The organism is Micromonospora sp. NPDC048871 (genome assembly GCF_043198155.1).
Classification (GTDB): Bacteria; Actinomycetota; Actinomycetes; order Mycobacteriales; family Micromonosporaceae; genus Micromonospora.
In genome coordinates this window covers 677,970-906,962 of the sequence record NZ_JBICUM010000001.1, presented here as the reverse complement: position 1 = coordinate 906,962, position 228,993 = coordinate 677,970, and the positions used below count along the sequence as shown (strand labels likewise).

Sequence of the window (228,993 nt, the reverse complement as noted above, 5' to 3'; positions counted from 1 at the left end):
CACCGAGGCGAGTTCGGCCCGGGCCTGTTCGTAGCTGAGCCGTTCGTCGGGCCCGCTCGTCTGCTCGTCAGTCATCGCATCCATCTCAACACAACCCTCCGACACCTCCCGCCACCGCACCGCGGGTTGCGGTGGTCAGGTGGTCACGGTGGCGGCCAGTTCGCCCTCGGCCAGGCGTACCCGCAGGGGGTCACCGGGGCCGACCTGGTCGGCCGCGCGGACGACATGGCCGTCGGACCGCTGCACGATGGCGTACCCCCGGTCGAGGGTGGCGGCGGGGGAGAGGGCCCGCAGCCGGGCCAGGGTGTGCCGCAGGTCGTCGTCGGCGGCGGCCAGGCGGTGGCCCAGGTTGCGTTCGGCCCGCTGGCGCAGGGCGGCCAGGTCGGCGGCCCGTTGGTCGACCATCACCTGAGGGCGGGCCAGCACCGGCCGGGAGCGCAGGGCCTCGATCCGGTGGCTCTCCCGATCCAGGAGGTGGTGCACCGCCCGGTGCAGCCGGTGCCGTGCCTGGTTGATCAGGCGGATCTCCTCGGCCAGGTCCGGCACCACCCGCTTGGCGGCGTCGGTGGGGGTCGAGGCGCGTACGTCGGCGACGTAGTCGACGAGCGGGGCGTCCGTCTCGTGGCCGATCGCGCTGACCACCGGGGTACGGCAGGCGAACACGGCCCGGCACAACGCCTCGTCGGAGAAGGGCAGCAGATCCTCGATGCCGCCGCCACCCCGGGCCAGGATGATCACGTCGACGCTCGGGTCGCTGTCCAGCACCTTCAGGGCGTCGATGATCTGGGTGACGGCTCCCGGGCCCTGTACGGCGACGTTCACGGTGCGGAACTCCACGGCCGGCCAGCGGCGGCGGGCGTTGGTGAGCACGTCCCGTTCGGCGGCGCTGGCCCGACCGGTGATCAGCCCGATGCGTTGCGGCAGGAAGGGGAGCCGTCGCTTGCGGGCCCGGTCGAACAGCCCTTCGGCGGCCAGCAGCTTCTTGAGTTTCTCCAGCCGGGCCAGCAGCTCACCCAGGCCGACCTGGCGGATCTCGTCGGCCCGCAGGCTGAGGGTGCCCCGGGCGGCGTAGAACTCCGGCTTGGCGTGCACCACGATCCGGGCACCCTCACGCAGCTCGGGAGCGCCGGAGTCGAGCACGTCCCGGTTGGTGGTGACGGTGAGGCTCAGCTCCGCCGAGGGATCACGCAGGGTCAGAAAAACCGTGCTGGCTCCCGGCCGCCGGCTGATCTGCGCCACCTGCCCGTCGACCCACACCCAGCCCAGCCGCGCCACCCAGGCGCCGATCTTCTGACTGACCACCCGCACCGGCCACGGCTCCTCCGAGCTGCTGGCTCCCGAGCTGCCGGCCCCCGTCCCCCCACCCACCCCATCACCCACCCCCCCACCCTAACCCCCACCCACCCCACCCACCCCACCCCCATCGAGCCCCGTTGATCATGAGGTTGGCGGCAGGGTGGAGATCGAACACTGCCGCCAACCTCATGATCAACAGCTGCAGGCGGTGGGGGAGTGGGGGCGGGCGTAGGATGGGGGGGTGACTGAGGCTGGCATCGGGAAGCGCGTGCTCTTGGCCAAGCCCCGCGGTTACTGCGCGGGCGTCGACCGGGCGGTGCAGACCGTCGAGGAGGCCCTCAAGCTCTACGGTGCGCCGATCTACGTGCGTAAGCAGATCGTGCACAACAAGCATGTGGTGCGGACGCTGGAAGCCAAGGGCGCGATCTTCGTGGAGGAGAACGAGGAGGTTCCCGAGGGCGCCACGGTGATCTTCTCCGCCCACGGGGTGGCACCCGAGGTCTACGAGCAGGCCAAGCAGCGCTCCCTCAAGGCGATCGACGCGACCTGCCCGCTGGTGACCAAGGTGCACCAGGAGGCGAAGCGGTTCGCCGCCGAGGACTACGACATCCTGCTCATCGGTCACGAGGGCCACGAAGAGGTCATCGGCACGGCCGGCGAGGCCCCGGAGCACATCCAGCTGGTGGACGGCCCGGAGGACGCCGACCGGATCACCGTGCGTGACCCGAACAAGGTCGTCTGGTTGTCGCAGACCACCCTGTCGGTGGACGAGACCATGGAGACGGTGGCCCGGCTGAAGAAGCGGCTGCCGATGCTCCAGTCGCCGCCCAGCGACGACATCTGCTACGCCACCAGTAACCGTCAGCATGTGGTCAAGGAGATCGCGGCCGAGTGCGACGTGGTGATCGTGGTCGGCTCGCGTAACTCCTCGAACTCCGTACGCCTGGTGGAGGTGGCCCTGGACGCGGGCGCCCGGGCCGGGCACCTGGTCGACTTCGCCCACGAGATCGACGACGCCTGGCTGGTCGGCGCCCAGACGGTGGGCCTGACCTCGGGAGCCAGCGTCCCGGACGAGTTGGTCCAGGAGGTGCTGACCCATCTCGCCGCGCGCGGCTACACCGACGTGGAGGAGGTGGTGACCGCCAACGAGCGACTCACCTTCTCCCTGCCGCAGGAACTCAAGCGCGACATGAAGGCCGCTGCGGCGGCCCGCGGCTGAGCGGCCCACCCGAGAAGATGGAACGGATCACCCGGCTACCACGTCAAAGACTGGCATGAGGACCCTTCGGATCGCCGCCGCGGCGTTGATCGTCTGCACCGCGCTCGTCGCCTGCGCCGGCCAGGGCGCCGGGGACGGCACCGCCACCCCGACGGGAGCGCCAACCGTGACCGAGCTGCCCACCCCGGACCCGACCGAGCCTCCGGCGGCCGACCCGACGGACACGACCGGCCCGCTGGGCCGACCCGGCAAACGCCCGGGCGGCCCGCCGCAGCCGACCTCCACCGGTGAGATGACCCTGACCGGTCAGATCGAGTCCGGGGTCGAGCCCGGCTGCCTGCTGCTCGACGGCTACCTGCTGCTCGGCGGCCCGCGCGAGGTGCTGACCGCAGGCGCCGCCGTGACGGTCACCGGGCGACCCGAACCGGGCCTGATGACCACCTGCCAGCAGGGCACCCCCTTCAAGGTCGCCTCCGCCAAGCGCGCCTGAGGTAGCCCCGCCGGGGGCGCGAGAATCCTGTCCGGACGGCAGGATGCATCGATGCGTCTACGATCGTTGCTCCTGCCGTCGGCAGGGCTCCTGTTCGCCGTACACCTGGCGGGTGTGCTCACCTCCGCGCCGATCCTGCGTCACGCCGAGGTCCTCGCGGTGGCCCTGATCCTGGCGTACGCGCTGGTAGTCGGTCTGCCGTCGCCGCGCTGGGTGGTGCCGGCCGGGCTCGTCGTGGTGGCCGTCGACGCCTGGTCGACGATGCCGGTCGATCCTGCCGCCGCCGGCTACCGGTGGCACGTCCTCGAGCCCGGTCCGCCTCCGGAGTTCACCGAGGGGCTGTGGACCGGGCTTGAACTGACCTGGGCGGCACTGGTCTTCGTGCTGCTGCTGGCCCTCGTGAACCGGCGGGCAACCGCCGGGGGACGGCCGCGAACCGACTCCCCTGCGAGTGGACGGCTGGTGATCGGGCTGTTGCTGGCCGGCGGGCCGGTGCTGGGGTACGCGGTGTTCCGGGTGGTCGAGGTGCGCCGCAACACGATGGAGGTCGAGCTGGCGGACCAGCACGACGGGCAGCCCGGCACTGAGGTGCTCGCCGCCGCGGTGCTCGCGCCCCTGGCGCTCGCCCTGGCCGCCCTCCTGCTGGCTGCGCTACTGCTGGGTCAGGGTCGGCGGCGGGCCACCGGTGGTGCGGTCCTGCTGGTGGTGGCAGCGCTGTTCCACATCGATGCGGCGCTGGCCCCGTACACACTGCTGCCCTTGTCCCCGACCCGGGGGACTGTGTTCACCGGCGCCATGGTCAGCCCGATCCTGGTCATGGCACCGGCCCTGGCCGTCGCCGCCGAACTGACCGGATACCTGCTGCTGGTGGCGGGGCTGCGCCCCGACCGGCCGGATCGGCATCGGGCGAAGGGTGATCAGCCGAGGCCGGCGATCGGCTAGGCCAGGAGCGAAAGTCCGCAGCCAGAGACATGCCTGAACGGGCGGGAGCCCGCCTCCGGTGGATCCGGAGGCGGGCTCCCTGGGTGGTGCGGTGGTGCTGGGTCAGTTCACCGAGCCGATGTTGACCGAGCCGCGGCCGACGACCGCGCCTTCGCTGGTCACCACGGACAGCTCACCGGAGAGGGTCCGGCCCGCGGGCGGGGCGGACTGGGCGGTCACCGTACCGGTCAGGGTGCCGGTGGCGCCGTGCGCCAGGGTGAGGCTGTTGCTGGACGCCGTCAGGGTGCCCAGCGCCGGGGAGGAGTACGAGTCCCGGTAGTCGTACGCGGTGCTGCCGCCCGCGCCGTCGACCGAGTACGCCTCGACGACGACCGTGTAGGTGCCGGCCGCCGGGTTGTTGAGGGTGACGAACTCCTCCGAGTCGCCGTCGGCGTTGTACGCCACCAGGGTGGCGCCCCGGTAGACGAACAGGTCGAGGTCGGCGCTGGCGTTGGAGACGTTGCCGATGCGGGCGGTGAAGCTGGTGGCCCCCGCCGGAACCTCGACGGTGAACTCCTGCACGGCGAGCTCCACGATGGTCGGGCGCTCGGTGTGGGTGCTGGACAGCGCACCACCCTGACCGGTGACCGTGACCGGGCCGAAGGTGTTCTTCAGCGACCAGGTCACCGGGGTCGGGGTACCGGTGGTGACCGAGGGCAGCTCGACCACGGCCGGCTCGACCGCTACGCCCTGCACCCGGGCCTGGATCTGGTACGGGTTGTTCAGCGACGGCGAGGTACGCCGGGACTCCACCTCGATCTCCCAGATGCCCGGCATCGGGTTGGCGTAGTCACGCTCGAACGGGTTGCAGACCACCGTGCTGACGTGGTTGGTGAAGCAGGCCAGGCTGGAGGTGCTCTCCACCGGGACGCCGTACGGGTTGAACGCGATGAAGCGGGTCTGCGACGCGGTGGCGATGCCGGAGAGGTTCACCTGCAACGCACCGGCACCCGGGGGCACCGTCACGAAGTACGACGTGGTGTGGTTGCGGTCCACCGAGCCCTGCGCCGAGTAGGCGAAGTTGGGCTTCACGACGTCGTTCGAGGCCACCACGACGGCGGAGAACTCGAAGTCGATCGTGTTGGTGGCCTTGTCGTCCACGGTGACGATGGTGCTGTGCGCACCGGCCGTCTTCGGCCTGGCGGTGACCGTGATGGTGACGGTCTGGTTCAGCGGCAGGGTGACGTTCTTCGGCGCCGAGAAGGTGCCGTTGTTGCCACGCAGGCCGATGGAGTGCTTGATGTTGCCGGCCGGGCCGCTGGTCCGGGTCAGCTTCACCTGGTACGACTTCGACTGGTTGATCTTTTGTCCACCGTTGGCCGAGTCGCAGCGGTTGTAGATGCCGGTGCCCTGGTTCGGGGTGGCCAGCTGGCTGGACAGCGGGGTGCAGACCGGGGCGTCAGCGGTGTACGAGCGGGTCTGGACGCCCTTGCGGAGCAGCTTCCAGGCACCCGGCACGTCGAACATGCCGTAGCCCTGAGCGTAGGTGGGGGTGTCGGCGATCGGCTTGGCCGAGGTGTAGATCGCCCGACGCAGCGCCTCCGGGGTGACCCCCAGGTGGTTGGCCTTGGCGGCCGAGAGCAGCAGGGCGGCGGCACCGGCGGCCTGCGGGGAGGCCATCGACGTACCGTTGAACATGGCGTAGCCCGGCGGCAGCGCGTAGCCGGCCTCGGCGACCGGGCTGCCGGCCTGCCAGACCGGGGTGGTGGAGATGGCCGAACCCGGCGCGGCGATGTTCGGCTTGGCGCCGCCGTCCTCACGCGGACCCCGCGAGGAGAAGTTGAACAGGGCGTTCTTCTTCTTGACCACGGAGCCGTAGTTGGCCAGCCAGGTGTCCTTGCTGACGCTGGCGGCCACACTGACCACGTTGCTGGAGGCCGAGGGGTCGCCGATGGTGTTCACACCCGGACCGGAGTTACCGGCCGAGATGAACATCTGCACCCCGTACGTGGTGATCAGGTTGTTGTAGAGGGTGGCGCGGGCGTTGTTGCCGTCGTTGAGCGCCGGCAGACCACCGATCGACATGTTGATGACGTCGACCCCACGGTTGATCACCAGGTCGGCCATGCCGGTGGTGAGGGCGGCGTAGGTGCAGCCACCACCCCAGGAGCAGGCGCGGGAGGAAACGATCTTGGCGCCGGGGGCGGCACCGTTGAACGCGCTGTTGCCCATCATGCTGTTGGCGGCGGTGATGCCGGCGACGTGGGTGCCGTGCGCGCTCTCGATGATGCCGATGTTGACGTAGTCGACCAGACCCGGGCCGCCGACCGGAGTGGTGTCGACGTTCTTGCGGTACTCGACCACGAACGACATCCGCTCCTTGACCGGAGTCGCCGGGTCGTCCGTGCCGAAGTAGCCGACGTCGAACTTCTCCTTGTACGGCCGCATCAGGGCCTCGTCGGTGAAGTCGCCGTCCTGGTCGGTGTCGACCCAGACGTTGTTGGTGGCCGGGTCGTACAGGACACCCCACTGGTCGGTGCGGTCGCCGTCGCGGTTGACGTCACCGGCCGGCTCACTGTTGTTCGTGATCGACTCACTGAACAGGTTGAACCGGTAGGTGCCCGCCGGTGCGGTCCAGGTGCGGCCGGCGAGGGTGAAGGACGGGCCGGTCACCTGGTTGAGCATCGGGCGCCAGCTGGCGTCCTCCAGGGGATCGGTGGCGGTGACCCAGTCGACGATCTTCCGCTCGCCGGTGGTGGTCTGCTGGAGCGCCGGGTGCTCCAGGTCCACACCGGAGTCCATGACGCCGATGGTGACGCCCCGGCCGTCCCACTTCTTGTTGGACTTGACGAACTTGACCGCACCGGTCTCGCCCGTCGGCATGTAGGGGTTGTCGGCGGGGGTGTTGGCGCCCGGGCCGCTGAGGGTGTCGCCCTGCTTGTCGCCCTTCTTGCCGCCCTGGACGACCTCCGGCTTGGGGTCGGGCAGCTGGATCTTCTCGTCCAGGTCGACGGCCGAGACGCCGGGCAGGGTGGCGGCCTTGACCGCCTTGCTGGTCGGCACCTTGGCCAGCACGTAGCCGATGGTGTCGAAACGCTGGGTGACCGCAGCACCCAGGTCCTTGAGGTCGTCGGCGACCTCCTTGGCCTTGCCCTTGTCGGTGGCCACGATCATCGTGATGTTGGGGGCCTTCTTGGCCTCTGCTTCGGCGAGCAGCTTGGCGTCGTGCTCGCCCAGGGCCTCGGCGGGGGTGACCTGGGCCGGGTCGGTTCCGGCAGGAGCGGCGCTCGCGGTGGCGGTACCGCCCACCACGGACACGGCACCCGCCGCCATGACCGAGGCGAAGAGCGCGGCGGAAGTACGCCGGCTCAGGTTTCGGGGTCTGCTCACGTTCTCTTTCCTCCAGAGAACTCAGGCGCCCTCAGATGCAGGGCACGCGTGAGCGAAATCCTTCGTGGTGCCGACCGTCAATGTCACTACCGACAGGTACGTTGTGACCATCTCGTGATACGTGGGACGCCCAATGTCACATCGAAGGTGATAAGACCTCGATTAGGTTGACCGAGTTCGACCCTCCCAGTTGGATTCCTCCAACAGCAGCTCAGGGGCCTGCGGCTGCCGGGGAGCCAACTCCACCTGAGCCGGTGTGGACAGCTCCTGGTCAGAAACTCCCAGCTCAGCCAGCTTGCGGGCGCTGACCAGCACCCGGGCCTCCAGCGACCCCACCGCCCGGTTGTAGGCGGTCACCGCGCCGCCGAGTGAGCTGCCGAGTTTGGCTACATGATCGCCTAGGGTGGAAAGTCGACCATAGAGTTCCCGGGCCAGGGAATGCACCGCTACCGCGTTGCGGGCCAACTGCTCCTGCCGCCAGGACCAGGCCACCGTACGCAGCATTGCTACCAGAGTGGCCGGGGTGGCCAGCACCACGTTGCGGGTGAAGGCGTGCTCCAGAAGGGTCGGATCGCGTTGCAGGGCGACATCGAGGAACGTGTCGGCTGGCACGAACAGCACCACGAACTCCGGGGTCGACTCGAAGGCCGTCCAATACGACTTCGCCGCCAGCGCGTCCACATGGGCCCGCAGATGCCGGGCGTGGGCATCGAGCTGGGTGTCACGACTGCGCTCGTCGCGAGCCTCCATCGCGGTCAGGTACGCGTCGAAGGGGGCCTTGGCGTCCACCACCACTGTCCGGCCGCCGTGCAGCCGGACCACCAGATCGGGGCGTACGGTCTGCTGGTCGGTGGCGGCCGTGACCTGCTCGGAGAAGTCGCAGTGCTCCAACATGCCGGCCGCCTCGACGATCCGACGCAGTTGGTGCTCGCCCCACCGGCCGCGTACCTGCGGGGCCCGCAGCGCCGCGACCAGCTGTTTGGTCTCGGTGCGCAGCTCGCCGGAGACGCTGCTCATCGCCCTGACCTGCTCACGCAGTTCGGCGTACGCGTCCACCCGGTCACGTTCCAGTTCGGCCACCCGCTGCTCGTAGCGGCGCAGGGTGTCGTGCAGGGGTGCCACCGCGCGGGCGACCGCCTCCTGGGACTGGGCCGTCGCCTCGTAGCTCAGCGCCCGCATCGACTGCTCCAGCCGCCCCTCGCCCTCCCGGGTGGCCCGCAGGGTGGCGTCCAACCGGGCGATCTCGGTGGCCGCCCGGGACCGGGCCGCGAACCAGCCCACCGCGCCGCCCGCGCCGAGACAGACGACGACCACCGCCAGGGTCGCTAGCTCCATCCTCACGAGCTTGCCAAAGGTGTGCCGACGGTGCCGCGCTGGGGCCGGAAATGCCGATGGGCCGGGCACAAGGCCCGGCCCATCGCCGGTCACCGCGTCAGAGCGACGCGGTGACCGGGTCGGCTCACCTCAGGTGGTGAGCCAGGCCGAGGGTGGCGCCGCCGCGCTCGTACGAGACGAGCAGCGAGGAGCCGGCCGGCAGAGCACCGTTGAGGGGCAGGACCAGGGTGCGGTCCCTGTTCAGCGAGACCTCGGTCTGCGCCACGACCCGCTCACCGTCCCAGATGAAGACCCGGGCGATGCCGGACTTCTTGACCTTCAACTGCACCGAGACCTTCGAGGAGGACTTGGTGACCTTCTTGATCTTGACGATCTTGTCGTCAAGAGCCGCGTAGCCACCCGGCGCCACCCCGTCCGAGGCGGACTGGAGGATGGTCTGCGGCGACTTGACGCTCTGCGCCGCGGTGTCGGGCATGATCGGCGCCTTCGGCGCCGCCGGCCGCGCCGGCAGGCCCGGCAGGGTGGCGACACCCCAGCGCCACGCGTCGGCCCGCACGCCGCTCCAGGTCGACCAGCCGATCCGGGTCTGCGTGGACAGGTCCTGCGTGTCCGAGTCGTTGACCAGGATGTTCATGCCCATGTTGTTCGGGTCGATGGTGTCCGGCAGCACGCTGAACGGAACCTTGACCTCGATCTGGTACCCGGTGCCGGTGAGAACCGAGGCGACCTCGAGACCCGGTGCGGTCTCCGGGCCACCCTGGTGGTTGTCCCGCTCCCGGGCGAAGCACGGCGGGTTGCCGTTGGCCGGGTCGTTGGTGGCCGGGAAGAGCGCCACGTTGAACACCGTGGAGGTGTTCGCCGAGTTGCCCCGCGGGTCGATACCGAACTCGACGGCGTCGGCACGACGCGGGCGCTTGCAGTCCTCCGGCAGCAGGAACCGGCCGAGCACGTCATCGGTGATGTTGAAGATGGCGTACAGGGCGTCGTCGGTGTGGGTGATCTGGGCGGTGCCGGAGATGTCCGCCGCCGTGGTGGCGGTACCCTCCCAGCGCGTCGAGATGTCGATGACCTCGCCGGTGTACTCGTGGGAGTGGCCGTGGCCGTCGACGGCCGGCGCGGTGGTGGCCTTCGGGATCACCGTGGTCGGCACCAGGTTGAAGGCACCCGGCTCGGTGGCGCTGCCACCGTTGTAGGTGGTCTCGATCTGGAGCCGGTACGCACCGTTGTCCGGCGCCCGGTTGGCGGTCGGCAGCGTGGCGTCGGTGTTGGTCACCGTGAAGGTCACCGAGCTACGGGCACCGGGCTGGAGCCCGCTGTACGGCAGCTGCTGCGGGTTCGCCGAGAAACCGGCCGGCAGGTTCAGCCGGACGGTGCCGGACTGGACGGTGTCGCTGTGGTTGGCCAGGTCCACCCGGACGCTGCGGCTCTTGCCGCTCGGGATGTTGAGCAGCGACTCGATGAGGGCGTCGAGCTGCTTGACCTTCTTCTGCTCGGTCCACGCCCGGAAGTCCGCGATCTCCTCCAGCGGCTCGAGGGTGCCCCGAACCGGAGCGGTCGCCTGCACCCGTCCACTGCTGGTGCCGCTACCATCCTTGCTGCTGGTCATCGTCGCTTCGATCTTGAAGCGGGTACCCACCGGAAGCTGCGCGGGCGGGGTGACCGTGAAGCTCTTCACGACCTCCTTGCCCTTCTTGAGCGTGCCGACGTTGCCGTTGCCGCTGACCCGCCAGCCGGCCGGAACCTGCAGCGCGACCTTGGCGCCCTTGATGTCCTGGGTGGCGTAGAGGACGGTGTCGACCTTGATGGACTTGCCGGCGAGCACCTCCCACTTCTCCGGACGCACGTGGATCTCGGTGCCGAGCGGCAGGCCACCCGGCGCACGGAGGGTGGCGCCCTGGAGCGCACCGGTGCCGGCGCCCACGTTCGGGTCCGGGTACGGGGTGCGGGAGTCGATCAGGGTCAGCCGGTTGCAGCCGATGTTGTCCGGGTTGGTCGTCGGGAAGGAGCTGTTGCCCCAGCCCTGCGACACGTACTCCCGGCGGGCCCAGGTCGTGACCGTGTTCCACCGGTTGCCGTCGTGGCGCGCCGACTCGTAACCCTGCCAGGTGCCGAAGATGACGTTGCTGGCCTCAGTCGGCGTGAAGCTGGTCTCGCAGGACGGACCCAGGTTGCCGGAGCCGCTGCCGCCGGTCTGGAAGATCCGGGAGACCCGCCAGGGCTCCAGGCCCTCCTTGGTGATCTGCTCCGGGAACTTCTTCGGGTCGGCCGCCGCGTAGAAGGCGTCCACGGCCAGCATCGCGGCTTCCTGGTGGTTACCGTGGTTGCCCTGGGTGGCCGAGGGGTTCATCGTCAGGATGACCTCGGGCCTGGTGGTCCGCAGCACCCGCACGATGCGGGACAGCGTCTCGTCGTAACCCCAGACCTCGGCGGTCAGCGGAGCGCTGGCGGTGTACCAGAAGTCGAGGGCGTCGAGGTTGTAGATGTGCTCGATGCCGGCGTAGGCGACCGCCTTGCGCTCCTCGGCCTCCCGGAGGATACCGAGATCCGGGCCCTCCTCGAAGCCGGTGGCGTTACCGCCACCCTCGCCACGGGTGGTGGTGATGACGCCGGCCTTCATGCCGTGATACTCGTTCCAGTATCCCAGCATGCCGAGTTGACCGGCCTCGTCGTCGGGGTGCGCGCCGATGAACATGATGTCCAGGTCGACGGGCTTGTCGGACTTGGACGGGCCCTTCGGCTGGCTCTTCGAAGGTGAGGGGTGCTTGGGCGACGAGCCCTTGGGGTGAGCCTGAACCGGAGCGGCCAGGCCCAGCGTGAGCAGACTGCACATGGCGATCGTCGCCGTGGTGCGCCATCTCATGGGCATACCTCTTCGCGTAAGGGAGCGCGTGCTGCGTCTGGGACGGATGCAGGGCCGGCCGAGGCCCCCTGACACGTGACTCATGCCGGGCCCTGATGGCGGACAGCTGTCCACTGGAGACCGGTGCGGTCTCCGTAGGTGATGGTGCTGTTGTCGGGGGTGGGGGTTGTGCGCACACACCGTCACGGCGTGAGCGGTGCGACGGTGGCGGGGGTAGCTCCACCGGAAGGCCTTCGGGCCGTAACGCTAGGAATCTTGCGCTCCGATAGTCAAGGGTCCGTCAGTACTTTCTTCCTTTTCCGAAGAAACGATGTGCCTGTTCAGGGGGCACCGACCATCGGTGTGGCTAGAGCAATAGTTACCTTCGCCCCAGTTTGGGTGATCAACTTCTCCCCGGGGGTCCGATGTGCGCCTTCGGGGGTGGCCGGACCGGTGGAGATAGCTTGTCGATCTATCGTTTTGCCTGGTCGGAGCTGAGATCATCTCGTTACTTGACGGTCCACTTTTTTCTCAGTAGGAATTAATCGTGTCCGACAGAGCAGCAGCGACCAGCCCGGTCAGCCGTGAGCGGTCCCGAGAGATCAAGCGCCTCTCGGTGATCCTGGCCGCCCGGCAGGCGCGGCTGTTGTCCCGAGTGGACCTGGCGGAGATGACCGGCCTGCCGGCGGCCACGGTGACCGCGCTCGTGCGGGAGCTCATCGCCGAGGGCTACCTCATCGAGCGGGGACCCGGCACCCCCACCACCGGGCGACCTCGGGAGATGCTGGAGTTCAACCCGCGTGCCGAGCTCGTCGCCGCGGTCTCGCTGGAACCACCCCGGATCAGTTGCGAGATCGCCGACAGCGAAGGGGCGCTCATCGCGCACCGCACCGCACGGTTCGGTGGCGACGTGGTCGAGACCGTCTGCGACTTCGTCCTGGACCTGGTCGGCGACAACCTGCCCTCACTGCGCGGGGTGGCGATCGCGGTGCCGGGGGTCTCCACCAACGGTGCCGTACGCCTGGCCCCCTCCGTCGGGCTGGTCGAGGCGTGGCCGATCGGAGAGTCCGTCCAGCAGCGACTCAAAGTGCCCGTAGTCGTCGACAACGACGTCAACCTCATGGCCGCCGGTGAATGCGTGGCCGGTGCTGGAGCCGATGTCGCCAACCTGCTGCTGATCCATGTCGCCGACGGCATCGGCGCCGGGCTGGTGCTCGACGGCAAGGTTCGCCGGGGTGCCAGCGGAGCCGCCGGCGAGGTGGGTTTCCTGCCGGTGGACGCCGCGCCGGTGCGCAGCTACAGCGGCGTCGGTGAGTTCGAGGCCCGCTGGTCGGTCAACGCCATCGCCGAGCGGTTGGTCGCGCTGAACCCGGGGCGACGACCGGAGTCGCCGGTACGGGAACTGATCGAACTCGCCGCCACCTCGAAGCCCGCCCGCGAGTACCTGGACGAGGTGCTCGACGCCTGGGCGCGGCTCATCCTCTCCTGCGTCTGCGTGATCGACCCCGGGCTGGTGCTGCTCAGCGGCGCCGCCGCGGAGCTCGACGACGCCGCGCTGGAGCAGATCCAGAGTCTTCTCGCCGCCAAGACCCCCGCACCCACCGAGGTGCGTCGAGCCACCCTCGGTGACCAGGCCGTACTGCACGGAGCGATCAGCTACGCGCTGTCGGCCGCGGTCCCCCTGCCCTCTCTGCCCTGACCAGAACACCACCCTTCGAGAAACCACCACCCCGACCCTGCTAGAGCCACCACCGCCGTACCCACCACCCCGACCCCCGTTACACCACCACCCCTGAGCACCGACACTCGTCCGCCCTTGCCGCCCCCGCCCCGGGGTGACAGCCGGCAGCGGCGGTGCGTCACGACGTGTCCCGCTCCGGTCCCGTCCGCATCCCTCATCCGCCCGAACCACCCCGTTTTCGGCGGAGTCCGATTTACAGCTGTCTATCGGAAACTTCCCATAGATTCCCCCGTCAAGTGGAGGTACCAATGAGACGTCCTCTGGCCATGGCCATCGCGATCGGCGCGATGCTGGCTGTCACCGCCGGTTGCGGTAGCAGCGACAACAACGAGGGCGAGGCCGGCGCGTCCGGTGCCCCGTCGGCCGAGAAGCTCGTCATCTACAGCGCCCGCGACAAGTCGGTCACCGACTTCGTCGTCGAGCAGTTCACGACCAAGAACCCTGAGTACAAGGGCAAGGTCGAGGTGCTCAACATGGGCGCCCAGGAGGTGCTGGAGCGGGTCCGGGCCGAGAAGGCCAACCCGCAGGCCTCCGTCTGGTGGGGTGGCACCCAGCAGGGTCTGTCCGCCGGTGCCGCGGAGGATCTGCTGGCGCCGTGGCAGCCCACCTTCGCCGCCAAGATGGACGAGCGGTACAAGGACGCGCAGGGCCGCTGGTTCGGCGAGATCCTGCTGCCCGAGGTCATCATGTACAACAACAAGGCGCTGACCCCGCAGACCGCGCCGCAGGACTGGGACGACCTGATCGACCCGAAGTGGAAAGACAAGATCATCATCCGGGACGTGGCCGCCTCCGGCACCATGCGCTCGATCTACGCCTCGATGATCCAGCGGCTCTCGCCGGACGGCTCCAACCCGCAGCCGGGCTACGACTGGCTGCTCAAGCTCGACACCAACACCGTCGAGTACGCCGCCAACCCGGCCGACCTCTACCTGAAGATGTCGCGTGAGCAGGGCGTGGTGAGCGCCTGGAACCTCCAGGACATCCTGCTCCAGGCCAACGAGGGCATGCCGTTCGGCTACATCATGCCGACCGCCGGCGCTCCGGTGCTGGTCGACGGCGTGGCCGCGATCAAGGGCGGCAACACCGCCGGTGCGCAGAAGTTCCTGGAGTTCCTCTTCGACGACTCGCTGCGGGCCACCCTCGCCAAGGACTACTTCCAGATCCCCGCGGTGGAGATCGCCGAGAAGCCGGAGTGGCTGGCTCAGCTCGACCTCCGGCCGATGAACGTCGACTGGGACGTGATCGGTCAGAAGGAGACCGAGTGGATCACGCACTGGAACGCGGAGATCAAGGACAAGGGCTGAGTTGATCGGGGTCCGGGTCGTGCCCCCCCGGCACGACCCGGCTCCGTCCTGGAAGGACCCAGAAATGATCGATGTCCGGCTGACTGCCGTCAGCAAGCGCTTCGACAAGTCGAGCGATAGCGCGGCGGTCGACGATGTCACCGTCACCATCGGCGCCGGCGAGTTCTTCACTCTGCTCGGACCCAGTGGCTGCGGCAAGACGACGACCCTGCGCATGGTGGCGGGCTTCTATTTTCCGACCTCCGGGCAGATCCACTTCGGTGACGACGACGTCACGCACTTGTCGCCGAACAAGCGGGACGCCGGCATGGTGTTCCAGAACTACGCGCTCTTTCCGCACATGACGGTGGCGCAGAATGTCGCGTACGGGCTCAGGGTGCGCCGGGTCTCCCGGACCGAGCGGGACCGCAGGGTCTCCGAGGCCCTGGCCCAGGTGCACCTCTCCGGGTACGGTGCCCGGCGCATCGACGCCCTCTCCGGCGGCCAGCAGCAGCGGGTCGCCCTGGCCCGGGCCCTGGTCATCCGGCCCCGCACCCTGCTGCTCGACGAGCCGCTGTCCAACCTGGACGCCAAGCTGCGCGAGGAGACCCGCACCGAGATCCGGCGCATCCAGCGGGAGAGCGGCAACACCGCCATCTACGTCACCCACGACCAGGCCGAGGCGATGGCCATGTCGGACCGGATCGCCGTCATGCAGTCCGGCAAGGTCCAGCAGGTCGGCTCCCCGCAGGAGATCTACTACCGGCCCGCCAACGCCTTCGTGGCCCGCTTCATCGGGCGCAGCAACGTGCTGAGCCTGCCGGTGGTCGGTGCCGCTGAGAACCGGGTCGAGGTACGCCTGCCCAACGGCACGACCATCGAGGTCGGCGCCGCCACGGGACACGGTCTCACCGAGGGTGACACCGCCCTGGTGTCGGTCCGTCCCGAGCACATCACCCTCGCGAGTGGGGAGGACGAGTCCGCCCTGCGGGGTCGGGTCACCCATGTCGAGTTCACCGGAATGGCCACCAACCTGACCGTGGACGCCGAGGGTACCGAGGTGATGGCGGCCGTCGTCGACGCGCCGTCGAGCATCAACGTCGGTGACCTGGTGGGCCTGCGGCTGGTCCGGGAACGGCTCTGGGTGGTCAAGCCGTGACCGCTCTGCCCGAAACCGCCCCGCCCCGGCTGGCCTGGCTGCGCCAGCGTCTGGCCGGCGGCACCAACTCGCAGTGGTTCCCGTACCTGCTCGTGCTGCCGCTGGTCCTGGTGCTCTACGGCTATGTCGTGCACCCGATGTTCGCCACCTTCTCGGAGAGCGTCAGCGAGAACGGCACCCGCAACTACCTCCAGTTCTTCACCTCCTCCGGGGTGGCCCGGGAGTCGCTGTTCACCTCCCTGTTCATCTCGGCGGCCAGCGTGCTGCTCTGCGGCATCGTCGGCGTGACGATGGCCTTCCTGCTCAAGCGGTTCAGCTTCCGGGGTCGCCGCCTCATCGAGGCGATCATCCTGGTGCCGGCCGCCCTGCCGCCGCTGATCGGCGCGGTCTCCTTCCAGCTGCTCTACAGCAACATCGGCATCCTGCCCCGAGGGCTGCAGGCCCTCTTCGGCACCGAACGGCCGATCCTGGCCTTCGACGGGATCGCCGGGGTGCTGGTGGTGCACACCTTCACCATGTACCCCTTCTTCTACCTGGCCGCCGCCGCCGCGCTGGCCGGGATGGACCCCTCCGTCGAGGAGGCGGCCTACAACCTCGGTGCCGGGCGGGTACGGGTCTGGCGTACCGTCCTGCTGCCGATGCTCACCCCCGCGATGGTCTCGGCCTCCCTGCTGGTCTTCATGACCTCGCTGGCCTCGTACACCGCGCCTCTGCTGTTCAACGTCAGTCAGACCATGACGATGCAGATCTACATCAACCGCACCAACGGCGACCTGCCGATGGCCTCGGCGTACGCCTCCGTGCTGGGCATCGTCTCGATCATCTTCCTGCTGGCGATGCGGTGGTACGAGGGTCGGCGCAGCTACCAGTCGCAGTCGAAGGGCATCTCGGCGAACCGCCGGGAGCTGAACAACCCGATCGGCCGGTGGCTGGCCCCGATCGCCTCGGTGCTGGCCACGATGGTGCTGCTCGCCCCGGTGGCCACGATCGCCCTGGTGGCCTTCTCGGAGAACCGGACCTGGACCACCCAGGTGTTGCCGGAGACGTACACCCTGGACAACTTCGTCACCATCTTCTCCGACCCCAAGGCGTTCGAGCCGATCCTCAACTCGCTGCAGATGAGCCTGCTCGCCGCCGTCGGTTGTGTGGTGATCGGTGTGCTCGTCGCGTACGCCGTGCGGCGCCTGAAGTTCTTCGGCCGTGGGCTGCTCGACGTGGCGGTCATGATCGCCTGGGCCCTGCCCGGAACGGTCGTGGCGATCAACCTGATCTCGGCCTTCAGCACCGGCAACGCCTTCAGCTTCGGGCAGGTGCTGATCGGCACCTTCTGGATCCTGCCGCTGGCCTACTTCGTGCGGTTCCTGCCGATCGTGTTCCGGTCCAGCTCCGCCGCCCTGGCGCTGATCGACCCCTCGCTGGAGGAGGCCGCCCGTAACCTCGGCGCCTCCTGGCTGCGGGCCTTCTACACCATCACCGTACGGCTGATGCTGCCCGGCGTGCTCGCCGGTGCCCTGCTGGCCTTCGTGCACGGTGTCGGCGAGTTCGTCGCCTCGGTGCTGATCTACACCTCCTCGACCGTGCCGATCTCGGTGGCGATCAACAACCGGATGTACTCGTTCGAACTCGGCACCGCCGCGGCCTACGGCATGCTCCAGGTGGCGCTGATCTTCGTGGTGATGTGGTTCTCCGGCCGGCTGGAGAGCAGCCGCACCGCCACCCGGAGGGCCGAGCAGTGGACGAACTGATCGAACGGTGGAAGGCCGAGGGCGGACTGCTGCCGATCACCCGGGTACCCGGCCACGCGTTGGCCGCGGTGGCCGAGGCGGCTGACCTGGCGGTGCTGCCGGTGGGGGCCGTCGAGTGGCACGGTCCGCACCTGCCCCTCGGCACCGACCTGCTGCTCGCCGAGGGGTTCGCCGGGGAACTGGCCACCGGCACCGCCCGGGCGGTGCTCTTTCCGGCCGCACCGTACGCCGCCTGTCCCGGCCAGACCCGTCCCTGGCCGGGCACGGTGGCCCTGCGGCCGGAGATCGCCGTGGGCTATCTCAGCGACGTGCTGGCCGGCATCGTGGAGTCGGGTTTCCCCCGGCTGCTCGTGGTCAACGGTCACGACGCCAACCTCTCCACCGTCCGCGCCGCGATGGAGTGGGTCTCCGGCCGACACCTGGCCAGCCTGCTGCTGGTCAACTGGTTCCAGTTGGTCGGCCCGGAGGAGACCGGCGAGATCTTCGGGGACCTGCCGGCCCGGGGACACGGCGGAGCGTACGAGAGTTCGGCCGTGCTCGCCTTCGATCCGGAGGCGGTGCACCTGGCCGCCACCGGGGACCTACCGCCGAAGCCGAAGCTGCCCACCCCCTACCCGTACGTCCTCATCGAGTCGCGGCCCGACCCCTGGCAGGGCTGGTCGGGGCATGTCTCGCTGGCCACCGAGGCGGCCGGGCAACGCATCCGGCACCTGGCCGGGGCGCGGCTGCGTGAGGTGATCGAGGCGTGGCTGGCGGCACCGTTACCCAGCCCGCCCGGGACGGACCAGCCCGACTGGTCCGACCGACCGGCCTGGTCCGACCGACCCGACGGGACCGGACGGTCGGACCAGGCCCTCGGATGACCAACATGCCGGCTGCGCAGGACGACGGACCACTTGGGAGGCCACGATGACCCCGTCACTGACCACGTATCAACAGCACCACCTTCGCGTCGTGTTCGAGCATCACGTCGCCAACCTGTACCCGGCCATGGTCAAGGCCAGCCAGGCGCACGTCGTCATGCTCGCCGAGCAGGGGCTGATCCCCGCCGACTCCGCCGCGATGATGCTGCGTGGCCTGCTGGTGCTCGCCAAGGACCGGCCCGGCGACCTCGACTACGACGGCAGCGTGGAGGACGTCTACTACACGCTGGAGAAGCGCCTTGCCGCCGCCTGCGGGGTGGAACCCGCCCAGCTCAGCGTGCAACTGGCCCGTAGCCGCAACGACCTCGACGCCGGGGTGTTCCGGATGGTGCTGCGCGACCAGCTGCTCCAGGTGCTCGACGCGGTGCTGACCACCGGCCGGACCGTGCTGGACCGGGCCGACCGGCACGCCGATGTGGTGATCACCGGCTACACCCACCGTCGCCCGGCCCAGCCGACCAGCATCGGGCACGTCTTCGCCGGCTACGCCGAGGCGCTGGCCGGTGAGGGGGTCGCCTACGCCGACCTGCTGGACGAGATGAACCGCTCGCCCCTGGGTTCCTGTGCCTTCGCCGGCACCGACCTGGACATCTCGCCCCGCCGGCTGGCGGACCTGCTCGGCTTCGAGCAGCTCATCGTCAACTCCTACGAGGCGGTGGCCGGGGCGGACCACCTGGTCCGGGTGGCCACCCTCAACGCGCAGTCACTGGCCACCGGGGCCCGGCTGGCCCGTACCCTGATGGACTGGCTGACCTGGGGCTGGGTGGTCACCCCCGGCTCATTCACCCAGGGCAGCAGCATCATGCCGCAGAAGCGCAACCCGGTCGTACTGGAACACCTGGTCTCGATGGCCGGTGCCGCCGCGGCCGACGCCGCCAGCGTGCTCAACAACGTCGGTGCGGCCTGGTGGGAGGACTCCAACAACGCCACCACGGACGTGCAGGCCCGGCTCTGGGACAGCGACGACCGGGCGTACCGCTTCTTCTCCCTGCTCGGCGGGCTGATCGCGGAGCTCGATCCGCTGCGTCCGCCGACCAGCGAGGAGATCGTCGCCGCGGGTGCCACCACGACGGCCGCCGCCGACGCGCTGGCCCGCCACGGCGTACCGTTCCGGGGCGCCCACTCCCTGCTGGGTCGACTGGTACGCGCCGGTGCGCCAGCCACCTGGACCGTCGAGGAGGTCCGGGCGGCGGCGGTCGATCTGGGGCTGGCCGACCAGCTCGGCGAGGCCGCGATCGAGGATCTGCTGGCCGCCGCCGTACGCCCGGAATTCGTGCTGCGACGGGCCCAGGCGGACGGCCCCGGGGAAACCGCGGTACGTCAACAGGTGGCGCAGCTGCGCTCCATCATGGACGATGTGGCGGCCCGGGTGGACACCCTGCGGGACCGGCTGCACCGGGCCGATGCCGCGCTCGCCGAGGCGGTCGCCGCGAGGGTGAGCCCGTGACCGGGCAGCACCGGCAGCACGGTGCGACAGCGGCGGTGCTGCCGCCGCGAGCGCAGAAGTACCTGGACCGACGGCCCGAAGGGCGATCTGACAACACCATGGAACAACCGGCAAACCCGCGACTGCTCGGTATCGATTTCGGCGGCACGAAGATGGCGATCGGCGTGGGCGACGTCAACGGTCGGCTGCTCGTCTCCGAGCGACTGCCGACCAACGCCGAGCAGGGTGCGCGGCAGGCCCTCACCCGGGCCCTCGACCGGGCCCGGGAACTCGCCGACGGGACCGGTGGCACCCTGGTGGCAGCCGGCATCGCCTCCCCCGGGGTGGTCCACGACCACTCCATCGAACTGGCCCCGAACGTCCCCGGGTGGGAGCAGCTGCGGCTGGCCGACGAGGTCCGGGCCCATCTGGGGGTGGCCTCCGTACGGGTGGCCAACGACCTCAACGCCGCCGCCTACGCCGAGCTGCGCCTGGGCGCCCTGCGGGGGGTCGATCCGGGTCTGGTGATAGGGCTGGGGACCGGGGTGGCCGCAGCGGTGACGGTCGGCGGCCAGGTGGTCGCCGGGCACCACGGCGCGGCCGGTGAGATCGCCTACGGCCTGACGGATCACAGCTGGCCCCCGAACCTGGAGCCGATGCTGGAGAGCACCTTCTCCGGTCGGGCCCTGGACGAGTTGGCGCAGCGCCTGGGACTGACCGGCCAGGCCGCCGCCCTCTGCGCCGCCGCGGTGCAACCCGGCCGCTTCCGGGACGAGCTGCGCCAGCGGGTCGACGAACTGGCCCGGCACCTGGTCACCTGCTGTCTGCTGCTGGACCCGCACCGGATCGTGCTGGTCGGCAGCGTCGCCGGCAACGAGGTGGTCCGGGAGCTGCTCATCGCGCGCCTCAGCCACGCCCTGCCGTACCAGCCGGAGATCGTCCTGTCGGCCTTCGCCCAGGACGCCGCCCTACTCGGCTCCCTGGCCATGGCCGTAGAAGCCCTCCCCGCCACCGTCTAACCCCACCCCCCACCCCCCCCACCCCCCCACCCCCACCCCCACAGAGCCCCGTTGATCATGAGGTTGACGGCACGTTGGAGATCAACGAGTGCCGCCAACCTCATGATCAACGCTGAAGGGGCGGGGGTGGGGGTGGGTGGGTGGGTGGGGGTCAGCCGGTGTTGCGCATGCCGGCGGCTATGCCGTTTACGGTGGTCAGGAGGGCGCGTTCCAGGGCGGTGCCGTCGTTGGGGGCTCGGCGGCCACCGGGGGCGGTGATCACCGCGCGGCCGGCGGCACCGGAGTCGCGGTACTGCCGGAGCAGGGCCACCTGGAGGTGGTGCAGGGGCTCCAGGTAGGTGTCCCGCACCGCCAGGGTGCGTTGCAGCACGGGGGAGTTCTCCAGCAGGTCCGGTGAGTCGGTGACGGCCAGCACCTCGCGCCGGGTCAGCTCGTACTCCTGCTCGATCTTGTCGAAGATCGGGTGCAGCTTCTTCGGGACCAGGGTCTCCACGTACCGCCGGGCGATGCCCAGGTCGGTCTTGGTCAGCATCATCTCCACGTTCGACAGGAAGGTGCGGAAGAAGTGCCAGTTGCGGTGCATCTCGGCGAGCACCTCGGAGAGCCCGGCCTCCCGGGCGGCGGCCAGGCCGGAGCCCACCCCGAACCAGCCGGGCACGATCTGCCGGGTCTGGGTCCAGCCGAACACCCACGGGATGGCCCGTAGCCCGGCGAGCCCGGCCCCGGTGTTCGGCCGCTTGGCCGGCCGGGAGCCGATGTTCAACGCACCGAGCAACTCTGTGGGGGTGGAGGCCCAGAAGTACGCCGGCAGATCCGGATCCTCCACCAGGGACCGGTAGGACCGGTAGGCGGACTCGGAGACCACATCCATCGTGGCGTCCCAGCGCTCCAGCATCTCGGCCGGCTGCCGGGGCGCGGTGTGCAGCAGGGTGGCCTGGAGCACGGCGGCCACGGTCAGTTCCAGGTTCTCCCGGGCCAGGGCCGGCAGGGTGTACTTGTCGGAGATGACCTCGCCCTGCTCGGTCACCTTGATCGCGCCGTCCAGGGTGCCGTACGGCTGGGCCAGGATCGCGTCGTGGGTGGGCCCCCCGCCGCGTCCCACCGTGCCGCCCCGGCCGTGGAACAGCCGCAGGTGCACCCCGTGCCGGGCGGCCACGTCCCGCAGGGCCCGCTGGGCCCGGTGGATGGACCACTGGCTGGTGGTGATGCCGGCCTCCTTGTTGGAGTCGGAGTAGCCCAGCATCACCTCCTGCACATCTCCCCGGGCCGCCACCAGGGCCCGGTACGCCGGCAGGGACAACAACTCGTCCAGCAGTTCACCACCGGCGTTCAGCTCGGTGGGGGTCTCCAGCAGCGGCACGATGCCGATCCGGGCCCGGCCGCTGTGCACGTCGATCAGCCCGGCCTCCCGGGCCAGCACCACCGCGGCCAGTACGTCGTCCACCCCCAGGGTCATCGAGATGATGTACGACTCGATGACCTCGCTGCCGAACCGGTCCTGGGCCTCCCGGATGGTGCCGAACACGTCGAAGGTCTTGCGGGCCGACTCGGACAGGGGGGTGTCCGCGGCGGACAGGGGTCGACGGCCGGTCAGCTCGTCGGCGAGCAGCTTGGTGCGCTCCAACCGGGTCAACGAGGGGTAGTCGTCCACCTCGCCGACGGCGGCGTACAACTGGGCCAGCACCTCGTGGTGCTTCTCGGCGTGCTCCCGTACGTCCATGGTCGCCAGGTGCAGGCCGAAGGCGGAGACCGTACGGATGGTCGAGGCCAGCCGTCCGACGGCGGTTAGCTGGCCGGAGTTGCGGGCCAGGGAGGCGCGCAGCAGCTCCAGGTCGGCGATCAGCTCGGCCGAGCCCCGGTAGTCCCGCCCCGGTACGTGGGGGGTGCCCAGGCGCAGCCGGGCCCGGGTGTTGGCCAGCTTGGCGCGTACGCAGCGGGCCTTGAGGCGGTACGGCTCCTCGGCGTTGACCCGGCGGAACCGGGGGGCCACCTCGGGCAGGGCGTCCAGGTCGGCGGCGAGGCTGGCGGACAGGTCCAGCGACACCCCGCGCAGTCGGCGGGACACCGACACTTCGCTGATCAGTTCTTCCATCGCCGCCTCGGTGGCGGTCAGCCCGTGCTCGTGCTGGATGGCCAGCACCTCCCGGGTGACCGTCGGGGTGACGAAGGGGTTGCCGTCGCGGTCGCCGCCGATCCAGGTGCCGAAGGTCAGCGGGCGGGCCGTCGGTGAGGTCTCCACCCCCAGGGTGCGCAGGGTCTCGGCGAGGTCGTCGAGCACCTGCGGGGCGGCCTCGGCGTACAGGTCCCGCAGGTAGTAGATGGCGTTGCGGGCCTCGTCGGTCGGGTCGGGCCGGTCCAGCCGCAGCTCGTCGGTCTGCCACATCAGGTCGAGCAGTTCGGCCAGACGGCGGTTGGCCGGGCCCTCGTCGCTGGCGCCGTAGAGGATCGCGTTGGCGGTCTCGGTGTCCAACTCGTCGGCGATGGCGCGCAGCTTCGACAGGATCGAACGGCGGGCCGCCTCGGTCGGGTGGGCGGTGAAGACCGGGCGGATCGCCAACCGGCGGGCCACTGCGGCGATCTCCTCCGCCGGTACCCCCCGCTCGGAGATCATCTTGGCTGCCTGGTCCAGCCAACCACCGTGCATCGCCCGGCGTCGCCGCAGGTCACGGGCCCGATGCACCTGCTCGGTGATGTTGGCCAGGTGGAAGTAGGTGGAGAAGGCACGGGCCAGCTTGGTGCCCGTGGTGACGTCGAGCCCACCGAGGCGGCGGGCGGCGGCCGGGGCGTCCGTACGGACCTGGGCGCGGATCTCCTCCACCAGGTCGAGCAGGGGCCGACCCTCCTGGCGGGCCAGGGTCTGTCCGAGCAGGGTGCCCAGCCTGCGGATGTCGGCGCGAAGGGCGGCGTCGGGGCCGTCGTGATCGTGCTGGTCGGTCACCATGCGCTCCTCACGTTGGTGCGAAGGACAGCGCTGTCCGACTTCCCCCGATCGTATCCGCGAACGACCGGATGAAAGGAGGGGACCCTTGTTATCGCTTTCTGTATAGGAAGGGCCCCTCCTTAACGTCACGGACTGTCGATCGGCGGATACCAGTGCTGGTCGGGACGGTGATATCGCCCCGAGCAGCGCCGGGGTGCGGGCCGCCGAAACCGGGCTGCGGTGATCAATACCACGCCGTACCGTCGGGGAGTGTTGATCTACCCACCCAAGCCCCGGCCCGGCGACCGCGTCGCGGTGGTCTCGCCCTCGGCCGGTCTGCCGGCCCTCTTCCCCCACGTACACGAGTTGGGGCTGCGTCGGCTGCGCGAGGACTTCGGCCTGGAGCCGGTCGAGTACCCGACCACCCGGGTCATGGGCGCCGACCCGCGTGCCCGGGCCCGCGACCTGACCGCCGCCTTCGCCGACCCGAGCATCACCGCCGTCCTGGCCACCGTCGGCGGCGACGACCTGATCACCGTCACCCCGCACCTGGACGACGAGGTGCTGCGGGCCAACCCCAAGCCCTACTTCGGATACTCGGACAACACCAACCTGCTGAACCACCTGCACCGGCTGGGGGTGGTTAGCTACCACGGCGGGTCGGTGCTGGTGCACCTCGGGCGGCCCGGCGCCCTGCACCCGCTCACCGCCGACTCGCTGCGGGCGGCCCTGTTCCGCTCCGACTGGTACGACCTGTCCCCGGCCCCGCAGTGGGGCGACGAGCCGAGCGACTGGAGCGATCCCGACTGCCTGGCAAAGGAGCCGGTGATGTTCCCCGGCACCGGTTGGCACTGGCAGGGCCCGGCGAAGGTGGTCGAGGGGCCCACCTGGGGCGGCAACCTGGAGATACTGCACTGGCTGCTCGCCGCCGACCGGGTCGCCCCGACGGAGTCGCTGCACGGCTCGGTCTTCCTGATGGAGACCTCCGAGGAGTTGCCGTCGGCCGTCGAGGTCTACCGGATGCTGCGCAACCTGGGCGAGCGAGGCCTGCTGGCCGGCTTCCCCGCCGCCCTGGTCGGTCGCGCCAAGGCGTGGGAGTTCGGCCGCCGGCTCACCCCACCCGAGAAGACGACGTACGCCCAGCAGCAGCGCGCCGCGGTCAGCCGGGCCTTCGCCGAGTACGCCCCGGAGGCGGTGCTGGTCTTCGACGTGGACTTCGGCCACACCGACCCCCAGTTGATCATCCCCTACGGTGGCCAGGTACGCGTCGACCCCCTGGCCCGCCGCATCTCCGTCCGCTACTAACCCACCCCACCCCCCACACCCCCGTTGATCATGAGGTTGGCGGCGATCTCGATCTATAAAACTGCCGCCAACCTCATGATCAACGCGGCGGGAGGGGGAGGGGGTGGGGGTGGGGGTGGGGGTGAGGTGGGTGCCGTTAGGTGAGGCGGCAGCGGTTGGCGCTGAAGTGGGCGACGGCGGCGAGGATCTCCGCCTCGGACTTGTCGGCGAAGTTGAGGGTGGCAACCAGGCCGGAACCGTGCAGGGCGCTCATTGCCGCACTGTCCAGCGCCGTGTAGAAGCCTGCCTTCGGCAGTATCCGGGGATCGTAGGGCTTGACCACGAGCATCTTCTCGAAGGTCCAGCGGCGGCGGGAGATCTGCGCGATGGCCTCCCAGGGCAACCAGACAGCCTGGCCACGGGTGGGTCGGGTGCGGATCCACAGCCCGGCCGGGCCCAGCGCCAGCACCGGGGCACGCCCGAGCAACCACAACTGGATCCCGATCGGGACGGCGCTCAGCGCGAGCAGGCAGCCCACCAGGCCCAGGATGCTCAAAGCGGCGTTCTCGCGCAGGTCGGGGTCGGCGGAATCCAGGATGCCGAGGCTGGCGCAGGTGGCGAGCGGGGCGACGAGCAGCGGCGTGATGCCGCCGAAGAGCAGCCCTCGCTTGACGAGGTTGGGGCGTACGACGAAGGGCTGGTCCTGCGGAATGCGGGCGACCATGGGCGCTTGTGGTGGGGGAGGACCCGAGGGCTGGCCGTGGTACGGCGCATGGTGTGGGGGCACGGCGGGGGGTTGGCCGCCGTACGGCGGGGGTGGGGGTGGGTAGCCGGGTGGCGGATCGGTCACGGTTCTCCGGTCTCCGGTGGATACGGGCGTCGGGAGGGAAGGTGTCGTCCGCGGGGGACCTGCACTGCGACCGGGGTGTGGGTCGCGGTCGGCGAAAACGCCCGTAACGTCGAACTGCGTACCACATCCCCGTCCAGCGGGGGCAGCCGATCACAGAGCGGTGGCAGCGTCAAGGCCGGTCGGCGGGTGCGGGGTGAACCTGAGCACGGCAACAGCCGTGGACGGCGGTGGATCGTCGGCCCGGAGCGATAGTGTCGACCGGTATGACCCCCCGTCCGGCCGGACGCGGGGTGCTCGTCGTGTCCCCGCCTCGGAAGTGATCATGACTGCGCTCACCGGACTGTTCGCCGCAGCCCTCGCCGACCCCGGTCTGGCCCGGGTTCGTGACCTGGCGCGCTCCGGTGCGGCCCAGGTCGACGGTCTCGACCTGACCGCCCCGCCGGCCCTGCGCCCGTTCGCGGTGGCCGCCGTCGCGGCCGACCCCACCACCGCAGCCGACAAACCGGGCGGCGGCGCGGGGCGGCCGGTGCTGGCGGTGACGGCGACCAGTCGGGAGGCCGAGGACCTGGTCGCCGCGCTGGGCAGCCTGCTGCCGGCCGAGCAGGTGGCGATCTTCCCTAGCTGGGAGACCCTGCCGCACGAGCGGCTCTCCCCCCGCTCGGACACGGTGGGTCGGCGGCTGGCGGTGCTGCGCCGGCTGGCCCATCCGGACTCCACGGACGCGCACGGGCGTACCGGGCCGTTGCGGGTGGTCGTGGCCCCGGTGCGGTCCCTGCTGCAACCGCAGCTCAAGGGGCTCGGTGACCTGGAGCCGGTGCGGCTGTCCGCCGGGGACGAGGCCGACCTGGAGCAGGTCGCCCGCCGGTTGACCGACATGGCGTACGCCCGGGTCGACCTGGTCACCAAGCGGGGTGAGTTCGCCGTACGCGGCGGCATTCTGGACGTCTTCCCGCCCACGGACGAGCACCCCTGTCGGGTCGAGTTCTGGGGCGACGAGGTGGAGGAGATCCGCACCTTCGCGGTCGCCGACCAGCGCACCATCGAGCAGGTTCCCCAGCTCTGGGCACCGCCCTGTCGGGAACTGCTGCTCACCCCGGCGGTACGGGAGCGGGCCGCCGCCCTGGCCGGGCAGCATCCGGAACTGGCCGAGATCCTGGACAAGCTGGCCGGCGGGGTACCGGTGGAGGGGATGGAGTCCCTGGCCCCGGCGCTGATCGGCGCGAACTCCATGGAGCTGCTGCTGGACTGCATGCCCGCCGGCACCCACGTACTGCTCTGCGACCCGGAGCGGATCCGCACCCGCGCCCACGACCTGGTGCGTACCTCGGATGAGTTCCTGGCGGCCAGTTGGGCCGCCGCCGCCGTCGGGGGCCAGGCCCCGATCGACCTGGGCGCCGCCGCCTTCCGGACCCTGGCCGAGGTACGCGCACACGCCGCCACCCTGCGCCAGCCCTGGTGGACCCTGTCCCCCTTCGGGCTGGCCGAGCCGGGTGCGGCGCAACGGCAGCCCTGGGAGGACGAACCGGCCACCGTAGAGGTCACCCCGGACGACGCGATCGCGGTGACCCTGGCCGCCCAGCCGGCGCCCCTCTACCACGGGGAGACCGCCCGGGTGGTCGACGACCTCAAGCGGTGGGCCGGCGAGGGCTGGTCGATCGCGCTGGTCTTCGAGGGGCACGGTCCCGCCCAGCGGGCGGTGCAGGTGCTGCGCGACGGTGGCCTGGGGGCCAGGATGACCGAGCAGGTGCCGGCGGCCCCCACCGCCGGTGAACTGCTGGTCACCTGCGGCAGCCTGACCGGTGGTTTCGTCGACGAGGCGGCCCGGTTCGTGCTGCTGACCGGCAACGACGTCACCGGTGGACGGGGTGCCTCCACCCGGGACATGCGCAAGATGCCGAGCCGTCGGCGCAACACCATCGACCCGTTGGAGCTGCGCGCCGGTGACCATGTGGTGCACGAGCAGCACGGCATCGGCCGGTACGTGGAGTTGGTGCAGCGTACGGTCAACGGGGCCTCCCGGGAGTACCTCGTCATCGAGTACGCCCCGAGCAAGCGCGGCCAGCCGGGCGACCGTCTCTTCGTCCCCACCGACCAGCTCGACCAGCTCAGCCGGTACGTCGGCGGTGAGCAGCCCACCCTGCACAAGATGGGCGGCTCGGACTGGCAGAAGTCCAAGGCCCGGGCCCGCAAGGCGGTCAAGGAGATCGCCGCCCAGCTGATTCAGCTCTACGCCGCCCGCAAGGCCTCCAAGGGCCACAACTTCGGGCCGGACACCCCCTGGCAGCGGGAGTTGGAGGACGCCTTCCCCTGGCAGGAGACCCCCGACCAGCTGGCCGCGATCGAAGAGGTCAAGCGGGACATGGAGCAGAGCGTCCCGATGGACCGGCTGATCTGCGGCGACGTCGGCTACGGCAAGACCGAGATCGCGGTACGCGCGGCCTTCAAGGCGGTGCAGGACGGCAAGCAGGTCGCCGTGCTGGTGCCGACCACCCTGCTGGTGCAGCAGCACTACAACACCTTCGCGGAGCGGATGAGCCAGTTCCCGGTGACCATCCGGCAGCTGTCCCGGTTCCAGACCCCGAAGGAGGCCGAGCAGACCCTGGAGATGGTGGCCAACGGCACGGCCGACATCGTCATCGGCACCCACCGGCTGCTGGCGGCCGCCACCCGGTTCAAGTCGCTGGGGCTGGTGATCGTCGACGAGGAACAGCGTTTCGGGGTGGAGCACAAGGAACACCTGAAGTCGATGCGGGCCGCGGTGGACGTGCTGAGCATGTCGGCCACCCCGATCCCGCGAACCCTGGAGATGGCGATCACCGGCATCCGGGAGATGTCCACCATCGCCACCCCGCCGGAGGAGCGGCACCCGGTGCTCACCGCCGTCGGGGCGTACGACGACCGGCAGGTGGCCGCCGCGATCCACCGTGAGCTGCTCCGCGACGGCCAGGTCTTCTACCTGCACAACCGGGTGGAGTCGATCGAGCGGACCGCCCGCAAGCTGCGGGAACTGGTGCCCGAGGCCCGGGTGGCGGTGGCGCATGGCCAGATGGGCGAGGAGGCCCTGGAGAAGGTCATGGTCGGCTTCTGGGAGAAGGAGTTCGACGTGCTGGTCTGCACCACGATCGTGGAGTCCGGCATCGACATCCCGAACGCCAACACACTCATCGTGGAGCGGGCCGACCTGCTGGGCCTGGCCCAGCTGCACCAGATCCGGGGCCGGGTTGGCCGGGGCCGGGAGCGGGCGTACGCGTACTTCCTCTACCCGCCGGACAAGCCGCTGACCGAACACGCCCACGAGCGGCTGGCCACCATCGCCCAGCACACCGAGTTGGGTGCCGGCATGTACGTGGCGATGAAGGACCTGGAGATCCGGGGGGCCGGCAACCTGCTCGGCGGCGAGCAGTCCGGCCACATCGAGGGCGTCGGGTTCGACCTGTACGTGCGGATGGTCGGTGAGGCGGTGTCCGCCTTCAAGGGCGAGCAGCCCGAGGAGGAGACCGACGTCAAGATCGACCTGCCGGTGGACGCCCACCTGCCGCACGACTACGTCGGTGTGGAGCGGCTGCGTCTGGAGATGTACCGCAAGCTCGCCGAGGCCCGGGACGAGGAGCGGCTGCGCGAGGTGGCCGCCGAGATGACCGACCGGTACGGCGAGCCGCCCGCCCCGGTGCAGAACCTGATCGCGGTGGCGCGGTTCCGGCTGCTGGCCCGCCGCTACGGCCTGACCGACGTCAGTGTGCAGGGCAAGCACCTGCGGTTCAGTCCGCTGCCGCTGCCGGATTCCAAGCAGTTGCGGCTCAAGCGCTACCACCCCGACTCGGTCTACAAGTCCGCGTTGGACCAGGTCAGCGTCCCGCGTCCGACCACCCGCCGGATCGGCGGGGAGCCCCTGCGCGACCAAGCCCTGCTGGACTGGTGCGCCCAGTTGCTCTCCGACGTCCTCGGGGCCCCCACCCCCACCCCCGCCCAACCGGCCACCGCCGCCGCCCGCTGATGCACCTGGCGAGGCTGCGGCGGAACCCTCCCAGCCAGGGCGGGGACCGCTCATGAGAGAGTGACGGAATGCGTGCTCGCCGTCTTGTCGCCGTCGCCAGCATGGCGGTCGGCCTGGTTGCCCTCGCCGGCTGTCGTTCCGAACCCGGTGTCGCCGCCTATGTCGGTGACCATGCGGTCACCGAGGATGCGGTCACCGCGATCATCGACGACGCCCGGGTGAACAACCCGGCGCCGACCGAGGAGGACGCGGCCATGCCGGGGCAGCAGCCCCGGCTGCCCGGGCGCAGCGAGGTGGTCAGCGTCCTGGTGCTCAACGAGGTGTGCGAGCGGGTCTCCGCCGCCGAGAACTACCGGCCGCAGAACGTCGTCGATCCCGCGCAGATCGCCCAGGGTGTCGGGATGAACCCCGAGACCGAGTACGTGCGGCGCACCGCCGAGCTGTACAGCTGCCTGTCCGGTATCCCGGTCGGCGAGCCGGTGGCCCCGACCCAGCAGGAGCTGGCCGACCTGGTCGCGGCCGGCAAACGGGCCGGCGCCGTACCGGCCGAGGTGACTGTGGAGCAGGCGGCCAGCCAGCTCGACGGGGAGCAGCTGCGCTACGCCCTGGCCAACCGCAACTCGCTGGCCGAGGCGGTCAAGGCGTACGACGTGACCGTCAACCCCCGTTACCGTCCGCTGGTGTTCCCGGTGTTGAGCTTCTCGGGTGCGACTCCGATCGTCGCGGTGGGCGTGCCGCTGGGTGAGCCCGCCTCCACGGCGGTCACGGACATCTCCACCCCGAAGCCGATGCCGACGGGTCCCGGGGACGAAGGGGACCCCGCGGGTCACGGGCACGGCTGAGCATGCCCCGGATCGTCCTACTGGTGACCTCACCCCGGTTGCCGGCCGGTCTGCTGACGGCAGCCGCCTGGGATGTCGTACGCACCGCTGTGGTGCTGGCCGGGGCGGAGAGTGAGCTGGCCACGGCGATCCGGTCGGCGGGCGGTCAGGTGCGGGTGCCGGACGGCCCGGTGGTGCCGGCGCTGCTGGACGCCGCGGCGGCCCACGACACCGTGGTCTGGTTGGCCGGCCCGGCCGGTGACGAGACCCTGGCCCGGGAACTCGGCCTGCGCCTGGCCCGGCAGCCGGGGCTGGCCGAGCTGGAGCTGATGTACGGCTCCTGGGATCCCCCGGGGGCTCGGCTGCTCGACGCGGTGGCCGTGCTGGACCGGTTGCTCTCGCCCGGTGGTGATCCCTGGAAGCGGGCCCAGACCCACCAGAGCCTGGCCGGTTTCCTGTTGGAGGAGTGCTACGAGGCGTACGACGCGATCGTCGCCTCGGACACCGACGGGCTCCGCGAGGAGTTGGGCGACGTGCTGCTTCAGGTGGTGCTGCACGCCCGGCTGGCCGAGGAGTTGCCCGAGGACGAGCGGTGGACCATCGACGATGTTGCCGGTGGGCTGGTCGACAAGATGATCCGCCGTAATCCGCATGTCTTCGCCGGGGAAGAGGCGGGCAGCCTGGAGGAGATCACCGCCAACTGGGAGCGGATCAAGCAGTCCGAGAAGGCCCGCAAGTCGGTGCTGGAGGGCATCGCGCTGAGCCAGCCCGCCCTGGCCCTGGCCACGCAGATCCTGGACCGCGCCGCCCGCGCCAACCTGACCGCCCCCCTCCCCACCCCCGAGACCCAACCGACTCCCGAACAGGCCCTGGGCGCCACCCTCCTGTCCACAGTGGCTCAAGCGCAGGCCGCCGGCCTGAACCCCGAATCCGCCCTCCGCCACACCACCCTCGCCTACGCGAAAACCCTCCCCGAACCCCCCACTCCGTCGAGTTGATCAAGAAGTTTGCGTCTGGAATCGCGCCCCGGTAGACGCAAACCTCTTGATCAACCGGATGGCGGCGGGGGGTCGGTTCGGTGGGTAGGGTCGGGGGGTGGAACCGTTTGGGGTGGTGGGGGAGCGGATCGTCGAGGCTCTGCTGGTCAGTCGGCCGGGGATGGCCACTGCGGCGGGGGATCATCGGTTCGACGACCGGTTGCCGGATCTCAGTGCCGAGGCCGTGGCCGGGGACCGGGCCATGCTGGTGGACGCCGCGAGTGTCCTGTGCGAGATCGACCCGGAGGCCCTGGAGGTCGACGAGCAGGTGGACCACGCCCTGCTGTCCACCCTGGTCGACCGGCAGATGTTCGAGCTGACCGAGATCCGTGAGCACGAGTGGAACCCCCTCGTGCACAACCCCGGGCCCCTGCTGTACCAGCTCCTGGCCCGGCCGTACGCCCCGGCCGAGCAGCGGCTTACCGCCCTGGTGGGTCGGCTGACGGCCGTGCCGGATGCCCTGGCCACCGCCCGCGCCACCCTGGGCGACATGCCCCGCATCCATGCCGAGACCGCGGTCGGGCAGTTCACCGGCGCGGCGGCGCTGATCCGCGACCAGGTCCCGGCCCTGGTCGACCAGGCCCCCGCCCTGCTGGACCAGGTAGAGCTGGCGGCCACCGGCGCGATCGCCGCCCTGGAGGAGTTCGTCGCCTGGCTGCGCGCCGGTCTTGCGGTAGACGCGGGACCCGGCCGCGATCCGCGACTGGGCCGCCGTCGGTGGGAGGCGAAACTGTGGTACGCCCTGGACACCGAGCTGAGTGCCGCCGAGATCCAGCGTCGGGCCTGGGAGGCCCTGGACCGGATCGGTGAGGAGATCCGCGCGGCCGCGGTCGACCTGGTCGGCGGCCCGGCTGACGACCAGGCGGTACGCCGAGCCCTGGACCTGCTCGCCGCCGAACATCCCGACGACCAGACCATCGTCGACCTGGCCTCGATCACCATGGACGAGGCCAGCGACTTCGTCCGCGCCCACGACCTGGTCACCGTGCCGGAGGACCCGTGCGTGATCCAGGTGATGCCGGAGTTCGCCCGGGGGGTGGCGGTGGCCTACTGCGACGCCCCCGGTGCCCTGGAGACGGCCGACCTGCCGACCTTCTACTGCATCGCACCCGCCCCGGCGGACTGGCCGGCGCACCAGGTCGACTCCTTCTACCGCGAGTACAACGACCACATGATCCGCAATCTGACCGTGCACGAGGCGATGCCGGGGCACTTCCTGCAACTGGCCCACGCCCGCCGCCACCTGGGCTCCACCCGGGTACGGGCCCTGACCCGATCCGGCCCCTTCGTGGAGGGCTGGGCGGTCTACGCCGAGCAGTTGATGGTCGAGCACGGCTTCGGTGGCCTGCCGGTACGCCTTCAGCAGCTCAAGATGCAGCTCCGGATGACCATCAACGCCCTGCTGGACCAGTTGGTGCACGCCGAGGACCTGCCCGAGGCGGAGGCGATGGCGCTGCTGACCGGGCGCGGTTTCCAGGAGGAGGGTGAGGCGGCGGGCAAGTGGCGGCGGGCCCTGCTCACCTCCACCCAGCTGTCGACCTACTTCGTCGGCTACCACGAGGTGGCGCAGATCGCCGCCGCCCGACCCGCCGGGGTGTCGCTACGCGAGTGGCATGACGAGATGCTGGCCCACAACTGCCCGCCGCCGCGGCATCTGCGGACTCTGCTGGGGGTGTGAGGGTCAGGAGCCGCTCTGCCGACGATCCACGATCCCGGCCCCCTTCGGCAGCTCGAAGGCCGCCCCGTCGACCTGCTCCCGGAAGCGGCTCATCGCCACCTCCACGGGCTCGCCGTCGATCCGGCCGGTGAAGCTGCCCAACGCTCCCTCACCGGTCACGCAGGCGGAGAAGTCCTCGCTGCCCTGCCGCACCTCGACGCAGGTGGCCAGGAGCCCGGCGATGGTGGTGCTGCTCTGGGTGATGACCGTCCCCGGGTCCAGGGCGGCGGCGGTCAGCAGCCCCATCACCATCGGCGGGGTGACCAGACCCTCCCGCTCGGCGGCGGCGTAGACCACCACGGAGGGCTTGCTGTTGACGGCCGGGGGTGCTTCCAGGGTGCAGACCGGGCGTTCGCCCTCGGTCTCGCAGTGGGTGGTCGCCTCGGCGGTGACCGTCAGCTTCCCGTCGGGCCACTCATACGCGGACCGGGCCGGGTCCTGGGCCTGGGTGATCAGGGCGGTCCGCCCTCCGCCGAGCTGGTACTCCGCCGAGTAGGTCATCTCCAGGGCCCGGTCGATCCGGGCGGCCAGATCATTGACGATGTCGGACCGTCCCATGGCCCGCCCGGCGTCGTCCAGAGCCTGGCATCCGGTGACGGTGAGCAACACGGCGACCGACGCGGCGAGGGTGCGAAGGGTGGTCGAGGCGGCGGACATGGCGACAAGCCTGATCGATCAGGTCCCGCTCACGCAAACTCGTTGCCGGTTGAGGCACGAGAATCCGGGAATGTCCGACCTGCCCCGGCCGTCCAGGGCCCGCCCGGTCGCCATGCGGGCAGGCCGGGACCGATACGCTGCGTTCAACACCTGCCTCAGCCGCACCGTCGCGGCCGATACCGGACGAGACCACACAAAGGGAGCGACTCAGTGGCAACCATCGAGGTAATCGAGGCTCGGGAGATCCTGGACTCGCGGGGTAACCCGACCGTCGAGGTCGAGGTCGGGCTCGACGACGGGACGATCTCCCGGGCGGCCGTGCCCTCCGGCGCCTCGACCGGCGCCTTCGAGGCGATCGAGCTGCGCGACGGTGACAAGAGCCGCTACCTGGGCAAGGGAGTGGAGAAGGCGGTCGCCAACATCGAGGACCGGATCGTCGACCAGCTGATCGGCTACGAGGCCAGCGAGCAGCGGGTCATCGACCAGAAGATGCTCGACATCGACGGCACCGACAACAAGGCCGAGCTGGGCGCGAACGCCATCCTGGGGGTCTCGCTGGCGGTGGCCAAGGCCGCGGCCGGCAGCGCCGAGCTGAGCCTCTTCCGCTACCTGGGCGGCCCGAACGCGCACCTGCTGCCGGTGCCGATGATGAACATCCTCAACGGTGGGGCACACGCCGACAGCAATGTCGACATCCAGGAGTTCATGATCGCGCCGATCGGGGCCCCCAGCTTCCGGGAGGCGCTGCGCTCCGGTGCGGAGGTCTACCACGCGCTGAAGTCGGTGCTGAAGAAGAAGGACCTGTCCACCGGGCTCGGCGACGAGGGGGGCTTCGCCCCGAACCTGCCCACCAACGCCGCCGCCCTGGACCTGATCGCCGAGGCGGTGGAGAAGGCCGGCTACCGGCTCGGTACGGACATCGTCTTCGCCCTCGACGTGGCGGCCACGGAGTTCTTCGCCGACGGCCGCTACACCTTCGAGGGGGTCGCTAAGACCGCCGAGGAGATGAGCGCGTACTACACCAAGCTCGCCGACGCGTACCCGATCGTGTCGATCGAGGACCCCCTGGCCGAGGACGACTGGACCGGCTGGCAGACCCTGACCGCCGCGATCGGGGACCGGATCCAGATCGTCGGGGACGACCTGTTCGTCACCAACCCGCAGCGCATCGCCCGGGGCATCGCCGAGAAGGCCGCCAACGCCGTACTGGTGAAGGTCAACCAGATCGGTTCGCTGACCGAGACCCTGGACGCGGTCGACCTGGCCCACCGGGCCGGCTTCAAGTGCATGATGAGCCACCGGTCCGGGGAAACCGAGGACACCACCATCGCCGACCTGGCGGTGGCCACCGGCTGCGGCCAGATCAAGACTGGTGCCCCGGCCCGCTCGGACCGGGTGGCGAAGTACAACCAGCTCCTGCGGATCGAGGAGGAGCTGGCCGACGCGGCGCGGTATGCCGGCGCGGGCGCTTTCCCGCGCTACCGTTCCGCCTGAGCCGAAGCGAGACCTCGGGGGAGGGGTGTGATGCAGCAGCGCCGCACGCCGGGTGGTCAGCGTCCGGCCCGCCGGCCGGTCCGCCCCGGCACCGGGCGAGGCACGGTCCGTGACAGCGGGGTGCGCGCCCAGTCGCGTACCGCCGGTCGCGCGCCGTCGGCCGCCCGCGGTGCCGAGGGCGTACGCTCCGCCAAGCGGCCTGCCGCCAGGCGGGCGGCGGCCGGCGGGGTGACCCGGATGGCTGCCCCCCGACCCCGAGGTCTCACCGGCCGCGCCACCGTGCTGATCGCGGTGTTGATCGCCCTGGCGCTGGCCTACACCTATCCGGTCCGGGTCTACCTGGATCAGCAGGCCGACATCGAACGGATGGAGGCCGCCCAGGCGGCCCAGCGCAGACTGATCGCCGAGCTGACCAGCGAGGCCGAGAAGTGGCAGGACGAGGCGTACATCGAGACGAAGGCCCGGGAACGGTTCTTCATGCACCGGCCCGGCGAGAAGATGGTGATCCTGCTGGAGGATCCGGCCGGGGCGGCCCGGGACGCGGGCCGGAGCGGGGAACCGGAGGTGCCGGTCGAGCCGGACCCCTGGTACGACACCCTGTGGTCCAGCGTGCGGGCCGCTGACGCCGCGCAGCTCGACCCGACGACCGACTCGCAGTTGGACGAGTGAGCACCGAACGAGAGATGGCACCGTGACTGTCGTACCACCGCCGGAGCCGGCGGCGGCTTCCGTACCCCCACCGAAGCGTGAGCCGGCCACCGAGGCCGACCTGGCGGCGGTGGCCGCCCAGCTCGGCCGCCCGCCCCGAGGGACCCGTGCGGTGGCCCACCGCTGCCCCTGCGGCCTGCCCGACGTGGTGGAGACGACCCCCCGGCTGGCCGACGGCACCCCCTTCCCCACCCTGTACTACCTGACCTGCCCCCGGGCGACGGCCGCGTGCAGCCGACTGGAGTCGGCCGGGCTGATGCGGGAGATGGCCGACCGGCTGGCCGCCGACCCGGAGCTGGCCGCCCGCTACCGGGCCGCGCACGAGGACTACCTGACCCGCCGGGAGGCCATCGCGGAGGTACCGGAGATCGCCGGCATCTCCGCCGGTGGGATGCCCGGCCGGGTCAAGTGCCTGCACGTGCACCTGGGTCACGCCCTGGGCGCCGGGCCCGGAGTCAACCCCTTCGGGGACGAGACCCTCGACCTGGTCGAGCCCTGGTGGGCGGCCGGGCGCTGCGTCGACCTGCCGGAGACTGAGTGACCGCCGAGGCGACGGTGCCGGACGACATCGTGATCCGGCGGGCCCGCACCGCCGACGTACGGGCCATCCGACGGCTGGTCGACACCTACACCGACGACCGGCGGCTGCTCAGCAAGGCCACGGTCACCCTCTACGAGGACGTGCAGGAGTTCCGGGTGGCCAGCCGGGTCAGCGACGGCCAGGTGGTGGGCTGCGGCGCCCTGCACGTGATGTGGGAGGACCTGGCCGAGATCCGTACGGTCGCCGTCGACCCCCGCTTCCGGGGGCATCGGATCGGGCACCGGATCGTCGCCGAGCTGATCAGCGCGGCCCGGGAGCTGGGGGTGGCCCGGATCTTCGTCCTGACCTTCGAGACCAGCTTCTTCGCCTCGTTCGGCTTCACCGAGATCGACGGGGCCCCGGTGCCGCACCCCGTCTACGAGCAGCTGCTGCGCTCCTACGACGAGGGTGTCGCCGAGTTCCTCGACCTGGAACGGGTCAAGCCCAACACCCTGGGCAACACCCGGATGCTGCTGCGCCTCTGACCTCGGCGTAACGGGCTGCCCGCCCGGCGTGGCGGGATGCCTGCGAGCCGGGTGAGGTTGCCGCTTCAGGCCCTGTCGAGCTGAGCCGTCTGCGCTCTCGCGGTTCTTCGGGACACGGGTTCGCCAAGTGGGGGTCGGCCGCTGGGCCGACACACGCCGAAGCCCCGCCCAGTCGGGCTTCGGCTGGTCGGGGCTTCGGCGTCAGCGGGCGGTCAGGGGGTCGGGGCGGTCGTCTTCGCCAGCGCGATGAAGCTCGCCCAGGAGGTCGGGGTGAAGGCGAGGGTGCCGCCGTCCCGGTCCTTGGTGTCGCGGACGAGCACGACCCCGGTCAGGTTGTCGGCCACCTCCACGCACGACCCGCCGTTGGTGCCGGAGTAGGTCGACTTGCGCCACCTGGCATCTGTCATGTCCATGTCTGGGCCGCTTCCTTGATCAGGTCGAGGGACTGCCTGCGGGGGAGCGCCTCGCCCCGGACCGCCTCCCAGGTCCGTTGCAGGGCGGCCAGGTCGTCGGTGTGGTTGACGATCTGCGCCCGGACCTGGTGGTCGAGGTGGGCCACCTCTGAGCCGTCGCCCAGAGTGGCGAGGATGAACCCTCCCTGCAACCCAGGGTAGATCCCGGTCTCCTCCGGCACCACGAGGATCTGTACGTGCGGCAGCTCGGTGATCTTGACCAACTGTTCGAGCTGCTCCCGCATGATGTCGGTACGCCCGTTGATGCCCCGCCGGAGCACCATCGCGTCGAGCACCGCCACCACCGGCACCGGCACGTCCCGGGTGAGGATCGCCTGCCGGTCCAGTCGGGATGCCACCCGCTGGTCGATCTGGTCGGGTAGGAGCAGGCCGTTGTCCATCATTCCCCGGGCATACGCCTCGGTCTGGAAGATGCCGGGCACGAATGCAGGCTCGTACCACCGCAGCAGCACCGCCTCGCGCTCCAGCTCGATCCATTCCCGCAGCCACGACGGCGTCTGCTCCAGCTTCGACAACTCCCGCAGCATCCGGCCGAACCGCCCCTCCGCCGCCTCCACGTCGAAGGCCGGATCGTGGGCGCGGTCGACGGCGAGCATGTAGTCCTTCGTGGGTGGTCGGCCGCCGGTCTCGACCGAGCTGACGTGTGAGCCGGAATAGCCGATGACCCGGCCGAAATCGTCCTGACTCAACCCGAGGTGAGCCCGGAGCAGTCGCAGTTCCTCACGTACGTAGTCGATCGCGTTGCCCATCGATTCCTCACCTCTGCCCAATTCCGCCCGACGTCTTGTCAAACCGGCTCTATCGCCGCTGCCACCTGCGCAGATGTCACGAGCACGTATCGACACCCGTGTGGTCCTAGGCAGACTCCCACACATACGGATCTGCTCCTATCCAAGAAGGGACGGGGTGGATTTCGTGTCGGGGCCGCCCTGGACTTCCCCCGTGCCGGGGCGGCCCCTCCCAATCACCGATCCGATGAAGGTCGATGTGCACACCCGGTGTCTCAGCAGTGGCGAACGAATGGTGAATGACGATGATTACTACTCAACTCCTGGGGCCGGGCCGGGGTCCGCACCCTGTGCGCCCGTACGCCAGCGGGACGAACGCCCCACACACCCCGCTGCGGCCGATGTGGTGCTGTCGGGTCGACGGGCAGCCCTGGCCCTGCGCCGAGGCGCGGCTCCTGCTTCGCGTCGAGTTCGACCGGAACGCCGTCGGCCTGGCGATCTACCTAGCCGGCCTGATGTACGAGGCCATGCGCGATCTCTACCACCTCAACCCACACGACGGGCCCGAGCCGATGGCGCTGTTCCACCGGTTCGTCGGGTGGGCGGGACGGGGACGGAGAGCCCGGCGCGACGGGGACGGCGAGTAGGAGTTCGCGGCGCGGTGGCGCTATAGGGTGACCGACGTGACGACGCGTGTGGCCGCCATCGACTGCGGAACCAACTCCATCCGGTTGCTGGTCGCCGACCTGCCCGACCCCTCGGCGGGTACGACCGCACCCCTGGTCGACCTGACCCGGCGGATGGAGATCGTGCGGCTGGGTCAGGGGGTGGACGCCACCGGCCGGTTGGCCCCGGAGGCGATCGAGCGGACCCGGATCGCCTTGACCGACTTCGCCGCCGACATCGCGAAGCTGGGGGCCGAACGGGTGCGGATGTGCGCCACCTCGGCCAGCCGGGACGCCGAGAACGCCGCCGACTTCCGGGCCATGGTGGAGCAGACCCTGGGGGTGCCGCCCGAGGTGGTCAGCGGCGACGAGGAGGCCCGGCTCTCCTTCACCGGGGCGGTGCGCGGGCTGCCCGCCGAGGCCCGGTCGCCGTACCTGGTGGTGGACATCGGGGGTGGCTCTACGGAGTTCGTCGTCGGCAGCCGGGAGGCGGGGGTGCACGCGGCGATCTCGATGGACATCGGCTGTGTCCGGATGACCGAGCGGCACCTGCACGGCGACCCGCCCGGCCTGGACCAGATCGCCGCCGCCCAGGCGGACATCGCTGTCGCGGTGGACCGGGCGTTGACGGCCGTACCGGGCCGCGAGGCGGCCACCCTGGTCGGGCTGGCCGGTTCGGTCACCACCGTGGTCGCGATAGCCCAGGGCCTCACCGAGTACGACCCGAGCCGCATCCACCACGCCCGGGTGTCGTACGACCGGGTGGCCGAGGTGACCGCACAGTTGCTGGCGATGACCCGCGAGCAGCGGCTGGCCATCCCGGTGATGCACCCCGGCCGGGCCGACGTGATCGGGGCCGGTGCCCTCGTCCTCCGCGTGATCATGGAGCGGGCCGGCCTGGACTCGGTGGTCGCCTCCGAGCACGACATCCTCGACGGCATCGCCTGGAGTCTCGCCGGGACTCCAGGATAGGTGGTTCTTCCTGCTCACAGGCGGCATGATTTCCGCATGGTCACCACGGTCAATCTGCCGGACGGGCTGCACGAGCGGCTTGAACAGTTCGCTGCGCAGGAGCATCGTTCAATGAACGCCATCATCGTCGTGGCGGTCGAGGAGTACGTCTCGGCGCGCAGTCGCCGTGCCCGCGTACGGGACCTTGCGCGGGAGGTGGCCGAGCGCGACGCCGAACTGCTGCGGCGGTTGTCGGAGTGACCAGCTACCTCGAAGGCGACGGCCTCATGGAGATCGTCCTGATCAGGCTGAGACTCGTGATGTCGGTGGTCGGTGGCACTCTGACGGAGGGTCTCCGACATCGCCCGCGAACTCCGCAAGCTGCGCGTCTGACCGCCGCACGACCTTCCTCGCAGCCCATCGACGGCATCGCCTGGAGTCTCGCCGGTTGAGACATCTTCCGCAGCAGCCAGCGCGGATGCGAACAGGAGGTGTATGCCACTGTTCCGGCATCTTCCGGCGGGAGGTGACCGCGTGGCAGGCTACCGGCACGTAGGACCACTGGGCGACCAGCCAACGATGACTGACCGCTAGGAGGACGGGCCGATGGGCGAAATGGTTACCTACCGTGGTGGTGGCGGTACGCATGAGGGTTACCTCGCGATACCGGCCACCGGCACGGCCAGCCCTGCCGTCATCGTCATCCAGGACTGGTGGGGGCTGGCGCCGCACATCCGGTCGGTGGTGGACCGGTTCGCCGAGGCGGGCTTCGTGGCCCTGGCCCCGGACTTCCGGCGCGGGGAACCGGCCGGCAAGCCGAGCGAGCCGCAGCAGATGCTGAACGGGCCGCAGATGGACGAGGCGGCGCGGGAGATCGCCGCGGCCGCCGAGTACCTGGCCGGCCGACACGAGGTGACCGGCAAGATCGGCTGCGCCGGGTTCTGCGCCGGGGCCAGCCTGGCCCTGTGGGCCGGGAACTTCTCCGAGCGGATCGTCGCCACGACGGCCTTCTACCCCCGCCTGCCCTGGGAGGGGATGCGGTCGGAGTGGCCGGACTACGCCGGTAAGGACGCCCTGGTGCACTGCTCCGAGGCGGACGGCACCTCGGCCGACCCGGGGGTGCAGACCGTACGCCGGGCCATCGAAAACGCCGGTGGCACCTGCAACCTGCACGACTACCCGGGCACCGCGCACGCCTTCTTCAACGAGGACCGGCCGGAGCACTTCGACCAGCGGGCCGCCACCAGTGCCTGGGCCCGCAGCCTGAAACTCTTCCGGGCGAAGCTTGGCTGACTCGCGTACCCCCGCCGAGGTGGTCGCCCGCGCCGCGCGGGCGACCGACCTGGCCGACCTCGACGCGGCGGTCAGCGACTGTTACGCCTGCCCCCGGCTGGTCTCCTGGCGGGAGGAGGTGGCGCGCACCAAGCGGGCCGCCTTCCGGGACCAGGAGTACTGGGGCAGGCCGGTGCCCGGGTTCGGTGACCCGATGGCCCGGATCGGCATCCTCGGGCTGGCCCCGGCGGCGCACGGCGGCAACCGCACCGGGCGGATCTTCACCGGTGACCGCTCCGGTGACGTCCTCTTCGCGGCCCTGCACCGCGCCGGCCTGGCCAACCAGCCCACCAGTGTGGCCGCCGACGACGGGCTGGCCCTGCAGCACACCCGGATCTTCGCGGCCGTCCGCTGCGCCCCACCGGACAACAAGCCCACCCCCGCCGAGCGGGACACCTGCGCCCCCTGGCTGCATCGGGAGGTGGCGATGATCCGACCGACCCTGCGGGTGGTGGTCGCCCTGGGTGCCTTCGCCTGGGCCGCGTGGTGGCCGGTGTCCCGGGAGGTCTACGGTGTCGCCGCGCCCAGCCCGCGACCCTCGTTCGGCCATGGGGCACACTGGTCCGGCACGGCCGTACCGGAACTGCTCGGCTGTTACCACGTCAGCCAGCAGAACACCTTCACGGGACGACTGACACCAGGAATGCTGGACGATGTGTTCACCGAGGCGAAACGACTGGCCGAGGTGGACTGAGGCTGCGGGGTGGTGGCGATGACGGACAGGACCCCTGACCTGCCCGGCGTACGCCCCGGTGGCCCGGAGGTGGACCGAATGGACCTCGTACGCAGGTGGTGGCCGGTCGCGGTGGTGGCCGCGTTGCTGGCTGCCGTGGCGCTGGCCGCCACCAATTCCTCCATCGGAGCCAGCCGGATCCCGCCCGCCGTGCAGGACGCTCCCTTCGTGCTGGAGTACCCGACCGGCGATCCCAGACCCTCCATTCCGGCCGAGCCGCGGCAAGCCGCCGAGCAGGCCAGCACGGCCCTGCCCACCTGGCTCGGCACGGTGGCCGTGGTGCTGCTGGGGATGGCGCTGCTGGCCGCCCTCAGCTATCTGGGGTGGAGTGTGATGCGGTCGGTGGCCCGGCGGGTCACCCGACGGCTGCCGGTCGGGGTCGCCCGACGCGACGCCGAGGGCACCGCCCGGGAGGTCGTCGCCGCGGTCGACGCCGGTCTGGTCGAACTGGACGATCGCTCCACCGACCCCCGGACCGCGGTGATCGCCTGCTGGGTACGCCTCGAAGAGGCAGCCGCCGCGGCCGGGGTGCCCCGGCTGGCCGGCGACACCCCGACCGACCTGGTCACCCGACTGCTGCGCGGCGACCCCTCCGCCGGTGTGCCGGCCATCGTCAGCGCCGATGTGCTGGCCGAGTTCGCGAACGTCTACCGGGAGGCCCGGTACGCCACCCGGCCGGTCGACGAACACACCCGCGACCAGGCGCGGGCCGCCCTGCGCCGGTTGCGCGGTGAACTCGCCGCCACGGTCGAACAGGTGACGACATGAGCAGCACCAGCATCGACGACCTGCTCAGCTTCGACGAGGACCGGTCGGTCCAGCCCGAGCAGCGCCCGGCCGGGTGGCTACGGACGGTCGCCACCTTCCTCGGTGTCGCCGCCGCCGGCACGGTGGTGCTCGTCGCCGGGCTCCGCGCGGTCGGCCTGCGGGTGTCGTTGCTGGTGCTGGTGGCTGCGGTGGTCACCCTGCTGCTGGTGCGTCGCATCGTCGTCCTGCTGGCCCCGCCGCCGAGATCCGCGCGGTCCACCTCAGGCTCCGGTGGCGAGGAGGACGGCATGTACAACTGGGACGCCCGGGACGCGTTGCGTAGCGCGATCAACCGTTGGGAAGTGCCGCTGGAGTGGACGAAGTCCCGCCCGGAGCGGTTCACCGGGCTGGTCCTGCCCCGGCTGGCCGAACTGGCCGACGAGCGGCTCCGCCTCAAGCACGGCGTGACCCGTGAGTCGGACCCGACCCGGGCCCGTGCTCTGCTGGGTGATCGCCTGTGGATGTTCCTGGAAACCCCGCCTCGCCGTACCCCCTCACCGCGCGACCTCGCGGTGATCGTCGCCGAACTGGAGAAGATCTGATGAACGACACCGCCCGGACCATGCCCCCCACCGAGGTCGGTCACCTCGCCCGGGCGGTACTGGACGCGGTGGGCCAGGTCGTGGTCGGCAAGCGGGACGCCCTGGAACTGGTGCTCGCCGGCATCCTCGCCGGTGGCCACGTGCTGCTGGAGGACCTGCCCGGCCTGGGCAAGACCCTCACCGCCCGGTGCTTCGCCCAGGCGCTCGGGTTGGACTTCCGGCGCCTGCAGTTCACCCCGGATCTGTTGCCGGCCGATGTCACCGGCTCCTTCCTGTACGACCAGCGCAGCGGGGACTTCGCCTTCCGGGCCGGGCCGGTCTTCACCAACCTGCTGCTCGCCGACGAGATCAACCGGACTCCGCCGAAGACCCAGTCCGCCCTGCTGGAGGCGATGCAGGAGAAGCAGGTCTCGGTGGAGGGGGTGACCTACCGGCTCGACGAGCCCTTCCACGTGCTGGCCACCGCCAACCCCATCGAGTACGAGGGCACCTATCCGCTGCCGGAGGCGCAGCTGGACCGGTTCCTGTTGCGGGTGTCCTTCGGATATCCGCCCCAGGAGGAGGAGTGGGAGGTGCTGCGCCGTCGGATGGCCCGCCGCCGCGAGGAGGCCGAGATCAAGCCGGTGGTCGACGCGGCGACCCTGCGGGCCATGCAGGGGGCGTTGGAGGACGTCACCGTGGAGGATTCGGTGGGCCGCTACATGGTGGCTCTGACCGCGGCCACCCGCGAACATCCCTCGGTGCTGGTCGGCGCCTCGCCGCGCGGCTCGTTGGCGTTGCTGCTGCTGGCCCGGGTACGGGCGGTGCTCTCCGGCCGGGACTTCGTGGTGCCGGAGGACGTCAAGGAGGTGGCGGTGCCGGCCCTGGCCCACCGGATCACCCTGCGGCCGGAGATGTGGCTGCGTCGGGTCGACCCGTCCTTCGTGGTCGGTGAGGTCCTCGACCAGACCCCGGCACCGGCCAGCGGGGCACTGCCCAGCTACGCCGCCGGGCGGCCGGGGGTCTGACCCGACGTGAGGCTCGCGGATCGATCGGCACCGGCCAACTGGGCGCCCACCTCGGCGCTCGGTCGGGCGGTGCTGCTCACCGGCCTGCTGCTGGTCGCGGCGGTGCTGCTGGGCCGGGTGGACCTGATCGTGCTGGCCGCCCCCTTCGCCCTGGGCACGGCGTACGCGCTGCGCCATCGCCCCACCGAGCTGCCCCGGGTGTGGGTCAGTGTCGTCGAGGGACACCTGGTGGAGGGGGGCGAGCTGGTCGGGCGGGTCAGCGTCGGCAACCCGGACGCGACACCGTACGACGTGGCCGTGCTGCGTACCCGGGTCTCGCCCTGGCTGCGCATCGACCAGGCCGCCCTGGCCGGTGGGGCGGTCAGCGGGCGCAGCGGCGACCGCCGTTCGGTGACCGACCGGCCGTTCGTCACCTCGGTGGAGCCGGACACCGCGGTGGACCTGGAACTGACCGGCACCGCCCTGCGCTGGGGGCGGCACCCGTTCGGCCCGGCCGGGGCCCGGGTAGCCGCCGCGCAGGGCCTGCTGGTCTCCCGCGCGGTGATCGCCGAACCGGTCGTCAACCGGGTGTACCCGAAAACCGAGCCCTTCGAGGCGGTCAATGCGATGCCCCGGGCGGCCGGCCTGGTCGGCGCGCACCACTCCCGGCGGGCCGGGGAAGGCGGCGAGTTGGCCGGGGTACGCGTCTTCGCCCCCGGCGACCGGCTCCGCCGCATCGACTGGCGGGTGTCGCTGCGGGCCCGGCAACTGCACGTGGCGGCCACCCTCTCCGACCGGGACGCCGAGGTGATCGTCCTGCTGGACGTGCTGGCCGAGGCGGGCCGCTCCGGCGGCGTCGCCGGCGCGGCCACGGTGCTGGACACCACCGTCCGGGCCGCCGCCGCCATCGCCGAGCACTACCTGCATCGGGGCGACCGGGTGGCCCTGCTGGAGTACGGCCCGAGCGCCCGGCGACTGCGTCCGGCCACCGGGCGGCGGCAGTACCTGACCGTCCTGGAATGGCTGTTGGACGTCAAGGCCCAGCATTCCCCGCACGAGCCGTACGACCAGGTCTTCGGCTCGCAGTTGCTCTCCGCGGACGCCCTGGTGGTGGTGCTCACCCCGCTGCTGGAGGAGCGGTCCGCGCAGATGCTGGCCCGGCTGGCCCGTTCGGGGCGGTTCGTGGTCGCCGTGGACACCCTGCCGGCGGACCTGTCGCCCCCCAAGGACCGGGGCTGGGCCGAGGTGGCGTACCGGCTGTGGCGGCTGGACCGGGACACGATGATCGCGCAACTACGCGAGCACGGGGTGCCGGTCGTACCGTGGGCCGGCGCCGGCAGCCTCGACCAGGTGCTGCGTGATGTGGCCCGCCTGGCCGCCGCCCCCCGGGTAGGTGGCCGGTGAGCGCGAGGAATGCAGCGCAGCGGAGTCCCGCAGTCGCGAACGGAGAGCCAGCTCAGTGATCGGAAGCCTCACTGGTCGGATCCGCACGTTGCAGACGGTGGCGAGCCGGATCGCGCTGGCCCCGGTGCTGATCCGCCTCGGGATCTTCGTCAGCTCGCTGGCGGGGCTGCTGCTGGCGTACCCGGCCGAGGTCGTCGCGGGGCAGGCCCTGCTGCCGTTGCTCGCGGTCGCGGCCCTGCCCGCGCTGGCGCCGCGCCGGTTCTGGCCCACCTTCGCCGCGCTGGTCACCGTCGGAGGCTGGTTGATGGCCACCGACGGGTACGACCGACCGGTCGCCCTGTGGCGGCTGATGGCCGTGGCGGTGCTCCTCTATCTCACCCACACCCTGTGCGCCCTGGTGGCGGTCCTGCCGTACGACGCGGTGGTGGACCCGGACCTGATCGTGCGTTGGCTCACGCGTACCGGCTGGGTGTTGCTCGCCACTGCCGTGCTCGGGGTGCTGCTGCTGGAGGTGGGCCGGATCGGTGCGGGCACGGCCGGCTGGCAGTCCGTCACGATCGCCGGTCTCGTGGTGGCTCTCGGGGTGACCGCGTGGCTGGCCTGGCTGCTGAAACGCCGGTGACCTGAGGGGCTTGAGGGGCCTGTGGGACCGTCCGGCACCCGTGCCCGAAGTGCGGTCGATTGACTGAGTAGCCCAGATCACAGGGAGGTTGTGCTCGGTCACAGAAGGCGGCTGTGAGCGGGATTAGCGCCGTCGCTGGGGGAAAGATGGTAGGCGTGAATCCGAAGCGGATCCTTGTGGTGGGTGCCGGGCATGTCGGTCTCTACGCGGCGCTGCGCCTGTCGAAGAAGCTGAGTTCCCGTGAGGCTGAGGTCGTCGTCGTCGACCCCCAGCCGCACATGACGTACCAACCCTTCCTGCCGGAGGCGTCCGGGGGCAACATCTCTCCGCGACACGCCGTGGTGCCGCTGCGTCGGGAGTTGCGCAAGTGCACGGTAGTGGCCGGTGCGGTCACCCGCATCGAGCACGACCGCAAGATCGCCACCGTCCAGCCGATCGTGGGCCCGCCCCGGGAGATCGCGTACGACCATGTGGTCGTCGCCCCCGGCTCGGTCTCCCGCACCCTGCCGATTCCCGGGCTGCACGAGCACGGCATCGGCTTCAAGACCATCGGTGAGGCCATCTACCTGCGCAACCACGTGCTGGAGCAGTTGGATGTGGCCGCCGCCACCACCGACCCCGAGGTGCGCCGCCGGGCACTGACCTTCGTCTTCGTCGGTGGCGGGTACGCCGGCATCGAGGCCCTGGCCGAGATGGAGGACATGGCCCGCGACGCGCTGCGGTACTACCCGGAGCTGAAGACCTCGGACATGCGGTGGGTGCTGGTCGAAGCCACCCAGCGGGTGCTGCCCGAGGTCGACCGGGACATGGGCGCCTACACGGTGCAGCAGCTGCTGAAGCGGGACATGGACATCCGGCTGGACACCCGCCTGGAGTCCTGCGTCGACGGGGTGGTCAAGCTCTCCGACGGGGACAGCTTCGCATCCGACACCATCGTCTGGACCGCCGGGGTGAAGCCCGCACCGATGCTGGACGCCACCGACTTTCCCCGCGACGAGCGGCGTCGGGTCACCTGCCTGCCGACCCTTCAGGTGGTCGACGGCGACCGGATCGTCGAGGGCGCGTGGAGTGCCGGGGACTGCGCCGCTGTACCGGACCTGACCAAGGCACCGGGCAACTACTGCTCGCCGAGCGCCCAGCACGCCGTACGGCAGGCCCAGCGGATGGCCGACAACATCGTGGCCGTGATCCGGGGGCGGGAGCCGGTCGCCTACAAGCACAAACACGCCGGCAGTGTGGCCAGCCTCGGCCTGCACAAGGGGGTGGCCCAGGTCTACGGCATCAAGATGACCGGTTGGCCGGCCTGGTTCATGCACCGCACGTACCACATGAGCCGGATTCCGTCGTTCAACCGCAAGATCCGAGTCGTGGTCGACTGGACCCTGGCCTTCGTTCTCAAGCGCGAGGTGGTCGCCCTGGGTCAGCTGCACGACCCCCGCGAGGATTTCGCCGAAGCCTCCCGCAAGTAAGGAAGGGCCCCTTCTTAACGTCTCACGTAGAGGAGGGGTCCCCTCTTAACGCCTGCCCCCTGTGCTGCCTCGTTGCGGCCGGGGGCAGCGCGTTGACGTGCGTCGTTCCGAGTTCGGGCCGGAGCGGCCAGCACACGGGACGTCGTACCGGCCGGGAAACCGCTACCGTGGCACTGCACCGCGCGTACTACGCGTCGGGGTCACCCGCCCGGGTGGTGGAACGGCAGACACGGCCGCCTTAAAAGCGGCTGCCGAAAGGCGTGCGGGTTCGACCCCCGCCCCGGGCACCTCGGCACCTGTCGGAGGACGGGTCACCGCGCCGGACGATGCCGGCTGACGGGCACGCGGGAGCACGAGTCGCTTCAACCCCCGCTTCAACCGCGCGGTCCGCTGCTGCGACAGCAGGGCCAGTGCGGTGCCGGCGAGCATGGTGGCGGCGGCGGCGAGCCAACTCGCGCTGTTGCTCGGCAAGATCGGCAAGGCCCACCACTTGGGCTGGTTGGTCACCGCGTCGAAGCCGAACCAGTCGAACGGGAACAGCGCCGCCAGTGGAAACACCCAGGCGAGGCGCCGCCCCAGCAGGCGTCCCGAGACCAGGGCGAGCCCGGTCCAGAACACCAGATTGCGGATGGCCGGCGCCGCTGCCGACTCCGCGGCACCCAGGAAGAGGCCCGTCGCCTGCAATCCGGCTGCCATGAGCAGCGCGCAGGCCAGATAGCACGTCAAGATCATGCGGGACGTACGTGGTGCCGCAATCTCGAAGTCGGACATGTCGGAGGCGAGCCCCGTCGCGATGGCCGCGCCGGCGGGTATGGGAATCAGGACCCAGAGCGGCATCGAGATGGAACCGTCGCCGGAGACCGATGGCAGCGCCACATCCAGGGTGCCCCATACGCCGGCCACCACTGCGCTGGCGACCAGGATGGCGACGACGCCGAAGGGCCGGCGACACTTCAGGAACAGCGCCAGTTCAAGAAGGCTAGGCACAACGTGTCTCCCGGATCTGCTGGACCCGGTCGCTCGCCCAGGCCATCTGCTCGGCCTCAGGAAGTGCGAGCACTCGTTCCAGTTCCGCCTCGTCGAACTCGAAGCCGCCGTGCACGTCGTCAGGCTTCGGGCCGACCGCCCGCGCGACCAGCCACTCCTTCAACTCGATTGTGAGGGTGAGGTTGTGTTCGAGCTGCGGATCGGGCGGAAGTTCGCAGGAGCGCGTCCCGAACGTCTCGTTCAAGATGACGGACGTCATCCCGCGAGCCGCCGCCCATTCGCCCAGCACCAGTGCGAAGTCGCTGTTGGAGCGCATCGGCGCCCGGAGTCCTTCCTCGTAGAAGGTGTCCGGCACCGTCACGGCGCCGCTGAGCGCGCCGAGCCGATCCGCGATTCGCTGCATGGCAGCCAGGTGGATCTGATGTTCGGGCCAGATGCACACCCGGGGCGCGCCCTCCGAGCAGAGCGGTGACGGGGCCGGCCGCTCGGAGCGCAGCGGGCCCGCAGTCAGGACGCTGGCGACCGCGACAACCGCAGCCAGCCCCAGGGTCACAGCCGACCAGCTCTTCTTGATCGTGCCGGAGTTCGTCCCAGCCGTCGTGGTCACCGCGGGCAGAAGCACGGCGGCCAACGCCAGCGCCACCGCCAACGCGGCGCGTGTCACCAGCGGCAGAGGCTCGATCTGGAGCTGCGGGGGACCTGACAGCAGCGACAGTTCGAGCCAGGGGAGGAAGCCGACGAAGATGAAGACGACCACCGGGGCGAGCAGCGCAGCGACGGCCCGATTGCGGACCGTCCGGCCGAGAAGGTGTCCCGTGGCCGTGCTGACGAGAAGGAGAACCAAGCCCAGAAGAAGGTAGCTCGGCCAGAGGAATCCAGGCACGTCGCGTCTGGCCGTGATCACGGCGGCGATCCCGATTCCCAGGGCGAACGGCGCCAGGCCGTATGTGGTCGACGCCGCGAGTTGAGCGGCCTCCCTTTGCCAGGCCGGTCGCGCCGAGGCCGAAAGCTGCTCGGCGGCGCCGCTGCGCCAGATGCGCCCGGCGGCCCAAGCCGCGCCCGCGGCCAGGAACAGGGCAATATAGAAGATCGGCAGTTGCGCGGCGGCGCTGGTCTGGGACCAGACTCCGATCCACTCCGTCGAGCGACCGAACAGCATGGCGGCGTCGACGAAGAGGAGAAACGGCAGCCACCAGCGCAGCGGTGACCTGCGTAGCTCGTACCAGAGGACGGACATCATGCGGCCACCGCCGAACCTTCGAGGACCGCGGTGTAACCACGTTCCAGCGCGGTGTCTCCGGCTGCACCGGGTGTGGCGGCCTCGGCCAAGGCGGTAGGAGTGCCACGGAAGAGGAATCGTCCCTCAGCCATGACGATCGCCTCGTCGCAGACGGCAGCTACATCTTCGACCAAATGTGTGCTCAGGATTACGGTGGCGTCCCTGAGGGAGCGAATGAGTTCCCGGAACTCAAGACGTTGAGCCGGGTCGAGCCCCACGGTCGGCTCGTCGAGCAGCAGAATCGCCGGATTACCTACGATCGCCTGCGCCAGGCCACATCGACGCAGCATCCCACCCGACAATTTCTTGAGCTTGGTTTTCTGGCGGTCCGCCAGATGCACTTGGGTTATCGCACGTACAGTCGCCTCATGCGCCTCCGACGTCGGTAGCTCCCGAAGCCAGGCGCAGTACCGTACGAACTCGTACACCGTGAACTCGCCGAAGTATCCGAAATGCTGTGGCAGATAGCCGATGCTGCGGCGGGTCCGCCGCACGTCGGACGTGCTTCGTACGGGGTTTCCGCAAATCCGAATCTCGCCCTGAAACGGCGGCATCACGGTGGCGAGCGTACGCAGCAGCGTGCTCTTGCCCGCACCGTTGGGACCGAGCAGTCCGTAGATGCCCGAGTCGAGCGAGAAGTCGATGTTGGAAACCACGACCTGACGCCCGTAACCCTGGGTCAGTCCGACGGCCTCGATAGCAGGTGTCATCGTATGATCTCCGAATCCTTAGCGGGGCCAGGCGTCCCTTCGAAGGGAGCCCCCTGGCCCCGCCTGGTGCGAGTTGCTACTTGTATCCGTTCCATGCGCTGTTGGCGCGCTGTTCGCACTCGAACCGATCAATGGGATTGGCCGATCCCTTGACCGTGCGCCACGGCCCGGTGTAATCGAGCTGCCAGCTGCAGTCCACCTGCAAGCGCAGCGTCGCCCCCGGAGAATCGACGCATTCGTTCCATGCCGCGGTGGTACGCCAATGCGCCGCACAACCGAGGGTTCGGCCGCTCGACCCGCTGGCCTGTGCGGATTGGGCGGTGACAGCCATCCCGGTCAGGGCCATCATGGTGACTGCCGTGACCCCGACGGCCCTTTTCACTCCCGTCAACCTTCCGGCAGAGGAAGGCACCTCACCGGTGACGGCGGTCGCGGTATCGGCGACACTAGAGTTGTTGCGGGTGCTCACCGGTAGCCGTTCCATGCGGAGTTGGCCTTCTTGAAGCAGCTGTACGAGTCCAGTGGATCGACGGCTCCCTCCACCCTCTTCCACTTCCCGGTCCAGTCGAGTTGCAGGTCGCAGTCCACCGCTAGGCGGACCTCGACGGGCTGCTGGCTGTCCCGTACGCACTCGTTCCAAGTGGCGGTGGTCCGCCAGTGGGCGGCGCAACCCCGGACCCGGTTGGTGTCCCCCGCCTCGGCCGGCAGGGACCCGATCGTGACGGTTGCCAGGCCGGCGACCAGAGCGACGGCGGCGGGCAACGATTGCTTGAGCTTCAATTTTCCCTCTTATTCTGGATTGCCTGATCTAATTCGGACTAGAAGCGGAACGCGTTGTAGGCCTCGTATGCCTGGTAGCGGCATTCATACCGGCTGACCGGATCCTTAGACGAGTTCACGTAGTTCCAGGGGCCGAAGTACTGATTCTGCCACTTGCATTCGACCTGGAGTTGGAGCGTGACGCCCCGCGGATTGATGCACTCGTTCCACGCGGCGGTCACTCGCCAGTGGGCCGCGCAGCCATGCTCACGCGACGTGTCACCGGATGCCTGTGCAGCACCACCGCTGGCCATCGGGAGGGCAAATGCGGCGGCTAGTCCTGCGACGAGGGCGAGTTTCTTACCCCTTTTCACTGCGTACCTCCAGCAATCAGAATCGGAACGCGACCTCTGCCTTGTTCACGTGGTGCCGGCATTCGTGTCGGTCGGACGGATCGATCGACCCCTTGACCCAACGCCACGGTCCTACGTAGGTGCTGGTCCCGATCGGGAGTTTGCACTCCGCTTGAAGTTGCACGTAGAGACCGGGCGCGTTGATGCACTCGTTCCATGACGCGGTGTTCCGCCAGTGCGCGGCACATCCGTGTTGGCGGGGAGTGTCGCCAGCCGCCTGAGCCGTGGCAGCTGAGGCGACTCCCAGTCCCACCCCTAGCAGCACGGTTGCACCCATCACGAGGGCGGCGCGTTTACGATGCACGAGAAACCTCCACATTTGCGGTTCGACTAGTTGTGCCAGGCACAACGCGAGCGGATAGCGCCTGTTATCTGTAACCGTTCCAGGCAGTCAGTGCCTTGACCTTGCACCGGTACTCGTCCACCGGGTTGATCGTGCCGCGGACGGTTTTCCAGCTTCCGGTGTGGTCGAGCTGCCAGTCGCACTCGACATTCAGCCGGATCTGTGCCCCCGGCGAGTCAACGCACTCGTTCCATGCCGCAGTGACCTTCCAGTGCGCCGCGCATCCGAGTGTGCGCCCGGTTGATCCGGCCTGTGCCGGAGCGCCGGCGATCAGGATCCCGGCCAGTCCGGCGACGGTCATCCCGAGCGCTATGCGGAATGTTGATTTCAAGCGACTACCTCCAACAGAAGCATGAGGGTGCGGCGCGATTAGCCACGACGTAATGCAACAGGGTCAATGCATATTCCCGGCACATCGATGGGGCTTGACACCTTCGTAAAGATCGACTAATATGCCGCCTCATGACGGGGGTTAGTGGATTAACCCCGCTCAAGATAGGCATTCTCGGGCGGGTAGTGGTTTCAATTGATGAACAAGAGCTCGAGTTCAATCAGGCGATGATTCGAGGGTTGGTCGCGGTCCTCGCACGAAACATTGGTCGTACGACATCTATTCGTGGGCTCGTCGGCGCACTGTGGGACGAGCCGCCGCCGTCGGCAGAAGCGAACCTGAGATCCTATGTGGCAAGGTTGAGAGGTAGCTTCCCGGCGGAAAGCCGCAACCTGCTCGTCACACGGCGGGCCTCCGGATATGAATTGCAGGTGCGTGCGGAACAGTCTGATCTGCACCTTTTCCGTGCTCGATTGTCGGCCGGTCGCGAACGCAACGCCTACGGCGACCTGCGCGGGGCCGCGCAGGCCCTACAATCTGCGATCTCGCTGTGGCGTGGACCGGCCGGTGACGATCTGCCCGTCACCTTGAGTCTTCAGACGGCCGCATCTGGCCTCAACGCCGAGCGCCTCGCCGCCATCGAGGAACTTGCCGAAGTCTGTCTGCGGCTGGGAGTCGCCAGTCCGGTTGCGACCTACCTGTCGGACGCGGTGCTGATAGAGCCTGCGCGGGAGCGCTCCTGGGCGCTGCTGGCCAGGGTCCATGCCCTCTTGGGAGGCGTGACCGCAGCCTCTCAGACGCTCGGGCAGGCGCGCCGGGTCCTCGCCGCAGAAATCGGCATCCAGCAGTACCGGCTCCTTGATGAGGTCTCGGTGGAGTTGACTGGCGTCGGCCGGTAGGCGCTTGCATTGCGTCAGGGCGTGTCGTTGATCCCGATGCTGCGGATGAAGCTGCGTACGCGGATCAACGGCACGCCTAATCGGCCGCGACGATTTGCTGCAGGTCCGTCGCTGCCTGTATGGCAGCCCGCCCGCTGCGATGACGTTGTTCGATGTACATAGAATATGCGCTTCGGGACGACGATAGGGGAGACCGGCTCGGCGCTGCCTGTCTCCCGACGGCAGTAGCCACCTGATGCAATGAACTTCGGAGGTTGGCTTTGAAAATGACGAAGAATCGTGCGGCGTCCCTGGCGTTGGCGGCAGGGATCGCTGGTGTGCTAGCGGCGGGCGGAGTAGCCGGCACCGCGCAGGCTGCTGGTGATACCTCGCGTTACAAAGGCTGCGCGGCCCACTGGCGGAACACCGCCACGTGGGGGGAATGCGTCGACTCGCCGGGAGTGACCCTGCAGTTGCAGTCGGAATGCAGTTGGTCCGCGAGCTACCAGGGACTCTGGCGTACGGTAAAGGGTTCGATGAACCCCACCGATTCTTGGGAATGCAGCTGGAAGGCAGTAAAGGCGTTCAACGTCTACCGCTCATAGCAAATCCCTCGCGGCGGGCCGGTGAATTCGTGTGACGGCGGGCTCCGAGGTCGTAGCGTGATGAAGGCCTCCGGCTGCGGGTTGATCCTCGTTGATCCCTCCGCAGGCCAGGGGCCTTCGTGCAGCCCGGGGAGGTACGGTCGGCCAGGTGGTCCCCGGCGACGACCACCGGCGCCCGCAGGTCCACTCTCAGGTTTCCCTCAGCATTCCGATGGCCGTCGGGCTGGTGCGGGCGATTAGTCTTAGTGGCGCGCGTTGACGTGCCACGACCCCCTTAGGGAGGCCAGACAGTGAAGACTTCGAACCCGGTACTCGCGCGGCTCGGCCAGGCGGCCGAGCGCGAGCGTGCCGCCGGGTACGCCCCCACCGGGCCGTACGGGCAGCCCGGTTACCCGCAGCAGCCCGGTTACCCGCAGCAGGCTGGTTACCCGCAGCAGCCCGGTTACCCCCCGCAGGCCGATTATCCCGGCGCGTCGGGCTTCCCGGCCGCGCCCTCAGCGGTCACCCCCATGTCGATCGACGACGTGGTGGTCAAGACGGTCATGCTCCTGGCCATCGTCGGCGTCTCCGCCGCGGCGGCCTGGGCGCTGGTGCCCAACGCCCTGCTCGGTGTCGCCTGGATCGGCGCGGCCATCGTCGGCCTGGTGCTCGGCCTGATCATCTCGTTCTCGAAGATGGCGAACCCGGCGCTGATCGTCGCGTACGCCGTCGTCGAGGGTGTGCTGGTCGGCGCGATCAGCAAGTTCTTCGAAATGCGTTACCCGGGCATCGTCCTGCAGGCGGTAATCGCCACGTTCGGTGTCTTCTTCGTGATGACGATGCTCTACAAGGCACGTGTCATCCGGGCCACGCCGAAGTTCACCAAGGGCTTGGTCGCAGTCATGGCCGGCCTGTTCGCCGTCATGCTGATCAACCTGGTGTTGTCGTTGGTCGGCGTCAACACCGGTTTGCGTGGCGACGGTGAAGGTGGTGCCAACGCACTGGCCATCGGCTTCAGCCTGGTCTGCATCGTGGTGGCCTCGCTGAGCTTCGTGCTCAGCTTCAAGGAGGTCGAGGACGGCGTCCGGATGGGCCTGCCGCAGCGCTACTCCTGGGTGGCCGCGTTCGGCATCCTGGTCAGCCTGATCTGGCTCTACATCGAGATCCTGCGACTGCTGAGCTACTTCCAGGGCGACGACTGACCTCACCGCCTAACGACCGACCGGCGCCCGCTCCCCACCCAGGGGACGGGCGCCGTCGTCACCCCACCCCCTCCCACCTCCCACCCCGCCCCGTTGATTATGAGGTTGGCGGCACCGTGGAGATCAACGGTGCCGCCAACCTCATGATCAACGCGCGTTCTGGGTGGGGTGGGAGGTGGAGGGGGGTGGGTAGGGTTTTGGGGGTGGGGGATGTGGAGTTGGGGCGGGGTGTGGAGTTGCTGGTGCGGCAGGTGGGGCACTGGCAGCAGGGGCGGTGGTCGGTTACCGCCTCGACCGGCAACGTGTCCCGGGCCGAGCTGGTGCATCGACTGATTCAGGACATCGCCGACCTGTGTGCGGACGCGGAGGGGCAGCCACGGCGGGTCGTGCCCCGGCTCGACAACGACCTGGCTTTGGCCGACCAACTGCGGGTGGTCGCGGCCGATCTGCTCGCCGCCGCCCCGTCCGAGGAGGTGCTGGCCCGGGCAACGGCCGAGGTGGCCGCGACCCGAGCCGCACTTTGAGGAACCTGCTGCCGGGCAGCGCAGCTGCCCGTCGCCGTGCGCTTAGCTGAGGCGTTCCAGGACCATGGCCATGCCTTGTCCGCCGCCTACGCACATGGTCTCCAGGCCGATGGTCTTGTCGTGCCACTGGAGGGCGTTGAGCAGGGTGCCGGTGATCCGGGCGCCGGTCATCCCGAAGGGGTGGCCGACGGCGATCGCCCCGCCCATCACGTTCAGCTTCTCCTCGGGGATCCCGAGCTGCCGGTACGAGGGGATGACCTGGGCGGCGAAGGCCTCGTTGATCTCGACCAGGTCCACGTCGTCGATGGTCATGCCGGCCCGCTTGAGTGCCTGCCGGCTCGCCTCGACCGGGCCGAGCCCCATGATCTCCGGGGAGAGGGCGGTGACGCCGGTGGAGATGATCCGGGCCAGCGGGGTGACGCCCAACTCCTGCGCCCGCTGCGCGCTCATGATCACCACGGCGGCGGCGCCGTCGTTGAGGGGGCAGCAGTTGCCGGCGGTGATCCGACCGTCCGGCCGGAAGACCGGCTTGAGGGCGGAGACGGCCTCCAGGGTCACCCCGGCACGCGGCCCGTCGTCCATGCTGACCACCGTGCCGTCCGGGGTGGTCACCGGAGTGATCTCGCGGGCCCAGAAACCGTCCGCGATGGCCTTCTCGGCCAGGTTCTGGCTGCGTACACCGAAGGCGTCCATGTCGGCGCGGGAGATGTCGTACACCTGGGCCAGGTTCTCCGCGGTCTGCCCCATAGCGAGGTAGACGTCCGGGAGGGCGCCCTCTTCGCGGGGGTCGCTCCAGACCGGGGCCTCGGCCTCGGAGCGGTCCTTGGAACGCTGCTGGGCCTCGGCGAAGCGGGGGTTCTCCCAACGGCCCAGCAGGGCCTGCGCCTCCGAGGGCAGGCCGTCGGAGCTACCCCGGGCGTACCGGGAGACGGCCTCGACACCGGCGGAGATGAACACGTCCCCCTCGCCGGCCCGGATCGCGTGCATCGCCATCCGGGTGGTCTGCAGGGAGGAGGCGCAGTACCGGGTCAGGGTCGCACCCGGCAGGCGGTCGAGGCCCATCAGGACGGCGACCACCCGGGCCATGTTGAAGCCCTGCTCGCCGCCGGGCAGGCCGCAACCCAGGTAGAGGTCGTCGATCTCCTGCCGGTCGAGCTGGGGGATCTTGTCCAGGGCCGCCTGCACGATGGTGGCGGCGAGGTCGTCCGGACGAACATCACGGAGGGACCCCTTGTGGGCCCGACCGATGGGTGAGCGGGTGGTGGCGACGATCACGGCATCGCGTGGCGACTCAATCGGCATGACCCAACGTTAACCCGCGAGTAACTTGTCGTGGAAGTCGCCGGCGAGGGTCAGCGGCGTTGGGTGACGGCCGCTGCGGCGGCCACCGCCGGCAGCAGGGCGTGGGCCCAGACGCGGTACCCGTCGGCGGAGGGGTGATAGCCGTCGTGACAGAAGGTGCCGGCATCGGCGCGGAACACCTGCCCGGTCTCGGCGGCCAGGTCGACCACCGCACCCCCGGCGTCGAGGACCGCCTTGGTCTGCGCCCGGCCGACCTGGCGGCCCACCCAGCCGACCACCTGCCGCAGGGGCGGGGCGATGGCCGGCACCGCGCCCAGGTCCGGGCAGGTGCCGACGACGACCTCCACCCCGGCCTGGCGGAGCCGGTGCACGGCCGCACCCAGGTAGGCGGCGGCCTCCGAGGGCCTGCGCAGGGTGGTGGCGTCGTTCGCCCCGATCAGGATGACCGCCACGTCCGGCTGCGCGCCGAGCAACGCCCGGGCGACCTGGGTCGCCAGGTCGGTGGAGCGCGACCCGGAGACACCGACACTGGACAGCCGCACCTGGCGCCCGGCCGGACCCTCCGCCAGCAACTCGGCCAACTGCCCGCCGATGGTGTCGCCGAGACGATCGACACCGACCCCCAGGGCGGAGGAGTCACCGAGCAGCACCAGCCGCAGCGGCGGGGCGTCGACGCGGCCGACCGTGGCCCGCAGTGCGAGACCCAGTTCGGGTTGGGCGTAGCGGCGGCTGCGGGCCACCACGGCCTGACCGGCGAGCACCGCCGCGCCGCCCAGGGTGCCGGCGAGCAGCGAGGCGGCGGCCGTACGGGCCAGCCAGCCGGCCACCCGGCCCCCGGGCACGTTGCTGGTCATCGCGCTGCCCCAGCCCGGGCAGCCCTGGTGTACGCGAGCCTCGTCCGGTCGATCATCTGAGTTCCTCCACTGCGGGTGAGTCGGCACCGGTCGGCGATGACATCGCGCCGATGCCGAACAGCCCCCGGCGACGCAGTTGCGCCCAGCGGCCACCGGGACCGCTCTCACTGCCACGAACCTGCGTGCCGCTGACCTCCGTACCCGGATGCCTCGCCGCTTCGTGAGCGGCCCTCGGCAATGACCGTACGCCTTCGACGCGGGTTGGCGAAGGCCTGCGATCCGCTCCGTGACCGAGTGCGGCGAGCACCGTGGGCAGGATGGCGGCGGCGGCCACGGCGTACCCCTCCGCGGAGGGATGGAACCGGTCCCAGGCGAACATTCGCCCCGGTTCGGCGGTGAAGCGGGGCCCCAGCAGGTTGCCCAAAGAGACCGTCCAGCCACCGGCCGAGACCACGGCCACGGTCTGGGCGGCGGCGAGCTGGCGGCTCCACCGGCGGGCCAGCCAGCGCAGGGGTGGCTTGATGGGACGGATCGTGCCCAGGTCGGGGCAGGTGCCGACGACCACCTCGGCACCGGCCGCGCGCAGTGCCCGAACCCCCTCGACGAGGTGACGCACGGCCAGTCCGAGGGGGGCACGGTTCGTCACGTCGTTGCCGCCGATCAGGATGACGGCGACATCCGGGTCGCACTCCAGAGCCGCCTCGACCTGAAACTTGAGGCTGGCGGAGATGGCACCCACCACCGCGAAGCGGTGCAGGCGTACGGGACGCTGGAGTCGCCGGGACAGGCCGGTGGCCAGCAGGGCGCCGGGGGTCTCTCGGCGGCGGTGCACGCCGTAGCCGGCGGCGATGGAGTCGCCGAGCACGACCATGGTGAGCGGCGGGCCGGGAAACTTGGCCCCGTAGACTCCGTCACAGCGGGGTGGCGGTGCCTCGGCCATCGGAATGATGCGGCGGGCCTGGCGGGCCTGCCCGAGCAGTACGCCGGTCGCCGCCGCCGCAGCCGCCGCGGTGGCGCCGGTGCCGAGCGCGGCCACCCGGGCCACCCGCCAGGCGCGCGGCCAACGCGGACGTTCGGGTAAGACAGAACCAACGGCCCCCATACAGCGACATTAGCGCGGCGGTACGACCTTCTGCGGTGCTCGCGAGCGCACCCCGGTGCCTGGAATCCGACCCGTCTGGGTATTTGATGGCAGGGTGTTGCGTCCAGGCGTCACGCTGCACGTGGAGAGGAGCACGACGATGGCAAGGACGTTGAAGCGGGGTGCCGCCTTCGTGGCCCTGGGCCGGGCCCTGACCGCTGGTGCCCGGGGTGGACCGTCGCTCGGCGCGCGGATCGGCGCGCTGCCCAGGATGATCGCCGCCACCGCCCGCGGCCGGTACGACGGGGGCCTGAGGTTGGCGATGATGACGGCGGCGACGGCGTACATCGTCTCCCCGGTCGACGCGGTCCCGGAGTTGTTCCTGACGGTGTTCGGGTTGATCGACGACGCGGTGATGGTGACCTGGCTGGCCGGGGCCGTGCTGGCCGAGACCGAACGCTTCCTGGAATGGGAGGCGCGCACCAGCACCGTGGTCCCCGGTCACGTGGTGCCCTGACCGACGTACCCTTGGCGCGGGAATTTCACGGCAGACACCCCCCGCCAGGCCTGCGGCGCCGGCGTCGAAGGAGAAGGGCACAACGAGGTGCAGTACTACGACAACGTCGTCGAGCTGATCGGCAACACCCCGCTGGTACGGCTGCGCAATGTGGCCGAGGGCATCCAGGCCACCGTGTTGGCGAAGGTGGAGTACCTCAACCCCGGCGGGTCGGTGAAGGACCGGATCGCCCTGCGCATGGTGGAGGACGCCGAGGCGGCCGGCATCCTCAAGCCCGGCGGCACCATCGTCGAGCCGACCAGTGGCAACACCGGGGTCGGGCTGGCCCTGGTGGCCCAGCTCAAGGGCTACAAGTGTGTCTTCGTCTGCCCCGACAAGGTCAGCCAGGACAAGCAGGACGTGCTGCGGGCGTACGGCGCCGAGGTGGTGGTCTGCCCGACCGCGGTCGCGCCGGAGGACCCCCGCTCGTACTACAACGTCTCCGACCGGCTGGCCCGGGAGATCCCGGGGGCCTGGAAGCCCAACCAGTACGCCAACCCGGCCAACCCCCGTTCGCACTACGAGGTGACCGGCCCGGAGCTGTGGAAGCAGACCGAGGGTCGGATCACCCACTTCGTGGCCGGCGTCGGTACCGGCGGCACCATCTCCGGCATCGGCCGGTACCTCAAGGAGGCCTCCGGCGGGACGGTGAAGGTCATCGGCGCGGACCCGGAGGGCTCGGTCTACTCCGGGGGCACCGGCCGGCCGTACCTGGTCGAGGGGGTCGGTGAGGACTTCTGGCCGGAGACCTACGACCGCAGCGTGGCCGACCAGATCATCGAGGTCTCGGACAAGCAGTCCTTCGAGATGACCCGGCGGCTGGCCCGCGAGGAGGGGCTGCTGGTCGGCGGCTCCTGCGGAATGGCGGCGGTGGCCGCGCTGGAGGTGGCTCGTTCCGCCGGCCCGGACGACGTGATCGTGGTGCTGCTGCCGGACGGCGGCCGGGGCTACCTCTCCAAGATCTTCAACGACACCTGGATGGCCCGGTACGGCTTCCTCGACAACTCCGGCTCCGAGCCGACCGTGGCCGAGGCGCTGGCCGGTAAGCCGGGCGGCCTGCCCGAGCTGGTGCACGTCCACCCGACCGAGACGGTCCGGGACGCGGTCGACTACATGCGGGAGTACGGCGTCTCGCAGTTGCCGGTGCTCAAGGCCGAACCCCCGGTGGTGACCGGCGAGGTGGCCGGTTCGATCGCCGAGCGGGACCTGCTCGACGCTCTGTTCACCGGCCAGGCCCAGCTGCACGACACGATCGAGCGGCACATGGCCCCGCCGCTGCCGATGGTCGGCGGTGGTCAGCCGGTCAGCGAGGCCGTCAACCTGCTGGAGAAGTCCGACGCCGCCCTGGTGTTGATCGACGGCAAGCCCAAGGGCGTTCTCACCCGTCAGGACCTGCTCGCCCACCTCGGCGCCCGCTGAGGTGGAAGGAAGGGCCCCCTTTTAACGCCTCATGCATAGCAGGGGCCCCTTGTTAACACCCGGCCGGCAGTCGCTAGATCGAGTGTTAATAGGGGGCCCTTCCTCTACCGTAGGCGTTAATAAGGGGCCCTTCCTTACCCCAAAGCGCGGGTGTAGCGCAGTTGCCGGACGCTCACGTTGCCGATCATGTCGTCGCGTTCCAGCCCGGTCCGCTGCCAGCCGCCGCGCTCGTAGAAGCGGCGGGCGGGCGCGTTGTCGCTCAGCACCCAGAGCACCGCGCGGCGCCAACCGCGCCGCCCCATGGCGGTCAGGGCGTCGATCATCAGGGCCCGACCGATGCCCCGACCCCGCTCTGCCGGCTCCAGGTGGATGGCGTTGAGCAGGCCGGTGTCCGGGTCCTCCTCGTCGTCCGGCCCGAGGTAACTGAAGCCGACCAGGGTGCCGTCCCGCTCGGCCACGGTCATCCGGTGGTCGGTCAGCTCATAGCTCCACCGGAGCGTCCAGTAGTCGGCCAACGCCTGCGGTGTCGGGTCGGCCAGGGCCTCCGGCGGCAGGATCGAGGAGTACGCGGCGACCCGGGAACGCTGGTGCAGCCGTCCCACCGCCGCGATGTCGTCAGCGGTAGCGGCACGCAGCGTGACAGTCACCCGGCCGAGGGTACCCGCCGGGGCGGGACCTGCACGGTGGTCAGATCCTCGGCGATCACCAGGTCGCCGTCGAAGTGGGCGCGGGCCTCCTCGGCGAAGCGACGCAGGTCGGGGTAGCGCTGGGAGAAGTGGGTGAGCACCAGACGGCGTACCCCGGACTCGGTGGCCACCCGGGCGGCCTGGGCGGCGGTCAGGTGCCCGACCTCGGCGGCCAGGGCCGCCTCCGACTCCAGGAAGGTCGCCTCGATCACCAGCAGGTCGGCGTGCTCGGCCAGGGCGTACACCCCGTCGCAGAGGCCGGTGTCCATCACGAAGGCGAACCGCTGCCCGGGTCGGGGCACGCTAACCTCGTCGCGGGTGACGCGCCGCCCGTCGAGGTCCAGGTGGCCGACGCGCTGCAACTCGCCGACGGCCGGCCCGGCGATGCCGTACGCGGCCAGCCGCTCCGGCAGCATCCGGCAGCCGTCCGGTTCCACCAGCCGATAGCCGTACGTGTCGATCGGGTGCCGCAGTCGGCGGGCCTCCAGGGTGCCGCAGCGCAACGCGATGCGCTGCCCGTCCGCCTCGATCGGGGTCACCGCCAGCTCGGCGGTCTCGTAAAAGGAGCTGGCGTGCCGCAGTCGGGCGAAGTATTCCGCACCCTCGGCCGGGAAGTGCACCGCCACCGGCCGGGAGACCCGGTCCAGGGAGAGCCGCTGGATGGTGCCGGGCAGGCCGAGGCAGTGGTCGCCGTGGAAGTGGGTGATGCAGATCCGGGTCAGGTCGGTGGCGGTGACCGTGGTGTGCAGCAGTTGCCGCTGGCTGCCCTCACCCGGGTCGAAGAGGATCACCTCGTCGTCCCAGCGCAGCACGTACCCGTTGTGGTTGCGGGCCCGGGTCGGGGCCTGGCTGGCCGTACCGAGCACCACCAGCTCACGCATGGACACCCTGGCCTCCGCTGACATGAAGCGACCCCCGGGGCTTCCGCGCTGAGGCGGGCCGACTGGACTGGGTCGGCACCCCGGGGGTCGGGTGGCTTGTCGTGGTTTCGCCGCACCGCTGCCACACGGTCTCGACGACTTCTTACTGCCCGCCTGGATCAGACGGTCACTGTCGAGGACAGCGGCTAGCGGACAGCCACCTCACGAGTCCGATTGCTATACAAGTCTGGACCACCTCCTTTCCCGTGTACCCGTCACGTTATCCACGGCCGGGGTCGGCGGCAACGGATTTCGATCACAGGCCGGCCGGGAATGCCGGGCCACCTCACGAGCCGGGGGCTATGCCGATCGGGCCCTCGCGGGGGCCGTCCTCGTTGGCCGGCTGCACCGACAGGGAGGGGAAGTTCGCCAGGTCACCCTCCGGCTCGGCGTCCCACTCGGGGAAGACCAGGTCGCTCTGGAGGTAGAGACAGAGCAGTTGGGCCAGTTGCCGCAGCCCTTCCAGGTGGGTGCGTTCGTGACCGTGGGTGGCGTCGACACCGAAACCGAGCAGGGCCACCCGGGCGTGGGCCCCGGCCTCCACCGCCGCCGCCACGTCCGAGCGGTAGTAGTCGAAGACGTCGCGGACCAGGTCCACCTCGTGCTCCCGGGCGATGGCGGCCAGGTTGCGGGTCAGGTGATAGTCGAAGGGGCCCACCCCGTCGCCCATGGCCAGGGTGGCGGCGTCCTCCCGGGACTGCTGCCCGGGGGCGACCACCGCGGCGTCCACCGAGACGATCTCGGCGACGTCCGGGTCCAGGCCGTGCGAGGCACCGTGGCCGATCTCCTCGGTCACCGTGATCAGCAGGTGCGCGGTGACGGCCGGCTGCACCCCCGCGTCGACCATCGCCTTGATCGCGGTGAGCACCGCAGCCACCCCGGCCTTGTCGTCCAGGTGGCGGGACTTGACGTACCCGCTGGGGGTGACGGTCGGGTTGGGCAGGAAGGCCACGAAGTCGCCCGCGTCGATGCCGAGTGCCCGCAGGCCGTCGATGTCCTCCACCGGCTCGTCGACGCGTACCTCGACCTGATCCCAGCCGATGCCCTGCTCGTCGACGGCCTCGTTGTAGCGATGGCCGCTGGCCTTCAGGGGGAGCACCTGACCGGTGATCACCCGTTCCAGGTCGTCGGTGAAGATCCGGACGTGGGCTCCCTCGGCGAACCGGGCGCTGTGCGTACCGATCGGCTTGAGTTCCAGCCGGCCGTTCTCCTTGAGCCGCTTGACCATCCCGCCGATGGTGTCGGTGTGCACCACGATCGCCCGGTCCGCCCCGTGCTCCCGAGGGCCGGGCAGGCAGGCGCTGAGCGCCCCTCGGCGGGTCAGCGTCGACGGGATGCCGAGCGCCGACAGACGCTCACCTACGTACTGCTGCACATGGTCGGTACGCCCGGAAGGGCTGGGAATGTCCAGCAGTTCGAGCAGCACCTGGCGCAGGTAGTCCAGGTCTAGGGGGAGCGGGATGGTCTTGCGTACGGTCATGCCCCCGATGGTGCCGCACCCGCCGGAGTCCACAGCCGTTGCGGTGCCCGCGTCCCGGGAAAGAGGAGATCCACGAAGCGCTCCGCGGTGGGCTGCGGCTCATGGTTGGCCAACCCGGGCCGCTCGTTGGCCTCGATGAAGACGTGCTCGGGTCGATCGGGGGCCGGGGTCAGCAGATCCAGACCGGTGACCGGGATGTCCAGGGCCCGGCTGGCGGCCACGCACGCCTCGGCGATCACCGGATGCAGCTCGCCGGTGACGTCGTGGATGGTGCCCCCGGTGTGCAGGTTGGCGGTGCGGCGTACGGCCAGCACCTGCCCCTCGGGCAGGATGTCGTGCAGCTCGTAACCGGCCTCGGCGACCACGTCCCGGGTGATGTCGTCCAGCGGGATGCGGGACTCCCCGCCGGTGGCCGCGGCCCGGCGGCGGCTCTGCCGTTCGATCAGCTCGGCGATGTCGTGCACCCCGTCACCGGTGACGGAGGCCGGCCGGCGTACGGCGGCGGCGACCACCTCGTGATCGATCATGACCACCCGGAGGTCCTCACCGGCGCACAACTCCTCCAGCAGCACCTCCGTGCAGTACCGGGCGGCCAACTCGATCGCGGCGGCCAGGGCCTCCGGGGTCTTGACCCCCACGGTGATGCCGTTGCCCTGCTCGCCCCGGGCCGGCTTGACGACCAGCTCGCCCACCTCGGCCAGGAACTCGACGTCGGCGGCGTCCCCGCTGGCGGTGCGTCCCCGCGGCACGCTGAGCCCGGCCTCGGCCAGGATCCGCCGGGTGACCCGCTTGTCGTCGCAGCGGCTCATCGCCACCGCCGAGGTCAACTCCGACAGCGACTCCCGGGTGAGGATCGTCCGGCCACCGGTGGACAGCCGCAACTCACCCCACTGGGGGTCGGTCACCTCCACCCGAATGCCCCGCCGCATGGCCTCGTCGGCGACGATCTTCGCGTATGGGTTGAGCTGGTCGTACCCGGCCGGCATGGCCGGCAGGAACAGCCGCTCGTTGATCGGGTTCTTGCGCTTCACACAGAGGGTCGAGGTGCGGTAGAAGCCGAGCCGCTCGTAGAGCCGGATCGCGCCGACGTTCTCGGCCAGCACCGACAGGTCCACGTACGCCCGACCCCGGGCGACCAGCCGGGCGGCCAACTCGGTGATCAGGGCCTGCCCGGTGCCCGGCGGGGCCTGGTTGAAGTCGACCGTCAGGCACCACAGGCTGGCGCCGTTGTCCGGGTCGTCGAAGACCGCGACATGGTCCACCCCGGTGATGGTGCCGACGATCTCGCCGGTCGTCGCCTCCGCCACCAGGTGCAGGAAGCGGTCGGTGGCGGCGTTGTCCACCAGGATCTCGACCGGTGCGGTGACCATGCCGTTGGCCGCGTAGATCCGGTTGACCGCCTCCGCGTCGGCGGCGTCGCGCAGCCGGCGGATGCGTACCCCGGGCAGCTCCGCTGCGCCCTCCGGGAGGGTGGGAATCTCGACGGTGCCGCTCTTCCCGGTGGCCTCCGGTCGGGAGCCGGGCAGCGGCAGCCGGTAGGTCAGCGAGGGGTCGATGAACAGCTCATCCGGCAGCCGGGAGACCAGCACATGGGGATCACGCAGGTAGATGCAGATGTCCCGGGCACCGGCCGCCTCGGAGCGCAGTACGTCGGCGACGGCGGCCTGATCGTGGAAGGTCTGGCCGAAGACCAGCCGCCCCCAACCGCAGTCCAGCACGACGCCGTCGTCGCCGCGCGTTCCCTCCTCGTCTTCGCCGGGTTCGGTGCCGGCGGCCACGGCGACCGGGTCGCCACCCGGCCCGACCCGCTCGTACCGCCGTCCCCGGCCCCGGTCGGCCCTAGCCGTTCCGGTGGCCAGTGTGTCCGTCACGGTCAGTCGATTCCGTGGCTCTGGAGCCACATTTCCAGGAGTCCGAGTTGCCACAGCTTGTTTCCGTTCAACGGGGTCAGTTCGGCGTTTGGGGCGTCGAGCAGGGCGTTGACGTAATCGGTGCGGAACAGGTCGCGGCGGCGGGCCTCGGGCGCGTACAGGGCGTCCCGCACCCGGTCCAGGAGCTTGCCCTCCAGGTGGGTCAGCCCCGGCACCGGGAAGTACCCCTTAGGCCGGTCGATCACCTCGTGCGGCAGCACCCGGCGGCCGATCTCCTTGAGGACCCCCTTGCCGCCCTGGGCGAGCTTCAGCTCGGGCGGGCAGGCGGCGGCCAGTTCCACGAACTCGTGATCCAGGAAGGGCACCCGGGCCTCCAGCCCGTGCGCCATGGTCATGTTGTCGACCCGCTTGACCGGGTCATCGGTCAGCATGATCTGGGTGTCGATGCGCAGACCGGCGTCGACGGCGGTCTGCGCGCCGGGGGCGGACAGGTGCACGGCGACGAACTCCCGCGCCGGGTCCCCCTCGGCCAGCCAGTCGGGGTTGAGCACCTGGGCCAGTCCGGCCGCGTCGCGGTCGAAAAACGCCCGGGCGTACGTGTCGAGGGCCTGCTCGCGGTCGACCCGCGCCAGCGGCGGATACCAGTGGTAGCCCCCGAGGATCTCGTCGGCGCCCTGGCCGGACTGCACCACCTTGACGTGCCGGGACACCTCCTGACTGAGCAGGTAGAAGGCCACACAGTCGTGGCTGACCATCGGTTCGCCCATCGCCGCGACGGCGGCCTCCAGGGGCGGCACCAGATCCCGGGCGGCCACCCGGATCTGGTGGTGGTCGGTGTCGAAGGTCTTGGCGACGATGTCGGAGTAGCGGAACTCGTCGCCCTCCCGACCCCCGACCGCGTCGAAGCCGATGGAGAAGGTGGACAGGCCCCGCTGCCCCTCACCGGCCAGCAGCGCCACCACCAGGCTGGAGTCCAGACCACCGGAGAGCAGCACACCTACCGGCACGTCGGCCACCATCCGGCGGCGTACGGCCGTGGTCAGGGATTCGAGCAGGGCGTCCTGCCAGTCCTTCTCGGACCAGTCGGCATGCTCGGCCCGACGCAGGAAGGGCGGGCTCCAGTAGACCCGCTCGTGGCTGCGGCCGTCGGGCTCGTACACCCGGACGGTGGCCGGGGGCAGCTTGCGGACCCCGCGCAGGATGGTGCGCGGCGGCGGCACGATGCTGTGGAAGCTGAGATAGTGGGCCAGGGCCACCGAATCGATCGTGGTGTCCACGTCGCCGCCGGCCAGCAGGGCCGGCAGGGTGCTGGCGAACCGCACCACCCCGGAGGATTCGGCCAGGTAGAGCGGCTTGATGCCGAGCCGGTCCCGGGCCAGCACCAGGCGCCCGCTGTCCCGCTCGGTGATCGCCACGGCGAACATCCCGATCAGGTGGTCGACGAAGTCGAGCCCCCACTCGGCGTACGCCTTGACCACTACCTCGCTGTCCCCGGTCGAGAAGAACCGGTGGCCCTTGGCCGACAGTTCGGCGCGCAGCTCACGGTAGTTGTAGATGCAGCCGTTGAAGACGGCCGACAGCCCGGTGGCCGAGTCCACGATGGGTTGGCCGCTGGCCGCCGACAGGTCGATGATCTTCAGGCGTCGATGACCGAGCGCGACCGGGCCGTTGGACCACACTCCGCTGCCGTCGGGCCCGCGGTCGCACATCGTGGCGGCCATCCGCTCCACCGCGACGACATCGGCGCGCGTCGCGTCCGTTCGGAATTCCCCAGCCAGTCCGCACATGTCAAAACATGCTGCCAGAGGATGTTGCAGTCTGCCTGTTGAGACAATGACAGTCATGTAACAGACTTGCTAGAATCCGCGCCCCGCGTAACCCTGGCTGCCTCATGTTCGAGGCCTGGGGGCCCTCTGCCGAATCGTGCCCGGATGTCCCAGTCGGGAGGGGCCGGGCCCTGTGACGAACGCCCCAAAGATCAGCGGGGCCCGGTTCGCCAGCGAGGGCTCCCACGGCCTCGTTCAGGACCGTTGCGATGATGCGGGCGTGGACATCGACGAGATTCAGGCCGCATTCGACGACATGGCCACAACCTCTCGCTGGTCTTCTCGGACCTGGCCGTCGACACGGTCGACCGCGGGTACGCACCGTTCGTGGTGGCGGGAGGGGATCGTGACGCCACGGTCCCCTCCCGTAGGTCGCGAGACGCGCTCAGTGCGCTTCGGGGACCCTGACGAACAGTGATCTACTGATTCGCGCGCCTTTGAGTCAACGCGACCGGTAGGCGTCGGCGCGGTACTCGATGGCCGTCACGGTCACGAGGCGGTAGTCCTCGTCGATTTCGTAGAGAACGCGGTACGTGCCGCGCCTGGCCGACCAAGTCCCCTCGAACGGCGGCAGAAGCAGCCGTTTGCCGACGCGATGCGGGTTGTCGAGGAGAGCGGTGGTGATGAACTCGTAGACCGCGGCGGCGATTTTCTCTGGCAGCCGTCCGGCCAAGGCGCGTGCGGCCGGGCCGGTGACCTGAAGTCGGTAGCGGTCGGGGGCAGCGCCAGTCACCGTGCCTGCTTCGACCGCTTTGCCATCAGCGCCGCGAGTTCGTCGGCGTCGAGGACGTCACCGGCCTCGACGGCCGCCTTGGATTCGGCAAGTTGCCGCATGGCCTCGGCGCTGGATAGGACTTCCAGAGTCTCCTCCAATGCCGCGAGATCGTCGGCGGAGATGAGCACCGCGGCGGCGTGGCCGTGCTTGGTGATCTCTATCCGCTCGTGGGTCGAGGTCACCTCGTCGATGAGTTCCGAGAGGCGGTTGCGGGCGTCGGTGAACGGCACGACAGTCATGCTCGAAGTATAGGCAGTCACTGGCGCGAAGTCTGTACAGATCTTGAGGGTTGGCGGCGCAGGCCACCGGGCCGTAAGCCCGATGGCCTGCGGTTCTAGGCCGTCTTGGCTACACCAACCGGACAAGTCATGCCATTGGGGCCATGGTTGCAATAACCGTTCGGGTTCTTGGTCGGAGCCAAATACTGTTGGTGGTAATCCTCGGCCAGGTAGTAGTCACCGAGCCGTCCGATCTCCGTGGTGATCTCACCCTTGCCGGCGCGGGCCACGATCGGGGCGAAGGCGTCCCGGGAGGTCTGGGCGGTCGCCAACTGGTCGTCATTGGTGGCGTAGATGGTCGAGCGGTACTGGGTGCCCACATCGTTGCCCTGGCGCATCCCCTGGGTGGGATCGTGGTTCTCCCAGAAGACCTTGAGCAGGTCCTCGAAACTGATCCGGGCCGGGTCGTAGACCACCTGGACCACCTCGGCGTGCCCGGTCATCCCGGAGCAGACCTCCTCGTAGGTCGGATTCGGGGTGTAGCCCCCCGCGTAACCGACCGAGGTGGTGTAAACGCCCGGCAGGGACCAGAACAACCTCTCGGCGCCCCAGAAACACCCCATCCCGAACACCGCGACCTGCAAACCCTCGGGGAACGGACCCTTCAGCGGGGTGCCGAGCACCTCGTGCCGGTCGGCGACCGGCATCGCGATCAGACGGCCGGGCAGGGCCTGGTCGGGGGAGATCATCTCGGCCTTCATGCGGCGGAGGAACACGGTGGAACTCCTTTCGTACCTTCCCCGCCTGCAACACCGGCGGACCCCACTTCCTTACCCGCCCCGCCAACGGTCAGGCCCGCCCCCGCCGCCACCGGGTCCGCGCGTACTCCTGCACCCAGCTCCGGCTGCTCCGCCAGGCACCGTCGTCCCCCTTGACCGCCCGCAGGCGTCCACGGCTCGCCGCAACCCGAAGGGCGGCTTCCGACAGTTCACTGGTGGCGAGAGCCGGCAGTGGCACGAGGTGTGCCGAATCCGCGGCGGCTGGTATCAGGAAGCGGTGGATGTTCCCGGTGACGCTGCGGGCGATCAACTCCCCCAGGGCGCCCGGGTCACCCTGGTCGGCTCGCTGCAAGGCAGTCAGGTACCGGCTGCGGTCGCGCTTGTAGATGATGGCCGGTGGATAGCCGAGCCGGCCGAGCAGAAGGCTCAGGACCAGCCGTCCCGCGCGGCCGTTGCCGTCCAGGAACGGATGAATGACCTCGAAGCGGTGATGAATCACGCCCAAGCGTTCCGCGAGTGGCACCTCGCTGTCGGTGCGCAGTGTTTCGGTGGTGTCCACCCAGCTTCGGAGGAGGGAATCCACCTCGGGCCAGGGCGGGGGCTTCATGCCGCCAGGGAATCTGGCGATTTCGTGCTGCCGGAAGTTGCCTGGGGCCTCGGCGTCGAGGGCGTGTGGATGCGGTGCCACGGTCCATACCGGGGTCATGGCCAGGTAGTGGATGTGTCGGATCTCCTGCATCGACACGAGGGAGCCGTCCTGCCAGTCGCCAGGCTCCAGCGCCTGGCCGTAGACCCACTTAGCGGCCTCCGCGTACCCCTGGACCTCCATGTAGTCGCGCAGCGGTTTGGCGCCGATCGCCCGGCCTTCGTCGAGGAGCTTCTCGACCTCGTGCAGGATCAGGGTGTTGCCCTCGATCGCGGTGCTGTTGTGGGCCTCCTGGTGCCAGATGTCGGACCAGATGTCGGCAGCCTCGCCGGGGCGGGGAAGGCCGCCGAACTGGTCCCGTAGCTCCTGGACCGCCTCTTCCATCCGGCGGTGAACCTCAGCACGGCTCGGGCGTCCTGGGCCTGGCACGGTGACTCCAAGATTTTGTTCGTCAGGGCGGATTTAACTGTACCGAACAAAATCGAATTTGTTCGGTAGCGGGAAAAGAACCTGAACGAACAATTTCGGGTACGAGGTCGGGGATGTCAGGGCAGGGCGGCGTGGATCCGGTCGGCGTACGAGGTGGCCTCGGTGTCGTCGGCGTAGCGGGTACGCGGCCAGAAGAAGCCGCGCAGGCCGTCACCCTTGGTCCGGGGCACCACGTGGGTGTGCAGGTGCGGCACGGACTGGGACACCCTGTTGTTCATCGCCACGAAGGTGCCGCCCGCACCCAGCCCGGCCTCGACCGCGACGGCCAGCCGCTGGACCAGCCCGAAGTAGTCGGGCAGTGACTCCGGCGGCAGGTCGGCCAGGGCTACCAGGTGGGTACGGGGCACCACCAGCACATGCCCCTTGAACACCGGCCGGGTGTCCAGGAAGGCCATCCCGGCCGGCTCGTCCACGACCCGGAAGGCCGGCACCTCGCCCGCCACGATCCCGCAGAACACGCAGCCCGCCATCGCCCCAGGCTAGGGCAACTCTCCGGTCCCGTGGCTCACCACAGGCTGGCGGGCATCGGGATGGCGGTGCCCCCGGCGAAGTTGTCGTGCCAGCGGCGCAGGTCGGTGAAGTAGCCCCCGTTGTGCGACCGGACCACGTGCACGTGGGCCATCGCCCCCCGGCTGAAGGCGACCAGGTCGGCCCGCCCGTCGCCGGTGAAGTCGCCGGCCCCCGGGATCGCGCCGCCGCCCGGGAGGGTCCAGGCCCAGCGGGTACGCGGCAGGAAGTGGTTGCCGGCGGAGAGGGCCACGTCGGCGTACTGCCCGTTGAGGTTGACCGCGGCCAGGTCATCGCGTCCGTCGCCGTCGAAGTCGCCGACCAGCGGCACCTCGCTGCTGCCGAGGTTGAGGAAGTAGTCGAGCCACTGGTACGCCAGCACGAAACCGCTGCCGGTGGAGAGGCCGACGCTCGCCGCCGTACCGGTGAACCGGTCGACCGCGATGATGTCGTCCCGGCCGTCCCCGTTGACGTCCCCGACCAGCGGGACATCGTCGTCGCCGACGAAGTTGTCGTGCCAGCGCACGCTGGTGCCGACGAACTGGGTGCCGTTGGAGAGGGCGACGTAGACGTCCCGGACGTTCTCCCGGACGAAGGTCGCGATGTCGGCCCGCCCGTCACCGTTGAAGTCACCGACCACCGGGGTCTCCTTGAAGGCGGCGAACCAGGTGTGCCAGAGCTGGGAGGGCCCGAAGGAGGTGCCGGTGGAGAGGGCGACATAGACGTCCGCCGCGTCGCCCCGGGTGAAGGTGATCAGATCGTCACGGCCGTCGCCGTTGACGTCGGCGAGCATCGGGAACTCCTGCCCGGCGGCGAAGTAGGTGTGCCAGCGGGTGGCCGCGCCGAAGCTGGCGCCGTTGGACAGTGCCACGTGCACCTCGGGCTGGGCGCCCCGGGTGAAGCTGACGATGTCGTCGCGGCCGTCGCCGTTGACGTCGGCGTACCGTCCGGAGAAGCCGTCGTTGCCCGGCCCGCCCGGGTCGACGTACAGCACCAGGTTGGGCGAGCCAGCCGGGTCGGTGATCCGGTCCCGGGTGGCCTCGTCGGCCAGCCGCGCGGCGACGGTCCGGGGCGAGGCGGTGGGGAAGCGTTGCAGGTAGCGGGCCACCGCCCCGGTGACGAGGGGCGCCGCCGCCGAGGTGCCGCCGAAACCGGTGGTGGTGGAGGTGTCGCTGGCCGCGGTGACGGTGCGGACCTGCTCGCCGAAGGAGAACAGGTCCACGCACGGGCCGAAGTTCGAGTTGGGCAGCCGGTCCCGCAGGGCGTGCACCATACCCACGGTGATCACGTCCGGCACTCGGGCGGGGGAGTAGCCGCAGGCGTTCTGTCCGTGGTTACCGGCGGAGGCGACCACCGGGATGCCGGCGGTGAGCACCGCGTTGACGGCGTCGTCGAGGGCCTGGTTCGCGGTCGTCGCCAGGCTCATGTTCACCACCGCCGGCCGGACCGCGTTGGTGACGATCCAGTCGAGTGCGGAGATGGCCCAGGAGACCTGCCCGGGGGTGCAGCCACCCACCCGGACGGTGTGCAGGCGTACGCCCTTGGCCACCCCGTGCACGGTGCCGCCGATCAGGCCGGCCACCTGGGTGCCGTGCCCGGAGCAGTCGCCGGTGCCCCACTGGTCGATGCCCTGCGGCACGAAGTTGACGTCCCCGGTGGCCCGGCCGCCGAAGTCCGTGTGGGTGTGCCGCATCCCGCTGTCCATGACGTAGACGTGCACCCCCTGGCCGGTGGTGTCGTAGGCGTACGAGCCGTCGAAGGCCCCACCGTGCTGGTCCAGGGCGTCCAGGTGCCAGGGCGGGTTGGTCTGGGTGGCCTGCGGGAGCAGCAAGGCGTCCTGGGCCACGTACGCCACCTGCGGCTCCTGGCTGAGCCGACGGGCGTCCGCGGTGGACATCCGTGCCGTGAAACCCGGCAACGCGGACCGGTAACTGGCGGCCAGCGCGCCGGGGTGCCGGCGCAGCAGCGAACGGGCGCTGCCGTCGACATCCCGGGTGGCGTCGCCCCGCAGCACCACTATCCAGCTGTCGGCCACCGCGGCCCCCGGAGCCGGGGCGAACTTCCCGGCCGCGAACGCCGGACCCGGCGGTGCCAGCAGCCCACCGGCCGTGGTCAGGACACAGACGGCCGCCGCAGCCAGGAAACGGCGGCGCAGGACACGGGCCACGGGCTCTCCTCAGGGTACGGTCGCCGGCCGGGCAAGATCCCGTCGGCGGGTTCCCCGCATGGTGACAAAGCCCCACCATGATCGATATGACCGCCCGGGTGACAGGTTCCGTCCGTTGGGACGGACTGGAGGACTAACGTTCCGGGCATGAGTCACGGTTTTGACACGCTAGCCATCCACGCCGGCCAGGACCCCGAGGCCCGCACCGGCGCGGTGATCCCACCGATCTACCAGACCAGCACCTACGCCCAGGACGCCGTCGGAGCACCCCGGCAGGGCTACGAATACAGCCGTTCCGGCAACCCGACCCGTGATGCCCTGCAGGAGTGCCTGGCCGCCCTGGAGGGCGGGCCGGTCGGGCTGGCCTTCGCCAGCGGCCTGGCCGCCGAGGACGCCCTGCTGCGTACCGTCTGTGTCCCCGGTGACCACGTGGTCATCCCGGACGACGCCTACGGTGGCACCTACCGGCTGTTCGCCAAGGTGGCGCAGCGGTGGGGGCTGTCGTACACCCCGGCCAAGGTCTCCGACCCGGACGCCGTGCGGGCCGCGATCCGGCCCGGCAGCACCAAGATCGTCTGGTTGGAGACCCCGACCAACCCGCTGCTCGGCATCGCCGACATCGCCACCCTCGCCGGGGTGGCGCACGACGCCGGGGCGCTGCTGGTGGTCGACAACACCTTCGCCTCGCCGTACCTGCAACAGCCGATCGCCCTCGGCGCCGACGTGGTGGTGCACTCCACCACCAAGTACATCGGCGGACACTCCGATGTGGTCGGAGGCGCCCTGGTCGCGGCCGACCCCGCCCTCGGGGAGGAACTGCGCTACCACCAGAACGCGATGGGTGCGGTCAACGGCCCCTTCGACGCCTGGCTGACCCTGCGCGGAATCAAGACCCTGGGCGTACGGATGGATCGGCACTGCGACAACGCCGAGCGGATCGCCGGGTACCTGGAGGGGCACGCCAAGGTCGCCCAGGTGCTCTACCCGGGGCTGCCCAGCCACCCCGGCCACGAGGTGGCGGCCAAGCAGATGCGCCGGTTCGGCGGAATGATCTCCTTCCGGGCCGCCGGGGGCGAGGAGCACGCCGTCGAGATCTGCAACCGGGCGAAGCTTTTCGTGCTCGCCGAGTCCCTCGGCGGGGTGGAATCCCTGATCGAGCACCCGGGCCGGATGACACACGCGAGTGCTGCGGGCTCGCCGCTTGAAGTTCCCGGCGATCTCGTGCGACTGTCTGTCGGCATCGAGACGGTCGAAGACCTGCTCGCCGATCTGGAGCAGGCGCTGGGCTGACCGCTGGCTGGGGAGGGTGGCCGTGCAGGACATCATGCCGACCTGGGTGGGGGCGACCGCCAAACAGATCGCCCGGGGGGTACGCCGGGGAGATGTCTCGGCCACCCAGGTCCTGGCCGACCACCTGGACCACATCGCCAAGGCCGACACCGACCTCGCCGCGTTCCGTACCGTGCGCGGCGGGGAGGCGGTCACCGAGGCGGAGAAGGTCGACGAGCAGGAGGACCTGGCCAACCTGCCGCTGGCCGGGGTGCCGGTGGCGGTCAAGGAGAACACCCCGGTGGCCGGGATGCCCACCTGGAACGGCTCCGCCGCGGTGCGTACCGCCGTCGCCGAGGCCGACCACGAGGTGGTGCGCCGGCTACGTGGCGCCGGGGCGGTGATCCTCGGGGTGACCCGGATGCCCGAGCTGGGCCTGTGGGCGGTGACCGACGACGACAGCGCGGTCACCCGCAACCCCTGGGACCTGGCCCGTACCCCCGGCGGCTCCTCCGGTGGCGCGGCGGCGGCTGTGGCGGCTGGGCTGGTGCCGATCGCCCACGGCAACGACGGGCTCGGCTCCATCCGGATCCCGGCGGCCTGCTGTGGTCTGGTCGGCCTGAAGCCCGGCCGTGGGGTGGTGCCCTGCCAACTCGGTGCGGAGGACTGGTTCGGGCTGACCGAGCACGGCATGCTCAGCACCACGGTCGCCGACGCGGCGGTCGGCTTCCAGGTGCTGGCCGGACGCGCCCAGCAGAAGCTGGTGCCACCGCAGCGGCTGCGGGTCGGTGTCTCGCTGCGCTCACCGGTGCGGGGTGTCTCGCCCGACGCCCCGAACCGGGAGGCGGTCGCCGCCGCCGGGCGGCTGCTGGCCGCCGCCGGTCACGACACCCTCCCCGCCGACCCGGTCTATCCGACCGCCCTGGGGTTGCAGGGCATCGCCACCTGGTTCGCCGCGGCCGCCGCGGACGTGCGGGCCGCCGCAGTCGACCGGCGCAGCCTGCAACCCCGCAGCCGCCGGCATGTCGCCCTCGGCGAGTGGGCCTGGCGGCGGGGGTACGTCCGGGAGGCCGACCGGACGGCCTGGCGGGAACGCTCCATCGGCTTCTTCACCGACCACTCCGTGGACCTGCTGCTCACCCCGGCCCTGGCCGCCGCGCCGCCGCCGGCCACCAGCTGGTCGGCCCGCTCCTGGCAGACCAACATGCTGACCAGCATCCGGTACGCCCCGTACGCCGCGCCCTGGAACGTCGCCGGCCTCCCCGCCCTGGTGGTGCCGGTGGGACGCCGTCCGGACGGGTTGCCGCTGGCCGTGCAGCTGGTCGGCCCCCCCGGCTCGGAGCTGCTCCTGCTAGGGGTCGCCGGCCAGTTCGAGATGGAGGCCCCCTGGCCCCGGCACGCCCCCGGGTACCCCCGGGTCGGGACGGGTGCCGCGGCCAGCGCATAGCGCGGGTTGCGGGTGGGTCCTGGCGCCGCCGTTTCGGCGCAATGGCGGGGTGCGGGGCGGTGGCATACCGCCACTACGGCGTAACGGAGTCGATCACGCGCCAGTCGATCCCGGCATCCGGTACGGCGGGTGGCACGATCAGGGGCATGACGGAACTGGTCACCCTGGACGATGTGCGGGCCGCGCGGGAACTGATCGCCGGGGTCACCCGCACCACCCCGCTGGAGCCGTCCCGTCCGCTGAGCGCCGCGCTCGGCGGGCCGACCTGGCTGAAGTGCGAGAACCTGCAACGGGCCGGGTCGTACAAGGTCCGGGGGGCCTATGTGCGGATCTCGCGGCTGTCCGCGCAGGAGCGGGCCCGGGGGGTGGTAGCGGCCAGCGCCGGCAACCACGCCCAGGGGGTGGCCCTGGCCGCCGGGCTGGTCGGCACCCAGGCCACGGTCTTCATGCCGGTGAACGCGCCGCTGCCGAAGGTCGCCGCCACCAAAGGGTACGGCGCCCGGGTCGAACTGGCCGGGGCCAACGTCGACGAGTCCCTGGTCGCTGCGCAGGCGTACGCCGAACGAACCGGGGCGGTGCTGATCCATCCGTTCGACCACCCGGACGTCATCGCCGGACAGGGCACGGTGGCCCTGGAGATCCTGGAACAGTGCCCCGAGGTGGAGACGATCGTCACCGGGATCGGCGGCGGTGGATTGATCTCCGGCATGGCGGTGGCGGCCAAGGCGCTCCGCCCGCAGGTACGGGTGATCGGGGTGCAGGCGGCCGGAGCCGCGGCCTTCCCGCCGTCCCTGCTGGCCGGCGAGCCGGTCCGCCTGCCCACCTTCGCCACCATCGCCGACGGCATCGCGGTGGGCCGGCCCGGCGAGATCACCTTTGCCCACGTACGCAAGTTGGTCGACGAGGTCGTCACCGTGACCGAGGAGGACATCTCCCGGGCGCTGCTGATGCTGCTGGAGCGCGGCAAGCAGGTGGTGGAACCGGCCGGCGCGGTGGGGGTGGCCGCCCTGCTGGCGGGCGTCGTCCAGGTGCAGGCCCCGGTGGTGGCCGTGCTCTCCGGGGGCAACATCGATCCGCTGCTGATGCTGCGGGTCATCGAGCACGGCCTGGCGGCAGCCGGCCGTTATCTGCGGATCACGGTGCGCTGCTCGGACCGGCCGGGGCAACTGGCTTCGCTGCTCAGTGAGATCGCCGAGCACCGGGCCAACGTGGTCGACGTGGTCCACCAGCGGGCCCACCCGCACCTGGGTCTCGGCGAGGTCGAGGTGGCGTTGTCGGTGGAGACCCGGGGGGTCGAGCACTCCGACACCCTGATCAGTGCCCTGCGGGCCAGCGGCTATCAGGTGACCATGGCCCCGGAGGCCTGACACCTACCGGTGTCAGGCCTCCGGGCGTGGATGCCATCGGTCACGGCGCCAGCCGCCGCCAAGCCAGCGCGGGCCGCCGAGTCAGCGTCGGCTGGCGTCTAGCTGGCGCGGGCGGCTGAGTCAGCCGGAGAACGGCTCGAAGCTGACCACGGTCACCTTGATGTCCGCACCGCTGGGTGCGGTGTAGGTGCAGGTCTGGCCGGCCTTACCGCCCAGGATCGCCTGGCCGAGCGCCGACTCCGGGCTGTAGACCGTGAGGTCGGTGGTCGAGGCGATCTCGCGTGAGCCGAGCAGGAATGTCTCCGTGTCATCGGCGTCGTCGTCGAAGTAGATCGTCACGACCATCCCGGGCGCCACGGCGTCGGCGGTCGGCGCCTCACCGACCTGGGCCGTGCGGAGCAGTTCCTTCAGGTAGAGGATGCGCCCCTCGGCCTTGCCCTGCTCCTCACGGGCGGCGTGGTAGCCGCCGTTCTCGCGCAGGTCGCCTTCCTCACGCCGGGCGTTGATCTCGGCGGCGATGATCGGCCGGTTGGCGATCAACTCGTCGAGCTCGGCCTTCAGGCGGTCGTACGCGTCCTGGGACAGCCAGGTGGCGGGCGCCTCGTTGCCATTGGACACAGGCGGTCCTCCTCGGTTGTGCGTGCTGGCTGACAGGTGAACCTTTAAGTTACCAGTGTCGTACGACAAGGAGTGTCGGTGATCACGTCCGCCGGGCGGGGCCGGCGGCCACCCACCGAGCGGCCGGCGGTCCCAGACCCGGGGGACAGCGGGCTCAGACCCGGAGGCAGCGCGGCCTCAGGCCGGGGGTCGGCAGCGGACGACCTCGCCGATGAAGGGGCGTGCGCTGGTGGCCAGTCGATGCCGAACGGTGACCTGTCGTTCCCCCTGGGCCGCGCTGACCGGGACCTCCTCCCGGGCCACCTCGGCACCGGCGTTGTCCCGGGCCCGCAGCAGGCACACCGCTGACCCGCCCTCCGGCAGGTTCACCCGGAAGTCGATGACCACCTGCCTGTCCGTGATGTCCGTGTAGGTGATCACCTGGGCGCCGTAGGCGGGGTCACCGTACTGCCGGTAGAGCCGGACGGAGACCGCGGTGAGGGCGGCCACCAGGACGACCAGCAGCAGCGCGGTCAGCAGGGGCCGGCGGCGGCGGGGCTCCCGGCGGCGTCCGTACCGGCCGGGGGGGAACACCGGCGCGCCCGGTGGAATTGTGGCGTGCGTCTCGGTCACCGGCGGGTATCTCCTGGCGTTTGTGTCGGCGGTATGGGCAAGAATGGCGGAGGTCCGTCCTTCCTGCCCGACTCGGTGGTGCGGGTACCCACACCGTTGGGCGCCCGGTCCTCTGGGATGCTCGGTCTCTCGCTGCCCGGCGCCAATGATGGCTGGTGTCAAATATGACAGGCCGGCGCGGTGCGGTACCGCGCCGGGCAGGAAATCCGGCAGGCCACGATGGCCCCGGGGGTCAACCGCTGGGCAGAGACGAGGAGCGCCGACGTTGGCAGAGCAACTTCGACTCATGGCCGTCCACGCACATCCCGACGACGAGTCGAGCAAGGGCGCCGCCACCATGGCGAAGTACGTCGCCGAGGGTGTGGACGTGCTTGTCGTGACGTGTACCGGCGGGGAGCGCGGCAGTGTGCTCAACCCCAAGCTGGACCGGCCGGAGGTGTGGGCCAACATCGCCGACATCCGGCGAGCCGAGATGGACGCGGCTCGCGCCATCCTCGGGGTCGAACAGGCCTGGCTGGGCTTCGTCGACTCGGGCCTGCCCGAGGGCGACCCCCTGCCCCCGCTGCCCGAGGGCTGCTTCGCCCTCCAGGACGTCGAGGTGGCCGCCGCCCCACTGGTACGCCTGATGCGTCAGTTCCGGCCCCACGTCGTCACCACCTACGACGAGGACGGCGGCTACCCGCACCCCGACCACATCATGTGCCACAAGATCAGCGTGGCGGCCTTCGAGGCGGCCGGCGACGCGGAGCGCTATCCCGAGCTGGGTGAGCCGTGGCAGCCCCTGAAGCTCTACTACGACATCGGGTTCTCCAAGGGCAAGATCCTGGCGCTGCACGAGGCGATCCTGGCCACCGGAGCCGAGTCCCCGTACGAGGAGTGGCTGACCCGCTGGGAGGACCGCCCCGACAAGGGTCCCCGGATCACCACCCGGGTGGACTGCGCCGAGTACTTCCCGGTCCGGGATGACGCCCTGCGGGCCCACGCCACCCAGGTCGACCCGGACGGTTTCTGGTTCCAGGTGCCGATGGAACTGCAGCGACGCGCCTGGCCGACGGAGGACTTCGAACTGGCCCGGTCCCTGGTCGACAGCCCGCTGCCCGAGTCGGACCTCTTCGCGGGCATCCGGCAGACGGCGCATGCCCGCTGATCCGGCGGCCGGTTACCCTGGTCGGACACCGCATTTCGGAGGAAATCCATGCTGACCGCCGTCCAGGTGCTCGCGCAGAACAACTTCGGGGACACTCGGACCGGTGGCCTGGCCGGGCCGATGGGCCTGTTCCTCATCCTGGTGCTGGGCACCGCGACCGTGCTGTTGATCCGCAACATGAACTCCCGGCTGCGCCGGCTGCCGGACAAATTTCCTGCCCAGCAGCCCAACACCCCTGCGGCAGCCGAGGGCGCGAGGGTCAGTGATCCGACAGATGGGACCGTCACGGCGGATTCATCCACGGACACCGCCAACCGGCACCAGCAGCACCGGGACGGGTGACCGGGGCATGATTCACGTCCAACCGGATGGTCGCCCCCTGTTGCGACCACCGGCTTTGGCTTAGCCTTCCGCCGGGGGGACCAGAAGTCCCCATGCTGCGCGGAAGGGGGCGTCGATGACCATCACGATGATGTCGACCCCTCACGTACCCTGTCGTCGGCTGGCAGGAGGAGGTCGGTGACCTCCGGCAGGGCCGGTCATCCCCTTGACCGGCACCCAGGCCGTGGGACGCCCCTCGGACTGCATCTGCTCACCGCCGCCGTCCTGTGCACCGCCCTGATCGCCGCGGTGGTCGGGCTCAGCCTTCCGGCCCCGCTGCCGGTCGACGACCCGCTCGGCGGGCCGGTCCGCTTCGGCATCGCGGTGGCCGCCTTCGCCCTGTCCCAGTTGGCCCGGCTGCGGTTCCGAGCCGCCGCCGGCATGGTCAGCGTGACCTGGGCCGAGGCGGCACTGATCATCTGCCTCTGTCTGGTGCCGCCCGGTTGGCTGCCCGCCGCGGCCATGCTGGGGGTGTCCCTGGCCTGGACGGCCATGTCGATCGTGGATGAGGGGCGGACGACCTGGGAGGTAGCCCGCATCGCCGGGGCCCAGACCGCCGCGGTGGCGCTGGCGGTCGCGGTCACCACCGCCCTAGGTCAGCCGCTGCTGGCCCCCCTGACACCGGCCCTGGCGCTCACCGTCACCGCCGGGGCGGTCACCTATCTGCTGGCGGCCGCCGCGCTGGGCGGGGTCATGCTGTCGGTACGCCACGGGATGCCGATCGGCCGCCCGCTGCTCGCGGCGCTGCGCGGCAAGCTGCTGATGTTCGTCGGCAACCTCGTGGTCGGCGTACTCGTCGTGGTGCTCATCGAGATCGACCTGCGGTGGCTGTTGCTGCTGCCCCTGCTGCTGTGGCTGCTTCAGCAGACCTACCGGCAGCGACTGCGCGACGCGCGCGAGCGGCGGACCTGGCGGTCCTTGGCCGAGGCCACCTCCGCGCTCAACCAACTCGACGAGCGGGGGGTCGCGGTGGCCGGGGTCACCGGCGCGCTGACCCTGTTCGAGGCGGAGATCGTGGACGTGGAGGTGGCCGGGGCAGACGGCCGGTGGTGGCGCTACCGGGGCGATCCCAGCGGGCAGCTCGTAGACCGGGAGATACCCCCACCGGCCGAGGGCGGATCCGACTCGGAGGAACTGGTCCGTGACCTGTCGGTCGGGGACACCCGGGTGGGGCGGCTGCGGGTGCGGCTGCCGCGAACGGCCCCCTCCACCGGGCGGGAGCGCGACGCCCTGGCCGCCTACGCCGATGCCCTGGCCGGGGCTCTGCACGACGCGGCGACCTACCGGGAGCTGCGACTGGTCACCGCCCGTTCGTCGTACGAGGCGGTGCACGACCCGCTGACCGGGCTGGTCAACCGGGCGGCCCTGCTCAGCCAGGGCGACCAGGCGCTGCGGCGACTCGCGCACGACCGTCCGGTAGCCCTGCTGCTGCTCGACGTGGACCAGTTCAAGGAGGTCAACGACACCCTGGGGCACGCCGCCGGCGACCAGTTGCTGCGGCTGACCGCCGACCGGCTCAGCGGCCTGGCCCGCCCCGGTGACCTGCTGGCCCGCCTCGGCGGAGACGAGTTCGCGCTGCTGCTGACCTCGGTACCGGTGCTCGGGGACCACAGCGCCCCGATGGCGTACGCCCTGCGTCAGGCGCGGGAGGTGGCCGACCGGCTGGCCGCTCCGGCCGAGGTGGCCGGGGTACGGATGTCCGTGGAGGTGTCCGTCGGTGTGGTGGTGGCCACGGCCGGCACCGCCGACCTGACCGAGCTGCTGCGCCGCGCCGACATCGCCATGTACCAGGCCAAGTCCGGCGGCGGCAGTGTGGCCACCTACGACAGCGCGCGGGACGCGGCCAGCACGGACCAACTGGCCCTGCTGGCGGAGCTGCGGGAGGCTTTGCAGGCCGACGACCAACTGGTGCTGGTGTTGCAGCCCGCGGTGGACCTGACCACCGGTGCGCCGACCGGGGTGGAGGCGTTGATCCGCTGGCGGCATCCGCGCCGGGGCCTGCTCAGCCCCGCCGACTTCATCCGGGCGGTGGAGAACAGCGACCAGCTGGGCTGCTTCACCCGGTACGTGCTGGACAAGGCCTTGACGGTGGCCGCCAGCTGGGCCCGCGAGGGTCTGGACATCCCCATCTCGGTCAACCTCTCCGCCCGCAGCCTGCTGGACTCTCGGTTGCCCACCGAGATCGCCGAGGCGCTGCGTAGGCATCAGGTGCCGGCGGACCGGCTGGTCCTGGAGATCACCGAGACGGTGGTGATGAGCGAGCTGGAGGTCATCGACCAGGTGCTCACCGCCCTGCGGTCGATGGGTGTGCAACTGGCGGTCGACGACTTCGGCACCGGTTTCTCCTCCCTCAGCTTCCTCGCCCGGGTGGCCGTGGACGAACTCAAGGTGGACCGCTCGTTCGTGCTGCGGATGGGGGAGTCACCCGAGGCGGCCGCCATCGTGCGCCTCACCGTCGGGATGGCCCACGAGCTGGGCCTACGGGTGGTGGCCGAGGGCGTGGAGACTGCCGCCCAGCGCTCCGCCCTCACCGAGCTGGGCTGCACCGCAGCCCAGGGCTACCACTTCTTCAAGCCCATGCCCGCCGACAAGATCGCCGCCGTCCTGGGCTCCCTCTCCCGCAAGCCCCCCACCAACGTCCTCCCCCTCCGCGCCGACGACGCCTCCTAACCCGCCCCGCCTTACCCCGTTGATCATGAGGTTGGCGGCACTGTGGAGATCAACAAGTGCCGTCAACCTCATGATCAACGCCGTGAGGGGGGTGGGTGGGGGTGGGGGTGGGTAGGGTCGGGGGGTGAATCGACTCGTGGGGGCCACCAGTCCGTATCTGCTTCAGCATGCGGACAATCCGGTGGACTGGTGGCCTTGGTGTGAGGAGGCGTTCGCCGAGGCTCGGCGGCGGGACGTGCCGGTGCTGATCTCGGTTGGTTACTCCGCGTGTCACTGGTGTCATGTGATGGCGCACGAGTCGTTCGAGAACGAGGGCGTCGGTCGGCTGCTGAACGAGGGGTTCGTGTCGATCAAGGTGGATCGGGAGGAGCGGCCCGACGTCGACGCGGTCTACATGACCGCCACCCAGGCGATGACCGGCCAGGGTGGCTGGCCGATGACGGTCTTCGCTACGCCGGACGGCACCCCGTTCTACTGCGGGACGTACTTCCCCCGGGCGAACTTCATCCGCCTGCTCCAGTCGGTCAGCACCGCCTGGCAGGACCAGCGTGAGGCCGTACTGCGGCAGGGGGCCGCGGTGGTGGAGGCGATCGGCGGAGCCCAGGCCGTCGGTGGTCCCACCGCCCCGCTCACCGCCGACCTGCTCGACGCCGCCGCCAAGCAACTGGCCAACGAGTACGACGAGACCAACGGCGGATTCGGCGGGGCACCCAAGTTCCCGCCGCACCTGAACCTGCTCTTCCTGCTCCGCCACCACCAGCGCACCGCCTCGCCGCAGAGCCTGGAAATGGTCCAGCACACCTGCGAGGCGATGGCCCGGGGCGGCATCCACGACCAGCTCGCCGGTGGCTTCGCCCGGTACTCCGTGGACGCACACTGGACCGTGCCGCACTTCGAGAAGATGCTCTACGACAACGCCCTGCTGCTGCGGGTCTACACCCACCTGTGGCGGCTCACCGGCGATGCGCTGGCGCTGCGGGTGGCCCGGGACATCGCCCGCTTCCTCGCCGACGAGCTGCACCGACCCGGCCAGGGGTTCGCCTCCGCACTGGACGCCGACACCGAGGGAGTGGAGGGTCTCACCTACGCCTGGACCCCGGCCCAGCTGATCGAGGTGCTGGGGGAGGAGGACGGCCGCTGGGCCGCCGACCTGTTCGGCGTCACCGAGGCCGGCACCTTCGAACACGGCATGAGCGTGCTCAAGCTGGCCCGCGACGTGGACGACGCCGACCCGGCCGTGCGGCAGCGCTGGCAGGAGGTCGTACGCCGGCTGCTGGCCGCCCGGGACACCCGCCCCCAGCCGGCCCGTGACGACAAGGTGGTGGCCGCCTGGAACGGCCTGGCCGTCACCGCCCTGGCCGAGTTCGTCCGGCTGATGGAGACCTCCGGCCGGATCGGCACCGAGGGGGAGGCCAACCTGCTGGAGGGGGTCACCATCGTCGCCGACGGCGCGATGCGCGACACCGCGGAGTACCTGGCCCGGGTGCATCTGGTGGACGGGCGGCTGCGGCGCGCCTCCCGCGACGGTCAGGTCGGGGAACCGGCCGGGGTGCTGGAGGACTACGGCTGCGTGGCCGAGGCGTTCTGCGCCATGCATCAGGTCACCGGCGAAGGACGCTGGCTGGACTGGGCCGGGCAACTGCTGGACGCCGCGCTGGCCCACTTCGCCGCCCCCGACGGGGCCTTCTACGACACCGCGGACGACGCCGAACAACTCGTGGCCCGCCCCGCCGACCCGACCGACAACGCCACCCCCTCGGGACGTTCCGCGATCGCCGCCGCCCTGGTGGCCTACTCGGCGTTGACCGGGCAGACCCGCTACCGGGAGGCCGCCGAGGCGGCCCTGTCCACCATCGCGCCGATCGTCGGGCGGCACCCACGCTTCACCGGGTACGCGGCGGCCGTGGGGGAGGCGCTGCTCTCCGGGCCGTACGAGATCGCCGTGGTCACCGCCGATCCCGCCGGTGACCCCCTGGTCGCGGCGGCCCACCGGCACGCCCCGCCCGGTGCGGTGATCGTGGCCGGACATCCGGACCAGGTCGGCGTACCCCTGCTGGCCGACCGGGGGTTGCTCGACGGCCGGCCGGCGGCGTACGTCTGCCGGGGTTTCGTCTGCCAACGGCCGGTCGACACGGTCGAGGACCTGGTGGCGCAGCTGGGCTGAGCCGGATCCCCTGGCCGGTGCCTGCGCCGACCCCGATAGGCTGACGCCCGCTATGGATTCCCGTACCGGTCTGCCTGTTGTCGGCATGGTGGGTGGTGGCCAACTGGCCCGGATGACCCATCAGGCCGCGATCTCCCTCGGTCAGTCGCTGCGCGTGCTCGCGCTCACGCCGGACGACGGGGCGGCCCTGGTCGCCGCCGACGTCCAGTACGGCGACCACACCGACCTCGCCGCCCTGCGCACCTTCGCCAAGTCGTGTGACGTGGTCACCTTCGACCACGAGCATGTCCCGACCGAGCACATCCGTGCCCTGGCCGGCGAGGGGGTGAAGCTCTTTCCACCGGCGGAGGCCCTGGTGCACGCCCAGGACAAGCGGGTGATGCGGGAACGGCTCGACACCCTGGCGGCCCCGAATCCGGCCTGGCGGCCGGTCGAGTCGACGGCCGACCTGGTGGCCTTCGGCGACGAGGTGGGCTGGCCGGTCATGGTCAAGGCCGCCCGGGGTGGGTACGACGGCCGGGGAGTCTGGCCGGTCACCGACGCCGCGCACGCCACCGAGCTGGCGCAGACCCTGCTCGCCGGTGGCACGAAGCTGATCGTCGAGGAACGGGTGGCCCTGCGCCGGGAACTGGCCGTGCAGGTGGCCCGGTCCCCGTTCGGGCAGGTCGCCGTCTACCCCGTGGTGGAGACGGTGCAGCGCGACGGGATCTGCGTCGAGGTGCTGGCCCCGGCCCCCGGCCTGCCGGAGGAGTTGGCGGTGGCCGCCCAGCAGCTCGCCATCGACCTGGCCAGCGCCCTCGGCGTGGTCGGGCTGCTGGCGGTGGAGCTGTTCGAGGTCGCCGACGACTCCGCCCCCGCCGGCAGTCGGCTGCTGGTCAACGAGCTGGCCATGCGTCCGCACAACTCCGGCCACTGGACCATCGAAGGGGCCCGCACCTCCCAGTTCGAGCAGCATCTGCGGGCGGTACTGGACTACCCGATGGGCGACACCTCGCTGACCGCGCCGGTCGTGGTGATGGCGAACGTGCTCGGCGGTGAACCCGGCGGCATGCCCGTCGACGAGCGGCTGCACCACCTCTTCGCCGCCGAACCGGGCGCCCGGGTGCACCTCTACGGCAAGCAGGTACGCCCCGGCCGCAAGATCGGGCACGTCACCGTGCTCGGCGACGACCTGGACGAGGTACGCGCCCGCGCCGCGCGGGCGATGCGCTGGCTGCGCGACGGTACGGAGGAGGCAGCATGAGCACGGTCGGTGTGATCATGGGCAGTGACTCGGACTGGCCGACCATGAAGGCGGCCGCCGAGGTGCTCGCCGAGTTCGAGGTGCCGTACGAGGTAGAGGTCGTCTCCGCACACCGCACCCCGGTCAAGATGATCGACTACGGCCGGGCCGCCGCCGGGCGTGGCCTCAAGGTGATCATCGCGGGTGCGGGTGGGGCGGCTCACCTGCCCGGGATGATCGCCTCGGTCACGCCGCTGCCGGTGATCGGGGTGCCGGTGCCGCTGAGGCACCTCGACGGCCTGGACTCGCTGCTGTCCATCGTGCAGATGCCGGCCGGTGTGCCGGTGGCCACCGTGTCGATCGGCAACGCGCGCAACGCCGGACTGCTCGCGGTGCGCATCCTGGGTGCCTCCGACCCGGCCCTGCTCGACCGGATGTCGGCGTACCAGGCCGATCTGGAGCAGTTGGTCGCGGAGAAGGATGCGGCGCTGCGGGCTTCTCTGGCTTAGGTTTTTGCTGGTTGCGGTTGGGGCTGGGGGGCGACCGTCCCCGGCTCCGGGCGGTCAGGCTTGATCCCTGCGCCGGGCACGGTCGCCCCCAGCCCGCCGTGGGCGGGCTATCGGCGGCTGTCCAGGCTTCGTTTCGCCGTGGTGGCGGTTTCTGCTGCTGTGTATCCCGCCGTTTCGCCGGAGTGGCGGGTTCCTGGCCCTGTCTTCCCGCTGTTTCGGCGGGATGGTGGGCTGGCGGTGTTGGGGGTGGGGTTGACCTTGACATTGTGAGAAGGGGTGGACTGGGCGCGGGGGTGATCCGTCGTGGTCGAGTCGGAGCGGGGTATGCAGGCGGGGCGGGTGCGGGCGGGATTGGCGCACGGCAGTTCGTCGGTGCGGTTGCGGGTGGCGTTGGCGGCCGGGACTACTCCGGAGCCGCAGTTCGTGGACGTGCTCGTCGAGCGGTGTGGGGTCGAGCCGGAGTTCTTCGTGCGCGAGATGCTCACCTGGGCGCTCACCCGACAGTCGGCGTCCGTGACGGTCCCCCGGCTGATCGAGGAGCTGGACTCGGGGTCTGGGCAGGCACGCAGTCAGGCGTTGCACACGCTGTCCAAGATCGGGGACCGGCGGGCCTGGCCGGCGATCACGCCAGCGCTGCTGACGGACGCTGACGACGAGGTGGCACGCAGCGCCTGGCGGGCCGCGGTCGTACTCGTGCCGGAAGGTGAGTCATCCGGGTTGGTCCGGGTGCTGGCGTCGCAGCTCGGGCGTGGCGAGCGGGAGACCCAGTTGAGCCTCAGTCGGGCGCTGGTAGCGCTCGGCGAGGCGATCATGCCGGTGCTGCACGCCGCGATGACCGATCCTGACCCGCGGGTACGCCAGCACGCGATCGCCACCGAACGGCTCTGGCACGACCCGGACACCGGCTTCGACTTCGCCGTCGAGGAGGCGAAACGGATTGTGGCACTCGGCCCAGCCCGCCCGGAGACCTCCGACCCGGAGACTGGCAGCGAGGAAGCTGGCGGCAAGGAGACCGGCGGCGAGGAAGCTGGGTAGCCAGGAGGGGTACGGCCAGGAGGGGTGACCGGCGGTGTTGATCGGTGAGGTGGCCGGCAGGTCCGGGGTCAGTGCCCGGATGCTCCGGCACTACGAGGCCCTCGGGCTGCTGCGGCCGACAGGTCGTACCGGGACCGGCTATCGGGAGTACTCCGACGAGGACATCCGGCGGATCTTCCACATCGAGAGCCTGCGTTCACTGGGGCTGTCCCTGCGGGAGGTCCGGCGGGCCCTGGACGAACCCGGCTTCGCGCCCGCGGCACTGGTGGACGACCTCATCCGGCAGACCCGGGCACGCATCGCGGCCGAGACGGAACTGCTCACCCGACTGCGGCGGGTCGGTGCCGTGGAACCCGCCGACTGGGCCGAGGTGCTCCAGATTGTCGCCCTCCTGCAGGGACTGAGGTCGGACAGTCCGGGTGAACGCCAACGCGCGGCCCTGTCGTCGCGGCGAGCCACCCCGGTGCCGGTGGAGGCCCTGGTCGAGGCGGTGCTGAGCGAGGAGGACCCGAACGTCGCCGGAGCCCTGCGCTGGGCGTTGGCGCAGTCGAGCGACGGGGGACTGGCCCTGCTGGCGGAGGGCCTCGACGCACCGGGCGTCGAGGTACGCAGACGTGCCGTCGAAGCCATCGCCGAGATCCCGAGCGCTGCGGCGACCGTACTGTTGCGGGAGGCCCTGGCCAACGCGGACCTCGGGGTCGGCCGGTACGCGGCCCTGGCGCTCGGGGCCCGTGGGGTCGCCGAGGCGGTCCCCACCCTCGTCGACATGGTCGTCGAGGCGGTCGATGACGTCGAGGCCGCCGATGCTCTGAGCGTGTTGGCGGGGGAGGCGACCCTGGCGGATCAGATCGCCGCCCGGCTGGTCGGCCGCCTGGATGCCGCCGGTGATCCCGCCATCCGTCGACGGCTGGTGGCGGCGCTGGCGGACATCCCGGGGGACACCGCCACCCAGGCACTCACGGGCCTGACAGCAGACCCCGACCCGGTCGTCGCACACACCGCCGCCCACCTCCTCCGGCTGCGCGCCCAGCAGTGAGGCTGCGCGCCCAGCAGTGAGGCTGCGCGCCCAGCAGTGAGGCTGCGCGCCCAGCAGTGAGGCTGCGCGCCCAGCAGTGAGGCTGCGCGTCGAAGCGGTCAGGCTACAAGCAGGGCAGCGAGGCTGAGCGCGGAGCGAGTCATCAGGGCAGCGGGCAGGTCAGCGCATCCCTCGCAGGGCGGTCTGGAGGCGTTCCTGGGCGCGGCGACGGCGTTCGTTGCTGGCACCGAGGATCAGCAGCAGGAAGCCGACCGGGATCAACGCCAGCCACGGCCCGAGACTGAACAGGGCGTGCACCGCCGCGATGGCGGTCACCACCGCGCCCACGATCACTGGGGCCTGCTGCTGGCTCATCGACCCGAAGACCAGCACGGCTACCGCACCGAGCAGCAGCAGCACCTGGCGCAGGGTGCTCGAATCGGTCGCCAGCACGATCGCCAGGGTGGGTACGAAGGCGGCCACCAGCGCCGGCCCGTACGCCACCCAACTGCTCATGTCCGGTCGCTGCCGCAACTCCAGCACGCCGACCAGCAGGGCCAGGGCGGCGAAGGGCAGGGTGTACGCCTCGGGCAGGGCCACCTCGGCGACCCACATCAGGATCCACCAGGCGGTGATCTCGCAGATCACCACCGCCCAGAACAGGATCCGACGTTCCACCGGTCGACGCCCCGGCCGCATGGCCGCGATGCCGAGCATGGCACCCCAGCCGGCCAGCAGGGCGGCGATGTGCCGTGGTGAGTCGAAGGCCAGGGCCAGCGCGATCAGGGCGGCGGCATGGCCGCTCCATTCCACCGTGGCGGCCTCCACCCGTGCCTCGGGTCGACGCAGCCGGGGCAGTCGGGTGGCGAAGACCTGTAGGGCGGCACCCACCGCGAGCACCCCGAAGGCGGACCACACCGCCGCGAGCCCGGCCACCAGACCCGCCGTGAGCACGAAGAGTTGCGCCATCAGGGAGGCGAACAACCAGCCGAGGATCCGGGCCCGGGAGGTGGTGCCGAACAGGGCCGCCACCACGCCGACCCCGACGGCACCCCCGAGGCTCAGCAGGGTCAGGTCCCGGGTGGCTAGGCTGCCGGCCAGGCCCGCCCCGCCGGCCGCCAGGCCGATCAGGAAGACGAGTACCCGGGCCAGCCGCAACGAGCGGGCCCGCTCCACGAGGGAGGGTGGTGGGGTCAGGGCCAGCCCCAGCATCGAGATGGTGAACACCACCAGTGCGGCACGGGTGCTCGTCGGCCAGCCGCTGCCCAACGCGATCGGGGCGATCAACAGGGTGATCGCGGCACCGGGCAGCACCACCGGCACCGCCCGGGAGCGCCGACCCGCGCTGAAGCCGCTGGCCGCCAGCGCGGCCGTCATGGTCAGCAGCAGCGCGGTCAGCACATGGGTCGGGTTGACGGCCGCCGCCGGTGGGTCGAGCAACTCCGGCGGAGGGCCCTGCCAGACCTGACGGAGGGTACGGATCGGGTCCACCAGGGCGGCGATCAGCGCCGGAGCGATGGAGATCAGCGCCAGCAGGGTAGGCAGGGCGGCAGCGGCCAGGGCCCCCGCAGCCGGGCTGACCCGCCACCGACGGCGCAGCCCGTCATCCGGTGGCCGTCGGATCGCCCCGTCGAGCAGCACCGTCCAGCGGCGGACCGGCTGCATCGGATCGGCGGGCGGATCGGTGGCCTCCCGGACCAGTTCGGCGAGCACCCCCAGCAGAGCGGCCGCGGCGGCGTAGACACCGACCGGCAGACCAAGGGGTACGGCGGCCAGCGCGGTCACCACCGCACCGCCGACCACCCCGGCGCTGGCCCAGGGCAGATACTGCGGAACCTGCCAGCGGACTCCGGCGATCAGGGCCAGACCCAGGCTGGTGGCGGCCAGGCTGGCGGTGAGGATCGTCTGCGGGGCGTGCCCGAACTCGGCGGCCAACGCGGCCGTGGCACCCGGCAGGGCCAGCAGGGCCGCCCCCACGGCCGCCCCACCGATCTGCGCCAGATGCGGGGGCATCCCCTCGGTCCGGATGTCCTCGATGAGGGACCCAGCGGTCGTACGGGCCAGCCCGGCCACCGCCACACCGATCACCACGATGCTGGTCAAGGCCAGCGCCGTGGTCCAGGGCCGGACCAGGCCGGCACCGGCGGCATGCAGGGCGATCACCCCGGCGACGGTGATCCTGGACAGGGCCGCCCGGGGGTCGATGGCGGGGACGGCGGCCATCGCGTACACGGCGGCGACCATGCCTCCGATCAGGACCGGCGACCACCAGGACAGGTCGAAGGCGGCCGGTGCCCCGATGGTGGCGAGCACCACGGCCGCCCCGGACACGTCGTAGCGCCAGGGCGACGGCAGCAGGATGGCCGCGGCGAGCGCCAGCAGGGCCAGGGCGATCGGGCCCTGCCAGGTGGTGCCGCCGGTCGGAGCGGCCGGCCATCCACTGAGGTCGCCGTTCCAGATCGGGCCGGGGGTCGCCAGGACACCGACCCCACCCCGGAGGGCCATCCAGCCGGCCAGCAGGCCGATCAGCACCCCGCCGAGAGCCAGGCCGAGCACCGGACCGCGTCGCCACTGTTCCGGCATCGCCCGAGCGGCCACCGCGACGACCAGGACCAGCGCGGCGGCGACCGCCAGCTGCCCGCCGGGGGCGAGCACCGTGCCGATCCGCAGCAGGGTGGCGACCAGGGCCGCGGTCACCGCGGCGGCGGCCAGGTCGGAGCCGTCCATCGTCAGGTCGGCGCGTCGGCCGGCGTCGATCGACGGGGCCAGGAACAGCAGGACGGCGGAGACCAACAGCAAGGCGCTGACCCAGGCGTCGGCCACGGTGGCACCGGGTGAACCGAATCCGGCCGCCGCGACCACCAGGGCGCCCAGGCCGGTGCCGACCGACAGGGGCACCGGAATATTCCGCTGGGACACCTGCACGATCGCGGTGTAGCCGAGGGTGACGCAGACGGCCAGGAAGCTGGCAGCCAGCACCGGTACAGTCGCCGCCTGGAGACTGGCCGGGGTCAGGGCCGGTTCGTCGGGGGCCAGGGTGGCGACGAAGGCGGCCACCGCCCCGGGCAGGGCGAACGCCGCCCCGCCGGCCGCCCAGGCCGAGATCTCGTCGGCGGCGGCCGGTGCCACCCTGATCCGGGGGGCCACCGCGATCAGCACCCCGGCCAGGACGAGGGTGAGCAGTACGGCGGCGGTCAGAGCGGGTCGGGCCAGTGCCGCCCCGGCGCCGACCAGACCGACCCCGGCAGCCGCCACCGCGTGCGCCAGGGCGGCCCGATTCGTCCGGGCCGACAACCCGATCGCCCCGATGGCGATCGCGGTGAGCACCATCGGCCAGGGCGCCATCGCCCAGCTCAACCCGAAGGATGCGGGTACGGCCAGGGCGGTCAGCGCGGCACCGGTCACCGCGAACTCGCGGCGGATCTCCGGGGGCAGGGCCACCACGGCCGCCACGGTCAGCAGGAAGGCGCTGGCGGCCAACTGCCAGGCGGCCGGTCCCACCGCGGCGGCCAACTCGGCCGGGTACCGGTCGAGGTCCGCCGCCCAGGCCGGTAGGGCGGCCTGCACGGGCGCGATCCCGGCGCGCAGGGCGCTGCCGGCGACCACCACTCCGCTGACGGTCAGCGCCACCGCGCTGGCCAGTTGTGGCCCGCGTCGGGCGGACTCCGGCACCGCCCGTACCACCAGGCCGGTGGCGGCGATGACGGCCGCGATCAGCAGCAGGGAACGGCCCGGCAGCGCCACCGAGGCGATCCGGCCGAGGGCGCCGATGACGGCCAGGGTGAGCACCCCCGCGCCGATGTCGGGCAGCGGTGGACGCCGCAGCAGCAGGGTGCCGACCAGGCACACGGCGGCGGCCAGCAGCAGCACCAGACCGGCGCCGGTGGCGCCCGGCACGGTGTCGGTGCGCAGCAGGGCGGTCACCGCGTACCCGAGGGCCAGTACGACGGCGACCCCGTGCAGGGCCCAGGTCAGCTCCCGCAGCCCCGGCACCGGTCGTACCGACGGGGCGACCGGGGTGCCGGCGGTGGGGTCGATCACCTCACCGGCTTCCTCCGGCGCACCCTCGGGACGCCCGTCGGCCTGCCGCTGGCGGGGGGTGCTCGCCTGATCCGGGGCCGTCTCCGGCACCGGTTCGACGACCGGCTGTTGCACCGTGATCGGGGACCGGGCCAACCAGAGGTCCAGCACGGCCACCACGGTCAACACCAGGGCCCAGCCGGCCGGGCCGCTGACCTGCTCGTACGCCAACAGCGGGACCACCGGCTGGGCGGCCAGCACGGCGGCGAAGCGGGGGGCGCGCAGCCGGGTCAGTCCGGCGTATCCGACGGAGACCGCGGCGGTCACCGCGAAGATCACCCCGGCGAAGATCGCCCCGGAGCCGTCGCCGCCGATCCGGTCCACCGCCCACAGCGCGTACCCGGCTAGCGGAACCAGCAGCAGCCCCACCGCGGCGATGGTCTCCGCGGTGGAGGTCAGCCCGCGCCGGGTCAGCACCGGCGGGGCGAGCAGCATGAGGATGGTGGCCAGCAGCAGGATGCCCAGGCGGGTCAGGGCGTCCATCGAGCTGGTAGCGAGCACGGCGAAGACCACCGCAGCCACACCGAGCAGCAGGGCACCCAGGCCCAGGGGAATGTTCTGGACCTCCCGCGAGGAGGCCTCCGGGGGGTGCTCCGGGTCGTCGGCGTCAAGCCACACCGGGGTGGTCGGCGGCAGATCCTCCGTACCGGCGGAGGGGCCCTGCCGGGGCACCCGTGGTGGCGGTGGATCGCCCCCGGCCGGCTTGCCGCGTACCGGTGGGACCGTGGCGCCCCCCGGCGACTTGTACGCCGGTCGACGGCGCAGCACCCGACGCGGGCGGTTGGTCTGCTTGACCCGGCCCTCACCTACGCTGCCGGCGTGGGCCAGGGTGTCCCGCTGGAAGATCGCGGCCTGCATCTTGGAGGCCAGTTGCCGTTGTTCGCTGGCGATGGCGGCCTCACGGGCCTTCATCTCCGCGATGGACCGCTCGATCTCCGCCAGATGCTCGGCCCACTGTGGCTGGTGGGCACCGCAGCGCGGGCAGCGGACCGCTGGCTTGATCTCCCGGCCGCACGAGGAGCACTGAAAGGTCGCCACGACACCCCTCCACCCACACTGTGGATTCCCACTGTCGCAGCATGCCCAATGCGCGCCCGGAATTCGACACTTGTCGGCGGGTCACCCCCACCCGACAACCGCACCCACCCCCGAATCGCCCCCAAAACTGCCACCCCACACCCCTGGCCAAGGGGCCGTGGAAGTCAGGTTTTCCGGGGGAGCCCACCCGCGCAGGGATCAAGCCTGACCGCCCGGAGCGGGTGGGCTCCCTCGGAAAACCCACCCGACAACCAAGATCAGGGCCGACCCAACCCCCGGTACTCCCAGCCAGCCTGCGTCCACAGTGTCGAGTCCAGGCAGTTGCGGGCGTCGATCACCCGTCGTCCGGTGACCAGTTCACCCAGGGCGTTCGGGTCGGCGTTGCGGAAGTCGGCCCATTCGGTGAGTACGCAGACCAGGTCGGCGTCGGTCACCGCCTCGGCCATGCCGGCTTCGTAGGTGAGTTCGGGTGCGGCTCGGCGGGCGTTGTCGACGCCTTGGGGGTCGTAGACGTGGACGTCGGCTCCGGCTTTGTGTAGCAGGGCGGCGACGGCGAGGGCGGGGGCGTCGCGTACGTCGTCGGTGTTGGGTTTGAAGGTGGCGCCGAGCACGGCGATGCGGGTGCCGGACAGGTCGGGGCCGGCGGGGCCGTAGCGGCGGTCGAGGAGTTCGGCGGCGAGGTGCAGCACCCGGGTACGGCGGCGCAGGTTGATCAGGTCTACTTCGTGCAGGAAGCGCAGTGCCTCGCCGGCGCCGAGTTCCTGGGCGCGGGCCTGGAAGGCGCGGATGTCCTTGGGTAGGCAGGCGCCGCCGAAGCCGAGGCCGGCTTGGAGGAACCGGTTGCCGATGCGGGGGTCGTAGCCGATGGCTCGGGCCAGTTGGGTGACGTCGCCGCCGGCCACCTCGCAGACCTCGGCCATCGCGTTGATGAAGGAGATCTTGGTGGCCAGGAAGGCGTTCGCGGCTACCTTGACCAGCTCGGCGGTGGCGAAGTCGGTGACCACCAGGGGGACCTCACGGTCCTCGGTGGCGGCCAGGTCGAAGACCCCCTTGTGGGCGGCGTAGAGCATGCTGTTGGCCCACTCGCTCTTGACGCCGACCACGATCCGGTTCGGGCGCAGTACGTCGTCGACCGCGAAGCCCTCCTGGAGGAACTCCGGGCTCCAGGCGACCTCGATCCCCAGGTCGGCGGAGGCGTGCTTGTCGACCAGTTGCTCTACCCAGTCGGCGGTGCCCACCGGGACGGTGGACTTGCCGACGATCAACGCCTTGCGGGTCAGGTGCCGGGCCAGGTTGGTCACCGACGCCTCGACGTACGACAGGTCGGCGCCCATGCCGTCGGCGCGCTGGGGGGTGCCCACGCAGATGAAGTGCACGTCACCGAAGTCGGCGGTCTCGGCGATGTCCGTGCTGAACCGCAGGCGTCCGGCGGCCAGGTTGCGTCGCAGCAGCTCGTCCAGGCCGGGTTCGTGGATCGGCACCTCGCCGGCGTTCAGCTTGGCGATCTTGTCCGGGTCGACGTCGTACCCGAGCACCTCGTAGCCGAGTTCCGCGTAGCAGATGGCGTACGTCGCACCGAGATAACCGGTGCCGAGGAAGGTCACCCGAGGGCGGGGAGCACCCGAGGGGGGCGTCACCGCGGCGAAGGCGGGCATCGGCTGAGTGGTCGGATACGGGATGGTCACGCCTGTCTCTCCGCTCGCACTGGCGGCGCGCAATCGCGTCGCGTTCCGCAGCGGCGCCTGGCCCGGCACCGGAGGGGAAATTCCTATGGTTCTGTCATCCATCATCGCCGAGCGGCGTCGTGCTTCGGGAAGACCAAGCCTACGCGCCGGTAACATCGGCTGAGCTGTAGTCGCTATCCTTCAGTCTGCGCGGTGGGCGTCTCTGTGACGCTACAGACAGCGCATGATAGCCGTGAAGGGGAGGGGCCGACATGGCCGCAGATCAGTCGTTCGACGCATATCGGTTGCCCGAGGAGCATGAGGCGATCCGGGAGGCGGTCCGTGAGGTCTGCGCGGCGAAGGTGGCACCACACGCCGCTGAGGCGGACGAGACCGGAGAGTTCCCGAAGGCCTCGTATGACGCCCTACGTGCCGCAGACTTCCACGCCCCGCACATCCCGGTCGAATACGGCGGCGCCGGGGCGGACGCCCTGGCCACCGCCATCGTGATCGAGGAGGTGGCGCGGGCCTGTGCCTCGTCCTCCCTCATCCCGGCGGTGAACAAGCTGGGCACCATGCCCCTGCTGCTGGCCGGTTCTGAGGAGTTGAAGCGCCGGTACCTGACCCCGGTCGCGGCCGGCGAGGCGATGTTCTCGTACTGCCTGTCCGAGCCGGAGGCCGGCAGCGACGCGGTGTCGATGACCACTCGGGCGGTCCGTGACGGTGATCACTGGGTGCTCAACGGCGTGAAGCGGTGGATCACCAACGCCGGTGTCTCCGAGTTCTACACCGTCTTCGCGGTCACCGACCCGGGCGCCCGCTCCCGGGGCATCTCCGCCTTCGTGGTCGAGAAGTCCGACCCGGGGGTCAGCTTCGGGGCCCCGGAGAAGAAGCTCGGCATCAAGGGCTCCCCGACCCGCGAGGTCTACCTGGACAACGTGCGGATTCCGGCGGACCGGATGATCGGCGCCGAGGGCACCGGCTTCGCCACCGCGATGCAGACCCTGGACCACACCCGGGTCACCATCGCCGCCCAGGCTGTCGGCATCGCCCAGGGCGCGCTCGACTACGCCAAGGGATACGTGGCCGAGCGCAAGCAGTTCGGCAAGGCGGTCGCGGAGTTCCAGGGAGTGCAGTTCATGCTCGCCGACATGGGCATGAAGCTGGAGGCCGCTCGGCAGCTCACCTACGCCGCCGCCGGTCGCTCCGAGCGCGGCGACGCCGACCTTACCTACTTCGGCGCGGCAGCCAAGTGCTTCGCCTCAGACGCCGCCATGGAGATCACCACCGACGCGGTACAACTGCTCGGCGGCTACGGCTACACCCGGGACTACCCGGTCGAGCGGATGATGCGCGACGCCAAGATCACCCAGATCTACGAAGGCACCAACCAGGTCCAGCGCATCGTAATGGCCCGCCAACTCCTGAAGCCCTAACCCGCAACCCTCCCTCCCCACCCACCCCGGTTACCCCCGTTGATCATGAGGTTAGCGGCAGATGTCGATCTCCAGAGTGCCACCAACCTCATGATCAACCCGGGCTGGGGTGGGGGTGGGGGCGGGGGTGGGGTTAGTGGGGGGTGTTGTCTTGGCGGGGGAGGTTGCCGGGTGGGGCTGACCAGGGGGAGGTGTGGCCGGTGCGGCGGGGGAGTGGTTCGGTCGGGGTGGGGTCCGGGTAGCCGAGGCTGAGGGGGCCGGTGTCCTGGTCGTTCGGCTCCGGCGACCAGTCGGTCAGGGTCTGCTCGGGGTCCGGGGTGGCCGGGGGTGGGGTCGAGGTCGGCGCCGGTGCGGCGGTGGTTGGCTGTGGCCAGCGGCGCCAGCGTTGGCCGCTGAAGGTCGCCACCAGCAGCAGCATGCCGATCAGGAACAGGGTGCCGTTCTCCACCGGTAGCCGCAGCGGCAGCGGGTCGCCGAGAAACTCCCAGTCCGCCGGGATGCGGTCCCGCACCCGGAACGGCGTGACGAACATCCCGATGTACGGGGTGACCAGCAGCAGCCCGGCCACCAGCGCGCCGAGCGGTGAGATGCGCAACGTGCCCAGCAGGCCCAGCACGATGCCGCCGACGGCCAGGTAGACGGCTGGCTCGATGAGATTGGCCGTGTTCGCGGTGCCGATCTCCACCCACCGGTTCACCGTGCCGGCCGACCCGTCCTGTCCGAGAGTGACCAACACCCAGGTGACCGGCGCCACCACCAGACCGGCGAGGAAGCTCCACAGATGTCGCATCCGCGCACCGTACCGTTTTCGACATGACCGAGCACCCCTCCGCCATGCCAGGTAAACCGACGTCGTACTCCCGGGTCACGCTCAGTCGGATCATGACCGCGATCGACGTGAACCTCTACGGAACCGTGCACGGCGGCGTGTTGATGAAGTTCGTCGACGACGTGGCCGGCGCGGCGGCAGCCCGGCACAGCGGTGGTACGGCGGTCACCGCCGCCATCGACGAGATCGTCTTCTCCGAGGCGGTCCGGGTGGGGGACCTGGTGCACGCGTACGCCCAGGTGAACTGGACCGGGCAGACCTCGATGGAGATCGGCGTACGGGTGATGGCCGAGCGCTGGGACTCGGCCGAGCAGGAGCCGGTGCGGGTGGCCACCGCGTACCTCGTCTTCGTCGGCGTCGAGGTCGACGGGGCGCCACGGCCGGTCCGGCCGGTGCTGCCGGAGACCCCGGAGGACCAGCGGCGCTGGCGGGAGGCGGAGATCCGCCGGGAGCACCGCCTGGCCCGCCGTCGCGCCATCCAGGCCCATCGGGCCGGGTGAGGCCTTAGCTGGGTGAGCGGCCTCGGCCCGGCTGCGTCCCACCCGGGCGGGGCTGCTCGTGTGGTGCGGGCACATGCGTCCGGCGGGCCCGGCTGCGGAGAATGGCGCTTCGGGTAGGGCAAGATGGCGCCACGGCCCATGGCACAGCGCCGTGCCGGGCCAGGGGAGGAGTGAGCAGTGACTGACGTGCTGTGGACGCCGCCGGCGGACGTGCTTCAACGGTCACGCATCGGGGCTTACCTGCGCTGGCTGGCCGAGCACCGTGGGTTGGAGTTCGCCGACTACGAGGCACTCTGGCAGTGGTCGGTGACCGATCTGGACGCCTTCTGGCGCTCGATCTGGGACCACTTCGAGGTCATCGCGCACACCCCGCCGACGGCCACAATGTCCGGTCGGGAGATGCCCGGCACCCGCTGGTTCCCCGGCGCCACCCTCAACTACGCCGAGAACGTGCTGCGGATGCCCGGTCGGGCCGACGAGGATCCGATCGTGCTCGCGTACGGGCAGACCCGGGAGCCGGAGGTGTTGACCGCCGGACAACTGCGCGACCAGGTCCGCCGGGTGGCCGCCGGGCTGCGCCGCCTCGGCGTCAGCACCGGCGACCGGGTGGCGGCGTACGCACCGAACATCCCCGAGACGTACGTGCTGATGTTGGCCACCGCGAGCCTGGGGGCGATCTTCTCCTCCTGCGCGCCGGAGTTCGGTACCCGCAGCGTCACCGACCGCTGGCAGCAGATCGAACCCAAGGTGCTGGTGGCGGTGGACGGCTACCGCTACGGCGACAAGCCGGTGGACCGGTCGGCGGAGGTGGCCGCGATCCGGGCGGCCCTGCCGTCGCTGCGGCACACCGTCGGCATCTCCTACCTGGACCCGGCGGCGGCCCCGCCGGACGGTGCCCTGTCCTGGGCCGAGTTGGCGGCGGCCACCGACGAGCCGTTGACCTTCACCCCGGTGCCCTTCGACCATCCGCTGTACGTGCTCTACTCCTCCGGCACCACCGGCCTGCCCAAGCCGATCGTGCACGGGCATGGCGGCATCCTGCTGGAGCACCTGAAGATGCTCGCCCTGCATCACGACCTGGGCCCGGCGGACCGGTTCTTCTGGTTCACCACCACCGGCTGGATGATGTGGAACTTCCTGGTCTCCGCCCCGGCGGTGGGTGCGGCGATCGTGCTGTTCGACGGCAACCCGGGCCACCCCGATCTGGGCGCCCTGTGGCGGCTGGCGCAGGAGTCCGGCACCACCTACTTCGGCACCTCCGCGCCGTTCCTGCTGGCCTGCCGCAAGGCCGGCCTGGTGCCCCGCGAGATCGCCGACCTGTCCGCGCTGCGCGGGGTCGGCTCCACCGGTGCGCCCCTGCCCGCGGAGGGCTTCACCTGGGTGTACGACACCGTCGGCAGCGACCTGCAACTCCAGTCCCTGTCCGGGGGCACGGACGTGTGCACCGGCTTCGTCGGCGGGGTGCCGCTGCTGCCGGTGTACGCCGGTGAGATCACCTGCCGGGCCCTGGGTGCCAAGGTCGAGGCCCGCTCGGCCGACGGCACTCCGGTGCTCGGTGAACTCGGCGAGCTGGTGATCACCGAGCCGATGCCGAGCATGCCGGTGGGCTTCTGGAACGACCCGGACGGGGTCCGCTACCGGGAGGCGTACTTCGACGTGTACCCGGGGGTGTGGCGGCACGGCGACTGGATCACCGTCAACTCGCGCGGCGGTTGTGTGATCACCGGCCGCTCGGACGCCACCCTGAACCGGGGCGGGGTACGGCTGGGTACCGCCGAGTTCTACTCCGTGGTGGAGGCCCTGGACGAGGTCGTCGACTCGGTGGTGGTGCACCTGGAGGACGACGAGGGCGGCGCCGGTGAACTGCTGCTGTTCGTCGTACTCGCCGACGGGCTGACCCTGGACGACGAGCTGCGCAAGAAGATCTGCCGGGAGCTGCGTACCGCCCTGTCCCCCCGGCACGTCCCCGACGAGATCCACCAGGTCCGCGCGGTCCCCCGCACCCTGTCCGCCAAGAAGCTAGAGGTCCCGGTCAAGAAGATCCTCACCGGCACCCCGGTGGACCAGGCCGCCGCCAAGGGCGCCCTGGCCAACCCCGAGTCCCTCACCGCCTTCGCCACCCTCGCCCACCACCGCACCCCCTAACCCCTCCACCCCACCCCCACCCCAGTCCGGGTTGATCATGAGGTTAGCGGCACTCTAAAGATCGACAACTGCCGCTAACCTCATGATCAACGGGGTCGGGCCGAGCGGGAGGTGGGGCGGGGTGGGGTGGGTGGGGTTAGGGGAGGGTGTGGGTGGTGTGTTCGGTGGACCGGCGGGTGGGGAGGAGGGTGGGGTCGGGGTGGGCGCAGAGGACGAGGGTGGCGTTGGCGGTCAGAGGGGCCAGTAGCCAGTCGAGGGGGTCCGGGTAGCGGTCCACGTCGATCAGGACCCGATCGGCCGGGGAGATGCCCAACTCGGCGGCGCGCGCCGTCGCCCGGTCGATGAGCGCGGTGTGCGCCGGGCCACCCGGGGGGTACGCCCCGAAGTGGTCGCCGTGCACCCGTACCTCGGTCACGTAGTCGGCGAAGCCGGCCGGCACCTCCCGCAGCGGCAGGGCGAACGGATGCAACCCCAGGGCGTACCGGTCGCCGGCCGACCAGGCTTCCGCCTCGACGATCCGGTCCGTGGCGGCGAAGAGCACCTCCGCCGCACCCGGCTGATCCGCCACGGTCAGTCCGGCAGCCCAGCAACCCAGAAGTACGGCGGCGGTCTGCCAGTGCGGCGGAAGCAGTACGGCGGCGGTGTCACCGGGCCCCAGCCCCACCTCGTCGGTGAGCAGGTTGGCCGTCTTGGCCACCCAGTTCGCCAGGGTCGCGCCGGACAGCTCGGTGCGCTCGCCGGTGGCGTCGTCGTACCAGGTCAGCAGGGGTCGATTCGGGTCGGTCGCGATCGCGTCGGCGAACACCCGGGCAATGTTGTCGGCCATCGGGGCGAACGATACGCGGCCGGCGACCGTACCCGATGGCAGCGACAAGTCGGCGTACGGTCGGGTCGCAGTCAACGTCCACACCCGGCTCCGGCGTAGGCTTGCCGGAAAGTGTTGTATCCCACAATCCCGCCATCGCAAGGAGTCGCCCCGTGACCGCCGGCCGCCCGCCCCGCGTGCTCATCGACGCCACGAGTGTCCCCGCCGACCGTGGCGGCGTCGGTAGATACGTCGATGGCCTGCTCGGCGCCCTCGGCAAGGTGTGCGGGTCGGCGGTGGACCTGGTCGTGGTCAGCCTCCGTACCGACCTGGAGCGCTATCGCCGGATGCTGCCCGGTGCCGAGATCGTTCCCGCCCCCGCCGCCGTCGCGCACCGTCCCGCCCGGCTGGCCTGGGAGCAGACCGGCCTGCCGCTGCTCGCCCAGCAGGTGGGTGCGGAGGTGCTGCACGCGCCCTTCTACACCTGCCCGTTGCGGGCCGGATGTCCGGTCACCGTCACTGTGCACGACGCGACGTTCTTCACCGAGCCGGAGCACTACGACAAGTCCCGCCGGACCTTCTTCCGTAGTGCGATCAAGACCTCGCTGCGCCGCGCCGACCGGGTGATCGTGCCGAGCAAGGCCACCCGGGACGAGTTGATCCGGCTGCTGGACGCCGACCCGACCCGCATCGACGTGGCGTACCACGGGGTCGACCAGGCGGCCTTCCACGCCCCCGGCGACGAGGAGAAGGCCCGGGTACGCGCCCGACTCGGCCTGGGCAGCAGCAGCTATGTCGCCTTCCTCGGGGCCAAGGAGCCGCGCAAGAACGTACCTAACCTGATTCGGGGCTGGGCCCGGGCGGTGGCCGACCGGCAGGACCCGCCCGCCCTGGTGGTGGCCGGTGGCCAGGGGCACGACGACGACATCGATCGGGCGGTGGCCGAGGTGCCCTCGCATCTGCGGCTGCTGCGTCCCGGCTATCTGCGCTACGCCGACCTGCCCGGCTTCCTCGGTGGTGCCCTGGTCGCCGCCTACCCCTCGTACGGTGAGGGTTTCGGGTTGCCGATTCTGGAGGCGATGGCCTGCGCCGCTCCGGTGCTCACCACCCCCCGGCTGTCGCTGCCCGAGGTCGGTGGCGACGCGGTGGCCTACACCAGCGAGGACCCGGACCAGATCGCGGTCGACCTGGCCGCTCTGCTCGACGACGAGCCGCGTCGGCTGTCGCTGGCGAAGGCCGGCTTCGACCGGGCGAAGGAGTTCACCTGGGAGTCCAGCGCCGAGGTGCACATCGCCGCCTGGTCCCGGGCCCGGTCCTGAGGTCGGCAACCCCGACGCCCGCTGCGGGCGGTTCGGGCATGATGTCCTGGTGATCTATGTCGTCATTCCGGCGGGTGGCAGCGGCACAAGGTTGTGGCCGCTGTCCCGGGCCGGGCACCCCAAGTTTCTCCACCCCTTCACCGGTACGTCCGCCTCGCTGCTCCAGGCGACGGTGCAGCGGGCCGCGCCGCTGACCACCCCGGAGCGGACCATGGTGGTCACCGGGGCGGCCCACGCCGCGGCCGTGGCCCGCCAGCTGACCGGTCTGCCGGAGGAGAACATCCTGGTCGAGCCCTCGCCCCGGGACTCCTGCGCGGCCATCGCGTTGGCCGCGGCGGTGATCGCCGTACGGGATCCGGACGCGGTGATGGGCTCCTTCGCCGCCGATCACCTGATCGGTGACCCGCAGAGCTGGGTGCAGACCGTCGAGGCGGCGATCCGCGGCGCCGAGCAGGGGCTGCTGATGACGGTCGGGATCACCCCGACCCGGCCGGAGACCGGCTACGGCTACCTGCAGACCGGCGAACCGGTCGGTGAGGGTCCGATGCGGCCGGTCACCGAGTTCAAGGAGAAGCCGAACGCCGAGGTGGCCGAGGCGTACCTGCGCTCCGGTCGTTACCTGTGGAACGCCGGCATGTTCGTCTGGCGGGTGTCGGCGTTCCTGGCCGAACTGGCTCGCCAGCAGCCCGCCCTGCACGCCGGGGTGACCAGCATCGCGGCGGCCTGGGGCAGCGAGCAGCAGGACGAGGTACTCGGTGCGATCTGGCCGACCTTGCCGAAGATCTCCGTCGACTACGCGGTGATGGAGGGCGCGGCCGGGGCGGGCCGGGTGGCGACCGTACCGGGTGACTTCCGGTGGAACGACGTCGGTGACTTTCACACCCTCGGTGAGGTGCTGCCGGCCGACGCCGACGGCAATGTGGTGCTCGGGATGGACGACAATGCCGAGGTGCTGCTGCGCGACAGCAGCGGCATGGTGGTGGTGCCGCAGTCCGGCCGGCTGGTGGCCGGCATCGGGGTGCACGACCTCATCGTGGTCGACACCGCCGACGCCCTGCTCGTCTGCCCGCGTGACCGGGCCCAGGACGTCAAGGGGATCGTGGACGAACTCAAGGAGCGGGGCGAGGAGAAGCTCGTCTGAACGCGGCCCGGCCCGGTGCCACCAGCCGGGCCGTCCCGCCGGCCAGCGGATCTGGCAGCTGGTCCGGCGGGAACCAGCCGAGGGCCTCGGACTCCGTGCTGACCTGGGCCACCGCCCCCGGCGGGGCGAACACCGCGAAGCGTACGTCGTGGTGCAGTGACCCGCCCTGGCAGCTGACCGGGTGCACGTCCACGTCGATCGGCACCGGGTCGATCCACAGTCCGGTGATGCCGGACTCCTCGGTGGCCTCCCGCAACGCGGCACCGGCCAGGGTCCGGTCGCCCGGCTCGCAGTGCCCGCCGAGCTGCACCCACATGCTCAGCTTGCCGTGCAGGCAGAGCAGCACCTCGGTACCGGTCGAGTCGAAGACCAGGGCGCTGGCGGTGAGATGCCCGGCCTTGTGCGTCCGCTGCATGGCGACCGCCCCGACACCCAGCAACCCCAGGGTCAGATCCCGAGCCTGCGCCGCCTCCGCCGAAGTCGGCTCCCACCCACGAAGCACAGCCACCGCATCCCCATGCAACGCCCCCCACCCATCCACACCCCCACCCTAACCACCCCCTCCTGACCCGCGCTGACCCGCGCTGACCCGCGCTGACCCGCGCTGACCCGCGCTGACCCGCGCTGACCCGCGCTGACCCGCGCTGACCCGCGCTGATCATGAGGCTGGCGGCACTCGTCGATCTTCGAGGTGCCGCCAACCTCATGATCAACGGGCTGGGAACGGGTGAGGGCTGGTTAGAGGGCGAGGGTGGCGGCGGCGGTGGTGTGGGCGGGGGGTGGGAGGAGTTGGGAGGGGACGCCTTCGGCGGCCAGGGCGGTGCGGAGGCGTTGTACGTCGGTGCCGAAGCGGACCAGTTGGACCGGGCCTACCGGGGTGGGTGGGGAGCAGAGCACCAGCGCGGTGGCCTCGGCGGGCCACCCGGGCACGGTGGCGACCAGGCTGGTGCGTACGTCGTGGTCGGTCACCTGGGTGAAGACCGTGCCGGGAGCGACCACCCCGGCGACCGCGGCGATCGCCCGGTCGACCGCTGAGGGATCGGGTGGGGTCTCGCCCGGACGGTCGGCCAGGAGGGCGGCGGCGGCCAGCCCGGCTGCCTTCGCCTCGGCGGTGCCGAGCGCGAACAGGTCCATCTCGGCGTCCCGGACCAGCACCTTGGCCCCTGCGCCGTCGTCGGGCAACGGCGCAGTCAGGTAGCCCCGGATCACCGCCACCGGCATCTGGTCACACTTGCCCTTGATCAGCTCGCCGGCCGCGGCCAGTTCGTCGGCCACCGCCATCTGGGTCAGCACCAACTCGTTGCCGTACGGGTCGACCTCGCCCCGGTGATCGCGGATGGCCGCCATCCCGGCCACCCCCAGGGCCACGTCGGTCAGCCCGTTGCGCCAGGGTCGGCCCGAGGTGTCACTGATGATCACGGCCACTTGGACGCCGTACCGGTCCCGCAGGGCGGCCCGCAGCGCCCGGGCCGAGGCGTCCGGATCCTCGGGGAGCAGCACCAGTCGTGTCTTGTCGACGTTGGAGGCGTCGATGCCGGCCGAGGCCATCACGAAGCCGTGCTGGGTCTGCACGATCCGGGTGGCTCCCCGGGTGGCCACCACCCGTACGGTCTCGGCCGCCAGGATCTCGTCCCGGGCGGCCTGCCGCTCCGGCCCGTCGGCCGGGACGTCCACCAGCCGTCCCTCGGCCTTGGAGACGATCTTGCTGGTCACCACGAGCACATCGCCGTCGCGCAGCCAGGGCGCCGCCGTCGCGATCAAAGCGGCCAGGTCGTCACCCTCAGCCACATGGCCGATGCCGGGCACCGGCAGGATCTCCAGTTTCATGCCATCTCCACTGCGGCGCGCACCATCGCCACCGTCGCCGCCTCGTCGATCATCCGCAATGGTGCCGCGCGTACGGTCACCTGCGGCACCACTGTCTGCGCATCCTCTTCGGCCACCAGCCAGCCGTCGAGCAGCCCACCTGCCGTCCGGGCGCCGTACAACTGCCCGACCCCGGCCGCGCTGCACTCCACCCCGACCACCGCCAGGCACCGATCGGCCATGCCCCGCACCGGCGCGCCACCAATGATCGGTGACACCCCCACCACGGGCGCCGGCCCGGTCGTGACCGCCTCCCGTACGCCCGCCACGGCCAGAATCGGCGTGATGCTGACCACCGGATTGCTCGGCGCGATCAGCACCACATCCGCCTCGGCGATCGCCTCGGCCACGCCGGGCGCCGGCTTCGCCGCCTCGGCCCCGACGAAGACGAACCGGTGGGTCGGCAACTGCGCCCGATGCCGTACCCACCACTCCTGGAAATGGATCGCCTGCTGCCCGCCGCCGAAGCCGCCGGCAGCTGCGGGGCTCGCAAGCTCACTCCTCGCACTCACGATCACATGGGTTTCGAGGCGGTCGTTGGTCGCCGGGAGCAGCCGTACGCCGGGTTGCCAGCGGGTCGCCAGCGCCTCGGTCACCTGGTGCAGGGGGTAGCCCGCGTCCAGCATGGTGGTGCGGACCAGATGGGTGGCGAGGTCCTTGTCGCCCAGCCCGAACCAACCGGGCTCGGCGCCGTACGCGGCCAACTCCTCCTTGACCGTCCAGGTCTCCCCGGTCCGGCCCCAGCCCCGCTCCGGGTCGGCGCCCCCGCCCAGGGTGTACATGACACTGTCCAGATCCGGGCAGACCCGCAGCCCGTGCAGGCGGAGATCGTCACCGACGTTGACTACCGCGGTGACCTCCGCTCCCACCTCCTGGGCATAGGCCCGCACCCCGAGTAGGAAGCGGGCTCCGCCGATGCCCCCGGTCAGAACCACGATGCGCATCCGACCATCCTCGCTTACCCGACACCTGCAACGCGGCGTCGCCCGGGGAGACTAGGCTCACGTCGCCATCTGTCCGCTTTCGCCCCAGGGAGAGTTCGTGACCAGCCCTGCCGAGCCGCCCTCGCCCAACGCCCCGACGCCGGCTGATCAGGTGACCCGGCCGCTGCGGGAACTCGCCGCCCTGGTGCTTCTCGGCGCCAACGCGGTATTCCTCTTCGTCGGCCTGATCCGGCTGCTGGCCCCGCAGGGGGCCTACAGCACGGTGACCGGCCGTGCGGGCAGCGCCTTCTTCGCCTTCATCGGGCTGGAGGCGGTCGTGCTGCCGGTGCTGGCCGTGCTGCTGGCCACCCACATCGCCCCGGCGGTGCCGAAAGCGAAGTTGATCACCCAGGTGGCCCTGATCGAGTACGCGATCAGCGCCGTGCTCGGCGGGCTGACCCTGCTGGTCTGGCTGGTCGGTCGGCTGGCCGAGGCGCAGATCTTCGACGCCCTCACCGGTCTGCTGACCCGGGTGGCCTGGGTGGCGTTGTTCGGTGTGGCCGCGTACGTGGTGTGGAGTGTCTGGCGGCGGCTCTACCACGTGCCCCGCCCCAAGGCGGAGCCCGGCCTGTACGGCACCCCGCACCCCGGCTGGCCCGGCCAGCCCGGCGACGGCAGCGCCCAGTCCTGGTACCAGGGCCAGTCCGGATACCCCAACCAGTCCGGTTACCAGGGTCAGTCCGGCTACCCGGGCCAGAGCGGATACGAGGGCCAGTCCGGATACCCCGGTCAACCTGGTTACCAGGGCCAGACCGGGTACCCCGGTCAGTCCGATCAGGCGGGATATCCGGGTCAGCCCGGCCCCGGCCACCCCGGCGGCGGATGGTCGACCGGTGACCAGTCGGGTCGTCCCGGTGCAGGCCAGGAAACCGGCGCAGGCCAGGGGCGCCGCCCAGACCAGGGCACCTACGCAAGCCAGGCGGGCCAGGGGACCGGCGGGAGCCAGGAGACGGGTTACTCCCAAGGGCGGCAGCCCGCGTCGTCCCCGGAGTCCGCCTCGCCGCACACCTGGCCGCCGCACGGTCAGCCGGCCGTCCCCCCGCAGGCACCGCCGTCAGCCGCGCCGACTTCAGCAGCCCCCGCGTCCGCACCGCCCGCGTCCGCGCCGCTTGCGCCCGCGTCCGCGCCGCCGTTCGGGCAGCCGGCGTCAGCCGACCCCACCCAGACCATGCCTCGGCAGAGCGCCGAGCCGACCGAGGAGGTCACGCGCCAAAGCCCGGAGCAGACCGAGGAGGTACGGGGTCAGGGTGCCGAGTCGACCCAGGCGCTGCCCCGGTCGGACGGTGACGGGGATCGTACCCAGCGCATCGATCCGGGCGGGCGATCCGCCTGATCTCCTGATGCCCCGGTGTGGTTCCCCACGCCGGGGCGGTGGGCGGGGTGGCAGCGAATAGGCTGAGCGGATGGTTGACGGGAGCGGGCCCGTGTCGAGTGAGGCCGGGATTCGGCGGGCGTTGCGTCGGGCCGCCGCCGGCCGGGCACTCGATGTCGAGGAGGCCTCGGCGCTGCTGGCCGCGCGCGGTACGGCCCTCGACGAACTGCTCGACATCGCCGGGGCGATCCGCGACGCCGGTCTGCGGGAGGCCGGCCGACCGGGGGTGGTGACCTACTCCAAGAAGGTCTTCATCCCGCTGACCCGGCTGTGTCGGGACCGCTGCCACTACTGCACCTTCGCCACCGTGCCGCACCGGTTGCCGGCCGCCTTCCTCGACCGCGAGGAGGTGTTGGAGATCGCCCGGGCGGGTGCCGCGCAGGGCTGCAAGGAGGCGCTGTTCACGCTGGGCGACCGGCCGGAGGAGCGTTGGCCGGCGGCCCGGCAGTGGCTGGACGAACGGGGCTACGAGTCGACCCTGGACTACCTGCGGGCCTGCGCGGTGGCGGTGCTGGAGGAGACCGGCCTGCTGCCGCACCTGAACCCGGGGGTGCTCTCCTGGTCGGAGCTGCAACGGCTCAAGCCGGTCGCGCCCAGCATGGGCATGATGCTGGAGACCACGGCCACCCGGCTCTGGTCGGAGCCCGGCGGCCCGCACTACGGCTCACCGGACAAGGAACCGGCGGTACGGCTGCGGGTGCTCGACGACGCCGGGCGGGTCGGGGTCCCCTTCACCACCGGCATCCTGATCGGCATCGGCGAGACCCACCCCGAGCGGGTGGAGGCGATCTTCGCGATCCGCCGGGCGCACCGGGAGTACGGCCATCTCCAGGAGGTGATCGTGCAGAACTTCCGTGCCAAGCCGGACACCGCCATGCGGGCCATGCCGGACGCGGAACTGCACGATCTCGCGGCTACCGTGGCGGTGACCCGGGTGCTGCTCGGGCCCAAGGCCCGCATCCAGGCACCCCCCAACCTGATCGCCGGGGAGTACGACCTGTTGCTGCGGGCCGGCATCGACGACTGGGGCGGGGTCTCCCCGGTGACCCCGGATCATGTGAATCCGGAGCGTCCCTGGCCGCAGCTCGACGAGTTGGCGGCGCGGACGGCCGCTGCCGGGTTCACCCTGCGTGAGCGGCTGACGATTTACCCGGAGTATGTGCGGGCGGGCGAGCCGTGGCTGGATCCGCGCCTGCTGCCGCACGTCGGGGCGCTGGCCGATCCGGCCACCGGGCTGGCCGTGGAGGCGGCCCGGCCGGTGGGTCGGCCGTGGCAGGAGCCCGATGAGGCGTACGGCGGTCGTACCGACCTGCACCTCACCATCGACACCACCGGGCGTACCGACGACCGGCGGGGCGACTTCGACCACGTCTACGGTGACTGGTCCGAGGTGGCCGCCAAGGCGGTCGTACCCCCGACCCAGGTCGGCGGCCCCGGTCGAGCGGCCACGGCCGGTTTCGGCGACGCCGACCTGAGAGCCGGGCTGCGGTTGGCCGGGCAGGATCCGGCGGCGCTGCTGGAGCCCCGGCACGCCGAGGCGGCCCTGGCCCTGTTCGGCGCGGACGGTGCGGCGCTGGACGAGCTCTGCCGTACCGCGGACGATCTGCGCCGCGAGGCGGTCGGTGACGATGTCACCTACGTCGTCAACCGCAACATCAACTTCACGAATGTCTGTTACGTGGGCTGCCGGTTCTGCGCCTTCGCCCAGCGGGACCGCGACGCCGACGCGTACCGGCTGTCGGTGGAGCAGGTAGCCGACCGGGCCGAGGAGGCGTGGCAGGCCGGGGCCAGCGAGGTCTGCCTCCAGGGTGGCATCGATCCGAAGCTGCCGGTTACCGGCTACGCCGACCTGATCCGGGCGATCAAGGCGCGGGTACCGCAACTGCACGTGCACGCCTTCTCCCCGATGGAGATCGCCACCGCCGCCGCCAAGGCCGGGGTGTCCGTGCGCGAGTGGCTCAGCGGGCTGCGCGAGGCGGGGCTGGACACCATCCCGGGCACCGCCGCGGAGATCCTCGACGACGAGGTGCGCTGGGTGCTCACCAAGGGCAAACTGCCGACCGCCGCCTGGGTCGAGGTGGTCAGCACCGCCCACGAGCTGGGCATCCGGTCCAGCTCCACGATGATGTACGGACATGTGGATCATCCGGGCCAGTGGCTCACCCACTTCCGGGTGCTGGCCGGGGTGCAGGACCGTACCGGCGGGTTCACGGAGTTCGTGGCGCTGCCGTTCGTGCACACCAACGCGCCGATCTACCTGGCCGGCATCGCCCGGCCGGGGCCGACCTGGCGGGACAACCGGGCGGTGCACGCGATGGCCCGGGTGCTGCTGCACGGCCGTATCGACAGCATCCAGTGCTCCTGGGTCAAGCTCGGTGACGAGGGCAGCGCGGAGTTGCTGCGCAGCGGCTGCAACGACCTGGGCGGCACCCTGATGGAGGAGACCATCTCCCGGATGGCCGGCTCGGACAACGGGTCGGCGCGTACCGAGGAGCAGTTGCGGGCGATCGCGGCGGCGGCGGGCCGACCGGCCCGTAGGCGTACGACTGCGTACGGTCACGTGGAAGCCTGACATCGAACCTTCGCCCGCCGCCGGCCGTACCTGTCATTGCCGGCGGCGGTAGCGGCGAGGCTGTCGCCGCCGGCAACTTCTCACGGAGTTGGCGTGCCTCGACGCGCCGGTCCGTCCGCCATCGCGGGCCGTGTGCGCCGCTGCCGGAAAGGTTGCCATGAGAACTGAGACGATCGTGGTGCACCTGCGCGACGGCCGTTCCGGGATCATGGACGTCTTCGTCGGCGAGTCCCGCATCGAGGTGCGGGACCGGGGCCTGGCTGACCGGTTGCGGCGCGCCGCCCGGCGCTGATCTCCCGGCGCGGGCGCCGTACGCCTGGCCGATTCTCAAGCAATTCCTTCTCTCACCCAGTGAGGTGGCTGCGCCATGTCTTCACACCGTGAGGCGCCGGAGATCGCCAAGGATCCGGTCGCCGACTCCAGCGACCTGTACGCCTTCGTCACCCCGGACCGTCCAGACACGGTGACCCTGATCGCCAACTACGTGCCGCTGCAACTGCCCTCCGGGGGACCGAACTTCTTCGAGTTCGGTGACGACGTGCGGTACGAGATCCATGTGGACAACGACGGCGACGGTCGCCCGGACATCACCTACCGCTTCGAATTCAGCACCGAGATCACCAACCCGAACAGTTTTCTCTACAACACCGGCCCGATCGAGGCCCTGGACAGCGAGAACTGGAACCGGCGGCAGTTCTACCGGCTGACCCGGATCGCCGGTGGCAAGGAGCAGATGCTGGCCCGCAAGCTGCCCTGCCCGCCGAGCAACGTGGGCCCGCTGTCCATCCCGAACTACGGCGAACTGGTGCGCCAGGCCACCTTCAACCTCTCCACCGGGGAAAAGGTCTTCGCCGGGCAGCGGGCGGACGGCTTCTACGTGGATCTGGGGGCGATCTTCGACCTCGGTACCCTGCGCCCGTTCCAGCAACTGCATGTCGCCGGTAAGAACGTCTTCAAGGCACCCGGTGAGGCGGTGAACGCCCTGGACCGGATGAATGTGCACAGCATCGCCATCCAGGTGCCGGTGGAGAAGTTGCGTCGACGGGCCAGCCGGTACCACTGGCAGGAGCCGGCCTCGGTGATCGGGGTGTGGACCTCGGCCTCTCGGCGTCAGGTCAGGGTGCTCGGGGAACGCGCCGCCGCCGACACCAACGCCGGCCCGTTCACCCAGGTGTCCAGGTTGGGCAACCCGTTGTTCAACGAGGTCATCGTGCCGATGGCGCAGAAGGACCTGTGGAACACCCTGCCGCCCTCGGAGGACAAGCGGTTCGCGCAGTTCGTCGAGCAACCCGAACTGGCTGCCCTGCTGCCGGTGCTCTACCCGGGTGTCTTTCCGAACCTGGAGCGGCTGAACAAGTCGAAGAAGGCGCGGGCGGACCTGGTAGCCATCCTGCTGACCGGCATACCGGAGGGGTTGATCAAGGGCTTCGCCAACGCCACCGGCGACACCCGGGCCGACCTGCTGCGGCTGAACACCGCGATCGCGCCGGCCCGCCGACCTAACCGGTTGGGGGTGCTCGGCGGCGATCTGGCGGGTTACCCGAACGGCCGGCGGGTCACCGACGACGTGGTGACCATCGCCCTGCGGGCCATCGCCGGGCTGACCGTGCCGCTGGTGGACCGGAAGTTCACCCCGGACGAGGCGGCGGCCGCGGTGACTCCGGGGCTCACCGAGGCCGACGTGACCGCACCCTTCCTGCGCAAATTCCCATTCCTCGGTACGCCGTACGACGGGTTCAACAACCCGCTGGTACGAGCCTGATTCGGGGTGGGTGTCGGATGACCGATCATGTTCACGCGTACGGGCCGACCGGCAGTGGAACGGTGATGCTCAACCTCGGCGGGGACACCGGTGCCCTGATCATTCACACCGGACGTGGACTGCTCGGCCGGGAGATCGAGATCAGCCTGGCCGACGGGGGTGGTCAGCGGCGGACCCATGCGGCCGTACGGGAGCGGCAGGTCCTGGACGGCACCTTCCACAGTGCGGTCTACCCGGATCTTCCCTCCGGTCTGTATACCGTCTGGTGGGACGAAACGAAGCCGGCCGGTGCGGTCACCGTTACCGGTGGGGCGGTGGCCGAGTTCGTCTGGCCCACCAGCATTTCTCCTCCCGCTGACTGATTCTGTGCGCCCAGCCGGCGGCCGCGTTGGTCCACGATGTGGACTCAGCGCGGCCGTCGCGCTTGTGGTCGACGGGCAGGGTGGACGAAGTCGGGATAACCTTGCTTCCCAAGATCAATCGTTGTCGTGGCTGGTCTGCCGGAAGCGCTCGCAGATGGCCGGAGGGGGTCGACCGTGGGGCGGACGCCACGGGAGAAAACTCGGGCAACTCGCCGGGAGGGGCGTTACTCGGCCGGGGTCTGAATCGATAGGGCAGGGCGAGGCCGGGTGGTCCGCAGGGCCGTCCGGGATCGTGTCGGGAGGGCGACTCCATTATCAAGTTTGGCTTGACGGCGCACGCATTACACGCGTGTAATTTGAATGGGGTTGTTCACTCGGAACGCAACAAAACGGGGCCGGACGGACAAACACGCCTTTCGCGTGGGGGGTTGCAGCGGCGATGACGCCGGTGCGCGACAAGGAGGCAACTGATGGACGGCCAACTCGAGGCGGCCGACCTGCTCGGAAACGCGCCGGAGTGGCAGGAGCGGGCGTTGTGCTCGCAGACCGACCCGGAGGCGTTCTTCCCCGAGAAGGGCGGCTCGACCCGCGAGGCGAAGCGGATCTGCTCGCGGTGCGAGGTCAAGACCGAGTGCCTCGAATACGCTCTCGGACACGACGAGCGGTTCGGGATCTGGGGCGGGCTCTCCGAGCGGGAGCGTCGCAAGCTCAAGCGACGCGCCGCCTGATCCGTGCTCGGGCCGGGGCGGTTGGGGACCGCCCCGCCCGGAGGCTTGGTCGTCCCGGACGGCCTGTCGCGGTGGGGGCCGCGACAGGGTGAGCGTCAGGCCAGCTCGTCCGGGTCGACACCGAGCAGGTTAGCCACCTGCTCGATGATCACATCGTGGACCAGGTCGGCCAGGTCCTCCCGGTCCATCGCCCGGAACTCCAGCGGCCGTCGGTACAACACGATCCGGGGTGGCACCTCCTGGCGACCGGGCCGTCCCGGCAACAGCCGAGCCAGCGGGACCTCGCCATCCTCCAGCACATCGGAGTCGTAGACGTTGAGCTCGGGTGGGACGTCCTCCACGGCGAACTCGACCCCGGCCAGTTCCTTGGCGAACCGGCGTTCCAGGGTCTCGACCGTGTCCAGCACCAGTTCGTCGAAGATCTCCGCCTTGGTACGGGCCAGCGGCACGGTGGCCGGCACGAGCCGTCCGCGCAGGCCACGACCGTGCCGGTCGCGGTGGCCCCGCCGGCTGGCGCCGGGGCGGCGGTTCTCCGGGCTCGTCATGAGCCAAAGGGTAGCCCCCGCCCCTGGCCGGCCACAGCTACGCCGACACCGTGGCGTGCCGGGTCGATGTGTGGGAAATGTGATCACCAAGTCGGGCGTGTCGTAACGCGAAGCAGTGCGCCGGACCCGGTAATGGAGATACCCTGCGCCGGTGAGGTCACCACGGCGCTGCTCCCGCAACGGCTGCCCCCGGCAAGCAGTCGCCACGCTGACCTATGTCTATAACGAGTCGACAGCCGTGGTCGGCCCCCTGGCCGCGTTCGCCGAGCCGCACACCTACGACCTCTGCGAGCCGCACGCCCGCAGCCTCACCGCCCCCCGGGGCTGGGAGGTGGTCCGGCACGAGGGCGAGTTCGAGCCCCCGCCGCCCACCACAGACGACCTGGTCGCCCTGGCCGAGGCGGTACGCGAAGCCGCCCGCCCCGCCCCCCGCCCCCCGGCCGAGGACCAGAACACCCACCCGACCCCACCCTCCACCTCCCGCCGCGGCCACCTCCGCGTAATCCCCCCCACCCACTAACCACCCCACCCGCGCCCGCACCCCCACCCCCTGCCAGGCGCGTTGATCATGAGGTTAGCGGCGGTCGTCGATCTCCAAACCGCCGCTAACCTCATGATCAACGCGGCAGGAGCGGGTGGGGAGGGGGAGTGGCCAGGGGAGGGGGTTAGTTGCCCAGGAGGCGGGAGAAGGATTGGGCTCGGCGGGAGGGGTGGCCGGTGCGGAACTCGGCTTCGTCGGCGGAGAACATGATCCGCAGGGCGGCGTTGACGGCCAGCCAGCGTAGGGGCTCGGGCTCCCAGTGGGGGGAACGGTGGTTGACCCAGGGTAGGGCGGTCAGGTCGGTTCGCTCTCCGCGGATCAGATCGGCCAGGGTGCGTCCGGCCAGGTTGCTGGTGCCGACCCCGTCGCCCACGTACCCACCGGCCCAGGCCAGCCCGTCGGCCGGCTGGTAACCGACCGAGGCGGCCCAGTCCCGGGCCACCCCCAGCGGCCCACCCCAGGTGTGTGACACCGGCACCTCGGGGCCCAGCACCGGGAACAGGTCGCCGAGGGTACGACGCAGCGCCGCGAAGACCCGTGGCTCCCGGTCGTACGCGGTCCGGACCCGGGAGCCGAAATGGTACGGGGCACCCCGCCCGCCGAAGGCGAGTCGACCGTCGGCGGTGCGTTGGCCGTAGACGATGACATGCCGAAAATCGGTGAAGGTCTCCCGCTCGGCCAGGCCGATCCGGGCCCAGGTGGCCGGTGACAGGGGTTCGGTGGCGAGCATCAGTGAGTAGACCGGAGCGATGGCCCGCCGCTGACCGGGCAACCCCGGGGTGTACCCCTCGGTGGCCCGCACCACCACCGGTGCCCGTACGGTCCCGTGCGGGGTCACCGCCGCACCCCGACGGATCCGGGTGACCGGGGTCCGTTCGTGGATCGTCACCCCGCGTCGCTCCACCGCCCTGGCCAGCCCTCGGACCAGCCGGGCCGGATGCACGGTCGCGCAGTGCGGGGTGTACGTGCCACCCCGTACCCCCTCGGCGGCGCATCGGGCCTCGGCCTCGTCCGGACCGAGCAGGGCTAGATCCTCGGCGCCGAACCCGAACTCCCGGGCCTCCAGGACGCTCGCGTGGGCCCGCTGAAGTTGCGGTGCGCTGCGGGCCAGCGTGACCGTGCCCGCGTACGACCAGTGGCAGTCGATGCCCTCGGCCGCGACCACCCGACCGACCTCGCGCACGGTGTCGTACATGGCCCGTTGCATGGCGATCGCGGGGTCCCGACCGTGCCGCCGGGCCAGCCCGGTCAGTGAGGTGGGCAGCAGGGCCGAGCACCAGCCCCCGTTGCGCCCGGAGGCGCCGAAACCGGCCACCTGACGCTCCAGCACCACGATGCGCAGACTCGGGTCGGCCTGCGCCAGGTAGTACGCCGTCCACAACCCGGTGTAGCCCGCCCCGACGATCACCACATCGGCATCGGTGTCACCGCCCAACGCCGCACGCGGAGTCAGCGGCTCGTCGACTGTGGACAGCCAGTACGACAGGTCGTGGTAGGACACGGCGCCTCCTGATGCTGCCGGCGTCGTCAGAGGCGGGACCAGGCCTCGGTGAGCACGGTGCGCAGGATCTGCTCGATCTCGTCGAACTGCTGCTGTCCGGCGATCAGCGGCGGAGCCAGCTGCACCACCGGGTCACCCCGGTCGTCGGCACGGCAGTAGAGCCCGGCGTCGAACAAGGCGGTGGAGAGGAAGCCCCGCAGCAGCCGCTCCGACTCGGCCTCGTTGAAGGTCTCCCGGGTCGCCTTGTCCTTGACCAGCTCGATGCCGTAGAAGTAGCCGTCGCCCCGCACGTCGCCGACGATCGGCAGGTCGTGCAGCTTCTCCAGGGTGGCGCGGAAGGCGCCCTCGTTGGCCCGTACGTGCCCGATGAGATCCTCCCGGGCGAAGACCTCCAGGTTGGCCAGGGCGACCGCGCAGGAGACCGGGTGACCGCCGAAGGTCACCCCGTGGGCGAACATGCCGGTCTCGGTCAGGAAGGGCTCCATCAGCCGGTCGCTGGCGATCATCGCACCGAGGGGGGCGTACCCGGAGGTGATGCCCTTGGCGGTGGTGATGATGTCCGGCTGGTAGCCGTAGCGGACCGCACCGAAGTACTCGCCGAGCCGCCCCCACGAGCAGATCACCTCGTCGCTGACCAGCAACACGTCGTAGGCGTCGCAGATCTCCCGGACCCGCTCGAAGTAGCCCGGCGGCGGGGGGAAGCACCCCCCGGAGTTCTGCACCGGCTCCAGGAAGACCGCCGCCACCGTGTCCGGCCCCTCCCGTTCGATGGCCCGACCGATCTCCTCGGCGGCCCACCGGCCGAACGCCACCGGATCGTCGCCGTGCTCCGGCGCCCGGTAGAAGTTCGTGTTCGGCACCTTGATGCCGCCGGGCACCAGGGGCTCGAAGTCGGTCTTGATGCCGGGCAGGCCGGTGATCGACAGGGCGCCCATGGAGGTGCCGTGATAGGCGATGTACCGGCTGACCACCTTGTGCTTGGTCGGCTTGCCGACCCGCTTGAAGTACGCCCGAGCCAGCTTCCAGGCCGCCTCGACCGCCTCCGAGCCGCCGGTGGTGAAGAAGACCCGGTTCAGGTCGCCCGGGGTCAGGGTGGAGATCCGCTCCGCCAGCTCCACCGCGGTCGGATGCGCGTACGACCAGAGCGGGAAGTAGGCCAGCTCCCCGGCCTGCTTCGCGGCGGCCTCCGCCAACTCGGTGCGCCCGTGGCCGGCGTTGACGACGAAGAGGCCCGCGAGCCCGTCCAGGTAGCGGCGGCCCTGCGCATCCCAGACGTACGCTCCCTCGCCGCGAACGATGGTCGGCACCTCGCCGGCGGAGTAGCTCGCCATCCGGGTGAAATGCATCCAGAGGTGGTCGGTGGCGTTGGCCATGTCAGCCCCATCGGTCTCGGGCCGGTCAGGGGTCACCGGCCGCTCTGCCCACGGTTATCCCATAGTTTCGCGCCGAAAGGCAAGTGCAATCGGTTGACCAGGCGGCCCATAGCAACGAATTCAGCGAGTCAGAGTGAGATGGGCAACGGAATCCGCATCTCCGCCGGGCGGCGGGCGAGGTGGCGGGGGCGGGTTGGCGGGAGATGGTCGGCGGGACTCTTCTGGGGCGTTTGGGGGACGGTTCGGTGGTGGGTGAGATGCGCCGAAACAGTCCTGCGCAACACGCCGGGAGCGGGCGGACAGCGCCACTCAGGGTGGTTAGCGTGCAGCGCAACGTGACGGTCGGGTGGGAGGTCGGGAGATGAACGAGACGCTGAGGTTGGCGATGGCCAACAAGGGCGAGACGGCGGAGTCGTTGGCCGGGAAGGTCGGCGTCGACCCGAAGACGGCGGTTCGGTGGGTCGCGGACGGGCGGATTCCGCATCCACGGACCAGGGTCGCCGTCGCCACCGTGCTCGGGCGCCAGGCCGAGGAACTCTGGCCGGAGCCGTTTCGCCGCCGCGATCTGCCCTGGTTCCGGGAGTGGGCGGAACTGGAGCAGCGGGCCAGCTCACTGCGGTCGTACCAGCCGCTGTTGGTGCCGGGGCTGCTGCAGACCGAGGCGTACGCCCGAGGGGTGCTGGCCACCGGGAGCCTGTTGCCGCCGACGGAGGTGGAGGAGATCGTCGCCGGGCGGTTGGCGCGGCAGCGGGTGCTGGAGCGGGAGAGTCCGCTCCAACTGGTCGCGGTGATCGATGAGGTGGTGTTGCGCCGGCAGGTGGGCGGCGATCGGGGGGTGATGGTCGGGCAGCTTGCCCACCTGGCCGAGTTGGGTGAGCGGGAGCATGTGCAGGTGCGGGTGATTCCGGCGGAGAATCCGTGGCACACCGGCCTGGCCGGGCCGTTCGTGTTGGCCCGCACCCCGGACGGCAACGAGGCGGCCTATCTGGACAATCAGCTGCGCGGTCAGGTGGTGACCGAGCGTGCCGACCTTGCTAGCCTGGGCGCTAGATGGGAGAGCGTCACCGGTGAGGCGCTGCCCCGTCGCCAGTCCATCGAGCTGATCAGGGAAGTGGCGACGACATGGAGATGACCGGCGCCCGCTGGCGCACCGCCACCCGCAGCAGCAACAACGGCGGCGACTGTGTCGAGGTGGCCGACAACCTGCCCGGCCGGATCCTGGTACGCGACAGCAAGGATCGGGCCGGTGGCCTGCTGACCTTCACTCCCGACGCCTGGCGCACCTTCGTCGCGGCCACCCCGCGCCAAGCTGGCCGCTGACTGTCGAGCTCGCCGCGCCGGGCTGGCCGCTGACTGTCGCGGTTCGCCGTGTCGATCAAGCAGGGTGGGTCAGGCGGTGCCCCAGGTGTAGGTCTGTTTGCGGAGTTTGAGGTAGACGAAGGCTTCGGTGGAGACCACGCCGGGGACGGCGCGTAGGCGTTGCAGGATCTCCAGCAGGTGCTCGTCGTTGCGGCAGACCACCTCGGCCAGCAGGTCGAAGGAGCCGGCGGTGATCACCACGTAGTCGACCTCGTCGATATCGGCGATCCGGTCGGCTACGGATTCCAGGTCTCCGTCGGTACGTAGGCCGATCATGGCCTGTCGGGGGAAGCCGAGTTGGAGGGGGTCGGTCACCGCGACGATCTGCATCACCCCGGCGTCCAGCAGGCGCTGCACCCGCTGGCGTACGGCTGCCTCGGAGAGCCCCACGGCCTTGCCGATGGTGGCGTACGGCCGACGGCCGTCTTCCTGTAGCTGCTCGATGATCTGCTTGGCCACGTCGTCGAGCAGGGCGTGACTCGCGCCCTCGCGCACACTGACCCGGCGCCCGCCGCTGCCGTTGTCGTGCTGCCGGTTCGTCATCGACCGCTCCCCATGTCCATCACCGACTGAGCCTAACGTTATCGGCGGTTCTGGCGTAATCCGTCGTCCGAAGCTATAGCGACAACGGAATCCCTTGTACGGGAGGGTTCCTCATGTCAGGATCAGTCGTCCATCGCCATTGACCCTCCCGCCGGCGTGTCACCCCCGTCCTACCGCCGAACGAGCAATAGGAGTCGTCACATGCGTAGTACCTTCCGGCCCCTCACCCGGCGTGGTCTGCTCACTGGCACCCTCGGTTCGGCTGCCCTGCTCGCCGCCGGTGGCACCCTCGCCGGTTGTGGCACCCCGGGTGCCCAACAGACCGAGGCCGGCTGCGTCAGCGAGGACCTGTCCGGCACGGAGAAGAAGCTGGCCTTCTCCAACTGGCCGCAGTACATGGACGTCGACGACGATGACACCGCCAAGCGGCCCTCGCTGGACGGGTTCGTCAGCAAGAGCGGCATCCAGGTGAGCTACACCGAGGATGTCAACGACAACAACGAGTTCTTCGGCAAGGTGCAGAACCAGCTCGCGGCCTGCCAGGGCACCGGGCGGGACATCATGGTGCTCACCGACTGGATGGCGGCCCGGATGATCCGGCTGGGCTGGATCCAGAAGCTGGACAAGGCGAACCTGCCCAACGTCGAGGCGAACCTGCTGCCCTCGCTGCGCAACCGTCCCTTCGACGCGGACAATCAGCTGGCCGTGCCGTGGCAGTCCGGCCTGGCCGGGTTGGCCTACAACGGACGGGTCACCGGCGAGCTTCGTACCCTGGACGAACTGCTGACCCGCCCGGACCTCAAGGGCAAGGTGACCGCGTTGACCGAGATGCGCGACACCATGGGGCTGATGTTGATGTCCAACGGTCACAACCCCTCCGACTTCACCAGCGCCCAGTTCGACGACGCCCTCAACAAGCTCAAGAAGGCCGTCGACTCCGGACAGATCCGCCGTTTCACCGGTAACGACTACGCCCCCGACCTGGCCAAGGGGGACATCGCGGCCTGCATCGGCTGGTCCGGCGACATCATTCAACTCGGCTTCGACGACGAGAAGATCAAGTTCGTCGTACCGGAATCCGGGGTGATGCTCTGGTCGGACAACATGCTCGTACCGAACAAGGCGACCCACAAGGCCAACGCCGAAGCGTTGATGAACCACTACTACGAGCCCGCGGTCGCCGCCCAACTGGCCGCCTACGTCAACTACATCTGCCCGGTGCAGGGGGCGCAGGCGGAGATGGAGAAGATCGACCCGAAGCTGGCCGCGAACCCGCTGATCTTCCCCGACCAGGACATTCTGGCCAACTCCCGGGTCTTCATGGCCTTGGATGAGAAGCAGGAGCGCGAGTACGAGACCAAGTTCCAGCAGGTTATCGGAGCGTGACGATGGCCCGGGAGACACCGGCCGGCGACCTGCGCCTGGCCAACCTCACCAAGACCTTCGGTGCCTTCACCGCCGTCGACGATCTCAGCCTGACCATCGCCCAGGGCTCCTTCTTCGCCCTGCTCGGTGCCTCCGGCTGCGGCAAGACGACCACCCTGCGGATGGTCGCCGGGCTGGAGGAGCCGACCAGCGGGCAGGTGCTGCTCGGTGATCGGGACATCGCCGGGCTGCGCCCGTACAAGCGGCCGGTCAACACGGTGTTCCAGAGCTACGCCCTCTTCCCGCACCTGGACATCTTCGAGAACGTGGCCTTCGGGCTGCGCAGACGTGGCATCCGTTCGGTGGACGAGCAGGTGCGGCAGATGCTGTCCCTGGTGCAACTCGACGGGTACGAGCGACGTCGCCCGGCCCAGCTCTCCGGCGGCCAGCAGCAACGGGTCGCACTGGCCCGAGCGTTGATCAACCACCCCCAGGTGCTGCTGCTCGACGAGCCGCTGGGCGCGCTGGACCTCAAACTGCGTCGCCAGATGCAGATCGAACTCAAGCGGATCCAGACCGAGGTCGGCATCACCTTCGTGCATGTCACCCACGACCAGGAGGAGGCCATGACGATGGCCGACACGGTCGCGGTGATGAACGCCGGACGGATCGAGCAACTCGGCGCACCGGCCGACATCTACGAGTTCCCGGCCACCGCCTTCGTGGCCAACTTTCTGGGCCAGTCCAACCTGATCGCCGGTGAGGTCTCCGGCAGCAACGGCGAGGACACCCTGGTCACCGCGCGGGGGGCACGGTTCTCCGTGCCGTCGGCCCGGGCCCGCACCGACCAGGGCCCGGTCTATCTAGGCGTACGCCCGGAGAAGCTGCACCTGGCCGCGGCGGCCGTGCAGGTGCCCGCCGGCAGCCAGCACCTGGACGGGACCATCTCGGACGCCTCGTACGTCGGGGTGAGCACCCAGTATCTGCTGCGTACCAGTTGGGGCACCGAGCTGAGCGTCTTCGTCGCCAACAGTGGGACCCAAGAGCGCTTCGCCGTCGGGGAACGGGCGGTGGCCTACTGGGATCCCCGGCACGCCTTCCTGCTCGACCGTCGGGCCGGGGAGGACGACCGCACCTCGCCCGTACTCGACCAGCCGGTGGGTGCGTCCTCGTGAGCGTCTTCGCTCACGTACCCACGGGTTCCGGGCAGCCGGTGACGCCGCCGCCGGCCGCCCGCTCGGCGCGGTACCGGTTCCTGCCGTACCTGCTGTTGCTGCCCGGCGCGGCCTGGCTGCTGCTGTTCTTCGCCGTGCCGCTGGTGCAACTGGCCTCGGCCAGCCTCTACGACCCGGAGGGTTCCCTCTCCACCGGGTACGCGCTGACCTGGGCCTTCGGCAACTATCCGACCGCCCTGCAGCAGTACTGGCCGCAGTTCAGCCGGTCCTTCCTGTACGCCGGTATCGCCCTGGTCCTGGCCCTGCTGATGGGCTACCCCCTGGCGTACGCGATCGCGCAGAAGGCCGGGCGCTGGAAGAACCTGCTGCTGGTCTGCGTGGTGGCCCCCATGTTCACCAGCTTCCTGGTGCGCACCCTGGCCTGGAAGACCATCCTGTCGGACAACGGTTGGCTGGTCGGGCTGCTGCGCGACGTACACCTGCTAGGCCCGGACGGGCGGCTGCTGGCCACCCCGATCGCGGTGGTGCTCGGCCTGACGTACAACTTCCTGCCGTTTCTGGTGCTGCCGCTGTACGCGAGCCTGGAGCGGCTGGACCCCCGGCTGCTGGAAGCCTCCAGTGACCTGTACGCCAGCCCGCTGAAAACCTTCCGCCGGGTCACCCTGCCGTTGTCGATGCCCGGGCTGATCGCCGGCACCCTGCTGTTCTTCATCCCGGCGACCGGTGACTACATCAACGCCGAACTGCTGGGCACCCCGAACCAGTACATGATCGGCAACGTCATCGACTCGGCTTTCCTGGTCCGGCTGGACTACCCCCAGGGGGCGGCCCTGTCGTTCCTGCTGATGTCGACGGTCCTGGCGGTGGTCTTCGTCTACCTCCGTCGGGCGGGCACGGAGGATGTCCTGTGAGCGCGAGGAGTGCAGCGCAGCGGAGCCCCGCAGTCGCGAACGAAAGGTGGGCTCGGTGAGTCGGGTCTCTCGCTGGTTCGCCCAGCACTGGGTGATGGGGGTCGCCCTGCTGGTGCTCGGCTACCTGTTCCTGCCGATCGCCGTGGTCGCCGCCCTGTCGTTCAACCGCCCGTCGAGCCGACTGTCGTACGACTTCAACGAGTTCACCCTCGACAACTGGCGTAACCCGTGTGCCACCTCGGACATGTGCGACGCCGTGCTGCGCAGCGCCCAGATCGGTTTCCTCGCCACGGTGGCGGCCACCGTCCTCGGCACCCTGATGGCCTTCGCCCTGGTCCGGCACCGGTTCCGGGGCCGCTCCGGGCTCAACGTGCTGATCTTCCTGCCGATGGCCACCCCGGAACTGGTGATGGGCACCTCCCTGCTGGCCCTCTTCGTCGCCGGTGGGGTGCCGCTGGGCTTCTGGACCATCGTCATCGCGCACGTCATGTTCTGCCTGTCGTTCGTGGTGGTGACGGTCAAGGCGCGGCTGGCCGGGATGGACCGGCGGCTGGAGGAGGCCGCGATGGACCTGTACGCCAGCGAGTGGCAGACCTTCCGCCGGATCACCCTGCCGCTGGTGCTGCCCGGCATCGTGGCCGCCGCCCTGCTGGCCTTCTCCCTGAGCTTCGACGACTTCATCATCACGAACTTCAACTCCGGCACCACGGTCACCTTCCCGATGTACGTCTGGGGTGCCGCCCAGCGGGGCATCCCCCCGCAGGTCAACGTGATCGGTACGGCCATGTTCGCGATCGCCCTGCTGCTGGTGCTGGCCACCATGGCGCGAGGGCGGCGGGCCCGCCGGGCGGCGCTGATGGCGGCCGTGCCGGCCCCCCGGGCGGGCGACCGGCCATGAACGGGCCGCCCCCCGACCGGGCCCTAGCCGAGGCGGTACGCGCACCGTACTGGCTGGACCGGCCGGAGCGGCCCGATCCGCTGCCGCCGCTGGCCGGGCCGACCAGCGCCGATCTGCTGGTGATCGGTGGTGGGTACGGCGGGTTGTGGTCCGCCCTGCTGGCCAAGCAGGCCGACCCGGGGCGGGACGTGCTGCTGGTGGAGGCGGGCACCTGCGGCTGGGCGGCCTCCGGACGCAATGGTGGATTCTGCGCCGCCTCGCTGACCCACGGGCTGGCCAACGGGGTGCAACGGTTCCCGGACGAGATCGACGAGTTGGAGCGGCTGGGTCGGGAGAACCTGGACGCCATCGCCGCGACCGTGGCCGGGTACGGCATCGACTGCGACTTCGAACGCACCGGCGAGTTGTCCGTGGCGGTCGAGCCGTACCAGGTCGACGGGTTGGCCGAGGAGGCCGCCCTGGCCCGGCGGTACGGCCACCAGGTCAGCCTGCTCGACGCCGACCAGGTACGGGCCGAGGTGGACTCCCCGACGTACCTGGGCGGGTTGTGGGACCGGGACCGGGTGGCGATGCTGGACCCGGCGCGACTGGCCTGGGGGCTGCGCCGAGCCTGCCTGGACCTCGGGGTACGCATCCACGAGCACACCCGGGTGACCGGGCTGCGCCGGGCCGGCGGGGCCCTGCTGGCCCGGACCACCGGCGCCGGCGGCCTCCCCGGCGCCGACGGCCTCCCCGGGGCGGTGTGCGCCGACCGGGTGGTGCTGGCCACGAACGCCTTCCCGCCCCTGCTGCGCCGACTGCGCGCCTGGGTGGTGCCGGTGTACGACTACGCGCTGATGACCGAACCGCTGACCACGGCCCAGCGGGATGCCATCGGCTGGCGTAACCGGCAGGGGTTGGCGGACACCGGCAACCAGTTCCACTACTACCGGATCACCGGCGAGGGTCGGATCCTGTTCGGCGGGTACGACGCGGTCTACCACTACGGCAACCGGGTGGCCCCCGCCCTGGAACAGCGCGAGGCCACCTTCACCGCCCTGGCCAGCCACTTCTTCACCACCTTCCCGCAACTGGCCGAGGTGCGGTTCAGCCACCGGTGGGGTGGGGTGATCGACACCTGCACCCGGTTCTGCGCCTTCTTCGGCACCGCCTACGACGGCCGACTGGCGTACGTGGCCGGCTACACCGGGCTGGGGGTAGGGGCCACCCGCTTCGGCGCCCGGGTCCTGCTCGACCTGGTCGCCGGGGCGGACACCCCGCTGACCCGACTCGCCCTGGTGCGCGACAAGCCCCTGCCCTTCCCACCCGAACCGGCCCGCGCGATCGGTATCGGACTGACCCGCTGGTCCCTGGCCCGCGCCGACGCCCGACAGGGCCACCGCAACCTCTGGCTCCGCACCCTGGACCGCGTCGGCCTGGGCTTCGACTCCTGACCCCCGTCCCCGCCGCGCCCTTTCGCCCCTCGCCCCCTCGCGCCCTCGCGCCTCACCCCACCGCGCCCTCTCCCCGCCGATCTTGCACTTTTGGTCGGGGCATAACGGGATGAAAGCCTCAAACTGGCGACCGAAAGTGCAAGATCGACGGGGTGGGTGGGGGTGCCTAGCACGAAAGAGGGGGTGGGTGGGGGTTATCCACAGGGCGGTTGGTTGTCCACAGGGGAGGGGTGTGGGGCGGGGGTGAAGGGTGGAGGCGGGGCAGGGTGCGGGGGTGACTGCTCAACTGTGGCGAGTGGAAAGCTTGATGCGTACCCTGACCGCCCGTCGGCTGCGCACCCGGCTCAGTCGGGAGGAGTTGCGTCGGGTGCGCCGGGGTGTCTACGCCGAACAGCCTGTCGATGACGAGGACGAACTACGGGCTCTCCTGATGTGTCTGCCGGCGGGCGCCATGTTCGCCAGGCAGACGGCGGCGCGGCGGCACGGGTTCGGGGTACTGCGCGACGATCTCGTGCATGTCCAGGTGCCGCCCAGCGTGCCGAAACCCCGGCTGCCCGGGCTGATGGTGCACCACAGCGTGTTACCGGTGCAGCCGGTGCTGGTACGCGGGCTGCCGTGCGTGCCTGCGGCACGTTGCGCGGTCGACCTGGCGCGTACGGTGCCTCGGTTCGATGCACTTCCCGTGCTGGACTCGGCGCTGCGATCCGAGGCGGTGACCCCGGACGATCTGCTCGCCGAGGTGGGCGCACATCGGGCGCTACGCGGCGTACGCCAAGCGCGAGAGCTGGTGCCGCTGGCCGACGGTCGGGCGGAATGCCGCCAGGAGAGCCAACTACGGTTGGTGCTGTTGGACGGGCGACTGCCGCCACCCGAGCCGCAACTGTGGGTCCCGGACCGCTACGGCACCCTGCGGTACCGCCTCGACCTGGGCTACCGGGAGCGCAGGGTCGGCATCGAGTACGACGGCCTCTCCCACCTGGACCGGGATGCCCTGAGGTACGATCGGGAGCGGGTCAACTGGCTAGACGCGCAGGGCTGGCGGATGCGCTACTTCACCGACCGCGACCTGTACCGCCGCCCCGCCCACATCATCGCCACCATCCGAGCAGCCCTCTCCTAACCACCCCACCCCACCCGCGCACGCCCGCCCCCACTGGCCCGCCCTCCCCGACCCGCGATCTTGCACTTTCTGCCGGTGCAAAGAGTGCATAGCGGGACGAATGAGCGACCGAAAGTGCAAGATCGCGGAGGGCTGGGGGCCTTTTCACCGAAGCGAGGGCCTGGCGGCAGTTTCGGGGAAAGTGCTGCCTCGTCAGGTGGCGAGGCAGCACTTTCCCCGATGTTGTAGGGATGGTCCGGGTCATCCGAAGGCGGCGTCGAGGATGTCCATGGCACGGGACAGGTCCTCGTCGGAGATGACCAACGGGGGCAGGAAACGCAGCACGTTGCCGTAGGTGCCGCAGGTCAGGATGAGCAGGCCGGCGGCGTGGCAGGCCGCCGAGACCGCTGCCGTGGCGACCGGGTCGGGGGTCAGGGTGCCCGGCTGCACGATCTCCACGGCGAGCATCGCGCCGCGACCGCGTACCTCGGCGATCGTCGGATCCCGTTCGGCGATCGCCCGCAGCCGGGCACCCAGTACGGCCTCGATCCGCCGGGCCGCACCCGCCAGGTCCAGCTCGTGCATGGTGTCGATCGAGGCCAGGGCGGCGGCGCAGGCGATCGGGTTGCCCCCGTAGGTGCCGCCCAGCCCGCCGACGTGCACCGCGTCCATCAGCTCCGCCCGGCCGGTCACCGCGGCCAGCGGCAACCCACCGGCGATGCCCTTGGCCAGGGTGATCAGATCCGGCTCGACCCCTTCGTGCTGGCAGGCGAACCAGTCGCCGGTGCGGCAGAAGCCGGTCTGGATCTCGTCGGCGATGAAGACCACCCCGGCCGCCGTCGCCCACTCGCGCAACGCCGGTAGGAAACCCGCCGCCGGTACGACGAAACCCCCCTCGCCCTGGATCGGCTCGATCAGCAGCGCGGCCACGTTCTCCGCGCCGACCTGCTTCTCCACCAACTCGATCGCGCGGGCCGCGGCGGTGGCGCCGTCCAGACCACCGTCGCGCAGGGGGTACGACATCGGCACCCGGTAGATCTCCCCGGCGAAGGGCCCGAACCGGTGCTTGTACGGCATGTTCTTCGCGGTCAACGCCATGGTCAGGTTGGTCCGGCCGTGGTATGCGTGGTCGAAGACCACCACCGCCGGTCGACCGGTGGCGTGGCGGGCGATCTTGACGGCGTTCTCCACCGCCTCGGCACCGGAGTTGAACAACGCCGAACGCTTCTCGAAGCCGCCCGGGGTCAGCTCGTTGAGCTGCTCGCAGACCGCCACGTACGACTCGTACGGCGCGACCATGAAGCAGGTGTGGGTGAAGCGCTCGACCTGGGCGCGCACCGCCTCGACCACCTTGGGGGCGCTGTTGCCCACGTTGGTGACCGCGATGCCGGCGGCGAAGTCGATCCACTGGCGGCCCTCGACATCGGTGAGGGTGCCGCCGGAGGCGGTGTCGACATAGGAGGCGATGACGCTGCCGACACCTCGCGCGACGGCCGAACCCCGCCGCTTGTGCAGCTCCGCTGAAGAGGTCATGAGATGGCTGTGCCTTCTTTCGTTCGCGACTGCGGGGCTCGCAACCCCGGCTCACTCCTCGCGCTCACGGGGGCCTTCTTTCGTTCGCGACTGCGGGGCTCGCAACCCCGGCTCACTCCTCGCGCTCACTAGCCCTCGATGTTGTGCATGACGTGCTTGATCCGGGTGTAGTCCTCCAGGCTGTAGATCGAGAGATCCTTGCCGTGCCCGGAGTGCTTGAACCCGCCGTGCGGCATCTCGGAGATGAACGGGATGTGGGTGTTCACCCAGACACAGCCGAAGTCGAGTCGGCGGGTCATCCGCATCGCCCGGCCGTGGTCACGGGTCCAGACCGAGGCGGACAGGCCGTAGTCGACCCCGTTGGCCCAGCGCACCGCCTCGTCCTCGTCGGAGAACCGCTGCACCGTGATGACCGGGCCGAAGACCTCCTGCTGAATGATCTCGTCGGCCTGCTGCAGGCCGGAGACGACCGTGGGGGCGTAGAAGAAGCCGCGCTCGCCCACCTGGGAACCGCCGGTCTGCAGGTTCGCGTGGTCCGGCAGCCGGTCCACGAAGCCGCGTACCCGGGCCAGTTGGTTGGCGTTGTTCAGCGGGCCGTAGAGCACGTCCTCCTCGTCCGGCAGGCCGGTCCTGGTGTTGCGGGCCTGCTCGGTGAGGGCGGCGACGAAGTCCTCGTGGACCCCGGGGGCGGTCAGCACCCGGGTGGCGGCGGTGCAGTCCTGGCCGGCGTTGAAGTAGCCACCCATCGCGATCGCCTCGGCCGCTGCCGCGATGTCCGCGTCGTCGAAGATCACCACCGGGGCCTTGCCGCCCAGTTCCAGGTGGGTGCGCTTGAGGTCGGGCGCGGCGGCGGCGGCGACCTCCATGCCGGCCCGGGTGGACCCGGTGATCGACACCAGTTGCGGGGTGGGGTGCGCGACCAGGGCCCGGCCGGTGTCCCGGTCACCACAGACCACGTTGAACACCCCCGGCGGCAGGACCTCGGCGGCGATCTCGGCCAGCAGCAGGGTCGACACCGGGGTGGTGTCCGAGGGCTTCAGCACCACGGTGTTCCCGGCCGCCAACGCGGGCGCGATCTTCCAGACCGCCATCATCAACGGGTAGTTCCAGGGGGTGACCTGGGCGCAGACCCCGATCGGCTCGCGCCGCACGTAGGAGGTGTGCCCGGCCATGTACTCACCGGCCGAGCGGCCCTCCAGCAGCCGGGCGGCACCGGCGAAGAACCGGAACTCGTCCACCGCGGGCGGCAACTCCTCATCCGCGGTGAGCTGTCGGGGCTTGCCGGTGTTGCGGACCTCGGCGTCGACCAGGTCGGCGGCCCGGGCCTCTACCGCGTCGGCGAGCTTGAGCAGGGCCTTCTGCCGCTCCGCCGGAGTGCTGTCCCGCCAACTGTCGAAGGCGGTGGCGGCGGCCCGCATCGCCGCGTCGACATCGGCGGCCCCGGAGACCGGGGCCTGGGCGAAGACCTCCCCGGTGCAGGGGTCGATCAGGTCGGCATAGCCACCGTCGACCGGCTCGACGTACTCGCCGTTGACGAAGTTGCGCAGCTTCTGCTGGTCACTCATGACAGGATCACTCCGAAGGGGTCCGGGGGCGCGCTGCGGCGGTTATCGCAACCTTCGTGCCATCTTGGCTACTGAATTCGCGGCAGACAAGGGTCAAGGCGACCGTTTCCGTCGGCCTGTCTCTGGATTAGGCTGCGGAACGTGGAGCTCACACCGTTCTTCGTCGCCGGTCGACCCAGCCACGGCACTGAGGAGGTGACCCTCCACCACCCGTACGACGGGCGCCCGGTGGGGCGTACCACCCTCGCCACCGCCGACCAGGTCGAGGCGGCCGTGGCGGCGGCGGCCGAGGTGGCGGCGACGGCCGCCGCGCTGCCCGCGTACGCCCGGGCGGCGGCCCTGGACCACGTCTCACGCCGACTGGCCGAACGGGCCGGGGAGATCGCCGACCTGATCACCGCCGAGAACGGCAAGCCGGTCAAGTGGGCCCGGGCCGAGGTGGGTCGGGCGGTCTCCACCTTCCGCTGGGCGGCCGAGGAGGCCCGGCGCTACACCGGGGAACTGCAACGACTCGACACCGACCCGGCCGCCACCGGCCGCATCGCCCTGGTCCGGCGGGTGCCCAAGGGGCCGGTGCTGGGTATCACCCCGTTCAACTTCCCGCTGAACCTGGTGGCCCACAAGGTGGCTCCGGCCATCGCGGTCGGCGCACCCATCGTCGTCAAGCCGGCCCCGGCCACCCCGCTTACGGCGCTGCTGCTCGGCGAGATCCTGGCCGAGACCGAACTACCCGCCGGAATGGTCTCCGTGCTGCCGCTGCCCAACGAACGCGCCGCCGACCTGGTCACCGACCCTCGGCTGCCGGTCGTGTCGTTCACCGGCTCCGGGCCGGTCGGCGCCACCATCCGCCGGTCCGCACCAGACAAGCATGTGACATTGGAACTGGGCGGCAACGCGGCGGCGTTGATCTGCGAAGACTTCGCCGGCGACGAGGACCTGACCTTCGCGGCCCAGCGGATCGCCACCTTCTCCAACTACCAGGCCGGTCAGTCCTGCATCGCGGTGCAGCGGGTGTACGTGCACGAGTGGCTCTACGACGGCTTCCTGCCCCGCCTGGTGGCGGCCGTACGGGAGTTGCGCACCGGCGACCCCGGCGACCCGCTGACCGACGTCGGCCCGCTGATCTCCGTCGAGGCCGCCCGCCGAGTCGAGGCCTGGGTGGAGGAGGCCGTAGCGGCCGGGGCCACCATCGAAACGGGTGGCCAGCGGGACGGGGCGACCTACCCGCCCACCATCCTCAGTGGAGTGCCGGACGACGCGAAGGTGTGCGCCGAGGAGGTGTTCGGTCCGGTGCTCGTGGTGGCCCGGGTCGAGAACGACGCTGCCGGGTTCGCCGCCGTCAACGATTCGGCGTACGGCCTGCAGGCCGGGGTCTTCACCCGCCGCCTGGATGTCGCCTTCGCGGCGGCCCGCACCCTCGAGGTCGGCGGGGTGATCGTCGGAGACGTCCCCTCGTACCGCGCCGACCAGATGCCGTACGGGGGCGTGAAGGGCAGCGGCGTCGGTCGGGAGGGCCTGCGCAGCGCCATGGACGACTACACCGACCCCCGCGTCACCGTCCTCACCGGCCTGGCGCTGTAAGGAAGGGCACCTTCTTAACGTATGCGGTAGAGGAAGGGCCCCTTGTTAACGCCGAGAGGGATCACCAACTGCCGTCGTCGCGTACCCGGGCGGGGGCGCGACCGAGTAGCAGGGTGACGAGCGCCTGGTCGATGTCCGCGCCGAGGAACCATTCGCCGGCCTGATCGAGGGCGAAGATCCGACCGTGCTCATCGACCGCGATGATGCTGTGCTGGTTCTCCGTACCGATCGGGAACAACCGGGCCCCGATCACCGCCGCGAAATCGGCGAGGGTGTCGGCGGTGTGCGCGACCTGCCGAGGTCGGATGTCGAAACGAGAGATCCAGACTTGCTCCCCTGGCCCGAGTCGAGCTCCGACGAGACTCGGAAATGCGGTCAGGGTCCGCATCGCGGCTGGGAACATGGCGTGTTCATGGGTCCGGCTACGCACTGCTCTGACATCTTGGACGGCTGATGCCGCCACGACCTCGTCGCCGAAGTGAGGGCGCCAGCAGGCGGCGACAAGAGCGTTGGTCACATCTGGCGAGAAACGGCCGGGCTCCGGGTCCACTGCGGGCTCCGGGTACCACGGTGACGTCCAGCCTCGCTCGGACCAGGGGAGGAGGTTGAAGTGGACGAGCATGTCGATACACGAGTCGCAGGGGCGTTCGGCGGGCCCGCCGTGCGGGTCGCCCGGCTCACGGATGCGGAAGACCTCGAAACGGGCGGAAGCCAGCAGGTCTCGTGCGTCATCCAGGGTCAACGGGGCGAGGCCGTCCGCGGCGCGGCGGTGGTCGTACTCGTGCAGGACGTCGGAGACGACGACGAGTTCGGCGTGCCGGTCGCCGCCGCGGACCAGGTGCCCCGCGGGTAGCTGGTCGAGGTAGGCCCGGACCAGCCGATGGTGGTTGAGCTGCACATCGCCCTTGACACCGTGGGCGATGAAGACCCGGCCCTCGATGGTCAGATGTGCCGCCGTCGTCGGCGTGGGCAGCCGATGGATCTCCCGCAGCACCTGGCTGGCCGGATCGACCGTACGGGGCGCCGGTGGCCCGGTGGGTCGACTGCGGCGAAAGAGCTGCTCCACCGTCTCCGGCGGAACCCGGGGCCAGGTGGTCACCTCGCCGGTCTCCTTGTCGACCACAGTGGTCGGCAGGTCGCCGGGCATCGCTCTGACCTCGGTGGACACCGTCGAGGTGATGACGTATCCGAGGTCGAATTCGGTGACCATGGGCCGGCACTCGTGACCCAGACGCTGGGAGTCGCGGCGGGCCCAGGCCGCCGCGATCTGCTCAGCCTGCTCGCGGTCAATCACAACCGTGAACCTACCGGACAACGCGAATCCGTGGCAGCCGGTATGGTTCGGCTTACCTACGGTGACGAGAGGGATGGCGTTGACCGACAGCGCGAACCGTGATGCCAACCGTGCCCTCCGGGCCCGTTTCGACGAGGTGTACGGGCAGTACCAGCAGCTCCGGTCCGGTTTGGACGAACTCCAGACCAGGCTCGCGCAGTTGCGGGTGACTCAGCGCTCCGACGACGGTCAGGTGACCGCGACAGTGGGTGCCCAGGGGGAGCTGATCTCGGTGGAGTTGAGCCCTGCGGTCTATCGCGACCAGGATCCCAAGGCGCTGAGTGCGAAGATCACCGCTACGGTCCGTCGGGCCGCCGCCGCGGCGACCACGGCCACCCAGGATCTCGTGAGCAGCTACCTGCCGGCCCGGTCCGGGACGGCAGACTTCCTGCGTACCGGTGATTTCGACACCCTGCTCGGCCGGGCCGACGCGGTGTTGCGGCGGAGCGAATGATGGCGGGGCAGCTCTGGCTCGACCCGTCACGGGCCCGGCGCGGCGGGGCGGACCTGACCCGGGCGGGCGAGGCGGTGACCGGTCGACACACCGAAGCCGGGGCCGCGATATCGGCGGCCAGCGCCCGGCGTCCCTGGGGCCGTGACGACATCGGCACCGCCTTCGAGCGGCAGTACCGCGGCTACGAGGACATGGTGCTGCGGGTCTGGGCGGGGGTGGGGCGGCGACTGACCGACCTGGGCGCCGACGTGGTCCACTCGGTCGAGGCCAACCAGCAGACCGACACCGCCAACGCCGCCCGGTTCAACCGGATCTCCGACCCGCACCCCCGGTCCTGAACCGGGCCGGGAGACCTCCGATGACGGTGTTACCCAGCCCCATCCCGCACCCGTTGAGTTACTCCCCGTGGGACCTGCCCGGTTGGATCTACGAGGCCCTCGACTGGGTGGTCGGCATGGAATGGCCGGAGGGCGACGAGCGCGCCGTCTGGGATCTGGCCGACAAGTGGTACGCCGTGGCTGCCTCCCTCGCCGGGCCACAGACGGACGCGAGCACGGCGGCCGGCGAGGTGCATCAGGGTTACGGCGGGGTCGGCGCGGTCGCGGCGGCCTTCGGCGACGCCTGGCGGCGGGTGGCCGACGGCGAGCAGGCCCCGTTGCCGGTGCTGCTCGCGGTCAGTCACGACCTCGGGCGAGTGGTGGAGGAGTGCGGGTGCGACATCGAGGCAGCCAAGCTCGAAGTCTGGATCGAGCTGGGCATCCTGGTGGTCGAGTTGCTGGTCTTGGCCGTGGCGGCGGTGCTCACCGCCGGGGCGGCCTCCCCGGCCGCCGCCGGGGTGATCGCCGCGACCCGGTTCCTGGTCCAGCAGATCTTCCGGCGCCTACTGGCCCAACTGGCGCGTAAGTCCCTCAAGCCGGGCCTCAAGGAGGTCGGCGAGCGGGCGGCGAAGCAGGTGACCACGAGCGGTGCCCGCAGCCTGACCCGCCACCTGGCCAAGGAGGGGGCGACGGAGGCGGCGCAGGAGGCCGGGATCAACCTGGCCACCCAGGCGTACCAGCAGAGCACCGGCCGTCGGCACGAACTGAACGTCTCCGACCTGGGTGCCGACGCCCTCGGCGGCCTGGCCGGTGGTGCGGCGGCTCCGCTGGCCGGTCTGGGCCGACACGCCACCGGGCGGGGCGCGCGGATGGTCGAACACCTGGGGCGGGAGATGACCGGCGAGGTGATCGCCGACCAGGCCGCCAGCCTCGCCACCGGGCAAGGGCTGACCTCGCTGGAGGACGCCGCCCGGGCGGCCGTCTCGGGGGCCCGTGGCTCGGTCACCGGCCAGGCTGACCACGCCTTGCAGGCCCGCCTGGACGGGCAGTTGGCAGCGCTGTCCGGCTCGCCCCTGCTGCCGCCGGCGATGCCCGGACCGACTACCCCGGGGGTGCCGCAGGGCGGCGGTGCCTCGATGCCTCCGTCGCCGGTGACGGAGGGCATGATCCCGGCCCAGCGGCCCCCGACCGAACCGTTCTTCACCGGGCCGACGGACTCGACCACCCTGGCTGGCACGCCTGCCTCGCCCTCGTCGGCTGGCGACCTGGGCTCGCTCTCGTCGGCTGGCACCTCTGGGTCGCTCTTGTCGGCCGGGACCCCTGGCTCGCTTTCGTCGGCTGGGGAGGGTGGCTCGGGCCGGGTCGAGGCCGTCGACTCGCGGCAGGGCAGCGTGGACCGGCTGGTCGCGGGCAGCCCGGACCGGCTGGTCGCGGGTGGCGAGCCGCCGAATCCTGTCGACCTGGATGCCGCAACGAATCGGCTGACCGAAACGGCCCATTCTGTCCCGCCGAGCCGCGAGGCATCTGTGGGGGAGCGGCACCGTTCGGCCGAGGAAGCGGGCCCGGCTGCGGCCGATGTCCGGCCAGTCGCCGGGTCCGGTGGGCCAGCGGTCGAACCGGGTCCGGCCTTGTCGACGGTCGGTCCGCAGTCGGTCGTGTCGATGCCTCCTCCAGCCGTCCTCACCGGTCTGGAAGGGTCGGGAACGGGCGGTAGCCCGGTCTCGACCGGCCCGGTGAGTCAGTCGGGGACTACCGGCAGTCCGCCTGCGGCGAGCGTGTCGACAGCTACCGGACCGGCTGTGGGCCCGGTGCCGGGTACCCCGGCGGTGGCCAGGCCGGAGACAGGCCCCACCATCGGCGTACCCGGGCGAGCGGAGCCGCCACCCGGACCGCCCCGCTCCACCCTGGTCGACGCGCTCGCCCCGGCCTCTCGGGCGACCAACCCTGCGGAGCGCGCCACCCCGCCGACCCGGCCGCCGGGGCCCGACGATCGGGGACCTGACCGGTTCGCTGCCGAGCGGGAGGCCCTCGAACGACGCCGCTACCAGGGCTACTTTGAGGCGCAGCGGGCGCAACACGAGGAAGCCCGCCGGTCCCGTGAGATTTCTCGACTGCGAGTTCAGGCAGACGAGCACCACCAGCGGGCCAGTGACTTCGCCGCGTATGCACGCCAGTTGCACCACGCAGGCCACCGTGACGCCTCAGCGGGCTGGCAGCGGGCTGCTAATGCGGAGGCCCGGGCGTACGGGCGGTGTCTGGATCTGGCGGATGCGGTGGCCTCGGGTGCGGTCGTGCCCGACGTGGTGGACGTCGAGCGGCCGGAGGACTTCCACCGGATCAACGACGACGTCGGTGAGTTGGCCCCGGGTGCGATCGGCACCGGCGACCGTTCCGCCCTGACCGGCGACGACCACCCGCCGCCGATCGACCGATCCCGCCGGTACGGCCAGCCGGGCGGGCTCCGCCCGCCACTGGCCCTGCACCAGTTGGATGTGGAGCAGCGGGTGCCCCGGGACGAGGCCGGCAAGGTGGTGCGGACTCCCGATCCCCGGGTCGGGGACTGGTTCGGGTTGATGAACGACGGCGGGCCGCGCGCGGATCCGACCCGGGGCATCAACTGCCTGGACTGCACCCTGTCCCTCTACGACACCTGGGTGCACGGCCGCCCCCGGGTCTCCGCGCCCCGTACCTTCGACGCGTACCAGGCCGGTGACGTGACTCGGCCGCTGCACGGTGAGCAGGACGGCACCGGGCGGGTCGAGGATGTCACCGGGGGTCGCTTCCAGCGGCTCTGTGACGGCACCGCGACCACTCCGGCCGAACTGCAACGGGCGCTGGACGCCGGATACCGCAATCTGCGTGACCAACTGGTGCTGGGGGGCCACGGCAGTTTCGCCTTCGTGGTCAACCATCTGGAGCAGGGCGGTTCGCACATCTGGGTGGCCGTTAACCAGAACGGCACCGTGCTCTACCTGGATCCGCAGGTCGGGCTGGTCAGCGACCAGCCGCTGTACCGGCATCACGGGGCCGCGTACCCGTTCAACGCCATCGACGCGGACGTGCTGGTGCTCGACGGCGGGGCCCGGCCGATGCCGTTGGCGGGGTTGCGTCGGGGCATCTACAGCCAGCGACCGGATCTGCCCGCCTACCCGCCCGCCGAGGAGTTCCAGGGGTACGGGGAGCCGTACCTCAACCGGGTGCACCTGCTGGGGGAGAGCAGCTGACGCACCCGGACCGGGTGGGCCGGTGAGGGTCCGAGAAGGTGAGTGACCCAGGCCGGCGATCGGCGCAGGCCAGGGGTGCCGCGTCGACCTGGTCAGTGGCGGGTCGCACATGCGGGCTGCTCGATGACGAGCCGAGGGAGGGCACCGGTAGTAGCCTGACCGGCGATTCCCCGACCGGGGGAGGAACGGTGGGAAGCTCATGTCGGTACCTCGCCGCGTGCTGCGGCTCGCGACGGTCTGCCTGGTCCTCGGCGGGCTGGTGACCCTGGGTGGCGCACCGGCGTACGCCGACGAGGACCGGGTGCGGGTGCGCTCGGCCGGCAGCTTCGCCGCTGGCCGAACGGCTCAGGAGGTCCGGCTGGAGGTACGCAAACGTACCGAGGGCTGTGTCCGGGTACGGGGTGCGCTGGGGCTGAGTCTGCCCGGGGTGCGACCTGAGCAGGTCGCCGTCCAGGCCCAGGTGGACCGCCGGTGGGTGACCGTGCCGGTCTCCGGCGCCGAAGGGCTGGTGACCACCGCGCCGGTCGCCCCGGCCAAGGACGAACTCTGCAAACGCAAGGGTGCGGCGATCCGGTACCGGGTCGCCTTCGGTGCCGATGCTCCCAGCGGGCGGCTGATCGTTACCGGTGAGGCGGTCACGGCCCGGGGGGTCGTGCTGGGTCGGGCGGTGGCGGAGTCGCGGGTGACCGGCGGCCGGGCAGCCCCGTCGCCGTCGCCGTCCCGGTCGCCGTCGCCCAGCCCCACTCCGGACGAGGTCGGTGTGGAGACTCCGCCGGTGGCCACCTCGACGGTGGCTCTGGCGGCGGAGCCCGCCGGTGACCTGGGCCAGACGGCCGGGCAGTCCGGTGGTGTCCCGCCTGTGATGTATGCCGGGGTTGCGATGGTCGCCGCCGGGGGCCTGATCATCGGTCTGCTGGTGTACCGCTCGCGCAAGGATCGGCGAGAGCGTGGCGAGCAGGTCGAGCGTCCGCCGGGTAATCCGGGCGGCACGACCTACCGTTCCAGCCGTTCTCCCGCCCCGAGGTCCGCCGGCCCGCGGGTGGTGCCCCCGGCCGCGCCACCCGGTCAGGTGTACGGCACCGGTAGGCCCCCGGCCCCCCGGGTGTACGGGGCCCCGCCGGCCGCCCGTGGCACCGGGGGCCTGTACGGAGCCGGTTCCGCCGATCAGACCCGGGCCATGCCGACCGGGGCTCCCGAGGGGCGGGCCGCCGATCCCCGGTCGTCCGCTCAGCCCGGCCCCGGGGTGCCGTCGCCACGCCAGGACCCCCTGCCGCCTGCGGCGACGGGTGAGGAGCCGGGGCAGGGCGGTGGGCTGTCCGGCTGAGCCGGGGCGGGGACCTTCCCTCCGATACGCTCAGGTTTGTCGAGGAACTGAAGTCGAGGAGTGGAACCGGTGTCTGATCTGTCCCAGATCGTCAAGGCGTACGACGTCCGTGGGACGGTGCCGCAACAGTGGGACGAGGCGGTAGCCGCCGCCTTGGGCTCGGCCTTCGCGCAGATGCTCGACGCCACCGGCGCGGCGGGCAAGGCCGTGCTGATCGGGCATGACATGCGTGCCTCCGGCCCCGGCCTGGCGGAGGCCTTCGCCACCGGGGTACGCGCCGAGGGGCACCCGGTCATCGAGATCGGGCTCGCCTCGACCGACATGATCTACTACGCCTCCGGTGCGCTGGACCTGCCCGGGGCGATGTTCACCGCCAGCCACAACCCGGCGCAGTACAACGGCATCAAGATGTGCCACGCGGGTGCCCGTCCGGTCGGTCAGGACAGCGGGCTGGCCGAGATCCGGGAGCGGGCCCAGGCCCTGCTGGACAAGGGCGAGCCGGTCGGTGAGCCGACCGCGCCGGTGCACCGGCGGGATCTGCTGGCCGACTACGCGGCGCATCTGCGTACCTTGGTGGACCTGTCCGCCATCCGGCCGCTGACCGTGGTGGTGGACGCGGGCAACGGCATGGCCGGGCACACCGTGCCCAGCGTGCTCGGTGACGCCGCCCTGGCGGCTCTGCCGTTGCGGATCGTGCCGATGTACTTCGAGTTGGACGGCACCTTCCCCAACCACGAGGCCAATCCCCTGGACCCGGCCAACCTGGTCGATCTGCAACGCGCGGTGGTGGCCCACGGTGCGGACATCGGCCTGGCCTTCGACGGGGACGCGGACCGTTGCTTCGTCATCGACGAGCGGGGCGAGCCGGTCTCGCCGTCGGCGATCACCGCCCTGGTGGCGGCCCGGGAGTTGGCCAAGCACCCCGGCTCGACGGTCATCCACAACCTGATCACCTCGCAGGCGGTGCCGGAGATCATCCGGGAGCATGGTGGCACCCCGATGGTGGCCCGGGTGGGGCACTCCTTCATCAAGGCGGAGATGGCCCGTACCAACGCGGTCTTCGGGGGTGAGCACTCCGCCCACTACTACTTCCGGGACTTCTGGTTCGCCGACACCGGCATGTTGGCCGCGATGCACACCCTGGCCGCTCTCGGGGAGCAGCCGCAGCCGCTGTCCGAGTTGGCCGCCGAGTACGAGCGGTACGTGGCCTCCGGCGAGATCAACTCGACCGTGGCGGACCAGGCGGCCAAGGTCGCCGAGGTGCGGGCCGCCTACCCGGAGGCCGAGGCCGACGAGCTGGACGGACTCACCCTGCGCTTCCCGGACGGGGCGTGGTTCAACCTGCGTGCCTCGAACACGGAGCCGTTGCTGCGGCTCAATGTCGAGGCCCCCACGGTGCAGCGGATGACCTCGCTGCGCGACGACGTACTCGACCGGGTGCGCCGTTAAGATCGCTCGCGCCGTTCGGTGCCGCCGATCGGTGAAACCGCATACGTGGAAGGAGCCGCGCCGTGGCCCTCGACCCGCAGTTGCTGGAAATCCTCGCCTGCCCGGACACCCACCATGCCCCGCTGGACTATGACGCGCAGGCGCAGACCTTGACCTGCACGGAGTGCGGCCGGATCTTCGAGGTTCGTGACGACGTACCGGTGCTGCTGCTGGACGAGGCGCGCGGCCCCGCGGAGCAGTCATGATCGACGGGACGGCCGGGGTCAGCGGCCACCGCCACGCCGACGAACAACTGCTCGACGACCCCAAGGCCCTGGCCGAACGGGATCCGGGCGGCATGTTGCGGCACACCGCCTCGGCCGGCGCCCAGGTACGCGAGTCCGCCGCGCTGGCCGCCGAGGCCAATCTGTCCGTGCTGGCCGATGACGGTCGTCCCCGGGCGGTGGTGATCGCCGGCATCGGTACCGCCGGGCGTACCGGTGACGTGTTGGCCACGGTCGCCGGGCCGCGCTGTCCGGTGCCGGTCATCGCGCACCGCAGCGCGGGGGTGCCGGGCTGGGTGGGTGCCGCCGACGTGGTGATCGCGGTCAGCGCCTCCGGCCGCAGTCCGGAAGCCCTCGGTGCCGCCGAGGCGGCGCATCGGCGGGGGGCCCGGCTGGTGGCCGTGGGCCCGGCCGACTCCCAGTTGCAGTCGACGGCCGAGCGGGCCCGTGCCCCGTTCATCCCGGTGCCTCGCCGGGCCCCGGCCCGGGCCAGCCTCTGGGCCCTGACCGTGCCGGTGCTGCTGGCGGCCCGGGCCCTGGGCCTGGTGAAGGTCAACGAGGCGGATCTGGCCGAGACGGCGGCCCGGCTGGACGCCGACGCCGACCGCTGCCGGCCCACCGCGGAGTCCTTCGTCAACCCGGCGAAGTCTCTGGCCCTCGGCCTGGCCGGGTCGATCCCGATCGTGTGGGGCTCCTCGCCGCTGGCCTCGGTGGCGGCTCGCCGGTTCGGCGACACCCTCTCCGCCAACGCCCGCTATCCGGTGGTCACCGGGGCCCTCGGTGAGGCCGGTCGGGGTCGGGTCGGTCTGCTCGACGGTGTGTTCGGCGGTCTGGCCGAGGGGGAGCGGGACATCTTCGCCGATCCGGAGGAGTCCACCGGCGAGGGCACCCGGTTGCGGCTGGTGCTGCTGCGCGACGGCGGCCTGAACCCCGAGGACGACGCCGACGAGCCCCTGGCGGTCGAGGAGCGACGCGCCGACGCGGTGCAGACCCTGGCCGAGCGGCGGGGCGTACGGTGCGATGTGGTGACCGCCGAGGGTGGTTCGGCGTTGGAGCGGCTGGCCTCCCTGGTGGCGGTACCGGACTTCGCCTCGATCTATCTGGCGTTGGCACACCGGCTGGATCCGATGGCGGTGCCGGCGATCACGGAGATGAAGGAGCTGGCCAACCAGTGACCGGCGGAGCGGGGGCATGAGCGCCGAGGGCGGCACCAAGGCGATCGTCGCGGCCTTGCTGGCCAACCTCGGCATCGCGGTGACGAAGTTCGTGGCGTACCTGCTGACGATGTCGTCGTCGATGCTGGCGGAGTCGATCCACTCGGTGGCCGACACCGGAAACCAGGCCCTGCTGCTGCTCGGTGGCAAGCGGGCCCGGCGTGCCCCCACCCCGCAACACCCCTTCGGCTACGGCCGGGAGCGTTACGTCTACGCCTTCATCGTCGCGATCGTGCTGTTCAGCCTGGGCGGGGTCTTCGCGCTGTACGAGGCCTGGCACAAGTGGTCCGATCCACACGGGATCACCAGCTGGCAGTGGGTGCCGGTGGCCGTGCTGCTGGTGGCGATCGTGTTGGAGTCCTTCTCCTTCCGTACCGCGATCCGGGAGTCCAACCTGGTCCGGGGCCGGGAGTCCTGGACCAGGTTCATCCGCCGGTCCAAGGCTCCCGAGTTGCCGGTGGTGCTGTTGGAGGACTTCGGTGCCCTGGTCGGTCTGATCTTCGCCCTGCTGGGGGTGGGGATGACCCTGGCCACCGGCGACGGTCGGTGGGACGCGGCCGGCACCGCGATGATCGGTCTGCTGCTGGTCACGATCGCGGTCGTGCTGGCCCTGGAGACCAAGAGTCTGCTGCTCGGGGAGGGCGCCGAACCGGCGGAGATCTCGGCCATCGAGCGGGCGATAGTCGGCGGGCCGGAGGTGGAGCGGATCATCCACATGAAGACCCTCTACCTCGGCCCGGAGGAACTGATGGTGGCCGCGAAGATCGCGGTGCCGCGTTGGGAGACCGCCGAGGATCTGGCGCGGGACATCGACGCGGTGGAGGCACGGATCCGGGCGGCCGTGCCGGTCGCCCGGGTGATCTATCTGGAACCGGACATCTACCGGGTGAAGACCGGGCCGGCGGAGGCTTCCGGTCGATCGGGGAGCTGACCGGTGGAACTGCTGTACGGGCCGATCAAGGCCTACGCGTGGGGGTCCCGCTGCGCGCTCGCCGAGTTGCAGGGGCGTCCGGTGCCCAGCGAGGGCCCGGAGGCCGAACTGTGGCTGGGGGCGCACCCGGGTGCACCGGCCGCTGTGGAACGTGCCGGTGAGCGGGTGGCCCTGACCGAGGTGCTCGCCGCCGACCCCGCCGGCTGGCTGGGTGAGGGGGTCCTCGACCGGTTCGGCGCCCGGTTGCCCTTCCTGCTGAAGGTGCTGGCCGCGGCGGCTCCGCTGAGCCTGCAGGCCCATCCGGACGCGGAGCAGGCCCGGGCGGGCTACGCCGCGGACGGTGCCCGGGCCGACGGGCACCGCAACTATGTGGACCCCTTCCACAAGCCGGAGCTGCTGGTGGCGCTCGGGCCGATGGAGGCGCTGTGCGGCTTCCGGGATCCGGCGATCTCGGCCGAGGTGCTGGCCGGCCTGGGGGTACCGGAGCTGAAGCCGGTGCTGGACGCGCTGGACGCCGGTGTGGCCGGGCTGGCCGAGGCCGTGCGCCTGCTGCTGACCTGGCCGTCGGCGCAGCGTGCCGGGCTGGTGGCGGCGGTGCGGGCGGCGGCGGTGGCCGGGCCGGACGCGGATCTGGTCGAGCTGTTGGCCGAGGCCTACCCGGCCGATCCGGGGGTGGTGGTGGCCCTGCTGCTCAACCGGGTGCGGTTGGCCCCGGGGGAGGCCATCTGGATGCCGGCCGGAAATCTGCACGCCTACCTGCGCGGTACCGGGGTGGAGGTGATGGCGGCCAGCGACAACGTGTTGCGGGGCGGGCTGACCCCCAAGCCGGTGGACGTGGCCGAACTGCTCCGGGTGCTTCGTTTCGAGGTGCTGGACCAGCCCGTGGTGGCCCCCCGACCGGTCGGGGAGGGGGTGGTGACCTGGCCGGTGCAGGTGCCGGACTTCGCGTTGCACCGGGTGCGGGTGAACGACCGGCGGCCGGAGGTCACTCTGGCGGTGCCGGGGCCCTGGGTGGTGTTGTGCACCTCCGGGCAGGTCACCGCCGCCGACCTCGTCGATACGGTGACCCTTGACGCCGGTGGGGCCGCGGTGGGCGCGGCGGCCGGTCGGGTCCTCACCCTCAGTGGTGTGGGTGAGGTGTACGTAGCCTCGCCCGGCCCCTGCTGACCTGGCAGCTCAAGGCGGAGAGTCCGGCCGACACGAGTCCGACTTTTCCGAAATAGCTTGACTCGGCTTCTGCGTAGTGTGACTCTATGAGTGCGCAGCGTTATCGCGACGAAGGTCCGAGAACGCGCGGGGGAACCAAACCGGGGGGATGTGCGGGGCGGCTGGGGGCGGACGGTGAAACGTTCGTCACTGGCCGCCCCGTGCGCTGTTCGTCATCACGGCAGCCGTCGGCGGGCAGTCGCGCGTAAAGTGAGAGACCGCGCTGCAATCGTCCGACAGGAGCATTTATGACCAGCACCCTCCCGGCGTCCGCCATCGGAACGTCGTCCGAGGTACGGCCGCGCACCCTCGCCGAAGGCGACTACCGGGTGGCGGATCTGTCGCTCGCCGAGTTCGGGCGCAAGGAGATCCGCCTCGCGGAGCACGAGATGCCCGGCCTGATGGCGATCCGTCGCGAGTTCGCCGAGGCGCAGCCTCTGGCGGGGGCGCGGATCACCGGGTCGCTGCACATGACGATTCAGACCGCCGTCCTGATCGAGACCCTGGTCGCGCTCGGCGCCGAGGTCCGCTGGGCCTCCTGCAACATCTTCTCCACCCAGGACCACGCCGCCGCCGCGGTCGTCGTCGGTCCGGAGGGCACCCCCGAGGCCCCCTCCGGAGTGCCGGTGTACGCCTGGAAGGGCGAGAGCCTGGAGGAGTACTGGTGGTGCACCGAGCAGGTGCTGACCTGGCCGGAGCCCTCGGCCGACGGTTCCGTCGTGGGTCCGAACATGATCCTCGACGACGGCGGTGACGCAACCCTGCTGGTGCACAAGGGTGCCGAGTTCGAGAAGACCGGTGCCGTACCCCCGGTGGAGTCCGCCGACTCGGAGGAGTTCGCGGTCATCCTCGGCGTGCTGCACCGCTCGCTGGCCGAGGACAACCAGCGGTGGACCCGGATCGCCGCCGGCATCAAGGGCGTCACCGAGGAGACCACCACCGGTGTGCACCGGCTCTACGAGATGCACCGGGCCGGCACCCTGCTCTTCCCGGCGATCAACGTCAACGACTCGGTCACCAAGAGCAAGTTCGACAACAAGTACGGCTGCCGGCACTCGCTCATCGACGGCATCAACCGGGCCACCGACGTGCTGATCGGCGGCAAGATGGCGGTCGTGCTCGGCTACGGCGACGTGGGCAAGGGCTGCGCCGAGTCGCTGCGTGGCCAGGGCGCCCGGGTCGTGGTGACCGAGGTCGACCCGATCTGCGCCCTCCAGGCCGCGATGGACGGATACCAGGTAGCCACCCTCGAAGACGTGGTCGAGATCGCGGACATCTTCATCACCGCTACCGGCTGCTTCGACGTGATCACCAACGAGCACATGGCCCGGATGAAGCACCAGGCCATCGTCGGCAACATCGGTCACTTCGACAACGAGATCGACATGGCCGGTCTGGCCAAGCGCTCGGACGTCACCCGGGAGAACATCAAGCCGCAGGTCGACCTCTGGAAGTTCGACGACGGCCACGCGATCATCGTGCTCTCCGAGGGGCGTCTGCTGAACCTGGGCAACGCCACCGGGCACCCGAGCTTCGTGATGTCGAACTCGTTCGCCAACCAGACCATCGCCCAGATCGAGCTGTTCACCAAGACCGAGGAGTACCCGATCGGGGTCTACGTGCTGCCGAAGCACCTGGACGAGAAGGTCGCCCGGCTGCACCTGGCCGCCCTGGGTGCCAAGCTCTCGACTCTGACCAAGGAGCAGGCCGCCTACCTCGGCGTCGCCGTCGAGGGCCCCTTCAAGCCGGATCACTACCGCTACTGATCGCCTGTCGAACCGGGTCGACCCCCTGGGTTCGGCCCGGTTCGCCATGTCCGGGCCAGGAAGGCGGGGGTCAGTGGGGGCGACCGCGACGGCTGGGGCGGACCCAGGTCCACACGCAGTAGATCAGCCAGCCCACGGAGACCAGGGCCGCCAGGGTGCGCAGCCGCAGCGCGCTGAGCAGCAGCACCACCGCCAGTACCGCCAGCCACGGCCCGAAACCCCTCACCACTGCCTCCCCGGTCTGCCCTCGACACCGGCGGCGTCGTTTCGCCCGTTCAGTGTCCGGCATCGCGGTCGGCCCCAACCTGGCGGCCCGGTGCTGCGGGGCGTACCCCGACCGGTGGGGGTGACATGCCCGGGGCGGACTCGACCGGCGTCGGGGCCCGAGTGGCCGGAGGGATCGGCACGGGGAGCGGGTCGGCCGTCGGCGAGCCGAGCTGCGGCCACAGCGCGGCGGTCAGGCCCCGTTCAGCGGCCAGCCGGTGGCGGGCCCGCCGGTGCCGCTCGTACAGGACGGCGGCCAGATAGACCGGCTCCGGCAGCCCCGGTGGTGGTGCCGGGGTGATCCGCGCGGAGACCTCCCGCCACAACTGCCGGGCCAGGTCGCTGCGGGCCGGCTCGGCGAACTGGTGACCTCGGGTCAGATACTGCCGGACGGCCAGGGCCAGATCCGGCTCCAGCCGGCTCAGATCCAGGGTGCTCGCCCAGCCGACCAGCACCGGCACGGGTGACGGCACCGGGCGCCACCTGGCCGCGGTCCGGGTGTGCACGACCAGGGTGCCGGCCACCAGGTCACCCAGCCGCCGCCCCCGGGGGTCGGTGAGCATCACCGTGGTACCGGCCACCCAGGACAGCAGCGGCAGCACCAGGCCCGGCCACTCGACGGCCACCCCGACCAGGGCCCGGGTCAGCGACTGCCGTAGCCCCACCGGGGCGCCGTCCAGGCTCACCACCCGCAGCCCGACCGCCGCCTTGCCCGGGGTGCGCCCGTCGTTGAGCCGTTCGAAGCCCACCGGGTAGCCGACCAGCAGCAGCACGACCCCGAGGGTGAACAGGGCCCGTTCCAGGGCCGTGTCCACCATGCCGTACGGCAGGGTGAACACGGCGATCACGGCGAGCACCAGGGCGAACACCAACTGGAGCAGTACGTCGATCAGCAGCGCGAGCACCCGGGAGCCGATCCGGGCGGCCCGTACGTCCAACCCGACTGCCTCACCGCTGACCAGACCGGCGTCACCCCAGGCCGAGGCGGTGCCCCCTGCTGCTGCGCTCACCCGGACAGTGAACACTATGATCGCGCGGACGGGGGTGGCTGGCGGTGGATCTCGACGCGTACGTCGCGGAGCATGGCGGAGAGTGGCGCCGACTGAGCCAGCTCTGCGGCCGGCGGCGGCTGGACCCCACCGAGGTCGACGAGTTGGTGGCGCTCTACCAGCGGGCCAGTACCCACCTGTCGGTGCTGCGCAGCCGCTCTCCCGACCCGGCCCTGCTGGGCGAGCTCTCCCAGGTGGTGCTCCGGGCCCGCGCCCGGCTGACCGGTCGACCCCGGCCCTCCTGGACGGCGGTGGGGGAGTTCCTGCTGGCAGGCTTCCCCGGGGCGGTGTGGCGGGCGGCCCCCTGGTGGTGCGCGGTGGCCACGGTCTTCACCCTGCTCACCTTCACCCTCATCGGTTTCGTCGCGGACAACCCGGAGACGGCGGCGGCCTTCATCGGTGAGGAGGAGGCCGCTCATCTCGTGGAGTCCGGGTTCGCCGGCTACTACACGGAGTTCTCCGCCCCGACCTTCGCCTTCCACCTCTGGACCCACAACGCCTGGCTGGCGGCGCAGTGCCTGGCCGCCGGGGTGCTCATCGTGCCGGTGGCCTACCTGTTGTGGCAGAACGTGGTGAACATCGGGGTGGTCGGTGGGGTGATGGTCTCCTACGATCGGGCGGACGTCTTCTTCGGCCTGATCACCCCGCACGGCCTGCTTGAGCTGACCGGCGTGTTCGTGGCCGCCGGGGTGGGGCTGCGGGTCGGCTGGGCCTGGATCGCCCCGCCGGAGCAGTTGACCCGGGGGCAGGCGGTGGCCCGAGCCGGACGTGACGCCATCCTGGTGGCCCTGGGTCTGGTCGGGTTGTTCGCGGTCTCCGCGGTGATCGAGGCCTTCCTCACCCCCGCGGCCCTGCCGGTGGCCGTACGAGTCGGTCTCGGCGCCGCCGTGTGGCTGGCCTTCCTGGCCTATGTGGTCCTGCTGGGCTCCCGGGCCAGAGCCGAGCCCGACACCTGACCCGCTGCCGCTCAGACGCTCAGAGTCGGCCGGTGGCCTTGAGGGTCAGGTAGGCGTCGGCCAGGGCGGGAGCCAGCCTGGGGGCGGCGACATCGACGACAGTCACCCCGTAGCGGGCCAGCGCAGCCGTCAGGCGGTCACGTTCGGCGAGGGTACGCCAGGCCGCTGCGGCGGCGTAGGCGTCGCGGGGGTGGCGGGGCGGGGTCTCGGTGAGCTGGGCCAGCACCGGGTCCTGGGAGGTCGCCACCAGCACCCGGTGCCGGGCGGCCAGCCGGGGCAGCACCGGCAGCAGCCCCGCGCCGAGGGCACCGGGCTCCAGGGCGGTCAGCAACACCACCAGGCTGCGCGGCCGGTGGCGGCGCAGCAGTTCCCCGGCGATCAGCTGGAAGTCGGTCTCCACCAGGGCCGGTTGCAAGGGGGCCAGGGCATGGGCCAGCCGGGGCCACTGGGCCGGCCGCTCGGCCCCGACGACCGAGGCCCGCAGCACGGCATCGGCGGCCAGCACGTCCACCCGGTCCCCGGCCCGCGCCGCCAGGGCCGTCAGCAGCAGGGCGGCGTCGATCGAGGTGTCCAGGCGGGGTTCGTCCCCCAGGCGTACGGCGGCGGTACGGCCGGTGTCCAGCACGCACACCAGTCGCCGGTCCCGTTCCGGCCGCCAGGTGCGCACCAACACCTCGGCTCGTCGGGCGCTGGCCCGCCAGTCGATGGACCGCACATCGTCACCGGGCACGTACTCGTGCAGGGTGTCGAACTCGGTGCCCGCCCCACGGCCCTGGCCGACCTGGGTCCCGTCGAGCACCCGCAGCCGGGACAGCTTCTCGGGCAGGTGTCGGCGGGACTCGAAGCGGGGCAGTACCCGCAGAGTCCAGGGTGGCGTCGGGGGTAGGCCGGTGCGCTGCCGGAAGGCCAGTCCCAGGGGTCCCAGGGACCGGACCGTCAGGGCCACCGCCGCCCGGTCCCCGCGACGGGTAGGGGTCAGCCGGCTGGGCAGGGCCGCAGTGTCCCCCGGGGGCACCTGCACCATCTGCTCCGGGGGCACCTCCGGTAGGGCTCCGGCCGAGGGCACCCAGGCATCGCGGACCTGGGCGTGCAGGGTCCGGCCGGAGCGGTTGTGCAGGTGCAGGGTGACCGTGGCGGTCTCACCGAGCCGGACACTCCGGTCGCCGTCCCGTTCTACCGTGAGCCCCTTCAGGGGTGCGGCCAGCCTGAGGTCCAGGGCGCACAGCAGCAGGACCAGACCGGTCATCACCGCCACCCCGATGAAGGGCGCGGGCCAGGCGGGCAGGGTGAGCGCACCGGCCGCGAGCAGCGCCGCCGCCCGCCAGGTCATCGTGGTGTCGGCACGGTGGCCAGCACCGTGTCCAGTACGGCGTCCACCCCGACACCCTCCAGTTCCGCCTCCGGGCGTAGCCGCAGGCGGTGTCGCAGGGTGGGTCGGGCCATCACCTTCACGTCGTCGGGCACCACATGGTCGCGCCCGGCCAGCCAGGCCCACGCCTTGGCGGTGCCGAGCAGGGCTGTCGCGCCGCGTGGGGAGGCCCCCAGTTCCAGGGCGGGGGTGGTGCGGGTGGCCCGACACACATCGACGATGTAACCGAACAGCGGCTCGGCCACATGGACCCGGCCGACCGCCGCCCGGGCCACCGCCAGGTCGGTGGCGTCGGCCACCGGGCGTACCCCGGCGGCGGCCAGGTCCCGGGGGTCGAAGCCGGCGTGGTGGGCGCGCAGCACCCCCATCTCCTCCTCCCGGGCGGGCAGCGGCACGGTGAGCTTCAGCAGGAACCGGTCCAGCTGGGCCTCGGGCAGCGGGTAGGTGCCCTCGTACTCCACCGGGTTCTGGGTGGCCGCGACGATGAAGGGGTCGGGCAGCGCATGCTGCTCCCCCTCGATGGTGACCTGCCGTTCCTCCATCACCTCCAGCAGGGCCGACTGGGTCTTCGGGGGAGTCCGGTTGATCTCGTCGGCCAGCAGCAGGTTGGTGAAGACCGGCCCTTGCCGGAAGGTGAAGGCCGCGGTACGCGCGTCGAAGATGGTGGAGCCGGTGACGTCGCCCGGCATCAGGTCGGGGGTGAACTGGACCCGGCGGGTAGACAGATCCAGCGCCGCGCCGAGGGTCCGGACCAGGAGGGTCTTGGCCACCCCCGGCACCCCTTCCAGCAGTACGTGGCCGCGGCAGAGCAGGGCGACGATCAGCCCGGTGACCACGGCCTCCTGCCCGACGACCGCCTTGGCCACCTCGGTACGCAGTCGGTGCAGGGCGGCCCGGCTGGGGTCGGCGGCCAGGGGGTCGCTGAGGGTGGCGGGTCGGGTCACCGGGGGTCTCCTTCGGAGGATCGGGGCAGCGGGGGCCGAACGGTGGGCGGGTGTGGGCCGCGGGCCACCCGGTCCAGTTCGTCGGCCAGGGTCAGCAGTTCGCGGTCGGTCTCCGGGGTGTCGCCATCCAGCAGCTCACGAACGGTGTCCGGGGACTGCCCGGTCTCGGCCGCCACCACGGCGGCGGCCTCGGGGGAGTCGGCCGGCAGGTGCAGTCGGCGTCCCAGCCGGGCCTTGGCGGCGGCCCGGAGCACCTCGGCGCTGCTCTGCTGGGCCTTGGCCCGTTGATAGAGCCGGCCCCGCCCGTACACCGTCTCCGCCCCCGTGACGGCCACCGGCAGGGGTTCCGGGGTGGGCGGACCGAAGCGGCGGGCCCGGGCCGCGGCGACCAGCAGGGCGGCCAGCACCAGCTGTGCCAGCAGGGCCCAGAACCAGGGTGGGAAGGCGGACCAGAGGGGGTTGGGGGATTGTTCCCGGCCCGGTCCCCCCGAGCCGGAGGCGTTGCCCGGGGACGCCTCACCGGCGGGGCTCTGGGTGCTGCCTCCGGCACCCAGGTCCTCCTGATCGTCATCGGGTTCGCCGTAGAGGCTCTCCTCCGGTTCCGGCGGTGGTGAGGCCTGCACGGTACTGGGGGTGGGGGGTGCGGGGGCCGGCCCGTCCAGGTCCAGCCAGACCACCCGCCCGGTGGTGGCCAGCAGAGCGGTGGCGAAGAGTTCGTTGTCCCACTCGTCGATGCGGCTGTTGCGGAAGGGGTCGCTGGCCCCCACCACGACGCTCTCGGCGGAGCCGGGCAGCCGAGCCAGCCCGGCCGAGTAGCAGAGGTCCACTGAGCCGGGTGCCCCGGTGGGGGCGTACCGCTGCCGGGCCACCGCGGCCGTAGCGCCGGTGACCTCGGGCAGCGCGCAGGGGTCGGGGAGGTGGGGGTCGACGGCCCGTGCCGCCCACCGCCGGCCCGCCGGGCGCAGCGGCATCCCGGCGGCGTCCAGCACCCGCCGGGGTGGGTCGACCAGCACCAGCCGGGTGCGTTCCGGCAGCAGGTTCAGATAGTCGAGGGTCTGTGGGTGCAGCAGTTGCGGGGCCGGGATGAACAGGGTGGCCGGACCGGATCGGGTGGCCCGCAACGCCGTCAGGGTGTCGGTCTCCCGCCGCACCTCCACGCCCCGCCCGGCCAGGCTGGCGGCCAACCGGCTGCCCCCGTCCTCCCCGGTCGCCAGGGGGGACAGGAAGCCCGCCTCGTCCGGGTCCGGCTGGTCGACCGCGCGGGTGACCAGGGTGATGGTGATGATCAGCGTGCTCAGCAGCACCGGGATCAGGATGCGGTGACGCCGCCACCGGACCTTCGGGGTGTTCATCGGGCGGACTCTCCCTGGCCCTCGACCGGGCCGCCGCCGGCCGTGGCCGATGCCGCCGCAGGGCGGTCGGCCGATGGATCGGTCAGCAGGCGGCGCAGGGTCACGGCGTGCTCCCGCAACCGGTGGTCCTGCTCGGCCGTGGCGGGGCGTTGGGCGTACCAGACTCTGGTGAAGATGGTGGCGGCGGCGCTCAGCGGCGGGTCCAGCGATGGCCGGCGGGCGGTGGCCGCCGCGACGATCTCGGTGACCGTCATGCCGGGGCGAACCCGCACCACCTCGCGGTCGGACAGGGCGCGGACCATGCCGCGCAGCCGTTCCCGGATGGCCTCGTCGTAGCGTCCCTCCGCGGCCAACCGGTCGGCCAGGGTCAGATGCTGCCCCGGTGTTCCGGTGGGCTGCGGCAACGGCAGGTCGAGGGCGTCGTCCGTGTCGACCGGGGCCGGGCGCCGCGGCCGTCGCCTGAGTCGCCGACGGAGGCGGGGGAGCCGCCAGCGTGGTCGGGGGAGTCGGCGGGGCACCCAGGCGGGGTAGGTGTACCAGCCGACGCAGATCAGCGCCGTCACCAGCACCAGCAGCAACGCGACCAGCGGGAGCGGAATGTGATCACCGAGGGCGGCGGTGGTCTCGGTCCACCAGCGAGAGAAGCTCATCCCCGCACCGCCAGCAGGGTGGCCGGCGACGCCTCGACCGGTGCCCGGGAGAGGTGGATGTCCAGCCCTTCGGTGCGGATCCGGGTCTCCAGGTGCAGGACCGCGTCCAGGCAGGCCAGCGCGGCGTAGGCGACCGTGTTGACCAAGGCCCACAGCAGTACGGCCACGGGTACGGCCCACTCCGCCACGATCAGGTCCAGTGTGGTCAGTCCGGTGAACAGACCCCAGGCCAGGCCGACCCGCAGGATCCACCAGACGAGGTAGCCGAGCAGCCGCAGGCCGGCGGCGCGCCCCTCGACCCGCAGCGCCAGGGTGGCGGATCGGCCCGGCGCCCGCCCCGCCTTGATCCCGTCCAGGGCCAGTGCCGGGGCCATCGCCCCGAGTAGCGCGAAGGCGGCGAACCAGGTCGGGCCGAGCAGGGAGGCGACCAGCATCGTGACGCCGACGACCGGGCAGAGCAGCAGGGTGGCACCCCACCGGGCGTTGCCGGGCCGCAGCAGGTCCCGGGCCCCGATCGGGCGGCCGACCAGGGCGGCACCGGCTGCCCGGGCGGCCGGGTTGCCGAGCAGCATGATGATCATCGCCTCGGTCGCCGCGCCGACCGCCAGCAGGAACAGCATGGGGCCCGGACTGCCGAGGAAAGGTGCCCACCACAGCGGCGGGTGCACACCGACGGCGCTGCGCAGGGGCAGCAGCAGAAGTTGTTCGAGGAGGGCGAGCGCGGCGGCCATGGGAAGCAGGGCCCCGGCGTGGCCGCGGAGCAGCAGCACTGCGGAGTCGAGCAGTTCACCGACGGTGAGCGGTCGTCTGGGGAGTACGGCGATCGAGCCGGCGTAGGGCACGCGCACTCCTGTCGAAGGCGGGGGCGGTGGCGCGCGGGGACGCAGCCAGGGATCATGTTGACACGCGCGGGCCGGACGCGTGGAGCCCCGGCCGGTGGGGCGGCTCGTGCGACTGATGTACCGGCTGATGCGGGGCACGGCGTGGGTGTGGGCAGTAGCGTGCCGGGATGACGCCCGAACCCCCTGAGTTGGACGGGATGGAAACATTAACCCCATGAGAGCCCGGGTACTGGTGGTCGACGACGATCCTGCGCTCGCCGAGATGCTTGGCATCGTGCTGCGTAGCGAGGGATTCATGCCTTCCTTCGTGGCGGACGGGGAGCGCGCTCTGGCCGCATTCCGCGACAATCGTCCCGATATCGTGCTGCTGGACCTGATGCTGCCCGGCATGAGCGGCATCGACGTGGCGCGGGCGATTCGCGCCGAGTCCGGCGTACCGATCGTGATGCTGACCGCCAAGAGCGACACCGTGGATGTGGTGCTCGGCCTGGAGTCGGGCGCGGACGACTACGTGGTCAAGCCGTTCAAGCCCAAGGAACTGGTGGCCCGGATGCGGGCCCGGTTGCGCCGGGGCGAGGACGCGGCACCGGAACTGCTCACCATCGGTCCCCCCGGCAACCAGATCGCCATCGACGTGCCGGCGCACACCGTCAGCCGCAACGGCGAAGAGGTGAAGCTGACCCCGCTGGAGTTCGACCTGCTGGTGGCGCTGGCCCGCAAACCGCGTCAGGTCTTCACCCGGGAGGTCCTGCTGGAGCAGGTCTGGGGCTACCGGCACGCGGCCGACACCCGGCTGGTCAACGTGCACGTGCAGCGCCTACGGGCCAAGATCGAGCCGGATCCGGAGCGACCGGAAATCATCCTCACCGTGCGGGGCGTGGGCTACAAGGCGGGTACGGGATAGCCTGGGTCGCACTGTGACCACCTCCCCGACTCCGGACCCAGACGCCACGTCCCGCCGTCCCGGCGCGGGGCGGGAGGTGTGGCGTCGGCTCAGCGGTCGGGCCGCCCGCGTGTTCGCCGGCCTGCACCACACCTGGCGTCGCTCCCTGCAGGTGCGGGTGGTCACCATCACCCTCGTGGTCTCCAGCCTGCTGGTGGGCGGCTTCGCCTACCTGATCGCCGGCAACATCACCAGCATCCTGCTGGACAACGCCAAGACCGACGTGCGGCTGCGGCTGACCAGCGGAGCGGAGTACGCGGCCAAGCAGTTCAGCCTCTACAGCCAGCCGCAGGAGGCCCAACTCCAGGAGACCATCGACGGCACGGTCAACTACCTGGCCGGGGGTGACCCCCAGCAGACCAGCGGGGTGGTCGTGGCGCTGACCGCGGACAGTGTCGGCGGCATGATCCTGCCGCGCAGCTCACCCGCGGTGGATTTCCGGCCGTTGATCAGCCCTGAGCTGCGGACGGCGGTGGCCGGGGGCAATGTGGCCAACCAGATCCAGACCGGTCGGCTGACCGGCGATCGGAACACCAAGTACCTGGTGTACGGCTCGCCGGTGCCCACCCGTTTCGGCCAGGTGGAGCTCTACTACTTCGTACCGTTGACCTTGCAGGACGCCACCGCCAGCCAGGCGCGGGCCACCGTGGTGGCCACCGGGGTGGCCCTGGTGCTGCTGCTCGGACTGCTGGCCGCGCTGGTGACCCGGCTGGTGGTGACACCGGTACGGGTCGCGGCCCGCACCGCCCAGCGGCTCTCCGCCGGGCTGCTCGACCAGCGGATGGCCGTCAACGGCGAGGACGATCTGGCCCTGCTGGCGGCCTCCTTCAATCAGATGGCCACCAACCTGCAACGGCAGATCCTGCGGTTGGAGGAGATGTCGCGGTTGCAGCGCCGGTTCACCTCGGACGTCTCACACGAGCTGCGTACCCCGCTGACCACGGTACGGATGGCAGCCGATCTGATCTTCGCCGAGCGGGAGGGGTTCGAGCCCTCCGTGGCCCGCAGCGCGGAGTTGTTGCAGGCCGAGTTGGACCGGTTCGAGGAACTGCTGACCGACCTGCTGGAGATCAGCCGGTTCGACGCGGGCTTCGCCGTCCTGGACGCCGAGCCGACCGACCTGGTGCCGGTGGTGCACCGGGTGGTGGACCGCCTCTCCGGCCTGGCCGAACGGGTCGGTGTGGAGATCGAGCTGGACCTGCCGGCGACCCCGGTGATCGCCGAGATCGACCCCCGCCGGGTAGAGCGGGTGCTGCGCAACCTGGTCGGCAACGCGGTCGAACACGGCGAGGGCAGGCCGGTGCACATCACCCTGGGCATGGACGAGACCGCGGTGGCGGTGACCGTCCGGGATCACGGTGTCGGGCTCAAGCCCGGCGAGGAGAAGTTGGTCTTCAACCGGTTCTGGCGGGCCGATCCCTCCCGGGCCCGGCAGACCGGCGGCACCGGGCTGGGGTTGTCGATCAGCCTGGAGGACGCGCGGCTGCACGGCGGCTGGCTGGAGGCGTGGGGGGCACCCGGGCAGGGTGCCCAGTTCCGGCTGACCCTGCCGGCGCGGGCCGGTGACCGGCTGATCACCTCGCCGCTGCGGCTGGTGCCGGCGGACGCCGCCCTGCCGTTCGGTGCCTCGCCCGCGGAGGACCTGCTGGCCATCGGTCCCGGACCGGACGGGGCCCTGACGGTCGGGCCGGCGACTCCGCCGGCCGCCGAGCAGCGCGCGGAGGTGGGGTCGTGAAGCGGCGGGTGATCAGCGGTGCGCTCGGGGTGGTGCTGGTGTTCACCGGTTGTGGCATTCCGGACCGCTCCGAGGTGCAGACCGAGCAGCGTGGGCCGGCGGCGGAGGCCAGTTGGTCGCTGGGGCGGGGCAGCGAACCGCCGCCCCGGGAGGCCAGCGGAAGCGACGCCGAGGCCTTCGTCCGCAACTTCCTGGCCGCGGCGGCCGGCGAGCCGGACCGGGCCTACGAGCGGGTCAAGCAGTACATCGCGGCCTCCGAACGGGGTGGCCTTCAGGTCAAGCAGGGCAGCGAGGTGGCCCTGTCGGTGGTACGCCTCATCGACGACCCGGTGATCGAGCCGGACGTCGACAGCATGAAGGTCACCATCAGCGTGCAGCAGGTCGGTCTGCTGCGGGCCAACGGCATGCTCGTCCCACCCCTGGCCACCGAGACGACCTACGAGTTCCGCCTGATCAACGCCGGTCCGGCGGGTCAGGACGACGCCGGCTTCTACGTCAGCGAGCCACCGAACATCCTGCTGCTCAGCGACGAGGCCCTGCGCCTGTACTACCAGACCGAATCCATCTACTTCTGGAACTCCGAGCGGACCCGTCTGGTGCCCGACCAGCGGTACCTCTCCTCGGCGGTGCCCGCCGAGCGGCGGGTCAGTGAGGTGGTCCGCTGGTTGACCGCAGGCCCCTCGGACTGGCTGCGGGTCGGCGTCTCCGGGCTGCCCGACCGCACCGAGATGATCAACAATGCCACCGGCTCGGACGGCCGGTGGGAGGTCAATCTCGACATGCCCGGCGCCGACGACGTCCGGTTGGAGCAGTTCGCCACCCAACTGGCCTGGTCGCTGCTGGAGCTGGACGGCATCCTGGAGATCAAGATCCTGAACCAGTCCCGCAAGCTCGTCGACCTGGGCGAGCAGCGCACGGCGAACCAGCTCTACCAGTTGGAGGACAACGGCCGACGCTTCTGCGTGTACGAAGGCGCCGTCCACGCCCTGGCCGTGGCCAACGAGCCGATCGGCCGGGTGCCGGTGGTGGCCGAGGCGAACCGCGGGGTGTTCTCCGCGGGGTTGCGTCGGGCCGGCGACGACGTGCTGGCCGCTCTGGTGGTCGGCGCGTCCGGGGGCCGGCAGCGACTGAGTGTCGGCCGGGGCCGCGAGGTGGTGGAGAGCTTCACGGCCGGCCCCACCCACACCGCGATCGGTCGGCCGGTCTGGTTGCGCACCGACAGCGATCAGCCGGCCGGTCTGGTGGTCGCCGACGGCGAGCTGCACCGCTTCGACGACCGGGCGGTGATGCGCCCGGTGCAGCTCGGCCTGCCGGGTCGGGTCGAGGCGGTGGCCGCCGCCCTGGACGGGCACCGGATCGCCCTGATCGTCGACGGCGCCCTGTACGTGGCCGCCATCAGTTGGGAGGGCGGGGTGCCCACCATCGGGCCGGCCCGACGCCTGACCACCTCCCTGACCCGGTTGACCGCGGTCGACTGGTGGGCCGAAGGCCGGCTGCTGGTGGCCGGGGCCGCCGGTCGGCCGGCGATCTACGACGTCAGTGTCGACGGGGCCCTGGAGACCCGGCTGCGGGACGACGCCGGTGCCGAGGTCACCCACCTGGCCGCCCACCCCGCCACCCCGACCTCCCCGCTGGCCGCCAGCTTCATGTACGAGGCCAACGGGGTCACCTACCGCAACAACCCGTTCGAGCGCATCGTGCGGGAACAGGTCCAGGAGGTCACCGCCCCGCCGACCGGGGTCCGTCCGGGCAATCCCACCGCACCGGTCTTCCTCTACTGAGTCGGCAGTGCTGGGCGGGCTGTGGGCGGATCTGGCCGATCTGGCCCTGCCCACGGAGTGCGCCGGCTGTCGGCAGCGTAGCTCCCGGCTGCGGCAGGGGGTCTGTCCGGAATGTGTGACCGTGTTGCGGGCCCTGCGTCCCGGGGCGGTCCGACCGGTTCCGGCCCCGCTGGGGCTGCCGCCCTGTCACGCCCTGGGCAGCTACGCCGGGCCGTTGCGGGAGACTCTGCTCGCGTACAAGGATCATGGCCGGCACGGTCTGGCCCGGCCCCTGGGAGCGTTGCTGGCCGAGGTCGTGGCCGCCGCGGTCGGATCGGTGCGCCCCCTGGTGCTGGTGCCGGTGCCGGACACCCCGGCGGCGGCCCGGGCCCGCTACGGCGACCATCTGGGGCGGCTGGCCCGGCACTGCGCCCGCAGGCTGGGCGCGGCGGGTTGGCCGGTACGGGTGCAGCGGCCGGTGCAGGCGAGGTCCCGGCCCGATTCGGTCACCCTGGACAGCGCCGGCCGGGCGGCCACCGCTCTGGGGGCCTTCCGGGTCCGGCCGGGTGTCGGCCCGACCCCGCCCGGGGTGACCGTGGTGCTGCTCGACGACATCATCACCACCGGGTCCACCCTCGCCGCGATCAGCCAATTGCTGCGCGTACCAGGAATGTCGCCCTCGGTGGCGGCGGTTCTTGCGGCTACCGAAAAAAGGCACAAGCGGTAACCGATTGTGTTTTCGTTCACCCCTTCGTGTGTGATCTCTGCAAAATTTCCGGCCCGGGTCGGCGGCTGGGGATGACGAGGGAGCAAATAAGAGTTAGCGTTTGCTTGTCGAGGGTAGGAGATCATTAGCCCACCCCGGCGGTGAGAGGAGGCGTAGCCGTATTGACCGGTCGACGCCGAGCGGGACCCCTCCCCGGACGTGCGACCGGAGTTCTCGGAGCAAAGACCGTCCGAACGAGGGAGGTCACGTGGACATCGTGGTCAAGGGCCGTAACGTCGAAGTGCCGGATCATTACCGGGTGCACGTAGCCGAAAAACTGGCGAAGATCGAACGTTACGACCACAAACTTATCCGGGCCGAGGTGGAGCTTTTCCACGAGCGCAATCCGCGCCAGGCCGACCACTGCCAGCGAGTGGAAATCACCTGCTTCTCCCGGGGCCCGGTGATCCGGGCCGAGGCCTGCACGAGCGACTTCTACAGCGCGCTGGACACGGCCATCGCCAAGCTCGACGCCCGCCTGCGCCGCGCCGCTGACCGGCGTCGCGTACACCGGGGCCGCCCGCCGGTATCGGTCGCCGCCGCCACCGCCGGCCTGCCGGTCGCCGACATGTTCTCCGCCGCCCTGAGCGCACCGGGGGCCACCGCGGTCGCCGAACGCGCCGAGGAGGACGAGTACGACGACCAGCCGTGGCACATCGCCCGGGAGAAGGTGCACCCGGCCCAGCCGATGACCGTCGACGAAGCGCTGTTCCAGATGGAACTCGTCGGCCACGACTTCTACCTGTTCCAGGACAAGGAATCCGGTCGCCCCAGTGTCGTCTACCGACGGCACGCCTACGACTACGGCATCATCTCGCTCGACATCTGACCGAGGTCGGCGCGGGTCGGGGCAGCGCCCCGGCCCGCGCCGCGCTCAGGCGCTCAGTCCACCAGTTCGCCGGGGAGCAGCCCGTACACGGTCGAGTCCCGCCGGTCGCCCTCCACGCCGGGTAGCAGGGAGCGCAACAGCCCCTCGTAGCGGAAGCCGGCCCGTTCCAGCACCCGCCGGGAGGCCAGGTTCTCCGGCAGGGTGCCGGCCCACACCCGGGCCAGGCCGACCTGCGCGAAACCCCACCGGGCCAGCAGCCGCACCGCCCGGGTGGCGTAGCCGCGTCCCCGCCACTGCGGGAACAGGCTGTAGCCCAGCATCCCCTGCCCGGCGCGCTGGTCGTGCAGCAGCATGCAGGACCCGGCCACCGTCCCGGAGGCCGCGTCGAGGATGGTCATCGCCGCTACCGTGCCGACCAGCCACTGGTGGGCCGCGCCGAGACCACGCCCGGCGATCTCCTCCCGGGTGGGCGGGCCCGGTGGCACCCGGGAGGACACCACCCCCGGGCTGGTGTTCAGACGGTACATCTCGTCGGTGTCCTCGGGCTCCAGCCGTCGGAGCACGACCACCCCGTCGGTGAGTCGCCCCTCGGGCAGGTCGGGCAGCGGACGGGGGTACGGCCCGGGCGGATCGTCGGCCAGCCGCGCCCAGACCGCCAGGTCGGGCCGGCTGCCACCGGGGCTCAGGCCGCCACCCCGGCGTACCCCCTCGGGTCGGAAACCGGTAGCCACCGCGACCCGCTGGCTGGCCACGTTCTCCAGCCTGGTGAGCAGTTCCAGCCGGTCGATGCCGTCGGAGAAGGCATGTTCGGCCAACGCCCGGGTGGCCGCCGTGGCCACCCCGCGACCCCGCACGCCCGGCAGCACCCAGTAGCCGATCTCGGCCTGCCGCCGCTGTGGCAGCGGGTTACTCAGCCCCACGGAGCCGAGCATCCGGTCGGTGGCCGGATCGGCGACGGCGTACGCGGCACCGCCTGAGGCGGCCAGCGCCGGGGCACTCTCGGTGATCCATCGCCGGGCGTCGGCCTCGGTGTACGGGCGGGGCAGACCGTCCAGGAAACGTTGGGTCACCGGGTCGGCGCAGCCGGCTACGACATCGGCCAGGTCGTCCAGACGGTACGGCCGCAGCCGTACCCCGTGCGCCTCGATGGACTCGGCGGTCATGCCGTCACCCGGCCCGGTCGACCGTTGCCGCGTGCCGCACCGCCGGCTGGGCCAGATCCTCGGCCAGCAGGGCACCGAATCCAGGCGTCGGCCCGGGTGCCACGGTGGTTCAGAAGACCCCGGGCGGTGCCCTCCATGGTGAAGCCGGCCCGCTCGGCGACCCGGCGGGAGGCCAGGTTGCCGACGTGCGCCCGCCATTCGATGCGGGCCAGCCCGAGGGTGGCGAAACCCCAGGTGGCCAGCGCGGCCAGCGCCGCCGTCTGGTAACCCCGGCCCCGGGCATGTGGCGCGGTCATGAAGCCGACGTCGGCGAGCAGGGGATCGGTGGGGGACAGCCGCAGGTCGATCGAGCCGGCGTAGTGATCCTGTTCGTCGGCGATCACATAGTAGGCCGCGGTGCCGCCCGCCCAGCAGTCCTGGCAGTGGATCAGGAAGGACTCGGCCGCCGACCGGTCGTAGGGATCCGGGACGGTGGTCCACCGCAGGGTCTCCGGGTCCTGGCAGGTGATCACCAATGCCGCCAGGTCACGTTCCTCCATCGGACGGAGCCGCAGCTCGCGCCGTGGGGTGCTGGCGAAGATCGTGGGCTGGGGGCGACCGAAGACGGCGGCCCGGCGGGCCTCCAGGGTGCCCGGGCCGGCCGGACCGATCTCGTCGGGGGCCGGTACCTCGCCGGGCAGCAGCGAGCCGAACCACTCGTAGCTGCCGCGTGCCGGGTCGGCCGCGCGCAGCCGCCCCTCGATCCGGAAACCGCTGCGCAGGGCGACCAGCCGGGCGGGGTAGTTGCCGGCGGGGGAGGTCCAGAGCAGCCGGCGCAGGTTCAGCTCCGTGAAGGACCATCGGGCCAGGGCCCGTACGGCGCGTACGGCCACGCCCTGACCGCGCGCCCACGGGGCGGTCCAGTAGCCGATCTCGCTGAGTTGGTGGTCCTGATCGATTCTCTGCAGGTCGCAGGCGCCCAGGAGTCGATCGGTGGCGGGGTCACAGACCGCGAAGGCGGCTGCCGTGCCCTCCGCCCACTGGCGCGAGCGGCCCGCTATGAACCGTTGCGCGTCCTGCGGCCGGTAGGGTCGGGGGACGTCGATCCAGCGCTGGATCTCCGGATCCTGGCAGGCGCGATACAGGTCGTCGGCGTCGGTAGGCCGCCACGGCCGGAGGGCCAGTCCGGCCTCGGTGATCTCCACGGGGTCCATCTGACCCATCGTGCCGGATCGTTCGCCCACGGCGTAACGGGTAAACCGGGCGCGTAGCCTGGAGCGTCGCGCGTTATGTCGGTTTCGCGATGGCCGAGGGTCGCCACCAGTGACCATTGGCCCGATGAAACGCCTACGATGGTTCGAGACTGTCTAGGGGAGCGTTGATCCGTGTCGATTCTGGAAAAGGTCCTTCGCGCGGGCGAAGGGCGCATGGTGCGCCGGCTGAAGGCGATCGCCGCTGCCGTCAACTCGATCGAGGACGACTACGTCAACCTCACCGACGAAGAGCTGAGCGGCATGACCGAGCAGTTCAGGGAGCGGCTCGCCGAAGGCGAGACCCTGGACGACCTGTTGCCCGAGGCGTTCGCGGTCTGCCGGGAGGCGGCGGCGCGGGTGCTCGGCCAGCGACCGTACGACGTCCAGGTGATGGGCGGCGCGGCGCTGCACTTCGGCAACATCGCCGAGATGAAGACCGGTGAGGGTAAGACCCTGACCTCGGTCATGCCGGTCTACCTCAACGCGCTGTCCGGCAAGGGCGTGCACGTGGTCACGGTCAACGACTACCTGGCCCAGCGTGACGCGGCCTGGATGGGTCGGGTGCACCAGTTCCTCGGCCTGACCGTCGGTGTGGTGCTGCCCAACCGCCCGGCCGCCGAGCACCGCGCGGCGTACGAATGTGACATCACCTACGGCACCAACAACGAGTTCGGCTTCGACTACCTGCGCGACAACATGGCCTGGTCGAAGGAGGAGCTGGTCCAGCGGGGCCACAACTTCGCCGTGGTCGACGAGGTCGACTCCATCCTGATCGACGAGGCCCGGACCCCGCTGATCATCTCCGGCCCGGCCGAGCACTCCGCCCGCTGGTACGGCGAGTTCGCCGCCGTGGTGGCCCGCCTCCAGGCCGGCAAGGACGGCGAGGGCGACTACGAGGTCGACTACGCCAAGCGCACCATCGCGGTCACCGAGCGCGGTGTGGCCAAGGTCGAGGACCGGCTCGGCATCGACAACCTGTACGAGTCGGTGAACACCCCGCTGGTCGGCTACCTGAACAACGCCATCAAGGCCAAGGAGCTGTACAAGCGCGACAAGGACTACATCGTCAGCGACGGTGAGGTCTTGATCGTCGACGAGTTCACCGGCCGCATCCTGCACGGTCGCCGCTACAACGAGGGCATGCACCAGGCGATCGAGGCCAAGGAGGGGGTGGAGATCAAGCAGGAGAACCAGACCCTGGCCACCATCACCCTCCAGAACTACTTCCGCCTCTACGAGAAGCTCTCCGGCATGACCGGTACGGCCCAGACCGAGGCGGGCGAGTTCAACAAGGTCTACAAGGTCGGTGTGGTGACCATCCCGACCCACCGGCCGATGGTCCGGCAGGACCGGGCCGACGTCATCTACAAGACCGAGAAGGCCAAGTTCAACGCGGTCATCGAGGACATCGCCGAGCGCCACCAGGCCGGGCAGCCCGTGCTGGTCGGCACGGTCTCGGTGGAGAACTCCGAGATCCTCTCCCAGCTGCTGCGCCGCCGGGGCATCCCGCACTCCGTGCTGAACGCGAAGTTCCACGCCCGGGAGGCGGAGATCGTCGCCCAGGCCGGTCGCAAGGGCGCGGTCACGGTGGCCACCAACATGGCCGGTCGAGGCACGGACATCCTGCTCGGCGGCAACGCCGAGTTCCTCGCCGCCAGCGAGCTGCGCCAGCGTGGTCTGGACCCGGTGGAGAACGCCGAGGAGTACGACAAGGCGATGGAGGAGGTCCTGCCGAAGTGGAAGCAGGCCTGCGAAGCGGAGGCCGATGAGGTCGCCGCCGCCGGTGGGCTCTACGTGCTGGGCACGGAGCGGCACGAGTCCCGACGCATCGACAACCAGCTGCGTGGTCGGTCCGGCCGGCAGGGTGACCCGGGTGAGTCGCGCTTCTACCTGTCGCTTCAGGACGAGCTGATGAAGCGGTTCCGCTCCGGCGCGGTCGAGGCGGTCATGGAGCGCTTCAACATCCCGGAGGACGTGCCCATCGAGTCGAAGATGGTCACCCGCCAGATCAAGAGCGCCCAGGCCCAGATCGAGGGGCAGAACGCCGAGATCCGGAAGAACGTCCTCAAGTACGACGAGGTCATGAACAAGCAGCGCCAGGTGATCTACGCCGAGCGGCTGCGGGTGCTCAACGGAGAGGACCTCTCCGAGCAGGTCCGCAACATGATCGACGACGTGATCGAGGCGTACGTTCAGGGCGCCACCTCGGAGAACTACGCCGAGGAATGGGATCTCGAGCAGCTCTGGACCAGCCTCAAGCAGCTCTACCCGGTGGGCATCACCATCGAGGAGATGGAGGAGGAGGCCGGCGGCTCCCGGGCCGGCATCGACGCCGACTTCCTGGTCTCCCGACTGCGGGCGGACGCGCACGCCGCGTACGACCGTCGGGAGGAGCAGCTAGGCGCCGAGGGCACCCGGCAGCTGGAGCGGATGGTGCTGCTCCAGGTCATCGACCGCAAGTGGCGTGAGCACCTCTACGAGATGGACTACCTCCAGGAGGGCATCACCCTGCGGGCGTACGCCCAGCGTGACCCGGTGGTGGAGTACCAGCGCGAGGGCTTCGCGATGTTCGCCACCATGATGGACGGCATCAAGGAGGAGACGGTCGGCTTCCTCTTCAACCTCGAGGTGCAGGTCAACGAGCCGGAGCCCGAGGCCGAGGAAGTTCAGCTGCTGGACAAGCCGGTGGAGATCCGCGCCAAGGGTCTGGCTCGCGCCCCGCAGCAGCAGGGCCTGCAGTACTCCGCCCCGACCATCGACGGTGAGGCCGGTGCCGGTGGGGTGGCCGTGCAGCGCGACGACCAGCGGGCCCCGGCCCTGGGCATCGGTGGCCCGGTGCCCGGCGCACCGGCGGCTCCCGGGCAGACCGCCCCGGCGGCTCCCCAGCGTCAGGCCGGCGGCCTGCGGGGTGCCGGGGTGGCCTCCAGCACGGCCCGGCAGACGGCGGCCAACGGGCAGGCCTCGGCCGGCAACGGCCCCTCCCGCAACGCGCCGTGCCCCTGCGGCTCCGGCCGCAAGTACAAGCGCTGCCACGGTGCCCCCGGCGGCTCCGCCGACTGAGAGGCACTGAACGAAGCCCCGGCAACCGCGTCAGCGGTGGCCGGGGCTTCGGCGTGCAGGTGCCCCGGTGGTCCATGCAGGCCCCCGTGGTCCACGCAGGCCCCGGTGGTCAGAGGATCCGCAGGTCGGTGCAGAGCCAGGTGCCGCGGCGGTGCTCCAGCCGCAGGGCCATGGCCCAGCTGGCGTCGACGACCCCGGTGAGCACGGCGGCGGCCTCGATGGCGTTCGGACGGGGTTCGCAGACCCGCAGGCGGCGCAGTCGCAGACCGGGGCGGGGGGTGCGGCGCCGCGTCCCGACCGCCCGGGCGCTGCCGCGGGCCAGTTCGGGCAGCAGGTGGGCGCAGCGCGCGGGATCGAGCTGACGGCGCAACTGCACCGGGGGACGGAAGCCGTTGAACACCTCGATGCAGCTGGCCACGAAGCGGTGGGCCACCCGGGTGGCTCCCGGAGTGGCGGTGGTCAGGGCCCCCGGCGGTAGTTGCCGGACCGGATCGCGGCCGGGCCGGGCCGGGGTCGGGCGGACGGTGACCCGCTGGTGGGGTGGGCGGGCCGGGCCGCTGCCAGGGGACCAGTGCGGGGCGGAGAAGAGGTCCAGGGCCAGTTGACCGTCAGCGGGTCCGGGCCATTCGCTGCCCTCGTCGACGAAGGGTGGGTCGTACGCGGGGGCCGGCCGCAGCCGCACCGGGGGTCGGCTGGGCCCAGGTCGCCGGGGATCGATCATCGCCTGCCCTCTACCTCTCAGCGCCAAAACCCTACGTTTGCCTTCGTTTGCTTCCGATAGGCCTCATTCTTGAGCAAGGCAGAGCCCTCGGTCAATGGCTGGAGGGTGATGTGGTTACTCCGGGTCGCGCTCGGCCAGCGGATTGCCACGCACCCACTCGGCGGTCTCCGCGTACTTCTGCTGGATGTACTCCTCCAGCCGGGAGCGCTCGACCCGCCACTGGCCCCGGCCGCCGATCTTGATCGCGGGCAGCTCGCCGCTGCGCACCATGTGGTAGACCTGCGAGTCCGACACGTTCAGCTCGGCGGCCACGTCGGACAGGAGCAGGAACCTGGGCTCCACGAGAACTCCCCGGGTTGGTGTCGTTTGCTTTAGTTTGCCATCGAGGACTGACTTCGAGGCGACCTCTGAGCATGCCATCGGAGATGCCGACTCCGACACACCGGGCCCCGCCGAGCTTCCACCGGGCGGGTCCGGGGTGTATGACGTTCAGGGCGTACGGGTGATCGTGCGCCCTTCGCGGCGGAGTCGCCGACCGGAGCAGAGCGGGAGACCAACGGTGACTGACGAGCTTGTCCGGGTGTACCTGCCGGCGACCGTACCGATGCTGACCATGCTTCCCGAGCACGGCCTGGCCGTGTCGCAGGCGCACGCCGTGACCCCGATGCTGCGCGAGTGGTACGCCGAGGGCGACGAGGAGGAGTTGGAGTACGTGGCCTTCACCCGCGCCGCCCAGGACGCCCTGCAACTGCTCCGCCACGATCCCGCCGCCCCGCGTCGGCGGGTGGTGGTCTCGGCGGACCTGCCCGCCTCGGCGATCGGCCGTGGCGAGGGTGAACTGGGTTCCAGCGTGGTGGAACTGCACGGGGCGGTGCCGGTCAAGGCCGTGGCGGCCCTGCATGTGGACGGTGCCGACGCCGTACCGGATGTCGCCGCCGCGGTGCAGGTGGTGGAGGAGGCCCTGGCCGGCGATCCGGACGCCCAGTTCACGGTCGACGGGGCCGAGGACCACGAGCTTGAGTGGTACGACCCCAGCGAGTTGGATCTCCTGCTGCGCGACGCCACCGACCAGGGGTGACCCTCAGCGCGCCGCGTCGGCCTCGGCGGGGTCGGTCTCCGGGGTCGGGCTCAGGGTGCGGCCGAAGACGATCATGGCGGTGAGGGCACCCACGAACAGCACCCAGATCCCGTTGTCGACCCGGGAGGTGCCCATGGAGGTCTGGGCCACCGCGTCCGCCTCGCTCAGGGCGGCGGCCAGGTCGATCAGGGAACGCCCACCGACCCGGATGATCACCTCGGCGACCAGCAGCAGCAGGCCGGGGCCGGCCCCGGCGATCAGGTACGCCGGCCAGCGCAGGGCGGTGACGGGGGTGTCGCGGCGGGCGGCACGCCGTCGGGCCCAGGTCAGATAGCCGAAGGCCAGGAACCCGGCGAGCAGACCGGCGAGCAGCGACTCCGTACGCGAGACCCAGGTGGCGGCGGTGATCACCGACTGCTGGCTGTCTCCCGCACCGAACAGGTCGAACAGCGGAGCCCGGGCGACACTGAACCCCACGACGAAGACCAGGGTGCCCAGAGCGGCGGAGGCGACGGCACCGACCACCGCGCCGTTGCGGGCACCGGCCAGCGCGCCGCCGATGACCGCCGCGGCGGCGGTCGTACCGGCGATCGTGCGGGTGGTGGTGTTGTCGGCGTAGCTGAGGCTGATGGCCAGGGCAGCGGCGAGCCCGACCAGCAGGCCGGCGCCGACCGCCACCGCGAAGCGCAGGGTGGCCCGATCCCCCCGGCGGGTGACCGGCTCGCCGGCTGCCAGGCCCACCGCGGCACCGGCCACCAGGGCAGCCGAGATCACCCCGGGCAGGGCGAAGGCGGACAGGCTGATCGCGGTGACCCCGGCGGTGGCCGAGCTGATCGCCTCCCGGGTGGACCAGAGCATCGCGGCCAGCCAGCCGGCCGCCAACAGGGCCAGCACCAGGGTGCCCGGCGCGGAGGGCGGCGATCCGGCGGAGTCGTCGGCGGGAAGGGCCTGCTCCTCGGCCGCCGTGGGGTCGGTGGCCTGCGGTCGTTCGGGCTGCGCGGCGGTCGGCCCACCGGGCTGCTTGCTCATGGTCTCCCCTTCGCCGCCGGACCCGGCGACCTGGCCCGGGCACCTCACCGGCAATCCAGCGTACGCGGCCCGGTGGGGGAGGGAACCGACCCCTGCGAATCGCAGAGATGATCTAGCTTCCTTCGGTCTGCCCGGCCCTGTGGGTACGAATCACTGTCAAATCGTCTCAACAGCCTCCAGATCTATGGTGAGGTGCTGGCCGGGGGAGGATCCGGGACAGCTGGGCGTGGAAAGATGGAATCCAGGTCCCGCCAACCCTGGGACCGGCTTCGTCACCGTCGTCGAGATCGCCAGGAGCCCTGATGGACGCCGTGTTCTCCGTACCCGAGCCGCACAACGAGCCGGTGCGCACCTACGAGCCGGGCAGTGCCGAAACCGAACGGCTCCGCCGGCGCCTCACCGAGCTGGCCGCCGAGCAGATCGAGCTGCCGATGACCATCGCGGGCGAGCAGCGGATGGCCGGCGGCGAGTCGATCCAGGTGGTGCAGCCGCACCGGCACGCCCACGTACTGGGGGTCACCGGGCACGCCACCCACGACGACGCCCAGGCTGCGGTCAAGGCGGCCAAGGACGCGGCACCGGAGTGGCGGGCGCTGCCCTTCGAGGAGCGGGCCGCGGTCTTCCTGCGTGCCGCCGAACTCCTCGCCGGCCCGTGGCGCGACACCCTGAACGCGGCCACCATGCTCGGCCAGTCGAAGACCGTTCAGCAGGCGGAGATCGATGCGGCCTGTGAGTTCATCGACTTCCTGCGGTTCAACGTGCACTTCGCCCGCAAGCTGCTCGCCGAGCAGCCGATCTCCTCCCCCGGGGTGTGGAACCGGTTCGACCACCGCCCCCTGGAGGGCTTCGTCTACGCGATCACCCCGTTCAACTTCACCGCCATCGCGGGCAACCTGCCCGCGGCCCCGGCCCTGATGGGCAACACCGTGGTCTGGAAGCCGGGCCCGACCCAGCAGTTCTCGGCGCACTTCACCATGCGGCTGTTCGAGGCGGCCGGCCTGCCTCCGGGAGTGATCAACATGGTCACCGGGCGGGGCGAGGAGGTCTCCGAGGTGGTCCTGGCCGACCCCGACCTGGCCGGCATCCACTTCACCGGCTCCACCCGGGTCTTCCAGCACCTGTGGCGCACGGTGGGCGAGAACATCGCCCGCTACCGGGGCTACCCCCGGCTGGTCGGGGAGACCGGCGGCAAGGACTTCGTGGTGGCGCACTCCAGCGCCGATGTCGACGCCCTGCACACCGCCCTGATCCGGGGGGCCTTCGAGTACCAGGGGCAGAAGTGCTCCGCGGCCTCCCGGGCGTACATCCCCCGGTCGATCTGGGAGGGGGGCCTGCGGGACCGGCTGGCCGCCACCGCGGACAGCCTGACCTACGGCGACGTGACCGACTTCCGCAACTTCGGCGGGGCGGTCATCGACGACAAGGCCTTCGCCCGGCACACCGCCGCCCTGGACCTGGTCTCGAACGACGACAGTTGCCGGGTCATCGCCGGCGGCACCGCGGACGACTCGGTCGGCTGGTTCGTCCGCCCGACGATCTTCGAATGCGACGATCCGGCCCACGAGACCTTCACCACGGAGTACTTCGGGCCGATCCTCGGCGTGCACGTCTTCGACGACAGCCGCTTCGACGAGGTGATCACCCAGGCCGAGTCGATCGCGCCGTACGCCCTGACCGGGTCGATCTTCGCCACCGACCGCCGGGTGGTCGACGCGGTGGCCGAGAAGATGCGGTACGCGGCCGGCAACTTCTACATCAACGACAAGCCGACCGGCGCGGTGGTCGGGCAGCAGCCCTTCGGCGGATCCCGGGCCAGCGGCACCAACGACAAGGCCGGTTCCTGGCTCAACCTGCTCCGGTGGACCTCCCCCCGGACCATCAAGGAGACCTTCGTACCCCCCACCGACCACACCTACCCCCACATGCACTGAGGTGTAAGGAAGGGCCCCTTCTTAACGCCTGGTGCATAGGAAGGGGCCCTTTTTAACACCGCCGCTGCCGGAATGGGGCTCATGGTGGGGTCCGCGCCCGGACCACCGGTGGACCGTCGCGCACCGACAGTGCACATAGGAAACCCCATTGGGTGGCGAAACGGTGAAATCCTGGACGGCGGCCCGGCAAAGTGGCAGCGTGAAGGGCATGGCGGATTCCGGAGTCAACCCCACGGCGGCGGCCCTGCTCGGGCTGCTCCACGAGGGCCCCATGACAGGTGGCCAGTTGATGGCCGCCGCCGAGCGCCGACTGGCGCCGTACTGGTCGATGACCCGCAGTCAGGTTTACCGCGAGTTGCCGGTGTTGGCCGAGAAGGGCCTGGTCCGGCTGGGTAAACCCGGGCCGCGGATGAGCCAACCGTACGCGATCACGGCAGCGGGAAAGCGGACCTTCTCCCGATGGTTGGCCGAGGACCCGGGGCGGGACACCATCCGCAACCCGATCGCCCTGCGGATCGCCTTCGGGCAGCTGCACTCCGCGACCCAGCTGAAAAGCCTCCAGGTCGCGGCGAACGAATACCACACCGAAGCCCTGGCCCGGGTACGCGAGCAGGTCAAGAACGCGCGCAAGGAAGGCGACATGTACGACGCCAGCGCGCTGGAGTTCGCCGTGGCGTACCACAAGGCCGCCCTCTCCTGGCTCAAGAGCGCACCCGTCGGCAGCTGATCAGTTCCTGTTTTGGCTCGGAGTGCGGGGCTCGCAAGCTCACTCCTCCTCCGAGCAGTACCCTTGTCTGTCGTGACAGCTGCCGATTACGCCGACCAGCTCAAGGATCTCGACGCCACCCTGCGCAACATCGAGGCGGTGCTCGACCTGGACCGCCTGCGGGCGGACAAGGCTCGCCTGGAAGAGCAGGCCTCCGCCCCGGATCTGTGGGACGACCAGGCCCGGGCCCAACAGGTGACCTCGCAGCTGTCGTACGTCAACGGCGAGATCGACAAGCTGGGTAGCCTGCGCGCCCGGCTCGACGACGCCAATGTGCTGCTGGAACTGGCCGAGGCGGAGGCCGACTCGGGAGTGCTCTCCGAGGTCGAGTCGGAGGTCGCCGGGCTGACCAAGGCCATCCAGGAGATGGAGGTCCGCACTCTGCTCTCCGGCGAGTACGACTCCCGGGAGGCCCTGGTGGCCATCCGCGCGGGTGCCGGTGGGGTGGACGCGGCGGACTTCGCGGAGATGCTGCTGCGGATGTACCTGCGCTGGGCGGAGCGGCACGGCTACCCGACCGAGGTCTACGAGACCTCGTACGCCGAGGAGGCGGGCCTGAAGTCGGCCACCTTCACGGTGAAGGTGCCCTACGCCTACGGCACGCTGAGCGTGGAGTCCGGCACCCACCGGCTGGTTCGGATCAGCCCCTTCGACAACCAGGGACGCCGGCAGACCAGTTTCGCCGGTGTCGAGGTGCTGCCGGTGGTGGAGCAGACCGACCACATCGACATCCCCGAGAACGAGATGCGGATCGACGTCTACCGTTCGTCCGGGCCGGGTGGGCAGAGCGTCAACACCACCGACTCGGCGGTACGGATCACCCACATTCCCACCGGCATCGTGGTGACCTGCCAGAACGAGAAGTCGCAGCTGCAGAACAAGGCCTCCGCCCTGCGGGTGTTGCAGGCCCGGCTGCTGGAGCGCAAGCGCCAGGAGGAGCAGGCCAAGATGGCGGGCCTGAAGACCGACGCGGCGGGCTCGTGGGGCGACCAGATGCGCTCGTACGTGCTGCACCCGTATCAGATGGTGAAGGATCTGCGTACCGAGCAGGAGACCGGCAACCCCAGTGCGGTCTTCGACGGCGAACTCGATTCCTTCATCGAGGCCGGTATCCGCTGGCGCAAGCAGCAGCAACTCGCCGGCGACACTGCGTGACCGATCGTGGGCGGAGTGCGTCATCGATCTCCACATGACGTGCGGGATCAATGACTCACCCCGCAATCGCGGGGCGTAGGACTTGGCACGACAGTTACACGGCGTAGACTCACCACCCGTGATTCAGCTTGAGCAAGTGACGAAGACGTACCCGAAGGCGTCGCGGCCTTCGCTCGACAACGTGTCCGTGTCGATCGACAAGGGCGAGTTCGTCTTCTTCATCGGCCCATCCGGCTCCGGCAAGTCCACGATCATCAAGATGCTGCTGCACGAGGTGACCCCCAACAAGGGTCGAGTCGTCGTCAACGGCAAGGACGTCACCTCGATGCGGTCCTGGAAGCGTCCACACTTCCGCCGCTCGATCGGCTGCGTCTTCCAGGACTTCCGGCTGCTGCCCAACCGCACCGCGTACGAGAATGTGGCTTTCGCGCTCGAGGTGATCGGCAAGACCAAGGCGGTGGCCCGCCGGGTCGTGCCGGAGGTGTTGGAGCTGGTGGGGCTCGGTGGCAAGGAGCACCGCTACCCGCACGAGCTCTCCGGTGGTGAGCAGCAGCGTGTGGCGGTGGCCCGGGCGTTCGTGAACCGTCCCCTGATCCTGTTGGCCGACGAGCCGACCGGAAACCTGGACCCGGACACCTCCATCGAAATCATGCGACTGCTGGACCGGATCAACCGCACCGGCACGACCGTCGTGATGGTCACGCACGACTCCAACATCGTGAACCAGATGCGCCGCCGGGTCATCGAGATCGAGAGCGGCCGCATCGTCCGCGACCAGGCCCGCGGCGTCTACGGGTGACCTGGCGAACCCAGCGCACCCCGATCTGACGACGAACACCTCACGCCGGAGAGCCGGAGGAATATCCCGATGCGGATGAAATACGTCCTGTCCGAGGTACTGGTCGGACTGTGGCGCAACGTGACGATGACCATCGCAATGATCATCACGTTGGGCGTCTCGCTGACCATGCTCGGCGCCAGCGGCCTGATCTACACCAAGGTCGCTGACATGAAGGACCTGTACTTCGAGAACATCCAGGTGTCGATCTTCCTCAAGACCGACATCTCCGAGGAGGAACGCACCTCACTGGGTTCCCGGCTGGAGGCCGACCCGCTGATCTCGCAGGTCACCTACGTCAACAAGGACGAGGCGTACCAGCGCTTCCAGGAGATGTTCCGGGACTCGCCGGACCTGCTCAGCGCGGTCAAGGCGGACCAGTTGCCCGAGTCGTACCGGCTGAACCTGGTGGACCCGGAGCAGTACAAGTCGATCTCGGAGCAGTACTCCTCGGCCGCCGGGGTCGATCAGGTGGTCGACCAGAGTCAGGTCCTCGACAAGATCTTCAACCTGTTCACCGCCGGACAGAACGTCGCACTGGCCGCCGCCATCGCGATGGCGGTGGCAGCGTTGCTGCTGGTGGCCAACACCATCCAGGTCGCCGCCTACAGCAAGCGGCGCGAGGTGGCCGTCATGAAGCTGGTCGGCGCCTCGAACTGGTTCATCCAGGCACCCTTCGTCCTGGAAGCCGTGGTCGCCGGCCTGATCGGCTCGCTGCTCGGCCTCGGGGCCCTGGTGGCGTTGAAGAAGTTCCTCTTCGACGACGCCCTGAGCGCCCTGCAAGGGCTGTTCGCCCCGGTCAGTTGGAGCGAGGTGCTGCTGACCTTCCCGGTGATGGCCGGCGTCGGTGGTCTGATCAGCGCGATCACCGCCTGGGTCACCCTCCGCTTCTACCTGCGGGTCTAGTTTTCGGTACGACCTTCGCGAGGGCCCTTCGGTGCGGGAACAAACCGCGCGGAAGGGCCCTTGTCATTCGGGTAGCATGATCTCCGCTCTCCGGCCGCCAAGGCCGCCGAGGGCAGTGGGCTAGGGGAAAGGAGGTGGCGCGGCGATGCCACGGGAGAAGGGGCGCAAGGTCGTCGCCTCCAACAAGAAGGCCCGTCACGACTACGCCATCCTCGACACGTACGAGGCAGGCATGGCGTTGACCGGCACCGAGGTGAAATCCCTGCGGGCCGGGCGGGCCTCGTTGGTCGACGCCTTCGCCCAGGAACGCGACGGCGAGCTGTATCTGCACGGCATGCACATCCCGGAGTACACCCAGGGCACCTGGACCAACCATGAGCCCCGGCGTACCCGCAAGCTGCTGCTCAAGCGGTTAGAGATCGACCGTCTGATCGGCAAGGCCCGGGAGGGCGGGCTGACCCTGGTGCCGTTGCAGGTCTACTTCTCCGACGGCTGGGCCAAGGTGGAGATCGGCCTGGCCAAGGGCAAGAAGGCGTACGACAAGCGCCAGGACCTGGCCAAGCGGGACGCGGACCGGGAGATCCAACGGGCGGTCGGCCGACGCGGCAAAGGCATGAGTGAGTAGTTTGTCCGGTTCATTCATCCCTGGTGTCGGCGACCTGACCTCGGGATGAATCCGGTTGCGGCAGGCGTTACGCTTGTCAGAGCCGCCGGAAGATGGCGGCCCGTCGAGGGGGTGACTGGTTTCGACTTCGTACGTTGCGGCAGGGGAAGCGAGCCGAGGAAGCCGACGTCGTCTCGAGAATCGTTCGTCGGAAAACAATAAGCGCCAAGAGCAATCGCGCTGACTTCGCTCTCGCCGCCTGAGGCGAGTAGTGAGTCTGTCGGCCTGGGAGTGCCTTCGACCCAGTTAGCCGGCATCAGCTAGAAGGCTGGCCAACCGGACCCGGTCGCGGGGTCCGTGCGGCGAGATTAATCAGCGACTGGGCCCGTCACACCGACTCGCTCGCGTGATCGGAGGGGCCGAGTAGAGGCACAGCGAGCTGCGCTCGGAGAAGCCCTGACAAGGCGGCGAAGGACCCGGGTTCGATTCCCGGCACCTCCACCACCTGAACTGCGCGCCCCGGCCATCCGGCCGGGGCGCGCAGTCGTGTCTCCCCGAAGGAATCGATCTTGTCAGGGAACCTGGTGCCGGGTAGGCCCGTCAGAGCAGGTATGCGTCGTCTCGCCGCCCGGTTGGGCCTGCCCCTGATGATCGTCGTAGCCGGTTGTGCACCGGCAGGCACCGGCCCGACCGGTCCCCTCCCCTCCGCCCAGGACCAGGACCAGGACCCCTTCGACCGGCGGGCCACCGCGGTGGCCGAGGGGTGGCGCCCCGGGCCCGGCTGGAGCACCGGCTACATCCCCCTTCAGGACCCCACCCTGCTGATCGGCGAGGCTGACTTCACCCCCGCCACCCAGACGGCGTTCCAGGCCGGCTGGTACCGCAAGCCGGCCGATCTGCCGGCCCGGCAGCCCGACTCGGGCACCATCCGCTTCCCGGACGGGGAACTGCGGGTACCGCTGGTCGACGCCGACGAAGCCTTCCGGACCCTCACCAACGGCGTCGAGCCGCCCTCCTGCCCGGGGGCGAAGAAGCCCGAGGTTCCGCCGCCGCCCGCCCCTGGTGGCGACCCGGACGGCACGGTCAGCAGCCGCCCCCAGGGCGAGTGTGTAGCACTCACCATCAGCAAGGTCGAACTGGGGACCGCGCCGCTGCGCACCAGCCGTGGCGAGGCACAGGTGCCGGCCTGGCTGTTCACCGTGGAGGAGATCGGTGCCGTGGTGGCCGCCACCGCGGTCGCGCCGCAGGCGGTCGGAAGGGTGCCCGACCCGGTCGTCCCCTCCGACTCCGCCCCGGAGGGGCTGGTGGCCGCGCAGAACATCATCGAGGTCGACGGCACGAGACTGGCCTTCCGGCTGGGGGTCGGCAGTTGCGACTCCGAGATCACCCCGCTGGTGCAGGAGCGGGAGGACCTCGTGGTGGTGGGCGGCTCGGTGGTGCGCTCCACGGACGTCTGCGACGCCATGCTGAAGCTGGAGGAGGTCGAGGTGACCTTGAAGGAGCCGCTGGGCACCCGACCCGTCCTGGACGCCCTCACCGGCGCACCGCTGCGGATCGGCGGCAACTGACCGCTCAGAGCAGCGGGGGGATGTCCGTCCGGATGGGTACCGGCAGCACCGTCGGGCCCTCCGCGCGCAGGGCTAGGTCGAGGGCCTCACCCAGGTGGTCGGGGGTCTCGACGACCGTGGTGGCGCAGCCGTAGCCACGGGCCACCGCGCTGATGTCGATGCCGGGAAGATCCAGCCCGGGTACCCCGGGGGTGTGTTTCAGCTCGGCGAAGGACTTGAGGATGGCGTACTGCTGGTTGACCGGGACGATCACGACCAGCGGCAGCCGCAACTGGGCGGCGGTCCACAGGGCCTGCACGGAGTAGTGGAAGGCCCCGTCCCCGATCACCGCAACGACCGGTCGGTGCCGGCCGGTGTGGCGTTGAGCCAGGGCTATGCCGACCGCCGCCGGCAGGCCGTACCCTAGGCCCCCGCTGGCCATCGTGAAGTACGAGCCGGGTCGGCGCAGCCGCAGGCGCCGGCGCAGCGCGGAGAGGTTCGACGGGGACTCCTGCACCAGCACCCCGTCCTCGGGCCAGTGCCGGGCCAAGGCGGCGAAGAGGGCGTCCGCACTGAGCGGAAGGGAGTCCTCGACCGAGGGTGGGTCGGGTCGGGGAGCCGGTGGGGGCCGGTCCACCGGCGGCAGCAGTTCCACCAGGGCGGCGAGGGTGAGCCCGGCGTCGCCGAGCAGGCTGTCACCGATCGGGGCCCGGGCGGCCTCCTCCGGATCGTCCGTGACGTGCAACAGGCGGGCCCCCTGGGGCACGGTGGCCCCGGGAATGTGCGGGTAGTACCGGAACACCGGGGCGCCGACCACCAGCACGGTGTCGTGCCCCTCCAGCCGCTCGGCCAGTGGCCCGGCGGCGTAGGGCAGCACCCCCTGGAAGTACGGGTGGTCCTCCGGGAAGGCGGTGCGTTCGGGCGCGGGTGCCGACCAGACCGGCGCGACCAGCCGCTCGGCCAGGGCAGTAGCCGCCTCCCAGGCCCCGGCGCGGTCCACGGCCGCACCGAGCACCACCACCGGTGACCGGGCCTCCGTCAGCGCGGCCGCGAACTGCCGCAGCCGCTGCGGGTCGGGCGCGAACCGGGTGGCCACCGTCCGCACCTCCGGCAGGGGGTCGGCGGGTTGGGCCCAGTCGTCCAGGGGCAGGGAGAGGAAGACCGGCCCGGCCGGTGGCTGGACGGCAGTGGCGTACGCCCGCATCAGCGAGGCCGGCACGTCCTGCGCGCGGACCGGTTCGTGGGCCCATTTGACGTACGGCTGGGGCAGCTCGGTGGGACGGCGGGCGGTGAGACGCGGTTCGAGCAGCAGCATCTGCCGGGTCTGCTGCCCGGCGGTGACGATCAGGGGGGTCCGGTTGTGCCAGGCGGTGACGATGTTGCCCATGGCGTTGCCGGTGCCCGGGGCGGTGTGCAGATTGACATGCGCGGGGGCTCCGGTCACCTGGGCGTACCCGTCGGCCATGCCGATCGCCGAGGCCTCGTGCAGCGCGTGCACGTACTGGAAGTCATCGGGGAAGGCCTGCAGGAAGGGCTCCTCGGTCGACCCGGGGTTGCCGAAGACGGTCGTCATGCCCAGCGCGCGGAGCAGCTCGTAGGTGGTGTCGCGGACCGTTGCCATCGCCCCTGAATCTAGCCCGGTCGCTCCGGCTGGCAGGGGCATTCGGGATTGCCGGGAGCCCTTCGGTCGGGGCTGGCTCTGCCCGCTGCGCCGGCCCCGATGTCGATCACTCGGCGATCAGACCGTCGCCACGGCCGGGGTCGCAAGCTATCGTGCCAGACATGGCTACGACAGCGCGGATGGCACCGGTGGGGCCTGTCGTTGGTGTGCCGGACCGGCCCTGCCCGCCGCGACGAGGCTGACGGGTACGCGTGATGCAGGGAGAGGGGCAGGCGATCGGCGGGCGGGCCATGGAGTCGATGATCGGGAAACTGCTGGTGGCGACGCCCGCACTGAAAGATCCGAACTTCGACCGTACGGTGGTCCTGTTGGTCGCCCACGAGCCCGGCGGGGCCCTCGGGGTGGTGCTGAACCGGGCCACCGAGGTGCCGGTGGCCGACGTGCTGCGCGACTGGGGCGACCTGGCCCGGCACCCGGCGGTGTTGTTCGAGGGCGGCCCGGTGCAGCCCGAATCGGCGATCTGCCTGGCCCGGATGCTTCCCCCGGTCCGCCGCCTAAAGGGCTTCCACCAGGTCTCCGGAGCCGTCGGCACCCTGGACCTGTCCGTCGATCCGGAGCGGCTGCGGGAGAACGTGCAGACCATCCGGGTCTTCGCCGGGTACGCCGGTTGGGGCGGCGGGCAACTGGAGCAGGAGATCGAGGAGGGCTCCTGGTTCGTGCTGGACGCCCTGCCCGGCGACGCCTTCGTCGAGCGCCCCGACGACCTGTGGCCCATGGTGCTGCGCCGGCAGGGCGGCATGATGGCCGCGGTGGCACATTTCCCACCCGACGTGGCCCTGAACTGACCCGCCCGAGGGGGGACCCCCGCGAGATGACCATGCAGGGCGGCGTGTGTATAGTTCTTCCAGTGCCCGGGGGAACCGGGCGCGAGGCAAGGGGCCGTGGCGCAGCTGGTAGCGCACCACACTGGCAGTGTGGGGGTCAGGGGTTCGAGTCCCCTCGGCTCCACCCGAGCGAAAAGCCCTGGCGGGAGATCTGATCTCCCGCCAGGGCTTTTATCATTCATCAATCTCTCGGACCGCTATGTGCCAGATCCGTGCCAGATCACGCGCTGATCTTGCCTCGCGCCTCTTCTATCAAGGCATCCAGCGCGGCAGCGATAGCGTGATCGCGGTCACGGGTCGCGTGCTGGTAGATCATCGCTGCGCGGGTGCTCGAATGACCGATGCGCGCCATCAGTTCCTTGAGCGTCGCGCCGCTCTGTGCTGACCACGTGCTGCCGGTGTGCCGCAGGTCGTGTAGGTGTAGGCCGAGGTCGGTCGGGATGCCAGCGGCGGTCAGGGCCTTTCGCCAGATCCGGTTGAAGTTGCGGCGGCGCGGGATGCCACGCTGCGCGCCGAGGAACAGCCGTCCATTGGGGCCGCCCTCGGCGAACTCTGCGAGGTGCGATTCGACGTCGGCACGCAGCCCGGCTGGCAGGCTGACCGGTCGCTTTCCCGCCTCGGATTTCGGGTCGTCGTCTACCTGCGTGCCGTCCTCCATCTCGGCGGTAGCGCGGCGTACCCGTAGCTCCATCGTGTGAAGGTCGATGTCTCGGCGGCGCAGTGCCACCAGTTCACCGAATCGCAGTTGTGCGAACGCGGCGAGCAGAACGAGCAGCCGGTAGCGCGGTTGGATGGCCTCGGCGATCGCGAACACCTGTTGCAGCGTGGCCGTGGGCCGTTCGTCGGCCTTGTCCTGGCCGGCTCCCTTGATGCGGCAGGGGTTCCGGCGTATCAGGTCGTCGTCAACGGCGGTGGCGAAAATCGCGTGAAGGATGCGGTACGTCTTCGCCACTGTCGGTTTCCCCACGCCATCCGCCAGGCGGTCAGCGCGCCATTTGCGGATATGCGGCGCGCTGATTTCGTTGAGCGCGTGGGCGCCGAGCTGCGGCCGGACGTGAAGGCGGATGTGCCGCTCGTACTCTTCCCGCGTCCGTGCCTTGAGATCGCGCTCGCGCATCCACCGATCGGCGTACTCGCTCAGCGTGATTTTTCCTGCGTCGGGGTCGAGCCATTCCCCGCGCAGCATCTCGGCCTCGGTTTCGACCAACCACTGTTCGGCGGCCCGCTTCGTGTCGAAGGTGCTCGGTGCCTTACGCGGCAGGCCGTCCGGCGCGGTGTACCGGGCTTGCCACGCGCCGGACGGCAGCTTTCTGACGCTGCCGAACCGACGCTTACGCCCCTTGGTGTTGCCTGCCATCAGGCGGCCCTCCTTGCCCGGCCGCGTCGCACCGGGGCGACAGTGCAGGAGTCGATGTAGGCGTTCAGGACGCTCTCCGCGATCCGTACGTGTCGACCGAACCGCTTGAACTCGATGCGCCGTTCCTCGATCAACCGGCGCGGGAAGCGGTCGGTGGTGCCGAGGCGGGCAGCTACTTCCGAGATCGTCAGGTACCTCTCCGGCATAGCGGGCCTCCTGTGGTGCGGCGTGCGGGTGGTGGGAAGGGCGTTCGTCGGCAAGCTGGGTGCCTTTCTGGCCGCTCGCAGGGTTCGGGGTGGGTCGATGGCCGGACGTTTCAGGGGGCGTTAGAGCGGCCCGCTGAGAGCGCCGTAGAGCCAAGATCTTTGGGTTGCGAGGGTGATAGGTGGGGTCTGTGCTGAAACATGGCGGATGGCGTGTGTTTCAGCCGATCCGGTCGGGCCGGTCACGGCCGGTCGGCTGTCACCGACCTGTCACCGTGGTCAGGTGGCGTTTCCGCAGGTGACAGCTGGTCGGATGACTGCGGTGACTCGGGTGACACCGGGGACACCTAGGCGGGTAGCCGGTATCGGCCACCGGGGTCACAGGCCACCTGGCCGGCGTCGAGCATCCGGCCGCAGGTCTTCTTGACGTTGTCGACGCTGAGGCCGGTGCCCTCGGCGATGGCTTTCGGCGTACTGCCGGGGAAGGTGCGTAGCCATCGCAGGATCGCCGCACGGGTTTCGCTGACTTCGTGTTCTGCGGCCGGGCCGTCGAGCATGGTCCACGCCCCGTTGGCGGGGTCGAACGCCAGGGCGTATTCCGACTCGTCCACGTCGCGGCCGGTCACGTGCAGCACCCCATCGGCCGAGCCACGCGGCCGGCGCAGCACGAGCGTGGCGTCAGCGGCACCCGCCAGGCCGTTCGTGCCGGACACGGCCTCTAGGAAGTCGTCCGATCCGGCTTTGCGGACGTGATGCACGAGCACCACGGCCACGCCGTAGGCGTCGGCAACCTTCTTCGCCCGACCCACGGCCGCGTAGTCCGCGTCGTAGGCGGACATGCCGGGTGCCGAGGTGCCGCGCAGCTTGGCGAACACGTCGATGATGACCATGCGCGCGTCGCGGTTGCGGTCCAACCATGCGGCGATCGCCTCATCACCACCCTGCGGCAGCGGCGGACACGCGGTGGCGAGAGTCAACCCGGCCGGTGCGGGTCGCCCGGCCAGAACCTTGCCTATGCGCGACTGCAACCGGCGGGGCGTGTCTTCCAACGCCAGGTAGAGCACCGGGCCGGGTTCGGTGTCGATGCTGCCGAACGCTTTGCCGCCGTCGGCGACGGTCAGGCCGAGGCCAAGGGACAGCCACGACTTGCCGACCTTCGGCGGACCGGCCAGCAGGTTCACACCCTCGGACAGCACACCCGGCACTGCCCACCGGGGAGGCGGGAACTCCATCGCCATGAGGTCGGCGGCGGTCCACGCGGTCCGGATGCGGCCGGGCTCGCGGCGAATCGGTGCGATGACCTCGGCGGCGGTGTCGTCGCCGGATTGGACCACGCGCAGGTCGGGACGCTCGGCGGGGGCGCTCATGCTGCCACGCTCCGAGGCCGGCGCGCACCGGCGCGCAGTCCGGATGCGATGGTGCGTGCCGTCTCCGCAGGCCGTAGCCCGGCCGTGTGGGCGGCGTCGGTGAGAACAGCCTCGGCGTCGTCCTGGGCGAGCGCGCCACCGGCGACGAGTTGGCCGAGAGCAACCGCGGAGACGTAGAGCGCCTGATTGCGGCTGCCGGGCGTGGCGGTGGTGACCTCGGCGACCTGGCGGCGGATCGCGGCGTCGACGTAGGCGGCGCGTCGTCCGGTGCCGAGGTCGACCACCACAGGCCGTTGTGGTGGCAGAGGTGGCGGCGCAGTGCCGGCGGCGATCCAGTCGGGCAGTGGTGCCGGGTCGCAGTCGCGCGCCACCGTATAGGGGCGGCCGGCGGCCGTGCTGCCGGCAGCGACGACGTAGCCACCGTGGGCGCGGGTGTCGACTTTCCAGCCGAGGCCGCCCCGGTCGCCGGTGGTGTTGCGTAGCTGCGGCCCGATGTTGGGATGCCGGTAGTACAGGTGGGTACCGCCGCTGCCGGTGAGCACGGTGTAGGTGTGGTCGACGCCGGTCGGCGCGGTGTCGTCCGGGCCGAACCCGGCAATCCAACCGGTGGGGGTGCCGTGCCGGTCGGCGAGGATCGCGAACACGTCGCGGCCATCGCACACACCGGCCCATTCCGGCGGTGGGATGTCGGCGTTGCTCTTGGGTACGTCCAGATCGACCACGACCAGCCCGGACGGGCCACAGGCGATGCCGATGCCGTAGGGACGGGTCGACCAGGCGCGGCGGATGCGGTCCGGGTCGGTGGTGGCCCGGTCCTCCCAACCGACGTGCCCGGCGCGGCAGCGTGGGTCACGGCCGGTGCATTGGTCGGTGGGGTGGTCGGGGAACGCGGGTCGCTTGTCGTTGGGGCGGAGCGGGAAGATGTGCCATCCACGTTCGGCGTGGGCGAGGGCGGTAGCGAGTAGGGCGGACATGTGGTGTCTCCTGATCAGGCGGTCTTACAGCGGGCGGTGTCGAGGTCGAGCAGCGCCGCACGGCCGGTGGCCGGCGTGCGGCCGGACGGGCGAGCGGCGGTGGCGATGGACAGGCGTAGGTAGAGGCGGTGCCGGCCGGCGTCGGTGCCGGTGAGCGGGCGGCGGGTGCCCCGTTGGGTGAGTCGTCCGGCGGCGGCGAGCGCGGTTACTGCGGCGTCCAGCTCGGCGGGGGTGCCGGTGAGCCAGACCTCCAACCCGGACAGCCGGGCATCACGTGGGGAAGCGCCGTCGCGGCGCGGCCCGGCCATCAGGCGGCCCGCCGAGGTCGGGGCCGTGCCGCGATGGCGGCGCGGGTCACGGCCTGGCGCACGTCGTCGAGCAGTCCGACCAACTGACGGCGGGCGGCCAGTTCGGTCGGGGCGAGGGCGACCCGGATGCGGATTTCGGCGTGGTCGCGGCCGGCGGCGGTCCGCACGCGCACGAGCACGGCACGCGCCCGACCGGGGATGTCGACCACGATTTCATCGGAGCGATGTTCGCCGAGGCCGCATCGGTGGTCCCGGCCGCACCATGGCGTGTGCTGGTCGCGGCCGGTCACTGGTGGCCTGCCCGGTACTCGGTGCGGATGTACTCGATCAGCCGGCGGCCGAGGCGCGGCCGGCGGCCGGTGCCGTGGCAGCGGTGGCATTCGTGCGGGGCGCGGATGATGAGTCCGCGTCGTTCGCCGGTGCCGTGGCAGGCGCGGCAGCGTGGCATAGGCGCGGCGTAGCAGAGGATCAGGTGCCACGCTGCGTAACCGGTGGCGGTGAGGCTAGCTAGTAGGGCGAGGGTGACCACAGAACGCCTCCCAAGGCCGTTTCAGGGTGCAGACAGGTCACGCCGCTAGGGACTAGGGCGCTGATCAGGATTCGGATTGGTCGCTAGTGGTGCCGCTAGGTCTAGCGGGGCTGGCCGCTAGACCTAGCGGCGATCGGTGCGGCTAGCTGGCGGCCCGCCCACCCTGCTCGCGATCACGCTTGGTGATCGCGGTGAGGATGTGCGCGCGGTCGATACCGCGCCGGTTGGCTCCTTTGCCGGTGTCGGGGTCGGTGCCCCATACCTGTCCGGTGGTGACGCCGTACGGCTTCAACGCGGCGGTCAGTTGCTCCCGCGTCAAACCCGCGTACACCTCCGGCCGCAGCCCGGCGAGCCGTTCGCAGACCACCTCGGACCACAGCTTGGCCTCGCTGTCGGACATGACGGCGGCGATGTCGTCCAGCAGCGTGTCCCGGCGCACGGCGGTGGTGTCCATGGTCTGCCCGGCCGCGTGGCCGGTGAGGGTGCCAGCCTGCTCCCGTAGGGTGCGGGCGCGGCGGATGACCTGCTCGGCGGTCGGCCCGTCGATGTAGAACGTCCGGGTGATCGTCGGGTCATCACCCTCACCGGCGAGATAGCCGATACCCCGATCCCGCCGAGAGAACATGGTCGCCTTGATACCGGCCTTGTGCATCGACGTGCCCAGCACCATGTCGTTCTCGGTGTGACCCATGACCTTGAGGCAGAACCGCAGCACCGCATTGGCGCTGATGCCGGTCGGCAGACTCTTCGCGTCCGGCCGCTGCGTGGCCAGGATCAGCGTGATCCCGGCGGCCGGGCCACGCTTGATCAGGTCCGTGCAGATCTCCTCGAACTCATCGCCGTACTTCGGGTGTTCGAACCACACCTGACACTCGTCAACGCCGATCACGATCGGCTGCAAGCCCAGCTTGCGGGTGCTGGCCAGGTCGGGGGTGACCTTGTTTTCCGGGCACAGGTCACGCGGCAGTTCCCGAATCACCTTCGTCCGGCGGCGTAGCTCGGTGCGGATTTCGCGCATGGCAGCCAGGCCGTAGGCGATGTCTTCGTCTTCGTCACCGGCGCGGTAGCGGTGGCTGATCGGCTCCAACGGCGACAGGTCACCGGTGCCCTTCAAGTCGAAGGCGAGGATCCAGGCGCGGGGGTCGAGTGCCGCGCCGAGCATGGCCAGACGCAGGGAGAACGTCTTACCCATACGCGGGATGCTGCCCACGATCATCGACGCGAACATCAGCGTTAGCGTGACGGCCCGGCCGCGTGGGTCGGTGCCGAACGGGAACGGCTTGAACAGATCCACCGCACCCGACTTGAGCAGCGGCCAAGGGTTCTGCTTCGACCGGGACAGATCCTTGTCGGCGACGAACAGGACCAGGCGGCCGGGGTGTACCTCGGCGTTGGCCTCGGGCCACACACAGCCGAGCGGGCGGGTGAGCGCGGCGGCCAACTCCTCCCGCTTCTCGACCACCGCCGAGGCCGTCACCCCGCGCGGCAACTCCACGTCGGCACGCCAGCCAGTGCCGTTCTCCCGCTGGATCGGCGCGGGGAACCACCGCTTGCCGGTGTCGCCTCGACGTAGTGCCTGGTTGATGCCGGAGATGTTCAACGCGGCCAAGGCACGCACGACCTCATCCGAGGTCAACGGCGTGACCGGGCTGCGCACCACCGCCGTGTCGAGCAGCGGCCGGTCAGCCGGTGCGCCGAGCACCCCGAACACCACCACCACACCCGCCAGGGTGGCGACCACGGTGGCGGCCGGCGCCGTCACGAGCAGACCAACGCCGACCAGCAGCACGGCCCCGGTGGGAACGGCGGTCAGACCACGCCACCGCACCCGCCGATCCCGCTGCCGGGCAAGGGTTTGATACAGCCGGGCCTCTTCCGGACGGTCGATGGCGGCGCGGACCACGGATTGGCGAACCGGTTCGCCTTCCAGGTCGAACAACCACCGCACGTAGCCACGGGTGACCCGGTAGACGCCGACCGGCGCACGCCACGCCAGCTTGCCGACGTACTTCGGCACCCGAAGCAGGTGGTAGCCGGCGGCGTGCGCGGCCAGCCCGGTGGCCCACGCCAGGTTGCCGGCGAACTCGGTACGGGAGCGTAGCCAGCCGGGCAGGATCGGCCGACGCTGCGCGTCGCGGAACCCGGCCAGAGTGAACCGCGGGCGACGCTGCGCGTCGATGCTGTCGACCAGCATCGGCCCACCCTCGGCGGTGTCGTCGTCGCCGAGGTCGACACCAGCGCGGCGGGAACGGGCCGCGTCCAGGTCGACCACCTCGGCATCCGGCCCGGTGGCGTTCAGATCGGCTTCTGCGGCGTGCCAGTCGAAACGGTCGTCATCGGGGGCAGTCATGATGGGGGTTCCTCCAACGGTCTACGGATCAGCAGGGGGACCGGCGGCACAGCGCGGTTCCTAGGCCAAGGGCTGTGCCGCCGGGCGAAACTAGTCGTGCGAGCGAACGAGGTGCGCCAGCGCGGCACCCATGCCGAGCACCGCCACCGGCAGGCAGGCAACGGCGGTGGTGATCCACCACGGAGCTATCTGCACTCCGGCAGCGACGAGCAGGTGATACGCCACCTGGCCGAGCGCGCCGACCAGCAGTGAGGCGATGGCCGACCACTTCGCGAACTGCCGCGCCCGGTCCGGGACCCGGCCGGACAGCCATACGTAGAGGGCGTAAGCGCCGTAGGTTTCGACGCCGATCGGGAGCGTGATGGCGGTGTTGATGGCGAACCCGTCGGCGATACCGGGTAGCGGGTGCACCACCCCGAATCCGGTGAGTCCGCCGAGTCCGACCCACCCGGACCAGATAGCCACGAACGCCGGCAACGCGAGCAGAATGACCGGCCAGACCACCGCCGGACGGTCCGGCTTGTCGCTGGCCGGTGGGGTGGGTGCGTCCGGGTGACCGACCGGCGTGGCCTCGGCGACCGGCTCGGCGGGTGCGATCTTCGGCGGCTCGGCGGGCAGTGGCGTGTGCACGGGCATGGCCGGTACCGGGGCCGGGTCCGGGCCGATCGGCTCGGCGTAGTCCAACCGAGGCACCACCGGGCTACCGGTGCCGGTGTCGGGTGCCAGTAGGGCACCCCGGACGGCCATCGCCGAGCGGAGGGTATCGGTGCGGGCCCGCTCGGCGTGCTCGGACTTGAGCCGGGCCAACAGCTCATCGGCCTTCGGCGCACCGATGCGGAACTCCCGCATCAACCGGTTACGCGACGGGAACTCCTGCCCGTCCGGCAAATTTAGGGCGCGGGCGGCGGGCAACAGCTTCTCGATGGGCTGCGGGTAGCGGGTGCCGTTGATCGTGGGTGCGGTCATCAGGCCACCGCCAGCGCGGCGAGCCGGTCAACGGTGGCCGGGTCGAGGTCAGGGCCGGCGGTGTACTCCTTGGCGTGGGCGTAGATCTCCCACCCGTGCAAGGTCGGGTAGGCGTACATCACCTGCCAGGGGCGGCCGTCGTCGCTGGCGCCGGTGTGCTCGGCGGTGAGCGTGTCCGGGGTGTTGAGTCCGGCCAGGTGAAGCCAGGACCGTAGTTCGGCGATGCGGTCGAAAGATACCGCCAGGGCTACGCCGTCGGTGTGGGTGCGGATCTCCGTCGGGTCGGCCAACAGCAGGATGTCAGCCATCACGGCACGTCGGGACTTACGGGGGGTGTTCACGCGGACTCTCCTTCGGGGTAGGCGCAGTCGACGCACTCGCCGAGCGAGCGCGGGATGCAGTACGGCCGGACCACGCCGCAGGTCGGGCAGGTACGGCGGGCGATCAGGGCGGCGGCGATGGCGCGCAGTTGGGCGGGGGTGGCGGTGCGCTTAGGCCGGGCCAGGTCGACCCGGTACAGGTAGGCGGTACGGGTGCCACCGACACCGCGCCAGAGAATCTGCGCGGCGACTGGTTGGCCACCGGGGCGTAGGCCGGCGGCACGGAGTTGACGGCGGGTGGCGTAGCCCGGCGGCGCGCCGCGCCACCAGTAGGTAGGGATGCCGTACTTCAAGCCGTCCGGGTCGTAGTAGGCGGCACGGATACGGGACATCAGGCCGCGCGCTGCGGGCCGGTGGTGCGGGTGGCCACCTCGGCGGCGGCACGGGTCACGCGGGCCTCGGCCCGGCGCAGCCTGCGCCAGTCCAGGGCGGTCGGGCCGCCGTGGTCCTCGGCGTAGATCAGGGTGATCTGCGCGTCCAACACGTCCAACTCGGCGGCGATCAACGGCCACTCGGCGTCGATCGCGGCCAGGTCGGCGGCGGTCGGTTCAGCGGTGACGGCAACGAGGCGTTTCCTCACGGGAACCTCCGGCTAGTGGAGCTGATTTAAGCGCTAAAATTAGCGCCGAAGTTGTGCGTTGTCAACAAGGGGAGGGGCTAGGATCGGCGGATCAGTCAGTCAGACAAGGGGGCATCGGGTGGAGGATTGGCAGGCTGTGGCCAGCGCAATCAACGGCCGGATGGCCGAGTTGCCGTTGACTCAGCAGGAACTGGCAGAGAGATCCAAGGTGTCCGTTGCGACCCTGCGCGAGTTGCAGTACGCCAAGGCGAACCGGAAGCGTTCGACCCGCACCCTTGCTGCGATCTCTCAGGCGCTGGACTGGCCGGATGGCTACCTGCAAGCGGTTCTGACAGGTGCCACGCCCTCCGAGAGCCGTAAGGGTGCCGAGATGCCGGACAGTTCCTCGCTCGTGCTTGCCCGACTCGATCAGCTCCATGCCGAGGTACGGCGGTTGGCCGATGCCGTTGAGCGGATCGCGGTCGATGTCGGTCATGCGGACAAGGACACCAGTTCCCGGCGCGCACCCAAACGCCGTGCTGACGGCAGCTAGGGCGCATCCGCTAGGCATCGACTAGGCACGCTGGGCCTGACCGAGCGTTGCCGAAGCCGGAGGGAAGGAAAGAGTTGCCTGCTCGGGCCAGAGACGCCACGCCCAATCTCGCGCTCTACAACTTGCGTGATGCGGCGGGTGAGACGCAACAGGACGTGGCCGATGCCGTAAACCGCCTCGGCGCGGGACGCGGAAAGAGGTTGGCCGTCACAGCCAACCAGGTCAGCCGATGGGAACGCGGCATCACTTTTCCGTCTGCCCTCTACCGGCAGCTGCTCGCCGAGCACTTCGGCGTCAGCGTGCAAGACCTTGGCCTGACCAGGCAGCGCATCGTGCCGCAGCAGGAAGAGAATCCTGAGACCGACGCGGGAGGCTTTGCCATCCATCCAGAGCCCGCATCTCATCCCCATGTCGAGGGAAGCCAGGAAGAGTGGCGGGCCGTCCGGCGGACGCTGAACGCTTACCGCGTCCAGCTCGCCCGCGAGGCGGCCCGGCTGTACGAGCCAGAGCATCGGGTAGGGGATAGCGGACTGATCGCAGCACCGGCTTGGCTGCCGGCGGTACCGATCGAGCTGGGGCAGTTCGGGATCGCGCACGCGGCGGATGGAGCCTCGCCGGTGGTTGCTGGCACCGAGGATGCAGCGGCAGCCGTTCGCCCGCTAGCTGTCGACGGTCGGCGACACCAGCGCTACAGCCTCGCCCTCCGGGATGTCGAACAGCCTCGGCTCTTTGAGAACCGACTTGCGTGGCACCTCACCGACGTTGATTGGAGTCAACCCGAGCGAGCGCTGACATTCTCGACCGGCACCTACTTCGGTGCCGTCGATGTCGCCGAGGCGCTGGCTCATGAGATGGCCATGTTTCATGTGGCTGGCGATGGAAGTGGAATCCTTCCGGCGTCCTGGCGCAACTTGGCGTTCCGGAGGCTGGTCGGCGATCCGTTCACGCCTAGCCGTCGGGCAACGGCGTCGTCAACCGACACGTTGACGCTTCGAGTAGATGAAGACGGGGTTTCTTTCGTTCTGCATAACCGCGCTGCCGGGAACGTCGCAGTGGCTGGCGGGATGTTGCATATCATGCCCGCCGGAGTCTTTCAGCCGTCGAGTATCCTTCCTGCTGCACAGGATGCCGATTTCACCCTGTGGCGCAACATGATGCGGGAGTACAGCGAGGAATTTCTAGGCAACCCTGAGCATGGCGGTGAGGGAGAGCCGGCGGACTACGCTGCTGAACCGTTGGCCTCCTTTGACCGCGCGTACGCTGCTGGCGGGGTCCGTGTCTACTGCCTCGGCGTGGCGCTTGATGCACTCACGCTGTGGGGCGAGATCCTGACCGTAGCGGTCTTCGACGGCCCGACCTACGACCGGCTATTCGCCGATATGGTCAGCGCCAACGCCGAAGGGACCGTGGTCGTGACTGGCCGAGCAAAGCCTACGTCCGCGCTGCCGTTCACCCGTCACACCATTGACGAACTCACAGCCAGCGGCCGGCTAGCTCCGGCAGCCGCCGGATGCATTCAACTCGCGTGGGAGCATCGTCGCACCATTCTAGGGAGAGGCTGACATGCACGTACTGGTTACCGGTGGCCTCGGATTCCTGGGACACGCTGTCACACTCGACTTGCTTGCAGCCGGACACCGGGTCACTGTGATGAGTCGGGGTCGGACAGAGGCCAAGCCACCTGCCGGCGGTGAGTTGGTGATTGGGGATATCCGAGATCGCGAGCGTGTTGCCGAGATCGTCAAGGAGAACGAATACGACGGGGTGGTGCACCTCGCTGCCCTGACCAGCGGCCGAGACTCCCTGACTGATCCGCTCAGCTACTTCGACGTGAACACAGCAGGGACTCTTAACCTGCTTGTGGCGCTGGACGCAATGCGGGAGACACGCGCCCCCGCTTCCCTGGTCTTCGCCTCCACCAATATCGTTTACGGATCGCAGTACAGCGGCGGACTTTCGGAAGATCTCGATGTGCGTCCCGAAAGCCCATACGCCGCGTCAAAGGTTGCGGCGGAACAGATGGTGTCAGCCTACGCAGCGACTGGCGCAATTGGCGCAGTTATTGTCCGGCCCTTCAACATCGCGGGTTCCGTGGACGGGGTAGGGGATACCGATCCGGCTCGCATCATCCCCAACGTCTTTCGGGCCATCACCGGTCAGCGTGATCACGTCACGCTCAACGGCGACGGGTCAGCGGTCCGTGACTTCGTGCACCTAGCCGATGTAGCAAGCGGTATTCGGCTCGCTCTGTTGGCCTGTACGCCAGGCCGCAACCGGACCATCAATCTTGGATCAGGCATCGGGACGAGCATGGCCGCAGTGGTCGCCACCGCCGAGCAGGTCACCGGCCACCCGGTAGCGGTACGGCACATGCCGCCCAAGCCTGAGCCGCCGAAGCTGGTGGCTGACATCAGCCGCGCACGCGCCGATCTCAACTGGCGACCGACTAGATCTGGCCTGAGCGAGATGCTCGCCGACGCCTGGGAGGCGTGGCACCGCTGATTCGTAGGTTCACGGGTTCTGGTCCAGACAGGACGTCGGATGGTATCGGTCCCAGTGCCGTTTGGACTTCAAGTGCTCGGGATGTCACCCGCGTCACTAGTGTCACCGGGCGTGCTTTGAGCTGCGGAGACGCTTCGGGGACTCCGGTGACGCCTCGGTGACACGCCTGCGACGGCCGCGGAGGCAACCAGAGGGTGGGCCGAGGCAGGCGGGATAGCACAGTCGGTGGCCTTCAGTCATCATGGAGTTCCATTCACTTGAGACGTGTCGGGAGAGCGCCGGTGGTCATTGCTGTGGAGTGGTACGAGGCGGCAGGATTTTGGGTGACCACTGCCGGTGTTTTGCTCGCTACGACAATCGGAACTATTTCCATATCGGCCACCTATCGGGCGGCGGTCCCGAAGCGTCGACTGGTTTACGGAGTAACGACCAATATTCCCATGCTGCGAGTGTCTGATCAGGAATTGGATGGAGAAGATATTCGAGTAATGATCGGCGACGAGGTTCTAAAGAACCCGACGTTTGTTGAGGTTCGCATCGCGAATTATGGTCGACGTGACATCCCCAGTCAACTTTTTGATAAGGGAGAGCCGCTGCAGATCCACCTGAAATCTGTGCTAGTTCGGCCCGTGGGGTATGTCTGCAACCTGCCGAATGTGCCAACTCCGACGCTGACTGCAGACGAGAGAAGCGTATGTATTGGTCCCTCCCTGCTTGCAGCGGGCCAGATCATCGTTTTGCGAATGATGGTCGACGGTGCACCGAACCCGACGCTGTCAAGTCCGCTGATTGACACCAAGATCGACGAGATTCACGCCCTGCGTGGCAAGTGGAGGCGCCTGCGCTTTCGAATTCTTGTCAGTGCATTGCTTGTCGGTATTGTTGGCTCGTCGGCTAATGCTGTGCAACTCATGCGATCCATTGAGGATTCAGTCGAAGAGCTGAACGCTTCCCTCTTGATCGTGCCTGCGACTACCGCGATCCTTTTGTTCTGTCTAATTCTGTTGGCGAGGATCGTATCCCGAATAAGTGACCGGCTTTGGTTGAAGTTCGATATTGATTCATCGTCGATTATCTCCGACTATGACGAGGAAGACCTCTTCATCCCTATTTCCGAAGGTTCAAATAGTTCGGTTAATCGAAGCTGACGATAGCGTGAAATGTCGACAACCGGCCATCAACGACGTGAGGCCAAGAGTCAGCGTGGCCAAGCCCGGGAGTCGGAGTCGGTGGACCGTTTAGACAGATTAGCCCAGCTGCTGGCTTGGCTCTCACTGACGGCTGGTGGTTCCTTCAGAACAGGGATCGGGCACCGCCATCGAGCCTTCGACTGCCGGCACCCCTCGATATATGTCACCCGCTGCATGGGTGCCGCCCCTTGCTAGATTCTCCTTCGCCCGTCTAGCTACATTCCGAAGCTTCACTCTGGAGCGAACTTGATCCTCTTCCCAGCTATCCCAGTCGGTTAGCCCGTCGTCGTTCGGGTCATCGATATATGCCAACTCAATAAGTAATGCCACGGTACGTCGAATGCGGCGAAGTTGCTGCCGTCTTAAGAGTGCGCTTCTAACAGGATGCCATATGGCGTCCGTGAGAAGCTCATGACTCCCTTCGACAACAGCGGCCGTGTCGGAATCTAGTGCGCCGCCCCGTAGCGGCTGGCCCTCCATGTCGACGTACTTTTCTACGCTCCGCTGGGTAGAATAGAACGCAACCCCCGCCAAGTTGATATACGTCCGCACTACCTCCTTATGGATGCCGGCACTAAGGGCTACAGCTTCAAGTCGTTCGGTTGCTCTTATGAACTGCCTTTCCGCCTCCGCGTCCTTCGTCGTGCACCAGCGTTGTTGTTCAACCTGCGAGAGGTGTTCACGAACGGCACTGCGAGCAATCCGCTTCTCTTTAGCATGGGTCAGTAGGGGGATAATGGCACCGCCAAGAGCTCCGCCAATGAGAGTTTGGAGGATCCCAGTGAAGTCCACTGCAAGTTCTCCCTTGCGCCGTTCTCGCCTAGTGCAGTATGGCAGGCACTGCCACGCACCAAGCCTCACGGCTGCATGCCTGCCCTCACCTCAAGGAACGACCTTGCTGGGTGCTCGATGCGGCAAGATCCGAAGCGTGCACGGAGTTGGCGGGCTTGCTATCTGATCGTCTGCCGGACGTAAGCCTCGGTAGGGCAGGGGATGCCAGTAGGAGCAGGCTTCTTCCTAAGCCGTGTGTTTGTGCGGCCGGGGCGACGTCCTGGAGGTGTGCCAGATTCGTGCCAGAAAGAAAGGTCACGGCGGGGGGTGACGGGCGCTAGCAGGGACAGTGAGTTCGGTGCTGCAGGTCAAATCGCTAGCAGGCTGAGGCGGCTTGAGAGATCCCCCCTGGCAGTGTGGGGGTCAGGGGTTCGAGTCCCCTCGGCTCCACCCGAGCGAAAGCCCTGGTGGGAGACAGTGTCTCCCACCAGGGCTTTTGTCATTCGGGGCGGCCCCGAGCAGCTGACTCCACCATCGGCTATTCCGTCGGTGTCCTGCGGAGGGCGGGCGACATCAGGCCCATGGCGACGGCAGCCGTGCCCGCCACCAGCCAGATCCGGTAGGGGTCGAGCGGCCAATCGGCCCGATCGATGCTGAACGACACGAGCAGCCCGCCGACGAAGAGCCCGACCTGAAGCGACGTAGATGCCACGACGTCGAGCAACGTCAGGGCCCGGACCGAGGTGGTTTCGTCGACGTCCCGGTGTGCCCGTTCGAGCATGGCCAGAAGGATCGTGAGGTTGGCTGCCGACGCCACGGCCAGGGCCGCGACGGTGATCACCTGCTCGGCGGTCCCGTCGACCGGTGCCCGCACGACGGCGAGGGCGACGGTGGCGGTCAGCAGCACCAGACCGGCTTGCCAGGCATAGCGGCCGAGGTTCGTGTGGCGGGACCGCCAGGAGGCGGCGGCGAGGAGTGCTCCACCGAGCTGCACCGCCCCGAGCAGCCCGAGGTTGGCGCCGGGCCACAGGACCTTGTCGGCGTAGACGAGGAAGAGCGGCCAGGCGGCGGCCAGCCCGGCGACGGCGAGGATCAGGTAGATCCGCCGCATGGTGGGTGAGAGCGTGGGCCGGTTTCCGCGAAGGGGCGTGTCGAGGTCGCGCTCCACCGGTCGGTTCGGAGCCGGGATGCCGCGGGCGGCGACAGCTAGCAGCAGGGCGACGGCGCCGATGACCGCGAACATCGCCGTACGCAGCACGGGGCCGCCCGAGCCGTACAGCAGGACCGCACCGGCCACGATCAGGCCGCCGGCGGCCCTGCCCCAGGAGTTCACCCGCTGGCGTTCCTGGCTGACGAGGCCGTAGTTCAGCAGTGGCTGCCACGAGGGGGCGTAGAGCACCGACAAGTTGATCTCCGCCGTGACCGTGACGGCGAGGGCGATGAGGGCGAAACCTCCGCCGACCACGTCCAGACCCACGAGCACCGCCAAAACTGCGCATTCGACGGCGGCGACGAGGAAGAAGAGTTGGAGGTTGCGGCCGGCCCGCCACAACGGCAGGCGAGCGGCGAGCATCTGGATGGGCACGGAGAGCAGGCCCATGGCGAAGGCCAGACCGATGGTCCCGGGATCGAGGCCGAGGTCCTCGACAGCGGCGATCTGGAAGATGGCGCCGCCGTCGAGCCCGAGCGCGGAGCCGAGGGTCGGCATCGTCAGGGCGACGGCGAAGAACCGCCAGAGCCGTCCGCGCCCGGGTACGTCGCCGGTGTCTTCGGGCGCGTTCTTGAGCCCGGTTCGGCGTCGCCGAGCGGTGGTGCGGCCGTTCAACGGTCTCCTCCCACCCCATTCGCGATGAGCAGATTGGGGACAGGCGACGTCGGGCCGAAGTAGCGGTGTGCCAACGCAGATCATCCTCTGGTGTGGTCGGAGGCTTCCCATCGATCGGCTCGACGATTCTTCCAGACTCCGCCTCCTCCTGCCCGCCCTCTCCGGAACGGTCCTGGAGGCGCTGGGCCTCACCGGGCGCTGCGGCATCCGACGAGCAGGCGGGCCACCATGTCCTGCGCCTGGGCCCGCTCGTAGCCCGGGCCGAGGATGCACAGGTTCCCCACCGCGCGCATGAGGGTGTACGCGGTCACGCCGGGGTCGATCTCGCCTGCGGAGACACCTGCGGCGATCAACGACGCGCAGGCCGGGACGAGCTCGTCGAGCATCAGCGAATGCAGGGTGAGCAGGCTCGGGTCGTCGGACTGCAGGGCGACCCCCAGCCCGTGCTTGGTCACCAGGAACTCCACGAAGGCCCCGATCCAGCGCGTCAGGGCCTCGCCGGGCGCGATGTCCTCTCGCTGCAGTGCCGAGGCCAGCGCCACGCACTCCTCGATCTGGTGGCGGTACACCGCGGTGACCAGTTCGGCGCGGTTCGGGAAGTGGCGGTAGACCGTGCCGAGACCCACTCCGGCCCGTCCGGCGATGTCCCGGATGGGTGCCTGCACTCCCTGCTCCACGAAGACCGCCGCAGCGGCGGCGAGAAGTGTCTCGCGGGTGCGGCGTACGCCTGCCTCGCGTGCCCCGGGCGACTCGGTCACGGTTCCTCCTTGTTGGCGGAACATTGTTCCGCTAGCTTTGACGGAACGGTGTTCCGCCAATTGTGGCAGGCGCCCTCCCCACGGCAGAGGAAGCAGCGACATCATGCACCTGCACCAACTCGCCCAGCAGATCATGGCGATCAAGCCCGTCCCCGTGCCCACCACCGGACGTGACTTCGACCTGGCGGTCAAGGTCACCGCCCCGGTTTCCGGCCACGACCTCCCAGTGCTCGTGTTCTCGCACGGCAACGCCTGGTCCATGGACGCCTACGAGCCGCTCGTCGACCGGTGGGCCGCCACCGGCTTCGTCGTCGTCCAGCCGACCCACCTCGACTCCCGCCGCCACGGCCTGGGGTTCGACGACCCGCGATTCGGCACCATCTGGCGAGTCCGAATCGCCGACCTGCACGCCGTCCTGGACAACCTCGACGACATCCTCGGCCGAGCGGGGCTGGCCGGCCGCACCGACCGGGAGCGTGTCGCCGCCGTCGGGCACTCCTGGGGTGGTCAGAGCGTCGGCACCCTCCTCGGTGCCCGGGTGCTCGACGCCGACGGCACGCCCGGGGAGGATTTCTCCCATCCCTTGGTCAAGGCCGGGGCGCTGCTCACCGCGACCGGTACCGGCGACTCGCTGACCCCCTTCGCGGTGGAGCATCTGCCGTTCATGCGGCCGGACTTCTCCACCATGACCACGCCGGCCCTCGTCGTCGCGGGCGGCAAGGACCAGTCGGCGATGTCCACCCGTGGGCCGGACTGGTTCACCGACGCCTACCACCTCAGCCCCACGCCCAAGAGCCTGTTCACCATCACCGACGGTGAACACACCCTCGGTGGGGTGGCCGGCGAGCAGGTAGCCGAGACCAGCGACGAGGATCCCGCCCGCGTGGCCCTGGTAGCCGAGGCGGTCGCCGGCTACATCCTGGACACCTTCGGCCTTGACGGTACGACCTGGAAAGCCCTCACCGAAGGCGCTGCGGCCGGCGGCGGCGCCTACCACGTCGAGCGCAAGTGAGCCCTGGTGCCACCCGGCCGCAGTGTGCCGACCCCGTTGCGTTGGGCTGATCCGTGTTGGGGTCGGGTGGTGACGGGTACCGTTCCAGCCATGCGCTACGTGCGGCTCGACACCCCGAAACCCCTGTCCAAGATCGGCCTAGGCACCTGGCAGTTCGGGTCGCGGGAGTGGGGGTACGGCCCGGACTACGAGAAGTTGGCGGGGGCCATCGTCCGGCGGGCGGTCGAGTTGGGCGTCACCCTCTTCGACACCGCAGAGCTGTACGGTTTCGGCCGCAGCGAGCGGATTCTCGGTGCCGCCCTGACCGAGGCCCGGGACAAGGTCACCGTCGCTACCAAGATATTTCCGGTGCTGCCGGTGGCCGCCGTGGTGCAGCAGCGGGCGGTAGCCTCGGCGGCCCGGCTAGGGACCACCAGCATCGATCTCTACCAGGTGCATCAGCCCAACCCGGTGGTCAGCGATCAGAACACCATGCGGGGGATGCGGGCCCTGCAGGAGGTCGGCCTGGTCGCCGAGGTGGGGGTGAGCAACTACAGCCTGCGTCGCTGGCAGGTCGCCGAGGCCGCGCTGGGCCGTCGGGTGTTGAGCAACCAGGTGCGCTACAGCCTGATCGACCGCAAGCCGGAGGACGACCTCCTGCCGTACGCGGAGCAGGCCGGTCGCCTGGTCATCGCGTACAGCCCGTTGGCGCAGGGGTTCCTCTCCGGGCGGTACGACGCGAATCATCCGCCGGTCGGGGCGGTGCGCCGGGCCAACCCGTACTTTCTGCCGGAGAACCTGGAGCGCGGCACCGCCCTGATCGAGACCCTGCGTCAGGTGGCCGCCGCGCACGACGCCACCCCCAGCCAGATCGCCCTGGCGTACGTGTTGCGGCACCCCAACGTGGTGGCGATTCCGGGGGCCTCCACGGTGGAGCAGGTGGAACGCAACGCCGCCGCCGCGGAGATCGACCTGGCCGAGGACGAGTACGCCGCTCTGGTCAACGCGGCGCGGGCGTTCCGCCCGGTCACCGGGCTGGCCGCCGTACCGGGAATGCTCCGGGCCCGCGCCGGACGCTGACCAGCAGCCAGCGACGAGGGCCGGTCAGGGTAGGTCGCGGGCGTAGCAGAGGGACAACGGCGCTCCCCGGTACGGGCCGAAGTTGTCGATGCGGTGGTAGCCCTCCCGCTCGTAGAAGCGCATGGCCTCGGGCTGGGCGGTGCCGGTCTCCAGCAGCAGGGTGCGTACGCCCAGCTCGCGGGCCCGCTGCTCCAGGGCGCGCAGGATGGCGACGGCGACCCCGGTGCCCCGGGCGGCCGGGACGACGTACATCCGTTTGATCTCGGCGGAGTCGGGGGTCAGCAGTCGTAGGCCGCCGCAGCCCACGGCGGTGCCGTCGGCGTCGCGGGCGACCAGGAAGACCGGGACGCTGGCGGCGGTGGGTTCCTCGCCCGGTTCGTGGTTGTCGTTGCCGTAGCGGGCGTCGAGTTCGACGCGCTGCGCCTCGCGCAGCCGGACCGCGTCGGTGGACTCCCACGGCTCCTGGTCGACGAGGACCATGACGACCTTCCTTCCGCCCAGACTCCGTAACAAGCGTTACCGTAACGTACGCTACGGATCGGCTCTCCCGGAAGGGGTACGGATGGCCAGACGACGTGACCTGGTCGACCAGCAGCAACGGCTGTCGGCCGCCACCTGGTCGGTGCTGGCCGAGCGGGGTCTGCCCGGCCTGACCCTGCGGGCGGTAGCCGAGCGGGCCGGCTGCACCACCGGGATGGTCCTGCACACCTTCGCCGACAAGCAGGCTCTGCTGGTGCACGCCCGGGAACTGCTGCACCGGCGTACCGGCCAGCAGGCCGACGCGGCGCAGGCGGCCGCGGACAGCCCTCGGGCGGCGCTACGGGCCGTGCTGTGGCAGGCGGCCTCGCCGACCGAGGAGAAGCGGGAGCAGGCACGGGTGTGGGTGGGTTTCCTGGCCGCAGCCCTGGCCGACCCGGTCCTGGCCGAGCTGCACCGCTCCTACAACCGCCGGTTCGTCGACCGGATCGCCGCTCTGGTCGCCGAGGCACGGCCGGACCGGTCGCCGACCGACTGTACGGCCACCGCGACCAGTCTGGTGGCCCTGGTCGAGGGGCTGAACGTGCTGGCGGCCGTCGATCCGGCCGTCTACTCCGACCAGGCCCAGCGCGAGGCCATCGACACCGCCCTGGCCACCCTCTGATCCCCTGCTCAGGGGAGGGTGAAGTCCAGCCGGACCACTCCACCGGCGGTGACGGTAGCGGTCTGCGGATCGCTGTCCTGCTCGTCCCTGCTGATCACGATCTCGTAGCGGCCCGGCAGGAGTCGCCACTCGTACTGCCCGGTGTCCCCGGTGAGCACCCCGATCTCCGGGATCGCCGGCGCCGGGTCGTCCAGGGGTTTGACCTGGACGGCGGCTCTCTCGACGGGGGCGCCGGCGGCGGTGGTGACGGTGCCGGTCACGATGCCGGTCGTCTCGTCCATGGTCGAGGGCGGTGCCGGGCCGTCGTCCGAGACCGGGCGATCACCGCCGACCATCAGCAGGCTCGCCCCGATCAACAGCGGCGTGGCGATCAGGAGTATGAGCACCCCGAGGCGCTTCCTGCTCATGACTGCTCCCCTCCAGACATCCACGACGATAGCTGAATGCGCCGCCCGGGTCACCGGTTCCACACCGGTCGATGTCGATCCCTGTCTCATGCGCCGCTACGTTCGGTTTCGGACAGATCGCGTACCGCATTGATCGTCTTTGTGGTCCGCGCCGCCACCCGGGGCTTGCGATATCGACAATCCGACCCCGCTTCGGTGAGCGGACCTGATCGCGGTGAGTGCGAGCTAGCGTGGTCTGGTGAGCAGCTTTCCGGCAACTCCGATCCCGTCGCCCGATCTACCCGCCACCCTCGGCGCGTTACGCGCCGCCGGATGGCGATACCGCACCGTCAAGCAGGAGTTGCGGGACAACCTGCTGGCCCGGATGCGGGAAGGTGCGCCACGCTTCGCCGGCATCGTCGGGTACGACGACACCGTGCTGCCCGAGGTGGAACGGGCGCTGCTGGCCGGACACGACATGGTGCTGCTCGGCGAACGTGGACAGGGCAAGACCCGGCTGATCCGGTCCCTGGTGGAGCTGCTGGACGAGTGGACCCCGGTGATCGCCGGATCGGTGCTCAACGAGCACCCCCTGCACCCGGTCACCCCGTCATCCCGGGCGCTGGTCGCCGAGGCCGGCGACGACCTGCCGGTCGGCTGGCTGCACCGCTCGATGCGCTACGGCGAGAAGCTGGCCACCCCGGACACCAGCGTCGGCGACCTGATCGGCGACGTAGACCCCATCCGGCTGGCGCAGGGGCGCACCCTAGGCGACCCGGAGACGATCCACTTCGGTCTGGTGCCGCGTACCAACCGGGGCATCTTCGCGGTCAACGAGCTGCCCGACCTGGCCGAGCGGATCCAGGTGGCGTTGCTCAACGTGCTGGAGGAACGGGACATCCAGGTACGCGGCTACCAGCTGCGGCTGCCGCTGGACCTGCTCCTGGTGGCCAGCGCCAACCCGGAGGACTACACCAACCGGGGGCGGATCATCACCCCGCTCAAGGACCGGTTCGGCGCCGAGATCCGTACCCACTATCCGACCGACCTGGAGTTGGAGCTGGCGCTGATCCGGCAGGAGGCCGACCTGGTCGCCGAGGTGCCGGAGCACGTACTGGAGGTGCTGGCCCGGTTCGCCCGGGCGGTACGCGACTCGCCCTCGGTGGATCCCCGCTCGGGGGTCTCCGCCCGGTTCGCCATCGCCGCCGCGGAGACGGTCGCCGCCGCCGCGTTGCGCCGCGCCAGCCTGCTGGCCTCCGATGCCGAGGCGGTCGCGCGGGTGGGGGATGCGGTGTCGGTGACCTCCACCCTGCGCGGCAAGGTGGAGTTCGAGAGCGGGGAGGAGGGCCGGGAGGCCGAGATCCTCGGGCATCTGCTGCGTATCGCCACCGCGGAGACCTTCCGGGCCCGGCTGGCCGGGCTGGACCTGTCCGGATTCACCGCCCTGGTCGAGGACGGCAAGGCCATCGAGACCGGGGAGTTGGTCTCCGCGACCGACCTGCTGAGCCAGGTGGGCACGGTACCCGGCCTGGCCAAGGTGCTGGACCGGCTCGGTGTCGGGGACGCCCCGAGCCCCGGGCAGGCCGCCGCCGCGGTCGAGTTCGTCTTGGAAGGACTGCACCTGAGCCGTCGGCTGGGCAAGGACGTCACCGACTCGGGGCGGACCCGCTACGGCAGCCGGGACTGATCATGGCCGGCAACCGGTTCCGGTACGGGCAGTGGCGCGGCGGCCCCGACCCCCTGGCCCCGCCGTACGACGTGCAGGCCGCGGTGGATCAGGTGGGCCAGGAGGTGCTGGCCGGGGGCAGCCTGCGTCAGGCACTGCGTGACCTGCTGCGCCGAGGCCCCAAGGGGTCCCGCGGGCTGGACGAGTTGACCGCCCGGGCCCGCCGACTGCGGCGGGAAATGCTGCGTCGGGGCGAGCTGGACGGGGCGGTGACCCGGGCCCGGGGCCTGCTCGACCAGGCCCTGGCGGCCGAGCGGGACGAGTTGGCCAACCGGCAGGACGAGCAGGCCCGGTTCGCCGAGACCATGCTGGGCAACCTGCCCCGCTCCACCGCCCAGGCCGTACGGGAGCTGGCCGGCTACCAGTGGGCCAGCGACGAGGCCCGCCAGCTCTACCAGCGGATCCTCGACGGGCTGCGGGAGGAGGTGCTCGGCCAGCGGTTCGCGGGGCTGCGCGAGTCGGCGCAGTTGGCGGCCGACCCGGCCGTGCAGGAGCGGCTGGCCGAGATGATGCGGGACCTGAACGCCCTGCTGGCCCGGCACGCCCGCGCCGAGGACACCACGGACGCCTTCGCCGAGTTCATGCGCCGGCACGGCGAGTTCTTCCCGGAACGACCCGGGAACGTAGACGAACTGATCGAGCTGCTGGCCCGCCGGGCGGCGGCCGGGCAGCGGCTGATGAACTCGCTGTCCGAGCGGCAGCGTACGGAGCTGGCCGAGCTGATGCGGCAGTCCCTCGGTGACCGGCTGGCCGGGGAGTTGGCCGCGCTGGAGCAGAACCTGCGCTCCCTGCGACCGGACCTGCGCTGGGGGCGCGGCGAGCGGACCCAGGGCGGTCAACCCCTGGGGTACGGCGAGGCTACCGGGGTGCTCGACGAGGTGGCCGACCTGGATGACCTGCTGGACCAACTGGGCCAGGGGCACCCCGGGGCTACCCTCGACGACATCGACGTCGAGGCGGTCGCCCGGACGTTGGGTCGCGACGCCGCCGAGGACGTACGCCAGTTGCGGGAGTTGGAGCGTGAGCTGCGCCGGCAGGGGTGGGTGACCCGGGACGCCGAGGGGCTGACCCTCAGCCCGAAGGCGTTGCGCCGGCTAGGGGGCACCGCCCTGCGTCAGGTCTTCGCCGAGCTGACCGCCGGCCCGCGCGGGCGACACGACCTGCGTTCGGCGGGAGCCGCCGGGGAGGTCAGTGGGGCCTCCCGCCCCTGGGAGTACGGCGACGAGCAGCCCCTGGACGTGGTGCGTACCCTCACCCGGGCGGTGGCCCGGTCCGGCCCGGGGGTGCCGGTGCGGCTGGCGGTGTCGGACTTCGAGGTGGTCGAGACCGAGCGGCGGGCCGCCGCGGCGGTGGCCCTCTGCGTGGACCTGTCGTACTCGATGATCTCGCAGGGCCGGTGGGGGCCGATGAAGCAGACCGCGCTGGCCCTGGCCCACCTGATGGCCACCCGGTTCCCGCAGGACGCCCTGCAGATCATCGGATTCGGTCGAGAGGCGGCGACCCTGAGCCAACAGGAGTTGGCCGCGGTGGAGCCGGACCGGGCCCAGGGTACGAACCTTCAACACGCGCTGCGGTTGGCCGGTCGGCACCTGAGTCGTCATCCGGACGCCGAGCCGGTGGTGCTGGTGGTCACCGACGGGGAGCCCACCGCCCATCTGGATCCCGAGGACGGGGAGGCGGTGTTCTGCTGGCCGCCGCTACCGGAGACGATCGATGCGACGATCCGGGAGGTGGACCGGCTGGGTCGGCGCGGGGCTACCCTGAACCTGTTCATGCTCGGCGACGACCCCGGGCTGCGTCGGTTCGTCGACGCGGTGGCCCGCCGCAGCGGTGGCCGGGTCTTCACCCCGGACACCGAGGACCTGGGCGAGTACGTGGTCAGCGACTATCTGCGGGCCCGTCGAGGTCGGCGCTAGCTCCTTCTCCGGTTTACTGGAGGGTCCAGCGCTGGGCGGGGTTGCCGTCGCAGGGGGCCTGGACGAGGTCGTCGCCGGCCGCCGCGCCACCGCCGTTGACCTGGGCGCACTTGCCGCTGTGCACGGCGACCAGCAGGGCCGCGCCGCCGTCGACCGGCTGCAGGCGCCACTGCTGGTTGGCCTCACCGTGGCAGCGGAACTGCAACACCCGGGCGCCGTCGTCGCCGCTGCCGCCCTCGACGTCCAGGCACTGGTTGTACGCGGCGTTGGTCAGGGTGACCGTGTCCGGGCCGAACCGGTTGACCACCCACTGCTGTTCCGGCCCGCCGGTGCATCCGGCCAACTCGGCCAGGGCCATCTCCCCGGCACCGTCTAGCCCCAGGCACAGGCCCGAGCCGACACCCCGGACCACCCGCGTGCCGACCACCGGGTCCGGGGCGGGGGTGGGGGTGGGGCTCGCCGAAGGCGTGGCCTTGGGCTCCTCGACGGGGGTCAGGGTCGGTTCCGTCTCGGTCGGGCTGGGCGCTACCGGGCTGCTCAGCACCGTGGGGGAGGGCGGCGGATCACCGCCGAGCACCCCGGTGGCGAACAGCACCCCGACCAGGACGCCGACGAGTCCGACCCCCAGGGCCGTGCTCAGCAGCGGATCGCGGAGCAGACCCCGGCGCTGGGTGCCGTAGACCCGGCCCGATCCCTCGGTTTCCGACATGCCGGCATCCTGGTCCACGCCGGCCGGGCCGGGCCGACCACCCCCTGCCGCGGTGACTCAGTCGACGACCCGTACGTCCTTCCAGAAGGCCACCCGGTCGCGGACCATCTCCGCCTCCGGCAGCGGTTGTGGGTAGTACCAGACCGCGTCGGCGCTGGTCCGGCCCGCGTGTTCCAGGGTGTAGTAGGAGGCGGTGCCCTTCCATGGGCAGAAGGTGTGGGTGTCGGAGGCGCGGAGCAGGTCCTCCCGCAGGGCCGAGCGGGGGAAGTAGTGGTTGCCCTCCACCACCACGGTGTCCTCGCTCTCGGCGATGATCAGGTCGTTCCAGACAGCTTTCGGCATGACTCCAACGCTAGGTCGCCGCACCGTCGGCGGATACCGCAGACACGGCGAATCCGAAATGCCCTCAGGGACATCCCCACGCATCGTCGGCGCGTAAAGTGATCCCATGCACGCTGTGCGTGATCACGACTGGGCGGTTGCCCAGCTGCGACGGTCGTACCATGCGGTGCCACCGGGTCAACCGGTTCGGCTGGCCAAGCGCACCTCCAACCTGTTCCGTCCACGTAACGCACCCCGCACCACCGGGTTGGACGTCAGTGGGCTGGACGGGGTCCTGGGGGTCGACCCGGTCGCCCGCACCGCCGAGGTGCAGGGCATGTGCACCTACGAACGGCTGGTCGAGGCGACCCTGGCGTACGGGCTGATGCCCTTGGTGGTGCCCCAGTTGCGCACCATCACCCTGGGTGGGGCGGTGACCGGGCTGGGCATCGAGTCGACCTCCTTCCGCAACGGCCTGCCGCACGAGTCCGTCATCGAGCTGGACGTGCTGACCGGTGCCGGGGAGGTGATCAGTGCCCGGCCTGAGGGGGAGCACGCCGACCTGTTCGCGGCCTTCCCCAACTCGCTGGGCAGCCTCGGCTACGCCACCCGACTGCGCATCGAGCTCCAGCCGGTCCGCCGCTTCGTCGCCCTGCGCAATGTGCGCTTCACCGACCTGGCCGAGCTGACCGACGCGATCGGCCAGATCACGGCCGATCGCAGTTGGGAAGGGCAGCCGGTGGACGCCCTGGACGGGGTGATGTTCAGCCCCGAGGAGGCGTACCTGGTGCTGGGCACCTTCACCGACGAGGTGCCGGCGGTGTCCGACTACACCGGGCAGGAGATCTACTACCGCTCGTTGCGGCGACGCCGGGACGATGCGTTGACCACCCACGACTACCTGTGGCGCTGGGACACGGACTGGTTCTGGTGCTCGGCCGCCTTCGGGGTGCAGCATCCGGTGGTACGACGGCTGTGGCCGGCGCGGTGGCGGCGCAGCGACGTCTACCACCGCATCGTGCGCCTGGAGCACCGGCATCAGGTGGCCGCCCGGATCGACCGCTGGCGCGGCCAGCCGGCCCGGGAGCGAGTGGTGCAGGACGTGGAGATTCCGCTGGAGCGTACGGCGGAATTCCTGCACTGGTTCGCCGACCGGGTGCGGATGACCCCGGTGTGGTTGTGCCCGCTGCGGCTGCGTGAGCCGACGGGCGCCGGATCGGCCCGGTCCTGGCCCCTGTATCCACTACGGCCGGCGCAGGACTACGTCAACATCGGGTTCTGGGGAACTGTGCCGATCGCCGAGGGCGCCGCCGACGGCGACGTCAACCGGGAGATCGAGCGCGCGGTGTCGGAGGTGGGCGGGCACAAGTCGCTCTACTCCGACGCGTACTACGACCGGGATGCGTTCGACCGGCTCTACGGCGGCGACACATGGCGTGCCGTGCGGGACCGGTACGACCCGGAGCATCGCCTCACCGGACTGTACGAAAAGGCGGTAGCACGAGCATGAGCGAGCGAATCATCAGGCTCGGCGTGGATGCGGCGCGGAACGGAGTGCCGGCATGAGCCTGACGGACCGAGACCAGGGAACAGCCGGCGCCGCCGCCACCCCGCCGCCGGGGTCCGGGCGGCGCGGACCGACCGTGGCGGACGTCGTCCGGGCGGTCACCGCAGGACCCCTGCCGGTGCGGGTCACCGGCTACGACGGCAGCGCCATCGGGCCCACCGATTCCGGCATCACCCTGTCGATCCGCACCGAGCGAGGGCTGTCGTACCTGCTCACCGCTCCGGGTGACCTGGGCATGGCGCGGGCGTACGTCAGCGGGGATCTGGCCATCCAGGGGGTGCACCCGGGCGATCCCTACGAGGCGTTGCGGGTGTTCAAGGACGAGTTGCGGCTGCGCCCACCGGCCCTGGCCGAGGGGCTGGCCCTGGTACGCGAGCTGGGCTGGGAGCGCCTGCTGCCGCCGCCGCCCCCGCCGCAGGAGGCGGTGCCGCGCTGGAAGCGGGTGATGAGTGGGCTGCGGCATTCGCGCCTGCGCGACAGCAGCGCCATCTCCCACCACTACGACGTGTCCAACGCCTTCTACGAGAAGGTGTTGGGACCCTCGATGACCTACACCTGCGCGGTGTACCGCAGCCCCGACGACACCCTGGAACAGGCCCAGGCCAGCAAGTACGACCTGGTGGCGGGCAAGCTGGCGCTGCGCCCGGGGATGCGGCTGCTGGATGTGGGGTGCGGGTGGGGCGGCATGGTCCGGCACGCGGCCCGGGAGTACGGGGTCAAGGCCCTGGGGGTGACGTTGTCCCGGGCGCAGGCGCAGTGGGCCCAGGCCGCGATCGAGCGGGAGGGCTTGACCGGGCTGGCCGAGGTGCGGCACCTGGACTACCGGGACGCCCCACCCGAGCAGTTCGACGCGGTCTCCTCGATCGGCCTGACCGAGCACATCGGGGTCCGCAACTATCCGGCGTACTTCGGTGCCCTGGCCGACCGGCTGCGGCCGGAGGGGCGTCTGCTCAACCACTGCATCACCCGGGCGGACAACCGGGCGCCGCACCGCTCCGGAGCCTTCATCGACCGGTACGTCTTCCCGGACGGCGAGTTGGCCGGCCCGGGTCGGCTGATCAGCGAGATCCACGATGTCGGGCTGGAGGTGCACCATGAGGAGAACCTGCGCCAGCACTATGCCCTGACCCTGGCGGCCTGGTGCCGCAACCTGGTCGAGCACTGGGATTTCTGCGTCGGCGAGGTGGGCACCGGCACGGCCCGGGTGTGGGGGCTCTACATGGCCGGTTCGCGGTTGGCCTTCGAACGCAACGGCATCCAACTGCACCAGGTCGTGGCCACCCGCAACGGCCCCGACGGGGTGAACGGCTACCCGCTGCGCCCGGACTGGCTGGCCTGACCCACTGATCTCCTGACCTCCTGATCGATGAAGGCCGCGTCGGAATCGCCCGGCGCGGCCTTCGTCGAATCGATTGACAAACAGATTTTGTACGTACAAGCTGATTTTTGCCATGAGAGACGTCCTGTACCTGGAGCAGATCGAGCAGGCCGAGACCCTGCTCAAGCCGCAGCGTGTCGAGGTGCTGCGGCAGTTGGCCGAGCCGCGCACCTGCACCGAGGTGGCCGCCCGACTGGAGCAGACCCCGCAGCGGGTCTACTACCACGTCAAGCAGCTGGTCGGGGCCGGGCTGGTGGAGCAGGTCGACCAGCGCAAGGTCCGCGGCATCACCGAGGGCATCTACCAGGCCGCCGCCCGGTCGTACTGGCTCTCGCCCCGGGTGGTGGGGCGGATCGGGCTGCGTCGCACCCGCGACGAGTTGAGCCTGGGCTACCTGCTGGACCTGATGGAAGAGGTCCAGGCCGACGTCGCCGCCCTCGACCGCAGCGCACCCGAACTGCCCTCGATCGGCGTCTCCGGCGAGATCCGGGTGCCGGCCGAGCGCCGGCAGGAATTCCTGCACGACCTCCAGTCCGCGTTACAGGAGTTGTTCACCCGCTACGGCGGCGCCGAAGGTGACGCCTTCAAACTCGCCGTGGCCTGCTACCCGAAGGAGACCGACCGTGACTGAACCGATGACCTTCGCCGTACGCCTGACCGCACCGATCGCGCGGGTGCACCAAGCCCTGACCGATCCGGCCGAGTTGCGGATCTGGCTGGCCGAGCATGTTGAGGTCGACCTGCCGAAGCGGTACGAGTTCTGGGGCCGCTACACCCCCGAGGGCGAGGCCCCGCACCAGCGACTGCTGCACGTCGACGACGAGCGGCTGCGCTTCGCCTGGTTACTCGACGGTGAGGAGACCACCACCGAGATCACCCTGAGTCCGGACGGGCCGGACGTCACCGTGCTGCACCTGTCGCAGACCCACTACGACTTCAACGACGTCGTCAACGGCACCAGCATCCGGGGGGTGCTCCTGACCTACTGGGCGCTGGCGACCGCCAACCTGGGCGCCCACCTGGAAGGCAGCCCACTGCTGCCGAAGACGGACTTCACCAGCGCCGATTTCCGCGCCGAAATGGTCATCAACGCCCCGGCCGACAAGGTCTGGGAGTCGCTTACCGACTCGGAGCAGGTGACCGCCTGGTTCGGCTACCCGATCGGCATCGAGCCCTGGGTCGGTGGCCGGTACGCCATGGGCGGCCTCGAGCACGGTGACGCCGCCAAGATCGTCGACCTGGAGCCGGGCCGGCGGATGTCCGTCGACTGGGGAGCACCCGGCGTGACGACCTTTGAACTGGCCGAGTCCGACGGCAAGACCAGGCTCACCTTCGTGCAGAGCGGCTTCGACGAGCAGAACCCTCCGTACGCCGCCTGGTCCGGCTCCGTCTCCGGCCTAGCCGAACTACGCCGCTTCCACGAGATCCCCAACTGGCAACCCATCTGGCTCCCCACCCCCTAACCCGCTCTCTCCCCCCACCCCACCCCCACCCTCCCGCGCCGATTCGCCCCGTTGATCATGAGGTTGGCGGCAGTCGTTGATCTCCACACTGCCGTCAACCTCATGATCAACGGGGTGTTTCGGGCGTGAGCGTGTATTGGCGACCGGAAGTGCTAGATCGGCGGGGTGAGGGCGGGGGGTGGGGCGCGGGGGAGGGGTGGCGGGGAGGGTGGGGATTGACAACTGCGGTGATGTCAGCAGTCTTTGGCGCTCTATGAACCCGGCACGACACCAGTCGGTCAGACCGGGACCGTCCCACCGCAAGGCGGGACTACCAATCATGTGCTCACCAAAACGCACTGAGAGGTAACGGCTAGGGTGGCGTGTCGTGACGAGCAGCGAGCAGCGGTTGGCGGCGATTCGGGGTGGATTGCCGCCGCGGCGGCACAACGCCCGGACGATCGCGGCGTTGACCGGTAACCCGGGTTGCAACCGCCGGGCGATCCTGGACGGGGCTGGGGTGGACAAGCCGTCGGTGGCCGAGCGGATTGGCTTTCCCGCCCGGTTCGGCCAATCCCGGTTCGCCATCACCCGGGGTAACGCGTTCGAGGCGCAGGTGAAGGCCGACGGGGGTGCCGAGTTGCTGCGCCTGGTGGCCGAGCGGCTCGGGGTCGCGGTGCCGGCGGTGGCTAGCTGGACCGATCTCGGTGCCGGCGAGGAGGTGGCCGATCGGGCGCAGCGCTCCGCCGCCCTGCTCACCGCAGCCGTGACACCGCAGGTGCACGAGCCGGAAGTGCCGGTCCCGGGCCAGGCGCAGGGCATCGACCCGGCATCGACGCCCGGCCAGGCGGACCCGGACCAGGCCCAGGCTGCGGCGTTGTTCGATCATCCGTTGTTGGGGTTGGAGGTCGCCGGGCGGCGGGTGCATCTGGAACCGGACCTGGTGGCCGCGCGGCTGGGCGGCCGGTTCCACGTGGTCGAGATCAAGTCTTTCCCGGTCGTCGACGGGCAGGCCGACGGGGCCAAGCTGGCCGCCGCGGCGATCCAGTCGGCGGTGTACGTGCTGGCCCTGCGGGAGCTGCTCGCCGCGCGGGGGCACGATCCGCAGCTGGTGTCGCACGAGGTGGTGCTGATCTGCCCGCGCGACTTCACCAACCAGCCGGTGGCCCACCTGCTGGACGTCCGCAAGCAACTGCTGGTGGTACGCCGACAACTGGACCGGATGGATCAGCTCGACGAGTTGCTGGCTGCCGTACCCGCCGATTTCACCGCCGATCCGGCCGCTGACCCGGCGGCCCTGGTAGCGGCGCTGTCCCAGGTGCCGGCCCGCTACGCCCCGGATTGCCTGGCCGCCTGCGAGTTGGCGTACTTCTGTCGGCACGAGGCGCGCGGGCAGACCGGGGCGCTGGGCCGTCCGGTCCGCGAGGCCCTCGGCGGCATCGACCGGGTGGAGGAGGTTCTGGCGCTGGCCGCCGGTGACCCGGTGGCCGACCCCCAGCGGGCCGAGGCCGCGACCCTGCTCCGCACCGCCGCCCGCCTGCGCACCGAAGCCCTCGGTGGGGCGGCATGAGTAGCTTGCGGGCGTTGGCGGCGGCGCAGGCGGTGGCCGCCGGGGTGGCCCAGCCGGTCGCCACCGTCCGGCACCTGCATCTGTCGCGGCGGCCCCTGGTGTTGGTGCCCCTGGCCATGGCGGGGGAGGCGAACGCCCCGCTGGCGGCGATGGTCGGCGCGGCACCGGGCGAGGGGCGGCTGCTGATCGTGCCGCAGCCGCGTAACCGGGATCAGCGGTTCGCCTTCGTGGCCGAGTTGGCGGCCACTGTACTGCCCTATGTGGACTCTCATCAGGGCGCCAACGAGGCGGTGTCGGTCGACCGGGGACGGGAGGTGCGGTACCGCTACCTGGACGCACCCCAGGTGCTGGTGCCGAATCCGGCCGGGGTTACCTTCCTGCGGCTGCTGGGTCGGGCCACCCGGTTCCGGCGGGTCGACGGGGAGTATCCGGTGCCGCCGCAGGTGCCGTTGCTGGGGCGGTGGCTGACCTTCTTCGCCGAGCGGGCCGAGCATCCGGGCTCGGCGACCCTGGTGGCGATGACCCAGGCGTTGAGTCTGCACTGGGCTACCGGGCAGAGCGCGGTGGAGGACCTGCACCTGCCGGCCCTGCTCGGGTGGATCGCCCCGCCGTCCGGGATGACCGGTGCCGAGGCGGCGGCGTACGCCGAGGATCCGGTCCGGTGTCCGCCCGCCGGTCCGGCCACCGACCCGGGTTTCGACAACGAGCGGCTGGCCCCGGCCATCGAGGCGTACGCGGCCGCCGAGGCGGACGAGGTGGCCCGGGGTGAGGCGTACGCGGAGCTGGAGAAGTTGCTGCGCGACCAGTTGACGCCCACCTGGGAGCTGATGTGGCGCGGGGTGGGGTTGTTGCGGGCGCTGCCGCCCGGCGCCCGGGTGCCCGCCCGGTGGGAGGGTGACCGGGACGCCTTCACCGCCTACGCCGAGCATGTCGACGCCGAGGGTGCACCCCAACCGCGCCGCGACGGTGCGGTGGCGGCGGCCGCCCGGCTGCATCGGCTGGAACGGGCCGCAGCCCGGTACGCGGTGCAGCGCGCCTACGACGATCCGTTGGTGATGGCCGAGTACCGGTTGACCGGGGAGGCCTTCGTCGGGGAGGTGGTGTTGGCCGATCCGGGGCGGGTCGACGACAGTGGTCGACGGCCGGTGTTGCGTCCTCGGATCCAGGTGGTCACCACCGATCCGGTGCTGGTGGGGGTCGGTGCGGCGCTGTCCAGCCCGACTCGGCCGGGGCAGAAGGCGCGGGTGGTCTTCGTGACTCCGGGGGCCGAGGGCAGGACCGAGGTGGTGTTGGAGCTCTCCGGCGGGATGGGTCGCGGGTTGACCGCCACCCCGGGCAGCGTGCCTGAGGTGGGGGAGCGGCTGTGCTACACCACCCTCAGTGAGGCGTACGTACCGGCCGGGACCTTCCCGGCGGTGGAGGAGACCCCCTGGACCCACGGGGGTCCTCCCGGCCCGACCGGCGAAGGGTGGTCGGAACATCTGCCGCGCCCCGAGGAGGAGTGGAGATAGACCCCGGGGGCAGGTGATCGTCGCCCAGCGTGGCCTCCCGCTAACCGATGACGATGATCAATTGATCGCAGGGTCCGTCGGGTTGCGGACTCCGCCCGGCTGGATCTGGCGGCGCGGTCGTCGGCATGGCTAGTCTTTTCCGGATTTGCCAGGACCGGTCCTCGCCGTCGAGGGTGCGCGATCGAGAGAAAGCCGGAGCCACGACGTGTCGCGGATGGACATCGAGCAGGCACCTGCGGGGTCGGCCGGGCAGTCCCGGTCAGCCCGCGTCGGGGTGCTCGCCGCAGGCGCGGTCGTGGCCGTCGAGACCATCTGGTTGGCCCTGGCCCTGCCGGGTGCGGCCCTGGTCAGTGACCTCGGTGCGCTCATCGTGGCCGGCTGGGCGGCACTGGCCTGTGTGGGGGCCGCCCGCCGGCATCCGCGGCCGTTGCGTCGGTTCTGGCTGCTGCTGGCCGCCACCATGCTGCTCTCGGTGGCCGGCCGGGCACTGTGGACCGTCCAACGGCTGGCCGGTCAGGAACTGCCGCACACCCTGCCGGTCGGGCTGATCTTCACGGCGAGTCTGCTGACCGGGACGGTAGCGGTGCTGTGTGCGCTGACCGCGCCGCGTACCTCCCTGGGGCGGGCGTTGGCCCTGCTCGACGGGTTGATCGTCGGGCTGGCGTTGATTCCGATCGGCTGGCTGCTGCTGTTCCGCAACGTGGCCCTGGTGGCCGACGCCATGTACGTGTCCTGGATGGCCGCCGGCACCTACCAGACCGGCACCCTGGTCGACGTGCTCTGGCCGCTGAGCTACCTGCTGATCGGGGCGGCCACCCTGCTTCCCGCCCCGCAGCGGTGTGATCAGGGCGAGGAGGCCAGCGAGGCGCCGCTGCCGCCGTGGTGGCGGGTGACCCTGCCGTACCTGCCGGTGGGTGGGGTGATCGTGGCGGCCCTGCTGGCCCGGGACGTCTCCGGGCACAGCCCGCTGCCGGTCTTCCTGGCCCTGCTGGCCCTGCTGGCGGCGTTGGCGGTGCGACAGATCCTGGCGGCCAACGAGAACCTGCGTCTGGTGGGGCGGCTGCGGCAACTCGCCTATGTCGACCAGCTCACCGGGTTGCCCAACCGGTTGGCCTTCATCCGCCGGCTGCGGTCCGCCCTGGGTGGTGCCCAGCCGGTCGCCGTCCTGCTGCTCGACCTGGACGGCTTCAAGCAGGTCAACGACCGGTTCGGGCACACCACCGGGGACAACCTGCTGACCGGCCTGTCGAGCCGGATGCGGGGGGCGGTGGCCGACGACGGGCTGATCGCCCGGATCGGTGGGGACGAGTTCGCGGTGCTGGTCACCGGTCGCGCGGCCACCCCGGAGGGGTTGGCGGAGCGGTTGTTGGCCTCCCTGCACCCCTCGGCCGGGGAGGAGGTGGTCGGGGTCCACCCCTCGGCCAGCATCGGCATCGCCGAGTACGGGCCGCAGCACGAGTCGTACACGGATCTGCTGCGTGATGCCGACATCGCGATGTACGCGGCCAAGGCGGCCGGCAAGTCGGCGTACCGGCGGTGCACCCCGGCCCTGCGGGAGTCCGCGGTCAGCCGGGCGGAGCTGATCGCCGACCTGCGGCGGGCGGTCGACGAGCAGCAGTTGCACCTGGAGTTCCAGCCGATCGTGGACCTGGCCACCGGCACGGTACGCAGCGCCGAGGCGTTGGTGCGGTGGCGTCATCCCCGGCTGGGCACCCTGAGCCCGGGGCGGTTCCTGCCGCTGGCCGAGGAGACCGGGCTGATCCTGCCGATCGACCGGTGGGTGATCCAGGAGGCGTGTCGGGCGGCGGCCACCTGGCAGGACCGGGTTCCGGCGGCCACCGTGGCGGTGAACATCGCGGCCTCCCACCTGCGCCGACCGGATCTCATCGCCACCGTCACCGAGGCCACCGCGGGGGCCGGACTGGCCCCGCGGGCCCTGACCCTGGAGCTGACCGAGTCGGCGTTGATCGAGGGCAGCGAGGCGGTGCTCGACCGGCTGAGTCAACTCCGTGAGCTGGGCATCCGGATCGCCATCGACGACTTCGGCACCGGCTACTCCTCGCTGAGCTACCTGCACCGGATCCCGGCCACCGAGTTGAAGATCGACAGGTCCTTCGTGGCCCGGCTCTCCGAGGACACCCGGGCGTACGCCACGGTGGAGATGGTCACCCGGTTGGCCGGGGCGTACGGCCTGGGGGTGGTGGCCGAGGGGGTGGAGACCGAGCGGCAGCACGACGCGGTGGCCGCGATCGGCTGCGTGCAGGGGCAGGGCTACCGGTACGGGCGGCCCGCCGCCCTGGACGAGTTGCGTACCGTCCTGGCCCGCTGCGGCCCCGCCCCCGTGGCCGATGTCGCAGAATCGGACTTGACCCTCACGTAACGGCAGGCGGGACCGTGGTTGCCGAAGGGAGGGAACCATGGCGTACACCGTGGGTCAGGTCGCCAAGCTCGCCGGGGTGACCGTGCGGGCCCTGCACCACTACGACCAGATCGGGTTGCTGTCGCCCAGCGGGCGCACCGCCGCCGGCTACCGCCGCTACAGCGAGGCGGACCTGGAGCGGCTGCAACTGGTCCGGTACTACCGCGAGCTGGGGTTCCCGCTGGAACAGATCGCCGAGATCCTCGCCGACCCGGCCGGTGACCGGGACGCGCATCTGCGCCGCCAGCACGAGCTGCTGACGGTACGGATCAAGCGGTTGCAGGAGATGGTCACGGCGATCGAGTTTGCGATGGAGGCGAGCAAGTTGAACATTCCACTGACCCCGCAGGAGCGTTTCGAGGTGTTCGGTGACTTCGAGCCGGAGGCGCATGCCGAGGAGGCGGAGCAGCGCTGGGGCGGCACGCAGGAGTTCCGGGAGTCGAATCGTCGGGTGTCCGGCTACGCCAAGGCGGACTGGCTGCGGATCAAGGAGGAGTCCGAGGACTGGGGGCGGCGGATGGTCGCGCTGATGGCCTCCGGGGCCCCGGCGGACAGCCCGGCGGCGATGGAGTTGGCCGAGGAGCACCGGCAGCACATCAGCCGATGGTTCTACGAGTGCTCGTACGAGATCCACACCGGGCTGGCCGACATGTATGTCGCCGACGAGCGGTTCCTGGCCCATTACGAGGCCATGGCGCCGGGGTTGGGGGCGTACCTGAACGAGGCGATCCACGCCAACGCGATCACCCGGGCGTGACCTGGGGGTGGCTGATCGCCGGTTCGAGGGCCGGGAGATGTCGGGGCGGGGGAGTATGACTGGCGTGGTCGATGTCCCGATCCGCGGAGGTCCGAAGGTGTTGATAGTCGCCGGCACGTTGTATGTCGATCCCGTCGAGCGGGACGACTACCTGGCCACCTGTGTCGAGATCGTCAAGCAGGCCAGGTCGGCACCCGGCTGTGTGGATTTCGCCATCAGCGCCGATCTGGTGGAGCCGGGACGGATCAACGTCTACGAGCGGTGGGAGTCCGAGGAGCAACTGTTGGACTTCCGCGCTTCCGGCCCGGAACCGGAGCAGCAGGTCGCCATCGTCGGCGCCGAGGTGCACCGGTTCCGCATCATCGAGGTCGAGTCACCCTGACCCCTGCCGTCGGTCTGCGGCGGGGGTCACGGGGGACGCCGCCGGGTCAGCCGGGCCAGGAAGGCGGCCACCGCGGCGGGTTCCCCGGCGAGTTCGTGGGGACGGGCGGGCCCGCACAGCGCCCGCAGCAGGGCGGCTAGCCGTCCGGCCCGGTTGAGGGCGTTCGAATCGCCGTCGAGGAGCAGGTCGGCGGTGTCCCGGTCGAGCCGGCGGGTCGGGATGCTCATCTCGTGGCGCCGTTCGTCATGCACCCGTCCGCCCTCGGCGACGGGTCCGTCCACTCGTTCGCTTGATTGGCGCTACCGCTGCTGGATGCGTCACACCCGGCCTTGTCCGAAGGCGGACAGGAGGAGTTAAACCACCAACTCGTCCTTGTTAATCCCCCGATCGGGTAATTCGTCCCAGGTCAGCCGTGTCCATGGTGGTGACCTGCGCCGTTAATCACTGTGACACCCCCTCTGCTGGCCTGCGGTTGCCTACATGCGCGGCGAAGGAGTCGGCGTGGCGAGGACTGATTCGACGGGTTCGACCTGGCGGTACCGGTGGGCGCGCCGGCAGAACGAGCGCCGACGGCGGCTGTTCCGCAGCGCCGAGGGGGCCTGGCGGCGACGGGACGAGGAACTGCGCCGGCTGCGTACGCTGGCCGAACAGTGCCACGGTTCCGCCGCAGCGGGTGCCGGGCTGCCGCTGGAACTGGGCCCCGACGAGATCGTGCTCCGGGTGGTGCCGGCGGCCCGCCTGGTGGAGGTACGGCACATCGCCGTGCTGCCCGCCCCGGAGTTGACCGTCGGAGAGGTGCCCCGGCGGATGCACCGCCGGCTGCCCGAGGGGGTACGAGCCACCGACGCCGGCATAGCGGTGATCACCAACCGGCGGCTGGTGCTGCTAGGTGGGCGCGGCCGGCGGGACTGGGCGTACGGGCGGATCTCCGGCCTGGCCCACGACCCGCAGGCCCCGGTCACCCTGATCCAGGTGCTCGACCGGCGGCGTACCTCCGGGGTGTTGCTGCCCGCCGACGCGGCGGCCGAGTTCCGGTTCCTGCTGACCCTGGCCTTCGCCGACGCCATCGAGCAGCGCGAGGCGGTGATCGCCCAGCTCGACGAACTGATCGCCGAGCACGCCAAGGCCCGTCCGTGCCGACCGGGCATCGCCACCCCCGCCCAGGCCCGGCTCTCGGCCCTGCTGCCGGGCGGTAGGCGGACCGCGGTGGTGGCGGTCGCCCTGGCCGTGCTGGTGCCGCTGGCCCTGGCCAACTCCGGCCCCTCGGGCCCGACCGGCCGGGAGCGGGCGGTGGCCGCCACCCCGGCCCCGGCCGCCACCTCGAAGGCGCCCCGGCTCTCCGGCTCACCGCCGGCCCGCCGCGCCAGCCCCACCCCCCAGGGACGCTGCGGCGCCCCGGTCAACCCGATGGGGTACGACTTCTGCGCCGGTGAGCGGATCCGCAAGCCGGACCCCGAGGTGTGCGAGCACTTCGACTGTGTGCCCGGGTTCTGGCAGGGACGGGGTCACCTGGTGCAGTGCGCCAACGGCAAGATCAGCCTGGCCGGTGGCAGCCCCAAGGCGTGCGGCCTGCACGGCGGGGTCCGCCGTACCGTCTTCACCTGACCCAAGTTCGGCGAAACGGGCCTCCTTGCGGCGGATGGTTGCCCGGGGCTGACCGGTTTGGTCTGATGCGGCCATGGGAGTCACCGAGGTCAATCGGACCATCGACGCGGTGTGGCGGATCGAGTCCGCACGGGTGATCGCCGCCCTGGCCGGGTTGGTACGCGACATCTCCTGGGCCGAGGAGTTGGCCCAGGACGCGTTGGTCGCCGCCCTGGAGCAGTGGCCGCGCGACGGCATACCGAACAATCCGGGTGCCTGGCTGACCGCGGTCGGCAAGCGGCGGGCCATCGACGGTCTGCGGCGTCGGCAGGTACGCGATCGCAAGGTCGCCGAACTCGGCCGCGACCTCGGCGCGGAGACCTTCACCCCGGACTTCGACGCGGCCTTCGAGGAGACCATCGACGACGACCTGCTCCGACTGATCTTCACCGCCTGCCATCCGGTGCTGACCCCCCAGGCCCGCGCCGCCCTGACCCTGCGGATGGTCGGCGGCCTGAAGACCGAGGAGATCGCCCGGGCCTTCCTGGTGCCGGAGTCCACCATGGCCCAGCGGATCACCCGGGCCAAGAAGACCCTGGCCGAGGCCAAGGTGCCCTTCGAGGTGCCCGGGGTGGCCGAACGCCCGCAGCGCCTGGCCAGCGTCCTGGAGGTCACCTATCTGATCTTCAATGAGGGGTACGCCGCTACCGCCGGGCAGGACTGGATGCGTCCGGCCCTCTGCGAGGACGCCCTGCGGCTGGCCCGGATGCTCCAGGCCCTGATGCCGAACGAGCCGGAGGTGCACGGGCTGGCCGCCCTGCTGGAGATCCAGGCCTCCCGGACCGGGGCGCGCACCGACGCAGCCGGGGAACCGGTGCTGTTGTTGGAGCAGGACCGCCGACGCTGGGACCGGCTGCTCATCCGCCGGGGCCTGGCGGCGCTGGAGCGGGCCCGGGCGAGCGGGGACCAGCCTGGGCCGTACACCCTTCAGGCGGAGATCGTGGCCTGCCACGCCCGGGCGGGCACCCCCCAGGAGACCGACTGGGGACGGATCGCGGCGACCTACGCCGCGCTGGCACGGGTGGCACCCTCGCCGGTGGTGGAACTGAACCGGGCGGTCGCGGTCTCCTTCGCGCAAGGGCCGGCCGCCGGCCTGGCCCTGGCCCGCACCCTGGTCGAGGACCCGGTGCTGGCCCGCTACCACCTGTTGCCGGCCGTGCTCGGTGACCTGTTGGCCAAGCTCGGCCGCTACGCGGAGGCCGCCGCGGAGTTCACCCGGGCGGCCGAGCTGACCGGCAATGCCCGGGAACAGCGGCTGCTGCGTGACCGGGCGGCGGACTGTGCCGCCGGAGGGCCGCCGAGGCGCTGAGAAGACTCCGGAAGAAATTCCGGCGGCGATGTCGAATCCCGGTCGGGCCGCCCGACGCGTCAGTGACAGCCCGCCTGACAGGCCCCACCGATCGACGAGAACCAGAAGAGGGACGACCGATGCGTTACATGATCATGCACAAGCTGGACGAGCAGACCCCCGAGCTGTGGCAGCCGGACGAGGCTTTCATCGCCCGGATGGGGGCCTTCATGGGGGAGGCCAACCAGGCCGGTGTCCTGCTCGCCGCCGAAGGGCTGCGGCCCAGCAGTGTGGACTCCGGCCGGATCACCGTCACCGGGGGCAAGGCGACCGTGACCGACGGACCGTTCACCGAGACCAAGGAACTGATCGCCGGGTTCGCCCTGCTCCAGGTGCGGGACAAGGCCGAGGCGATGCAGTGGGCTCAGCGGTTCACGGACATCTTCATCGCCGCCGGTGCCGAGGTCGAGGTGGATGTCCGCCGGGTCACCGAGTTCGAGGATCTGGCCCCGCCGGCCTGACCGCCGTCGCAGGGGACCGGCTCGGCCCACCGAGCCGGTCCTCAGCGGTGCTCGGCCACCTGGTCGGCCAGTCGGGACAGCGCCGGTGCGGCGGCCAGCAGCCGCTCCCGGTCATCGGGGTCCAACTGCGCCAGGGCGTCGGCCAGCAGGTCGCTGCGGTGCTGGCTGTAGGCGGCCATCCGCTCCCGCGCCGCCTCGGTCAGGCCCAGCCGGACGGTACGCCGATCGCCGGGATCCCGCTCCCGGCTCAGCAGCCCCGCCGAGGTCAGCCCACTGATTAGGGTGCTCACCGTGTTGGCGGCCGTGCCCAGGCGCTCGGCGGCCTCCCGGACACTGATCCCGGGCTGGCGCTGCACCAGGCGCAGCACCTCCACCTGCGCGTCCGGCAGCACCCGCCGACCGGTGCGCTGACTGGCCGTGCGGCGCAGCACCCGGTGCAGGTCACCCAGGGCCACGCCGAGTTCGGCGAGGGTCTCCTCCGTCACAGTGCGCCCCCGTCTCCGGCAAATGCCTCTGTAGGCAGAGCTATCGTAGCCGCCATGCCGCAGACCGTCATGCCCACCGCCCCCGCGCCGGACCGAGTCGCCGTACCCACCGGCCGGGCCGCCCTCGGGCTGCTGGTGCTGCTCGGCAGCCTCACCGCCATCGGGCCCCTGACGCTGGACACCTACCTGCCGGCCCTGCCCGAGATGACCCGCGACCTGTCCACCAGCCAGGCGACCATCCAGCTCTCCCTGACCACCTGCCTGATCGGCATGGCCGTCGGTCAACTCGTCACCGGTCCCCTCAGCGACCGCTGGGGGCGGCGCCGACCGGTGCTGGTCGGGGTGGCCGCGTACACCCTGGTGTCGCTGCTGTGCACCCTCGCGCCGACCGCGGAGACCTTCGCCGCGGCCCGCTTCCTCCAGGGCTTCGCCGGCGGGATGGGCACGGTCGTGGCCCGCGCCATCGTCCGTGACCTCTACACCGGCCGCGCCGCCGCCAAGTACTTCTCCCGCCTCACCCTGATCTTCGGCCTGGCCCCGATGGCCGCCCCCGCCTTCGGTGGGCTGCTGCTCGGCCTCGGCAACTGGCGGATCATCTTCGTCGCCCTGACCATCATCGGGGTCCTGCTCGGCACGGTCGTCATCTGGCGGCTACCGGAGACCCTGCCGGTCACCCGGCGGAACGCCGGGGGCCTGGCCGCGATCGCCCGGGCCGCCCGCACCCTGCTCACCGACCGCATCTACCTGGGATACACCGTGACCCAGGGCCTGGCCTTCGCCGGACTCTTCGCCTACCTCTCCGGGTCCTCCTTCGTCCTCCAGGACGTCTTCGGCCTGTCCACCGGTGCCTACAGCCTGATCTTCGGCCTCAACGCCCTGGCCATGCTCGCCACCGGCCAACTCAACGCCCGACTACTCGACCGGCGTAACCCCCGCCCACTGCTGATCACCGGCCTGAGCCTCGGCCTGCTGGCCGCCCTCGGTCTGCTGGCCGGAGTGCTGCTGGACTCCCGGCCGCTGGTCCTGGCCGCCCTCTTCCTCTTCCTGGGCTCGCTCGGCATGGTGATGCCCAACGGCACCGCCCTGGCCCTGGACCGGCACGGCAGCCACGCCGGCACCGCCGCCGCCCTGCTCGGCGGCATCCAGGCCGTGATCGCCGCCGCCGCCGCGCCGCTGGTCGGTCTGGGTGGGGAGGGCACCGCCCTGCCGATGGCCGTGGTGGTCCTCGGCGGCGCCGCCGGATCGCTGCTGATGGTGCTCACCCTGGCCCGCCGCCGCTGACCGCACCTGCCCGGCTCAGCCGGCATCGACCCACAGCATCCCATCACGGCCTCAGCCCAGGGGGACCTGCACCGCCACGTCGTGCTTGGGGTAGAGGGAGTCGAACTCGTCGGAGCCGTACTTGTCGCGGAACATGGCCACGATGTCCTCGACCTGCCGGCTGTCCGTGATCGGGGTGGCGCTGGAACTCAACGAGGCACCGTCGACCGCCAGTTCGACCATCGGGATCTGCTGGACGTTCTTGTACCACTGGGTGTCCGAGCCGGTCACCGGCACCAGGAAGACGTTGTCGTCGTGCTGCACGAACCACACCGGGCGGGGAATCTGCCGTCCGGTCCTGCGGCCGGTCACGGTCAGCTCGACCTCGCGTACCCCCGACAGTGCCTCACCGATCGCGTTGGTCATGGTGTCCTCCGGCAGCTTGCCCTGCGACGATGCCCTCGCCCGTCAGGGTAGGCAGCGTGGGAGGGGCGCGCCGCCGGTTCGGGCCCCGGTCCCCGGAACGGAAACGCCCGGCGCCGCAGGTCGCGGCACCGGGCGTTCCCTCTCGGCTGGATCAGCTCAGCGGGCCGCCGCCGGGCTGGACCACGTTGTTCACCGTCAGCTTGTACGGCGCGTACTGGGTGACCTGCTCGGTCGGGTCGTCGTAGGCGACGATCGCGACCACCTTCGGGAAGGCCAGCAGGGCCAGGGTCGGCACCGCACCGAGGGTGAAGCTCGACTTGCCGTTCACCTCGTGCTGGTAGGCGATCTTGTTCTTCTCGTCTAGACCGATGAACCGCACGTTCCAGTTCGCCACCGGGGTCGGGTAGATCTCCGAGGGCGAGTCGAACGGTGCCAGGCTCGACCCGTCGCTGACCAGGGTGCCGCCCACGGTGATGTCGTCGATCAGCACACCACCCTCGTTGACCCCACCGTCGCTGACGTACCGGAAGCTCAGCAGGATCTGCTGATCGGCGTACGCCGACAGGTCGAACGAGTGCGGCTCGAACCCGTCGGTGGTGCCGTTGAGCGCCGGGCCCAGCGGACCGCTGACGGTCTTGTCCCCGGCGATCGGGGTGTACGACTTGCCGCCGTCGGTGGAGACGCTGACGTAGCCGTAGTCGTAGCCGATCTCCGCGCCGTACTTCGCCAGGAAGGTCAGGGTCGGGTTGGCGGCCGGCACGGTGACCGGGGTGACGGCGGCGGCGTCCGTGCTGTTGCCGTTGCCGGACCAGATCACCGAGTTGCCCGGACGATCCGGGTCATTGTTCACCGTCGTCCAGGCCAGCGGGATCGCCGGCAGGGTCTTAGCGCCCTGGAACTTGATCGAACGCAGGTCGCCCCGGCCCAGCGGCTTGCCGTTGGCCTTGCGCAACTGCACGTAGTCGGCACCGTTGGGCGCGGCTCCCGGAGTCGCGTACGAGGCCGGGTTGTCCAGGTTCACGGTGGCGTTCAGGCTGGCCGTGGTCACCCGCCGCTTGTCGACGCCGAGCATGATGCCCAGCTTCGAGTTGCCCACGACCCGGTCCACCAGGTTCATCGTCTGGTAGTCGTGCAGCACCTTGTACATGTCCTTGACGCCCTCGTCGGCCAGCGCCGCCTTCAGGCTGGCCAATCCCTGAAGCTCGCCGTCCTGGTGCAGCCGGGAGATGAAGTCCAGGCCGTAGCGGTCGTACAGGAAGAGGATCAAGGAGTACGCGTTGCCGTAGTCGGCCAGCACCCCACTGCTGGTGCTGCCCTCGTTCCACAGATTGATCGAGTTCTCCGGGCCACCACAGTCCCGAGGGTTGGTGTTGTACGGCGTCTGGACCGTACCGAAGCCCTGGAAGCAGTGGATGTGGCTGTCCGTACCGGGCTGGTCGACCCGGGCCCGGGCGTCCACATAGCCGGCCAGGGTCTGGGCGAAGTCCGCCAGCCCTTCGTTCAGCCAGATCCCCTCGAAGGGGTCGGCGTGGTAGTGCGCCAGGTGCTGCCACTCGTGGATGAAGACGCCCTCGTAGAGGTTCGGCCGGGCCGGCCGGGAGGTGCACAGGTCGTCCGTGGGCTCGTTCGGCGGGTTCTCGCCGGTGCGGTGCGCCCAGTCGAAGGCGTCCACCGTCATGATGTTGCGGTCGAGCAGCTCGTCGAAGAGCGAGAAGTGGAACCCGGCGATGTAGCTGGGGGCGGCCGGGAAGTCATAGAAGTTGTCGTCCCGGACGTTGTCGATGAGGGTGACCGTACGGTTGCCGGCCCCGGTGAAGTCACCGGCCAGCTCCGCGTTGGTGCCGTCGCGCTCCGGCGGGGTGCTGAAGGCCGCGATCGACTTCGGGTACATGTTCGTGTCGAATTCGCTGATCAGGCGGTCGACCTGGGCATCGGTGATCACCGTCGAGTTGGGGATCTGCCGACGGCAGTCGCCCTCCGGGAACTCGGTGTCGTTGGCCACCCACACCTCGATGTTGTCGCCCACCCCACGCAGGGTGTACGGCTTGAGGTACATGACACCCTGGTAGTCGTCGAGGGCCAACCAGTTGCGTACGGTCCCGACCGGCGGGGTCTCGGCCGCGGCCTGCGTCCGGCGAGACTGGGCCTGCGGCTGGTACTGGGTCGGCACCTCCACCGGCTTGCCGTTGAAGGTGAAGTCCTTGCGGGTCAGCTCGCGGATGTCGCTGACGAGCCCGCCGGTGTCGGCGGCGGCGCTGGGCGCCACCTGCGGGCCGGGAGCGGCTGACGCGGCCGCCGGTGTGGCGATGACATAGAGAAACGGTAGGACAATGGCGCTTGCTGCTATCCCCGCAAAGCGGCGACGGGCCATGGAACCTCCTCATCGATGGAAGATCCAGCCGATCCCTACGCTGGGTCGCGAACGGGATCAGTTGATCTGCGTACGCTGATTGAGCGTCTTCGTGACCTCAACACAAGGACATCGATCAGGCAAGGGGCGCGCGTCCCGGCCGCAGCGGCTTTGACGACAGAAAAAACACCGCCGGCCCAGGAGGCCAAGGTCCTGGGCCGGCGGTGTGCCGAATGCATCGGCCATTGTGGATTAGACGAAGTTCACGTCACTGCACCACATGTACGCCTGGTCGAGGTGGGACGCCTGCCAGATGACGAAGAGAATGTGGTGTCCGGTGTAGCCGGAGGTCGAGACGTTGAACGAGATGTTCTGCGCCGGCGCGTAGCGCCCGGTCTGGGTGATGAAGTCCAGGTTTCCCCACCCGAGTTGCTGGGTAGCGGGGTTGAAACCCTGCTTGCTCACGTAGACCCGGAAGTAGTCAGCGCCGTGGCTCGCCTGGTCGTGCAGTTGGACGGTGAAGTTACCGCTGATGTTCGTGGTCTTCCACGCCCCAGGCCGGTTCAGGCTGTTGTTGCGCGACAGGGCGTTGCTGCACAACTGGCCGTCCGGCGTACGGGCCTGGAACTGCCCGCCGAGACCGTCGCGCAACGCGCTCATCCAGTTCCACATGGTGTCCGGGTTGGCCTGGAAGGCCTGCCAGCACATCGGGTCCTGCTGCTGCATCTGCGGGCTCATGTGGTTGTTGCCCCAGGTCTTCCAACACTGGTACGCACGAGAGGCCGGGTTGACGATGGTGCCGTGGGCCTGGGCCGTACCGGCCCAGGGCAGCATCCCCACCACCAGGGCGAGCAGCAGGACGAGCGCTCGTGCGGGCCGGCGAGCAGCGGACCGGGACTGCCGGCCGGACTGTTCGGATTCGAGTGATCGCACTTGCATCCTCCGTTCTAGACATCCATGGACGTCGATGGGAGCGCTTGCGCTGAGTCTGCCACTCATCGCCCGATTTGGCAACGATCGTCTATTGACGTTGGGCTGGCGAGGTTTTGATCTGGCTCGTTCGCCACGGTGTGCTTCTGTCCTCGTCTGCGTCGGAAGGTGTGGGTCCGGCTTGCTACGGCCGTCGCGCGCTTGACCGGTAGTTGCCGACAACGGGCAAGGGGACGCCAAGGAAATCCACCACAGGTGGTGGCGACGTGTATAGAGTTTCCCTGTGGAGGGCGGTTTGGAAGCTGAGAGCAGGCGGCTTGGCATGCTTCCGGCCACGTTCAGCTACTCCCAAGCCCTTGATGCTGGCTTCTCCGAGTGGCAGCTTTACCGGCTGCGAGACCAGGGGCTCATCGCATCTGTTGGCCGAGGTCTCTACCGGCGTCATGACGCCGAGGTGGTAGACGTTGATCTCATCGAGGTCGCCCGTCGGGCACCGTCGGCCACCCTCTGCCTGACCACCGCCTTGGCCCGTCACGGCCTCACCGACGAGATTCCCTCCCGCATCGATGTCGCCCTGCCTCGCGGGCGACACCGACCTACCACTTCCGCGCCGATCACCTGGCACTCGTTCGACCCAACCACGTTCGACGTTGGTCGTACTGAGTTGTCACTCGACCCGGACACCTCGATCGGGCTCTATGGTCCCGAACGCAGCATCATCGACGCCGTCCGTCTGCGCCATCGGGAGGGACCGGAACTGGCGTACGAGGCGCTGCGGCGATGGCTGAGGCGTCGGGAGGCATCACCATCAAAACTGTTGATCATGGCTCGGCGGGTACCCAAGGCTGAGCGGCCGATCCGAGAGGCACTGGAGATCCTGCTGTGACCGTACGTCCGACTCGCGTCACTGTCGCTGGCCGCGTGTACCTCGACCTTCAGAACCTCGCTCGGCGCACTGGTCGTCCGACTGACGAGCTGCACCAGGCCTACGCACTGGAAGGCTTTCTCGCTCGCCTGGCTCGCTCTCCATACGCGGACAACCTCGTACTCAAGGGTGGAGTGCTGCTGGCCGCCTATGCCGCTCGACGGCCGACCCGGGACGTAGATCTTCAGGGGCGGTGGATCTCGAATGACAGTGACCAGGTACTCGGCATCGTCCGAAGCATTGCGAGCCAGCAGATCGATGATGGTCTGATGTTCGACGCGCCGGCCGCAACCGCGGAGACGATCCGGGACGACGACGTGTACGCGGGGGTGCGCGTCAACCTCACCGGCCGTCTTTCCGCCGCGCGGCTGGCTTTCCACGTCGACATCAACGTCGGCGACCCGATCTGGCCCGATCCACAGCCGATCAAGCTGCCACGGCTGCTCGACGGCGAGCTGGTGGTGGCCGGATATCCGCTTCCAATGGTGTACGCGGAGAAGCTGGTGACGGCGTTACAACGGGGCGAGGCGAACACCCGCTGGCGTGACTTCGCCGACGTGTACCTCCTGGCGGGTCAGCACGATATCGACGGCAACGAACTGGCGGCAGCTGTGCACCGGGTAGCCGAATACCGTGAGGTGACGATCGAGCCGTTGAGTCAGGTCCTCGACGGCTACGCGACGATCGCGCAGTCACGGTGGGCGGCGTGGCGGCGTAAGCACCTGCTCGACGACCGCCTCCCGCAGGACTTCGGTGCGGTGCTGCAACGGGTCGTCGCGCTCGCTGATCCGGCCTTGACCGGGGCCTGTGGTGGACGTACCTGGCTAGCGGCATCTTCGGTCTGGACAATGGCCTTGTGACAGACCCAGCCGCTTAGCAGCACATTCGGCCGTCGTTAGGCGGCGATGGCGCGGGCAGCGGTGTACAGGTCGGCGGGGAGCGGGTGGTGTAGCCGCCAGATAATCCGCATCGGCCGGTCGCCGGTGTGCTCCTGGTAGGTCATTGGTCCGGCGTACAGATAGGCCGGGGCACCCAAATCACGGTCGGCGACCTTGGTTTCGCGGACGAAGAGATGCACCGTCGAGCCACGCTCGGCGTGCTGGATGTACCGCTGCCCGGTCGCCGACGCCGATGAGGTGGTGCTCTGTGACTCCCACTGGAACAGCGTCTCGGTGATCGCCCGATCGGCGTACATGGTCGTGGGGGAGTAGTGCTGCTCGGACTTGACCAGGGTGACGAAGAAGATGTCCGCCTGCTCGGACTCCAACCACTTCACACCCTCGCGCAGCGACCCCGGGTTCGGCATGCCGAACGCCGCGCAGGCTTCGTTGCGGCTGTAGCGGGCGTGCACCCGCAGCGGCACCTGATTAATCCCGACCGGCTCAGTAACCCGGTGGATCTGTTCCCGCAGCACCTCCGCGACCTGGCGCAGCTCGACGCACCGAGCTGGCTCAGCCCGCAACCGCGCCAGCCGTTCGTCTCGCTGCGACAGCGGCACGCTCGGCCCCCACAGGCTGAAGTGCAGCATGTCCAGCAATCGCCCATCGGACACGGGCTCCCCGGCCACCGCCTGCTCCCACAACGCCAACCGGTCAAGGTCGTCGGTGTGCAGCATCCGGCCGATCGCCCGCCCCAACTCCCGGTCGTACGCCCCCGGTGTCGAGGTTTCTATTCCGGCGAGCCGGCGTAGCCCGGTCCAGCCGCCCAGCGTCGCCGACCGATAAACGTCGCCAATCTCCAGGCCGGTGTCCCGCAGGAATTCGGCCAGCGTCACGTCACCGAGTTGCCGCAGTTCAGCCACCATGCTGTTCTTCGAGGATGGGATCGCTCGCTCCAGATTGCGGAGCACCACCTCCTTGGCGACCCGGTCCAGCTCGATGTGGCACCCACTCGGCAACGTCGGGAAGTCCTGCTCCACCGCGCCGTACACCTGGCGGCGGCTGACCCCGGTCAGCGCCCGCCAGCGGAGGTCAAACCGGAAGTTGGCGTGCTGCGCGCCGATGAAGTCGAGCACGGTCAGGCAGGGCTTGTCGTCGTCCAGGCGCAGGCCACGGCCGAGCTGCTGAAGGAAGATCGTGGCGCTCTCGGTGGGCCGCAGCAGGAAGATTGTGTCGACCATCGGCAGGTCGACGCCCTCGTTGAACAGATCGACGGTGAAGAGCACGCGCAGCTTGCCGGCCTTGAAGTCCCGGATCAGCCCGTGTTGCTCCGGTCGGCCGACCTCCGACGTCACGGCCGCTGCCGATACGCCCCGCTGGGTAAACCAGTCGGCCATGAACTTGGCGTGCCCGATGCTCACGCAGAACCCGAGAGCCCGCATCCGCCCCACGTCAACGAGCCTCTGGGCAGCCCGTAGCACCAGCCGTGCCCGCGCCTGGTTGCCGGTGTAGAGGTTCTCCAACTCCGATCGGTCGTAGCCCTGCCCGCGCTTCCACTGAAGATGCGACAGATCCACGTCGTCGTGCAGCCCGAAGTAGTGGAAGGGCGCCAACAACTGCCGGTCCAGCGCCTCCCGCAGGTGCAGCTCCACGGCCGCATGCCCGTCAAACCACCGCCGTACGTCGCGGCCGTCGGCCCGGTCGGGGGTCGCCGTCAAGCCAAGGAGTACGCCCGGCCGCAGCCGCTCCAACAGCCGGGCGTACGTCTTGGCCTCGGCGTGGTGGAACTCGTCCACGATGACCATGTCGAACTGCACGGGGTCGAGTTCCTGGCGGTGCAGCGACTGGATCGAGGCGAACACATGCCGCCACTGCTTCGGCTTGTCCCCGGCGACCAACGTCTCGCCGAAGCTGCCGTCCCCCATCACCTGCCGGAAGGTCGACCGGCTCTGCCTCAGGATCTGCTCCTGGTGGGCAACAAACAGCAGCGAATCCACGTCCCCGGCCTTGTACAGCCGGCGATAGTCCAAGGCTGCCACTACGGTCTTGCCCGTGCCGGTGGCCATGACGACGAGGTTGCGCCAGCGGCCGTGCACCCGCCGCTCCGCATCCAGGTCGGCCAGGACCTCCGCCTGATACGGGTACGGCCGCACGTCCAGATTGGCAATCTCGGTCGGGGCCTCGTCGGCGCGCTCGCCCCGCAGCGCGTAGCCCAGCCGCTCGCCATCCTTCGCTGGGTCGTACGCCTCGAACGCCGGGTCGTTCCAGTAGTCCTCGAACGTGGCGGTGAACGTGTCGATGACGTGCGGCTGCTCGACGTTCGAGATCCGTACGTTCCATTCCAACCCGTCGACCAGCGCCGACTTCGACAGGTTCGAGGAGCCGACATAGGCGGTGGTCATGCCGTTGTTGCGGCGGAACAGCCACGCCTTGGCGTGTAGGCGAGTGGTTCTGGTCTCGTAGGAGACCTTGATGTCGGCGCCCAACTCGGCGAGCCGGTCCAGAGCTCGTTGGTCGGTCGCACCCAAGTAGGTGGTGGTGATGACGCGGAGGCGGCCGCCGCGAGCGGCCAGCTCCTGAATGGCGGGCTCGATGAGGCGCAGGCCGTGCCACTTGATGAACGCGCAGAGCAGGTCGACGGAGTCTGCCGAGGCCATCTCGTAGGTGACTTCGTGGCCGATGCGGGGCTGGTGACGGCCGTTGACCAGCAGAGCACTGGTGGCAAGCGAGGCGGCGGGGCGTGGCGGGAAGACTGGTTGGGCTGGTGGTATCGGTGAAGCCGCGATGGCATGCAGAAGTTGCTCGGTGTCTTCGATCTGATCCTGCGAGGTGAATGCCTGCGGATTCGATGCGGCGATGGCGTCGGCGATGCGGTTGGCTAGTTCGACCTGGCGCCGGAGTCTCTCATCCCCATGCGCCACTGCCTGTAGGGCGCGCTGGGTGAGGGCGGCGATGTGTTTGGCCAGTGCCCTGTGGGCGTCGGCGGGATCGAGCTTGCCACGCTGAATCAGTGAGGTATCGACCTGTCTAAGCCGTTGGGCCAGCTCGTGGGTGATCAACTGCTCATAGATGCCAGGGTCAGGAGCCGTCACGCGGCCAAGGTAACCCGATCCACCCCGCCGTGGCATTGACCCGTGCCGCGTCGCCTCGATGACTGATGTCGGGTCCCTGACACCTTCCGATCCGTATTTGTGGTATATGTCCATCCCTTTGTCGTCCCAGAACCCGCTAGGAACGAATGCCAATGTCGGTCCCAAAGTACGGCTCTACCTGCGAAGACGTTTGTTGCGTCGGGCAACCTGCAGGCCTTGATGGGCTTGACAGGCACCGTGGCGGATGTAGGCGCTTAGCCGGCAGGAGGCCGAGGGGTGCCACCGCCAAGGCATCTCCGGTAATGTCGCTATGCGCCTTGTGGGGAGGTGTAGGGACGTGACTTGCTGGCGGACTTGCAGACCAGAATCGAGGACAAGGTCCAAGAATTCCTGCCCTTGTCGGCACAGCCAATTCTTAAGTCCTCTCTATGCTGCATTTCCGTCAAGGCGGATCCGAGGACTTACGCCAGTCGTCGCCACTGCCGTGTCATTACCTGCATTTTCGGCCCAGCGATGTCGGAGTGGGAGAAGAAGGCATGCCCTGGGGGGCAAGCCATAAAAGCTTCGGTCCCGGAAAAAGAGCTACGTCCTACAAATGACTCACGGCAGTCGATGGAGGTCTAGGTGCAGGTCGCTCCCGAGGCGCCCCAAGTAAACTTCCGCCTAACGCGCATGCGAATGTTCGCTCTAATCGACGCCTTCGAGCGTGATATGCGCGACATTCTTGCACGGTACGTGTTGACGGAAATAAGTCCAGAGGAGGCGTTCGGGGGAGCTTTCGAGAGGGCGCGCGAAAAACAACTTCGTGAACCCGAGACGGAGCCCGGAAAATATCAAATCGTCGAGTTTCTCGACTTTAAAGAGGCATATGACCTTCTAAATAGAAACCGAGTCCATCTGCCGGAGGGGCTGGCCCGAGAGATTCGCCAGCTTGCCTCGAATATGGACCGGCTAGTAACCATCAGAAACCGCGTAATGCATGGCCGGCCGATAGGCGCGGGTGATCCAGAAGTGCTACCGCGTCTTCTGGGGATGTTTCAGTCAACACAGTGGCGTAGCCTGTCAGATGCTTGGGTGCACCTGGAATCTGATCCATTTTGGGAGCCGCGGGGTGAGCCTAACCCTAGCGACTATGGCCTTGCTTTGCACAACTTGCCCCTTCCCGATTATGATGAGACCGGTCTCATTGGCCGCGAAGCCGATGTAGATCGTTTGCTGGCCATGTGCAAGCGTGGCCGCGAAAGTGTGATTACCGTTACGGGCGAAGGTGGAATCGGAAAAACGGCGCTTGCGCTTGAGATCGCATACAAGCTCGTCGACGACTCGGATCGGCCCTATGATGCCGTTCTTTGGTGTTCGTTAAAGACGGAGCGCCTTACTGCCGAGGGTGTTCGGCAAATAGCGCAAGCTGTAACCTCGCTTACGGGTGCAGTTGAGGCTTTGAGTGCGGCGGTTGATCCGGGCGTAAAAACCTATGAGCAACTGGCCTATTTGCTAGACGGCGTAAACGCGTTGATTGTTATAGACAATCTTGAGACAGTCAACTCAACGACCTTCATCGATATGTACGAAGCCTTGCCTTCCACCGTTCGCTTTTTGGTCACGAGTAGAGTGGGGGTGGGGGAGGTTGAAAGGAGGTACCCGCTAACTGCTCTATCGGAGCGTGATTCTATGCGGCTGTTGTCTGATTTGATCAACTATCGGAGAGTCGCGTCCCTCCAGCGGATCAGTACCAATGCCCGGTGCGAGGTCGTAAAGAAACTCCGATGTAGCCCGTTGGCTGTGAAGTGGTTTGTGCTTGCGGTTGAGGCAGGGCGTGAGCCACTAACGCTTATACGGAATCAGGGGGAGTTGCTTGACTTCTGCGTGAGGAGCGTCTACGAGGCGCTATCTGCGGACGCCAAGGAAGCTCTGCTGGCGTTGTTCGCACTAGGCCGGCCGGTGGCGTCGGACGACCTCGTCCTTATAACGGGAAGAGCGGTTGACGACATTAGTCGGGCCGTTAAGGAGCTCACCCGAGGATCTCTAGTTAACGTGGCACCCCGGCGGGATTCAGACGGATTGTTCGAGATCGGAATTTCGGAATCGGCCTCACAGTTCATGCGCCACGCAGATCTTGCAAATAGCGCTTTCGCTAATGAGATCGCAAGGAGGGATGAGGAATATAGGGTTGATGAGGAGCGGCGGGCTCGGGAAGCATCAAGCCGTACGTTGGCTCCAATCGTTGTTAGAACGCGAAACTCGGGGGATACGGCGACGGCTCAGCTTCTTCGGAGGGCATTGCTTGCATCCCAGAACGAGAATTACGACGAAGCGTACCGCCTAATTAAGCAGGCTCGAAGTCTAAATCATGACTTCTGGGAGCTTGACCGCGTAGAGGGATTTGTTCGGGCAGCGCAAGGCCAACACGCCGTAGCTACACAGCTTTATAAGAATGCGTATCGATTGGCGCAGGGCGAGCACCGTGCGATCGTGGCCCACTTCCTTGCCGGCCATCTGTCCAGAAATCTGAAAGATGTAGACGCCGCCTTTGCGTATTCGCAGGAAGCGCACAAAGTCCTTCGTACGAGCGAAACAGCCGTAGCTCTTGGTAATCAGATGGTATGGCTCCAGCAGTTTGAGGACGGCATTTCTCTCATTGAACCGGCCATCGGTTCGTCTACAGGTCGAGGCAAACTGATAGCGGTGACGAGCCTGGTAGAGGCTCGGCGACGGTT

The 228,993-nt window shown here is 70.3% G+C and carries 201 protein-coding genes, 2 tRNA genes, 1 other RNA gene and 1 pseudogene (2 of these 205 running past the window's edge); 121 read left to right on the top strand and 84 right to left on the bottom strand.

Annotated features, from left to right (window positions below):
* Both ACGFIK_RS04270 and xseA read right to left on the bottom strand, forming a co-directional pair.
* Positions 1 to 75 carry the start of an exodeoxyribonuclease VII small subunit gene (locus ACGFIK_RS04270; RefSeq protein WP_327022726.1) on the bottom strand. The gene continues 147 nt to the left of window position 1, outside the view, so only the first 75 of its 222 coding nucleotides appear in the window; it begins with the start codon at positions 73 to 75; the stop codon falls past the left edge of the window.
* A gap of 60 nt (positions 76 to 135) precedes the next feature.
* Entirely contained in the window at positions 136 to 1,368 is a 1,233-nt protein-coding gene (xseA, locus tag ACGFIK_RS04265) for an exodeoxyribonuclease VII large subunit (protein WP_327027263.1), read from the bottom strand.
* A 169-nt stretch (positions 1,369 to 1,537) separates the two neighbouring features.
* Here xseA and ACGFIK_RS04260 point away from each other — a divergent pair, with 169 nt between their 5' ends.
* From ACGFIK_RS04260 to ACGFIK_RS04250, 3 genes are read left to right on the top strand one after another with little or no spacing between them, the layout of a single operon-like run.
* A complete protein-coding gene (locus ACGFIK_RS04260; RefSeq protein WP_327022725.1) occupies positions 1,538 to 2,515 on the top strand; it encodes a 4-hydroxy-3-methylbut-2-enyl diphosphate reductase in 978 nt (325 codons plus the stop codon).
* Between the two features lie 55 nt (positions 2,516 to 2,570).
* The gene (locus tag ACGFIK_RS04255) at positions 2,571 to 3,005 is read left to right on the top strand and encodes a hypothetical protein (protein WP_327022724.1); all 435 of its coding nucleotides are present in this window, start codon (positions 2,571 to 2,573) and stop codon (positions 3,003 to 3,005) included.
* 51 nt (positions 3,006 to 3,056) lie between these two features.
* Positions 3,057 to 3,947, top strand: coding sequence for a hypothetical protein (locus tag ACGFIK_RS04250; RefSeq protein WP_327022723.1), 891 nt, complete (start codon positions 3,057 to 3,059; stop codon positions 3,945 to 3,947).
* Between the two features lie 102 nt (positions 3,948 to 4,049).
* Here ACGFIK_RS04250 and ACGFIK_RS04245 read toward each other — a convergent pair whose 3' ends face one another.
* The 3 genes from ACGFIK_RS04245 to ACGFIK_RS04235 form a co-directional block, all read right to left on the bottom strand.
* On the bottom strand, positions 4,050 to 7,316 hold the full coding sequence (locus ACGFIK_RS04245) for a S8 family serine peptidase (protein WP_327022722.1): 3,267 nt from the start codon (positions 7,314 to 7,316) through the stop codon (positions 4,050 to 4,052).
* 162 nt (positions 7,317 to 7,478) lie between these two features.
* Positions 7,479 to 8,651 carry a DNA recombination protein RmuC gene (locus ACGFIK_RS04240; protein ID WP_327022721.1) on the bottom strand — a complete coding sequence of 391 codons (1,173 nt, stop codon included), beginning with the start codon at positions 8,649 to 8,651 and terminating at the stop codon, positions 7,479 to 7,481.
* A gap of 124 nt (positions 8,652 to 8,775) precedes the next feature.
* Positions 8,776 to 11,511, bottom strand: coding sequence for a sugar-binding protein (locus ACGFIK_RS04235; RefSeq protein WP_327022720.1), 2,736 nt, complete (start codon positions 11,509 to 11,511; stop codon positions 8,776 to 8,778).
* Positions 11,512 to 12,037: 526 nt separating this feature from the next.
* Between ACGFIK_RS04235 and ACGFIK_RS04230 the strand changes: the two genes are divergently transcribed.
* The 7 genes from ACGFIK_RS04230 to ACGFIK_RS04200 all read left to right on the top strand — a co-directional run bounded on the left by ACGFIK_RS04230 (position 12,038) and on the right by ACGFIK_RS04200 (position 20,789).
* On the top strand, positions 12,038 to 13,189 hold the full coding sequence (locus ACGFIK_RS04230) for an ROK family transcriptional regulator (RefSeq protein WP_327022719.1): 1,152 nt from the start codon (positions 12,038 to 12,040) through the stop codon (positions 13,187 to 13,189).
* Positions 13,190 to 13,479: 290 nt separating this feature from the next.
* On the top strand, positions 13,480 to 14,538 hold the full coding sequence (locus ACGFIK_RS04225) for an extracellular solute-binding protein (protein ID WP_327022718.1): 1,059 nt from the start codon (positions 13,480 to 13,482) through the stop codon (positions 14,536 to 14,538).
* Positions 14,539 to 14,602: 64 nt separating this feature from the next.
* The gene (locus tag ACGFIK_RS04220) at positions 14,603 to 15,676 is read left to right on the top strand and encodes an ABC transporter ATP-binding protein (protein WP_327022717.1); all 1,074 of its coding nucleotides are present in this window, start codon (positions 14,603 to 14,605) and stop codon (positions 15,674 to 15,676) included.
* Positions 15,673 to 17,421, top strand: coding sequence for an iron ABC transporter permease (locus ACGFIK_RS04215; protein WP_327022716.1), 1,749 nt, complete (start codon positions 15,673 to 15,675; stop codon positions 17,419 to 17,421). The genes ACGFIK_RS04220 and ACGFIK_RS04215 overlap by 4 nt, the downstream gene beginning before the upstream one ends.
* Positions 17,409 to 18,284 carry a creatininase family protein gene (locus ACGFIK_RS04210; RefSeq protein ID WP_327022715.1) on the top strand — a complete coding sequence of 292 codons (876 nt, stop codon included), beginning with the start codon at positions 17,409 to 17,411 and terminating at the stop codon, positions 18,282 to 18,284. Before ACGFIK_RS04215 ends, ACGFIK_RS04210 begins: the two co-directional genes overlap by 13 nt.
* A 91-nt stretch (positions 18,285 to 18,375) precedes the next feature.
* On the top strand, positions 18,376 to 19,791 hold the full coding sequence (locus ACGFIK_RS04205) for a lyase family protein (protein ID WP_327022714.1): 1,416 nt from the start codon (positions 18,376 to 18,378) through the stop codon (positions 19,789 to 19,791).
* Complete coding sequence (locus tag ACGFIK_RS04200) at positions 19,788 to 20,789, top strand: ROK family protein (RefSeq protein WP_327022713.1); 1,002 nt, start codon at positions 19,788 to 19,790, stop codon at positions 20,787 to 20,789. The genes ACGFIK_RS04205 and ACGFIK_RS04200 overlap by 4 nt, the downstream gene beginning before the upstream one ends.
* 151 nt (positions 20,790 to 20,940) lie before the next feature.
* Here the strand turns inward: ACGFIK_RS04200 and ppc are convergent, their stop codons facing one another.
* Positions 20,941 to 23,727: a phosphoenolpyruvate carboxylase gene (gene ppc / locus ACGFIK_RS04195; protein WP_327022712.1), complete on the bottom strand. Its 2,787-nt coding sequence runs from the start codon at positions 23,725 to 23,727 to the stop codon at positions 20,941 to 20,943.
* A gap of 252 nt (positions 23,728 to 23,979) precedes the next feature.
* Between ppc and ACGFIK_RS04190 the strand changes: the two genes are divergently transcribed.
* A complete protein-coding gene (locus ACGFIK_RS04190) occupies positions 23,980 to 25,014 on the top strand; it encodes a S66 peptidase family protein (RefSeq protein WP_327022711.1) in 1,035 nt (344 codons plus the stop codon).
* Positions 25,015 to 25,150: 136 nt separating this feature from the next.
* Here the strand turns inward: ACGFIK_RS04190 and ACGFIK_RS04185 are convergent, their stop codons facing one another.
* Complete coding sequence (locus ACGFIK_RS04185) at positions 25,151 to 25,843, bottom strand: hypothetical protein (RefSeq protein WP_327022710.1); 693 nt, start codon at positions 25,841 to 25,843, stop codon at positions 25,151 to 25,153.
* A gap of 322 nt (positions 25,844 to 26,165) precedes the next feature.
* On the opposite strand from ACGFIK_RS04185, the gene mfd reads away from it, so the two are divergent.
* The 4 genes from mfd (at position 26,166) to ACGFIK_RS04165 (ending at position 33,373) form a co-directional block, all read left to right on the top strand.
* Positions 26,166 to 29,837 (top strand): transcription-repair coupling factor, encoded by a 3,672-nt coding sequence (mfd, locus tag ACGFIK_RS04180; RefSeq protein WP_327022709.1) that lies wholly within the window; start codon positions 26,166 to 26,168, stop codon positions 29,835 to 29,837.
* Between the two features lie 68 nt (positions 29,838 to 29,905).
* Positions 29,906 to 30,679 (top strand): hypothetical protein, encoded by a 774-nt coding sequence (locus ACGFIK_RS04175; RefSeq protein WP_327022708.1) that lies wholly within the window; start codon positions 29,906 to 29,908, stop codon positions 30,677 to 30,679.
* Positions 30,680 to 30,681: 2 nt separating this feature from the next.
* Positions 30,682 to 31,656, top strand: a complete 975-nt coding sequence (locus ACGFIK_RS04170) for a nucleoside triphosphate pyrophosphohydrolase (protein WP_327022707.1) — start codon at positions 30,682 to 30,684, stop codon at positions 31,654 to 31,656.
* Positions 31,657 to 31,753: 97 nt separating this feature from the next.
* Positions 31,754 to 33,373: a DUF885 domain-containing protein gene (locus tag ACGFIK_RS04165; RefSeq protein ID WP_393337587.1), complete on the top strand. Its 1,620-nt coding sequence runs from the start codon at positions 31,754 to 31,756 to the stop codon at positions 33,371 to 33,373.
* Between the two features lie 3 nt (positions 33,374 to 33,376).
* Here ACGFIK_RS04165 and ACGFIK_RS04160 read toward each other — a convergent pair whose 3' ends face one another.
* Positions 33,377 to 34,069, bottom strand: coding sequence for a hypothetical protein (locus ACGFIK_RS04160; protein ID WP_393337584.1), 693 nt, complete (start codon positions 34,067 to 34,069; stop codon positions 33,377 to 33,379).
* 210 nt (positions 34,070 to 34,279) lie between these two features.
* On the opposite strand from ACGFIK_RS04160, the gene eno reads away from it, so the two are divergent.
* Genes eno through ACGFIK_RS04140 form a run of 4 tightly spaced genes read left to right on the top strand, consistent with a single transcriptional unit; the run spans position 34,280 to position 37,336 of the window.
* Complete coding sequence (gene eno, locus ACGFIK_RS04155; RefSeq protein ID WP_393337581.1) at positions 34,280 to 35,563, top strand: phosphopyruvate hydratase; 1,284 nt, start codon at positions 34,280 to 34,282, stop codon at positions 35,561 to 35,563.
* Between the two features lie 30 nt (positions 35,564 to 35,593).
* On the top strand, positions 35,594 to 36,232 hold the full coding sequence (locus ACGFIK_RS04150; RefSeq protein WP_393337578.1) for a septum formation initiator family protein: 639 nt from the start codon (positions 35,594 to 35,596) through the stop codon (positions 36,230 to 36,232).
* 22 nt (positions 36,233 to 36,254) lie between these two features.
* A complete protein-coding gene (locus ACGFIK_RS04145) occupies positions 36,255 to 36,812 on the top strand; it encodes a DUF501 domain-containing protein (RefSeq protein WP_393337576.1) in 558 nt (185 codons plus the stop codon).
* Positions 36,809 to 37,336, top strand: coding sequence for an amino-acid N-acetyltransferase (locus ACGFIK_RS04140; protein WP_393337573.1), 528 nt, complete (start codon positions 36,809 to 36,811; stop codon positions 37,334 to 37,336). Before ACGFIK_RS04145 ends, ACGFIK_RS04140 begins: the two co-directional genes overlap by 4 nt.
* A gap of 212 nt (positions 37,337 to 37,548) precedes the next feature.
* On the opposite strand, the gene ACGFIK_RS04135 is transcribed toward ACGFIK_RS04140, so the two are convergent.
* Both ACGFIK_RS04135 and ACGFIK_RS04130 read right to left on the bottom strand, forming a co-directional pair.
* Complete coding sequence (locus ACGFIK_RS04135; protein ID WP_327027262.1) at positions 37,549 to 37,743, bottom strand: DUF397 domain-containing protein; 195 nt, start codon at positions 37,741 to 37,743, stop codon at positions 37,549 to 37,551.
* On the bottom strand, positions 37,740 to 38,558 hold the full coding sequence (locus ACGFIK_RS04130; RefSeq protein ID WP_327022700.1) for a helix-turn-helix transcriptional regulator: 819 nt from the start codon (positions 38,556 to 38,558) through the stop codon (positions 37,740 to 37,742). Before ACGFIK_RS04130 ends, ACGFIK_RS04135 begins: the two co-directional genes overlap by 4 nt.
* A 284-nt stretch (positions 38,559 to 38,842) precedes the next feature.
* On the opposite strand from ACGFIK_RS04130, the gene ACGFIK_RS04125 reads away from it, so the two are divergent.
* From ACGFIK_RS04125 to ACGFIK_RS04070, 12 genes are all read left to right on the top strand, one after another.
* A complete protein-coding gene (locus ACGFIK_RS04125) occupies positions 38,843 to 39,184 on the top strand; it encodes a hypothetical protein (protein ID WP_327022699.1) in 342 nt (113 codons plus the stop codon).
* A 48-nt stretch (positions 39,185 to 39,232) separates the two neighbouring features.
* Positions 39,233 to 40,174: a Ppx/GppA phosphatase family protein gene (locus ACGFIK_RS04120; RefSeq protein WP_327027261.1), complete on the top strand. Its 942-nt coding sequence runs from the start codon at positions 39,233 to 39,235 to the stop codon at positions 40,172 to 40,174.
* A 36-nt stretch (positions 40,175 to 40,210) separates the two neighbouring features.
* Positions 40,211 to 40,414 (top strand): Arc family DNA-binding protein, encoded by a 204-nt coding sequence (locus ACGFIK_RS04115; protein ID WP_327022698.1) that lies wholly within the window; start codon positions 40,211 to 40,213, stop codon positions 40,412 to 40,414.
* A 345-nt stretch (positions 40,415 to 40,759) separates the two neighbouring features.
* Entirely contained in the window at positions 40,760 to 41,446 is a 687-nt protein-coding gene (locus ACGFIK_RS04110; protein ID WP_327022697.1) for a dienelactone hydrolase family protein, read from the top strand.
* Complete coding sequence (locus ACGFIK_RS04105) at positions 41,439 to 42,179, top strand: uracil-DNA glycosylase (RefSeq protein ID WP_327022696.1); 741 nt, start codon at positions 41,439 to 41,441, stop codon at positions 42,177 to 42,179. Before ACGFIK_RS04110 ends, ACGFIK_RS04105 begins: the two co-directional genes overlap by 8 nt.
* An 18-nt stretch (positions 42,180 to 42,197) precedes the next feature.
* Positions 42,198 to 42,986, top strand: coding sequence for a DUF4129 domain-containing protein (locus tag ACGFIK_RS04100; RefSeq protein WP_393337568.1), 789 nt, complete (start codon positions 42,198 to 42,200; stop codon positions 42,984 to 42,986).
* Positions 42,983 to 43,567 (top strand): hypothetical protein, encoded by a 585-nt coding sequence (locus ACGFIK_RS04095; protein ID WP_327022695.1) that lies wholly within the window; start codon positions 42,983 to 42,985, stop codon positions 43,565 to 43,567. The genes ACGFIK_RS04100 and ACGFIK_RS04095 overlap by 4 nt, the downstream gene beginning before the upstream one ends.
* On the top strand, positions 43,567 to 44,574 hold the full coding sequence (locus tag ACGFIK_RS04090; RefSeq protein ID WP_327022694.1) for a MoxR family ATPase: 1,008 nt from the start codon (positions 43,567 to 43,569) through the stop codon (positions 44,572 to 44,574). The genes ACGFIK_RS04095 and ACGFIK_RS04090 overlap by 1 nt, the downstream gene beginning before the upstream one ends.
* 6 nt (positions 44,575 to 44,580) lie before the next feature.
* Positions 44,581 to 45,957, top strand: a complete 1,377-nt coding sequence (locus ACGFIK_RS04085; RefSeq protein WP_327022693.1) for a DUF58 domain-containing protein — start codon at positions 44,581 to 44,583, stop codon at positions 45,955 to 45,957.
* Positions 45,958 to 46,015: 58 nt separating this feature from the next.
* Positions 46,016 to 46,579, top strand: coding sequence for a hypothetical protein (locus ACGFIK_RS04080; protein WP_393337691.1), 564 nt, complete (start codon positions 46,016 to 46,018; stop codon positions 46,577 to 46,579).
* Between the two features lie 155 nt (positions 46,580 to 46,734).
* Positions 46,735 to 48,048, top strand: coding sequence for an NAD(P)/FAD-dependent oxidoreductase (locus tag ACGFIK_RS04075; RefSeq protein WP_327022691.1), 1,314 nt, complete (start codon positions 46,735 to 46,737; stop codon positions 48,046 to 48,048).
* Positions 48,049 to 48,254: 206 nt separating this feature from the next.
* Positions 48,255 to 48,335: transfer RNA gene (locus tag ACGFIK_RS04070), tRNA-Leu, on the top strand.
* A gap of 692 nt (positions 48,336 to 49,027) precedes the next feature.
* Here ACGFIK_RS04070 and ACGFIK_RS04065 read toward each other — a convergent pair.
* The 6 genes from ACGFIK_RS04065 to ACGFIK_RS04040 form a co-directional block, all read right to left on the bottom strand.
* Positions 49,028 to 50,275, bottom strand: coding sequence for a hypothetical protein (locus ACGFIK_RS04065; RefSeq protein WP_327022690.1), 1,248 nt, complete (start codon positions 50,273 to 50,275; stop codon positions 49,028 to 49,030).
* Positions 50,272 to 51,024, bottom strand: coding sequence for an ABC transporter ATP-binding protein (locus ACGFIK_RS04060; RefSeq protein WP_327022689.1), 753 nt, complete (start codon positions 51,022 to 51,024; stop codon positions 50,272 to 50,274). Before ACGFIK_RS04060 ends, ACGFIK_RS04065 begins: the two co-directional genes overlap by 4 nt.
* A 76-nt stretch (positions 51,025 to 51,100) precedes the next feature.
* Complete coding sequence (locus tag ACGFIK_RS04055) at positions 51,101 to 51,493, bottom strand: hypothetical protein (RefSeq protein ID WP_327022688.1); 393 nt, start codon at positions 51,491 to 51,493, stop codon at positions 51,101 to 51,103.
* Positions 51,490 to 51,804, bottom strand: a complete 315-nt coding sequence (locus ACGFIK_RS04050) for a hypothetical protein (RefSeq protein ID WP_327022687.1) — start codon at positions 51,802 to 51,804, stop codon at positions 51,490 to 51,492. The genes ACGFIK_RS04055 and ACGFIK_RS04050 overlap by 4 nt, the downstream gene beginning before the upstream one ends.
* A gap of 38 nt (positions 51,805 to 51,842) precedes the next feature.
* Positions 51,843 to 52,157, bottom strand: a complete 315-nt coding sequence (locus tag ACGFIK_RS04045) for a hypothetical protein (protein ID WP_327022686.1) — start codon at positions 52,155 to 52,157, stop codon at positions 51,843 to 51,845.
* 407 nt (positions 52,158 to 52,564) lie between these two features.
* Entirely contained in the window at positions 52,565 to 52,840 is a 276-nt protein-coding gene (locus tag ACGFIK_RS04040) for a hypothetical protein (RefSeq protein WP_327022685.1), read from the bottom strand.
* Positions 52,841 to 53,001: 161 nt separating this feature from the next.
* Here ACGFIK_RS04040 and ACGFIK_RS04035 point away from each other — a divergent pair, with 161 nt between their 5' ends.
* From ACGFIK_RS04035 to ACGFIK_RS04025, 3 genes are all read left to right on the top strand, one after another.
* Positions 53,002 to 53,769, top strand: a complete 768-nt coding sequence (locus ACGFIK_RS04035; RefSeq protein WP_327022684.1) for a BTAD domain-containing putative transcriptional regulator — start codon at positions 53,002 to 53,004, stop codon at positions 53,767 to 53,769.
* A gap of 874 nt (positions 53,770 to 54,643) precedes the next feature.
* Positions 54,644 to 55,534, top strand: a complete 891-nt coding sequence (locus ACGFIK_RS04030; RefSeq protein ID WP_327022683.1) for a Bax inhibitor-1/YccA family protein — start codon at positions 54,644 to 54,646, stop codon at positions 55,532 to 55,534.
* Between the two features lie 230 nt (positions 55,535 to 55,764).
* The gene (locus ACGFIK_RS04025) at positions 55,765 to 56,058 is read left to right on the top strand and encodes a hypothetical protein (RefSeq protein ID WP_327027259.1); all 294 of its coding nucleotides are present in this window, start codon (positions 55,765 to 55,767) and stop codon (positions 56,056 to 56,058) included.
* Positions 56,059 to 56,100: 42 nt separating this feature from the next.
* On the opposite strand, the gene ACGFIK_RS04020 is transcribed toward ACGFIK_RS04025, so the two are convergent.
* Genes ACGFIK_RS04020 through ACGFIK_RS04010 form a run of 3 tightly spaced genes read right to left on the bottom strand, consistent with a single transcriptional unit; the run spans position 56,101 to position 59,316 of the window.
* Positions 56,101 to 57,360 carry an acetyl-CoA C-acetyltransferase gene (locus ACGFIK_RS04020; RefSeq protein WP_327022682.1) on the bottom strand — a complete coding sequence of 420 codons (1,260 nt, stop codon included), beginning with the start codon at positions 57,358 to 57,360 and terminating at the stop codon, positions 56,101 to 56,103.
* A 50-nt stretch (positions 57,361 to 57,410) separates the two neighbouring features.
* Positions 57,411 to 58,214, bottom strand: coding sequence for an SGNH/GDSL hydrolase family protein (locus tag ACGFIK_RS04015; RefSeq protein WP_327022681.1), 804 nt, complete (start codon positions 58,212 to 58,214; stop codon positions 57,411 to 57,413).
* A 52-nt stretch (positions 58,215 to 58,266) separates the two neighbouring features.
* Positions 58,267 to 59,316: an SGNH/GDSL hydrolase family protein gene (locus ACGFIK_RS04010; RefSeq protein WP_327022680.1), complete on the bottom strand. Its 1,050-nt coding sequence runs from the start codon at positions 59,314 to 59,316 to the stop codon at positions 58,267 to 58,269.
* A 139-nt stretch (positions 59,317 to 59,455) separates the two neighbouring features.
* Here ACGFIK_RS04010 and ACGFIK_RS04005 point away from each other — a divergent pair, with 139 nt between their 5' ends.
* Positions 59,456 to 59,812 (top strand): YkvA family protein, encoded by a 357-nt coding sequence (locus tag ACGFIK_RS04005; RefSeq protein ID WP_013731647.1) that lies wholly within the window; start codon positions 59,456 to 59,458, stop codon positions 59,810 to 59,812.
* 87 nt (positions 59,813 to 59,899) lie between these two features.
* Positions 59,900 to 61,270, top strand: a complete 1,371-nt coding sequence (locus ACGFIK_RS04000) for a cystathionine beta-synthase (RefSeq protein ID WP_327022679.1) — start codon at positions 59,900 to 59,902, stop codon at positions 61,268 to 61,270.
* 134 nt (positions 61,271 to 61,404) lie between these two features.
* Here ACGFIK_RS04000 and ACGFIK_RS03995 read toward each other — a convergent pair whose 3' ends face one another.
* The 11 genes from ACGFIK_RS03995 to ACGFIK_RS03945 form a co-directional block, all read right to left on the bottom strand.
* A complete protein-coding gene (locus tag ACGFIK_RS03995; protein ID WP_327022678.1) occupies positions 61,405 to 61,917 on the bottom strand; it encodes a GNAT family N-acetyltransferase in 513 nt (170 codons plus the stop codon).
* Complete coding sequence (locus ACGFIK_RS03990; protein WP_327022677.1) at positions 61,914 to 62,843, bottom strand: ribonuclease Z; 930 nt, start codon at positions 62,841 to 62,843, stop codon at positions 61,914 to 61,916. Before ACGFIK_RS03990 ends, ACGFIK_RS03995 begins: the two co-directional genes overlap by 4 nt.
* 319 nt (positions 62,844 to 63,162) lie before the next feature.
* The gene (locus ACGFIK_RS03985) at positions 63,163 to 64,356 is read right to left on the bottom strand and encodes an osmoprotectant NAGGN system M42 family peptidase (RefSeq protein WP_327022676.1); all 1,194 of its coding nucleotides are present in this window, start codon (positions 64,354 to 64,356) and stop codon (positions 63,163 to 63,165) included.
* Positions 64,353 to 66,227 carry an N-acetylglutaminylglutamine synthetase gene (gene ngg / locus ACGFIK_RS03980; RefSeq protein ID WP_327022675.1) on the bottom strand — a complete coding sequence of 625 codons (1,875 nt, stop codon included), beginning with the start codon at positions 66,225 to 66,227 and terminating at the stop codon, positions 64,353 to 64,355. The genes ACGFIK_RS03985 and ngg overlap by 4 nt, the downstream gene beginning before the upstream one ends.
* A 2-nt stretch (positions 66,228 to 66,229) precedes the next feature.
* The gene (locus tag ACGFIK_RS03975; protein ID WP_327022674.1) at positions 66,230 to 68,014 is read right to left on the bottom strand and encodes an N-acetylglutaminylglutamine amidotransferase; all 1,785 of its coding nucleotides are present in this window, start codon (positions 68,012 to 68,014) and stop codon (positions 66,230 to 66,232) included.
* Between the two features lie 481 nt (positions 68,015 to 68,495).
* Positions 68,496 to 68,786, bottom strand: a complete 291-nt coding sequence (locus ACGFIK_RS03970) for a type II toxin-antitoxin system RelE/ParE family toxin (RefSeq protein WP_327022673.1) — start codon at positions 68,784 to 68,786, stop codon at positions 68,496 to 68,498.
* Positions 68,783 to 69,067 (bottom strand): type II toxin-antitoxin system Phd/YefM family antitoxin, encoded by a 285-nt coding sequence (locus ACGFIK_RS03965; RefSeq protein WP_107260578.1) that lies wholly within the window; start codon positions 69,065 to 69,067, stop codon positions 68,783 to 68,785. Before ACGFIK_RS03965 ends, ACGFIK_RS03970 begins: the two co-directional genes overlap by 4 nt.
* Positions 69,068 to 69,162: 95 nt before the next feature.
* Complete coding sequence (msrA, locus tag ACGFIK_RS03960) at positions 69,163 to 69,822, bottom strand: peptide-methionine (S)-S-oxide reductase MsrA (protein WP_327022672.1); 660 nt, start codon at positions 69,820 to 69,822, stop codon at positions 69,163 to 69,165.
* Positions 69,823 to 69,895: 73 nt separating this feature from the next.
* A complete protein-coding gene (locus tag ACGFIK_RS03955; RefSeq protein ID WP_327022671.1) occupies positions 69,896 to 70,855 on the bottom strand; it encodes a Fic family protein in 960 nt (319 codons plus the stop codon).
* A 161-nt stretch (positions 70,856 to 71,016) separates the two neighbouring features.
* Entirely contained in the window at positions 71,017 to 71,430 is a 414-nt protein-coding gene (locus ACGFIK_RS03950; protein WP_327022669.1) for an HIT family protein, read from the bottom strand.
* A gap of 35 nt (positions 71,431 to 71,465) precedes the next feature.
* The gene (locus tag ACGFIK_RS03945) at positions 71,466 to 73,634 is read right to left on the bottom strand and encodes a S8 family serine peptidase (protein WP_393337554.1); all 2,169 of its coding nucleotides are present in this window, start codon (positions 73,632 to 73,634) and stop codon (positions 71,466 to 71,468) included.
* A 147-nt stretch (positions 73,635 to 73,781) separates the two neighbouring features.
* Here ACGFIK_RS03945 and ACGFIK_RS03940 point away from each other — a divergent pair, with 147 nt between their 5' ends.
* The 3 genes from ACGFIK_RS03940 to ilvA all read left to right on the top strand — a co-directional run bounded on the left by ACGFIK_RS03940 (position 73,782) and on the right by ilvA (position 77,717).
* Complete coding sequence (locus ACGFIK_RS03940) at positions 73,782 to 74,924, top strand: cystathionine gamma-synthase (RefSeq protein ID WP_327022667.1); 1,143 nt, start codon at positions 73,782 to 73,784, stop codon at positions 74,922 to 74,924.
* Between the two features lie 16 nt (positions 74,925 to 74,940).
* Entirely contained in the window at positions 74,941 to 76,350 is a 1,410-nt protein-coding gene (locus ACGFIK_RS03935) for an amidase family protein (protein ID WP_327022666.1), read from the top strand.
* A 146-nt stretch (positions 76,351 to 76,496) separates the two neighbouring features.
* Positions 76,497 to 77,717, top strand: coding sequence for a threonine ammonia-lyase (ilvA, locus tag ACGFIK_RS03930; protein WP_327022665.1), 1,221 nt, complete (start codon positions 76,497 to 76,499; stop codon positions 77,715 to 77,717).
* Between the two features lie 120 nt (positions 77,718 to 77,837).
* Here ilvA and greA read toward each other — a convergent pair whose 3' ends face one another.
* Both greA and ACGFIK_RS03920 read right to left on the bottom strand, forming a co-directional pair.
* The gene (greA, locus tag ACGFIK_RS03925) at positions 77,838 to 78,335 is read right to left on the bottom strand and encodes a transcription elongation factor GreA (RefSeq protein ID WP_327022664.1); all 498 of its coding nucleotides are present in this window, start codon (positions 78,333 to 78,335) and stop codon (positions 77,838 to 77,840) included.
* A 177-nt stretch (positions 78,336 to 78,512) separates the two neighbouring features.
* On the bottom strand, positions 78,513 to 78,947 hold the full coding sequence (locus ACGFIK_RS03920) for a DUF4307 domain-containing protein (protein WP_327022663.1): 435 nt from the start codon (positions 78,945 to 78,947) through the stop codon (positions 78,513 to 78,515).
* 265 nt (positions 78,948 to 79,212) lie between these two features.
* Here ACGFIK_RS03920 and mca point away from each other — a divergent pair, with 265 nt between their 5' ends.
* From mca to ACGFIK_RS03880, 8 genes are all read left to right on the top strand, one after another.
* Complete coding sequence (mca, locus tag ACGFIK_RS03915) at positions 79,213 to 80,094, top strand: mycothiol conjugate amidase Mca (RefSeq protein ID WP_327022662.1); 882 nt, start codon at positions 79,213 to 79,215, stop codon at positions 80,092 to 80,094.
* 48 nt (positions 80,095 to 80,142) lie between these two features.
* Complete coding sequence (locus ACGFIK_RS03910) at positions 80,143 to 80,436, top strand: hypothetical protein (RefSeq protein WP_327022661.1); 294 nt, start codon at positions 80,143 to 80,145, stop codon at positions 80,434 to 80,436.
* Positions 80,437 to 80,613: 177 nt separating this feature from the next.
* Entirely contained in the window at positions 80,614 to 83,145 is a 2,532-nt protein-coding gene (locus ACGFIK_RS03905) for a putative bifunctional diguanylate cyclase/phosphodiesterase (protein WP_393337548.1), read from the top strand.
* A 124-nt stretch (positions 83,146 to 83,269) separates the two neighbouring features.
* On the top strand, positions 83,270 to 85,309 hold the full coding sequence (locus ACGFIK_RS03900) for a thioredoxin domain-containing protein (RefSeq protein ID WP_327022660.1): 2,040 nt from the start codon (positions 83,270 to 83,272) through the stop codon (positions 85,307 to 85,309).
* Positions 85,310 to 85,361: 52 nt separating this feature from the next.
* Positions 85,362 to 86,552 carry a 5-(carboxyamino)imidazole ribonucleotide synthase gene (locus ACGFIK_RS03895; protein WP_327022659.1) on the top strand — a complete coding sequence of 397 codons (1,191 nt, stop codon included), beginning with the start codon at positions 85,362 to 85,364 and terminating at the stop codon, positions 86,550 to 86,552.
* Entirely contained in the window at positions 86,549 to 87,040 is a 492-nt protein-coding gene (gene purE, locus ACGFIK_RS03890; protein WP_327022658.1) for a 5-(carboxyamino)imidazole ribonucleotide mutase, read from the top strand. Before ACGFIK_RS03895 ends, purE begins: the two co-directional genes overlap by 4 nt.
* A 324-nt stretch (positions 87,041 to 87,364) precedes the next feature.
* Positions 87,365 to 88,075, top strand: coding sequence for a HEAT repeat domain-containing protein (locus ACGFIK_RS03885; RefSeq protein ID WP_327027256.1), 711 nt, complete (start codon positions 87,365 to 87,367; stop codon positions 88,073 to 88,075).
* A 34-nt stretch (positions 88,076 to 88,109) separates the two neighbouring features.
* Positions 88,110 to 89,111, top strand: coding sequence for a MerR family transcriptional regulator (locus ACGFIK_RS03880; RefSeq protein ID WP_327022657.1), 1,002 nt, complete (start codon positions 88,110 to 88,112; stop codon positions 89,109 to 89,111).
* A 159-nt stretch (positions 89,112 to 89,270) separates the two neighbouring features.
* Here ACGFIK_RS03880 and ACGFIK_RS03875 read toward each other — a convergent pair whose 3' ends face one another.
* Both ACGFIK_RS03875 and ACGFIK_RS03870 read right to left on the bottom strand, forming a co-directional pair.
* Positions 89,271 to 94,208 carry an SCO7613 C-terminal domain-containing membrane protein gene (locus tag ACGFIK_RS03875; protein ID WP_327022656.1) on the bottom strand — a complete coding sequence of 1,646 codons (4,938 nt, stop codon included), beginning with the start codon at positions 94,206 to 94,208 and terminating at the stop codon, positions 89,271 to 89,273.
* Between the two features lie 257 nt (positions 94,209 to 94,465).
* Positions 94,466 to 95,893 (bottom strand): UDP-glucose/GDP-mannose dehydrogenase family protein, encoded by a 1,428-nt coding sequence (locus tag ACGFIK_RS03870; RefSeq protein WP_327022655.1) that lies wholly within the window; start codon positions 95,891 to 95,893, stop codon positions 94,466 to 94,468.
* A 251-nt stretch (positions 95,894 to 96,144) separates the two neighbouring features.
* Here ACGFIK_RS03870 and ACGFIK_RS03865 point away from each other — a divergent pair, with 251 nt between their 5' ends.
* A complete protein-coding gene (locus ACGFIK_RS03865) occupies positions 96,145 to 97,308 on the top strand; it encodes an acyl-CoA dehydrogenase family protein (protein WP_327022654.1) in 1,164 nt (387 codons plus the stop codon).
* Between the two features lie 133 nt (positions 97,309 to 97,441).
* Here ACGFIK_RS03865 and ACGFIK_RS03860 read toward each other — a convergent pair whose 3' ends face one another.
* Positions 97,442 to 98,098 (bottom strand): hypothetical protein, encoded by a 657-nt coding sequence (locus tag ACGFIK_RS03860; RefSeq protein WP_327022653.1) that lies wholly within the window; start codon positions 98,096 to 98,098, stop codon positions 97,442 to 97,444.
* A gap of 23 nt (positions 98,099 to 98,121) precedes the next feature.
* Between ACGFIK_RS03860 and ACGFIK_RS03855 the strand changes: the two genes are divergently transcribed.
* On the top strand, positions 98,122 to 98,637 hold the full coding sequence (locus tag ACGFIK_RS03855) for a hotdog domain-containing protein (RefSeq protein ID WP_327022652.1): 516 nt from the start codon (positions 98,122 to 98,124) through the stop codon (positions 98,635 to 98,637).
* A 177-nt stretch (positions 98,638 to 98,814) separates the two neighbouring features.
* On the top strand, positions 98,815 to 100,782 hold the full coding sequence (locus ACGFIK_RS03850; RefSeq protein WP_327022651.1) for an acetoacetate--CoA ligase: 1,968 nt from the start codon (positions 98,815 to 98,817) through the stop codon (positions 100,780 to 100,782).
* 136 nt (positions 100,783 to 100,918) lie between these two features.
* Here ACGFIK_RS03850 and ACGFIK_RS03845 read toward each other — a convergent pair whose 3' ends face one another.
* Complete coding sequence (locus ACGFIK_RS03845; protein WP_327022650.1) at positions 100,919 to 101,608, bottom strand: TIGR03089 family protein; 690 nt, start codon at positions 101,606 to 101,608, stop codon at positions 100,919 to 100,921.
* Positions 101,609 to 101,760: 152 nt separating this feature from the next.
* On the opposite strand from ACGFIK_RS03845, the gene ACGFIK_RS03840 reads away from it, so the two are divergent.
* On the top strand, positions 101,761 to 102,906 hold the full coding sequence (locus ACGFIK_RS03840) for a glycosyltransferase family 4 protein (protein WP_393337540.1): 1,146 nt from the start codon (positions 101,761 to 101,763) through the stop codon (positions 102,904 to 102,906).
* Positions 102,907 to 102,955: 49 nt separating this feature from the next.
* Positions 102,956 to 104,047, top strand: coding sequence for a sugar phosphate nucleotidyltransferase (locus tag ACGFIK_RS03835; protein WP_327022648.1), 1,092 nt, complete (start codon positions 102,956 to 102,958; stop codon positions 104,045 to 104,047).
* Here the strand turns inward: ACGFIK_RS03835 and ACGFIK_RS03830 are convergent.
* From ACGFIK_RS03830 to cofD, 3 genes are all read right to left on the bottom strand, one after another.
* Positions 104,016 to 104,588 (bottom strand): NUDIX hydrolase, encoded by a 573-nt coding sequence (locus ACGFIK_RS03830; protein WP_393337537.1) that lies wholly within the window; start codon positions 104,586 to 104,588, stop codon positions 104,016 to 104,018. The genes ACGFIK_RS03835 and ACGFIK_RS03830 overlap by 32 nt on opposite strands.
* A 197-nt stretch (positions 104,589 to 104,785) precedes the next feature.
* Positions 104,786 to 105,874, bottom strand: a complete 1,089-nt coding sequence (locus ACGFIK_RS03825) for a coenzyme F420-0:L-glutamate ligase (protein WP_327022646.1) — start codon at positions 105,872 to 105,874, stop codon at positions 104,786 to 104,788.
* Complete coding sequence (cofD, locus tag ACGFIK_RS03820; RefSeq protein WP_393337533.1) at positions 105,871 to 106,857, bottom strand: 2-phospho-L-lactate transferase; 987 nt, start codon at positions 106,855 to 106,857, stop codon at positions 105,871 to 105,873. The genes ACGFIK_RS03825 and cofD overlap by 4 nt, the downstream gene beginning before the upstream one ends.
* A 97-nt stretch (positions 106,858 to 106,954) precedes the next feature.
* On the opposite strand from cofD, the gene ACGFIK_RS03815 reads away from it, so the two are divergent.
* The 6 genes from ACGFIK_RS03815 to ACGFIK_RS03790 all read left to right on the top strand — a co-directional run bounded on the left by ACGFIK_RS03815 (position 106,955) and on the right by ACGFIK_RS03790 (position 113,692).
* Positions 106,955 to 108,229, top strand: coding sequence for a hypothetical protein (locus tag ACGFIK_RS03815; RefSeq protein WP_393337530.1), 1,275 nt, complete (start codon positions 106,955 to 106,957; stop codon positions 108,227 to 108,229).
* 70 nt (positions 108,230 to 108,299) lie between these two features.
* Entirely contained in the window at positions 108,300 to 110,840 is a 2,541-nt protein-coding gene (locus ACGFIK_RS03810) for a bifunctional FO biosynthesis protein CofGH (RefSeq protein ID WP_327022643.1), read from the top strand.
* Between the two features lie 157 nt (positions 110,841 to 110,997).
* Positions 110,998 to 111,132 (top strand): hypothetical protein, encoded by a 135-nt coding sequence (locus tag ACGFIK_RS03805; protein WP_327022642.1) that lies wholly within the window; start codon positions 110,998 to 111,000, stop codon positions 111,130 to 111,132.
* Between the two features lie 75 nt (positions 111,133 to 111,207).
* On the top strand, positions 111,208 to 112,602 hold the full coding sequence (locus tag ACGFIK_RS03800) for a DUF4331 domain-containing protein (protein WP_393337526.1): 1,395 nt from the start codon (positions 111,208 to 111,210) through the stop codon (positions 112,600 to 112,602).
* Positions 112,603 to 112,619: 17 nt separating this feature from the next.
* On the top strand, positions 112,620 to 112,964 hold the full coding sequence (locus tag ACGFIK_RS03795) for a phospholipase (protein ID WP_327022640.1): 345 nt from the start codon (positions 112,620 to 112,622) through the stop codon (positions 112,962 to 112,964).
* A gap of 470 nt (positions 112,965 to 113,434) precedes the next feature.
* Positions 113,435 to 113,692 carry a WhiB family transcriptional regulator gene (locus tag ACGFIK_RS03790; RefSeq protein ID WP_013731688.1) on the top strand — a complete coding sequence of 86 codons (258 nt, stop codon included), beginning with the start codon at positions 113,435 to 113,437 and terminating at the stop codon, positions 113,690 to 113,692.
* A 95-nt stretch (positions 113,693 to 113,787) separates the two neighbouring features.
* On the opposite strand, the gene ACGFIK_RS03785 is transcribed toward ACGFIK_RS03790, so the two are convergent.
* On the bottom strand, positions 113,788 to 114,237 hold the full coding sequence (locus ACGFIK_RS03785) for a metallopeptidase family protein (protein WP_327022638.1): 450 nt from the start codon (positions 114,235 to 114,237) through the stop codon (positions 113,788 to 113,790).
* Between the two features lie 151 nt (positions 114,238 to 114,388).
* Between ACGFIK_RS03785 and ACGFIK_RS03780 the strand changes: the two genes are divergently transcribed.
* Positions 114,389 to 114,757 carry a DUF3499 domain-containing protein gene (locus ACGFIK_RS03780; protein ID WP_327022637.1) on the top strand — a complete coding sequence of 123 codons (369 nt, stop codon included), beginning with the start codon at positions 114,389 to 114,391 and terminating at the stop codon, positions 114,755 to 114,757.
* A 145-nt stretch (positions 114,758 to 114,902) separates the two neighbouring features.
* Here the strand turns inward: ACGFIK_RS03780 and ACGFIK_RS03775 are convergent, their stop codons facing one another.
* Positions 114,903 to 116,279 (bottom strand): FAD-binding oxidoreductase, encoded by a 1,377-nt coding sequence (locus ACGFIK_RS03775; protein ID WP_327022636.1) that lies wholly within the window; start codon positions 116,277 to 116,279, stop codon positions 114,903 to 114,905.
* A 26-nt stretch (positions 116,280 to 116,305) separates the two neighbouring features.
* On the bottom strand, positions 116,306 to 117,652 hold the full coding sequence (locus ACGFIK_RS03770) for an aspartate aminotransferase family protein (RefSeq protein ID WP_327022635.1): 1,347 nt from the start codon (positions 117,650 to 117,652) through the stop codon (positions 116,306 to 116,308).
* Between the two features lie 361 nt (positions 117,653 to 118,013).
* On the opposite strand from ACGFIK_RS03770, the gene ACGFIK_RS03765 reads away from it, so the two are divergent.
* Positions 118,014 to 118,784 (top strand): helix-turn-helix transcriptional regulator, encoded by a 771-nt coding sequence (locus ACGFIK_RS03765; protein WP_327022634.1) that lies wholly within the window; start codon positions 118,014 to 118,016, stop codon positions 118,782 to 118,784.
* A complete protein-coding gene (locus ACGFIK_RS03760) occupies positions 118,775 to 118,972 on the top strand; it encodes a DUF397 domain-containing protein (protein ID WP_327022633.1) in 198 nt (65 codons plus the stop codon). Before ACGFIK_RS03765 ends, ACGFIK_RS03760 begins: the two co-directional genes overlap by 10 nt.
* 69 nt (positions 118,973 to 119,041) lie before the next feature.
* Here ACGFIK_RS03760 and ACGFIK_RS03755 read toward each other — a convergent pair whose 3' ends face one another.
* Positions 119,042 to 119,554, bottom strand: a complete 513-nt coding sequence (locus ACGFIK_RS03755) for an Lrp/AsnC family transcriptional regulator (protein ID WP_327022632.1) — start codon at positions 119,552 to 119,554, stop codon at positions 119,042 to 119,044.
* 201 nt (positions 119,555 to 119,755) lie between these two features.
* Between ACGFIK_RS03755 and ACGFIK_RS03750 the strand changes: the two genes are divergently transcribed.
* The 6 genes from ACGFIK_RS03750 (at position 119,756) to ACGFIK_RS03725 (ending at position 126,456) form a co-directional block, all read left to right on the top strand.
* Positions 119,756 to 120,940, top strand: coding sequence for a spermidine/putrescine ABC transporter substrate-binding protein (locus tag ACGFIK_RS03750; protein ID WP_327022631.1), 1,185 nt, complete (start codon positions 119,756 to 119,758; stop codon positions 120,938 to 120,940).
* Positions 120,941 to 120,942: 2 nt separating this feature from the next.
* Positions 120,943 to 122,094 carry an ABC transporter ATP-binding protein gene (locus ACGFIK_RS03745; protein WP_327022630.1) on the top strand — a complete coding sequence of 384 codons (1,152 nt, stop codon included), beginning with the start codon at positions 120,943 to 120,945 and terminating at the stop codon, positions 122,092 to 122,094.
* Complete coding sequence (locus tag ACGFIK_RS03740) at positions 122,091 to 123,005, top strand: ABC transporter permease (RefSeq protein ID WP_327022629.1); 915 nt, start codon at positions 122,091 to 122,093, stop codon at positions 123,003 to 123,005. Before ACGFIK_RS03745 ends, ACGFIK_RS03740 begins: the two co-directional genes overlap by 4 nt.
* Before the next feature lie 55 nt (positions 123,006 to 123,060).
* Positions 123,061 to 123,903, top strand: coding sequence for an ABC transporter permease (locus tag ACGFIK_RS03735; protein WP_393337516.1), 843 nt, complete (start codon positions 123,061 to 123,063; stop codon positions 123,901 to 123,903).
* Entirely contained in the window at positions 123,900 to 125,336 is a 1,437-nt protein-coding gene (locus ACGFIK_RS03730; RefSeq protein WP_393337513.1) for an NAD(P)/FAD-dependent oxidoreductase, read from the top strand. Before ACGFIK_RS03735 ends, ACGFIK_RS03730 begins: the two co-directional genes overlap by 4 nt.
* 307 nt (positions 125,337 to 125,643) lie before the next feature.
* The gene (locus tag ACGFIK_RS03725; protein WP_327022626.1) at positions 125,644 to 126,456 is read left to right on the top strand and encodes a DUF559 domain-containing protein; all 813 of its coding nucleotides are present in this window, start codon (positions 125,644 to 125,646) and stop codon (positions 126,454 to 126,456) included.
* Positions 126,457 to 126,696: 240 nt separating this feature from the next.
* Here the strand turns inward: ACGFIK_RS03725 and gabT are convergent, their stop codons facing one another.
* Both gabT and ACGFIK_RS03715 read right to left on the bottom strand, forming a co-directional pair.
* Entirely contained in the window at positions 126,697 to 127,968 is a 1,272-nt protein-coding gene (gene gabT, locus ACGFIK_RS03720) for a 4-aminobutyrate--2-oxoglutarate transaminase (RefSeq protein WP_327022625.1), read from the bottom strand.
* Between the two features lie 128 nt (positions 127,969 to 128,096).
* A complete protein-coding gene (locus ACGFIK_RS03715; protein ID WP_327022624.1) occupies positions 128,097 to 129,533 on the bottom strand; it encodes a gamma-aminobutyraldehyde dehydrogenase in 1,437 nt (478 codons plus the stop codon).
* A 141-nt stretch (positions 129,534 to 129,674) separates the two neighbouring features.
* Between ACGFIK_RS03715 and ACGFIK_RS03710 the strand changes: the two genes are divergently transcribed.
* Positions 129,675 to 131,114, top strand: a complete 1,440-nt coding sequence (locus tag ACGFIK_RS03710) for an aldehyde dehydrogenase family protein (protein WP_393337508.1) — start codon at positions 129,675 to 129,677, stop codon at positions 131,112 to 131,114.
* A gap of 61 nt (positions 131,115 to 131,175) precedes the next feature.
* On the opposite strand, the gene ACGFIK_RS03705 is transcribed toward ACGFIK_RS03710, so the two are convergent.
* Positions 131,176 to 132,408 (bottom strand): SUKH-3 domain-containing protein, encoded by a 1,233-nt coding sequence (locus ACGFIK_RS03705; RefSeq protein WP_327022622.1) that lies wholly within the window; start codon positions 132,406 to 132,408, stop codon positions 131,176 to 131,178.
* A gap of 73 nt (positions 132,409 to 132,481) precedes the next feature.
* Between ACGFIK_RS03705 and ACGFIK_RS03700 the strand changes: the two genes are divergently transcribed.
* The 10 genes from ACGFIK_RS03700 (at position 132,482) to ahcY (ending at position 144,595) form a co-directional block, all read left to right on the top strand.
* Complete coding sequence (locus ACGFIK_RS03700; protein ID WP_327022621.1) at positions 132,482 to 132,901, top strand: YbaB/EbfC family nucleoid-associated protein; 420 nt, start codon at positions 132,482 to 132,484, stop codon at positions 132,899 to 132,901.
* On the top strand, positions 132,901 to 133,239 hold the full coding sequence (locus tag ACGFIK_RS03695; protein WP_327022620.1) for a hypothetical protein: 339 nt from the start codon (positions 132,901 to 132,903) through the stop codon (positions 133,237 to 133,239). The genes ACGFIK_RS03700 and ACGFIK_RS03695 overlap by 1 nt, the downstream gene beginning before the upstream one ends.
* A 20-nt stretch (positions 133,240 to 133,259) precedes the next feature.
* The gene (locus ACGFIK_RS03690) at positions 133,260 to 136,442 is read left to right on the top strand and encodes a toxin glutamine deamidase domain-containing protein (RefSeq protein ID WP_327022619.1); all 3,183 of its coding nucleotides are present in this window, start codon (positions 133,260 to 133,262) and stop codon (positions 136,440 to 136,442) included.
* Positions 136,443 to 136,641: 199 nt separating this feature from the next.
* Positions 136,642 to 137,766 carry a hypothetical protein gene (locus ACGFIK_RS03685; protein WP_327022618.1) on the top strand — a complete coding sequence of 375 codons (1,125 nt, stop codon included), beginning with the start codon at positions 136,642 to 136,644 and terminating at the stop codon, positions 137,764 to 137,766.
* A gap of 69 nt (positions 137,767 to 137,835) precedes the next feature.
* A complete protein-coding gene (locus ACGFIK_RS03680; RefSeq protein WP_327022617.1) occupies positions 137,836 to 139,215 on the top strand; it encodes a phosphomannomutase/phosphoglucomutase in 1,380 nt (459 codons plus the stop codon).
* Between the two features lie 62 nt (positions 139,216 to 139,277).
* The gene (locus tag ACGFIK_RS03675) at positions 139,278 to 139,460 is read left to right on the top strand and encodes a Trm112 family protein (protein WP_089001904.1); all 183 of its coding nucleotides are present in this window, start codon (positions 139,278 to 139,280) and stop codon (positions 139,458 to 139,460) included.
* Positions 139,457 to 140,653, top strand: a complete 1,197-nt coding sequence (locus ACGFIK_RS03670) for an SIS domain-containing protein (protein WP_327022616.1) — start codon at positions 139,457 to 139,459, stop codon at positions 140,651 to 140,653. The genes ACGFIK_RS03675 and ACGFIK_RS03670 overlap by 4 nt, the downstream gene beginning before the upstream one ends.
* 16 nt (positions 140,654 to 140,669) lie before the next feature.
* A complete protein-coding gene (locus tag ACGFIK_RS03665) occupies positions 140,670 to 141,623 on the top strand; it encodes a cation diffusion facilitator family transporter (RefSeq protein WP_327022615.1) in 954 nt (317 codons plus the stop codon).
* A 3-nt stretch (positions 141,624 to 141,626) separates the two neighbouring features.
* A complete protein-coding gene (gene manA / locus ACGFIK_RS03660) occupies positions 141,627 to 142,790 on the top strand; it encodes a mannose-6-phosphate isomerase, class I (RefSeq protein WP_327022614.1) in 1,164 nt (387 codons plus the stop codon).
* A gap of 287 nt (positions 142,791 to 143,077) precedes the next feature.
* Positions 143,078 to 144,595 carry an adenosylhomocysteinase gene (gene ahcY, locus ACGFIK_RS03655; protein ID WP_327022613.1) on the top strand — a complete coding sequence of 506 codons (1,518 nt, stop codon included), beginning with the start codon at positions 143,078 to 143,080 and terminating at the stop codon, positions 144,593 to 144,595.
* Positions 144,596 to 144,665: 70 nt separating this feature from the next.
* Here the strand turns inward: ahcY and ACGFIK_RS03650 are convergent, their stop codons facing one another.
* Both ACGFIK_RS03650 and ACGFIK_RS03645 read right to left on the bottom strand, forming a co-directional pair.
* Positions 144,666 to 144,821: a hypothetical protein gene (locus tag ACGFIK_RS03650; RefSeq protein ID WP_327022612.1), complete on the bottom strand. Its 156-nt coding sequence runs from the start codon at positions 144,819 to 144,821 to the stop codon at positions 144,666 to 144,668.
* Between the two features lie 49 nt (positions 144,822 to 144,870).
* On the bottom strand, positions 144,871 to 145,869 hold the full coding sequence (locus ACGFIK_RS03645; protein WP_327022611.1) for an RDD family protein: 999 nt from the start codon (positions 145,867 to 145,869) through the stop codon (positions 144,871 to 144,873).
* Positions 145,870 to 145,913: 44 nt separating this feature from the next.
* Between ACGFIK_RS03645 and ACGFIK_RS03640 the strand changes: the two genes are divergently transcribed.
* Positions 145,914 to 146,864, top strand: coding sequence for a stage II sporulation protein M (locus ACGFIK_RS03640; protein WP_327022610.1), 951 nt, complete (start codon positions 145,914 to 145,916; stop codon positions 146,862 to 146,864).
* A 19-nt stretch (positions 146,865 to 146,883) separates the two neighbouring features.
* On the opposite strand, the gene ACGFIK_RS03635 is transcribed toward ACGFIK_RS03640, so the two are convergent.
* From ACGFIK_RS03635 to ACGFIK_RS03615, 5 genes are read right to left on the bottom strand one after another with little or no spacing between them, the layout of a single operon-like run.
* Positions 146,884 to 148,194, bottom strand: coding sequence for a DUF58 domain-containing protein (locus tag ACGFIK_RS03635; RefSeq protein ID WP_327022609.1), 1,311 nt, complete (start codon positions 148,192 to 148,194; stop codon positions 146,884 to 146,886).
* Positions 148,191 to 149,177, bottom strand: a complete 987-nt coding sequence (locus ACGFIK_RS03630) for a MoxR family ATPase (protein WP_327022608.1) — start codon at positions 149,175 to 149,177, stop codon at positions 148,191 to 148,193. Before ACGFIK_RS03630 ends, ACGFIK_RS03635 begins: the two co-directional genes overlap by 4 nt.
* Complete coding sequence (locus ACGFIK_RS03625) at positions 149,174 to 150,529, bottom strand: DUF4350 domain-containing protein (protein ID WP_327022607.1); 1,356 nt, start codon at positions 150,527 to 150,529, stop codon at positions 149,174 to 149,176. Before ACGFIK_RS03625 ends, ACGFIK_RS03630 begins: the two co-directional genes overlap by 4 nt.
* On the bottom strand, positions 150,526 to 151,179 hold the full coding sequence (locus tag ACGFIK_RS03620; protein ID WP_327022606.1) for a DUF4129 domain-containing protein: 654 nt from the start codon (positions 151,177 to 151,179) through the stop codon (positions 150,526 to 150,528). Before ACGFIK_RS03620 ends, ACGFIK_RS03625 begins: the two co-directional genes overlap by 4 nt.
* On the bottom strand, positions 151,176 to 152,021 hold the full coding sequence (locus ACGFIK_RS03615) for a hypothetical protein (RefSeq protein WP_327022605.1): 846 nt from the start codon (positions 152,019 to 152,021) through the stop codon (positions 151,176 to 151,178). The genes ACGFIK_RS03620 and ACGFIK_RS03615 overlap by 4 nt, the downstream gene beginning before the upstream one ends.
* Positions 152,022 to 152,235: 214 nt before the next feature.
* Between ACGFIK_RS03615 and mtrA the strand changes: the two genes are divergently transcribed.
* The 5 genes from mtrA to hpf all read left to right on the top strand — a co-directional run bounded on the left by mtrA (position 152,236) and on the right by hpf (position 158,054).
* Positions 152,236 to 152,925 (top strand): MtrAB system response regulator MtrA, encoded by a 690-nt coding sequence (gene mtrA, locus ACGFIK_RS03610; protein ID WP_013731734.1) that lies wholly within the window; start codon positions 152,236 to 152,238, stop codon positions 152,923 to 152,925.
* A 13-nt stretch (positions 152,926 to 152,938) separates the two neighbouring features.
* The gene (mtrB, locus tag ACGFIK_RS03605) at positions 152,939 to 154,699 is read left to right on the top strand and encodes an MtrAB system histidine kinase MtrB (protein ID WP_393337496.1); all 1,761 of its coding nucleotides are present in this window, start codon (positions 152,939 to 152,941) and stop codon (positions 154,697 to 154,699) included.
* A complete protein-coding gene (locus ACGFIK_RS03600; protein WP_393337493.1) occupies positions 154,696 to 156,480 on the top strand; it encodes an LpqB family beta-propeller domain-containing protein in 1,785 nt (594 codons plus the stop codon). Before mtrB ends, ACGFIK_RS03600 begins: the two co-directional genes overlap by 4 nt.
* 7 nt (positions 156,481 to 156,487) lie before the next feature.
* Positions 156,488 to 157,186, top strand: coding sequence for a ComF family protein (locus ACGFIK_RS03595; RefSeq protein ID WP_327022603.1), 699 nt, complete (start codon positions 156,488 to 156,490; stop codon positions 157,184 to 157,186).
* Between the two features lie 247 nt (positions 157,187 to 157,433).
* On the top strand, positions 157,434 to 158,054 hold the full coding sequence (gene hpf / locus ACGFIK_RS03590) for a ribosome hibernation-promoting factor, HPF/YfiA family (RefSeq protein WP_327022602.1): 621 nt from the start codon (positions 157,434 to 157,436) through the stop codon (positions 158,052 to 158,054).
* 53 nt (positions 158,055 to 158,107) lie between these two features.
* Here hpf and ACGFIK_RS03585 read toward each other — a convergent pair whose 3' ends face one another.
* Entirely contained in the window at positions 158,108 to 159,217 is a 1,110-nt protein-coding gene (locus ACGFIK_RS03585; protein ID WP_327022601.1) for a GNAT family N-acetyltransferase, read from the bottom strand.
* Positions 159,214 to 160,410 carry a GNAT family N-acetyltransferase gene (locus ACGFIK_RS03580; protein WP_393337488.1) on the bottom strand — a complete coding sequence of 399 codons (1,197 nt, stop codon included), beginning with the start codon at positions 160,408 to 160,410 and terminating at the stop codon, positions 159,214 to 159,216. Before ACGFIK_RS03580 ends, ACGFIK_RS03585 begins: the two co-directional genes overlap by 4 nt.
* Before the next feature lie 171 nt (positions 160,411 to 160,581).
* On the opposite strand from ACGFIK_RS03580, the gene secA reads away from it, so the two are divergent.
* Positions 160,582 to 163,509, top strand: coding sequence for a preprotein translocase subunit SecA (gene secA / locus ACGFIK_RS03575; RefSeq protein ID WP_327022599.1), 2,928 nt, complete (start codon positions 160,582 to 160,584; stop codon positions 163,507 to 163,509).
* A 109-nt stretch (positions 163,510 to 163,618) separates the two neighbouring features.
* Here the strand turns inward: secA and ACGFIK_RS03570 are convergent, their stop codons facing one another.
* Both ACGFIK_RS03570 and ACGFIK_RS03565 read right to left on the bottom strand, forming a co-directional pair.
* On the bottom strand, positions 163,619 to 164,230 hold the full coding sequence (locus ACGFIK_RS03570) for an Rv3235 family protein (RefSeq protein WP_327022598.1): 612 nt from the start codon (positions 164,228 to 164,230) through the stop codon (positions 163,619 to 163,621).
* 114 nt (positions 164,231 to 164,344) lie between these two features.
* Positions 164,345 to 164,572, bottom strand: coding sequence for a helix-turn-helix domain-containing protein (locus tag ACGFIK_RS03565; protein ID WP_327022597.1), 228 nt, complete (start codon positions 164,570 to 164,572; stop codon positions 164,345 to 164,347).
* A 217-nt stretch (positions 164,573 to 164,789) separates the two neighbouring features.
* Between ACGFIK_RS03565 and ACGFIK_RS03560 the strand changes: the two genes are divergently transcribed.
* On the top strand, positions 164,790 to 165,308 hold the full coding sequence (locus ACGFIK_RS03560) for a DUF6912 family protein (protein WP_327022596.1): 519 nt from the start codon (positions 164,790 to 164,792) through the stop codon (positions 165,306 to 165,308).
* A gap of 3 nt (positions 165,309 to 165,311) precedes the next feature.
* Here the strand turns inward: ACGFIK_RS03560 and ACGFIK_RS03555 are convergent, their stop codons facing one another.
* Complete coding sequence (locus ACGFIK_RS03555) at positions 165,312 to 166,337, bottom strand: hypothetical protein (RefSeq protein WP_327022595.1); 1,026 nt, start codon at positions 166,335 to 166,337, stop codon at positions 165,312 to 165,314.
* Between the two features lie 302 nt (positions 166,338 to 166,639).
* Here ACGFIK_RS03555 and pruA point away from each other — a divergent pair, with 302 nt between their 5' ends.
* The 8 genes from pruA (at position 166,640) to ACGFIK_RS03515 (ending at position 174,105) form a co-directional block, all read left to right on the top strand.
* Positions 166,640 to 168,268 carry an L-glutamate gamma-semialdehyde dehydrogenase gene (gene pruA, locus ACGFIK_RS03550; protein WP_327022594.1) on the top strand — a complete coding sequence of 543 codons (1,629 nt, stop codon included), beginning with the start codon at positions 166,640 to 166,642 and terminating at the stop codon, positions 168,266 to 168,268.
* 208 nt (positions 168,269 to 168,476) lie between these two features.
* Positions 168,477 to 168,995, top strand: coding sequence for a PadR family transcriptional regulator (locus ACGFIK_RS03545; protein WP_327022593.1), 519 nt, complete (start codon positions 168,477 to 168,479; stop codon positions 168,993 to 168,995).
* A 72-nt stretch (positions 168,996 to 169,067) separates the two neighbouring features.
* A complete protein-coding gene (prfB, locus tag ACGFIK_RS03540) occupies positions 169,068 to 170,189 on the top strand; it encodes a peptide chain release factor 2 (RefSeq protein ID WP_393337481.1) in 1,122 nt (373 codons plus the stop codon).
* Positions 170,190 to 170,307: 118 nt separating this feature from the next.
* Complete coding sequence (gene ftsE, locus ACGFIK_RS03535; RefSeq protein WP_013731749.1) at positions 170,308 to 170,988, top strand: cell division ATP-binding protein FtsE; 681 nt, start codon at positions 170,308 to 170,310, stop codon at positions 170,986 to 170,988.
* Between the two features lie 69 nt (positions 170,989 to 171,057).
* Positions 171,058 to 171,933 carry a permease-like cell division protein FtsX gene (gene ftsX / locus ACGFIK_RS03530; RefSeq protein WP_327022591.1) on the top strand — a complete coding sequence of 292 codons (876 nt, stop codon included), beginning with the start codon at positions 171,058 to 171,060 and terminating at the stop codon, positions 171,931 to 171,933.
* Positions 171,934 to 172,078: 145 nt separating this feature from the next.
* Positions 172,079 to 172,558: an SsrA-binding protein SmpB gene (smpB, locus tag ACGFIK_RS03525; protein ID WP_327022590.1), complete on the top strand. Its 480-nt coding sequence runs from the start codon at positions 172,079 to 172,081 to the stop codon at positions 172,556 to 172,558.
* Between the two features lie 107 nt (positions 172,559 to 172,665).
* Positions 172,666 to 173,041: a transfer-messenger RNA gene (gene ssrA / locus ACGFIK_RS03520) on the top strand.
* 107 nt (positions 173,042 to 173,148) lie between these two features.
* A complete protein-coding gene (locus tag ACGFIK_RS03515; protein ID WP_327022589.1) occupies positions 173,149 to 174,105 on the top strand; it encodes a hypothetical protein in 957 nt (318 codons plus the stop codon).
* 4 nt (positions 174,106 to 174,109) lie between these two features.
* Here the strand turns inward: ACGFIK_RS03515 and mdlC are convergent, their stop codons facing one another.
* Entirely contained in the window at positions 174,110 to 175,705 is a 1,596-nt protein-coding gene (mdlC, locus tag ACGFIK_RS03510; RefSeq protein WP_327022588.1) for a benzoylformate decarboxylase, read from the bottom strand.
* 254 nt (positions 175,706 to 175,959) lie between these two features.
* Between mdlC and ACGFIK_RS03505 the strand changes: the two genes are divergently transcribed.
* The gene (locus ACGFIK_RS03505) at positions 175,960 to 176,550 is read left to right on the top strand and encodes a YqgE/AlgH family protein (protein ID WP_327027254.1); all 591 of its coding nucleotides are present in this window, start codon (positions 175,960 to 175,962) and stop codon (positions 176,548 to 176,550) included.
* A gap of 90 nt (positions 176,551 to 176,640) precedes the next feature.
* A tRNA-Ala gene (locus tag ACGFIK_RS03500) sits at positions 176,641 to 176,713 on the top strand.
* A 96-nt stretch (positions 176,714 to 176,809) separates the two neighbouring features.
* On the opposite strand, the gene ACGFIK_RS03495 is transcribed toward ACGFIK_RS03500, so the two are convergent.
* The 12 genes and pseudogenes from ACGFIK_RS03495 to ACGFIK_RS03440 form a co-directional block, all read right to left on the bottom strand.
* The gene (locus ACGFIK_RS03495) at positions 176,810 to 177,946 is read right to left on the bottom strand and encodes a site-specific integrase (protein ID WP_327022587.1); all 1,137 of its coding nucleotides are present in this window, start codon (positions 177,944 to 177,946) and stop codon (positions 176,810 to 176,812) included.
* Entirely contained in the window at positions 177,946 to 178,152 is a 207-nt protein-coding gene (locus ACGFIK_RS03490) for an excisionase family DNA-binding protein (protein WP_327022586.1), read from the bottom strand. Before ACGFIK_RS03490 ends, ACGFIK_RS03495 begins: the two co-directional genes overlap by 1 nt.
* A gap of 276 nt (positions 178,153 to 178,428) precedes the next feature.
* Positions 178,429 to 179,516: pseudogene (locus ACGFIK_RS03485) on the bottom strand (AAA family ATPase).
* Positions 179,513 to 180,490 (bottom strand): bifunctional DNA primase/polymerase, encoded by a 978-nt coding sequence (locus tag ACGFIK_RS03480; protein WP_327022585.1) that lies wholly within the window; start codon positions 180,488 to 180,490, stop codon positions 179,513 to 179,515. The pseudogene ACGFIK_RS03485 and the gene ACGFIK_RS03480 overlap by 4 nt, the downstream one beginning before the upstream one ends.
* Positions 180,491 to 180,504: 14 nt before the next feature.
* Positions 180,505 to 180,798, bottom strand: coding sequence for a hypothetical protein (locus ACGFIK_RS03475; protein WP_327022584.1), 294 nt, complete (start codon positions 180,796 to 180,798; stop codon positions 180,505 to 180,507).
* On the bottom strand, positions 180,798 to 181,088 hold the full coding sequence (locus ACGFIK_RS03470) for a hypothetical protein (RefSeq protein ID WP_327022583.1): 291 nt from the start codon (positions 181,086 to 181,088) through the stop codon (positions 180,798 to 180,800). Before ACGFIK_RS03470 ends, ACGFIK_RS03475 begins: the two co-directional genes overlap by 1 nt.
* Entirely contained in the window at positions 181,085 to 181,327 is a 243-nt protein-coding gene (locus ACGFIK_RS03465; RefSeq protein WP_327022582.1) for a hypothetical protein, read from the bottom strand. Before ACGFIK_RS03465 ends, ACGFIK_RS03470 begins: the two co-directional genes overlap by 4 nt.
* Before the next feature lie 142 nt (positions 181,328 to 181,469).
* The gene (locus tag ACGFIK_RS03460; RefSeq protein WP_327022581.1) at positions 181,470 to 183,677 is read right to left on the bottom strand and encodes a cell division protein FtsK; all 2,208 of its coding nucleotides are present in this window, start codon (positions 183,675 to 183,677) and stop codon (positions 181,470 to 181,472) included.
* A gap of 90 nt (positions 183,678 to 183,767) precedes the next feature.
* Complete coding sequence (locus ACGFIK_RS03455; RefSeq protein WP_327022580.1) at positions 183,768 to 184,643, bottom strand: ABC transporter permease; 876 nt, start codon at positions 184,641 to 184,643, stop codon at positions 183,768 to 183,770.
* Positions 184,643 to 184,951: a hypothetical protein gene (locus ACGFIK_RS03450; protein WP_327027251.1), complete on the bottom strand. Its 309-nt coding sequence runs from the start codon at positions 184,949 to 184,951 to the stop codon at positions 184,643 to 184,645. Before ACGFIK_RS03450 ends, ACGFIK_RS03455 begins: the two co-directional genes overlap by 1 nt.
* Positions 184,952 to 184,980: 29 nt before the next feature.
* Positions 184,981 to 185,355, bottom strand: a complete 375-nt coding sequence (locus ACGFIK_RS03445; RefSeq protein ID WP_327022579.1) for an RRQRL motif-containing zinc-binding protein — start codon at positions 185,353 to 185,355, stop codon at positions 184,981 to 184,983.
* On the bottom strand, positions 185,355 to 185,603 hold the full coding sequence (locus ACGFIK_RS03440; protein ID WP_327022578.1) for a DUF6284 family protein: 249 nt from the start codon (positions 185,601 to 185,603) through the stop codon (positions 185,355 to 185,357). Before ACGFIK_RS03440 ends, ACGFIK_RS03445 begins: the two co-directional genes overlap by 1 nt.
* Before the next feature lie 118 nt (positions 185,604 to 185,721).
* On the opposite strand from ACGFIK_RS03440, the gene ACGFIK_RS03435 reads away from it, so the two are divergent.
* The 4 genes from ACGFIK_RS03435 to ACGFIK_RS03420 all read left to right on the top strand — a co-directional run bounded on the left by ACGFIK_RS03435 (position 185,722) and on the right by ACGFIK_RS03420 (position 189,785).
* On the top strand, positions 185,722 to 186,135 hold the full coding sequence (locus ACGFIK_RS03435; protein ID WP_327022577.1) for a hypothetical protein: 414 nt from the start codon (positions 185,722 to 185,724) through the stop codon (positions 186,133 to 186,135).
* Positions 186,136 to 186,335: 200 nt separating this feature from the next.
* A complete protein-coding gene (locus tag ACGFIK_RS03430; protein ID WP_327022576.1) occupies positions 186,336 to 187,697 on the top strand; it encodes a helix-turn-helix transcriptional regulator in 1,362 nt (453 codons plus the stop codon).
* A gap of 1 nt (position 187,698) precedes the next feature.
* Positions 187,699 to 188,637, top strand: coding sequence for an NAD-dependent epimerase/dehydratase family protein (locus ACGFIK_RS03425; protein ID WP_327022575.1), 939 nt, complete (start codon positions 187,699 to 187,701; stop codon positions 188,635 to 188,637).
* Between the two features lie 281 nt (positions 188,638 to 188,918).
* Positions 188,919 to 189,785, top strand: a complete 867-nt coding sequence (locus ACGFIK_RS03420) for a hypothetical protein (protein WP_327022574.1) — start codon at positions 188,919 to 188,921, stop codon at positions 189,783 to 189,785.
* Positions 189,786 to 189,908: 123 nt separating this feature from the next.
* On the opposite strand, the gene ACGFIK_RS03415 is transcribed toward ACGFIK_RS03420, so the two are convergent.
* The 3 genes from ACGFIK_RS03415 to ACGFIK_RS03405 all read right to left on the bottom strand — a co-directional run bounded on the left by ACGFIK_RS03415 (position 189,909) and on the right by ACGFIK_RS03405 (position 193,205).
* On the bottom strand, positions 189,909 to 190,619 hold the full coding sequence (locus ACGFIK_RS03415; protein WP_327022573.1) for a hypothetical protein: 711 nt from the start codon (positions 190,617 to 190,619) through the stop codon (positions 189,909 to 189,911).
* Between the two features lie 517 nt (positions 190,620 to 191,136).
* On the bottom strand, positions 191,137 to 192,423 hold the full coding sequence (locus ACGFIK_RS03410) for a hypothetical protein (protein ID WP_327022572.1): 1,287 nt from the start codon (positions 192,421 to 192,423) through the stop codon (positions 191,137 to 191,139).
* 188 nt (positions 192,424 to 192,611) lie between these two features.
* A complete protein-coding gene (locus ACGFIK_RS03405) occupies positions 192,612 to 193,205 on the bottom strand; it encodes a TetR/AcrR family transcriptional regulator (protein WP_393337468.1) in 594 nt (197 codons plus the stop codon).
* Positions 193,206 to 193,284: 79 nt separating this feature from the next.
* On the opposite strand from ACGFIK_RS03405, the gene ACGFIK_RS03400 reads away from it, so the two are divergent.
* Positions 193,285 to 194,193 (top strand): chlorophyllase, encoded by a 909-nt coding sequence (locus tag ACGFIK_RS03400; protein ID WP_327022570.1) that lies wholly within the window; start codon positions 193,285 to 193,287, stop codon positions 194,191 to 194,193.
* Positions 194,194 to 194,283: 90 nt separating this feature from the next.
* On the top strand, positions 194,284 to 195,252 hold the full coding sequence (locus ACGFIK_RS03395) for an aldo/keto reductase (protein ID WP_327022569.1): 969 nt from the start codon (positions 194,284 to 194,286) through the stop codon (positions 195,250 to 195,252).
* A 24-nt stretch (positions 195,253 to 195,276) separates the two neighbouring features.
* On the opposite strand, the gene ACGFIK_RS03390 is transcribed toward ACGFIK_RS03395, so the two are convergent.
* Positions 195,277 to 195,732 carry a GNAT family N-acetyltransferase gene (locus ACGFIK_RS03390; RefSeq protein WP_327022568.1) on the bottom strand — a complete coding sequence of 152 codons (456 nt, stop codon included), beginning with the start codon at positions 195,730 to 195,732 and terminating at the stop codon, positions 195,277 to 195,279.
* A gap of 82 nt (positions 195,733 to 195,814) precedes the next feature.
* Between ACGFIK_RS03390 and ACGFIK_RS03385 the strand changes: the two genes are divergently transcribed.
* Positions 195,815 to 196,393: a TetR/AcrR family transcriptional regulator gene (locus ACGFIK_RS03385; RefSeq protein WP_327022567.1), complete on the top strand. Its 579-nt coding sequence runs from the start codon at positions 195,815 to 195,817 to the stop codon at positions 196,391 to 196,393.
* An 8-nt stretch (positions 196,394 to 196,401) separates the two neighbouring features.
* Here ACGFIK_RS03385 and ACGFIK_RS03380 read toward each other — a convergent pair whose 3' ends face one another.
* Positions 196,402 to 196,800, bottom strand: coding sequence for a carboxypeptidase-like regulatory domain-containing protein (locus ACGFIK_RS03380; RefSeq protein WP_327022566.1), 399 nt, complete (start codon positions 196,798 to 196,800; stop codon positions 196,402 to 196,404).
* Positions 196,801 to 197,038: 238 nt separating this feature from the next.
* On the opposite strand from ACGFIK_RS03380, the gene ACGFIK_RS03375 reads away from it, so the two are divergent.
* A complete protein-coding gene (locus tag ACGFIK_RS03375; RefSeq protein ID WP_327022565.1) occupies positions 197,039 to 198,466 on the top strand; it encodes a sigma 54-interacting transcriptional regulator in 1,428 nt (475 codons plus the stop codon).
* Between the two features lie 2 nt (positions 198,467 to 198,468).
* A complete protein-coding gene (locus tag ACGFIK_RS03370) occupies positions 198,469 to 200,421 on the top strand; it encodes a VWA domain-containing protein (RefSeq protein WP_327022564.1) in 1,953 nt (650 codons plus the stop codon).
* Positions 200,422 to 200,434: 13 nt separating this feature from the next.
* Here ACGFIK_RS03370 and ACGFIK_RS03365 read toward each other — a convergent pair whose 3' ends face one another.
* Both ACGFIK_RS03365 and ACGFIK_RS03360 read right to left on the bottom strand, forming a co-directional pair.
* The gene (locus tag ACGFIK_RS03365) at positions 200,435 to 201,130 is read right to left on the bottom strand and encodes an RICIN domain-containing protein (RefSeq protein ID WP_327022563.1); all 696 of its coding nucleotides are present in this window, start codon (positions 201,128 to 201,130) and stop codon (positions 200,435 to 200,437) included.
* 57 nt (positions 201,131 to 201,187) lie between these two features.
* Positions 201,188 to 201,472, bottom strand: coding sequence for a DUF427 domain-containing protein (locus ACGFIK_RS03360; protein ID WP_327022562.1), 285 nt, complete (start codon positions 201,470 to 201,472; stop codon positions 201,188 to 201,190).
* 106 nt (positions 201,473 to 201,578) lie between these two features.
* Here ACGFIK_RS03360 and ACGFIK_RS03355 point away from each other — a divergent pair, with 106 nt between their 5' ends.
* The 9 genes from ACGFIK_RS03355 to ACGFIK_RS03315 all read left to right on the top strand — a co-directional run bounded on the left by ACGFIK_RS03355 (position 201,579) and on the right by ACGFIK_RS03315 (position 212,477).
* Positions 201,579 to 202,961: an FAD-binding oxidoreductase gene (locus ACGFIK_RS03355; RefSeq protein WP_327022561.1), complete on the top strand. Its 1,383-nt coding sequence runs from the start codon at positions 201,579 to 201,581 to the stop codon at positions 202,959 to 202,961.
* Between the two features lie 52 nt (positions 202,962 to 203,013).
* Positions 203,014 to 204,357 carry a class I SAM-dependent methyltransferase gene (locus ACGFIK_RS03350; protein ID WP_327022560.1) on the top strand — a complete coding sequence of 448 codons (1,344 nt, stop codon included), beginning with the start codon at positions 203,014 to 203,016 and terminating at the stop codon, positions 204,355 to 204,357.
* Positions 204,358 to 204,469: 112 nt separating this feature from the next.
* Positions 204,470 to 205,027 carry a helix-turn-helix domain-containing protein gene (locus tag ACGFIK_RS03345; RefSeq protein ID WP_327022559.1) on the top strand — a complete coding sequence of 186 codons (558 nt, stop codon included), beginning with the start codon at positions 204,470 to 204,472 and terminating at the stop codon, positions 205,025 to 205,027.
* The gene (locus ACGFIK_RS03340; protein WP_327022558.1) at positions 205,020 to 205,859 is read left to right on the top strand and encodes an SRPBCC domain-containing protein; all 840 of its coding nucleotides are present in this window, start codon (positions 205,020 to 205,022) and stop codon (positions 205,857 to 205,859) included. Before ACGFIK_RS03345 ends, ACGFIK_RS03340 begins: the two co-directional genes overlap by 8 nt.
* Positions 205,860 to 206,226: 367 nt before the next feature.
* On the top strand, positions 206,227 to 207,408 hold the full coding sequence (locus ACGFIK_RS03335) for a hypothetical protein (RefSeq protein ID WP_327022557.1): 1,182 nt from the start codon (positions 206,227 to 206,229) through the stop codon (positions 207,406 to 207,408).
* A complete protein-coding gene (locus tag ACGFIK_RS03330) occupies positions 207,405 to 208,919 on the top strand; it encodes a hypothetical protein (RefSeq protein ID WP_327022556.1) in 1,515 nt (504 codons plus the stop codon). Before ACGFIK_RS03335 ends, ACGFIK_RS03330 begins: the two co-directional genes overlap by 4 nt.
* Positions 208,920 to 209,133: 214 nt before the next feature.
* Complete coding sequence (locus ACGFIK_RS03325) at positions 209,134 to 211,299, top strand: EAL domain-containing protein (protein WP_327022555.1); 2,166 nt, start codon at positions 209,134 to 209,136, stop codon at positions 211,297 to 211,299.
* Positions 211,300 to 211,336: 37 nt separating this feature from the next.
* Positions 211,337 to 212,095, top strand: a complete 759-nt coding sequence (locus ACGFIK_RS03320) for a MerR family transcriptional regulator (RefSeq protein ID WP_327022554.1) — start codon at positions 211,337 to 211,339, stop codon at positions 212,093 to 212,095.
* A gap of 55 nt (positions 212,096 to 212,150) precedes the next feature.
* On the top strand, positions 212,151 to 212,477 hold the full coding sequence (locus ACGFIK_RS03315) for an antibiotic biosynthesis monooxygenase family protein (RefSeq protein ID WP_327022553.1): 327 nt from the start codon (positions 212,151 to 212,153) through the stop codon (positions 212,475 to 212,477).
* A 26-nt stretch (positions 212,478 to 212,503) separates the two neighbouring features.
* Here ACGFIK_RS03315 and ACGFIK_RS03310 read toward each other — a convergent pair whose 3' ends face one another.
* Positions 212,504 to 212,728, bottom strand: coding sequence for a hypothetical protein (locus tag ACGFIK_RS03310; protein WP_393337457.1), 225 nt, complete (start codon positions 212,726 to 212,728; stop codon positions 212,504 to 212,506).
* 250 nt (positions 212,729 to 212,978) lie between these two features.
* On the opposite strand from ACGFIK_RS03310, the gene ACGFIK_RS03305 reads away from it, so the two are divergent.
* The 3 genes from ACGFIK_RS03305 to ACGFIK_RS03295 all read left to right on the top strand — a co-directional run bounded on the left by ACGFIK_RS03305 (position 212,979) and on the right by ACGFIK_RS03295 (position 215,930).
* Positions 212,979 to 214,082 (top strand): hypothetical protein, encoded by a 1,104-nt coding sequence (locus ACGFIK_RS03305; protein ID WP_327022551.1) that lies wholly within the window; start codon positions 212,979 to 212,981, stop codon positions 214,080 to 214,082.
* Positions 214,083 to 214,155: 73 nt separating this feature from the next.
* Positions 214,156 to 215,430, top strand: coding sequence for an RNA polymerase sigma factor (locus ACGFIK_RS03300; protein ID WP_327022550.1), 1,275 nt, complete (start codon positions 214,156 to 214,158; stop codon positions 215,428 to 215,430).
* A gap of 119 nt (positions 215,431 to 215,549) precedes the next feature.
* Positions 215,550 to 215,930, top strand: coding sequence for a YciI family protein (locus tag ACGFIK_RS03295; protein ID WP_327022549.1), 381 nt, complete (start codon positions 215,550 to 215,552; stop codon positions 215,928 to 215,930).
* A 41-nt stretch (positions 215,931 to 215,971) separates the two neighbouring features.
* Here ACGFIK_RS03295 and ACGFIK_RS03290 read toward each other — a convergent pair whose 3' ends face one another.
* Positions 215,972 to 216,415, bottom strand: a complete 444-nt coding sequence (locus tag ACGFIK_RS03290; RefSeq protein ID WP_327022548.1) for a MarR family transcriptional regulator — start codon at positions 216,413 to 216,415, stop codon at positions 215,972 to 215,974.
* 54 nt (positions 216,416 to 216,469) lie between these two features.
* On the opposite strand from ACGFIK_RS03290, the gene ACGFIK_RS03285 reads away from it, so the two are divergent.
* Entirely contained in the window at positions 216,470 to 217,696 is a 1,227-nt protein-coding gene (locus tag ACGFIK_RS03285) for a multidrug effflux MFS transporter (protein ID WP_393337452.1), read from the top strand.
* A gap of 51 nt (positions 217,697 to 217,747) precedes the next feature.
* On the opposite strand, the gene ACGFIK_RS03280 is transcribed toward ACGFIK_RS03285, so the two are convergent.
* The 3 genes from ACGFIK_RS03280 to ACGFIK_RS03270 all read right to left on the bottom strand — a co-directional run bounded on the left by ACGFIK_RS03280 (position 217,748) and on the right by ACGFIK_RS03270 (position 221,390).
* Positions 217,748 to 218,101 carry a nitroreductase/quinone reductase family protein gene (locus ACGFIK_RS03280; protein WP_327022547.1) on the bottom strand — a complete coding sequence of 118 codons (354 nt, stop codon included), beginning with the start codon at positions 218,099 to 218,101 and terminating at the stop codon, positions 217,748 to 217,750.
* Positions 218,102 to 218,252: 151 nt separating this feature from the next.
* A complete protein-coding gene (locus ACGFIK_RS03275; protein ID WP_393337449.1) occupies positions 218,253 to 220,472 on the bottom strand; it encodes a choice-of-anchor J domain-containing protein in 2,220 nt (739 codons plus the stop codon).
* A 231-nt stretch (positions 220,473 to 220,703) separates the two neighbouring features.
* Positions 220,704 to 221,390 (bottom strand): lytic polysaccharide monooxygenase, encoded by a 687-nt coding sequence (locus tag ACGFIK_RS03270; RefSeq protein WP_393337448.1) that lies wholly within the window; start codon positions 221,388 to 221,390, stop codon positions 220,704 to 220,706.
* A 274-nt stretch (positions 221,391 to 221,664) separates the two neighbouring features.
* Here ACGFIK_RS03270 and ACGFIK_RS03265 point away from each other — a divergent pair, with 274 nt between their 5' ends.
* Positions 221,665 to 222,267 carry a type IV toxin-antitoxin system AbiEi family antitoxin domain-containing protein gene (locus ACGFIK_RS03265; protein ID WP_393337445.1) on the top strand — a complete coding sequence of 201 codons (603 nt, stop codon included), beginning with the start codon at positions 221,665 to 221,667 and terminating at the stop codon, positions 222,265 to 222,267.
* Between the two features lie 35 nt (positions 222,268 to 222,302).
* Positions 222,303 to 223,166: a nucleotidyl transferase AbiEii/AbiGii toxin family protein gene (locus ACGFIK_RS03260; protein WP_393337443.1), complete on the top strand. Its 864-nt coding sequence runs from the start codon at positions 222,303 to 222,305 to the stop codon at positions 223,164 to 223,166.
* Positions 223,167 to 223,201: 35 nt separating this feature from the next.
* Here ACGFIK_RS03260 and ACGFIK_RS03255 read toward each other — a convergent pair whose 3' ends face one another.
* Positions 223,202 to 226,312 carry a DUF3427 domain-containing protein gene (locus ACGFIK_RS03255; RefSeq protein WP_393337686.1) on the bottom strand — a complete coding sequence of 1,037 codons (3,111 nt, stop codon included), beginning with the start codon at positions 226,310 to 226,312 and terminating at the stop codon, positions 223,202 to 223,204.
* 588 nt (positions 226,313 to 226,900) lie between these two features.
* On the opposite strand from ACGFIK_RS03255, the gene ACGFIK_RS03250 reads away from it, so the two are divergent.
* On the top strand, positions 226,901 to 228,993 hold the 5' portion of the coding sequence (locus ACGFIK_RS03250; protein ID WP_393337440.1) for an NB-ARC domain-containing protein. Its footprint extends 607 nt past the window's final position; the window shows 2,093 of its 2,700 coding nt (coding positions 1–2,093); its start codon is at positions 226,901 to 226,903; the stop codon falls past the right edge of the window.

Excerpts from the sequence above, each read along its gene's own strand:
- ACGFIK_RS04255 (WP_327022724.1), top strand. The coding sequence starts at position 2,571 with ATGAGGACCCTTCGGATCGCCGCCGCGGCGTTGATCGTCTGCACCGCG.
- ACGFIK_RS04250 (WP_327022723.1), top strand. The coding sequence starts at position 3,057 with ATGCGTCTACGATCGTTGCTCCTGCCGTCGGCAGGGCTCCTGTTCGCC.
- ACGFIK_RS04240 (WP_327022721.1), bottom strand. The coding sequence starts at position 8,651 with ATGGAGCTAGCGACCCTGGCGGTGGTCGTCGTCTGTCTCGGCGCGGGC.
- ACGFIK_RS04235 (WP_327022720.1), bottom strand. The coding sequence starts at position 11,511 with ATGAGATGGCGCACCACGGCGACGATCGCCATGTGCAGTCTGCTCACG.
- ACGFIK_RS04225 (WP_327022718.1), top strand. The coding sequence starts at position 13,480 with ATGAGACGTCCTCTGGCCATGGCCATCGCGATCGGCGCGATGCTGGCT.
- ACGFIK_RS04220 (WP_327022717.1), top strand. The coding sequence starts at position 14,603 with ATGATCGATGTCCGGCTGACTGCCGTCAGCAAGCGCTTCGACAAGTCG.
- mfd (WP_327022709.1), top strand. The coding sequence starts at position 26,166 with ATGACTGCGCTCACCGGACTGTTCGCCGCAGCCCTCGCCGACCCCGGT.
- ACGFIK_RS04175 (WP_327022708.1), top strand. The coding sequence starts at position 29,906 with ATGCGTGCTCGCCGTCTTGTCGCCGTCGCCAGCATGGCGGTCGGCCTG.
- ACGFIK_RS04170 (WP_327022707.1), top strand. The coding sequence starts at position 30,682 with ATGCCCCGGATCGTCCTACTGGTGACCTCACCCCGGTTGCCGGCCGGT.
- ACGFIK_RS04160 (WP_393337584.1), bottom strand. The coding sequence starts at position 34,069 with ATGTCCGCCGCCTCGACCACCCTTCGCACCCTCGCCGCGTCGGTCGCC.
- ACGFIK_RS04150 (WP_393337578.1), top strand. The coding sequence starts at position 35,594 with ATGCAGCAGCGCCGCACGCCGGGTGGTCAGCGTCCGGCCCGCCGGCCG.
- ACGFIK_RS04135 (WP_327027262.1), bottom strand. The coding sequence starts at position 37,743 with ATGACAGATGCCAGGTGGCGCAAGTCGACCTACTCCGGCACCAACGGC.
- ACGFIK_RS04130 (WP_327022700.1), bottom strand. The coding sequence starts at position 38,558 with ATGGGCAACGCGATCGACTACGTACGTGAGGAACTGCGACTGCTCCGG.
- ACGFIK_RS04125 (WP_327022699.1), top strand. The coding sequence starts at position 38,843 with ATGATTACTACTCAACTCCTGGGGCCGGGCCGGGGTCCGCACCCTGTG.
- ACGFIK_RS04115 (WP_327022698.1), top strand. The coding sequence starts at position 40,211 with ATGGTCACCACGGTCAATCTGCCGGACGGGCTGCACGAGCGGCTTGAA.
- ACGFIK_RS04110 (WP_327022697.1), top strand. The coding sequence starts at position 40,760 with ATGGGCGAAATGGTTACCTACCGTGGTGGTGGCGGTACGCATGAGGGT.
- ACGFIK_RS04100 (WP_393337568.1), top strand. The coding sequence starts at position 42,198 with ATGACGGACAGGACCCCTGACCTGCCCGGCGTACGCCCCGGTGGCCCG.
- ACGFIK_RS04095 (WP_327022695.1), top strand. The coding sequence starts at position 42,983 with ATGAGCAGCACCAGCATCGACGACCTGCTCAGCTTCGACGAGGACCGG.
- ACGFIK_RS04090 (WP_327022694.1), top strand. The coding sequence starts at position 43,567 with ATGAACGACACCGCCCGGACCATGCCCCCCACCGAGGTCGGTCACCTC.
- ACGFIK_RS04065 (WP_327022690.1), bottom strand. The coding sequence starts at position 50,275 with ATGATGTCCGTCCTCTGGTACGAGCTACGCAGGTCACCGCTGCGCTGG.
- ACGFIK_RS04060 (WP_327022689.1), bottom strand. The coding sequence starts at position 51,024 with ATGACACCTGCTATCGAGGCCGTCGGACTGACCCAGGGTTACGGGCGT.
- ACGFIK_RS04040 (WP_327022685.1), bottom strand. The coding sequence starts at position 52,840 with ATGACCGTCGCCGGACTGGCCGGGATCCTGATCGCCGGCGCTCCGGCA.
- ACGFIK_RS04035 (WP_327022684.1), top strand. The coding sequence starts at position 53,002 with ATGACGGGGGTTAGTGGATTAACCCCGCTCAAGATAGGCATTCTCGGG.
- ACGFIK_RS04020 (WP_327022682.1), bottom strand. The coding sequence starts at position 57,360 with ATGCCGATTGAGTCGCCACGCGATGCCGTGATCGTCGCCACCACCCGC.
- ACGFIK_RS04015 (WP_327022681.1), bottom strand. The coding sequence starts at position 58,214 with ATGACCAGCAACGTGCCCGGGGGCCGGGTGGCCGGCTGGCTGGCCCGT.
- ACGFIK_RS04010 (WP_327022680.1), bottom strand. The coding sequence starts at position 59,316 with ATGGGGGCCGTTGGTTCTGTCTTACCCGAACGTCCGCGTTGGCCGCGC.
- ACGFIK_RS04005 (WP_013731647.1), top strand. The coding sequence starts at position 59,456 with ATGGCAAGGACGTTGAAGCGGGGTGCCGCCTTCGTGGCCCTGGGCCGG.
- ACGFIK_RS03985 (WP_327022676.1), bottom strand. The coding sequence starts at position 64,356 with ATGACCGTACGCAAGACCATCCCGCTCCCCCTAGACCTGGACTACCTG.
- ACGFIK_RS03975 (WP_327022674.1), bottom strand. The coding sequence starts at position 68,014 with ATGTGCGGACTGGCTGGGGAATTCCGAACGGACGCGACGCGCGCCGAT.
- ACGFIK_RS03965 (WP_107260578.1), bottom strand. The coding sequence starts at position 69,067 with ATGACTGTCGTGCCGTTCACCGACGCCCGCAACCGCCTCTCGGAACTC.
- ACGFIK_RS03955 (WP_327022671.1), bottom strand. The coding sequence starts at position 70,855 with ATGGAAGAGGCGGTCCAGGAGCTACGGGACCAGTTCGGCGGCCTTCCC.
- ACGFIK_RS03950 (WP_327022669.1), bottom strand. The coding sequence starts at position 71,430 with ATGGCGGGCTGCGTGTTCTGCGGGATCGTGGCGGGCGAGGTGCCGGCC.
- ACGFIK_RS03940 (WP_327022667.1), top strand. The coding sequence starts at position 73,782 with ATGAGTCACGGTTTTGACACGCTAGCCATCCACGCCGGCCAGGACCCC.
- ilvA (WP_327022665.1), top strand. The coding sequence starts at position 76,497 with ATGACGGAACTGGTCACCCTGGACGATGTGCGGGCCGCGCGGGAACTG.
- ACGFIK_RS03910 (WP_327022661.1), top strand. The coding sequence starts at position 80,143 with ATGCTGACCGCCGTCCAGGTGCTCGCGCAGAACAACTTCGGGGACACT.
- ACGFIK_RS03895 (WP_327022659.1), top strand. The coding sequence starts at position 85,362 with ATGGATTCCCGTACCGGTCTGCCTGTTGTCGGCATGGTGGGTGGTGGC.
- purE (WP_327022658.1), top strand. The coding sequence starts at position 86,549 with ATGAGCACGGTCGGTGTGATCATGGGCAGTGACTCGGACTGGCCGACC.
- ACGFIK_RS03885 (WP_327027256.1), top strand. The coding sequence starts at position 87,365 with ATGCAGGCGGGGCGGGTGCGGGCGGGATTGGCGCACGGCAGTTCGTCG.
- ACGFIK_RS03865 (WP_327022654.1), top strand. The coding sequence starts at position 96,145 with ATGGCCGCAGATCAGTCGTTCGACGCATATCGGTTGCCCGAGGAGCAT.
- ACGFIK_RS03860 (WP_327022653.1), bottom strand. The coding sequence starts at position 98,098 with ATGCGACATCTGTGGAGCTTCCTCGCCGGTCTGGTGGTGGCGCCGGTC.
- ACGFIK_RS03855 (WP_327022652.1), top strand. The coding sequence starts at position 98,122 with ATGACCGAGCACCCCTCCGCCATGCCAGGTAAACCGACGTCGTACTCC.
- ACGFIK_RS03845 (WP_327022650.1), bottom strand. The coding sequence starts at position 101,608 with ATGGCCGACAACATTGCCCGGGTGTTCGCCGACGCGATCGCGACCGAC.
- ACGFIK_RS03825 (WP_327022646.1), bottom strand. The coding sequence starts at position 105,874 with ATGAAACTGGAGATCCTGCCGGTGCCCGGCATCGGCCATGTGGCTGAG.
- cofD (WP_393337533.1), bottom strand. The coding sequence starts at position 106,857 with ATGCGCATCGTGGTTCTGACCGGGGGCATCGGCGGAGCCCGCTTCCTA.
- ACGFIK_RS03810 (WP_327022643.1), top strand. The coding sequence starts at position 108,300 with ATGGTTGACGGGAGCGGGCCCGTGTCGAGTGAGGCCGGGATTCGGCGG.
- ACGFIK_RS03805 (WP_327022642.1), top strand. The coding sequence starts at position 110,998 with ATGAGAACTGAGACGATCGTGGTGCACCTGCGCGACGGCCGTTCCGGG.
- ACGFIK_RS03800 (WP_393337526.1), top strand. The coding sequence starts at position 111,208 with ATGTCTTCACACCGTGAGGCGCCGGAGATCGCCAAGGATCCGGTCGCC.
- ACGFIK_RS03795 (WP_327022640.1), top strand. The coding sequence starts at position 112,620 with ATGACCGATCATGTTCACGCGTACGGGCCGACCGGCAGTGGAACGGTG.
- ACGFIK_RS03790 (WP_013731688.1), top strand. The coding sequence starts at position 113,435 with ATGGACGGCCAACTCGAGGCGGCCGACCTGCTCGGAAACGCGCCGGAG.
- ACGFIK_RS03785 (WP_327022638.1), bottom strand. The coding sequence starts at position 114,237 with ATGACGAGCCCGGAGAACCGCCGCCCCGGCGCCAGCCGGCGGGGCCAC.
- ACGFIK_RS03770 (WP_327022635.1), bottom strand. The coding sequence starts at position 117,652 with ATGGCCAACGCCACCGACCACCTCTGGATGCATTTCACCCGGATGGCG.
- ACGFIK_RS03765 (WP_327022634.1), top strand. The coding sequence starts at position 118,014 with ATGAACGAGACGCTGAGGTTGGCGATGGCCAACAAGGGCGAGACGGCG.
- ACGFIK_RS03760 (WP_327022633.1), top strand. The coding sequence starts at position 118,775 with ATGGAGATGACCGGCGCCCGCTGGCGCACCGCCACCCGCAGCAGCAAC.
- ACGFIK_RS03755 (WP_327022632.1), bottom strand. The coding sequence starts at position 119,554 with ATGACGAACCGGCAGCACGACAACGGCAGCGGCGGGCGCCGGGTCAGT.
- ACGFIK_RS03750 (WP_327022631.1), top strand. The coding sequence starts at position 119,756 with ATGCGTAGTACCTTCCGGCCCCTCACCCGGCGTGGTCTGCTCACTGGC.
- ACGFIK_RS03745 (WP_327022630.1), top strand. The coding sequence starts at position 120,943 with ATGGCCCGGGAGACACCGGCCGGCGACCTGCGCCTGGCCAACCTCACC.
- ACGFIK_RS03730 (WP_393337513.1), top strand. The coding sequence starts at position 123,900 with ATGAACGGGCCGCCCCCCGACCGGGCCCTAGCCGAGGCGGTACGCGCA.
- ACGFIK_RS03725 (WP_327022626.1), top strand. The coding sequence starts at position 125,644 with ATGCGTACCCTGACCGCCCGTCGGCTGCGCACCCGGCTCAGTCGGGAG.
- gabT (WP_327022625.1), bottom strand. The coding sequence starts at position 127,968 with ATGACCTCTTCAGCGGAGCTGCACAAGCGGCGGGGTTCGGCCGTCGCG.
- ACGFIK_RS03715 (WP_327022624.1), bottom strand. The coding sequence starts at position 129,533 with ATGAGTGACCAGCAGAAGCTGCGCAACTTCGTCAACGGCGAGTACGTC.
- ACGFIK_RS03700 (WP_327022621.1), top strand. The coding sequence starts at position 132,482 with ATGGCGTTGACCGACAGCGCGAACCGTGATGCCAACCGTGCCCTCCGG.
- ACGFIK_RS03695 (WP_327022620.1), top strand. The coding sequence starts at position 132,901 with ATGGCGGGGCAGCTCTGGCTCGACCCGTCACGGGCCCGGCGCGGCGGG.
- ACGFIK_RS03690 (WP_327022619.1), top strand. The coding sequence starts at position 133,260 with ATGACGGTGTTACCCAGCCCCATCCCGCACCCGTTGAGTTACTCCCCG.
- ACGFIK_RS03685 (WP_327022618.1), top strand. The coding sequence starts at position 136,642 with ATGTCGGTACCTCGCCGCGTGCTGCGGCTCGCGACGGTCTGCCTGGTC.
- ACGFIK_RS03670 (WP_327022616.1), top strand. The coding sequence starts at position 139,457 with ATGATCGACGGGACGGCCGGGGTCAGCGGCCACCGCCACGCCGACGAA.
- ACGFIK_RS03665 (WP_327022615.1), top strand. The coding sequence starts at position 140,670 with ATGAGCGCCGAGGGCGGCACCAAGGCGATCGTCGCGGCCTTGCTGGCC.
- ahcY (WP_327022613.1), top strand. The coding sequence starts at position 143,078 with ATGACCAGCACCCTCCCGGCGTCCGCCATCGGAACGTCGTCCGAGGTA.
- ACGFIK_RS03635 (WP_327022609.1), bottom strand. The coding sequence starts at position 148,194 with ATGACCTGGCGGGCGGCGGCGCTGCTCGCGGCCGGTGCGCTCACCCTG.
- ACGFIK_RS03625 (WP_327022607.1), bottom strand. The coding sequence starts at position 150,529 with ATGAACACCCCGAAGGTCCGGTGGCGGCGTCACCGCATCCTGATCCCG.
- ACGFIK_RS03620 (WP_327022606.1), bottom strand. The coding sequence starts at position 151,179 with ATGAGCTTCTCTCGCTGGTGGACCGAGACCACCGCCGCCCTCGGTGAT.
- mtrA (WP_013731734.1), top strand. The coding sequence starts at position 152,236 with ATGAGAGCCCGGGTACTGGTGGTCGACGACGATCCTGCGCTCGCCGAG.
- ACGFIK_RS03585 (WP_327022601.1), bottom strand. The coding sequence starts at position 159,217 with ATGACCGCCGAGTCCATCGAGGCGCACGGGGTACGGCTGCGGCCGTAC.
- ACGFIK_RS03580 (WP_393337488.1), bottom strand. The coding sequence starts at position 160,410 with ATGGACCCCGTGGAGATCACCGAGGCCGGACTGGCCCTCCGGCCGTGG.
- ACGFIK_RS03570 (WP_327022598.1), bottom strand. The coding sequence starts at position 164,230 with ATGATCGATCCCCGGCGACCTGGGCCCAGCCGACCCCCGGTGCGGCTG.
- ACGFIK_RS03555 (WP_327022595.1), bottom strand. The coding sequence starts at position 166,337 with ATGAGCAAGCAGCCCGGTGGGCCGACCGCCGCGCAGCCCGAACGACCG.
- pruA (WP_327022594.1), top strand. The coding sequence starts at position 166,640 with ATGGACGCCGTGTTCTCCGTACCCGAGCCGCACAACGAGCCGGTGCGC.
- ACGFIK_RS03545 (WP_327022593.1), top strand. The coding sequence starts at position 168,477 with ATGGCGGATTCCGGAGTCAACCCCACGGCGGCGGCCCTGCTCGGGCTG.
- ftsX (WP_327022591.1), top strand. The coding sequence starts at position 171,058 with ATGCGGATGAAATACGTCCTGTCCGAGGTACTGGTCGGACTGTGGCGC.
- smpB (WP_327022590.1), top strand. The coding sequence starts at position 172,079 with ATGCCACGGGAGAAGGGGCGCAAGGTCGTCGCCTCCAACAAGAAGGCC.
- ACGFIK_RS03515 (WP_327022589.1), top strand. The coding sequence starts at position 173,149 with ATGCGTCGTCTCGCCGCCCGGTTGGGCCTGCCCCTGATGATCGTCGTA.
- mdlC (WP_327022588.1), bottom strand. The coding sequence starts at position 175,705 with ATGGCAACGGTCCGCGACACCACCTACGAGCTGCTCCGCGCGCTGGGC.
- ACGFIK_RS03505 (WP_327027254.1), top strand. The coding sequence starts at position 175,960 with ATGCAGGGAGAGGGGCAGGCGATCGGCGGGCGGGCCATGGAGTCGATG.
- ACGFIK_RS03495 (WP_327022587.1), bottom strand. The coding sequence starts at position 177,946 with ATGGCAGGCAACACCAAGGGGCGTAAGCGTCGGTTCGGCAGCGTCAGA.
- ACGFIK_RS03490 (WP_327022586.1), bottom strand. The coding sequence starts at position 178,152 with ATGCCGGAGAGGTACCTGACGATCTCGGAAGTAGCTGCCCGCCTCGGC.
- ACGFIK_RS03480 (WP_327022585.1), bottom strand. The coding sequence starts at position 180,490 with ATGTCCGCCCTACTCGCTACCGCCCTCGCCCACGCCGAACGTGGATGG.
- ACGFIK_RS03475 (WP_327022584.1), bottom strand. The coding sequence starts at position 180,798 with ATGGCCGGGCCGCGCCGCGACGGCGCTTCCCCACGTGATGCCCGGCTG.
- ACGFIK_RS03460 (WP_327022581.1), bottom strand. The coding sequence starts at position 183,677 with ATGACTGCCCCCGATGACGACCGTTTCGACTGGCACGCCGCAGAAGCC.
- ACGFIK_RS03455 (WP_327022580.1), bottom strand. The coding sequence starts at position 184,643 with ATGACCGCACCCACGATCAACGGCACCCGCTACCCGCAGCCCATCGAG.
- ACGFIK_RS03450 (WP_327027251.1), bottom strand. The coding sequence starts at position 184,951 with ATGGCTGACATCCTGCTGTTGGCCGACCCGACGGAGATCCGCACCCAC.
- ACGFIK_RS03445 (WP_327022579.1), bottom strand. The coding sequence starts at position 185,355 with ATGTCCCGTATCCGTGCCGCCTACTACGACCCGGACGGCTTGAAGTAC.
- ACGFIK_RS03425 (WP_327022575.1), top strand. The coding sequence starts at position 187,699 with ATGCACGTACTGGTTACCGGTGGCCTCGGATTCCTGGGACACGCTGTC.
- ACGFIK_RS03405 (WP_393337468.1), bottom strand. The coding sequence starts at position 193,205 with ATGTTCCGCCAACAAGGAGGAACCGTGACCGAGTCGCCCGGGGCACGC.
- ACGFIK_RS03400 (WP_327022570.1), top strand. The coding sequence starts at position 193,285 with ATGCACCTGCACCAACTCGCCCAGCAGATCATGGCGATCAAGCCCGTC.
- ACGFIK_RS03395 (WP_327022569.1), top strand. The coding sequence starts at position 194,284 with ATGCGCTACGTGCGGCTCGACACCCCGAAACCCCTGTCCAAGATCGGC.
- ACGFIK_RS03390 (WP_327022568.1), bottom strand. The coding sequence starts at position 195,732 with ATGGTCCTCGTCGACCAGGAGCCGTGGGAGTCCACCGACGCGGTCCGG.
- ACGFIK_RS03385 (WP_327022567.1), top strand. The coding sequence starts at position 195,815 with ATGGCCAGACGACGTGACCTGGTCGACCAGCAGCAACGGCTGTCGGCC.
- ACGFIK_RS03380 (WP_327022566.1), bottom strand. The coding sequence starts at position 196,800 with ATGAGCAGGAAGCGCCTCGGGGTGCTCATACTCCTGATCGCCACGCCG.
- ACGFIK_RS03370 (WP_327022564.1), top strand. The coding sequence starts at position 198,469 with ATGGCCGGCAACCGGTTCCGGTACGGGCAGTGGCGCGGCGGCCCCGAC.
- ACGFIK_RS03365 (WP_327022563.1), bottom strand. The coding sequence starts at position 201,130 with ATGTCGGAAACCGAGGGATCGGGCCGGGTCTACGGCACCCAGCGCCGG.
- ACGFIK_RS03360 (WP_327022562.1), bottom strand. The coding sequence starts at position 201,472 with ATGCCGAAAGCTGTCTGGAACGACCTGATCATCGCCGAGAGCGAGGAC.
- ACGFIK_RS03355 (WP_327022561.1), top strand. The coding sequence starts at position 201,579 with ATGCACGCTGTGCGTGATCACGACTGGGCGGTTGCCCAGCTGCGACGG.
- ACGFIK_RS03350 (WP_327022560.1), top strand. The coding sequence starts at position 203,014 with ATGAGCCTGACGGACCGAGACCAGGGAACAGCCGGCGCCGCCGCCACC.
- ACGFIK_RS03345 (WP_327022559.1), top strand. The coding sequence starts at position 204,470 with ATGAGAGACGTCCTGTACCTGGAGCAGATCGAGCAGGCCGAGACCCTG.
- ACGFIK_RS03330 (WP_327022556.1), top strand. The coding sequence starts at position 207,405 with ATGAGTAGCTTGCGGGCGTTGGCGGCGGCGCAGGCGGTGGCCGCCGGG.
- ACGFIK_RS03325 (WP_327022555.1), top strand. The coding sequence starts at position 209,134 with ATGGACATCGAGCAGGCACCTGCGGGGTCGGCCGGGCAGTCCCGGTCA.
- ACGFIK_RS03320 (WP_327022554.1), top strand. The coding sequence starts at position 211,337 with ATGGCGTACACCGTGGGTCAGGTCGCCAAGCTCGCCGGGGTGACCGTG.
- ACGFIK_RS03315 (WP_327022553.1), top strand. The coding sequence starts at position 212,151 with ATGACTGGCGTGGTCGATGTCCCGATCCGCGGAGGTCCGAAGGTGTTG.
- ACGFIK_RS03300 (WP_327022550.1), top strand. The coding sequence starts at position 214,156 with ATGGGAGTCACCGAGGTCAATCGGACCATCGACGCGGTGTGGCGGATC.
- ACGFIK_RS03295 (WP_327022549.1), top strand. The coding sequence starts at position 215,550 with ATGCGTTACATGATCATGCACAAGCTGGACGAGCAGACCCCCGAGCTG.
- ACGFIK_RS03285 (WP_393337452.1), top strand. The coding sequence starts at position 216,470 with ATGCCGCAGACCGTCATGCCCACCGCCCCCGCGCCGGACCGAGTCGCC.
- ACGFIK_RS03280 (WP_327022547.1), bottom strand. The coding sequence starts at position 218,101 with ATGACCAACGCGATCGGTGAGGCACTGTCGGGGGTACGCGAGGTCGAG.
- ACGFIK_RS03275 (WP_393337449.1), bottom strand. The coding sequence starts at position 220,472 with ATGGCCCGTCGCCGCTTTGCGGGGATAGCAGCAAGCGCCATTGTCCTA.
- ACGFIK_RS03270 (WP_393337448.1), bottom strand. The coding sequence starts at position 221,390 with ATGCAAGTGCGATCACTCGAATCCGAACAGTCCGGCCGGCAGTCCCGG.
- ACGFIK_RS03255 (WP_393337686.1), bottom strand. The coding sequence starts at position 226,312 with ATGCCACGGCGGGGTGGATCGGGTTACCTTGGCCGCGTGACGGCTCCT.